We start from the raw sequence: 230,686 nt of genomic DNA, 5'->3' as shown, positions 1-230,686 counted from the left end.
CTCCATAACAATGCATGATACCACCTGTAAGATGTGCCTCTTCCTCTTGTAAAATACGTATCACATCTTCTGTTGCGTCACGATTATGGATAATAATCGGCAAATTTACCTTCTGAGCTAAACGTATTTGTTGTCGAAACAATGCTTGTTGAACGTCTTTAGGAGACTTATCCCAATGATAATCTAATCCCATTTCACCTATTCCAACAACCTTTTCATGCTCTGCAAGTTCTTCAATCCACTTCAAATCCTCTTCTGTACAATCAATCGCATCTACAGGATGCCATCCAACTACAGCGTAAAGAAAAGAATACTCCTCCACCAGCTTCATAGCTCTTTCAATCGTGATACGATCAAATCCAATAACCACCATTTTTTTTACATTAGCTTCTAACGCACGATTAATTACTTCCTGCAAATCGTCCTCATACTGATCTGCATTTAAATGTACATGTGTATCGATAAACATTTTACTTCCTCCTAATTAATTATTAATACTATTACTTTTGTATCAATACTATTTTTTTACGTTTTCTAACTACAGTATAAGATACTATAGTGCAAACATAAGCGCTTGCCACTATAAAGTATTTCTGAATAGTATTTAAAAATAATAGACCTGTTCCAACTGCAACAGGTCTATTTCAAAAGTTAGTGCTGTTAAATTATATTGTTGCCAATAGATTTTTCTTTATTTCTGATCGAACCTAGAAATTTTCAACGTAAATAATATGATTTTTCTATTTCACTTGAGCGCCATTTTCAAGTTTTTCATCCACTGTAGCAAGTGTCAAATATCCATTTTTTTCACCTGCAAGGATCATTCCTTGAGATAACTCACCTCTTAGCTTCACAGGTTTCAAATTTGCTACTACAATTACTTTTTTACCTATAACCTCTTCAGGTTTGTAATGCTGAGCAATACCAGAAATTACTTGACGCTTTTCATAACCCATATCTAATTGTAGCTTCAATAATTTATCTGCTTTAGGCACGGCTTCACACGATAAAACAGTAGCAACACGTAAGTCCACCTTGAAAAAGTCATCAATTGAAATTTCTTCCACTTGAGGTTCTTCTTCTTTTTCCTCTTCCTGAGGTGTTTGAACAGATCCCCGCATTTGTTCACGAATATAATCAACCTCTACATCTACATCTAATCGTGGGAAAATAGGAACTCCTGTTTTTATTACTGTTGTACCATCCTTTAAAACATTAAACGAGCCTAAATGATCCCACTGCAAATAATCCTCTGTAAAACCAAGCTGCTCCGCAATTTGTTTAGGACTATTCGTCATAAATGGCTGGGCAAGTGTTGCAATTTGACGAAGGCTTTCTGCTAAATGAGTCATAACTGAAGCCAGTTGTCCTTTAGTTGTATCGTCTTTTGCAAGTACCCAGGGCTGAGTTTCATCAATATACTTATTTGTACGGGAAACTAAAGCCCATAAGTCTCCAAGCACTAAGCTAAATTGCATTTTTTCCATATTTGCTTCATATTTACCAATTGTTTCTTTTGTAAAATCCTGTAACGTAGCATCAAACTCTGTCGATTCACTTTGACTTACCGGAATTTTTCCATCAAAATATTTATTGATCATGGAAACAGTTCTATTCAACAGATTCCCTAAATCATTTGCAAGATCAAAGTTTGTCCGCTCTACGAATGACTCTGGAGAAAATACTCCATCTTGGCCAAAAGGAAGTTCACGCAATAAGAAATAGCGTGTTGCATCTAAACCATAACGTTCTACTAACATTTCTGGGTATACAACATTTCCTTTCGATTTAGACATTTTACCGTCTTTCATCATGATAAATCCATGAGCAAAAACCTTCTTAGGTAGTGGTAAGTCCAAAGCCATTAGGAATATCGGCCAATAAATTGTATGGAAACGGACAATGTCTTTACCTACTACATGGACATCTGCCGGCCAAAACTTTTGGAATAGAGAATCATCATCTGATAGATAACCGAGTGAGGTAATATAATTAGTTAAGGCATCTACCCACACGTAAATTACATGCTTAGAATCGCCGGGCACTTTAATCCCCCAATCAAAGGATGTTCTTGATACTGATAAATCTTCAAGACCCGGTTTAATAAAGTTATTTATCATTTCATTTTTTCTAGACTCTGGCTCTATAAATTCAACGTTTTGCTCATAGTATGCCAATAAACGATCAGCATATTTTTTCATATTAAAGAAGTATGATTCTTCTTTCACTTTTTGAACTGGACGACCGCAGTCTGGACAGTTTCCTTCTATTAACTGTGTTTCAGTAAAGAAAGACTCACATGGCGTACAATACCATCCTTCGTATTCTCCCTTATAAATGTCTCCATTATTCAAGAATTTTTGAAATATTTTCTCCACTATTTTTGTATGACGTTCCTCAGTAGTCTGGATAAAATCATCATAGGAAATGTCCATTAAAGCCCATACTTTTTTGGCAGCTTCTGCAATCTCATCTACATAAATTTGAGGTTCTTTTTCTGCTTCTTGTGCTTTTTCTTGAATCTTTTGACCATGCTCGTCCATTCCTGTTAGGAAACGAACTTCATATCCTCTAAGTCTTTTGTATCTGGCCATTGCATCGGAAGCAACGGTCGTATACGCGGTTCCAATGTGAAATTTTCCACTTGGATAATAAATTGGCGTTGTTAAATAGAATGTTTTCTGTTGATCTTTCAATGTAAAGATGCCTCCAATGTTGATTCTCTTTATTCTTTATTCTATCGAAATGAAGACTTTGTTTCAATCAATTCATTTATTCATGTTTGTCGAATGAAATTGGTTAATCGATAAATTTCAAAAAACTAGATAATATATCAAAATAATTCCTATTTTCCTTATAAAGAATCGTTTTTTTAATAAAAAGTGATTTAAATATCAAAATACTATTATATTACTCTCTTTCGCTAAAGCATTAATTATTGACGTAAATGGTAGTACTTGGTATGATATATTACATAAAAGAGGTTTATGTCGAATCTTGGCGAAAAATATGCACTCTTGAGAGGAGAACAATTTTTTATGAAATCTACAGGTATTGTACGTAAAGTTGATGAATTAGGTCGTGTAGTTATTCCAATTGAATTACGTCGCACGTTAGGTATTGCTGAAAAAGATGCATTAGAGATTTACGTAGATGATGATAAAATCATCCTAAAAAAATATATGCCAAATATGACTTGTGCTGTAACTGGTGAAGTTTCAGATGATAACCTACGTCTAGTTGGTGGAAAACTGATTCTAAGCCCAGAAGGTGCAGAATTACTAATTAAAGAGATTCAAAGTAACCTAAAATAATTAATAAAAAGAACCGTAAACTTTTTAAGTTTACGGTTCTTTTTACTCTACATGATAATTTTGGTAGACTTCTCTTTTAGATAGACCTCTTTGGATCGCCACTTCTTTAATAGCTTCCTTTGAAGTACAATTTTTCTCTTCTATTAGTTGGTCCACATGCTCTTCCAGTGTTAGTTTTGACCACCACGGTGTTTCTTCAATTTCTACTGCATCTTCATTTCCCTCTAACACAATACAGAATTCTCCTCGAATCTCTGCCTGTTCCACCCACTCAACAGCTTCGTCAATCGTACCTCTTAAAAACTCTTCAAACTTTTTTGTTAACTCTCGTGCCAATACAATTTTGCGTTTTCCATCCATAACAGACTGCATATCCCGTAATGATTCTTTCAAACGATGTGGTGACTCATATAAAATAACGGACTCTTGTCTTTTTTGTAACTTTTCGATCTCTACTTTTCTTTCTTTTTTATTGCGACTTAAAAAACCATAAAAGAAAAAGGGCTGTGTCGTCAGTCCCGATGCAATTAGAGCACTAAGTGCAGCATTTGCTCCAGGGACAGGCACAACGGCAAAGCCTTCTTTTACTGCTTTAGCAGCAATATCTGCACCAGGATCAGAAATACAAGGAAGACCTGCATCACTTACCAATGCTATACGTTTGCCCTCTCTCAATAATTCCAATAGTTTTTCTCCACCAGCTTGTAGGTTATGGTCGTGATAGCTTATAAGTGGTGTAGATATCTCAAAGTAGTTACACAGTTTTTTCGTATTTCTTGTATCCTCTGCTGCAATAATATCTACTTCTTTTAATATTCGAATAGCTCTCATCGTCATATCTTCTAAGTTTCCAATGGGTGTTGCAACTAAATACAAGCAGCTACTTTGTTCATGCTCGGTCGATTTCTGAGATTTCATTATTTACTTGCCCCCATATAATTTATTTTTTGTTTCCGCGTTAGCTGCTTAAAAGCATACTCTGCTTGCATAGCCTCTTGCTTCGTTTCGTATAGTTCACTATATATACAACTAACTGGCCGCTTGGCGCGTGTATACTTTGCTCCCTTACCTTCATTATGTACCTTTATTCTTTTCACTAAATCATTCGTATAACCAGCATAATAAGAACCGTCCTTACATTCTAACACGTAAAAAGTATGCTGTTTTTCACTCTTTTCCATACAGCATCTCTTTTACTTCTTGCGTATATTTCCCGTCATCTCCATATACATATAAAGGCGGTAATATTTTTAAATCAGGCTTTCCATCTTTTATACCTTCGATTAGCAATGTATTTGCTTCTTTTCCTTCTTTTGGATAAACAAATCGAATTCTTTTTGGCTCTAAACGATTAGCTCTCATCGCAGTTACGATATCGAGAAGTCTCCCAGGTCGATGAACAAAGGAAGCTTTTCCACCCTGTTTTAATAATTCACTGGCAGATTGAACTGCTTGATCCAATGTAAGATAAATCTCATGTCGGGCAATTGCTAAATGCTCTTTTAAGTTTTTCTCACTTGCCTCATGCGCTGGAAAATAGGGTGGGTTACAAGTAACAACATCAAATTTTTCGGAACCAAGCTCTTTAGCAATACCCTTTACATCCGCTTCTGTAATTGTAATTTGATCAGTAAGATTATTGAACTGAACACTTCTTGTAGCCATATCTGCTAATCTTTCTTGTAATTCCACTCCTATGATTTCAGCTTTTGTTCGAGCGCTTAGAAATAATGGGATTGCCCCATTTCCTGAACAAATATCTACAATTTTTCCCTTCTTGATCGGTACATATGTAAATCTTGATAGTAATACTGCATCCAAAGAAAAGGAGAAGACAGAAGGACTTTGAATAATGCGTAGATCCTCTGCCAATAAATAATCGAGTCGTTCGTCACCCTTTAACCATTGTTCCATAATTTTTACCCCCAAGCAAAATAAAAGACTGACACCCACCTAAGGAGTGGCATCAGTCAATTGATTAGTTGTTTTGTTTGTTTAAAAATGAAAGACAAAATAGACAATCTTCTTCTTTACGAGAACTTCCAAAGTGAACATGACACACATGGAAGCCTTCTTGATAAAGTCGAGCTAGATTATCATAGCCCTCTCCTACATCAAACTTGTTCAATCGTTCTTCTCGCATTTTCTCAATCATTGCTTCTTTTTCATGCATTTCATCGAGTCGTTGTCTTAAATGATTATTTTCTTGTTGTAGCGCTTCACGTTCTTCAACCATTATCGCCACAAATTCTTTTAAAGCGCGAAATTGCAGCTGCGTGGACTCTAATTGTTTTTCAAAATCTATAATTGTATCAAAAAAATTGCGGTCCATCACACATTCACCTCATTGCCCCGACCATTGCACCTGATTTGTTGCATGGTTTGTAATTTCTTCTAACGTATAATCTAGAACACGTTGTGGATCAGGTAACTCTATACGTAAAACTCGCTCCAAAATATTCATACTCACTACTCTACCTAACCCATCAGGTGTTTCAACCTTGTCTCCAATATCCGGCATTTGTTCTCTAGCAGTTTCGTATTCATCGTTCTCGTACTTTAAGCAGCACATGAGTCGGCCACAAAGTCCAGAAATTTTAGATGGATTCAATGATAAGTTTTGATCTTTCGCCATCTTTATAGAAACCGGCTCAAAATCTCCTAAAAATGTAGAACAGCAAAGCATACGACCACAAGGGCCAATACCGCCTAACATCTTTGCTTCATCACGAACTCCAATTTGTCTAAGTTCAATACGAGTTCTAAATACTGATGCTAAATCTTTTACCAAATCCCGGAAGTCTACGCGACCTTCTGCGGTAAAATAAAAAATAATTTTGTTTCGGTCGAATGTATATTCAACGTCTACCAACTTCATTTCAAGATTTCTTTCGATAATCTTTTCAGTCCCTAGCGCAAGAGCTTGAGCTGATTCTAATCTATTTTCTTCTACTTGGATACGATCTTTATCCGAAGAAGGTCTTACTACTTGTCTTAGAGGAAGGACAACGTCATGTTCTCCGACTTGCTTAATCGGGACTACAACTTTACCGTACTCTACCCCTCTAGCTGTTTCGACGATTACATAATCGTCTTTCTCTAAAGCAAAATCCACTGGATCAAAATAATATATTTTACCCGCTTTTTTAAAACGGACTCCTACCACATTATACAAAAGTAAATCCCTCCTGCAGGTTAAGCATTAACTGCTCCATCATCAGTGTCCGATTCATATTTTTATGCAAGTTTTGTTTTGCATGTAAAATCATTTCTAATTGCTTTGATAATTGCTCATACGTTGTCTGCAGGGCAACTTGTTTCCAATAAGAAATCATATCTGGGAAAGTACATTCTGCGATGGGACTTGCTTTTATAGCTACTATATCACGATATGCAAATAGTAGTAAATCTAATGCTTGTTCGGCCTGCTCTTTCTCTTTAAGCAATGATCCAAAATCTTCATGAATACACATCAATGCGTCCTGAATACTTCTTCCATTCGCTTCAACCAATTTTAACACTGATTTCCTTACAAGTCCAAACTGCTCATCTTTCGCTAAATTTATAGCTTCTTCTACTTGATTCGTCATTTTACAAACAGTAGAAGCCATAGAATCAGTGATTCCCTCTTGTATTAACTTCTGCTTTAAGATAGAAGTAGGGATTGAAGATAAACTTAAATGCTGGCATCTGGACCGAATAGTTGGAAGTAAAGCATGCATTCTATCAGTTAATAAAATGGCCGTTATCTCGCTTTGAGGTTCTTCTAAAAACTTTAATAGCGTGTTTGCTGCACTTGCATTTAATTGGTCTGCATGATGTATTACATATATTTTTCGTTGCTTTTCAATAGTAGTCTTACTTAATGCATGAACCAATTCATCTACTTGTCCTTTTTTTATAAACTGACCATCAGGTTCTAGTTGCATAAAGTTAAGGTGATTGAAGGATTTTAATCTTTTACATGATCGACATGTTTCACATGGAACATTATTTACTGGGTCTTCACAAAATATGAGCTGAACAAAAAATTGCATAACTTTTTCTTTCCCAGTTCCTTTAGCCCCTTCCAAAATATAGGCATGTCCAATACGATTTTTGGATATAATCTTCTGAATTTGTTTGACTACCTTTGGCTGTATTTTTTCTACGTCCACAATCGACCAGTTTTCCATCATTTTCACCTCTTTTTTAGAAAAGCTCTGGCGCCTACGTCAGCTCTGATAGTCGCTGGAGTTAGGTAGATACGAGTTATAAACAAATACTTTCTTGTGAAAAATCCCGCGTTTCACATTATGCGAAAACACGGGAAACTTACGTGTATAAATTGATAAGTAAGCCTTTTATCTCTCCAATTTTATCTAACAAGTCTATAGAGCTTTTTTCTTGGTTTAAAATTTCTTCCGCTAATTCAACTAATTTTTCATCAATTGTTTCAACAAGTTTCAACTTTCTTCCTTCACCAAACCGGTTCCATGTATGAGACTGTTTTAATCCCATTCCAAAATCAACAGCTTCGTGTAAGAACTTTCGGATAAGCATTTTAAACTTTGCCATATCGCGTAAGTTTCGAGAACGTGCTAGACGATCCCCAGCGGTGGAGATGTCTCCGAGAAGTCTTGTCATAGTATCCGTCTGCATGCGCTGTTCTTGTTTTGTAATCATTTGACCAAATTTGACAGACTGATTTCCATTCTGCATGGCGTCTTTTCTAATATTATCTATACCAACACGCATATCTTGGTTAATCTTCACTGTTTACTACTCCTTCCTTCATTATTAAAAATGATGGAATTGTTCAATTGGGAGTACAAATACTGTAGCCCCTCCAACCTCAACCTCGACTGGATATGGAATATAAGAGTCTGCATTTCCTCCCATTGGAGATACTGGTGCTACCATTTGCTCTCTTGCTCTACAATTATCTCTTATTAGCTCTAAAGCAGAAGCTACTAGTACATCATCAGTACCGATTAGAAATGTAGTATTACCGGAACGTAAAAAACCACCCGTACTTGCAAGTTTTGTTGCTCTAAACTTTGCCTTTGTTAATGCATTAGACAACCGATTACTATCCTGATCCTGAACTACTGCTACTATCAATTTCATCGATACTCACCCCTATTAGTATTTTTTCTTTTATTATACCATGAATTATCTAATAATTTCTAATTCCCGTTTGATGACTGTATATGTTTCTTCTAATACCTTCTCTACCGATTGAGAGGCATCTATTACTTGTATACGTTCCGGATATTTTTCTACTAACGCTAAATAACCAGCTCGTACTTTTTGATGAAATGCCAAATTTTCAACATCTAATCGGTTCTTTTCTCGATTCTTATGTGCGTTAATTCTAGATAAACCTACCTCAGGGTCCACATCAAATAGAACTGTTTTTTCCGGCATTGTGTCTCCAATAGCAAACTTATTAATTGCCCATATTTCCTCTACTCCAATACCACGAGCAAAACCTTGATATGCTAATGAGCTATCAATAAATCTATCACAAATCACAATTTTTCCAGCTTCTAACGCAGGTAGAATCTTCTCTACTAAATGTTGTCTTCTAGCAGCAGCATATAATAATGCTTCAGTACGGCTTTCCATCATTGTATGCTCATTATTTAAAATTATGTTACGAATCTTTTCGGAAATCATAATTCCTCCAGGCTCTCTTGTCATTACAACATCGTAGCCTTCTTCCATTAATCGTTTTCCTAATAAATTCATAACAGTTGTTTTCCCTGCACCTTCTGGACCCTCACTTGTTATAAAATACCCTCTTTTTTGCACAGTTACTCCTCCACTACATATATTAACTTTTCTTCTAATCGATGCTCTCCTTGAAACAAGGTGCCTTTTTCAATCCACTCTTCTAATTCTGTAAGAATGGGAACCGTAATTTTTTCCCCTGGTAAGATTAACGGAATACCTGGAGGGTAAGGAACAATCATCCCCTTAGATATCCTTCCAATCCCCCGTACATAAGGAATCCATTCCCCTTGTTTCTCACTAAGTAGCTCCATATTCATCTGCAAAGTAGAAACAGACTTTCGTTCTATATGAAACATATTATTCGTATGATCTGGACTCTCTTTTTTTAAGCTATCTACGGCATATTTTATTCGCTTTCTAATCTCTGCAAATGCATATTCATGCTCCACTTTTAGTAATGGGAGAATAAGTAAGACTTGATATATATCCGCTAGTTCCACATATATATTTTGTTTTTCTAAAGCTTTCTGTACCTGAAACCCAGAATACTTTGCAACGCGTATTAATAGTTTTAATGGATCGTCTACTTGAACTACTTCAATTAGTGGAATAGTTTCTAAAGCTTCTATAAACACTTCTCTTCGACTCATCAATTGTTTAAAATCCATTGGACTATATCTTTCCACATAACTTCTTGCATCATCAAGAGAGGCTAAGATTAAATAGGAAGGACTACTCGATTGCAGCATTCTTAAGTATTTATTTACTTTATTGCTATCAATCAATTGAGAACGAATATGTAAAAATGAACCCATTGTTAACGCCGGTAACGTTTTATGCGCTGACTGAACAACTACATCAGCTCCATATAATAACGCTGACTTTGGAAATTCCTTATGTGTTTGGAAATGTGCACCATGTGCTTCATCTACTAATACAGGCATTTGTAGACTATGACATAGTCTGATGATATTTTCTAAATCCGGAGAGGAAACCCCATAATAGTTTGGATAGGTTAAGACAACTGCTTTGGCAAAAGGATATTGTTGAATTGCTTCCTCCATTACCTCAAATGATACATAGGACGCTGTTTTCGATTGTTCATCCCATTCAGGGGATACAAAAATAGGCTCTGCTCCAACCAATTCAATAGCATGAAATATAGATTTATGAGCATTTCGTTGTACAATAATTTGTTCTCCATACTGACAAGTTGCATAAATCATAGCTAGGTTTCCAATAGTTGTGCCATTCACTAAAAAGAAACTTTTATCTGTGTTATATAGTTTGGTCAGTAATTGCTCTGCTTCTTTAATAGCTTCCTCTGGATGATGATAATCATCCAATCCATTTAATTCAGTCAAGTCATACTGCATCGAATCCCTAATAAGTTGTGGTAAATTGGATAAAAGTCCATGTTTATGACCAGGCACATGAAAAGAAAGCGGCTTTTTCTTATGAAATTGCTCCAACGCCTCAACCAACGGTCTTTTCTCTTGCATTATATTACCTCACTATATGTTCTAATTTCTTTCTTCTATTATACATGAATAGTTCGCTGTAAAGACGGTAGGCAACTTATTTCTGTCAGGTTTTTCTTGGAATATCTATTAACAATAAGTTATACCTAATCAAGACTTTTTAACAAACAATAATGAAAAAATTATACAAAAAAGTTGTTACCGATAATTCGGTAACAACTTTTTCTTTGGTGCCCAGCGACGTCCTACTCTCACAGGGGAGACCCCCAACTACCATCGGTGCAAGAGCTTAACTTCCGTGTCCAGAGCTGCGAAAGCAGATGGACTGCAGATTTCTTCGTCAGCTGCATCGTTCGATTCTCGCGTATGTTATACGCTCCGAGCCATTCTCCATTGCTTCCTTGAACTCTTTGCCCCTCTACTTTCTCGCATACTATCTTATAGAGAAAGACTGCCTACGCCTTTATTTATTCTATTTTAGTATAAACAAAAAAGTCATTACCGATTTACTCGGTAATGACTTTACTTTGATGCCCAGCGACGTCCTACTCTCACAGGGGGAGACCCCCAACTACCATCGGCGCTGAAGAGCTTAACTTCCGTGTTCGGTATGGGAACGGGTGTGACCTCTTCGCCATCATCACTAGACTCTACGGCTTCCAATACACATCGTACTTCTTCGTCAACTTCATTCGTTCGGTCAGTCACGTACGTTAGTACGTTCCTTTCCTCTCTCAATTGTTTCCTCGAATTACTCGTGTCTTGAAACCCTTAACAGAGTGCTTGTTCACTCAAAACTGGATAAACGACATTGTTACGTTAAACAAATTTGGTTAAGTCCTCGATCGATTAGTATTCGTCAGCTGCACGTGTCGCCACGCTTCCACCCCGAACCTATCTACCTCATCGTCTTTGAGGGATCTTACTTACTTGCGTAATGGGAAATCTCATCTTGAGGGGGGCTTCGTGCTTAGATGCTTTCAGCACTTATCCCGTCCACACATAGCTACCCAGCGATGCTCTTGGCAGAACAACTGGTACACCAGCGGTGTGTCCATCCCGGTCCTCTCGTACTAAGGACAGCTCCTCTCAAATTTCCTACGCCCACGACGGATAGGGACCGAACTGTCTCACGACGTTCTGAACCCAGCTCGCGTACCGCTTTAATGGGCGAACAGCCCAACCCTTGGGACCGACTACAGCCCCAGGATGCGATGAGCCGACATCGAGGTGCCAAACCTCCCCGTCGATGTGGACTCTTGGGGGAGATAAGCCTGTTATCCCCGGGGTAGCTTTTATCCGTTGAGCGATGGCCCTTCCATGCGGAACCACCGGATCACTAAGCCCGTCTTTCGACCCTGCTCGACTTGTAGGTCTCGCAGTCAAGCTCCCTTCTGCCTTTACACTCTTCGAATGATTTCCAACCATTCTGAGGGAACCTTTGGGCGCCTCCGTTACACTTTAGGAGGCGACCGCCCCAGTCAAACTACCCGCCTGACACTGTCTCCTACCCGGGTTACGGGTATGGGTTAGAATTTCAATACAACCAGGGCAGTATCCCACCGACGCCTCCTCCGAAGCTGGCGCTCCGGGCTCTAAGGCTCCTGCCTATCCTGTACAAGTTGCACCAAAATTCAATATCAAGCTATAGTAAAGCTCCACGGGGTCTTTCCGTCCTGTCGCGGGTAACCTGCATCTTCACAGGTACTATAATTTCACCGAGTCTCTCGTTGAGACAGTGCCCAGATCGTTACGCCTTTCGTGCGGGTCGGAACTTACCCGACAAGGAATTTCGCTACCTTAGGACCGTTATAGTTACGGCCGCCGTTTACTGGGGCTTCAATTCGCACCTTCGCTTGCGCTAAGCACTCCTCTTAACCTTCCAGCACCGGGCAGGCGTCAGCCCCTATACTTCACCTTACGGTTTTGCAGAGACCTGTGTTTTTGCTAAACAGTCGCCTGGGCCTATTCACTGCGGCTCTTCTAGGCTATGCACCCAAAAGAGCACCCCTTCTCCCGAAGTTACGGGGTCATTTTGCCGAGTTCCTTAACGAGAGTTCTCTCGCTCACCTTAGGATTCTCTCCTCGACTACCTGTGTCGGTTTGCGGTACGGGCACCTATCACCTCGCTAGAGGCTTTTCTTGGCAGTGTGAAATCAGGAACTCCGGACATACGTCCTCGCCATCACAGCTCAATGTTACAGAATGCGGATTTGCCTACATTCACACCTTACTGCTTGGACATGCATAACCAACAGCATGCTTACCCTATCCTTCTGCGTCCCCCCATTACTCAAACGGTGGTTTGGTGGTACAGGAATATCAACCTGTTATCCATCGCCTACGCCTATCGGCCTCGGCTTAGGTCCCGACTAACCCTGAGCGGACGAGCCTTCCTCAGGAAACCTTAGTCATACGGTGGACGGGATTCTCACCCGTCTTTCGCTACTCATACCGGCATTCTCACTTCTAAGCGCTCCACCAGTCCTTCCGGTCTGACTTCAACGCCCTTAGAACGCTCTCCTACCACTGATACCAAAGGTATCAATCCACAGCTTCGGTGATTTGTTTAGCCCCGATACATTTTCGGCGCAGCGTCACTCGACCAGTGAGCTATTACGCACTCTTTAAATGATGGCTGCTTCTAAGCCAACATCCTGGTTGTCTAAGCAACGCCACATCCTTTTCCACTTAACAAATACTTTGGGACCTTAGCTGGTGGTCTGGGCTGTTTCCCTCTTGACTACGGATCTTATCACTCGCAGTCTGACTCCCAAACATAAATCATTGGCATTCGGAGTTTGTCTGAATTCGGTAACCCGGGATGGGCCCCTAGTCCAAACAGTGCTCTACCTCCAAGATTCTAACGTTTGAGGCTAGCCCTAAAGCTATTTCGGAGAGAACCAGCTATCTCCAGGTTCGATTGGAATTTCTCCGCTACCCACACCTCATCCCCGCACTTTTCAACGTGCGTGGGTTCGGACCTCCAGTAAGTGTTACCTTACCTTCATCCTGGACATGGGTAGATCACCTGGTTTCGGGTCTACGACCACATACTCATTCGCCCTATTCAGACTCGCTTTCGCTGCGGCTCCGTCTTCTCAACTTAACCTTGCATGTAATCGTAACTCGCCGGTTCATTCTACAAAAGGCACGCTATCACCCATTAACGGGCTCTAACTACTTGTAGGCACACGGTTTCAGGATCTATTTCACTCCCCTTCCGGGGTGCTTTTCACCTTTCCCTCACGGTACTGGTTCACTATCGGTCACTAGGTAGTATTTAGCCTTGGGAGATGGTCCTCCCGGATTCCGACGGAATTTCACGTGTTCCGCCGTACTCAGGATACACTCAAGAGAGAATGAATTTTGGACTACGGGGCTTTTACCCTATCCTGCGGACCTTTCCAGATCGCTTCGTCTAACTCATTCCTTTGTAACTCTATGTAGAGTGTCCTACAACCCCAAGAGGCAAGCCTCTTGGTTTGGGCTATTCCCGTTTCGCTCGCCGCTACTCAGGGAATCGATTTTTCTTTCTCTTCCTCCAGGTACTTAGATGTTTCAGTTCCCTGGGTGTGTCTCAGATGCGCTATGTATTCACGCAAATGTACTGCTCCATTACGAACAGTGGGTTTCCCCATTCGGAAATCTCCGGATCAAAGCTCACTTACAGCTCCCCGAAGCATATCGGTGTTAGTGCCGTCCTTCGTCGACTCCTAGTGCCAAGGCATTCACCGTGCGCCCTTATTAACTTAACCTAAAAGTTAAAAAGTCTTACACATCATGATTACCGAAGTAATCACAACTTGAATTTCTTGTTGTTTATTGTTTCAATGTCGTTTTATCCAGTTTTCAAAGAACAAGTATCGAATCTTCATATAAAAATGAACATTCAAAACTGAACTGCAAAACGTTAAGATACAGATAAAAATCTGTATTCCGATATTATCCTTAGAAAGGAGGTGATCCAGCCGCACCTTCCGATACGGCTACCTTGTTACGACTTCACCCCAATCATCTGTCCCACCTTCGGCGGCTGGCTCCCGTAAGGGTTACCCCACCGACTTCGGGTGTTACAAACTCTCGTGGTGTGACGGGCGGTGTGTACAAGGCCCGGGAACGTATTCACCGTGGCATGCTGATCCACGATTACTAGCGATTCCGGCTTCATGTAGGCGAGTTGCAGCCTACAATCCGAACTGAGAACGGTTTTATGGGATTTGCTCACCCTCGCGGGGTTGCGACCCTCTGTACCGTCCATTGTAGCACGTGTGTAGCCCAGGTCATAAGGGGCATGATGATTTGACGTCATCCCCACCTTCCTCCGGTTTATCACCGGCAGTCACCTTAGAGTGCCCAACTGAATGCTGGCAACTAAGATCAAGGGTTGCGCTCGTTGCGGGACTTAACCCAACATCTCACGACACGAGCTGACGACAACCATGCACCACCTGTCACCGCTGTCCCCGAAGGGAAAAGCCTATCTCTAGACCGGTCAGCGGGATGTCAAGACCTGGTAAGGTTCTTCGCGTTGCTTCGAATTAAACCACATGCTCCACCGCTTGTGCGGGCCCCCGTCAATTCCTTTGAGTTTCAGTCTTGCGACCGTACTCCCCAGGCGGAGTGCTTAATGCGTTAGCTGCAGCACTAAGGGGCGGAAACCCCCTAACACTTAGCACTCATCGTTTACGGCGTGGACTACCAGGGTATCTAATCCTGTTTGCTCCCCACGCTTTCGCGCCTCAGCGTCAGTTACAGACCAGAAAGCCGCCTTCGCCACTGGTGTTCCTCCAAATCTCTACGCATTTCACCGCTACACTTGGAATTCCGCTTTCCTCTTCTGTACTCAAGTCCCCCAGTTTCCAATGACCTTCCACGGTTGAGCCGTGGGATTTCACATCAGACTTAAAGGACCGCCTGCGCGCGCTTTACGCCCAATAATTCCGGACAACGCTTGCCACCTACGTATTACCGCGGCTGCTGGCACGTAGTTAGCCGTGGCTTTCTAATGAGGTACCGTCAAGGTACGAGCAGTTACTCTCGTACTTGTTCTTCCCTCACAACAGAGTTTTACGATCCGAAAACCTTCTTCACTCACGCGGCATTGCTCCATCAGACTTTCGTCCATTGTGGAAGATTCCCTACTGCTGCCTCCCGTAGGAGTCTGGGCCGTGTCTCAGTCCCAGTGTGGCCGATCACCCTCTCAGGTCGGCTACGCATCGTCGCCTTGGTGAGCCGTTACCTCACCAACTAGCTAATGCGCCGCGGGCCCATCCTGTAGTGACAGCCGAAACCGTCTTTTAACATCTCCCCATGTGAGGAAATGGATTATTCGGTATTAGCCCCGGTTTCCCGGAGTTATCCCAATCTACAGGGCAGGTTGCCCACGTGTTACTCACCCGTCCGCCGCTAAATCAGAAGAAGCAAGCTTCTTCGTCATTCGCTCGACTTGCATGTATTAGGCATGCCGCCAGCGTTCGTCCTGAGCCAGGATCAAACTCTCCATAATAGAGAACTTAAAAAGCTCATTTGTTTTGCTGGCATCATCATTAAATGATGTCAAAATTGTTTTGCTATCAAACTAACTAAGTTAGTTGATAAGCTGTATGTCTTAACGTTTTGCATGTTCAGTTTTCAATGTTCATGTTGTCTACCAGAATGCTTTACCTCTTGGCGACTCCTATAATATTACTTGCTTTGTATTATAAAGTCAACACTTTTTCAAAACTTTTTTATATTAGTATAGAAATTGCTATAACAGAGATTACTCCCGGTATGCCCAACGTAGCTGCGACAGTGCCTGTAAACAAATTTACTGGTATTACATAACCCATTGAACCAAGCAATAAATGAACTCCATATAACAAAAGTATAGAAAAACCTAAACGAAACAATAAAATAGATACGCCTTCAAAAAACTTCGGAAATGAATTTCGAAATAATAAAAAAGATAAAAGTAATAGCGAACATATAATGATAATAAACTTCATGAGTTACACCCTCCATAAAATCATATCTATCATTATATGTAGCTAGTACATCTATTATTCTATTTTAGAATGACATTTCGAATCCTAGCTTCTTTATATAGATAGAAGTGGATACTTTCTGCCATTTTCCTTTTAGCAACTGCATCTAAATCATAGTCGTTTAAATAATCTTCTATTATCTGAGCTTGTTGCCACTCTTTTTTCGTTTCTTTCATGAGCGCCACAAATTGCTCATCAAATTCTTTTTTCAGTTTTCCTTTTTTAGAAAACATCACACTATCCCAGCCCCTTACAACTCTCGGCGACCTTCAAGAGCTTTAGATAGAGTTACTTCATCTGCATACTCTAAATCTCCACCTACAGGTAATCCATGAGCAATTCTTGTTGTTTTAATACCAGACGGTTTGACAAGGCGTGAAATATACATCGCCGTTGCTTCTCCTTCTATTGTAGGATTAGTAGCTAGTATTAGTTCTTCTATTTCTGTATCTTGTAACCTTTTCAAAAGTGAAGGTACATTTATATCTTCTGGACCAATTCCATCCATCGGAGAAATAGCCCCGTGAAGTACGTGGTATCGTCCGTTGTAATCTCTCATCTTTTCCAACGCAATTACATCTTTTGTGTCTTGAACCACACAGATCAAAGAGCCATCTCTTTGCTGATCCTGACATATATGGCAAGGATCAATATCTGTTATATGCCCACACACAGAACAAAAGCTTAAATTTCGTTTGGCATCAACTAAAGCTTTCGCAAAATCTAAAACAGTATCTTCTTTCATTGTTAAGACAAAAAAAGCCAGACGGGCCGCTGTTTTCGGCCCTATTCCTGGCAATTTCATAAAACTATCTATTAGTTTTGATATCGGTTCAGGATAATGCATCTAATATTCCTCCTAGAACATGCCAGGAAGGTTCAATCCTTTCGTGAATTGACCCATTGTGGAGTTCGCTGTTTCTTCTGCTTTTTTTATCGCTTCATTTGTAGCAATAACGATTAAATCTTGAAGCATTTCAATATCATCTGGATCTATTACGGCAGGATCTAGTTCTACTTCAAGCACTTCTTTTTGTCCAGAAACTACGACTTTCACCATACCACCACCAGCAACTGCTTCGAATCGTTGAGTTGCTAACTCTTCTTGAGCCTCTGCCATCTTCTTTTGCATTTTTTGCATTTGTTTCATCATACCTTGCATATTTCCCATTCCACGCATAATTGTTTTCCTCCTTAGTCATCTTGTACTTCTACAAATTCTTTACCAAACAATTTCTCTGCTTCCACTACCAGCGGATCCTCTGACACCTGTTCCATCGATTGTAATAATTCCATCGATTCAGTTGGTTCAGAAAAATTTTCTTCCTCGGTCTCTTGAGCACCTTGTTTTAAACCATTTTGTCTAATAAAATCTTCTCGGATCTTCAACCAATTTTCCTCTGGTACGTATAAAACTTCATACATCGTCCCCGTCAAGTTAGCAATTAACTGGGGAAATGAAGTGGAAAATGTTTTGTTCTCCATAGCCATTTGGCAATGTATATCATACTTGAATTTTAACACAAATGCATTAGAAGATGCTGCTACTGGCTCAGCATCATTTAATAATGCTGCATGTGATTTTTGTAATTGTTGTAAAATATTTGCCCACTGAGATTTAATCGATTGGAGATCCATTTTCGTGGCTGTTTTCAAAATTTCTTGTATTCGACCGCTTGATACTTTAACGCCACCAGATGACTTTTGTCTTTGGCGCTTCGGTTGGTCTTGTGTTCCTGCGTTTACCTGCGGAATCATCCCTTGACTTAATTGTTGTTGCAACTGTTGTAATTGAGTTTCTAGTACTTTTACCTTTGTTTCTAGCTCCGAGTTACTCCCATTTGAGAACGTTCCTTCTACTGGCACATGTGCCAATCGAATTATCGCAGTTTCTAGATACACTTTCGCATGATTAGAAAAACGCATTTCTTGTTGAGTATTCGTCAAGATGGAGATGCCTTTATATAAGGCGTCTACCTGAAACTTAGAAGCAAGCTTTAAAAACATAGAGTCACCTGTTGCTATTTCTAGTAATTCAGTTTGTTCTGGAGCAACAAGTAAAACAAGTAAGTCTCTATAGAAGGTTATAAAATCCTCCGTTAATCGAACAGGATCCTTTCCATCTTCTATTAACTTTTCTATGCATGCTAATGCCTTCGCTATATCTTTGTCTATCAAAGCATCTGCTAATTGAAAAAAGACATCCTGTCCAATAGAACCAGTTACAAGTAATGCATCTTCAATCGTCATTTTATCTACACTAAATGACACAACTTGATCCAGCATACTAAGTGCATCACGCATACCACCCGCAGCAGCTTGTGCAATAATTTTTAGTACATTTTCATCGTATTCAATTTTAGCATCTGTTAATACTTCTTCCATACGAGAAACGATATCAGCAGATGTAATTCGTTTAAAATCGAAACGCTGACATCTAGAAATAATAGTTAAGGGAATTTTATGTGGCTCCGTTGTTGCCAATATGAACACGGCATGTGCAGGTGGTTCTTCTAATGTTTTCAATAATGCGTTGAATGCACTCGTTGAGAGCATATGCACTTCATCGATAATATACACTTTATATTTAGCATTAGAAGGAGCAAATCGAACTTTTTCAATAATATCACGCATTTCTTCTACTCGAGAGTTAGAAGCTGCGTCAAACTCAATCACATCTGTATTCGAGCCTTCTGTTATACTTTTACACGTTTCACATGAATTGCACGGTTCTTTTGCTGGACCATTTTCACAGTTCAAAGCTTTCGCAAAAATTTTTGCTGCACTTGTTTTACCTGTTCCACGTGGCCCTGAAAATAAATACGCATGTGTTGTTTTGTTATAAAGGAGGGCATTTTGAAGGGTTTGCTTAATATGAGTTTGACCAGACACTTCTGCAAACGATTGTGGCCGATAAGCACGGTAAAAAGCTTGATACGACACTAGTTTCCCTCCTTCTCATTTCTAACTGTTAATGATTTCTATTATATCATAAAGCCAACTAGACTTCGCTTATTTATATATAGTAGTTTTTTTTCAAATAAAAAACTCACTTGTCTATTAGACAAGTGAGTTGAAGTGTAAAATTAAAGCCGTGCACCTTCCTTCGATTGAAACACATAAGCGGCACCTTTGTCGTTAACTCGGTTTAGGCTGCCCCGCGGCACATGAGAAAACACCACTTAATGCTGCTTCCTTCCGGACCTGACATGGTTCATGGGTACCCATTGCGCAGGACCCAAACGTCAACATCACGTGCAAATACCAGACCCTACATGTATTCAACCTCAGAGAAGGAGTTCAGTCTCGCTAGAGCGGATTGCGAGTTACAAGACACCGCTACCTTCCCACCTAGCACGGCATTTACTAGTATACTTTTTTTAGAGACAAAAATCAACGATAACGCATATATAAATTTTATCTACATTACTATTTATTGTAACTGACAGGAAAACTATTTAAAATATTTGCGGTAAATTTGATTGCTTTTTCAAGGTAACTGCTTAAATGTCACACAAAGATATATGATTAAAACAACAGAAAATTAATAAAAATATGTTGACTTTCATTTTTATCCATGATAAATTAGTTCTTGTACTTCGGAGGAATACCCAAGTCTGGCTGAAGGGATCGGTCTTGAAAACCGACAGGCGGGTCATACCGCGCGGGGGTTCGAATCCCTCTTCCTCCTCCATTTTAAATACACACACGCATAAATTTGAGATTGAATTCGTTACGTTGGTAACGAATTTTTCTTACAATAGTGTGTTCAGAATATTAAGAAGTTAGCGAATTTCGCTAACTTTTTTTATGCCATGTTAAATACTTTATATAAAAATCCTCCTGTATAAGATACAGGAGGATTTTATTTATTTACGAATAATAGCAGTTTGCTCCATGAAATGACCAATACGTTCTAAGATTGCTTCCACATCATCTGGATTTGCCAAAATATCGTAATCATTAATATTTAAACGAAGTACTGGGCAACCATTAAATGCGTCAATCCATTTCTCATAACGCCCATGCATTTCCTCCCAATAAGAGATAGGTGTTTGCTGCTCCATTGGTCGACCTCTATCATGAATTCGATCAATAATGTCATCCATTGATCCTTCTAAATAAATAAGTAAGTTTGGATGTGGAAAATATGGTGTCATTACCATTGCTTCAAATAAACTCGTATACGTTTCATGATCTACTGGATCCATCGTACCTTTTTCCTTATGCATTTGCGCAAATATTCCTGTATCCTCGTAAATAGAACGGTCTTGGATAAATCCACCACCATACTCAAACATTCTTTTTTGCTCTTTAAATCGCTCCGCTAAAAAGTAAATTTGTAAATGAAAGCTCCATTTAGAAAAGTCCTCGTAGAAACGATCTAAATAAGGGTTTGTATCCACTTTTTCAAAAGACGTTTTAAAATGTAACGCTTCTGCTAATGCTTTAGTCATTGTTGATTTACCTACTCCAACAGTTCCTGCAATCGTAATAACTGCATTAGAAGGTATACCATACTTCTCTCTTAAACTCATTATTAATAACTCCTTTTATGTAATGTTGCCTCTACTTTTTCTAGTATTATTTGTAGGTCTTGTCCATTTTGAACAAAATCTATCTCATCTCCATTAAATCGAAGAATGGGTACTTCTGGATGTTTTTTTTCGAAGTTATCGATAAACATGCGATAGTCAGCTGAGAGCTGCTTCAAATAATCAGAGCTAATTTTTTTTTCAAAATCTCTTCCACGTTTATCAATTCGCCCGAGAAGTATATCTATACTTGCATCTATATATATGACCATATTAGGAACTGGCATATCTTTAGTCAAAATTTGATAAATCGATTCATACTTTTCATACTCTACTTCACTCAACGTCCGTTTCGCAAAAATTAGATTTTTGAAAATATGATAATCTGCAACAACTGGTCTTTCATTCGATAAATATTTTTTCTCTATATCACTTAATTGTTTATAACGATTACACAGAAAAAACATCTCTGTTTGGAAACTCCATTCTGCAATGTCCTCATAAAACTTATTTAAAAAAGGATTTTCATCCACAATCTCTTTTAATAATTCAAATTGGTATTTGGTCGCAATAGCCTTGGCCAAGGAAGTCTTCCCAACCCCTATTGGGCCTTCTACCGTTATAAATGGAATGGACATAAGTTTAACCTCACTCTAAGATTTCAAGTCGTATCATCTATTTTAGCACACGCCGAAAATGAAAAATAGAGCAAATCCACCTTTCCAAGGAAAGGCTAATTTGCTCTATTTTTTCTTTACTTGGAACATTTCGTGAAGTAAATACCAATTTTGTGGAAAATCAAAACCACTGTGCCAATATGCAATTCCTAGTAATTGTAGTTCTTTTAGGAGTTTGAACTTAGCTTGAATAGATCGTGCATCTTCAAACCATACCTCATGTTCGATACCATCCTGCCAATAATGAAAGAAAGGAGCCTGTGCATTTTGATCGTATTCGATTGCGGCATTTCGATCCTTTGCTAGTTGAATGGCCTGCTGTGGACTTAGTGCTTTAGCAATTGGGTTTCCTACTTTATATGGTAAATTCCAATCGTATCCATACAAATTCTGCCCCATCATAATTTTACTTGGAAGTATTTCTGTTTTTGCATATTCCAATACTCTGCGAACAGGTCCGATTGGTGAAACTGCCATCGGTGGCCCCCCACTATATCCCCATTCATAAGTCATAATAACAACAAAATCTGCTACTTCACCTATCCCCTTATAATCAAAAGCTTCATACCATCTCCCTGGTTGATCAGCACTTGTTTTAGGAGGTAGTGTTACGGATATAACATACCCTTTTGCAAATTCTTTAAATTCCTTTATAAAGTTCACATAATTTTCTCTGTCACCAGCATCCATATACTCAAAATCTATATGAATATGATTTGTCCCTCTTTTTTCTGCCTCTGCCACCGCTTGTTCAAACAAGTTCATCTTTACTACTTCATCCGTGAAAATAGTATGAGCTAGGGAACTATTAAACGCATAATTCTCAATGTTTGCTAGCACAATAACTGTTTCTACTTGATGCTCTTTAGCAATTTCACTTAAGGTACCCCAATTCATTTCCGTTAATGATCCATCTCGCAGCACTTCATACGAAAAAGGCATCATATAAGTTAAGTTTGAGGCAACCTTCTCTACTTGCTCTAGCACACGTTCCGAGGGTATTTCTGTATACCATTCAACATATAAATTCGTTTCAATGGTAGGTCTATTTGGACTTGGGGTCGATGGTAGTACTAGTGCCTGCCCTACTACTAATACATCAGGATCAGGAATTTCATTTATAGAGACAATACTTTCCATTGTTGTTCCGGACCGTTTGGCGATTGCATATAAACTATCTCCCTGTTTAACAATATGGATCAATGCATCACTCCTTCATCATAGAGTATGCAAGTTGTCAAAAAAACATGCTACACTATGCAAAAGGAGTCGATTATGATGGATGAATATTATATGAATTTAGCTATAGAAGAAGCAAAAAAAGCAGCTGCCATTGGTGAAGTTCCAATAGGTGCAGTAATAGTACATAATGATAAAGTTATTGCTACTGGTTACAACTTAAGGGAAACAACCCTAAATGCCACTACACATGCAGAACTACTTGCTATTCAAGAGGCATGTAAAACATTAAATAATTGGAGACTAGAAGAAACAACTCTATATGTTACCTTAGAGCCATGCCCGATGTGCGCAGGAGCCATTTTACAGTCCCGTATTCCTCGAGTAGTGTACGGAGCAAGAGATGCCAAAGCAGGCTGTGTCGATTCCCTTTACCGACTATTGAATGATGATAGATTTAATCACTGCTGTGAAGTAACAGAAGGTGTTTTAGCAGAAGAATGCGGCAATATACTCACGCAGTTTTTTCGTAATCTTCGTGAACAAAAGAAGAACCAGAAACGATGTTTGTAGCGAATCTGGTTTTTTAAAGAAAGTATATGGATTACCAGACTTTGTACCCTTGTCAAGATTACCGACAAGAAGAAAGGCTGGGCTTCTTTCTTGCCCGTTATTTTATTACTTTATAACTGTTTTTCCACCCATGTAAGGAACAAGAACTTCTGGAACTACTACTGTTCCATCTGCTTGTTGGTAATTTTCTAAAATAGCCGCCACTGTGCGTCCCAGTGCTAATCCACTACCATTTAAAGTATGCACGTACTCAGGTTTCCCTCCAACTTCACGACGGAAACGAATTCCTGCACGTCTAGCTTGGAAATCCTCAAAGTTACTGCAAGAAGAAATTTCTTTATATTCACCATAACTTGGTAACCAAACTTCTAAATCGTATTTCTTCGCAGCTGTAAAGCCTAGATCTGCAGTACACATATGAAGTTTACGATAAGGTAGGCCTAACAGTTGTAATACTTTCTCTGCATGACCAGTTAAAAGTTCTAGCTGCTCATAAGAATCTTCAGGCTTCACAAAGCGAACTAACTCTACTTTGTTAAACTGATGTTGACGTATTAATCCACGAGTATCGCGACCTGCAGAGCCTGCTTCAGAACGGAAACATGCACTAAAAGCAGTGAATGCTTGCGGAAGTTCTCCCCCATCTAATATCTCATCTCTATAAAAATTTGTTACGGGTACTTCTGCTGTTGGTATTAAGAAGTAATCCTCTTCCCCAATTAGGAACGCATCCTCTTCAAATTTTGGCAGCTGTCCAGTCCCTGTTAAACTTGTACGGTTTGCTAAATAAGGTGGCAGCATTTCTTCATAGCCATGCTCTTCTGCATGTAAATCCATCATGAAGTTTAACAATCCACGTTCTAGTCTAGCTCCTAGACCACGATAAAACGCAAAACGACTTCCTGTCACTTTTGCAGCACGTTCAAAATCTACCAATTTTAAATCTGTAGCAATATCCCAATGTGCTTTCGTTTCAAAATCAAATGAAGGAACTTCTCCCCATTTAAGTATTTCTACATTATCATCCTCAGAATCACCGATTGGAACACTGTCATGCGGAACATTAGGGATACGCATCATCATATATTCAAACTTTTCTTCAACGTCACGTAACTCATCATCTAATGCTTTTATTTCATCGCCTACTTCACGCATACGTGCAATAAGATCATCCGCATTTTCTTTATTTCGTTTCATCAAAGAGATTTTTTGAGAAAACTCATTTCTTTCAGCCTTCAACACTTCTGTTTTCGCAATTAATTCTCGACGCTTTTGGTCTAAAGGTTGGAATTGATCAAACTCCGAAATATCTTCTCCACGCTTAGCTAGTTTTGCTTTTACTGTTTCATAATTATCTCTTACAAATTTTACATCTAACATATATAACTCCTCCTTAGAATTTTCGAAAAAACGACAAAAAAGCCCCCGTCCCATGAAAAGGGACGAGAGCATACCCGCGTTGCCACCCTGATTGATCCAGTCATAGACGGAATCCACTTACTTGTAATGTAACGGCTTTTCAACCGGCACGACTTACTAATCATTCAGCCGCACAACTCAAAGGACGGATTCACAAGTGTTTATATCAGCTTTCACCACCCGCTGACTCTCTAAAAAAAACGTGCTTGTTACTGCTTCCTATCATCGTTTTTGATTCATGAAATTACTCATACTTTACTATACGTGAACTTCTTTTGCAAGACTTTCCTTTACCATCTCTACAAAATATGCCGTAATCCGATGATCATCAGTTAACTCGGGATGAAAAGAGCATCCTAACAAATGACCTTGTCTTACCATCACGATTCTATCCTCATAAGTTGCCAGTATTTCAACATTTCCCTCTACATTTACAATATGTGGTGCTCGTATAAATACCGCTGGAAAACCATCTGCAACACCTTCAATATATAAATCTGTTTCAAAGCTATCCACCTGTCTCCCGAAAGAGTTACGTTCTACAGTAGCATCCAGAGCACCTAAATGTGAATAATCATACCCCACTAGGTCTTTAGCAAGTAGGATTAATCCTGCACAAGTTCCATACATCGGTTTACCATCTAATGCAAACTTCTGTAGTGGTTCTAACATATCAAATCGATCAATCAGCTTTCGCATTGCTGTACTTTCTCCTCCAGGGAGTATTAATCCATCCACTAACGCTAAGTCTTCCACACTTTTTACTGTTAAAGCCTCTGCTCCACTCGCTTCAATTGAGCAAATATGCTCACTAACTGCTCCTTGAAGAGCTAGAACACCTATTTTAACCATATTACCACCCTCTATCTTGCATACGATCTCCGGCAGATAAACGAGAAATTTCGATTCCCTTCATCGGGATTCCTAAATCTTTTGAAATCTCTACAAGTAATTTATAATCTCGGAAATGTGTTGTTGCTTCTACAATGGCTTTAGCAAATTTCTCTGGTCGTTCTGACTTGAAAATCCCAGACCCTACAAATACACCATCTGCTCCAAGCTCCATCATTAGAGCCGCATCTGCAGGAGTCGCTACTCCACCTGCTGCGAAGTTTACAACCGGTAATTTACCAGCATGTTTAATTTGTAATAAAACATCATACGGTGCACCCAAAATTTTGGCTTCCGTCATTAGTTCATCTTCGCTCATATGTACAATTTTACGAACCTGTGAATTTACTTTACGTAAATGACGCACTGCTTCTACAATGTTTCCTGTTCCAGGTTCTCCTTTGGTACGGAGCATCGAAGCTCCTTCTCCAATTCGACGTGCTGCTTCCCCAAGATCTTTACATCCACATACAAAGGGTACTGTAAATTCACTTTTGCGTAGATGATATTCTTCATCTGCTGGAGTTAGTACTTCTGATTCATCAATATAGTCAACGCCCATTGCTTCTAAAATACGTGCTTCTGTAATATGACCAATACGCGCTTTGGCCATCACTGGAATTGTTACTGCCCCCATTACCTCTTCCATAATGCGGGGGTCCGCCATACGAGCTACTCCTCCTGCTGCACGAATATCGGATGGTACCCGTTCTAATGCCATAACTGCAACTGCACCTGCTGCCTCGGCAATTTTTGCTTGCTCAGCATTAATAACGTCCATAATAACGCCACCCTTTTGCATTTCAGCCATTCCTCTTTTTACTCGATCTGTTCCTGTTAAATTAGTTGCCATAATTAATTTCCCTCCATTATCTTTATAAACTTTAGTATAATAAATTATGACCCTATGAGAAGCATCAGAAATAAATTAAATGAAGTGGTCAGATTGGAGAAAAGATGGATTTTTTAATGTTTCAGCTAGTACAAGAATCAAAAACTCCACTATATGAACAACTATATCGTGCTATAAAAGAAGCAATTATAAACGGAACGATTGAAGAAGGTATTAAGCTTCCCTCTAAAAGAAAGCTGGCTGATTATTTAGCTGTCAGTCAAACGACTATTGAATTTGCCTATAGCCAGTTAGTTGCTGAAGGATTTATCTCCTCTGAACCTAGACGTGGATACTTCGTTCAAAATTTAGAAGAATTAGCTATCATTGAACAGGATACCCCCACCATAATGCCAGAAGCAAATGATGCATATTCCTTTTCTATTGATCTTTCTCCAGGAAAAATCGATACAGATTCATTTCCTTTTGAGACTTGGAGAAAATATGCGAAGGACATTGTAAATGAGGAAAACAAAGACCTTCTTCAGTTAGGCCATCCTCAAGGAGATTATGGGTTGAGACAGCAAATCTCTTCTTATTTGTTCCAATCTAGAGGAGTGAAATGTACGCCTGAACAAATTATTCTAGGCTCAGGTACTGAACAAATTATGCCACTCATCATTCATTTACTTGGAGATAAAGCAGTGTATGGATTTGAAAATCCTGGATATCCTCTTACGCATCATTTATTTTTTAAAGATAGTAGGAAATCTGTACCTATTCCAGTAGATGACGATGGGGTCGTAGTCGCTAAACTAGAAAAGTCTTTTGCTAATGTGATGTATGTAACTCCCTCCCACCAATTTCCGACTGGAGCAGTATTATCGGCAACTCGACGCAGCCAGTTACTTGCGTGGGCATACCAGCAGGATAATCGATATATTATTGAAGATGATTACGATAGCGAGTTTAGGTATACGGGCAAGCCTATTCCCTCCCTCCAAGGTATCGATCAAAATGAGCGGGTCATTTATTTAAGCACGTTTTCTAAATCACTAATGCCCTCTTTAAGAATAGCCTATGCAGTATTACCAAAATCACTTCTCTTACAATATAAACAACGATTTTCCTATTATTCCGCTACGGTTCCTCGAATGGATCAGCATATACTAGCAAACTTTATGGAAGATGGGTACTTTGCAAAACATTTAAATAGAATGAGAAAGATTTATAAACGAAAATTAGAAATTATTACGAAAACTATTATGCAATACGAGCCCACAATTACAATCTCTGGAGAACAGGCAGGTATGCATATATTGTTAACTATTCAAACAACTAAAACAGAGGCAGAATTAGTAACCCTTGCGGAACAAGCTGACATTCGGATATACGGTCTTCAGGAATATATTTCATCGGAATTAGAGGAAAAGACGCTTCCAAAGCTCGTATTAGGGTTTGGAGGATTAAAAGTAGAGGAGGTTGCTTCTTCCATTCATCAGTTAATGCATGCTTTAGAAATAACAAAAACACTGTAACTCTAATGAGCTACAGTGTTTTTGTTATTTAAAATAATCCACCTATAAAGTCTGTTGTGCTATTCCATAAGTTTCCGAAAAACTTACCAATACCTTGAAACATTAAACTAAACCAGCTAGCACGTTCTACGGCCTCAGTAGTTACTACGTCCGTTTCTGCTGCTTGATCAATTATATAGCCATAGTCAGTTCCTTCGGATTTCTCTAAGTGAACTTTACCAACAACTGTATCCTTCTTTATATCTGCTTCAAGCGTCTCTTTGCTCGCCGTAAATACAGGCTTGTACAATTCTTTTTCATTTGTCTTAATGACCATAGAAATAGGATCCTTCACAGCTATTGCTACTGTGTCCGCTTTCCCTTTTTCTACTTTTAATGTCTCTTGTTCTGGAATTTTATATCCTGCTGGAACAATTTCTTCTTTAGAAAATTGGGAGAATCCATAATCTAATAAGGCTCTAGTTGCATCAAAACGTGCTTTGTATGAACCTTTTCCATTCGCATCTACTGCTTTCATTACCACAGAAATAACACGCATTCCGTTCTTTTGAGCAGTTGCAGTAAAGGAATGCCCAGCAAATTCTGTTGTTCCAGTTTTTAATCCATCTACGCCTTCGTATTCATATACTAAACCTGGTAACATCCAGTTCCAGTTACTCATCTCTATTGCATCAGAAGTTCCTGCACGGAATGTCTTTTTGGCAATCTTCGTTGTTTCTAAAACTTCAGGAAAATCGTTCATTAAATGATATGCAAGAATTGCTACTGATTTAGCGGGCATTACGTTTTCATCAGAAGCATTAGTACTTGCTGGATGCATTCCTTGTAAGTCTCCATTGTTTAGGCCTGAAGAATTGACAAACTTATATCCTTCTAATCCCATTTCGGCTGCTTTTTCGTTCATTAGATTGATAAAATTATCTTCGGTTCCTGCAATTGTCTCTGCAATTGCAATAGTAGCTGCATTTGCTGAGTATATAGCCATCGCTTCATAAAGCTCTTGAATAGAATAGCTACCATCCTCACGTAGTGGTACATTACTTAAACGACGATCTTGAGAGATTTTGTATGTATATTCAGTAACATTGTATTGTTGATCCCATGTTACTTTACCTTCTTCTATTGCTTCAAATAACAAATACTCCGTCATCATTTTCGTCATACTAGCTATACCTAGTGCTGTCTCAGAATTCTCTTCATATAGGATTTTTCCTGTTTCTGCATCAATTAAAATTGCTGCATCTACATTTAAATTCAAGCTTTCCTCTGCTTTTGTAGCAGCAGGCATACCACATACTACTGACACAAGAAACATCGGAAGTACTAGCCATTTTATCATTGATGTCATCCAAACCTTCTTCACTATCGTACCTCCACCTTTTGTTATTATCATTGCTTATTTTATCACACTTTAGCATGCTAGGACACTTGTATACAAAAAAGCACCCATTCGTCCTAGTTTAAGACGACGAATGAGTGCAAAAGTTTCTATATAATTACTTATGATAGAGAGTAGTTTGGAGCTTCTTTCGTGATTTGAACATCATGTGGATGACTTTCACGTAATCCTGCACCAGTCATACGGATAAACTGTGCATTTTCTCGTAGGTCTTCAAGTGTACCTGTCCCACAATACCCCATTCCTGCACGAACACCACCTAGTAATTGGTGAACAGTATCAGAAAGTGGTCCTTTATAAGGAAGACGACCTTCAATACCTTCTGGAACTAGTTTTTTTGCATCCTCTTGGAAATAACGGTCTTTTGAACCTTTTTCCATAGCAGCAATAGATCCCATTCCACGATAAGTTTTAAAACGTCTACCTTGGAAAATTTCTGTCTCTCCGGGACTTTCTGTTGTACCTGCAAGTAAGCTACCTAACATAACTACATGTCCACCAGCAGCTAACGCTTTTACGATATCACCTGAATACTTAATACCACCGTCAGCAATAATTGTTTTACCAGCCTTGCGAGCTTCTGTTGCACAATCGTATATAGCTGTAATTTGAGGAACCCCAACACCTGCTACAACACGAGTTGTACAAATAGACCCAGGTCCAATACCAACTTTGACAACATCGGCACCTGCCTCAAATAAAGCCTTTGTTGCTTCACCAGTAGCGACATTTCCAGCAACAATATCTAATTCTGGATATGCACTACGAATTTCTTTTACTGTATTTATAACACCTTGAGAATGACCATGTGCCGTATCAATAACAATTACATCTACTTGAGCTTCTACAAGTTTCTGTACTCTTAGCATCGTATCTGTTGTAACGCCTACCGCAGCACCTACTAACAAACGTCCGTGATGATCTTTTGCAGCATTCGGGAATTCAATCACTTTTTCAATATCCTTAATTGTGATTAAGCCTTTTAGCATTCCATTTTCATCAACGATAGGTAATTTTTCAATTTTATATTGTTGAAGGATTTTCTCAGCATCCTCGAGAGTTGTTCCTACGGAAGCTGTAACCAATTGTTCCTTTGTCATTACATCGTCAATTTTTAAAGAGTAATCCTGAATAAAGCGTAAATCACGGTTAGTGATAATGCCGACTAATTGTAAATCTTCTTCATTGTTTACAATAGGGACACCAGAGATTCTATATTTCCCCATCAAATGCTCAGCATCATATACTTGATGACTTGGAGTTAAGAAGAAAGGATCCGTAATAACACCATTTTCCGAACGTTTAACTGTTTGCACTTGCTCGGATTGTTCCTCAATACTCATGTTTTTGTGAATAATTCCAAGCCCACCTTGGCGTGCCATTGAAATCGCCATTTTAGCTTCTGTTACCGTATCCATACCTGCACTAATCATCGGGATATTTAATTTAATTTTAGACGTTAGTTGCACCGATAAATTGATATCCTTTGGTAGTACTTCTGATTGAGCTGGAACTAATAAAACATCATCAAATGTTAAGCCTTCTTTTTGAAATTTAGATTCCCACATTTCGCTGAATTCCTCCTCGTTAAATAAATATTATTACAAGGTTATCAGCGCTTCACACAAGTGTCAAGAAACCTTGAATAATATGTTTATTCGGACTTTTCTTGCATTAGTGAGAAAGAGTTAAAACTCTGTTTTATTTAGCATATAGTTACATAAATTAATTAATATTTAATGTTTATTAAGAGTTGAGTTAGCTAGGTATTTTCCATTTTATAAATTTATGCTTAGTAGGTTAGTAATCTTAAGAATCCACGACTCTCTGAGATTAACAATAGCAACATAAGAATTGTGCCAGCTCTTTTTAAGAGAAAAAACTTGTTTTTTTCCTGTTTCCAATTACCTCTGGACTATCTTTGCTATATCATTATCGTGGTATATCGAGAGAAAGAAAGTTTCCCATTTTTATGCATAGCAAAGCTCTATAAGATAGATACTGTCTATCTTTATGTTGTATATTTTTTTCCTTGTTTTAGAAATCAAACTTAGTTCGCGACATCCTGGTGCTCCTACTCAAAGCTCGTCGCAAAATAAAAATATTTTGCAACGTCTGGCTACCCCACATCCAGTGGGTCTTCAACAAGTGCTAGAAGAATTGCAATATATTGCTCACTATGTCTATAATCGCTCTTCAGAAGAGATCCGTGGGCTAGGGGGATTATTCGAGACCATTTCGTTTCTGAATAAAATGATCACTAAAAGCCACTGTCATCTTTCCAACTATACATATAAAAAAGCCGCTACCGATAATTCGGTAACGACTTTTTCTTTGGTGCCCAGCGACGTCCTACTCTCACAGGGGGAGACCCCCAACTACCATCGGCGCTGAAGAGCTTAACTTCCGTGTTCGGTATGGGAACGGGTGTGACCTCTTCGCCATCATCACTAGACTCTACGGCTTCCAATACACATCGTACTTCTTCGTCAACTTCATTCGTTCGGTCAGTCACGTACGTTAGTACGTTCCTTTCCTCTCTCAATTGTTTCCTCGAACTACTCGTGTCTTGAAACCCTTAACAGAGTGCTTGTTCACTCAAAACTGGATAAACGACATTGTTACGTTAAACAAATTTGGTTAAGTCCTCGATCGATTAGTATTCGTCAGCTGCACGTGTCGCCACGCTTCCACCCCGAACCTATCTACCTCATCGTCTTTGAGGGATCTTACTTACTTGCGTAATGGGAAATCTCATCTTGAGGGGGGCTTCGTGCTTAGATGCTTTCAGCACTTATCCCGTCCACACATAGCTACCCAGCGATGCTCTTGGCAGAACAACTGGTACACCAGCGGTGTGTCCATCCCGGTCCTCTCGTACTAAGGACAGCTCCTCTCAAATTTCCTGCGCCCACGACGGATAGGGACCGAACTGTCTCACGACGTTCTGAACCCAGCTCGCGTACCGCTTTAATGGGCGAACAGCCCAACCCTTGGGACCGACTACAGCCCCAGGATGCGATGAGCCGACATCGAGGTGCCAAACCTCCCCGTCGATGTGGACTCTTGGGGGAGATAAGCCTGTTATCCCCGGGGTAGCTTTTATCCGTTGAGCGATGGCCCTTCCATGCGGAACCACCGGATCACTAAGCCCGTCTTTCGACCCTGCTCGACTTGTAGGTCTCGCAGTCAAGCTCCCTTCTGCCTTTACACTCTTCGAATGATTTCCAACCATTCTGAGGGAACCTTTGGGCGCCTCCGTTACACTTTAGGAGGCGACCGCCCCAGTCAAACTACCCGCCTGACACTGTCTCCTACCCGGGTTACGGGTATGGGTTAGAATTTCAATACAACCAGGGCAGTATCCCACCGACGCCTCCTCCGAAGCTGGCGCTCCGGGCTCTAAGGCTCCTGCCTATCCTGTACAAGTTGCACCAAAATTCAATATCAAGCTATAGTAAAGCTCCACGGGGTCTTTCCGTCCTGTCGCGGGTAACCTGCATCTTCACAGGTACTATAATTTCACCGAGTCTCTCGTTGAGACAGTGCCCAGATCGTTACGCCTTTCGTGCGGGTCGGAACTTACCCGACAAGGAATTTCGCTACCTTAGGACCGTTATAGTTACGGCCGCCGTTTACTGGGGCTTCAATTCGCACCTTCGCTTGCGCTAAGCACTCCTCTTAACCTTCCAGCACCGGGCAGGCGTCAGCCCCTATACTTCACCTTACGGTTTTGCAGAGACCTGTGTTTTTGCTAAACAGTCGCCTGGGCCTATTCACTGCGGCTCTTCTAGGCTATGCACCCAAAAGAGCACCCCTTCTCCCGAAGTTACGGGGTCATTTTGCCGAGTTCCTTAACGAGAGTTCTCTCGCTCACCTTAGGATTCTCTCCTCGACTACCTGTGTCGGTTTGCGGTACGGGCACCTATCACCTCGCTAGAGGCTTTTCTTGGCAGTGTGAAATCAGGAACTCCGGACATACGTCCTCGCCATCACAGCTCAATGTTACAGAATGCGGATTTGCCTACATTCACACCTTACTGCTTGGACATGCATAACCAACAGCATGCTTACCCTATCCTTCTGCGTCCCCCCATTACTCAAACGGTGGTTTGGTGGTACAGGAATATCAACCTGTTATCCATCGCCTACGCCTATCGGCCTCGGCTTAGGTCCCGACTAACCCTGAGCGGACGAGCCTTCCTCAGGAAACCTTAGTCATACGGTGGACGGGATTCTCACCCGTCTTTCGCTACTCATACCGGCATTCTCACTTCTAAGCGCTCCACCAGTCCTTCCGGTCTGACTTCAACGCCCTTAGAACGCTCTCCTACCACTGATACCAAAGGTATCAATCCACAGCTTCGGTGATTTGTTTAGCCCCGATACATTTTCGGCGCAGCGTCACTCGACCAGTGAGCTATTACGCACTCTTTAAATGATGGCTGCTTCTAAGCCAACATCCTGGTTGTCTAAGCAACGCCACATCCTTTTCCACTTAACAAATACTTTGGGACCTTAGCTGGTGGTCTGGGCTGTTTCCCTCTTGACTACGGATCTTATCACTCGCAGTCTGACTCCCAAACATAAATCATTGGCATTCGGAGTTTGTCTGAATTCGGTAACCCGGGATGGGCCCCTAGTCCAAACAGTGCTCTACCTCCAAGATTCTAACGTTTGAGGCTAGCCCTAAAGCTATTTCGGAGAGAACCAGCTATCTCCAGGTTCGATTGGAATTTCTCCGCTACCCACACCTCATCCCCGCACTTTTCAACGTGCGTGGGTTCGGACCTCCAGTAAGTGTTACCTTACCTTCATCCTGGACATGGGTAGATCACCTGGTTTCGGGTCTACGACCACATACTCATTCGCCCTATTCAGACTCGCTTTCGCTGCGGCTCCGTCTTCTCAACTTAACCTTGCATGTAATCGTAACTCGCCGGTTCATTCTACAAAAGGCACGCTATCACCCATTAACGGGCTCTAACTACTTGTAGGCACACGGTTTCAGGATCTATTTCACTCCCCTTCCGGGGTGCTTTTCACCTTTCCCTCACGGTACTGGTTCACTATCGGTCACTAGGTAGTATTTAGCCTTGGGAGATGGTCCTCCCGGATTCCGACGGAATTTCACGTGTTCCGCCGTACTCAGGATACACTCAAGAGAGAATGAATTTTGGACTACGGGGCTTTTACCCTATCCTGCGGACCTTTCCAGATCGCTTCGTCTAACTCATTCCTTTGTAACTCTATGTAGAGTGTCCTACAACCCCAAGAGGCAAGCCTCTTGGTTTGGGCTATTCCCGTTTCGCTCGCCGCTACTCAGGGAATCGATTTTTCTTTCTCTTCCTCCAGGTACTTAGATGTTTCAGTTCCCTGGGTGTGTCTCAGATGCGCTATGTATTCACGCAAATGTACTGCTCCATTACGAACAGTGGGTTTCCCCATTCGGAAATCTCCGGATCAAAGCTCACTTACAGCTCCCCGAAGCATATCGGTGTTAGTGCCGTCCTTCGTCGACTCCTAGTGCCAAGGCATTCACCGTGCGCCCTTATTAACTTAACCTAAAAGTTAAAAAGTCTTACACATCATGATTACCGAAGTAATCACAACTTGAATTTCTTGTTGTTTATTGTTTCAATGTCGTTTTATCCAGTTTTCAAAGAACAAGTATCGAATCTTCATATAAAAATGAACATTCAAAACTGAACTGCAAAACGTTAAGATACAGATAAAAATCTGTATTCCGATATTATCCTTAGAAAGGAGGTGATCCAGCCGCACCTTCCGATACGGCTACCTTGTTACGACTTCACCCCAATCATCTGTCCCACCTTCGGCGGCTGGCTCCCGTAAGGGTTACCCCACCGACTTCGGGTGTTACAAACTCTCGTGGTGTGACGGGCGGTGTGTACAAGGCCCGGGAACGTATTCACCGTGGCATGCTGATCCACGATTACTAGCGATTCCGGCTTCATGTAGGCGAGTTGCAGCCTACAATCCGAACTGAGAACGGTTTTATGGGATTTGCTCACCCTCGCGGGGTTGCGACCCTCTGTACCGTCCATTGTAGCACGTGTGTAGCCCAGGTCATAAGGGGCATGATGATTTGACGTCATCCCCACCTTCCTCCGGTTTATCACCGGCAGTCACCTTAGAGTGCCCAACTGAATGCTGGCAACTAAGATCAAGGGTTGCGCTCGTTGCGGGACTTAACCCAACATCTCACGACACGAGCTGACGACAACCATGCACCACCTGTCACCGCTGTCCCCGAAGGGAAAAGCCTATCTCTAGACCGGTCAGCGGGATGTCAAGACCTGGTAAGGTTCTTCGCGTTGCTTCGAATTAAACCACATGCTCCACCGCTTGTGCGGGCCCCCGTCAATTCCTTTGAGTTTCAGTCTTGCGACCGTACTCCCCAGGCGGAGTGCTTAATGCGTTAGCTGCAGCACTAAGGGGCGGAAACCCCCTAACACTTAGCACTCATCGTTTACGGCGTGGACTACCAGGGTATCTAATCCTGTTTGCTCCCCACGCTTTCGCGCCTCAGCGTCAGTTACAGACCAGAAAGCCGCCTTCGCCACTGGTGTTCCTCCAAATCTCTACGCATTTCACCGCTACACTTGGAATTCCGCTTTCCTCTTCTGTACTCAAGTCCCCCAGTTTCCAATGACCTTCCACGGTTGAGCCGTGGGATTTCACATCAGACTTAAAGGACCGCCTGCGCGCGCTTTACGCCCAATAATTCCGGACAACGCTTGCCACCTACGTATTACCGCGGCTGCTGGCACGTAGTTAGCCGTGGCTTTCTAATGAGGTACCGTCAAGGTACGAGCAGTTACTCTCGTACTTGTTCTTCCCTCACAACAGAGTTTTACGATCCGAAAACCTTCTTCACTCACGCGGCATTGCTCCATCAGACTTTCGTCCATTGTGGAAGATTCCCTACTGCTGCCTCCCGTAGGAGTCTGGGCCGTGTCTCAGTCCCAGTGTGGCCGATCACCCTCTCAGGTCGGCTACGCATCGTCGCCTTGGTGAGCCGTTACCTCACCAACTAGCTAATGCGCCGCGGGCCCATCCTGTAGTGACAGCCGAAACCGTCTTTTAACATCTCCCCATGTGAGGAAATGGATTATTCGGTATTAGCCCCGGTTTCCCGGAGTTATCCCAATCTACAGGGCAGGTTGCCCACGTGTTACTCACCCGTCCGCCGCTAAATCAGAAGAAGCAAGCTTCTTCGTCATTCGCTCGACTTGCATGTATTAGGCATGCCGCCAGCGTTCGTCCTGAGCCAGGATCAAACTCTCCATAATAGAGAACTTAAAAAGCTCATTTGTTTTGCTGGCATCATCATTAAATGATGTCAAAATTGTTTTGCTATCAAACTAACTAAGTTAGTTGATAAGCTGTATGTCTTAACGTTTTGCATGTTCAGTTTTCAATGTTCATGTTGTTGTAATGTCGTTTTGGCGACTTCTATATAATATCAAGTCCTCAGGAATTTGTCAACACTTTATTGAGAAATAATATTAAACTCTTTCCTCTACTAATAAAAGACGAAAGAGTTTAGCTTAAATTAGCTCATAATACTCTCTATATGAATGGATCTATTTGCTGCTAAATCTATTATTTTACCACTGTCAGTTAATCGAACCATTGGACGCATCGGAGAATCTCTATGTAAGAAAACTACTTCTCCTTTTTCACCAGTTGATAGAAGAACACTAGTTGAAATAGGTAGAGACCCAACTAACTCTATGAATTTATTAACTACTTCTATATTATACTTTCCAAACTCTTCTTCTCGAATCATTTCTAGAACTTTAAAAGAAGAACTTTTAGCACGGTAAATACGTTCTGAAGTCATCGCATGGTAGACGTCAGCTACCGCTATTATTTGAGAGTAAACAGAAACATCATTCAATTTATCGCTTTTCGGATAGCCACTCCCATCTAAACGTTCATGATGTTGAAATATTGCTAATTTCATTTCAGGTTTTAGTAAAGGGCTATCTTTAATCATTTGAAAACTATAAATAGTATGTTTTTTTACCTCTGAAAATTCTGATTCCGTGAGATTAGACTTTTTATCTCTTATCTTTGGATCCACTTTTGCCATACCTATATCAGCCATTAAACCAGCTGTAGCCATTTGCGTTATTTGACCCGAAGGATAATTTAACTTTTTAGCTATTGCCCCTGAAATAATTCCAACAGCTATAGAATGATGTGCAATATATTTATCCATCTTAGAATACATATTTAACAGAGAAAATACTTGTTTTTCTACCATTGCTTTTTCGACTAAAGGCATAATAATATTCCGTAGCTTTGCCACATCTACTTTCATGCCTGCTTCCCAGCCAATATATTCTTTATAGAAACTATCTACAGCCTTTTTATATAATTGAACAAAACTCGTGTCAACTAGTGGCTTGTCTTCTATATGAGGAGATTCTTCTTTATCTTCAAATAACTTTTTTATCTCTTCTTCTGATCTATTAAAAACATTTTCTAGGACAACGGGTACTTTAGTTATATTAAAAGCACTCAAAACTTGAATAAGTTCTCTAGTTACCTTTGACTCTTTATGAATTATAGGCGAGTTAGTATTAACTAATATATCTTCTGCGATTATAGTACCTAATTTCAATTCCTCTAGATTAATGAGGGTTTGGTTCATTTAGAATTCCCCTTTTCAAACGTTTCTTTAATTATACTAAATACTCATATTGAAAGTATATGGAAAATGTTTTACCCAGATACATAAAAACACCCATAAACAGTATTGTTTATGGGTGTTTGTTAAATTTATTCGGTTTGTTCTTCTGTTAAAGATGACTCTATTTCAATTGTAGATCCTTCTTCTAGATTATCTATGATTTCTACATTTTCTTCATCGTCATCTTCTTCTTTTTCAACTTTTGCTACAGTAGAAATTAGCTCATCTCCTGCTAGCCTCATTAAACGGACTCCCTGCGTACTACGACCAGTTTTAGAAATATCTTTTACATCCATACGGATAAGCATTCCATTAATCGTGATCAGCATTAAGTCTTCTGTGCCATTAACTGCCTTAACAGCTGATAAAGGACCATTTTTGTCTGTGATTTGACAAGTTTTAACACCCATCCCACCACGACTTTGTAAACGATATTCAGACTCTGGAGTACGTTTACCATATCCATTTTCTGTAACAACTAAAATTTCTTGATCAGGTTCGATAATCTCCATACCTACTACATAGTCATCATCTTTCAAACGAATCCCTCTTACTCCTCCAGCAGTTCTACCCATGGAGCGTATATCGGTTTCTTCGAATCGAACTAATTTACCTTGGCGAGTACCTATAATGATTTGTTTATCGCCATTAGTTAAACGAACAGCAATAAGCTCATCTTCCTCACGTAACGAAATAGCAATCAATCCATTTGCACGGATATGCGCAAATCCAGTTACAGGAGAACGTTTCGTTACTCCATACTTCGTTGTAAAGATAAAATAATTTTCTTCTTCAAACGATGCCATTGGAATCATAGCAGTAATATGTTCGTCTTTCTCAACACCTAATAGATTTATAATCGGTAAGCCTTTTGCAGTACGACCATATTCAGGGATCTCGAATCCTCGAGCTCGATAAACTTTCCCTTTGTTTGTAAAGAAGAGAATTGTATCATGTGTTGATGTGTACAATAGATGCTCTACAAAGTCATCTTCATTTGTACCCATACCTTGAACACCACGACCGCCTCTTTTTTGACTCTTATACGTATTAGCAGGTAAACGTTTAATATATCCTTTGTTTGTTAAAGTAAGTACAGAATTTTCTATTGGGATTAAATCTTCATCCTCTAAAACTTCTGCTCCTCCAGCAACAATTTCAGTTCGACGTTTGTCCGCATAGCGATCTTTAATCTCGGAAATTTCTTCTCTAATTATTTCAACTACACGATACTCATTTGCCAAGATGAATTTTAGTTCTTCAATCAATTTCAATAAGTTGTTATATTCTTCTTCAATTTTATCACGTTCTAAACCAGTTAAACGTTGTAGACGCATATCTAGAATAGCCTGCGCTTGTCTTTCGGATAAATTGAATGTCTCTATCAATCCATTTTTTGCTTCTTCACCTGTTTGTGAAGCTCGGATTAACTTGATAATTTCATCGATATGATCTAAAGCAATTCGAAGTCCCTCTAAAATATGTGCACGGTCTTCAGCTTTGTTCAGTTCAAACTGAGTACGACGACGTATTACCACTTTTTGATGTTCTAAGTAATAATAAAGCATTTCTTTTATGTTCAAAACTTTTGGTTGGTTGTCCACTAATGCAAGCATATTAACCCCAAAGCTTGATTGTAATGCAGTTTGTTTATATAAGTTATTTAATAATACATGAGAATTCGCATCCTTACGTACCTCAATAACAATTCGCATTCCATTACGATCAGATTCATCCGCTAAATGGGTAATACCATCGATTTTTTTATCGCGTACTAACTCAGCGATTTTCTCTATTAATCGAGCTTTATTTACCTGATATGGTAATTCTTTAACAAGAATAACTTCTTTACCACTCGATTTTACTTCAATCTCTACTTTTGCACGAATTAATATAGAGCCTCTACCTGTTTCATAGGCACGGCGAATACCACTACGGCCTAAAATAATACCACCAGTTGGGAAATCCGGTCCAGGTATAATAGACATCAACTCTTCAATTGTAATTGCAGGGTTTTCAGCTAAAGCCAATACTCCGTCAATTACTTCTCCTAAATTATGTGATGGAATATTCGTAGCCATCCCAACAGCAATTCCAGAAGCACCGTTTACAAGTAAGTTAGGATATCTACTAGGTAACACAACTGGTTCTTTTTCTTGTCCATCGTAGTTGTCTTTGTAATCGATGGTATTTTTATTAATATCTCGCAATAATTCTAAAGCAATTTTGGACATACGTGATTCCGTATAACGCATAGCTGCTGCCCCGTCCCCATCGACAGAACCAAAGTTTCCATGACCATCTACAAGCATATAACGGTAACTAAAGTCTTGCGCCATACGTACCATTGCATCATAAATAGATGAGTCACCATGTGGATGGTATTTCCCCATTACGTCTCCTACAATACGAGCCGATTTTTTATGAGGTTTATCAGGTGTATTCCCCAACTCTTGCATACCATATAAAATTCGACGATGTACAGGCTTTAGCCCGTCACGAACGTCTGGTAAGGCACGGGATACAATTACACTCATCGCATAGTCTAGAAATGAGGTTTTCATTTCTGTACTAATATTGATCCCCTTCACGCCTTTATTCGGTATTTCTGACATCCTAAAGACCTCCAGTCACACACTTTCTTAAATATCTAAGTTTTTCACGTATACAGCATTTTCTTCAATAAATAGACGTCTTGGCTCTACTTCCTCGCCCATCAGTTGTTCAAATATCTTATCCGCTTCCATTGCATTATCTAAATTTACTTGTAGTAATGTACGTTCTTCCGGGTCCATAGTTGTTTCCCAAAGTTGGTCTGCATCCATTTCTCCCAAACCTTTATAACGTTGAATATTTGGTTTTGAAGTTTTAGGTAACCGGTCTAAAATCTCTTTTAATTGTTCCTCATTATAGCAATATTCTACATGCTTCCCTTGTTTAACTTGATACAAAGGTGGCTGAGCTGCATATACATAACCAGCCTCAATTAATGGTCTCATAAAACGGAAGAAGAATGTAAGTAGCAATGTCCGAATATGTGCTCCATCAACATCAGCATCTGTCATAATAATAATCTTATGATAACGAGCTTTTTCTAAAGTAAACTCTTCTCCAATACCTGTTCCAAGTGCAGTAATCATTGCACGAATCTCTGCATTTCCTAAAATTCGATCTAAGCGTGCTTTTTCCACATTTAGAATCTTACCACGTAAAGGCAGTATTGCTTGGAAATGACGGTCACGACCAGATTTAGCAGAACCACCGGCAGAGTCACCCTCTACAATATATAGTTCACTTTCTGCAGGGATACGAGAAGAGCAGTCTGCTAATTTACCGGGTAAACTAGAAACCTCTAGTGCCGATTTTCGACGCGTAAATTCACGAGCTTTTTTAGCAGCTACGCGAGCTCTAGCAGCCATTAAGCCTTTTTCCACTATTTTTCTAGAAATTTGAGGATTTTCTAATAAAAATCGATCAAACCCTTCGGAAAATAGACTATTAGTAATAGGGCTTACTTCGGAGTTACCTAATTTTGTTTTTGTTTGGCCTTCAAATTGAGGATCTGGGTGTTTTATGGAAACAATTGCAGTTAAACCTTCCCGTACATCATCCCCAGATAAATTGGTATCTGCCTCTTTTAACAAGCCATTCTTTCTTGCATAGTCGTTTATGACACGAGTTAATGCAGTTTTGAAGCCAGATTCATGAGCTCCACCTTCGTAAGTACTAATATTATTAGCAAAAGATAAAATATTTGAAGAGTATCCTGAATTGTATTGCATAGCAATCTCTACAGAAATTCCATCTTTTTCACCTTCAACAAATATTGCTTCTTCTGTTATAGGCTCTTTGGATTCGTTTAAATCTTCTACGTACGATTTAATACCACCCTCGTAGTAATATTTAACTGTTTTTTCTTTTCCTTCTCTTTCATCTGCAAGTGTTATAGATAACCCACGATTTAAATACGCAAGTTCACGTACACGATGTTCAAGGATTTCGTACTCGTAAATAGTAGTTTCCGTGAAAATCTCATCATCTGCTTTAAATCTAGTAGTTGTTCCAGTTACATCCGTGTCTCCAATAACTTCTAGAGGAGAAGAAACTGCTCCACGCTCAAATTTAATAAGATGAATTTTTTCGTCACGTTTAACATATACTTCTGTATATTCGGATAGGGCGTTTACTACTGAGGCACCTACACCATGAAGTCCTCCGGATACTTTATATCCACCGCCACCAAATTTACCACCTGCATGTAGAACCGTCATGATTACCTCTACTGCCGGCTTACCCATTTTTTCTTGTGTGTCAACTGGTATACCACGGCCATTGTCTTCTACTCGGATCCAGTCATCTTTTTCGATAGTAACAATAATATGGTCACAGTAACCTGCTAATGCCTCATCAATACTGTTATCAACAATTTCCCAAACAAGATGATGAAGCCCTTTTGAACTTGTCGTACCAATATACATCCCTGGACGCTTACGAACAGCTTCTAATCCTTCTAATACTTGTATCTGATCAGCATCATAAGATTGATTCAGTTCTTTTTCTTCCATTGCCAACTTGTTCACCCACTCTTTCATTCGTTCAATAATGGTGATTCATTTATAAACTTTTTCTATTTGTACATTTGTGTTCGTTGTATGTTTTTACTGGTCTACTATTGCACCTTGTTCCACATGAAACAATTCAGCTTGTTGAATTGTTTCATGTGCAATGCCTTCAACACTTGTAGTCGTAACAAACGTTTGGACATCTCCTTGAATTGTATTTAATAAGTGAGATTGTCGATAGTCATCTAGTTCGGATAGAACGTCATCCAGTAATAAAACAGGAGATTCACCAACCTCCTGTTTTATTAATTCAATTTCAGCGAGCTTCAAAGACAATGCTGTTGTACGCTGCTGCCCTTGAGATCCATAAGTTTGTACATCATAGTCGTTTACAAAGAATTGTAAATCATCGCGATGTGGTCCAATTAAGGATACTCCACGATAGAGTTCTCTATTCTGATTCTCTGCTATTTTTCTTTCAAGATGATTTTTCATTTCATTTGCTGACCATTCTGGTTGAATTCCAGTTGAAGAATTATAGGAAATTCGCAATTTTTCTAAGCCTCTAGAAATCCCAAAGTGAATTGGTTCCGCCCATTGTTGTAACAATTGCATAAAATGAAATCTCTTTTGAATCACTTTTATTGCTGCATCTATATATTGTTCCGTATAAACATCGAACATCACATCATTTAATATAGGCTTACCTTGATGTTGTTTTAAAATATGATTTCGCTGTTTCATTATTTTTTGGAAATGAAGTAAATCATGTAAATAAATAGGGGAAATTTGACCGATTTCCATATCGAGAAATCGTCTTCTCACTTGTGGACTTCCTTTTACTAAATATAAATCCTCTGGTGCGAACATTACGACATTAAGTTGACCTATATAATCACTTAATCTTGTTTGCTCTAGATGGTTTACCTTGGCTTTTTTTCCTTTTTTTGAAAGAATCAATTCTAAAGGTAAATGCCCATACTTTTTTTGTATATCTCCTTTTATTTTACCATAGTCTGCTTCCCAACGTATCAATTCTTTATCGTTAGAAGTCCTATGAGACTTTGCCATGGATAATACATAGAGAGATTCCATTAAATTTGTTTTACCTTGCGCATTTTCACCTATTAACACATTAATTTTAGAGGAAAAGTTCATTTCAATTGAATCGTAATTTCGGAAATCTTTTAACTCTAATCGTTCAATATACATGTCAATCCCCGTTCTCAGGTCCAACCAACTGAAATCTTCCTACTCCTGGTATGTTCACTACATCATCATGGCGTAATTTACGACCTCTTCTTTGATCTACTTCCCCATTGACGTATATAACATGCTCACTTAAGAACCATTTAGCCATCCCGCCTGAGCTAATTGCATCTGTCATCTTTAATAATTGACCAAGTGTGATAAATTCTGAGTCAAATCGAATTTTTTCCAACAATAATTCAACCTCTTCTCATTTTCATTATCCCTTCATTTTACTCCAAATAACGAAATAAGTAAAAAAGATAGCCACAATCGTGACTATCTCTTAAATATTAGTAAGTTCTAACTGGTAAAATCAGTTGTAATATCGAATCATCATGTACAGATTTCAATATAAATGGTCTCATAGAGCCTGTGAATAAAATTTTTACATCTTGACCATCAATAGCTTTTAAAGCATCCATCATATATTTGGCGCTAAATGAAATTTTTAATTCTTCCCCATCTATTTCTTCTGCTTGAATTTGTTCTTCTACATTACCTATCTCTGGAGAGTTAGAAGATACTTCTACAAATCCATTACCTAAAGTTGAAAAGCGAACAACATTGTTTCTTTCTTCACGTGCAAGTAAAGAGGCTCTGTCTATAGCTTGCAATAACGATTTACTGTTTACTAAAATAGTTGTTTTGCTCTCACTAGGGATCAATCTTGAAGTGTCTGGATAATTACCCTCTAATAATCGTGAATAAAATAGTACATCGCCTGTTTTAAATAGAATTTGTTGTTGAGTCATCACAATTGCTACTTCCGATGATGTTTCCTCTAAAATTTTATTTAATTCATTTAAGCTTTTCCCAGGAATTACTATACTGTATTCTTCCTCTGGCAAATCTTTAATAACTGTTTTTCTTTTAGCTAATCGGTGACTATCAGTAGCTACACAGTGAAGTTCCCCTTCTTTGACTTGCCAATTGACACCTGTAAGAACAGGACGGCTTTCAGAAGTAGATACTGCAAATACAGTTTCTTTAATAATAGATTTGAGTAAATCAGATGCAATAAAGAATTGTCTCTCTTCCTCTATTTGAGGAAGTAATGGATATTCTGATGCATCCAACCCAATTAAATTGAATTCCGATTTTCCTGATCTAATATGTGTTTGGAATTGATTGGTTACTTCTATTTCTACATCATTTGTTGGTAACTTACGTACAATTTCATTAAATACTCTTGCTTGTAAAACAATAGAACCTGTTTCTGTAATACTGATAACTTGTTCTCCATTTTTTTCAACAGGTATAAAAGTTTGAATAGTAATATCTGAATCACTACCAGTAATATAAAGTCCTTTATTAGTTACTTCTAGTTTTAATCCAGTTAGAATTGGAATTGTTGTTTTGGAACTTACTGCTTTTATAACATCACTTAATCCCTCTAATAAACTATCTCTCATTACTTCGAATTTCATTTTTATACCTCACTTATATAATTATATTTATTTAAAAGAATAATAGATATAGTACTAGGGCTTGTGGATATGTTGATAAGTCTTTTTTTGCTTACTTAGAGCTACTTGTCCACATGTGCATAAGTTGTGTTTAAGTAATCTAGTAAACTAAGCATTTATCCACAAACACTTTTTATCTTCCAAGAATAGACTTAATTTGTTTAACGTCATCTTGAAGATTTGTATCTTCTTTTAGCATTCTAGAGATTTTTTCATGAGCATGAATCACAGTTGTATGATCACGCCCTCCAAATTCTTCCCCAATTTTAGGCAATGAAAAATCAGTTAATTCTCGTGAAAGATACATTGCTACTTGCCTTGGAAATGCAATCGACTTTGTGCGTTTTTTAGCGACAAAATCTTCTAACTTAATGTGAAAATGCTCCCCAACTACTTTTTGGATATCTAAGATTGTAATAATTCTTGGACGAGCATTTGGCAGTATGTCTTTAAGAGCCTCTGCTGCTAAATCGATATTAATATCCTTATTTATAAGAGAAGAATAGGCCACTACTCGTATGAGAGCACCTTCTAATTCACGAATATTGGAATCTATTTGATTTGCTATATATGCCATCACATCATCTGATATATCTAATCCATCAGCACGTGCTTTTTTGCGTAAAATAGCAATACGAGTTTCTAGGTCAGGTGGAGCAATATCTGTGATTAGTCCCCATTCAAAGCGAGAACGTAAACGATCTTCTAAAGTAGGAATTTCTTTAGGCGGACGGTCACTTGAAATGACAATTTGCTTGGATTCCTCATGTAGGGCATTAAAAGTATGGAAAAATTCTTCTTGAGTTGATTCTTTTCCTGCAAGGAACTGAATATCATCTATTAGTAGAACATCTACATTTCTATATTTATTACGGAAATTGACAGCTTTATTATCTCTAATGGAGTTTATAAACTCATTTGTAAACTTTTCAGAAGATAAATAAACCACTTTAGCATTTGGATTGTGTTCTTGTACATAATGACCAATCGCATGCATTAAGTGGGTTTTTCCTAATCCAACTCCTCCATATATGAAAAGTGGGTTGTAGGCTTTAGCGGGAGCTTCAGCTACAGCTAAAGATGCTGCATGAGCGAAGCGATTACCAGATCCAATGACAAATGTGTCAAATGTATTTTTAGAATTTAACATCCCTGGTGAAAAATCTGGTTGATCTCCATCATTTGGAGGCATTTTTGGTTTAGGAATGTCGAAATCATCCATTTCTTGAGTTTTTGGTACAACAAAAGATATAAGTAGTTCATTACCGGTTAACTCAGTTAAAATACCAGCTATTAGGTGAACGTAATGATTCTCTAACCAATCCCTAGCAAATGAATTGGGCGCAGCTATCGTGACAGTTTCTCCTTTATATGAAAGTAGTTTGGTCGACTTCAGCCAAGTTTCAAAACTTGGTTTCGATGTTTTCTTTTCTACTTCAGAGAGAACTTTAGCCCAAAGTTCTTCTAAATGTTCCAATTATCCAGTCTCCTTTACTGTAGATTTGATAGTTAAACTCTTTTCTCAAAAAATAAAATATGTATAACAAAATTCGACATATACACAAATCCACTGACTGTGGATAACCTTTATAAAGTCATGGGAATAAATTTATCCACAGATTACTAACAACTGTGGATAATAAAAAAGAGTGAAATATTATTGAAAAAGTAAAACACAAATATCGTACCAAAAAAACATTGGAATTACAAGAAATTTAAGAGTTATCCACATTAATTTAATTATTAACAATATAAGTTGTCCACAATAGAATAATATGTGAAGAATATGTTTATAAGTATTGTGGATAATTTTTCGAGGGATTTTTTTATATACAGGTACAAAAATAGATTCATTCATAATTGTGGATAACTGAGTATTACTAAAAGAGAAGAGAATTATTGAAAGTCATTGACAAAACTACTGCAATTTATATATAATATCGGAGACTGTCTTAAGAAGTTTGAAGATGATCACTCAGGAGGTGTCATATAGATGAAACGTACATTCCAACCAAATACACGTAAACGTGCCAAAAATCACGGTTTCCGCGCACGTATGAGTACAAAAAACGGTCGACGCGTAATTGCAGCCCGTCGTGCTAAAGGAAGAAAAGTATTATCAGCATAAGTCCACTGACCATTTCAGTGGTCTTTTTTTTCTTTTAAAACGATTAGTTGGAGCTGGTGAGAAGATGAACAAGAAACAACGTATTAAAAAAAATGCAGAGTTCCAGACAATTTTTAAGAAGGGTAAGTCCTTTGCGAATAGACAATTTGTTGTGTACTGCTTAAATAAAGAAGAAGATTATTATCGGGTTGGATTATCTGTCAGTAAAAAGGTAGGAAATGCAGTAGCCCGTAATCGTATTAAACGATATATTAGACAAACCTTCCTTGAAATACATGATCAAGTATTTCCGAACATGGACTATATTATTATCGCTAGAAATCCGGCGGCCAAGTTAGACTTTCATGAAACCAAAAAAAGTTTAGAACATGTTTTGAAAGTAGCTAAAGTCTTAAACAAAAAAAGTTAGTAGTAACTTTTTTAAGAAATGGTAAGATGAAATGAAGAGATATATAAGACTTATTAGGGGGAAGAAGGTTGAATAAACGTTTATCACTTGTACTATTATTAATAGTAACTACTGCCTTACTAGCAGGATGTACAGAATTTAATGAGCCAATCTATGATAACTCAGAAGGATTTTGGAATGAATATATCGTATGGCCATTAGTATCATCCATTACGTTCTTTAAAGGAATATTAGGCACATATGGTTTGGGTATAATTGCGGTAACAATAATTATTCGTTTAGTATTACTACCATTAATGATCAAGCAAACGAAAAGCTCTAAAAATATGCAAGAGGTCCAACCTGAATTACAAAAGTTAAAAGAAAAATATAGCTCTAAGGATGCTGTAACACAACAAAAATATCAGCAGGAAATGATGGCGCTCTTTAAAGAAAGAGGAGTTAATCCTGCAGCTGGATGTTTACCAGTTTTTGTTCAAATGCCGATATTAATTGGTTTCTATCACGCAATTAGTCGTATGAATAATACGCCAGAGATTAATCTTGGAGATTTTGCTGGCTTTGCACTAGCAGAACCTAGTATTTTCCTAGCTATTCTGGCAGGTCTTATGCAATTGATCGTTTTACGTACTGGTCCAGCAATGGATAATCCTCAAATGAAGCTTATGATGTATATTATGCCATTTATGATTATGGGATTTGGTATCGTGCTACCAGCTGCATTGACTTTGTATTGGGTTATTGGAAATATTATTTCTATCCTTCAAAATTTATTCATTTACAAACCTTGGAACAAACCAAAAACAACACCTGTTAAAACGGGAGGACCAAAAAAATGAATCAGATTACACAAACTGCACCTACAAAAGAAGAAGCTATAACAGTTGCACTTGAAAAGCTTGGTGTTTCAAGAAATGACGTGTCAATTAAGGTAGTGGAAGCAGGTAAAAAAGGTTTTCTTGGATTTGGAACGAAGCCTGCAGTTGTTGAAGTAACTGTTTTGAAAAAAGAACAAGAACTAAAAGTAGAACAAGTACAAGCACAAGAACAAGAAAAAGTTGAAGAAGTAGCCGAACTAGAAAAGACAGTCGCAAATGTGTCGGTTATGGAAGAAGAACCAACTATTAAAGAAACAAATGAACTAGCAGTAGAAGAAACAAAAAGCTATATAAATGAAATTGCAAAAGAAATGAGTATTGACGATTTAGTTATAAATGAAAAAAGAGAAGGAAAGTTTATTCATCTTCACCTGAATAGTGAGAAAGCAGCTATGCTAATTGGGAAGCGTGGGCAAACATTAAATGCTCTAGAAAATTTATCACAACTAGTTGCCAATAAATTTTCTAATTCCTTTATAATTATTAAATTAGATGTTGGTAATTACCGAGAACGAAGACAAGAGTCATTGGAGCAACTAGCAGAAAGAATGGCAGACAAAGCTACTCGAACTGGCGACAAGGTAGAATTTGAACCGATGTCATCATTTGAACGAAAGATAATTCATAATGCATTGTCTGTACGAGTAGATATTGAAACCTATTCAGTAGGAACGGATCCAAATCGTTATCTAGTCATCGAACCAATTAAATAACCTTTAAACGGATTTCAGCTATGTAAAACACTGAAGTCCGTTTTTCTTGCTTTTTAACAAACTTTTTTATGCATAATCATCTTATCTCTAACTTTAGGTATTTTTGTTCACATATGTAAAAGTATCAATACTTCTGATTTTAGTTGTTTTATGGTATTGTTATATGTTAGATAGTCGTGTTCGTTTTTGTTATACACATGTGGATATGTATGGATTTGTAAGGAGGTGGACACCTGTGGAATTTGATACAATAACTGCTATTTCGACTCCTATGGGAGAAGGCGCCATTGCAATAGTGAGATTAAGTGGATCTAGTGCAATAGCTATAGCAAATAAAATATTTCGTTCGCCAAACGGAAAAGATTTATTTGAACAGAGTTCTCATACCATTCATTACGGACATCTAGTTGACCCTAAAACGGATGAGGTTGTAGAGGAAGTCATGCTGTCCTTAATGAAAGGTCCAAAAACATTTACAAGAGAAGACGTAATTGAGATAAACTGCCATGGAGGACTAGTTTCTGTTAATCGAGTACTACAGTTAGTATTAATTAACGGTGCCCGACTTGCAGAACCAGGTGAGTTTACCAAACGTGCTTTTTTAAATGGAAGAATTGATTTGTCACAAGCTGAAGCCGTAATGGATTTAATAAGAGCAAAAACAGATAAAGCAATGAATGTTGCATTAGGGCAAATGGACGGTCGATTATCAAGACTTATTGCAACATTGAGGCAAGCACTCTTAGAGACTTTGGCGCAAGTAGAAGTAAATATCGATTATCCAGAGTACGATGATGTGGAAGAAATGACACTTCCGCTAATGATCGAAAAATGTACTTGGGTCATGGAAGAAATCGACAAATTACTTTTGACATCATCTCAAGGTAAAATACTAAGAGAAGGGCTATCTACAGCGATTATTGGTAGACCAAATGTAGGGAAATCATCTCTATTAAATAGTTTAATACAAGAAAATAAAGCAATTGTGACAGATATAGCTGGAACAACGAGAGATATAATAGAAGAGTACGTTAATGTACGCGGTGTTCCATTAAAGTTGGTTGATACTGCTGGTATTCGAGAAACAGAAGATATTGTGGAAAGAATTGGCGTAGAAAAATCTAGACAGGTACTTAAAGAAGCAGATCTTATATTACTTGTATTAAATAGCGCTGAACAGTTAACGATGGAAGACCGAAGATTGTTCGAAGCAATTGAAGGAATGGATTATATCGTTATTATCAATAAAACTGATTTACCAACCGAAATAGATATAGATGAAGTTAGAAATTTATCGAGTCATAAACGTATAGTGACCACTTCTTTGCTACAAGAAGAAGGTGTAGATGAATTAGAAGAAGCGATTGCCTCATTATTCTTTGAAGGTTCAATCGAAGCGTCAGATATGACTTATGTTTCAAATGCTCGTCATATATCATTATTAACTTTGGCAAAATCTACTATTACAGATGCATTAGAAGCTGCACAGAGCGATGTGCCTGTGGATATGATACAAATAGACGTTACTAGAACGTGGGAGATATTAGGTGAAATAACAGGGGATACAGTAGAAGAAAGTTTGATTGATCAACTGTTTTCACAATTTTGTTTAGGAAAATAAAACACGAAAGGAAGTTACGAACATGCCGAAGTTTGAAGCAGGCAAGTTCGATGTGATTGTTGTAGGAGCTGGACATGCAGGCGTGGAGGCAGCTTTAGCAGCTGCTAAAATGGGTGCAAATACCTTAGTTCTAACAATTAATCTTGATATGATTGCATTTATGCCTTGTAATCCATCGATCGGAGGACCTGCAAAAGGAATTGTTGTGCGTGAAATAGATGCACTTGGCGGGGCCATGGGAAAAGTTATAGACAAAACACATATTCAAATGAGAATGCTGAACACGGGGAAAGGACCTGCTGTTCGAGCGCTACGTGCGCAAGCAGATAAAGTATTATACCAACATGAGATGAAGAGGCTTTTAGAGGAGCAAGAAAATTTAACGATTCATCAAGCTGTAGTAGAGGAATTATTAGTGGAAGACGATAAAATCATTGGTCTTGTTACACAAGTTGGTGCAGTTTACCGTGCAGAAACAGTCGTAATTACGACTGGGACTTTCCTACGCGGTGAAATTATTATAGGGGACTTAAAGTATTCAAGTGGTCCAAATAATCAGCAGCCTTCCATTAAATTGGCGGATAGTATTCGTGATTTAGGATTTGATCTAGTCCGTTTTAAAACAGGAACTCCACCACGTGTTAATAGTAAAACAATAGATTATAGTAAAACAGAAATCCAGCCTGGAGATGATGTTCCGAGAGCATTCAGTTTTGATACAACTGAATTCATCATGGATCAATTACCTTGCTGGTTAACATATACAAGTGAAACGACACATCAAATTATTAATGATAATCTACATTTATCACCAATGTATTCTGGTATGATTAAAGGAACTGGACCAAGATATTGTCCTTCAATTGAAGACAAAGTAGTCCGCTTTAATGACAAGCCGCGTCATCAGATTTTCTTAGAGCCAGAAGGTAGAAATACACGTGAGGTTTATGTTCAAGGATTATCCACAAGTCTTCCAGAGCATGTTCAACGCCAGCTTCTAGCATCTGTTCCGGGACTTGAAAATGCAGAAATGATGCGTGCCGGATATGCAATTGAGTATGATGCAATGGTGCCGACACAATTATGGCCGACATTAGAAACTAAAAAAGTAAAAAATTTATATACAGCAGGCCAAATCAATGGGACTTCTGGTTATGAAGAAGCAGCAGGTCAAGGCTTGATGGCAGGAATAAATGCAGGTTTACGAGCACTTAAGAAAGAAGAAAAAGTGTTAAGTAGATCAGATGCATATATTGGTGTATTAATTGACGACCTAGTAACGAAAGGAACGAATGAACCTTATCGTTTACTTACTTCTCGTGCAGAATATCGTTTATTACTTCGACACGATAATGCCGATTTAAGACTATTAGAAATTGGATATGAAATTGGCTTAGTTCCAGAAACACGATATAATAAATTCTTAGAGAAAAAGAAAAGAATAGAAGATGAGTTAGCTCGTTTACGATCTACAATGATAAAACCAAATGACATGACCCAAGCTTTAATACGAAGTGTGGAAGGTAGCGAATTGAAAGATGGGATTCGTGCAGCAGATCTGTTAAAACGAACTGAAATGAACTATGATTTAGTAGCTCAATTATCACCTTCTGAGGTAGAATTAGTTTTAGAAGAAAAAGAACAAGTAGAGATACAAGTTAAATATGAAGGGTATATTGAAAAATCTCTTCAGCAAGTAGAAAAACTTAAAAAAATGGAAGACAAAAAAATTCCTGAGAATATTGATTATGATGCAATCAATGGTATTGCTACAGAAGCAAAACAAAAACTGATGCAAGTCCGTCCGTTGTCGATTGCTCAAGCATCTCGTATTTCAGGAGTAAATCCAGCTGATATTTCTATTCTTCTTATATATATTGAACAAGGAAAAATAGCTAAAATCACTGAATAGTCTAAAATGATAAGGAGAACTACATGAACGAAGAACAATTTGTACAAGCCCTTCATGAAAAAGGAATAGATTTGAGTAGTACACAGTTAAAACAATTTCAAACTTATTTTATGCTACTAGTGGAATGGAATGAAAAGATGAATTTAACAGCAATAACTGATGAAGCATCTGTTTATTTAAAGCATTTTTTCGATTCCATTAGTGCTTCTTTTTATGAAGATTTCACAGGAGAATATTCTATTTGTGATGTTGGAGCGGGGGCAGGCTTTCCTAGTATTCCTTTGAAAATTTGTTTTCCTAATTTAAGTGTCACAATTGTAGACTCTTTAAATAAAAGAATTCAATTTTTAACTCATCTGAGTCAAGAACTTGGATTAACAAATGTTCATTTTGTACATTCCCGTGCAGAAGACTTCGGGCAAAATAAAGAATATAGAGAAAATTATGATATTGTAACTGCAAGAGCTGTCGCAAGACTTTCCGTGTTATCTGAACTTTGTCTTCCTTTATTGAAAGTTGGAGGGAAATTTATAGCGATGAAAGCGGCTAGCGCTTCTGAGGAATTAAAAGATGCTTCTAAAGCATTATCCGTTTTAGGTGCGGAAAAAACTGCTGATTATTCATTTCTGTTACCAATAGAAAATAGTGAAAGAACGTTGTATGTCTTTTCTAAAACTAAAAGCACACCGAAAAGATACCCTCGAAAACCAGGTATTCCAAACAAAACACCAATTATTTAATGAGGAACGTTCCACGTGAAACATTTAAAGTATAATTATTTTAATCGTGAATATTTTGTGTATAGAGTTTCGAAAAGGTGGTGCGGGTAAGATGAAAAGTCCTTTTTCACGTTTTTTTGGAAGTTCTGAAAAACAAGGGCAGGAAGAAATGATCGAGCCAAGGCAAAATCATTTAGAAGAAGTTTTAAATATAGCAATTGAGAAAATAGTACCTAACAGATATCAACCGAGAACTGTTTTTGATGATGAAAAAATAGAAGAACTAGCAAGAACTATCCATACACACGGCGTAATCCAACCAATCATTATCCGGAAAATGGATGATGAAAAGTACGAAATAATTGCTGGAGAGCGTCGCTTTAGAGCGATGACCAAGTTAAAATGGGCTGAGGTTCCAGCAATAATTCGTAATTTAAGTGATAAAGAAACTGCTTCGATTGCTTTAATAGAAAACTTACAACGAGAAGAGTTAACAGCTATAGAAGAAGCGGTAGCTTATCAAAAATTATTGAAATTGCATGATTTAACACAAGAAGCACTGGCACAACGTCTAGGTAAAGGACAATCTACAGTTGCAAACAAACTGAGATTACTAAAGTTACCTCAGGAAGTTCAAGAAGCTATTATGAAAAAAGAACTTTCGGAAAGACATGCTCGTGCATTAATGGCTATCAAAGAAAAAGATACACAACTAGAACTGATGAACATGTCAATTGAAAAACAATGGAATGTTAAGCAGTTAGAAGAAAAGGTTAATGAAATTATTAACCCGCCAGTAAAAAGTGGTAAGAAGGATAAATCAAAAAGAAAAGTAGTAAGTAAAGATGTCCGTATTGCATTAAATACTATTAAACAATCTTTATCGATGGTTACTAAAAGCGGTATTAACATTAAAACTGAAGAAGAAGATACAGAAGAATTTTATCAAATTACTGTAAAAATCCCTAAAAAGAAATCATAATATACTATCTTATTTCAACTCTCGCACATTATTTGCGAGAGTTTTTCTTTTGTAACAAGAATAACACCCATTTTCTACTCAAAATTTGATAGAATATAGAAGTGGCTATTATATAGTAAGAAAGTTGGTGCAAGTGTGGGGAGAATTATAGCAATCGCCAATCAAAAAGGTGGGGTAGGGAAGACAACTACATCCGTGAATTTAAGTGCCTGCCTTGCATACTTGGGGAAAAAGGTATTACTAGTCGATATAGATCCACAGGGGAATGCTTCCAGTGGAGTAGGGGTAAACAAAGGTGAGGTTCAGCAATGTATTTATGATGTACTCATTGATGATGTTAGTGTTAAAGAAACCATCCAAGAAACAAAAGTTGAAAATTTACATATAGTTCCCGCTACTATTTCATTGGCTGGTGCAGAAATAGAATTAGTATCTACTATTTCTAGAGAAGTCCGCCTAAAAAGAGCCTTACAGGAAGTACAAGGTCTTTATGATTATATAGTTATAGATTGTCCACCATCGCTGGGATTATTGACGATTAATTCATTAACTGCTTCTGATGCAATTATTATTCCAGTACAATGTGAATTTTATGCTTTAGAAGGTTTAAGTCAATTGTTAAGTACTATACGTTTAGTTCAAAAGCATTTAAATAAAAATCTCTCAATTGATGGTGTGTTACTAACAATGTTTGATGCACGTACAAATTTAGGTATTCAGGTAATTGAAGAAGTAAAAAAGTATTTTCAAGATAAAGTGTATAAAACAATTATTCCTAGAAATGTCCGACTAAGTGAGGCACCAAGTCATGGGGAACCAATTATCATTTACGATCCGAAGTCTAGAGGAGCAGAAGTATATTTAGAACTAGCGAAGGAAGTGATTCGTAATGGCTAAAGGATTAGGAAAGGGTATTAATGCGCTTTTCCCAGGAGAAGATATAGATCAATTAGAACATGTTGAACAAATTCTCATAATTGATATTAAACCAAACCCTTTTCAACCACGTAAAATATTTGACGAAGAGGCTATGAAGGAACTTTCCGAATCTATTAAGGAACATGGCGTTCTGCAACCAATTATTTTAAGGAAAAAAGGTTCGAAGTTTGAAATTGTAGTAGGAGAAAGAAGATTCAGAGCATCTCAGTTAGCAAATTTAGAAGTAATCCCCGCTGTGATAAGAGAACTTAATGACCAGCAGATGATGGAACTTGCAATTCTTGAAAATCTTCAAAGAGAAGATTTAACAGCAATTGAAGAGGCAGAGGCATACCAAAATTTAATAGAACATTTAAACTTAACTCAAGAACAACTTGCTTTTAGGTTAGGAAAAAGTAGACCACATATAGCAAACCATATTCGTTTACTATCTTTACCTCAAGTTGTTAGAGAAGCAATCTCCGATGGCACTTTATCAATGGGACATGGGAAAGCACTTCTTGGGTTAAAGAAGAAAAAATCCATACCGTTAATAATGCAAAAGTCAATTAAGGAAAACTTAAATGTAAGACAACTAGAGGCTCTAGTACAACGTTTAAATGAAAATGTTCCACGTGAAACAAAAAAAGTCCAAAAGGATATCTTTACGAAAGAAAAGGAATCTGAGTTAAGAGAAATTTTCGGAACTCCTGTTTCTATTGTTAAAAATAAGGATAAAGGTAAAATCGAAATTGAGTTTTATTCAGATGATGATTTAGAAAGGATATTGCAATTATTAGAAGATTAAGAACCTATTCCTTAGGCGATGCCTAGGAATAGGTTATATTTTTATTATTGGAATGAGGCATGGTGATGGTTTTATTAGGGACATTGGTAAATGCTGTCTTAATAGTAGTAGGCGCATTAATTGGTAGATTATTAAAAGGAATTCCTGAAAATATGAAGCAAACGGTTATGAATGCAATAGGGATAGCAGTTGCTTTGTTAGGTATCAAAATGGGATTAGAAAGTGATAATTTTATACTGCTCATTATTTGTATTGTTTTTGGGGGCGTAATAGGTGAATGGATTGATTTGGATAAATGGCTGAATCGATTCGCTCAGTACTTAGAAGCTAAAATGGGATCAAAAAAGAAGGGTGGAGGTATAGCACAGGGATTTGTTGCAGGAACGTTAATATTTGTAATAGGAGCAATGGGAGTACTCGGGGCCCTTAACGGAGGTTTACAAAACGATCATGAACTATTGATCAGTAAAGGGATAATTGATGGATTTACATCTATTGTTCTGTCTGCAACTCTAGGGATAGGTGTCCTTTTCTCTGCGATTCCTGTAGCTATATATCAAGGAGCAATTGCTTTGTTTGCTACCCAAATTACAAAAATAATACCAGAGGCTGCACTTGAATTGTTTCTTCAAGAAATGACAGCTACTGGCGGTATTATGATTATTGCTATTGGACTTAATCTTTTGGGGGTAACAAAGGTAAGAGTGGCAAATCTATTGCCAAGTTTAGTTATTGTCGGTATTGCTGTTGCTATTATTTATAACTTTTAAATTATAACGATGCCACGCTAAAAGTAGCGAACGAGAGATGACTCTTCCCATTTCATAAGTTAGATGAAGCCTAGTACTTTGTAAAACATTATATTCCATGAAACCTCCGATATTTACAATTGCTTTAATAGAGATTTCTCCGATTGGAGGTAATTCTTTTTTTACTGCTTTGCCCGGATATAAGGGACCAGGATGAACGATAATTTGTCCAATATTATTTGCGTTTCCTAAGCAAGCATCTATAGCTATAATATAAGGGGCTTTTGGAGAGCTTCGAATGGTCTCCGTAATTTCTTCAATGTTTAGTGCATGTAAAGGATTATCCAATGTACCGACAATTTCAAATGGAAATGACTTAAGTTGTGATAGGAAAGAACCCGTCATCGGTCCGAGTGCATCTCCAGTAGAGCGATCGGTGCCTATACAACAAAAAACTAGATTTGGGTGGTCAAATGGTATTTGTTCTATAAAGTAGTTGCTTAATCGCCAAATTGCGCCTGTTTCCTTATAATAAATTGTAGAAGGTTCGGTAATAGTAGTAGCAGAAGAGTTCATATAATTACTCACTTTCTTTTTAAAGTCAGTATATGCATCTAGGAAATTATTTATTCAAGTGAGGTGGAAACAATTAGAATGGAAGAAACAATTCAAAATTTGAAGGATTATTTATTTAAAGAAGAGACTTGGATACAACTTGGGCTTGTTGTTATTAAAGTTATGCTTATTTTATTAGTAACTGCAATTGCGATAAGAGTAGGTAAACGTCTTATACAAAAGGCTTTCTTAGTAAGACAGAGAAGTCCTTTAGGGTATTCTGAGCGTAGGCAAAATACATTACTGAAGCTTCTTCAAAATGTTTTAACTTATGTTGTGTATTTCAGTGCTATTATAGCTATTTTGACTGTTTTTGGTATAAAAGTGGCCGGTTTGCTTGCTGGTGCAGGAATTGTTGGTCTAGCAGTTGGTTTTGGGGCCCAAAGCTTAGTGAAAGATGTCATTACAGGCTTTTTTATTGTATTTGAAGATCAATTTGCGGTAGGAGATCAAGTACAGATAGGGACAGCCAATGGAATTGTACAGGAAATAGGTTTACGTACAACAAAAGTGAAAAGTTATACGGGAGAACTTCATATAATTCCAAATGGTAGCATTTTAGTCGTTATAAACTATTCGATTTATAACTCCTTAGCGTTAATAGATATCAGCCTTGCACCTGAAAATGATATTCCATCTATGGAAAAAAACATTGAGGAGTTTCTTAAAGAATTACCTAACAAATATGAAGAACTTGTTAAAACACCTAGTTATCTTGGGGTACAAAGTTTTGATGCATCCGAAATAGTTGTACGATTTACCGCTGAGACTATACCTACGAAACAAAACAGCGTTGCTAGAAAAATTAGAAGAGATTTAATAGAGTTCCTTGAACAAAAAGGCATTAAAATTTCATAACTCCAATGATTGTTTACTAAAGAAAAATAAGTAGGTGATAAAATGGAAAAGAAACAATTTCAACTAAATGACATAGTAGAAATGAAGAAACAACATCCATGTGGAACGAATGCTTGGAAAATCATTCGTATGGGAGCTGATATTCGCATAAAATGCGAGGGATGCCAACATAGTGTAATGATACCAAGAAAAGAATTTGAAAAGAAGATGAAGAAGCTTATTGTAAAAGCTGATGCTGAGTAATGATAGACTTTTATTGCTAAAATCAATATAATGAACAAGTTGTATATAAAGTTTAAGGTTTTAAAATAATGAAGGGCTGTGACATATATGGCGTTAACTGCAGGAATCGTAGGATTACCAAACGTAGGAAAATCTACATTGTTTAATGCAATAACAAAAGCTGGAGCACTTGCAGCAAACTATCCATTTGCTACTATCGATCCCAACGTAGGGGTCGTTGAAGTACCCGATGCACGTTTAGATAAATTAACAGAATTAGTAGTACCAAAGAAAACCGTTCCTACTGCGTTTGAATTTACGGATATCGCAGGAATTGTGGAGGGTGCAAGTAAGGGAGAAGGACTTGGAAATAAATTCCTAGCTCACATCCGTGAAGTAGATGCAATCTGTCAAGTTGTTCGTTGCTTCGAAGATGAAAATATCACGCATGTATCTGGAAAAGTGGATCCAATCTCTGATATTGAAGTAATTAACCTAGAGTTAATATTAGCAGATTTAGAAAGCGTAGATAAACGCCTGGCTCGAGTAACTAAAATGGTAAAACAAAGAGATAAAGAGGCGCTGGCAGAAGAACCAGTTCTTACTCGCTTAAAAGAGGCTTTTGAAGCGGGGAAACCAGGTCGTTCGGTTGAGTTTACGGAAGAAGAGCAGCGCGTAGTAAAAGGCTTTCATCTGCTAACAACAAAACCAATGCTTTACGTTGCAAACGTTTCAGAAGATGATATCATGGCTGATGGCGAAAATGAATATGTACAAAAAGTACGTACATTTGCTGCTGAAGAAGGCGCACAGGTAATACTTATATGTGCAAAAATTGAAGAAGAGATGGCAGCACTAGAAGATGAGGAAAAAGCTATGTTCCTAGAAGAATTAGGAATTAAAGAGTCTGGGTTAGACCAGTTAATCAAAGCTTCTTATTCATTAATAGGTCTAGCAACATACTTTACTGCCGGAGTGCAAGAAGTACGTGCTTGGACATTCCTAAAAGGTATGAAAGCTCCTCAATGCGCAGGGGTTATCCACTCTGACTTTGAAAAAGGATTTATCCGTGCAGAAACAGTTGCCTATGATGATTTAGTTGAAACTGGATCAATGGCTGCTGCAAAAGAAGCCGGCAAGGTTCGTTTAGAAGGAAAAGAATATATCGTTCAAGACGGAGACGTAATGTTGTTCCGCTTCAACGTATAAGTATAGAAAGAAAAGGATTAGTGAGAAATCACTGATCCTTTTTTATAGATAAGAAAGTATATAATTTATCGTGCTGCGAATCAAGTGTCCATAGTACTTTAAAGAATTAATCGATACAACTGATTTCCGTTACAGGTGGACGCTTTCCGCGGGAAGAGGCTGAAGCCGTGCCCACGGAAAGCGTCCGCTCGGAGGGGAAATCAATGGCATATCTACATTATTATTTTTAAAGGACCGGGCTTTTTTTACCCGGTTTTTCTTAATACATATAACCTAGGTTTCACTGGATCATCTTTAATCAACAGATCGTTTGGATATTTTCTGAGCTCTTTATACATAGCAAAGTCTCCAGCAGCGCCAGCGATTAGCCAAGCGCCTAAGAGAACGAGCATAAGAGAACCCATCCAAAAGCCAATAATCATTGGTAAAACACCAGTAACCCAAAAAGGAAGTAATAAAGCCTTTTTCATAGCGCTGTTTTGTAACGGAATAGTAGTAGTAGCATAGGCTACACCCATTTGAAGATTAATCCCATAATCCATACTACTCCAAGGTGCAGTGCCAAAAAACCAAAACCCAACAAGATGAAAGCATTCGTGCAAGACGATTAATACGACATAACCGATAAAGAACCAGAGGAAGTTCCAAAACGAGAAAGTTATTTCTGTAACATTAGATAACCAAGGAAATAGAATTAGTCCTATTATGGATAGACCCACAGTTAATCCAATACTAAACCACGCGACCCTTTTTAGATCAATATCAATTACAACTAACGTTTCTTCATTATTTTCCATATAATCCTCCCATTTTAAATAAATATACATGAATGAGCAGAATAATGACAATCATCCTTGATACGATTGATAAACTATGTTACAATTCATTGATGTGAGTAATAGAATTACTTGCTCCTTGTCGGCTTTTCATAGTCGGCCAAAGACCATAGGGAGGTGTAAATAGATGAGAAAGTACGAATTAATGTACATTATTCAACCAGCAATTGAAGAAGAGGCAAAGAAAGCTTTAGTAGAGCGTTTCCAAGAAATCTTAACTTCAAATGGTGCAGAAATCATCGAAGCAAAAGAGTGGGGTAAACGCCGCTTAGCTTACGAAATCAATGACTTGCGTGAAGGTTTCTACCAAATCGTTAAAGTAAACGCTGATTCAAAAGCAATCGATGAGTATACACGTTTAGCTAACATCAATGAAGACATTATCCGTCACATTGCTGTTCGTATCGACGATATTAAAGTTAAAGCAAAAAAATAAAATTGACTAAAAAAAGCTGATCAAGGGAGGTTGTTTACAGATGATTAACCGTGTCGTTTTAGTTGGAAGACTAACAAAAGATCCGGAACTTCGCTATACACCAAGTGGTGTTGCAATGGCAAGATTTACACTAGCTGTAAATCGTACATTCTCCAACCAACAAGGTGAAAGAGAAGCTGATTTTATCAACTGTGTCGTTTGGAGAAAGCAAGCTGAAAACACAGCAAACTACTTGAAAAAAGGAAGTTTAGCTGGTGTTGAAGGTCGCATTCAAACGGGTAGTTATGAAGGACAAGATGGAAAACGTGTTTATACGACAGACGTTGTTGCAGACAGCGTTCAGTTCTTAGAACCACGTAATGGCTCTGGAGAACGCAACCAAGGTGGACAATCATCTGGTGGCAATGGACAGCAGCAATTTTCAACACCTTCATATCAACAAAACCAACCAATGAATCAGCAAAACTATACACGTGTAGATGAGGATCCTTTTTCTAATAGTAGTGGGCCAATCGAAGTATCGGATGACGACTTACCATTCTAAAAAGCATCACTTAGCATGTTTACTTTAATCGAAAAGGAGGCAACCTAATATGGCACCACGTCGCGGAGGCAAAAGACGCCGTAAAGTTTGTTACTTCACATCAAACAATATCACACACATCGATTATAAAGATGTAGATTTGTTGAAAAAATTCGTGTCAGAACGTGGAAAAATTCTTCCACGTCGTGTGACAGGAACTAGTGCGAAGTACCAACGTAAGTTAACACGAGCTATTAAAGTATCTCGTATCATGGCTTTACTTCCATTCTCTTCTGAAGAGAGATAAGTATAAATTAGAAAGACCGGGAAACCGGTCTTTTTTTTCTTTTTAAAATACAAAAAAGTATATGCTTTTTCATTATCTGCCTAGCTTCAGCTCCCAGCCAGCCTGAGTTGCTTTAGGATTCCGGAAATGGCAAAGGAAGATTTTTCGTGAAATCCTTTCAGCGCTTGCCGGAGGCCTACATGATGTGAGTCAGACAGTCGTTGCGAACTTAGAGTGATTCCTAAAAATAGGAAATCTGATTTTCTATACAGTATGTGGAATTTTAGTTGTTGTAGGTAATCTGTTACAATGGATAGATGATTACATTAAAGGAAGGTTCCTAAATGCAAAGAAATCAAACAAATTATTTAACGTATGGATCTATGATGATTGCACTATTTGCTATTTTGTTGGCAATGTCTGTTTATGTTCCGGTACTTGGGTTTTTCACTTCATTTATTGTGCCATTACCTCTTGCTTGGTACAGTGCAAAGTTTGAAAGAAAACATGCTTTATTTGTAACAGTTATCGCGGTTCTAATTTCTTTTATTATTGGTGGAGTTTTTGGATTTATCTTTGGCTTGCTAGTTGGTCCGTTAGGTTTTATCATAGGAGATTCAATCCGAGCTAAAAAGTCCAAGCTTTATATGCTGATGGCAACTGGGCTATCTTTACTTTTAATGACGGCGCTACAATACATATTATCCATTTTATTTTTCAATATGAATGTTTTGAAGCAATTTATCACGACCATTGAAGTATACTACGAACAACTGGGAAATATTATGTCTTCCGTTGGTCAGTTACCTGAGGGCTATGAGGAGTTAGTTCAACAAAGCATAATTCTTATTGAATCTATCATGCCTAGCTATTTTATTGGTGCTGTGTTTATAAGTGCCTGGCTATATTTAATCATTAATTTATCACTATTAAAAAAATTGAAATTAGATGTACCTAAGTTTCCTAAATTCATGGATTTTAGACTACCGAAAGCGGTGTTATGGTATTATTTAATCGTATCCATATTCTCATTGTTTGTTTCATTTGAAATTGGAACGTTTGGCTATTTAGTATTTGTGAACGCTGCATTAATATTACGAGTACTCTTGTTTTTACAAGGTGTTTCTTTCATACACTACTACTTTAATGTTGAAGGCTGGCCTAAATGGTCAATGATAATTGCAACATTTTTAGCAGTCCCCCTATACATGTTTACTATTATAGTAGGGGTATTAGATTTAGGATTTAATGTAAGAGGGTTTATAAAGGACAGATACAAAAAATAAGGAGCTGATCTAGTGGCATCTTTTTTTAGGAAACGGCCAATTCGATATCCACTCATACTGTTTTTACTACTTAGTGGGGTTGCAACTTATTTATTACTGTCTACCAACATATTGATTGGATTATTATTCGCTCTAATGGTAATTGGTGTATTTATCTATGCGTGGATTATTGAACAACGTGTATATGAAGAGACAGAAAAACATATCGAAACTCTTTCCTACCGGATGAAAAGGGTAGGGGAGGAAGCCTTATTAGAAATGCCAATCGGGATATTACTCATAAATGATCAGTACATCATCGAATGGGCAAATCCATATATGACGCAACAGCTTCCATTCGATACGATTATTGGTGAGGAGCTTCTTTCTATATCAAAGGATTTTCAACAGCTTAAGAAACAAGAAGAATCCAAAGAAATGGTCATATCTTTGGATGAAAAAAATTATAAAGTATTTTATAAAGCGGAAGAAAAGCTTCTATATTTCTTTGATATAACCGAACAAGTAGAGATGGAATCGTTATACTATGGAGATCGAACCGTTATTGGTGTGCTATTCATAGACAATTACGATGAAATATCACAGGGGATGGACGATCAAACACGAGGAAGACTCAACAGTATCGTTACTTCGTGTGTGAACGATTGGGGGGCAAAATACGGCATTTATGTAAAAAGGATTTCCTCAGATCGTTTTTTAGCCGTTTTTAATGAATCCATTTTAGTAGAACTAGAAAAAAGTAAATTCTCCATATTGGATGATATAAGAGAAACTACTTCTAAGTTTGGTTTTTCCCTCACTTTAAGTGTAGGTGTTGGTGCAGGTTCTACTTCCCTAGTTGAACTTGGAGAACTAGCACAGTCTAGCTTAGACTTAGTATTAGGACGTGGTGGAGATCAAGTAGCCATCAAGCACTCAAGTGGCAAAGTGAAGTTCTATGGTGGGAAAACAAACCCAGTAGAAAAACGGACACGTGTAAGAGCTAGAGTTATTTCCCACGCTCTACGAGATTTAATACAAGATAGTGACCAAGTATTTGTTATGGGGCATAGGATGCCAGATATGGATGCAATCGGATCAGCTGTTGGGGTAAGAAAAATGGCTGGGATGAACAAAGTAGAGGGCTATGTTGTATTGGACACTAATGAGTTAGACAATAGCGTGACCCGATTAATGGATGAGATAAAAGAACAACCAGAGCTATATAATCGTTTTATAAGTCCTGAAGAAGCGATAAGTAAAATTACGGATAAAACATTATTAGTTGTAGTAGATACACATAAACCGAGCTTAGTTATTGATGAAAAGCTTCTTCAAAAAGCAGAGAAAATAGTAGTGATTGATCATCATCGACGTGGAGAAGAATTCATTTCAAATACGATGTTGGTTTATATGGAACCATATGCATCCTCTACTTCAGAATTGGTAACTGAACTAATTGAATATCAGCCGAAAAATGAAAAGCTATCCATGCTAGAAGCAACATCTATGCTAGCAGGTATTATTGTAGACACAAAAAGCTTTACGCTTCGTACAGGGGCAAGAACATTTGAAGCAGCATCGTATTTACGTACGCATGGTGCAGATACAATTCTTGTTCAACGAATGTTGAAGGAAGACATTGATACCTATATAGAACGCTCTAAAATCGTCCAAAATGTGGAGTTTTTTAGAGAAGGTATTGCTATTGCTCATGGCATGGAGAACGTCTCCTATAGTCAGGTATTACTTGCTCAAACAGCAGATATTTTGTTGACGATGAATAATGTGGCAGCCTCTTTCGTAATAGGACGTAAAAGTGAATCCGCGTTAGGGATCAGTGCTCGATCATTAGGTGATATCAATGTTCAGGTCATTATGGAAAAACTAAACGGTGGTGGGCATTTAACTAATGCCGCCTGTCAATTGGAAGATACCTCGATAGACGAAGCTATATTACTTCTAAAAAACGCAATTATAGATACAATCGAAGGAGGAAATGAAGAATGAAAGTAGTATTCTTAAAAGACGTAAAAGGTAAAGGCAAAAAAGGCGAAGTCAAAAATGTTGCAGATGGGTATGCACATAACTTTTTGCTAAAAAACAAATTAGCAGTAGAAGTAAATGCAGCTGCATTAAGTGCTCTTGAAGGGCAAAAGAAAAAATCCGAAAAAGAAGCAGCTAAAGAGCTAGAAGAAGCCCAAAAATTAAAAGAAACATTAGAGCAATTAACAGTTGAGTTAAAAGCAAAGTCAGGAAATGATGGTCGACTATTCGGTTCCATTACAACGAAACAAATTGCCTCTCAATTAGAAAAATCACATGGTATTAAATTAGATAAACGCAAAATGGAATTAGATGACGCAATTAGAGCATTAGGGTATACAAATGTACCTGTGAAACTTCATCATGAAGTTGTGGCGACATTAAAAGTTCTTGTTGCAGAAGAATCGTAAGGAGAGAGGTAAATGAGCGATCCAATGTTGGACCGTGTACCGCCGCATAACCAAGAAGCCGAACAGTCTGTCATTGGGGCAATATTTCTAGAACCACAGGCATTAATTACCGCTGGAGAAATCTTGCTGGCTGAAGATTTTTATCGTGTAGCACATCAAAAGATATTCCAAACGATGCTTCATTTAAGCGATAAAGGTAAGGCAATCGATGTTGTAACTGTGACGGAGGAACTTTCTGCAAAGAAAGAGTTAGAAGATGTAGGTGGAATTTCGTATATTAGTGAAATTGCTAATGCAGTTCCAACCGCAGCCAATATAGCATACTACGCTAAGATCGTAGAAGAAAAATCTATTTTACGCCGCTTAATACGTGTAGCGACCACCATAGTAGAAGATGGTTTTACTAGGGAAGATGAAGTAGAAGCATTATTAGCAGAAGCCGAACGCAAAATGATGGAAGTCGCAAGCCGAAAAAATGCTGGTGATTTCGAGCATATTAAAGACGTTTTAGTGGAAACATACGATAATATAGAAAAACTTCATACAAGAAAAGGCGATGTTACCGGTATTCCAACTGGATTCCGTGATTTAGACCGAATTACAGCCGGTTTCCAACGAAATGATTTAATCATTGTCGCTGCCCGTCCATCTGTAGGGAAAACGGCATTTGCTCTGAATGTGGCACAAAACGTAGCGACAAAAACAGATGAAAATGTAGCAATCTTTAGTTTAGAGATGGGTGCAGAACAGTTAGTTATGCGTATGCTTTGTGCGGAGGGGAATATAGACGCTCAGGTACTTCGTACAGGGGCACTGACAACCGAGGATTGGCGTAAGCTTACAATGGCGATGGGAAGTCTCTCAAATGCAGGTATTTATATAGACGATACCCCTGGTATTCGGGTAAATGAAATCCGGGCTAAATGTCGTCGATTAAAACAAGAGTCTGGTCTGGGTATGATTTTGATTGATTATTTACAGCTAATCCAAGGTAGTGGAGGAAGCCAAGCTAACCGACAACAAGAGGTTTCGGAAATTTCTCGTTCTTTAAAAGGTTTAGCTCGTGAATTGCAGGTTCCTGTTATTGCTTTGTCACAGTTATCCCGTGGAGTTGAGCAGCGTCAAGATAAGCGACCAATGATGTCTGATTTACGTGAATCTGGATCTATTGAGCAGGATGCAGATATTGTATCCTTCCTGTACCGTGAGGATTACTACGACAAAGAAACAGAAAATCAGAACATGATTGAAATTATTATTGCAAAACAGCGTAATGGTCCTACTGGAACTGTTACACTTGCGTTCGTTAAAGAGTTTAACAAATTCGTTAACATTGACTGGAGTCAACACCAAGCGCCACCAGCCTAAAAAAGCAAAAGCGCCTTTTAGTTTTGTGGGCAGTGATTTTTAGATATAGTTATAATAACAAAACACGAACAATAAATGTGCTAATTCATTTTGTGTTCGTGTTTTTATGTTAAATCAGTTGACTAAGTACGTTTAGATTGGTACAATAACACTGTTTGAATCAGGACATATGAAATGTCTGACGGAGGTGCTGGCAAATGCCATCAGTAGTAGTAGTTGGAACACAATGGGGAGACGAAGGTAAAGGAAAAATCACAGACTTTCTATCCGAAAACTCAGAAGTAATTGCACGTTACCAAGGTGGTAATAATGCAGGTCACACAATTATTTTCGGAGGAGAAACTTACAAGCTTCACTTAATTCCTTCAGGGATTTTCTATAAAGATAAAATTTCTGTTATAGGAAATGGAATGGTAGTGGATCCAAGAGCACTTGTAAAAGAGCTAAAAGGATTGCATGACCGTGGAGTAACAACCGAAAACTTACGTATTTCTAATCGTGCACATGTTATTCTTCCTTACCACCTAAAACAAGACGAAGTAGAAGAAGCTCGCAGAGGAGCAAATAAAATCGGTACGACAGGTAAAGGTATTGGACCAGCTTATATGGACAAAGCTGCACGTGTCGGGATTCGTATTGCTGATCTTCTGGACTACGAAGTATTTAAGGAAAAATTAGAACTTAACTTACAAGAAAAGAATAGAATGTTTGAGAAGTTTTACGAAACAGAAGGATTTACTTCAGAAGAAATATTAGAAGAATTCTATGGCTATGGGCAAGAGATTGCCAAGTATGTTACGGATACTTCAAAAGTATTGAACGACGCATTAGATGATGGCCGTCGTGTATTATTTGAAGGTGCACAAGGAGTTATGTTGGACATCGATCAAGGTACTTATCCATTTGTAACTTCTTCGAATCCAGTAGCTGGTGGAGTAACAATTGGAGCAGGAGTAGGTCCAACAAAAATTAACCATGTAGTAGGTGTTTGTAAAGCATATACATCACGTGTAGGTGATGGTCCTTTCCCTACTGAGCTATTTGATGAAATTGGAAATCAAATCCGAGAAGTTGGTAAAGAATATGGGACAACTACAGGTAGACCACGTCGTATAGGGTGGTTTGATACAGTAGTAATTAGACATGCTCGTCGTGTAAGTGGTTTAACTGATTTAACGGTTAACTCTATTGATGTATTGACTGGTTTAGATACAGTTAAATTATGTACTGCTTATAGATATAAAGGTGAATTAATTACGGAATATCCAGCTAACCTTCGTATTTTAGGTGAATGTGAACCAGTTTATGAAGAAATGCCAGGTTGGAGTGAAGACATTACAAAATGTAAATCACTAGATGAACTTCCTGAGACAGCTCGTCATTACTTAGAACGGATTTCTCAACTTACAGGTGTACAAATCTCCATCTTCTCAGTTGGACCAGATCGTACGCAAACAAATATCATTACAAGTGTTTGGAAATAATAAATGAAAAAAAACGTCAAGAAGCATATGCTTTTTGACGTTTTTTTTGTCTGCTAATGTAAAAATTTGAGAAAGTGCCGTTATGTGAATCTTCTATTATGACAAATATAACGAAGATTTCTGTTGCTTTATGTATAAAATATGAATAATTTGGAGAAAACTAATTTATAAAAGTTTAACGGTTAGGTATAAGGAATCGCAATGTGTTAAAAAATGTAAAAATGATGTAATATATGGAACTAATGCTACAGTTTCTTTACAACCGCATATAAAGCTACACATCTTCATTTCAAATATGTTAAATTAGAGAAGCATGAAATAATCGACGGTTTTATATATAGTTTGGAAGGGGCTTTATCATGTTTTTGAAAAGTAAGAATGAGGAACAGAAGGTATCAAAACTGAATGTTCTTTCAAACGGAAAGTCAAATATGGTGAAAAAAGCAGCCGTATCAGTTTTACTTATCTCAAGTATTTCGTTTAATATGGCTTTTGCAAAAGAAAGTGAAAGCAATACATTAAAAGAAATATACCATATATACACGGATGGTCAATATGTAGGGGCTATTTCGGATCAAACCAAATTACAATCAATACTCGATAAAAAAGTTGAAGAATCTAGCTCCCAGTTTAAAAATATGACTTTAACTGCTGGATCTAATTTATCGATAGTACCAGAACAAGTATTTACTCCTAATACAAGCGATGAGACTACTCTTCAAAAGCTGGATAGCTTGATAGAAGTAGAAGCAAAGGCATTTGCATTATCGATCAATGACGAGATGGCAGTCTACGTCAAAGACTTAGATGCTTACGATGAAGCTCTTAGAAAACTAAAATTACATTTTATTTCAGAAGAAGAGTTGAACGTACTGGAAGCTAGAAGTAATACTAGTGAATCTTTACCCGAACTAAAAGAAAATGAAACTCGTATTGCTAATTTAATTTTAAAAGAAAAAGTATCAGGAGTTACAGTAGAAACAGATCCTAGTCAAATTGTTTCACCAGATGATGCTGTGAAGCTACTTTTAGATGGAACATTAGAAAAAGATTTATATACAGTAGCACCAGGCGATGTTTTAGGAACTATTGCTAACAAGCATAATCTAACATCTGCAGAACTAATAGCACTTAATGCTGGTATAACGGATTCTACCGTATTACAAATAGGTCAAGAGTTAAATGTAACAGTCCTAAAACCACTTATTAATATAGAAGTACAGTATGAGAAAAAAGCTAAAGAATCCATCATACATACGAAAAAAGTAAAAGAAACAGAGGATATGTATAAAGGTGATACGAAGGTAATACAAGAAGGTTCAGATGGTCAAAAAATGGCAACTTACTTAATTCGCAAAGAGAATGGAGTACAAGTTGGTTTATCTGTTATAGAAGAAACAATACTTGTAGAACCAAAAGATCATATTGTATTAAAAGGAACGAAAGTAATTCCTTCACGCGGCTCAGGGGTATTTGCTTGGCCAGCAGAAGGTGGATATATTTCTAGTAAAATGGGGTATCGTTGGGGACGCCAACATGAAGGTATCGATATTGCACGACCAAGTGGTTTTACGATAAAAGCAGCAGATAACGGTATAGTAGTAGCTGCTGGTTGGGATGGAACATACGGCCAACGTATAATCATTGATCATCAAAATGGATATAAAACAACGTATGCACATCTTTCTTCGATTACAGCGGAAGTAGGGCAAGTAGTCCCAACAGGTACTAAAATCGGTGTAATGGGAAGTACTGGACGTTCTACAGGAACACATCTACATTTTGAAGTGGAGAAAAATGGAGTAACGATTAATCCTTTAACTGTATTAAACTAATAGTATATACGAGACAGTCGCTATATGGACTGTCTTTTTTTTATCTCGGTTTCAAGCTGTAATACCATCACTGGTGGGAATTTCACTGTATAAGATTTCCTGGGAAATAATTCGACAAACTGAGTCGAATTATAGGGTCGTTACTTCTTTAGAGATGCAGGAAGCCTGAAACAATGTTAAAGTTAATATTATTATTGATAAAAATAATTCAATTGAGTTAAATATAGAATACGAGAATAAAGGGGACTAGAATATGAGTAAAAAAATACTAGTTGTAGATGACGAAAAGCCAATTGCAGATATACTTCAATTTAACCTAAAAAAAGAAGGATACCAAGTAGTTTGTGCTTATAATGGCGATGAAGCATTGAAGAAGGTGGAAGAAGATCAACCAGATTTAATGTTATTAGATATTATGCTTCCTAACAAAGATGGAATGGAAGTCTGTAGAGAAATTCGAAAAAAATATGATTTTCCTATAATCATGCTAACAGCAAAAGATTCAGAGATAGATAAAGTACTTGGTCTAGAGCTTGGTGCAGATGATTATGTGACAAAACCATTTAGTACGAGAGAATTAATAGCTCGAGTGAAAGCAAACATGCGTAGACACCAAACTATTCAAGAAGACGCAGAAGTAATAACAAATGACATTGTAATTGGTCCACTAACTATTCAACCAGATGCTTATCTTGTGTTAAAGAGAGAAGAGACAATTGAGCTTACGCATCGAGAATTCGAGCTGTTGCATTACTTGGCAAAACATATAGGACAAGTTATGACTCGTGAACATTTACTACAAACAGTATGGGGTTATGATTATTTTGGAGATGTGCGTACGGTTGATGTAACAATTCGCCGCTTACGCGAGAAAATTGAAGACAATCCAAGTCATCCAACTTGGATAGTAACTAGAAGAGGCGTAGGCTACTATTTACGAAGTCCTGAACAGGAGTAGAAGGAATGCAAAAAGTTGGATACTTTAAATCGATTCACGTAAAGATTGTGCTGATTTATGTATTACTTATCGTTATTGCGATGCAAATTATTGGATTATATTTTGTTCGCGAGCTTGAGGAGACATTAAGAGATAACTTTCAAGATTCTATAACTGACCGTGTTAGCATGTTAGAATATAGTGCGCGAGAAGAAATAATAAAAACACGAAGCGAAGAAGACCAAACAAAAGAACAAAGTTTACGTTCAATTTTGTCTAGTCTTAATTCTTATGACATTAAAGAAGTACGTGTAATAGATTCTCGGTATCAAATCTTGGCAACCTCCGATATAAATAATCAGTCTATTGTAGGCCAACGATCAATGGATGATTTAGTTCGAAAATCCATTACTGCAGAAGACAAATTTGACAGTATATCGCTTGATCGAGAAACCGGAAACAGAATTTGGATTTTAACAACTCCTATTTTTTATAAGGGAGAAGTAATTGGAACAATATATATGGAATCTAATATTGAAAATATTTTTGGGCAGATGAATGAAATTAACCAAATCCTAGCTGGGGGTACAGCAGTTGCGCTAGTAATTACCGTTATATTAGGAATTCTAATTGCCCAGACGATTACACGTCCTATCTCAGATATGAGAAGACAAGCTCAAGCGATGGCAAAAGGTAATTTTTCCAGGAAAGTACGAGTATATGGCAGTGATGAAATCGGGCAATTGGCAATTGCCTTTAATCATTTGACGAATAGATTGCAGGAAGCTCAATCTACAACCGAAGCAGAACGTAGAAAGCTAGCCTCAGTTTTAACCAATATGACAGACGGGGTAATAGCTACAGATCGTAAAGGTAGAGTTATATTGATAAACGATCCAGCACTTAGGTTATTGCGCATACCTAGGGAAATGGTGTTAAATCGTCCCATTATTTCTGTACTTGGAATAGATCCTTTACACTCTTTTGAAGATTTAATACATTTAAAAGAAGCGATTAATCTGGATTTAAGCTCAAACGAAAGACCGTTTATTTTACGTGCCAATTTTTCGGTTATTCAAAAAGAAACTGGTTTCGTTAACGGTTTAATCGCAGTATTACATGATAATACGGAGCAGGAAAAAGTGGATATGGAAAGAAGAGAGTTTGTTGCAAATGTTTCTCATGAACTACGTACACCTCTTACGACGATGAGTAGTTATTTAGAGGCTTTAGCTGATGGTGCTTGGCAAGATGAAGAAATTGCTCCATCTTTTTTACAGGTAACTCAAACAGAAACACATAGAATGATTCGACTTGTAAATGACCTACTCCAACTATCAAAGATGGATAGTAGAGACTATGATTTGAATCGAGAAATTGTTAATTTCAATCAGTTCTTCAACCGGATTATTGATAGATTTGAACTTTCCAAATCCGATCATGTTAACTTTGTACGCATGCTCTCCGATAAAGCTTATTATGTGGACATCGATACAGATAAGTTAACACAGGTAATCGATAATATTATTTCAAATGCGATTAAATATTCTCCAGATGGTGGGAATATACGATTTGGGGTAGCGGTAGCAGACTCAATTTTAAAGGTAATGATTTCTGATGACGGTATGGGAATTCCTTCTGAAAATGTCGATCGAGTCTTTGATCGTTTTTACAGAGTAGATCGGGCAAGAGCAAGATCTATGGGAGGCACGGGTCTAGGATTAGCAATTGCCCGGGAAATGATTGAAGCACATGATGGTAGAATATGGGCAGAAAGCGAAGAAGGACAAGGAACAACTATTTTCTTCACATTGGATATTTTAACGGATGAGGAAGGTGAGTGGGATTGAAATATATTGAGCAAGTAAAATCAGTTGTTTTAGTCTTACTTATTCTCCTCAGCTTTACTTTAACTTTTGCTATATGGACATATTCTCCTGTTATTCAAACAAATGATGAAGCTATTGTAGATATATCTATTGCCGAAAAAAGGAACTTGGAAAACGTTATTAAACCGTATCGAATGATTTTAAGCCAAGATGAAGCTTTAAAGGGTACAGTTGCGAGCCAGCCAATAGAATTTGCGTTCAACAACATGAAGACCTGGGAAATTCAGACGGTTGAGTTAGCTAGTAACAAGGCAGACACCGATCAAATAAATGATTTTGTCAAAGCTCCTAATCGTGCGAGTTTCTTTTTTGCAGCAGATGTCCCTATTGAAATATTAGGTAATATCTTAAACTTTGCAGATCACAATTTTCCGGAAGTTTATTTCAATCGATTAATAATAGACTGGAACGGGGACATCTCAGATAGCGTGACTCTGTATTTTATAAGCACATCACAGCAGAAAATATATACGGCAACGGCACAAAAAGCAGATAAATTAGGGTTTACTAAGCGTATTTTAGAACATGCTGAGAAAATGCAGGTATATAATGAAATAGTTAGAGACAATAAACTATCTTTGTATGTTTCATCGATACCGGAAAATATCGGAAGTTATACCTATTCAATAAAAGATGTTGAATCGGATAAATTCAAAGATGCCCTCTTCAATAATCCTAGCCTTGTGAGAATTAATCCTGTTGGGATGAATGAACAACAATTCACGGATGATAGTGCATTAATGAATGTGGATTTTACTCGTAAAAGTTTAAGCTATGTACATCCTGCTTCGGAAAATGAAAATCCAGCGAATCCCGTAGATCTCATTAATAACAGTTTGAATTTTGTCAATGAGCATAACGGATGGACAGATGACTATCGTTATTCTCGAATGAATACCTCAGCTCGGCAAATTAATTATCAATTGTATTTAGCGGGTCTTCCGGTATTTAGTAGACTTACATCTACAGACATCACGCAGTATTGGGGAGTTGACCGAGTATATCGATACTTCCGACCTACTTATTCGCTAAATGCTGCTATTCGTCTGAAAACACGGGAAGTAGAATTAGCTTCAGGGCAGTCAATTTATGATTTTCTGTCTACTGCTACAGATATTAATATGAGTTCTATTGACGATCTTGTAATAGGATATTATTTATCTCAAGATGACGACCAAGCTTTATTTAATCTGGAGCCTTCTTGGTATTACTTAGAGAGTGGAGTCTGGGTTCGCGTATCTCCGGAATTATTAGGGGGTGCAAAATTTGGATTGGAATAAAACAAAGACTATATTCATTATTGTATTTTCTATTTTAAATGTATTCTTACTTTCACTATATTTGAATCGATATAACGCATCACAACAAATAGATAAACCCAATGATACACCTATCGCGGAAAAACTTATTCTAGATAATATAAAAGTTTTGGAGACAGATAAAGAGATTAAAGAGGCTTCTTATGTTTCAGGTAACGTCCATAATTTTAGTCAAGAAGAAATAGAAGAATTGGACAATCAAACAGTAGAAATACCTGTTAGCCATAAATTAGTCAGCACATTTGAAGAACCTATAAAAATAACGGATGAAAATACGTTAGAAAAAATAGTACATGAGCAAGTGATAAGAGGTTCCGCTTATGGCCTGTGGAAAATAGATGAAGAAAATAAAACAGCTATATTATTCCAAAAAGTAAATAAACGACTCGTTTACTATAATACGAATGCGAAATTAATTGTTCACTGGAATGAGGAAAACGAGCTTATTGGTTATGAACAGACTATTCTGGACGATTTAGAGAATTATGATGTGTATCAAAAATTGTTGCCACATATGCAGGTGATTAATATACTTTATGGTAATTCGCATTTAAAACCAGATTCTACGATTAAAGAAATTGAACTGGGATATTCTACGTTAGCTCAACTAACAGAGACACAAGTTTTTGCACCCACATGGCATATCCTTGTGGAACTACTAGATGGAACAGTTGAAGAATATTTTGTAAATGCGGTAGAAGGTAGAGTTATTGAGATACAAAAAGAGACGGAACAAAAAGTGCTGGAGTAAGGAGTTTTAAAAATGAAGTTCAGTGTACTAGCAAGTGGTAGTAGTGGTAACGCTATTTATGTGGAAAATGAGGAACATTCCTTTTTAGTAGATGTCGGCTTAAGTGGAAAAAAGATGGATCAATTATTTCAGGAAATTGATCGGGATATTAAAAAGCTATCAGGAATTTTTATCACACATGAGCATAGCGATCATATTAAGGGATTAGGTGTCTTAGCTAGAAAATATGGAGTTCCCATTTTTGCAAATGAAAAAACCTGGTCAGCAATGGATCCACTTATCGGAAATGTGCCATTAGACCAGCGATTTCAATTTGATATGGAAACAGTAAAACAATTTGGCTCCATTGATATCCAATCGTTTGCAGTATCACACGATGCAGCTGACCCGATGTTTTACATTTTTCATGAAAATGGTAGAAAGCTTGTTTTAATCACGGATACTGGATATGTAAGCGATCGAATGAAAGGGCTTATTAAAGGAGCCGATTCCTTTGTCTTTGAAAGCAATCACGATGTTAGTATGCTACAGATGGGACGCTATCCTTGGTCAGTTAAACGAAGAATATTAAGTGATGTAGGACATGTCTCCAACGAGGATGCTGCGGTAGCTATGAGTGAAGTAATTGATGTGAAAAATACGAATATCTATTTATCACATTTAAGTAAAGATAATAATATGAAAGATTTAGCTCGTATGAGTGTTACACAAACACTTCAATCCTGTGGTGTGATTGCAGGGGAGTATGTACACCTACATGACACAGATGCCAATAAACCAACAGAGCTAGTTCTTGTTTAAATAGGAAAAACCATATACTTTCTTCTCTTTTAATCGAAGTTTCAAATACTATGAATGTAGTATTTGGAACTTTTATTTATTTTTTAAGTAATTTTCATCTTATTTTAATCTGGAATGGGTACATTGTTAATACAGACATATTAGAAACAGAGAGGAAGAGAAAGATGGATACAAATAACCCATATGGACCGCAATTACCACAAGAACAACCGCCGATAGAACAGAAAAAAAGAAATGGAAAAAAACGAGGCATAGCCGGCTATTTCTTTAGTGGACTTGCAGGTGTATTAGTTGGTGCATTACTCGTCTGGTTTTTAATACCTTCTGTAGTAACCAACCTACCATCGGACAGTGAAACAAAATCGAGCGAAACAACACAACAAACCCAACAGCTTTCAGTAGATGTTACTACAGATGTAACCGATGCTGTAGAAAAAGCTTCAAGTGCAGTTGTAGGAATAACAAATATTCAATCCGTCACAAATTTCTGGAGTCAATCGGAAGATACTCAGGATGCTGGCACAGGATCAGGTGTTATTTATAAGAAAGAAAATGGTAAAGCCTATGTTATTACAAATTATCATGTTATTGAAGATGCAAAATCAGTGGAAGTAACATTAGCTGACGGATCTAAAGTGGAAGCAAGTATTGTAGGGGGAGATATTTGGTCAGACTTAGCGGTTCTTGCAATTGACGACACTGGTGTAGAAGCAGTTATAGAATTTGGCGACTCAGATGTATTAAAGCAAGGGGAAACAGTTATTGCTATCGGTAATCCTTTAGGACTTGATTTTTATGGCTCTGTTACAACTGGAGTTGTATCTGGTAAAGACCGTGCAGTACCAGTTGATCTAAACGGAGATGGTTTAGAGGATTGGCAGTCAGAGGTTTTACAAACAGATGCAGCGATTAACCCTGGAAACAGCGGTGGTGCATTGATCAACTTAGCGGGACAGCTTATAGGTATAAACTCGATGAAGATTTCTGAGTCTACAGTAGAAGGAATAGGTCTTGCAATTCCAGTTAATACAGCTATTCCAATCATAGAGGATTTAGAGCAAAACGGAAAAGTTAATCGTCCATCCATGGGAATCACACTAATTGATTTGACGAATGTACCAGCATTTCACCAAAAAGAAACATTAAAACTACCTGAGGAAGTTACAACTGGTGTAGTAGTTGACGAAGTAGTGGAAGGAACTCCAGCTGCATTGGCGGGGATGAAATCATATGATGTCATTGTAGAAATGGATGGAGAAAAAGTTGAAAATACTATTGAATTACGTAAACACCTATATAACGAAAAAGAAACTGGGGACGAACTAAAAGTGAAAGTGTATAGACAAGGAGAGATAGTCGAATTAACACTCCTTTTAAAGGAATCAACAGAATTATAAACATGTGGATAACTTAACAATGTAAAAAAGATTTACACAGCGAGTAGGAAAAGAAAAGCTTGTCTTTCCTACTCGTTTTTCATTTGGTAAAATAGGTTGTGGATAACAATGGATGATTTGTGTATAACTATTAAAAGTATTCAGACAACAAAAGGGAGGATAAAAATGAGAATATTCAGTTGTGAAAACCATATAAATCACGCATTAGACATGTTTGTAGCGGAACAGAAAACATTTCCAATGTTAGAGGAATTAAAAAACGAAGAAAAGTTATCCACAGTTTGTTCTTACTGTGAAAGCTCTGCATTATATATTGTGGCTAATGAAAATTGAAACACAAGATGTAGATAAGTGTTGTGGATATGTGGATAAGCTATGTGTATAACGTGTTTGTAAACGAAATGTAAAGGTGGATAACCTGTGAATATACAAATTATTTCAGTAGGGAAATTAAAAGAAAAATACTTAAAAATGGGAATAGAAGAGTACACAAAGCGGCTAGGAGCATATGCCAAAATAGATTTAGTAGAAGTGGCTGACGAAAAAGCCCCGGAAAATCTAAGTGAAGCTGATATGGAAATCGTTAAGAAAAAAGAAAGTGACCGAATCCTAGCGAAAATAGGAGCGGACACATATGTTATTGCTCTTGCAATAGAGGGAAAGATGAAAACATCGGAGCAGCTAGCTGGTGATATTGAATCCCTTATGACGTATGGCAGAAGTAAAATTGCATTTGTTATCGGTGGATCTCTTGGTTTACACGAAGATGTGATGAAACGTGCCGATGAAAAATTGTCCTTTAGTAAAATGACCTTGCCTCATCAGTTAATGAAGCTAGTGTTGGTAGAACAGATCTACCGTGCATTCCGAATTATGAAGGGTGAACCGTATCATAAGTAAATGAAGTTAATCAGACTTAAAAGCAGAAATACACAAAGTTGTATTTCTGCTAAAATTATGAAATAAACTTATATTTTCTTACCTACTCTTTAGCGATTACCTATTTTCATACAAATACCCTGACCTGTTTTATGATTAGTGAAACATCGATCCAATAAACATAAGTGCCTGTCCTGTCACTACCAGCATTTTGTCGAATCCTTCGATATAAATATATCTTATATTTTGGAAGTCTACGTTGATAGACAGTTCATATATGGGACTAGGAACATAGAGGGACAGATAAAAGGTATATCGTTTAATATATTATAATAATAAACAAAATATAAACAATTGTTTAAATTATAAACAATTATTTTTTTTTTTATTGACGATACTTTAAATTGTTGCTAAGATAAATGTAAATTTAATGTAGAATTATGTCGTATAATGTTGGGAATATGGCCCAAAAGTTTCTACCAAGCTGCCGTAAAGGGCTTGACTACGAGGTAAGTGTTAAATGAAAGAGGAAATCTCTTTCTTATTTACTCATGCCCTAGTCAAACGCTCCGGTAGATATCGGAGCGTTTTTTTATCGTTTAAACAATAGTTAATTCTAGATTTTATTATGCGAAGTGACATACCAAGAAAGCTTTGTTCGCTCTTAATGTGTAATAAAATGTGATCCATTCCAGCGATGGGAAAATAGTTGGATCAATTCGTAAGCAATAAATAAATTCAATGTGAAGGATTGAGAAAGAATGAAAAAGAAAATTTACTTTAATCATGATGGCGGTGTGGATGATCTAGTTTCTCTATTTTTATTACTACAAATGGATACCGTTGAACTAACTGGTGTTTCCGTCATTCCAGCTGATTGTTATTTAGAACCTGCTATGTTTGCAAGCCGAAAAATCATTGATCGCTTTGGAAAAGGCAGTTTAGATGTAGCAGAGTCAAATTCTCGGGGAAAAAATCCTTTTCCTAAAGATTGGCGTTTGCACGCTTTCACTGTGGATGCCTTGCCAATATTAAATGAATCCGGAAAGATTGTTACACCAGTAGCGGAGAAACCAGCACATCTTCATATGATAGATGCAATTCACGCTTCAGATGAAAAAACTACTCTTTTATTCACCGGTCCACTTACGGATCTTGCTCGTGCACTTGATGAAGACCCTTCTATTGAAGAAAAAATCGATCGACTCGTATGGATGGGCGGCACATTTCGTGATGTAGGAAATGTAGAAGAGCCCGAACATGATGGGACAGCGGAATGGAATGTGTTTTGGGACCCTGAAGCAGCTGGTCGAGTATGGAAAAGTAGTATAGAAATTGATTTAGTAGCGCTTGAAAGCACTAGCCAGGTACCTCTTACAGTAGATATACGTAATCGTTGGGCATCTGAACGCAAACACCTCGGTGTTGATTTTATTGGCCAATGTTATGCGATGTGCCCGCCGTTGGTTCATTTTACAACAAACTCAACATATTTTTTATGGGATGTCTTAACAACAGCGTTTGTTGGTAATAGTGATCTTGTAAAAGTGAAGAGAATTAATAGTATCGTGCATACAGATGGGCCGAGTCAAGGGCGTACAGAAGAAAAAGACAATGGTCGCCCAGTAAATGTGGTTTATGATGTAAATTCTAGTGATTTCTTCGATTATATTACTGAATTATCTAAAAAAGCTTAAAGAACATTCGTGTTTGTGAACAATTGATCGTAGTACATTTAGAGAGAAGTTCTTAATGTATTACGATTAATATAATTGATAGTATTTTTTATAGAAAAAGTTATAGTGTGAGTAAGTCAAATAATAATATTATAAATGTAATTAACAGAATATTCAGAGAATTAATACTTAGCTCTAATTTAATATCAAGATTTTTAAAATAGAGTTTAGAAAATTTAGTTTCATCACAAAAAGCATTGTTGGAGGAAGAAATGACTATAAAATCACGACTTAAAATTATGATGTCTCTTCAGTTTTTTATTTGGGGATGTTGGCTTGTTACACTTGGCTCATATATGTTCAATACTTTGCATTTTTCCGGCACACAAGTTGGAGGTGTTTATAGCACAATAGGGCTTGCTTCTCTTCTAATGCCAAGTCTTGTAGGGATTATTGCGGATCGTTGGATAAAGGCAAATAGATTATATGGAATTTGCCATTTCCTTGGAGCGATTTTCTTATTTTCAGCAGCAGGGATTTCAGAACCTAATCTTATGTTTTGGGCTATGCTTTTTAACGCAATGGTTTACATGCCGACGATTTCTCTATCTTATACGATTTCATATTTTTGCTTAGAAAAAGAAGGGCTTGATACAATGAAAGGCTTCCCTTCTGTTCGTGTTTTTGGAACAATTAGTTTTATTCTTGCAATGTGGGTAGTTAGTCTTGGTGGATTTGAGTTAAGCAACATCCAGCTTTACATAGCTGCGGGGGCTTCCTTCTTACTTGCACTTTATTCATTTACACTGCCAGATTGTCCAACATCAAATGTCAAAAAGGATAAGTCGTTAGTAAGTCTTTTAGGTCTAGATGCTTTCGTATTATTTAAGCAAAAGAGAATGGCTATCTTTTTCATTTTTGCTATGCTGTTAGGTGCTGCGTTGCAAATTAACATTGCATTTGCTGACCCATTTTTACATGATTTTGCGTCAAACGCTAACTATAAAGATAGTCTTGTTGTTAAATATCCAGCAATTTTATTATCAATGGGACAAATTGCTGAAGTATTCTTTATTCTTGCCATTCCTTTTTTCTTACGTAAATTTGGAATTAAGACGGTAATGTTGTTGAGTATGGTGGCGTGGACATTACGCTTTATTCTTTTCGCCTTTGGCGACCCATCTAATGTAGGAATCATTTTATTGCTATTATCAATGATTGTATATGGTGCTGCATTTGACTTCTTTAATATTTCTGGATCTATTTTTGTTGAAAAGGAAGTGGATAGTCGAATTCGTGGAAGTGCACAAGGCTTATTCATGACAATGGTCAACGGAATCGGTACCTATGTAGGCGCAGTTCTTAGTGGGAAACTGGTGGATTATTTTACAATTAACGGAGTGAGGGATTGGCAAAATATCTGGTTAGTTTTTGCAGTATATACATTCGTCCTTGCAATCGTTTTTGCTGTAAGTTTTAAATACAAGAATGACCGTGATGCAATTAAGAATGTAAATAATGTTGCTTAATAGATATTCTTTATCATTTTTGTTTCCGCTTTGAAACGATATTTGGTTTGGAATGTAATAAAAAATATTAGTAAAAGTTGCATAAGAATCACAACCATTAGTAAGCACATAGTCAGTTTTTTATAGAAGTATCAAAGAACAACTAAACGTTCTTGATACTTCTTTTTTCAATTTTATATAAAGGGATAACTGTAATCTCATTAATTATGCCATATTATAATTGATACAATCCTTAAACTAAAACAAACTGGATTTTCACTACAAGAAATCAAAATGCTTTTTGACAGGTTGCAAAATACCGATCAAAATAAAGAATTGTCTAAAGAAGAAATCCAAAACCTTCTACGAATAAAAGTAATATTCCAAGATAAATACAAGCAGATGGTTCAAAAAGAAGAACAGATTAAACAAATAAAACAAGTACTACTACAAGTGGATAATAAAATGGATATGCTACTAGAAAGAAATAAAAATTAGAAAGGTCTACTACTAAACCTCATTTAGAGGCATCACGGAGAACCGTACCATAAATAAGTGAGTTTTAAAATTTATAAAAATCCGATTCATAATTCCTCTATGAATCGGATTTTATTTTTGATAAATTTTCATATTGGTATCGAGTACTAACTTTATTTTGATGTTTATAGTGAATTCTAGGCAGCTAATCAATCCACCAGTTAAATTTGATCATATCCACAAAAAGTTATAGTAACTGCTCTTAGACCAGTTCCGGAGAACCGTATCATAAGTAATAGAGGTTTTCCATGTATAATAGAATACAGAAATAAAATTAAAAACAGTAAACTGACCTCGAACTAGATTGTTAGCTAGAAATTATACTGTAAATTTTAGTAGGCTTTGATTGGAGACCATGTAATGTTTAGTGAACAGACGAGATATTCTAGGCTCGCGGATATAACAAAAGTAATTAATACAAAGTTAAAACTTCGTGAAGTTTTACAGCGTGTAACGCAGGCAATATCCGAGGAAATCGTGCAATGTAATTCGGTTGGTATTTATTTACCCGAAAAAGATGGCACATTTAGAGGATTTGTAGGAAAACCAGAAGATATGAATGGCATAACGCTCGATACACAGGTAATTGATATTGAAACAGACCTACTGGCCAAAGAAGTTATTGAAACTAAAAAAACTATCTATATCCCGGATACCTCAACGGATAATCGCCCGGATCCGAGATCGGTAGGAGCCTTCAAGATTAAATCCTTATTAGCACTGCCTATCTCATATGAACAAGAAATATTTGGTTTAGTTTTTTTATTTGATTATGGAACGCCGATGAATTTAACAGAGTCGGAAATTCAAAGTGTTGAAGCATATGTGAATATGGCTGCAGTTGCAATACAAAACGCAAATAATTTAACATATAAGGAAAACCTTATTGCAGAAAAGCAGTTGTTACTCGATGTTACGCGTGATTTATCGATGTGTTCCTCCGTACAGAAAAGTCTTGATAAATGTTTTTACTACTTAGAAAAGATTTTGGATAGCAAAAAAAGTGCAGCCCACATCCTGGATCCGTTGGGAAAAAACACAGTCACATTTATGAAGTTAAATAAAGACTGTGAATGGACAGAAGCGACTTGGATGGAGAATCTTAAAAGCATAAGGATGAACCAAAGCTACGAAGCTATGATTCAACAGGTTATTAATACCAAAAGTATAATTCACACTCCAAATATAGATAGTATGAGTCTACTTATGATTCCACTGGTTTCAATGGGGAAAGTATTAGGAGTTATAACAGTTGTCAATTTAGGAGGTCAAACTCGTAATTACCATGAATCTCAAATTCAATTAGCAAAATCGATAGTCGATGCCACAGCCCCTACGTTGTCAAACTTGTTATATATGGACCAACTTGAAGATATGGTAGAAGAGCGAACAAGGGAACTAGCTGTTGCTAATGAAAAGGTTACAAGTGTTATTGATGGTATAACGGATGGATTCTTTGCATTGAGCCGCGAGTGGGAATTTCTTTACATGAATAAACATCAATATTTGCCGCAAAGGAAAACGGCAAAAGATGTATTAGGCAAGAATATATGGGAGCTTTTCCCGGAATGCGTAGACACGGTCATGTATAAGGAATTTCATCGTGCGATGTCAGAGCGTATAGCAGTAAATTTTGAAATGACCTCAGCCTATGGGGATAATTGGTACGAAGTAGTTGCTTACCCGTATGATGAGGGAATCTGCTGCCTTTTAAAAAACATAACCGAAAAAAAGAAATATGAGAAGGAATTGAAAAGATTATCAAACCTAGACTTAATAGGTCAGATGGCAGCAGGTATTAGTCATGAGATTAGAAATCCCATGACAACAGTACGAGGATTTTTGCAGCTTTTAAAAAAAGAAAGCGAATTTGAAAAACATAATGGTTACTTTAATGTAATGATCGAAGAACTAGACCGTGCCAATTCTATTATTACTGAATTTCTTTCTATAGGTAATACAAAGACATCCGATTTACAGATGTTAGATTTAAATTCTATTATTCGAGATATTACTCCTTTAATAAAGATAGATACATTTAATCAAAACAAATTTATTCAATTTAATCTGAAAGACATTCCAGAACTACTATTAAATCGTAACGAAATACGACAATTGATAATAAATTTATACCGTAATGGCTTAGAAGCAATGAGCACAGGTAAGTTTCTATCCATCAGTACCTACAAGGGAGACGAAAATTGTGTAGTTCTTGCAATACGAGATCAAGGAGAAGGTATCAATCCTGCGATACTAGAGAAATTGGGTACTCCATTTTACACGACCAAAGATAATGGCACTGGCTTAGGACTGGGCATATGCTATGCCATTGCTGCCCGTCATAACGCAAAAATTGAAATTCAAACAGGATCTGAAGGAACTACTTTTTTTATAAAATTTACTTGTATATGAAAAAGTGAAACTTTGCTTTAATGTTGTTACGAAGAACCGTAGTGTCGAATAGATTAGCAAGATATGCAAACTTCTTTACTAGCATATCTTTTTTGTAAAGAAGGTATTTACATATAATACGTTGAATAAATAAATTTCCAAGTCCAAATTTCAAAAATTATTTCTATAATTATTAATAATATGATGAAATCTGCGCTATATTAATATGCTATTTCGAAGGAGGTGTAGTATGAAGCAGCTTTATATAAAGCAGAAGGTATTCAGTCTAAGTGGCAAATTTACGGTAAAGGATCAGCAGGAGAAGGATGTTTATTACGTAGAGGGTAGTTTTATGCAAATTCCAAAGACTTTCTCTATTATGAACACAACAAGAGATGAAGTCGCGCTTATTACGAAAAAGGTGTTCAGCTTTTTACCGAAGTTTTTTGTTGAGGTAAATGGTCAAGAGGTGTTAACGATTAAGAAGGAGTTTTCTTTCTTTAAAGCACGCTATACGATTGATGCAGCAGACATTGAGATACATGGTAACTGGTGGGATATGGATTTTCAGGTCTTGCAGCATGGTGTAGTCATCGGTAAAGTGAACAAGGAGTGGTTCACTTGGGGAGATAGCTACAAGGTTCAAATACTGAACGAGGAGATGGAGGCCATCATTATTGCGTTCGTTGTCGCAATTGATTGCGTGAAGGCTGACCAAGCAGCCGCTTCCTCAGCAGCGACAATTTAATGTAGGGACGTATAATATAAAATGCCGACGGGTCTTCTTTAAAAATTAAAAATACAAAATAACAGTTGAAATAACATCAATAAAGTGGGGAAATCACGAACGGATTCCCTGCTTTTTAATATGGAGTTTTTAGTGATACAGTTAATAATAGATAATAAAATTATTTTCGAGGATAGATGTATAAAATGTATGCGATGTTATAATTTCGGTCTTAATAAATCTATAAAAAAGAAGGGAGAAGCTACTAAATAAAATATATAACAATAAATAGGAATTCAAAGTTATTTTTTGTATATATCTTGTGTAGTAGCAATAGAAAAATGAAAAAATGGATTGATGGTGCAAAAAATAAAAAGTTTATAGCATCATATAGTGGAGGGAAAGACAGCACTTTAGCATTATATAAAACTATGCAAGAAGGAACAGCCATAGGAATTATTGTAATGATGGAGGAAACTGGAGAAAGGTCAAGATCACATAGTCTTATTCCATCAGTTCTTAAAGCACAAGCAGAATCTATAGGACTTCCGCTTTACACAGGGGCTGCGACATGGGAAGGTTATGAAGGAGTATTTGTAAAGCTACTAAAAGACGCGAAAGAATTAGGAGCAGAGGTGCTTGTAACGGGTGATATTGATGTACCAGAACAAGATTGTTGGCATGAAAGAGTTACAAGCAGTGTAGGGCTTGAACTTGGTATGCCACTTTGGCAAAAAAACCATAAAGATGTAGTAGAGGAGTTTATACATTTAGGCTTTGTAACAAAGATAGTGACAGTTAATCTGAAAAAAGGAATGAAAGAAGAAGATCTTGGACGTGTACTTACTTTAGAATATATAAAAGAGTTAGAAGAAAGAGGTATCGACCCTTGTGGTGAAGCAGGAGAGTTCCATACTACAGTTATAAGTGGGCCACTTTTTAAACAAGATTTAAAAGTTAGAAATGGTGAGATTACTTCAAAAGGTGAATATTTGTACCTAACATTAGAATTAGAAAATTAACATTTTGAAAATAACCTCCATTGAAAGTGCTATGGTGAACCGTATCACAAGTAAGTGCGGTTATAATGGTATGTTCTTTAACAAGCTCATAGATTAATCATTAGTTAGACATATTCAGATAAAATGAATATGTCTATTTTTTTTTGAAGATCTTGTAACGCTTTAACATTTCGCTAGTTATTTAGGTAAAGGGGGGAAGACATGGACTTTGAAGAAATCTATCAAGCATATTTTCAAGACGTTTATTTTTATTTGAAATCACTGGCGTCAGATGAAAATATTGCAGAAGAAATTACACAAGAAACATTTTTTAAGGCTCTAAAGTCCATGCATCAATTTGACGGCAAAAAAGATATTAGAGCATGGCTTTTTACAATAGCGAAAAATACATACTTTACGCATTATAAAAAGCAGCAACGTCAGATTAATCGGGTAGAAGAATCGGTGTTAGATGTTCAAATCGTAGAGTATTTAATGAATGAAGAACAAGCTTTTGCTATTCATCATTATTTACACACAATGGAAGAGCCCTATAAAGAAGTCTTTTCCCTTCGTACATTTGGAGAGCTGTCTTTTGAGAAAATTGGGCAGTTGTTTGGAAAAAGTGATGGCTGGGCAAGAGTGACCTTTTACCGTGCGAAAAAGAAAATATTAGCGTATATGGAGGCGAAACAAGATGAAGGAAATTAAATGTACAATTATTCAAGATTTGTTACCGCTTTATGTAGACGATGTCGTAAGTGAAGATACAAAAGAGCTGGTAAGACAACATTTACAAACATGTCAAGCATGCCAAAAAGAACACCAACAAATGACGCAAACATTGTATATACCCATTGAAAATAAAGTTACTTTGTTCGAAAAGGTCAATAAAAAATGGAATCGCAAAAAAATTATACTTATTGGTGGATCTATTTTCACGACATTGTTTTTATGTTTAGCTGTATTTTCATATGTATTTTATTACCAAAAAATGATTCCTTATTCAAATGATTTATTTGTGATTAAAGAGCAAGACGATCAGACTCTCTTCGCTGAATATTTTGGGAAAAGTCATGCGGGGACTCATATGACGCACCCGATGAAGGTTGAAATAGATGGAGAAATGAAAAATATCAGCTTAGTCTATTATGTTGAAACAATAGCTAATTCACCTACGAGGAACTTTTTAAGGGAGGATGAAAGTATAGGTCCCGAGCAATTTACGTTACCAGATAGTAAAACTGTTGACGCAGTATATTATGGAAAATTTGATTTGGAAAAAGTAATCATTACAAAAGAGCAAACTTGGGAAGAACTTTTGCAAGAGATGACGTTAATTTGGGAGAGATAGAGGAAGCTAAAGATCTCTGTTTTATGCTAATACATCATTTAATCATCAATATAAAACCGCACTTACACCAGTTACGGTGAAACGTATCATAAAGACGTGCGGTTATTAAAAAGGAGTTTAGTGACTTACACTAAACTCCTTTATTTTTGCCGAGAATCTATATATCTTTTACCCCATTATTGCATAACAGCTTTATATCTAAATCAAATAAAAAAGAATGTAATCAATCTCGAAGTTTATCGAGATTGATTACAGTTTAGGTTGGCATAAAGGTATATATAGGAAGTAAACAAATAAATGTCTACATGCTTATGCAATTGCTCGTATTAAGTGTTAATACTGCTTTCTATTTCGGAATAGGTTAGGACCGAGTTCGTTTAGCGCAATAGCAACTAGTATAATAGCCGTGCCTAACCACTGAAGCGGGGTTACTGCTTCCGACAAAATAAGACTAGCTGATAGGATTGCGATAGGTAATTCAATGGATGTTAATATATTTGCAATTCCTCCTGAAACTAAAGGTGCACCCACAGCGAAAAACAGGGGTGGAAGGACTGCTCCAAATAACGAAACTCCAACGGCAGTAGTCAACAAGTCTTTCTCCAATGGCAGTACCGATGGGATTTCATGCATAAATAGGACAAGCACTAAGATGGTTGATCCTGTTACCATCAATGAGCTCCGAGTCCATGCATCTACATTAACAGCGACCTTTCCACTGAAAAAAATAAAACCAGCATAAGTGAATGCAGATAGAATTCCAAAAATGAAACCTTTAAACGGTAGGCCTTGTATATCTCCATTTACAATGTTCGAAGCAAAAAAGACCCCTATTAAAATTATAATGATAGACAATATTGTTACAGATGCAGGTTTTATTTTGCTGAAAATCCATTCTAAAATAATCCCTATCCAAACGAATTGGAACATTAAAATAATGGCTAACGAAGCGGGCAAGTATTGCATCGAACCATAATAAAAAATACTTGTTAATCCGATAAAACAACCGGTAATCATAATTTGAATAATATTCTTCTTATTAAGTCCCTTGAAACTGGAGCGTTTAATAAGAGTAAACGACCATAATAATAAGAAAGAAATAATCATTTGAACGATATTGATTTGGCCAAGTGAGTAGCCATAGCTAAAACCAAGTTTAGCAAATATAGGTGTAAAACCAAAAAATGAAGCACCTAATAATATAAATAAAACACCCTTATTTAATTTCATGATGTGACCTCCTTGATGCTAAGACAATCATATTATCATATCATAAATAAGCATAAGCTTGGCTTGATCTATCCAAAAAGATGTAGTTAAATTAGCTAATTTGTGGACGTTGAAAACCAGTAGCAGAGTCTATCTTTGCTACTGGTTTTTTTTAATCATTTTATTCTATTTTAGTAGTATAGTAACTATCAAAGAATTGGATAACACCGTAACCCGGTGCAATGACATAGCCGAAATCTGTTACAAAAACATTCTTAAATGTACCTACAGGTGTTGTATAAGTATCATAAACTGTTAGCACTTTACCCCCTCGGCTAATCGGGCTTCCTTCTTTAATTGGCTTTTGAATCTCAAACCAGCCATAGTCATCATTTGTGTGTTGATGTTGAAAGCGGAAAGCTGTATCTGATTCTTCATAAAGAAAGCCATATCCATCTGAATTTGTCCATCCACCTTCTCCATTATTTGTAAGTGTGGTTTCCGCTTGTTCTGTCTGGTCTCTTGGAAAATTATTATTAAACGTTATCTTTAAGTTAGCTGTTGGACTGATTGTCTCAGAAATAGAAGGAACAGTCGCTTTTTTTGATGAAAGTGAGTTTTCTGGCACATATCCATACACACCATTATAAGAAACAAAGGCTTTAATACTATTTGTACTATATACTTTAACCGCTGTGTTTCTAGGAACAAAATGGTGGTTATAGCCAGCAATAGATAGATAGTTCCATCCAGTCCATTCCGAAATATCTTGTGCGTATTGGAGATATTTTGTAGTGGGCTTCGGTAGAGTCGCTACATTATTTAAAGAAATAATACCCTGTTCAATCTGTAAGTATCCATTTGCTAATTTACCAGTTGTTTTTACAACAGTTCCTTTTGGTAATACGTTTAAGGTTTGTTGGTCCAAAAATGTTGTACCGAAAGTTGCTTTACTTATTGTTTTTGTTACAGGATCTTTATATAAAGTAGTGTCTTTTGTTAAGACAAGATAAGTATTTTCTTTATATGGTGCTTCTGTAATCTTAAGTTGCGTGACCTTATTTGCATTTATGAAGCCTTTTTTATATATCGTATAATCGCATTCCTCGCCACAAGATATATATTCACTAAATGATTGTGTAATATAGCCATTATTAATAGCTGGCCCTGTAAATTGATAGCCATATGGAACAGTTTCAACTACGTTACCTAACATATTTGAACGGCGTGATCGGAATTCACCACCGTTTTTATTTGTTACGACATATGAATGCTCATTCATAACTTTATCGATAATCTCATAAGGAACTTCTTTAAAGATAACTAAATTCGTTGCTTGTACACGATAGCCCCCACTCATCCAATAATAGGGTTTAGTAGAGTATTGATTTTCTATATCATATACACGGAAATAGTTATTTCGTTTGACGACTAATGATTCAAATTGTCCATTCGGTAATTTTTTATAGACTTTCACATCTTTTGTGAACGTCATTTTCCCTCTTTGGTCTTCTACAATTTCACTACCATTCCAAATCACTTTGGCATCGACAGGTTCTTGTATAAAAAATATAAAAAGCAAAGACGTAGAAATAATCCATTTCTTCATGTAAACATCCCTCCTAGTAATATTAACCATAGTGTATCAGAATAATTGTAATACCAGAATATGGTAGGCTACGCCGATCATTCTTTTCGGATAGCATGCGATAGAAATGTTTCAAAGTATCCAGTAATTTTGTATTTTTTTATAAAGGAGGTAATTTGTGGGTATATGTCGAATGATAATATAGAGAATAAAATTGGAAGTATAAGAATTTTTTATTTTATTAAAGGATTATATGAAACTATAATAAACTAAATATTCACAAAACGAAAGAAATTCAAATTAATATTAAAATAGATAATGGCGAAATAATTTTCACATGTTTTTGCTGGAGGAGTGGAATTATATGAGAAATATGTTAAAAACGCTATATATTATAGAAAAAACTGATAGGAAAAACATTTTTGCATGTCTCATTGTAGCTCTCTGTGTGATTGGGATGGTTGTCTTTGCTAATACTCAGGAGTTAGGAAATCCGATTAAAGAAAAATCAAGTGAATCCCTACCAGTCAAGGTAGCTATGAATAAATTTCAAATTGTTGATGCTAGTGAATACGGGGATGGTAGTGATATATACAAAAATATAGTCAAACAATATTACACTTATCCAAAACAGGGGATGGCATTAAAAACAGAGCAGCCAGAGTTGTTTATAGAAACAGCAATTGAGCTAACAGAATTACGAAAACAAGCTTTTGAAATGGACAATTATGAGTTAATAGCTGGAAATTTACCAACAAAAATAGAGAATGAAATGGATTCTGCCTATTATCAATATTTAAAGGAACATAATTTAGCATTATCCTTCGGCTCCCTAAGCTTCTATCCATTTTTAGCGTTTCTATTTAGTGTAGTAGGTTCGGTTTGGTTTGTTCTAATTTGTATCTACGCATCTAACATTATGATAGATGATTTCCGACATACTTCTCTTATTAAAGGATATCCTATCGCTTTTAGTCAGTATGTACTAGCGAAATGTATGACTTCGATGGGTATTGTCTTTATTTTCATTTTTGAGCTTATTGTATGTAGTTTGCCGCTACTCTACTTTAAAGGACTGGGGCAGGCATCTTATCCTGTAGCCGTTTTTAATGGTGAGGTAATGATTTATCCGATATATAAATACATAGCAGTTTCCATTGTTTATATGATTTGTTTGGCGGTTTTTGCAATTTTATTGTCCGTGATTTTGAATGTACTATTAAAAAATGTTTATTTAACTATATTTGTACAGATTATCCTTGTCGTAATTCCTATTTTGTTCCCAAGTTTAATCGAGCTTATACCGTTTAATCCATTTAACTATGTTAACTTTCCAAGTGTCTTAAATGGAGATTCTCTGAATTTAGCAACCCCGGTCGCGTTAAATAGCAATGTAGGGTTGGTCTATATATGTATTAGCATAATATTGCTGATGGCTATTATAAAATGGTTTTTATCGACTGGGAAGCTTCAGAAAATATAGGGGGTGGATGAGATGTGGTCTTATTTTAAATGGGAGTTTAGACAATTTTTTACGAATAAGAAAAACATAGCTGTATATGTGATTTTACTTTTTTTAGCTTTATATTTTGCATTAAAAGTCGCACCCGCTTATGATCCTATTGAAAAAGTCGATGTAGCGGAAATGGAGGCGCGTTTCAATACGAGAGATGATTTTATCAAAAGTGTAGAAGGGAAATTTAATATACATCCTTCAGTAGCCTACGCACTTGCGATATTCCCAAGGTGGAATGAATTGGATAAAGCAAGAATTGAAGCGTTGAGTGAGAATGATTATTTAAAATACGCGGAAGCAACGGCAGAATGGTATAAATATTCTGATGCAATGACATTAAACAGTAGTGAATTATTCTATAACCCCCTCTATTACACCTATGACAATGATTATGCTCATGCTGATGGTCATTATGGTTATGGCTATACGGCTAGTAGATTTACTGGATATATAGAGGGAAGTTCCGAACTGTCGATGGAACTGTTTGAGGAAAGAACAGCACTACAAACGTTACAACGTATGTTAAATGAATATTTACCACTTGTATTATTTATAAGTTGTATCTTTTTATCTGTAGATATTGTATTGAAAGATCGCCGTAATCCAAGTTTGTTAAAGGGATTCCCTATTGCTGATTGGAAAAAGCTATTCATGAAAGGGATAGTTGCATTTATAGGAAGTATTTTGACAATTATTCCACTATGTGTGGGTTTGGTCATTATCGGATTACAAAATGGCTTTGGTAATCTTTCACTCAGGGTGCCTATTTATTCTTACATAGAAGAAACCTTTTCCAATATGACCATGGGTACATTCATATTGAAAAACGGGTTATTCATAAGTGTTTGGATTCTATTTTTTATAACTATCATTTTGTTCGTAAGTATTATCTTGAAAGCTGAATTTGCTAACTTATTTGTTAGTTTTATCGTGATAGCAGCTGAATGGATCTATTTTGAACGAGTGATGGGAGCGTATACGGATATACAGCGCTATCCAACATCTTATGTGCAAGTAGGACAAGTTATTTCAGGATATAGAAACTTTATTTACGAGTCTCCATACTTAACCTATCAAAATGGGTTAATAATTTTAGGAAGCTGCACGCTTATCTTGATGATATTGACGTTGATTGCGAGTAAATTAAAAAGATTTAAGTTAATAGCTTAGGGAAGGGTGATGGACATGTTGGAATTAAAACAAATAGGCGTACAATTTGGAGATAAATCAGTATTAAAGGATATATCGATTACGTTTCAACCTGGTGAGATTATTGGTTTAGTAGCCCCAAACGGAACAGGAAAATCGACGCTTATGAATGTAATTATGAACTATTTATCACCAAACCATGGCAAGGTGATTTTGAATAAGAAACTACAATATTCAAATAAAGCAAACGAAGTGAAGATACATCAAGCTGTATCGATGATGCCTGATCAAAGTGATTTATATAATCATGTATCAGGTAAGAATCATTTGAGAATCTATCAGGCGATGTGGAATAGTGATCCGAAACTAATAGAGGATACAATTATAAAACTTGGTATGGAATCCTATGTGAAGAAAAAAACGGGTACATATTCTTTAGGAATGCGCCAGCGTTTGTGCTTTGCTATGCAAATTGTCTCTGATACACAGATAATGCTGATGGATGAAGTGATGAATGGATTGGATCCAACGCATGTAGAGCTAATATCGCAAATACTTTTACAAAAGAAAGCGGAAGGCAAAATAATTATTATTGCTTCACATTTATTGGAAAACCTTGAGCAATATGCGGATCGTATTTTCTTTATGAAAAACGGTGAGCTAAAGCTAGTAGATGAATTGGTACCTGGTTTTACTGACAAAAAGATAACAACCGTTCGTGTGTCAAATTTTTCGCCGGAGCTACTTGAAGTATTTAAGAACAAGTTTTCAGGACTGCATGTGCAGACATTACCAAGTGGCAAAACCCTTATTGATGTAAGTGAACAGAACACAATGATATTAGGTGATATCACACAGTATTTAATAGAGCAGCAGTTGACTGATTTTAGCTTTGGTAAGTTGAAATTGAATGATTTATATTCGATGGAGTACCAGCCGGGATAATGGATTCTAGAAACAGTGGTTACTTGCGATTCTCGGAGTGGACCCTGTGATTTTTCCTGTTTGACTTGCAATAGCTCCATACAACTTGTGATTCTCCATCTAGGGGAAAAATCCCAGGTTACTTGCGATTCTCGGAGTGGACCTTGCGATTTTTCCTTTTTAATTTGCTATTAGTTCCATAAAATCCGAAAGAAACTGCTAAATGACAGTACAAGTATATTAGGCTATAATTAAAAACATTGTAATCACCCTTCAATAATAGAAAGGGGTTTTTTTGTGATTAAATTACATAATGCCAGTAAAAGTTTTTCAACATTTCAAGCCATTAAATCTGTTTCCTTAACGATAGATAAAGGCGAGATTCATGGAATTATAGGAGCTAGTGGAGCAGGTAAATCTACTTTACTTAGGTTAATGAATTTATTGGAAATCCCAGATGAAGGTGAAATAGAGGTTAATGGTCAGAGGTTAACAAATTTGAGCAGCAAAGAACTTCGACATGCACGAAAAAAAATAGGGATGATTTTTCAGCATTTTAATCTAGTGGCGAATAAAACAGTTTATGAAAATGTCGCCGTTTCCTTAGAGTTGGCCAACATTCCAAAAAAGGAACGAAAGAGTCGAGTGATAGAATGTCTTCAATTTGTTGGGTTGGAGAATTTAATGGAACAATATCCAGTTCAGTTAAGTGGCGGACAAAAGCAGCGCGTTGCAATTGCAAGAGCACTAGCGAATAATCCCCAAGTTTTGTTATGTGATGAACCAACCTCTTCACTTGATCCTAATACAACTGCTGAAATATTAGAGGTATTAAAAAATATTAATCAAAGTCTAGGTGTTACAATTGTCATTGTCAGTCATGAGATGGAAGTGATTAAAAGTATATGTAATCGAGTAACTGTAATGGCAGCTGGAGAAATCTATGACATCGTATTAATTGAACCAAAAAGTATTCCAATTATAGATAATAGACCTAGCTACTTTGTGGAGCAGTTAACAAAGGATGGGGAGATGGACGATGCCTGAGATATTAGTTCAATATGAGGCTGAAATTTGGGCGTCGATCGGTGAAACGTTTATAATGGTTGGTGCATCTATAGTAGCGGCAATTTTATTAGGTCTCCCTGTTGGAACGTTACTTTTCATTTGTCGAAAGGGTCAGGTGCTCGAGAATCGGTTAGTTTTTTCTATTTTAAATTTATTAGTAAATATTATCCGTTCTTTTCCGTTCTTATTATTAGTTGTTTTTTTAATTCCTTTTACAAGATTAATCATAGGAACAGCAATAGGCACAGCAGCTGCAATTGTTCCTTTATCGATAATAGCCATTGCGCATTATTCAAGATTAGTTGAGCAATCTTTATTGGAAGTACCAAAAGGTGTAATGGAAGCGGCAATTTCAATGGGTGCTTCTGTTAAGGAAATTATATTTAAATTTCTTTATGTCGAGACTAGATCTGGTCTTGTTCTTGGATTAACGACATCGATAATTAGTTTTATTTCATATTCGACAATAATGGGAGTAGTTGGAGGTGGAGGTATAGGTGATTTTGCTATCCGCTATGGATACCAACAATTTAAAACCGATTTAATGATTTATATGATTATTATTATGATTATACTAGTACAGCTTATCCAATTTGTTGGTACAACTGTAGCCAGACTGATTGATAAGAGATAGATAATAGGAGGAAAACATGAAAAAAATTCTATTTTTAATGACAATGTTTGTATTAATTTTAGCAGGGTGTAGTCAAGAAAATGAGGCAAATGATAAAGAAAAAGCACAGGAAAATGATCAAGAAGAAGTAACATTGAAAGTAGCATCATTAATTCCCCCAATGACAGAGATTCTTGAGCTTATTAAGCCAAAATTAGCAGAGGAATCGATTAATCTTGAAATTGTTGTATTAGGAGATAATGTTCAGCCTAACAGTGCTCTAGCAGCAGGTGAAGTAGACGTGAATTTCTTCCAGCATGTTCCCTATATGGAGGAATTCAATAGAAACAACGATGCAAATCTAGTGCCAATTGTGCCTATCTATTTTGCAAATTATGGCACATATTCTAAAGAATATAATTCGATGGATGAATTACCGGAGGAAGCTGTTATCGCTATTGCAAATGACGTTTCAAATATAGATCGTTCGTTAGCATTATTAGCTCAACATGATGTGATCACTTTAAAAGAGAAAACAGGTCCATACTATACAAAAGCAGATATTGTGGAAAATCCAAAAAATTATAAGTTCGAGGAAGTAGATTTGTTAATGCTAGCGAGAATGTATGATGATGCTGATGCAGTAGTAATGACACCTGCTTATGCTGCTCCACTTGGATTAACACCAAAAAGCGATGCTCTCCTAACTGAGGGTGACGATAATGACTTTGCCATAACTCTAGTTGCGCGCGAAGATAATGAGGATTCAGAGGCAATTAAAAAGCTAGCTGAAGCCATGACAAGTACCGAAGTACGAGAGTTTTTAGAAGAAAATTATGATGAAACTGCAATTCCAGCATTCTAGGCAGTTAAAAGGAAAGGGCTATTCGAGTTGTTTTTACAACTGAGAATGGCCCTTTTAAACTTCCAATGCACTAGGTTAAAGTATCGATTACGAAGAACTGTACCATAAGAAATTTTTAAAATTATATAGTCGCGGTCCGCTGGTAATATTCTCACTATTTACTAGCTTTTAAATCGCTTTCAAATAGCTTATAATTAGCAGATAATAGAAGATATCATCAATAATAAATTGTAATTTATGATATGGTTATAATAGAATGAAAAAAGATGTATTCCTGTAATTTAACTTGACATATAGTTATGCCTAAGTAGTGTACATCCTTTAAACAAATACGGAGTAAGGAAGGTTTATATGAACAAGAGAGAAACTGAAATAGAAACAGAAGTTATCTTAATAGGTGCCGGAATTATGAGTGCTACTTTAGGAACATTATTGAAGGAATTAAAACCAGAATGGAAAGTTAAAGTATTTGAGAAACTCGATAAAGCAGGGGAAGAAAGCTCTAACGAATGGAATAACGCAGGAACAGGGCACGCGGCGCTGTGTGAGCTAAATTACACTTCGGCAAATCCAGACGGCTCTATAAATATTACCAAAGCAATTAACATTAATGAACAGTTCCAACTTTCAATGCAGTTTTGGTCTTATCTTGTAAACAGCAAGCTACTAAATAATCCAGAAGACTTTATCATGCCAATACCTCACATGAGTATGGTACAAGGAGAAGAAAATGTAGCTTTTTTAAAGAAGCGTTTTGAAGCAATGTCAAATAATCCTCTATTCCAAGGGATGGAATTTTCCGATAATCCAGAAAAACTGAAGGAATGGATTCCGCTTATCATGCAGAATCGTCCAGCAACGGAAGCTATTGCAGCTACAAAAATTGACTCTGGAACGGATGTAAACTTCGGAGCTTTAACACGTATGTTGCTTGATCACCTTAAAAACCAAAACGTTGATATTAACTACAATCATAGTGTGGAAAATCTTAAACGTACGAGTGATGGCAAGTGGGAAGTGAAAGTGAAGAATGATGCTGAAGGTAAAATCGAATACCATACCGCAAAATTCGTCTTCGTCGGAGGTGGAGGAGGAAGTCTTCATTTGCTACAAAAATCTGGTATACCTGAAGGAAAACATATTGGAGGATTCCCGGTAAGTGGACTATTTTTAGTATGTAACAAGCCGGAAGTCGTAGAGCAGCACCATGCGAAAGTATACGGAAAAGCTAAGGTCGGCGCTCCACCAATGTCTGTTCCACATCTAGATACAAGATTTATCGACAATAAAAAATCACTATTATTCGGACCGTTTGCTGGTTTCTCACCAAAGTTTTTAAAAACAGGTTCAATGTTGGATTTAGTAACTTCTGTAAAACCAGATAATTTAACAACTATGTTGGCAGCAGGAGCAAAAGAGTTGTCCTTAACAAAATACCTGATTCAACAAGTTATGCTGTCAAAAGAAAAACGTATTGAAGAATTACGTGAGTTTATCCCGAATGCTAAACTCGAGGATTGGGATACAGTAGTAGCAGGTCAACGTGTACAAGTTATCAAAGATACAGAGACTGGCGGTAAAGGAACACTTCAATTTGGTACAGAGATTGTCACTGCAGCTGATGGTTCTATCGCAGCATTGCTAGGTGCTTCTCCAGGTGCTTCCACCGCTGTCCATGCTATGATAGAGATACTTTATAGATGCTTCCCGCAACAAATAGAGGAGTGGGAACCAAAAATTAAAGAAATGATTCCTTCTTATGGCGTATCGTTAATGGAAAATCCAGAGCTTTTACACGAAGTCCATACTTCAACAGCAAAGGCACTTGGTCTAAGCAAAAAAGAAGAAGTCTATAGTTAATTCTTTAAAATGTAGAATCTTTAATCTGTCCATAGATAGATTATAGATTCTTTTTGCTTTTTTGATTTCTAGAAACCGGATTCCATTTAAAGAAAGCGTCCGCATGGAGCGGAAGTCAAGATTGTTTGGATTTCACTATTTAATATGCTTTTATGAATTCAATTCACATATGAAGTAAATGCAAAAAGAAAAATTCTTGTATAAATTAAACTCGTTGAATTGGGCAAGATATTTTATGAGGAGTACATTTATGTATTTCTTAAAACATCTCAGGTTAGGAGGACAACTATGCCAAATGTAGAAGTTAAATGTGCTGTATCAAATTGTATTTTCCATGCAAAAGGAAATGTTTGTGGAGCCGAAAAAATTGAAATAGATATGGATTACAATGCAAACGACAATAATACAGAGTTTGCTTCTGAATTTGATTACCGCTCTATTTCTGAAGAAGCAAGTCATTCAGCAGATACGTGCTGTAAAACGTTCAAACCTAAAGGAAATCAAAAATAGTATTATTTCTAATAATACTAAAATGAGGTCCAGTCATTTAGGTTTAATATTGGTAGATGTAAACTAAACATTGAGATTAGAGAGGGGCTAGAGGGAAGTGTCCTTTAGTCCCTCTTAATAAGAGGGAATTAGTTTAAAGACATACTGATAAAAAGTTGTTTATAGTTTATATGGTCAAACAATAAGTTGACCTATTTTTGGATAGTGATATTCTAAATAGATAGCTTTTATAAATACAAAGGATACCTTTCGTTTAAGGTATCCTTTGTTCGTTTATCGTTAATATTGTTAAAACGCTAGACTTAAATAGTTTTTTTAGTCTATGTCTTATGTAAGAAAGTAGGTTTTATATGGATACAGTACTATTCTTTGCAATTATTTTAGTGGCCTCCATTCTTCAAACGAGTACCGGATTTGGTTTTTCTATTTTGGCTACTCCCTTCCTTCTTTTGATATTTGAACCAATGGAAGCAATACAAATTAACCTGTTGTTATCATTAGTTATTTCTGGTGCTTTAATAACTAAGATTATAAAGGATATAGATTTTGAAGTGTTAAAAAGATTAATAATTGGAAGTGTCGCAGGACTGCCAATAGGAATTATAACTTTCTTACTAATAGATATTAATAAAATTAAATTGGGAATAAGTCTGATCATCTTAGTATTAACAATAATGCTTATACTTAGGTTTAGAATAAAACAGAATAAAAAAAGAGATTTGATTGTGGGCGGACTATCAGGTTCTCTAACAACTAGTATAGGGATGCCCGGACCACCTTTATTGTTATACTTTTCCGGTACAGATACTCAAAAAGAAAAGTTGCGGGGTACTACGCTGGCATTTTATTTATTTATCTATTCAGTGAGTCTAATAATCCAAGTAATTTTTGCGGGAACAAGCAAAACCGTATGGGTATCTAGCGGAATTGCTTTACCATTAGTACTAATTGGACTGTACTTGGGTCAACTATTATTTAAGAGGATTAATCAAAATGTTTTCCGCATATTTACATATATCATCTTGTTGTTTACGGGATTATATTTGCTTTTTGAGAGCTTGGGCTAGTTGAACAGGTTGAAGAGGCGTCTAAACTATTAATAAAAATCAAAAGAAGGAGAATGCTTGATATAGAAAGCATTCTCCACTTTTAAAGTTATTTAAAATATGGGATTTTTTTCATTACTACACAAACTGGGATGGCTACGCAAAGTCCTACAACATTTTGTACGATGTTCCCAGGAATAGAGGCTGCTGGTACAATCCAACTTTTAAATATGATTGCTTCTCCAAGATAATAGACACCTAGCATAAAAGGAATCGAAATAATCGTTGCAAATAAATTGAGTGCTAAACTACTTCCGTTGCGCCCCTTCGACCAAGCAATTTTACCCACGATATATCCCTGCAAGCCGCGTGCTAAAAACGTAATTGGTGTCCATAAAATCCAAGGACCTACTAAATCGAATAAACCCATACCAACTGCGCCAGCAATAGCTCCCTTTTTAGGACCAAATAAAATAGAAGAGATAAAGAGTACGGCTGTGCCAAGATGAACTAAACCACCATTTGCCGTGATAGGTAATTTAATATTTAACAATACCGTAGCAACGAAGACAAGGGCAATTAACATAGATGTAATAATTAAATCGAAAGTACGTGCCGGGGAATAGCTTATTGTTTTTTGCATAGTTAAAACCTTCCTTTTCAATGATTTTTATGAGTTAAGAATTACATTAGCAAGGAATTGGTGTTTTTAAAAGTATCAATTCAACAAAAACTGTAGTGGTCAGTTAGTAGAGGAATAGGGAAATTTGGGTGATGTGTAAGGGGATTTATAATAATGAAAACTAGTTAATAGTACTCGTACCTACACTCATCGATCCTAATAAGTGTGGTTTTAAAAAGAGACGCTCAAAAGTAAAAATGACTTTATGAAATGTGGCACACCGTTTGAAATTATATCAGGCGAAGTGTTGAGAGAAGTATTTCAAATTGACGCTTGTATTATTCAAGATCCTAAATTACAGATTCCAATTTGTTATTCGTACGACGTATTGGAATAGTTACTTTCAGTACAATAAGCCTTCTTTAGACAGAATACAGGTCACCGTACCTATCTCTAAAGGAGGCTATTTCCTATTAGCCAGTTATACAGATTCTACTTTGCAACCTACTTTGACATTTTCTCTCCCTCTTAAAACAAATCGCTTTTAGTAAAAGTTGCTCATACTTTTATTACTCTATTTAATAAGCTTTCATAGTAAAAGGACTTTTAAATTGAATATAGAATATAGAGTAAGGATAAATGATCCAAAGTAACGAGTCATTTGAAAATTGGGAGAAGTGCGGGGGAAAGAGATGCTTTAACCAAGTATCAGCTATCTTCACCTTGGATTGGAAAATTAATCAATCATTTGAAATTTCCCTGAAGGGAACACAATTATGAAACAAAACCTTAAAATTGAGAAATACAATCTCGAGTGGGAAAAAACCTTTCGTTGTTTATCTTCTATTTACCAAAATAAATTAGGGGACTTAATTATTTCTATTGAACATGTAGGTAGTACATCGGTAAAAGGATTAAGCGCTAAACCAATAATCGATATTGATATTGTCATCGAAAATAAACAACTCCTTCGGCCAGTGATAAAAGGACTCGAGGAATTAGGTTACTATCATGAAGGAGATTTGGGAATTAAGAACAGGGAAGCCTTTGCCAGAACCAATCAAAATGTACCAAAAGACAATGAAGGTACAACTTGGATGGCACATCATCTATATGTATGTCTTCAGAATAGCGATGAATTGAGGAGACATCTAATTTTTAGAGATTATTTAAGGGAGCATCCCGAAGCTGTACGTGCTTATGAAAGTTTAAAAAGAGAATTAGCGAGAAGTACAAATGACAGAGAATCTTATACACAGGGAAAAGGAGATTTTATAGAATTCATTATAAATAGTCTTCAAGAAAAATTGAAATGAAGGGGTTACTAATGTGAACTATAAATGGGAATCTTGTCCTCAGGAAATAAAAGTACTTGTATCAAATTTACTAACTAAGACACAAGCAGTTATTGATGATCGGTTGATCGGTTGTTATCTACATGGCTCATTAGCTATGGGAGGATTCAATCCAGATAGTAGTGATATCGATTTAATAATTGTAACGGAAAATCCGCTATCGATTGAAACCACGAGAAGGTTAGCGGTTCTTTACTTAGAGAATTCAAATCATCCATATCCAATTGAGGTTAGCTTTTTAAATGCTCCCCAACTCGATAACTGGAACTTTCCTACGCCCTATGATTTTCATTACAGTGAGTTCTGGAGAAAAAGATATGAAGATGAGATAAAAGAAGGAACAGCGCTCTATTTGAATGGTGATGAAAAAAAGGATGGAGATTTGGCTGCACACATTATGATATTAAATCATCGTGGGGTATGTATTGCAGGAAAGCCAATAAGACAGGTTTTCCCTTTAGTTACTCAGTCAGATTTTCTTACCTCCATTTTAGGGGATTTTGAGGACTGTTTAAACAATATTGAACATGAACCGGTTTATTGTACTCTAAATTTGATAAGAGTTTATATGTATTTAAAAGAAGAGAGTATTTCCTCCAAGCAAGAGGCAGGGACATGGGGAGGGTCACATCTTCCAATAGAGTTTCACTCGCTCATTCAACAGGTATCAGAAGCCTACGCTGATAAGAAATTGCATGCTCTCTTTGACAAAGATGATTTACTAAAACTAAGAGATTATTTAAGCGAGAGTGTTAAAGTTCTATTACATTGAAAATAGATGCTTCATATGCTATTTGTTCCTTTTTTATAATATTTTTGAGTCCAAACCGATGAGGTAGATACAGTGCCGACGTGTGAGGTTGTAAGGCATGGCACAATTTATTGATCAAAAACTATAAAAAGGGAGTGAAGAATATGATTAGTAAAGTTGCTCCATATATTTTTGTAATTGGTTTATTCTGCATAGTATTGGACGGCCTTTGGATTGTAGAGTCATATGATTCTATTGTTTCCTATCCAAGAGAGTCATTTGTTTATTTAGTATTAGGGGTATGTTTGATCGTTGTTTCTTACTTCTTATTCAAATTTAAAAAGCCTCTAAGTATAGAAGTACAGAAAGGTTCCGGAAACCAAAAAGATAATCGAGTGTATATTCGTAGAGTATGGGATGAAAGAGATAAATTGGGCGGGATATTAATAGTAGGTCTTTTTATTGTCTTGGTTATTATTTCTATTTTTGATTTTGGACTAGCTGTTAGTTTACTATCACCGATTCTATTCTGTGGAATGGTTGTAGTAGCTTTTCTATATTCGATGTACCATGATGACATGGAAATGGAAGATGATGAAACATTAAAACCAAAAACTGCTAAAGTTCGAACGCTTATGAGTTTAATTGATTATAGAAATCATTTCTTTAGCCTGTCCTTGCTTCTATTTACAGTAATAACTTGCTCCTATTTATTAACGAAGGAGCTAGGATATACATTTACTGAAATAAGTGGTGGTATGAAAGTAATGACTCTAGAAGGTGGAATGTATTGCTTATCAGGGCTTATATTTTTGTGTGGGTTCGTCTATATCATCCATCACGTGGACTTTTTGGGAGTTCGACAGGCAAAACAAAATTATGAAAAGGTATTAAAAATACATTTTATAGAACTCGGCTTTGTGGGAATAGTTTTCTTTATCTGGTTAATATCTTTAGTGTTTGGCAATCAGAGTTCATAGTCTACGTTAAACTAACAAACCCGAAGAGGCGGGTCAGCCACACTTTCGAGGTCGCACAATGGCATTTAGTTAGTCGTCACGACAAAGTGTCGCGACGACTGAGTATTAAAACATAGGCACTTGCGTTTATTTTTTGCCACTTTATACATACAGTCCTGCTAAAAATATTCCTAATACCTCTTCATAGATTTCATCAAATTGGGAGAGTGGCAGGGGATTTGTTCCTGTGCCAAGCTCGACAGTAAAGCCAGGTCTGCGCCAATCCTGGATAAACCAGTCTTTAAAGCCAGCGTAGCTATCAATCGTCTTGACAGGTTCGTATCCGCTGACTCTACTAAACTCAGCAACCATTGCTTCGGACTCTGGTGGTTCGAGGTTTTCAAATCCCCAATAGATAACTTCTCCTTGTGTGTGAAATGCTAGTACTCTTTCAAAATCACTACTCCTTGTCAGATCTGCCATCGCGATTGCTTCTGGCTCCGATAATGGACTTTCTCCCCCATAATCTCTCGGACCTGGAACTTTAGGGTTTCGTGCTCGTTCTAATTCCCATTTCGCAGGAAATTGATCATTTAAGTCGACACCTCTGATATTTGCTTTCCATCCGGAAAAATCAGAGCTGCCATTATTCCATTCAATTACTCTACTTTTCCAAGGGCTTTCATTAGGAAGTCCATTTATTACGAGGTCCACGCCATCGGGATTTACCATTGGGACTAGGGACAATGAGGTTTGTAAATACAACGGGAATGTATCAAGTCCACGAATAGCAGTTTGGTTAGTTATGGACAATGCGTAATCATTTAAAAAGGTTAATAGGACAGGTGTCGTAATCCATTCATTCGCATGAAAGGAAGCATTGTAATGAACCTTTTTTTCTCCGCTACCTATTAAAATTTCAGTCAATTGTCGATATTCAACTGAATTACCGATAGAAGATACCTGCAAGAAGGGATAAGTAGTTTGTAATTGTCTAATATCATTCATCATCGTGCTGAAATCATAATTTTGTTTTCCGTTCACAATTCTCCAAGTAACTCTTACGGGAACGTTAATTGTCTGTCCGATTTGTAGCCGGATTGGATTGAGGGTAGGATTACTAAGAAGAAGCGCATCTAGTGGAAGATTTCTACTGCTAGCAATAGACCATAAGGAGTCCCCTGTTCTAATTTGATACTCAGTAGTAACGTATCCTGGAATTTGAATACGTGCACCTACCGAAAGTATTTGTGGGTTAATATTCCGGTTAGAATCAATAATAAGTTTAATAGGGATCCTGAATAATTGGCTATAATACCAAAGTGAATCCCCGGGTCTAACATATACATCCATGTCGTTCCCTCCTTTCGATGAAAAGACCAATCATAAAAGTATATGAAACTAAACCCGAAAAAGTGATGCGTGAGTACGTAGGTCTAGTCATTCCTCCGACCATAAGAGCAAGAATGAGGTCGCGGTATTGTAGAACTGTTGATAGAATGGATTACAAGATATCAAAAGAGGACGGTGAATATTTGATGAATACTATCCATCTTTCCTTCGAGGAAATGTGGGATAAGATTATGACCTGCGATCGAATGTACGATGGACTATTTTATACGGCAGTTAAAACGACGAAAATATATTGCCGTCCTTCCTGTCGATCGAGAAAGCCGAAAATGAAAAACGTTGAATTTTTTCAGGATATTCAACAGGTTGAAAAAGCGGGATATCGTGCATGTAAAAGGTGTAAGCCAGAGGTAGAGCACTCACCCCATATAGAAGTTGTAAAAAATGTCATTGGTTTCTTAGTCAATAACTATAAACAAAAGCTAGAGTTGCAAGATATCGCAAATCATGTTGGGCTGAGTCCGTATTATTTGGAACGATTATTTAAAGAGGAAACTGGGGAAACCCCTCGTAGCTATTTAGAGAAAATCCGAATAGATAAAGCTGTCTATCTGTTGAAAAATACGAGCTTGTCTAACTTAGAGGTTTGCTATGAAACTGGTTTTCAAAGTTCATCAAACTTTTATAAGGTTTTTCGGTGTTTACAAAACTGCTCTCCAAGTGAGTATAGAAAACAAAAAGATAAGGATGAGTTAGATGGATAAATTATATACAGTAGACTACAAGTCGTCGATTGGGATTCTAGAAATAATAGGGACAGATCAAGCCATTAGTTCCATTCTTTTTGTAGAAAGAGAAGAAATGGAAAATACGTTGCAGGAGGATACTCCTCAGGTTCTAAAAGATTGCCTTGTTCAAATAGATGATTACTTTAAAGGAGAGCTTCATGAATTTAGTTTTCCTTATGTAGTAAATGGGACCGTATTCCAACAATCTGTGTGGAATGCTTTAAAGAGTATTTCCTATGCAGAAACCGGATCCTATAAAGATATTGCTGTTTCTATCGGCAATGAAAAAGCAATACGCGCGGTAGGAAGTGCCAATGGTAGAAATAAGTTAACTATCGTAATACCCTGTCATCGAATCATTGGTACAAATGGAAAGCTAACAGGCTATGCAGGAGGCCTCTGGAGAAAAGAATGGTTACTTCAGCATGAACAGAAGGTTAAAAATACGAGGTTTTAAAGTTGAATGAAAGTAAAAGCTCATCCACATAAATGTGCTTTTTGAAAAGAAAGTATATAAAATGTAGCGTGAACTTTGGGTTCATGGAACTTTTAAGAAGGAATAAACCTGATGATTACCGTTACAACGAACTTTCATGTTTCGAAGCTAGCGTAGCGATGCAGAAACAGGTGGACGCTTTCTGTGGGCGTGCCTCAGCCTAGCGCTGTTCCCACTGGAGTCGCCCTCTTGCGCTACAAACAATAATAGTTGTAGGAGGGGAGACGGACAGACAACCGCCATAAGATTTCCGAGAAAAGTGAGTATTGGTTGTGATGACTGTCATAACCAATACTCACTAAAAACTCACTCGGTAATCATATAGCAAAACGACTGTCCAAAGCACTTCGAAAACGATAGAAACAAGCTTTGACCTAAAAGGATCAGGAGTCTTTTTTTGCCCATTTTTCTGATGTCTAATCTTTTCTCATAATAAAGCTTAAATGTCTTCCTGCTTGTTTGTCTTCACGATAGGAGAATCCATCTGGACTCAAAAATGTGCAGGTGGGATCGATTGTAATTTGGTCAGAAGGGATACCAGCGAGCTCACATTGTTTTTTTACAGTCAACTGATTGTCAATATGATATTTGTTGGTAGATTCCTTATAATACATAAAGTCATTGGCATAGCCCAAGTCGTTAAATTTTACATAGACATCCGCATCGACCTCGAATTTCTCTTGGCTCAGTGCAGCGCCTATTTGAACATGGAAGTCACTTGGATTACAATTTTCCACCTCTTTGAAGTGCTTAAATAGCTTGGGGGTAACTTCCTTAATCGTCCCTTGCCAACCCGAATGAATGACACCAATAAGACCATTCACTTTATTGTAAAAAATAACTGGAACACAATCCGCAGTAAAGCTAGATAGAACAATATTTGGTTCAAATGTATACAAGGCATCCGTATCGGCTATTGCTGTATCTTTCGATATGGCACCAAGTCCTTTATCTTCAAGTGTTACTCGATGAAAATGAACGCTATGAGTTTGATTGGCACAAACGAAATTATCGATCCCGCAAGATAGAAAAGTTGCTAGTTTTTTACGGTTTTCTAAGACGTGCTCTGGATTTATACATGCATGTAGAGCCATATTTCCCTGTTCTAGTTCCTCTTTATCCTTCATTGTTATTCCTGCGATTATCTTTTCATTGTTTACATATATTTTTATATTCATATGATCACCTAATGTCACTATATAATAGTACGTTTTAAATGTATAGAAAATACAATGCTACCAATATGGTCTTCGTCTAAAATTGACCTGGAAATGTTATACTCATACTATTAAATACATCCATACAGGAGAGTTTTATGGTTATTAAACGACATCAACTAGTCTCTAATAAATGGATTGCCTTGGCAATAACAATATTATTTACTGTACTTGCTAGTGAATTTAAAGTTATTCCTTTCAATGGGGAGGACTTCCGTTTTGGATTAGGAAGTGCTGCTTTTTTCTTTCTTTTGTTAATATTTCAACCAGCTTCGTTTGTCCTCACCGGTCTTTTAACGGGAGTTGCAATTGTAGTCATACGAATCGGGGAAGATATGTTATTCACGGATGATGCTTTTTGGTTAATCTTTGAGAATCACTTCCCCGCATTTTTATTTTATTTGTTATTTGCAGTTGGTATAAGTGTTATAAATTTAGAACGTTTCAAAACGACCCCTCTTTTACTTGGAGCAGTCGCTACAGTAATTGAGTTTACGGCTAATAGTGCGGAACATATTGTTCGTTATTTGTTATTAAGCAATGAGCATTTTGAGGTTCGAGAATGGGTATTATTAGCATTAGTAGCCATTTTTCGAAGTTATTTTGTAGTAGGTTTATATAGTTCAATTACAATAATGGAACAAAACAAGCGTATGCAGGAAATGCTTGAGGTTGGCTCTAATCTATATGCAGAAACACTCTATTTACAAAAATCGATGAATCATATTGAACAAATTACAGCATCTAGCTACGATTTATATCGTCAGCTAAAAAAACAAGAATGTCATTCTTTAAGTGTTCAAGCATTGCATGTTGCGCAGGAAATACATGAGGTGAAAAAGGATTCGCAACGTATTTTAGCAGGATTGGAGAAAATTACAAAAGTTAAAAGGGAGAAGCGTTATTTTCTTTCAGAGATACTCCAACTTGTTATTCATGCCAATGAAAAATATAGTGAATTGTTGAAAAAACGAATTGTTATTCACTCTACTATTGCAATTGATTTTGAAACGGAGCAGCAAATTCCGTTATTAGCAATATTGAATAATCTGGTTGCGAATGCAGTAGAAGCAATTTTCTATGTCGGAGATATTTATATAGATATGTATGAGGAGTCTCACAATACGTGGTTTGTTATTGAAGATACTGGCAAAGGTATCTCAAATGAAGATCAAGCAATTGTTTTTGAACCAGGATATACAACTAAGTTCAATGATCAGGGAGTAGCTGCAACAGGTATTGGGCTGTCTCACACAAAAGAAATTATTCTTACATTGGAAGGTCATATACACATTATATCACCCGAAAAGGGTGTTATTTTCAAAGTTAACATTCCAACAAAAAACTTGAGAAGGTGAGGGAGGAACATTGCGATATTATATTGTAGACGATGATTCAGCAAGCCGATTGATGCTTAAAAAAATCATAACAGAGGGAGAGTTGGGACTAGTTGTTGGTGAAGCGGAAAATGGGGTGGAAAGTATATCGCCGATTCTCACAACAGAACCAGATGTTGTTCTCATTGATTTTCTAATGCCAGAATTAGATGGACTTGAAACGATTGATCAATTGAAAAGTAAGGGATTTGAAGGACAATTTATAATGATTTCGCAAGTTGTCAATAAAGAGATGGTGGGAGAAGCATATATAAAAGGAATAGAGTTTTTTATACATAAGCCAATTAATCGTGTTGAGGTTCAGAGTATTTTAACGAAAACAGCACAACAATTTCGTTTGAAGGATTCTCTCTTGGCGATAAAAGATTCCTTATCAAATATTGGTTCTTTAAAGCCAGTGCAAAAAAAGCAAAGTGTTAGAGAGATTGTTAGCTCGAAGCTAAGCGACATGGGGATAGTGGGTGAGGTAGGATGCAATGATCTGATCTCGATAGTGGAAATACTTATTCATCATAGTAATCCTTTAAGCAAATTTCCCCCCTTAAAAGATATATATGAATCGCTTGCGATGAAACAGGATGCGGGAGATATAAAAAAAGAAATGAAGGCAATCGAACAGCGACTGCGAAGAACGATATTATTAGCCATGCAACATATGGCTACAATTGGTGCCATTGATTATACAAACCCGGAATTCGAGCATTATGCGCCACGATACTTCGATTTTCAAGAGATTCGAAAACTAACAATTGAAATAGGAGAAAATAGGGTAAACCCTTCAAAAATTAAGGTAAATATAAAAAAATTTCTTCAAGTACTTTATTTAGAAGTACTTGAAAATTATAAATAGTCTAAGGATAAATTTAATTCATAAAGATAAATGTAGGATTCTGTATGATTTCATAAGTCGCCCATATACTACTATTTAAGCTAATCTGTTTTCCAGAAAGCGGTTACAAGTTTGGGAGTGGTGACTTTAATATGAAAAGAAAATTTAAATTTACATTAGCATATCAAATTTTAGTAGGGTTAGTACTAGGTATTATTGTGGGAGCTGTTTTCTTTGGAAACCCTTCTGTTGAAAAATACTTACAGCCTATAGGAACCATGTTTATCAATATGATTAAAATGATTGTTGTTCCTATCATTGTTTCGACTTTAATCCTAGGTGTTGCTGGAACGGGTGATATCAAGCAATTAGGAAAATTAGGTGGGAAAACACTTATTTACTTTGAAGTAGTGACAACTTTTGCGATTGTAGTTGGATTACTTGCAGCGAATCTTTTCCAACCTGGTGAAGGTATAGACATGTCAAACCTTGCTAAAGGTGATATTGATCAATATGTTCAAACAACTGAGCAAGTACAGAAAGAGGATCACGGAATATTAGACATTATTGTGGGGATAGTCCCAGATAATATTATTCAAGCGATGGCAGCAGGAGAAATGCTTCCAATTATTTTCTTCTCAGTATTATTCGGATTAGGAATTGCAGCCATTGGTGAGAAAGGTAAGCCGGTCTTAGCTTTCTTCCAAGGAACAGCAGATGCTATGTTCTGGGTTACAAACCTTATTATGAAATTTGCTCCTTTTGGGGTTTTTGCGTTAATAGGAGTAACGGTTTCTAAATTCGGTCTCGAGTCTTTATTGCCATTAGGTAAGCTGATGATTCTCGTGTATGCAACGATGATATTCTTTATAATTGTTGTGCTTGGCGGAATAGCCAAATTTGTAGGTATTAATATATTCCATCTGTTGAAAGTATTAAAAGATGAACTCCTTTTAGCGTATTCAACGTCAAGTTCGGAAACAGTTTTACCAAAAGTAATGGAGAAAATGGAGAAGTTCGGAGCACCAAAGGATATCGTGTCGTTTGTAGTGCCAACGGGGTATTCATTTAACTTGGATGGATCTACTTTGTATCAAGCAATTGCCGCTATCTTCATCGCTCAGATGTATGGGATTGACTTAAGTATTTCACAACAAGTTACGTTAGTGTTAGTTCTTATGGTCACTTCTAAAGGTATTGCAGGAGTTCCAGGTGTATCTTTTGTTGTATTATTGGCGACTTTAGGAACAGTCGGTATTCCACTGGAAGGCCTGGCATTCATCGCAGGAATTGACCGTCTTCTGGACATGGCTCGTACAGTTGTCAACGTTGTAGGAAATGCGTTAGCTACAATTGTTATGGCTAAGTGGGAAGGTCGATTCGATGAACAAAAAGAAAAAGAGTATTATCTTTCTTTAGAAAAAACGGTTTAATATCTCGCTATTGAAAGACGTAAGCTGTTTTCCATAGCAACAATAATAAGAACAAACAATAAACCGGCTATCCATTTGGATAGCCGGTTTTTAAGTAACCTCAGCTGATTCTTCACAATAGCTCCAGTAATGTGAATGGAGACCTTCAACTTAATGAACACTGCTTTAAAAATACAGCTCTAAATACTCGATCTTTTTTAAATAAATTTATTCTCTATTGATGTAGGTCTTGGAGTTTCGTTTTCACTCATTTGTTTTATGTTTGTTGTAAAGCTCAAAGTCAGGATGACAATACTTGATAAAGTTAGCAACACAATCTTCTTTTTCATTTTATAAATCCTCCCATTTCACAATAAATTTTTGTTTAAAAAGAATCTTATTTGCTTTTTGATAATATAAACTTGCTGCTTTAAATTTGTGATGTTTAAAAAGGTAATCTGCCAATAATATAGAATACTTTTGAACATGACGTTCATCTTTTTCGTTTTCAAAATAACTTATGGCTTCCCTTAATACCATTTCAAGTTCGTCGGTTAAATTGTGGTAATGCTTATATATTTCAAGGTGATAATAATAAGAAATATATTCTTTTTTAGAATTTTTTCCTTCTACTATTTTATCTAAGCCTTTCTGACACCATTTGAGGACCTGTTGATGATCAGACTGTTTGGAATACTGTTTTATAATAGATAGAGTTGTTAGTAAATACCCTTCGGCATTACAATCTTCTTCTTTAATTTTTAGACTAAGCTTATAAAACTCAATTGCTTTTTCATGACTCCCTTGAATTGCATGTAATGAACCTAGATTTTGATAAATCACCTCCTCATAATTAATCAGTTTATAATCTATTGCTAGTTTTCTAGCTAAATTATAGTTCTTTTCTGCTTCTTGAAATTTTCTCATTTCTTTATGTGCAATTCCTATAACGATATAATTATCAATTGCTCTTTCAAATAAAAGATTGTCTTTATAATATAGTAATGATTTTGACGCGTAATTTATTGCATTAAAAAATTCATCACACTTAGAGTAAGTTAAGCTTAGTACATTATAAAAATCTGCTATTTCCCATTCTTCATGGAGTCCATTATTTACGTATTCTAATGACATCTCTAATCGACTTAATGCATCTTGATAATTCCCCTCCAAATAACTATAAATGCCCAAATTTAGATTATTTATAAACTTTTGTTTTTCGTCTATATCATCTCTTATTTTCACAATTATGTTATAGGTGGATTGTAGTTTATCCTCCTCGTCATCTAGTATTAATAGGAGACGAAACAGATAAAGGTGATAACTGTAATAATTATTTAGTTGTAAAAAATATAGCTTTTGATAAGTGAATTTATGCAAGGATTCTCTTATAAATTTTTTGTCTCTCTTCAAAACTGCGGTTTTGTACAATTCGGATAACGATGTAATAATTTTATTTTCCTTTTCACTTGATACTTGATCTATTTCTATATTTAGTTTTTTGAGTAAAAACGTTATTACTTCATCACTTGGAACAGTTAAATTATTTTCTATTTTGCTTAAGTAGGATGTAGAGCAGATTCCCTTGGCCAATGTGGTTTGTTTCATACTTTGGTTTATTCTTTCTGATTTTATTATATGACCTATACTACTCATTTTCTTCACCCCTTATGAATTAGTATTGTACTAATTCTTGAAAAAAACTAAATATCCTTTTTCAATCGTTCGACTCAAAACGACTAACAATGTGTAGAAAAATATAGAAAGCAATAGAAAATTGTAGAATAAAGGTATAGTAATTATCCAATTTTTATTAAGAAATATTAAAATTTCATCTAGTTATGAAAGTTGTTTAAGTTATATATTAATAATCTAATAAATTAGAGCATGTTTCCCAACTTATAATTATTCTAAAAATGATAAATATTTAGTATAATCTAATAAATATCAATTAACTTAATCGAAGGGAAATCAGGGAATAACACGAGGTACAATTTTATGCGTTTTGGACAAGTGAGTTTCTTAGAATACAAATCAAACGTTATGTGGTTTTACTCAACAGGTATGTCAATTGCTTGAGGAATGGTAAATAATAAGGAAAGGGGGATAAACATGATCGGGGAGGAAAACATCGTACAATTAATTGGAAACTTTGGATTTCCCATTGTAGTCACTATTTATTTATTGCATCGATTTGAAAATAAAATAGACTCTCTTGAAAATACCATTCACAATATAGCAAATGTTGTTAACAATAGTATAGAAAAAAGAAAGTGAATTGTAACATGGATGAAATTGATGTCCTGTTGATAATATAAATTGCAAGCTACACTTTTTAAAGGGAATTTAAGCAAATTTTCACTAATCTACAATTTTCTTAAAGAAGATGTCAGAAGTGAAAAGTAATCCATCCCGAGTGTTAACTCAAAAAATGGATTACTTTTTTAATGTCAATAATGAGTATATTTTTTATCTATTCTTTAGAGATTTACTAAATTAGAAGTAGTAATTAATGTTATGCAATATAATCTTCTTTGGGAATATCATCCGCAGCACCTTTACTGTAATACTTACCTTTTGTTAATACCGCAATAATAACTGTAAGAATTGCTGCTAGAATAGCTGCAAAAAAAGCAGCGGTACTTTGTAAAAATGTTCCCATATAACCTAGTGCTGCAAATGTGCCTAGACCACTAGATATTATCAAAGACACAACTCCAACAGGATTCCATTTGTATAAATATTCTTGGCGATCCTCATAATAACCATTCCCAATTTTTAAAGCTTTTTTAACGATTAATGCATCGGTAACTAATATAGCTGCCCATGAAAGTAAAAATACACCTTGAAATGTCATAGCGGTATCTAAATGGTTAACAATTCCACCTAGCATTAGGATTATTGCACTGATTCCACTTACGACAACCCAAAAACGGCGACCAGGTGTAAATTTAAATACGTTTTCGAAGAAGTTAGATAAAGATAGGGAACTACTATATATATTGGTAATATTTATACGTAATTGGGTTAACATAGTGAACAATGCTCCGCCAATGCCGAGAAGCATTACAATATAAACTCCAGGATTCGGTTCTCCTAAGCGAACTCCAAACCATATGCCTAGACCACCCATAATGCCGAAACAGAAAATTTGCGGAACAAAACCGATTACGACAGATCCAATTTTAATATCTTTCGGTTTTAGAAAACGTGCATAATCAGATGCTATGAGGGCTGTTAGACCCATTATTCCATGTTGCATTCCTATGCAGAGAAGCAAAGCTTGTCCTCCAACTTGTACTCCTTCAGGTAGATAAGTCCAAAATGGTCCTTCAAATACAGGAGGCTCATAAAACGATATAACAATTGCTGTTATTAAGAAAATAACAAATATAGGTAAAGACCATCTTTGTATTCTATCTAGCTGTTTGATTCCAAACCAATTTAAAGGTATAACGATAAACCCGAAGAAAATGATTAGCGCCCATTCGTGTAGGGAGGGGAAGAAGGTGTGAACCGCGGAAACTAAAATGAGACCTTCAAATGCACAATACATAATAAAGTTTGTCGCGTAGAGGAAGGACGTTAAGGAAGCACCTATATAGCCAAAACCTCCTCCTCTGGATAATAAATTGACATTCATACCAGATTTTGCAGATAAGTAAGCAATAAAGGTTCCTAGTATACCGGCAACTATTATTGCGTAAATGGAGGAGATAATAGCATTAAGTGCCCCAAATTGAAGAGCCATTACGCTCCCCATTTGAAAGTAAAAAATGGCAGTGGCTATTCCTAATGTAATATTGGTTATACTTAACCAACCCATATTTCTTTGGCTACGGGGTACCTTCTCTAATGAATAATCTTTGTCTATCTCTTCAGTTACTTTGTGATCTGTAAGCTGGACAGATCCCATAATATCAACTCCTATTAAAAAAAATAATTATCAATGTGAAAAGACGCAATAATAATTAAATTTTCTTTATTTTTATATTGCCACTGATCATTATAACATATACTTAGCTAAATAATAATTCTGAAGCAGTTGACAGGATTATACGTGTATTGTAAACTATGAAACATAATTGAATACGACCTCACTTAGTATAGTGAGGTAGAGGCGCGATATTTAACAGTCCTTAGTGGAGTTTGAGAAGCTATGATACTAGGGAGAAGGAAATGTCGCCGAAGTTTGTAATATTGCTCGGTATTACTTGCTGGGTCTGCAGTTAATAATTGCAGGACTGTCCACTATAAACATCCCAGTTTATAATGGTGTGCTATCTCATTTAGGGAAAAGTAGAGGATTTAGGGCAACTATACATATTGCGACCTGAGTTCATCTCAGGTCTTTTTTTGTACAAGTTGTCTTTTTTTATAGGAACGAACATACATTATTAAAAAAGGGAGTAATTAGAATGAAAAAGAGATTAGTACTTTTAACGATATTCGCAAGCTTATTATTGTTAATAGCAGCTTGTGGAACAGACACTACAGAAACTTCAGGATCTTCATCGGATGATTCTAAAGGAGCAGCAGATACATTTACAGTAGGTTTAGAAGCTGGTTATGCACCTTTTAACTGGACACAGCTAGATGATTCCAATGGTGGAGTGAAGATTGCTGGAAACGCAGAATATGCCGGTGGATATGATGTAGAAATTGCTAAACGCATTGCAGATGGTTTAGGAAAAGAGCTAGTGATCGTCAAAACAGAATGGGATGGACTTGTACCATCATTACAATCAGATAAAATTGATGCAATTATAGCGGGAATGTCTCCTACAAAAGAGCGTAAAGAAACAATCGACTTTTCAGAAAACTATTATACATCCAACTTTGTTATGGTTGTAAAAAAAGGTGGTCCTTTTGAAGGGGCTACTTCTATTCAAGATTTTAGTGGTGCTAAAATTACGGGTCAGCTGAATACTTCACATTATGGTGTAATCGATCAAATTAAAGATGTGAAAAAACAACCAGCCTCTGATAATTTCTCCGCAATGCGTGTAGCTTTGGAATCTGGAGTTATTGATGGCTATGTATCTGAGCGCCCAGAAGGGATTAGTGCTTCTTCTGCAAATAAAAACTTCGCAATGGTTGAATTTACGGAAGGATTTAAAGCAAAAGAAGAGGATACAGCAGTGGCTGTAGGTTTGAAAAAAGATAGTGATTTAACTGAGGCAATCAACAAAATTTTAGCGGAAATTTCTGAAGAAGAGCGACAAGAAATAATGGATGCTGCTATTAATAACCAACCAGCGGCAGAATAAGGATGAAGTGATACCGGCTGCATCTTTTTGCAGTCGGTTTTTATTTGGAAGGAGGGAAATGTATGAGCATAGAATATATTATTTCGATGATTACAAGTAACTGGCCGATGTTCCTTCGTGGAGCAGGAATGACACTATTAATCTCCATAATTGGGACGATTATTGGAGCAGTTATTGGTTTACTGGCAGGGGTTATTCGTACAATTCCTACGCCTGAAAGAAAACTAAAACGTATTGTATTAAAAATAGTTAATCTGATACTTTCTGTATATATTGAATTTTTCAGAGGAACACCAATGATTGTACAAGCAATGGTGATATTCTATGGGTCTGCGCTAGCCTTTGGAATAGATATGGACCGCACAATGGCAGCGATATTCATCGTTTCGATTAACACGGGAGCTTATATGGCAGAAATTGTGCGGGGTGGTGTCATTTCGATTGATAAAGGACAATTCGAGGCTGCACAAGCAATTGGTATGAATCACGTTCAAACAATGTGGAGTGTTGTTTTACCTCAAGTAATCCGAAATATTTTGCCAGCAACAGGCAATCAATTTATCATAAATATTAAAGATACATCGGTATTAAACGTGATCGGTGTCACGGAACTATATTTTCAAGCGAAAACAGTTGCAGGTATAAGCTTTAAGTACTTTGAACCGTTCTTTATAGCATGTATTTTGTATTTCGTTATGACGTTTACTGTAACATTAATATTACGTTATATAGAAAGAAAATTAGATGGACCTGAAAACTACAGCATGATTGGGCAGCCACCACCACAACTTATGTTAACCAAAAATAATACTAATTTAGATTAAACGAAGGAGGAAAAATCTATGGAAAATGTCATCGAAGTTCAACATTTAAGTAAATCCTTCGGAAATCATGAGGTTCTAAGAGATATAGATTTTTCGGTGAACAAGGGAGAAGTTGTTTGCATCATTGGTTCCTCTGGATCAGGGAAGTCCACTTTACTTCGTTGTATAAACTTGTTAGAAAAGCCCAGTGGCGGGCAAATCATTTATAACGGAGAGAATATTTTAGATGAAAAACATGATATCCATGCCTACCGAACAAAGCTAGGAATGGTTTTCCAACAATTTAACTTATTCAACAACCATAATGTGTTGAATAACTGTATGGTCGGTCAAGTAAAAGTGTTAAAACGCTCTAAAGAAGATGCCGAAAAAATTGCGTTAAAATACTTAAAAGTAGTCGGTATGGATCATTATGTAAATGCCAAACCAAAGCAATTATCAGGTGGACAAAAGCAACGTGTTGCGATAGCGAGAGCACTTTCTATGGAACCGGATGTCATGTTATTTGATGAACCAACCTCGGCACTTGATCCAGAAATGGTTGGAGAGGTGCTGAAAGTGATGAAAGAGTTAGCAGGTACGGGACTTACTATGTTAATAGTTACACATGAGATGGAGTTCGCTAAAGAAGTTGCTGATCGGGTTGTTTTTATGGATAAAGGAGTAATTGCCGAAGAAGGTCCTCCTGAACAAATCTTCAACAATCCAAGGGAAGAACGAACAAAAGCTTTCTTAAAACGCACATTAAGCTAACAACAGCTTGGAGGAATCGATAGGTGAACCTTTTCAATCTGATTAAAAAAGATCAAGAATACTGGCTTGTGGATCAGCTAAAAGTATCTCATATTCCAAACATAGAATACTTAGTTGCATTTGATAAATTATTAACAGAGTGGAAAGAACAAAGAGTGGCATATCTATCACTTCTGATGGATGAAGAGAATGAGGACTGGCTTTTAAAGCGTCGGTTTAAGAAAGTGTCTTCTATTGTGGAGTACACAAAGGTATTAGATGGGTCTTATATAGCGTCGAATACATTCCAAGTAGAAGCTCTTTCTGATAGCCGAGTTACTGATTCGGATTTTGCTACATTGTACGATTTATGTAGGAGTGGTTCAGCTAACAAAAATAAATTGTTTTCTATCAGGCAAATAATGGAGTCACTTGAACGTGAATTAGGTGCTAATTGGCGAGACCAGTGCTTTATCTTTTCTCAAGATAGTATGAATTATGGAATTAGTATTCCTCATATTGAACAGGATACTACTGATGAGGGAAGAATGTTTTATTTTGGGGTTGTGCCTGAACAACGATGTAAGGGGTACGGAACGAAATTTCATGCTATTTCATTAGAACTCTTGAAAACATTAGGTGCGAAGTTGTATGTGGGGAGCACAGATACAAGTAATAAGCACATGAGACGTATTTTTGAAGCAAATGGATGTAGATTACGAGATATTAAAGGAATCTACCGAATAGACATTGAAAAAGAATTTATCCAATAATACTACTGATTTCGGTTTCAGGCGGACGCGTTCCACTGCAATCAATTAAGTGAGTAGTACTCAACATTAATATAGTAATGGAAATACAAAGAAGTAAGTGTTTATTCAATAGCGAAGGAGAGGTGCGTCAGAAATTGTATCTTCTGGCGCTTCTTCTATGTGTAGGAAAGAGTTTCTTCTCTTCTTCTCAAAAGTATTTAGAATCGGTTTCTAAAATTTTTAGGAGGGCAACAGGCAGACAAACGCTATAAGATTACCTAACAAAAGAGGCTTGGCATGACGTTAGTCATGCCAAGCCTCTTTTGTTAGGTAATGAATGCAGAAAATTTATTCAAAGCCACTGAAAACGATAGGAACATATTTTGATCTTAGATTTAGCGTCTTTTACCTGGTTTTACTTAGTTTTTAGAAGAAATAGCGTAAGTGGGAGTACCAATTATTGTTCTACTGCCTCCTCTTGATAAACTGGAACCCAGCCCTCTGTTGTTACAAATATGCGAACAGCAACAACTTTACGGTCCTCTGATAATGTGAAGTAATGTGTGATATTCTCAGGAACGGAGATTAAGTCACCGGGTGAAAGATGAACTTCAAAGTAGCGTTCGTCCTTGCCTTGTATTATGAAGACACCATGGCCACTTACAATATAACGAACTTCATCGTCCGTATGAAGGTGCTTGCGTTCGAAATTTTTTAACAGTTCATCTAAATTAGGGTTTGAATCAGATAGAGAAATAATATCGGCTGCTTGATAGCCACGACGAGTAGAGATATCGTCTATTTCCACTTGGAAAGCTTGTAGAATCTCTTGCTTTTCTTCGTCGCTTAAGTCAAATTTTTCACGAAGGTTTTCTGGTAACTTGTCAATATCCCAATGTTCATAAATTACTTCCTGACTTTCTAAAAATGCTGCTACCTCGTTTTGTGCTTCAATTGTTTCACTTGTTTCTTGGATTTTAATAATAGCCATCAAAAATCTTCCTTTCTATTTTGAGTGTATTTGATGTAATGCTAATTGATATTGAAATAAAAACTCACAAGCCTCAAGCAGTTTTTTTGCTTCGAACCCATCTTTTCCCCAAACTGTTATACCATGGTTCCGAATAAGGATAGCTCCCTTGTCAGCAGAAATATAAGGTGCAAAAGCTTCTACAAGTTTTGGAATATGAGCGTAGTTTGGAATAATTGGTATAGAGAGTATTGCATCTTCTTCCCACATTCCAAAAGCTTTAATGAGTTCAATACCTTGAAAATCAACTGTACCTTCATCTCCATATAATTCGGAGATAACGTTATTTGCAACTGTATGGATGTGAAGGCTACAACCTGCATTTGTTTCACGATATATTGCGCAGTGTAGTAATGTTTCGGCAGATGGTGTTAAATGAGTACTTTCCACTGGGTTTCCATCAGCATCAACAAGTAGAAAGTCTTCCAATGTCCTCTTTTTTTTATCTTTTCCGCTTGCTGTTACTAAAAATTCCATAGGATTATCATGTACCTTAATAGCAAGGTTTCCGCTAGTTCCCATAAACCAATCTCTTGCGGCTAGTTCATCTTTTATGTCCGCTAGTTCTTCCCATTTATCTTGTAAAGTCATAATTTCACACCTAACTTAGCGTCAATAATCTTTATCACATCGTGGAAATTTTCAAAAGGCTCATATGGAATGTTTAGTTCCTCGCATTTTTCGATTAAAAAATCCCTTGCAATAATGATATCACCCAACTTTGCTGCTTCTAGATCGGTAATAGAATCGCCTATTACAACGCTCGCAGCATCTTGGTCAAGAAGTGTACGAATAATAGAGGGTTTACAGCAACCACAGCCTTGGCTCGTACATTGTTCGTCACAGCTATGCGGGAACTCGATGTGAATTGTTTCTTTAGAAAAATTGGATTCGTTACAATAAACTCCTGCAAATGGTCCGAATGGCTCTAGTAAGTTATGGACGAAAAAGTCTATCCCGCCACTTACGATGTAAAGAGGGATGTCATGATTTTTTGTAAAGGATACAAATTCACTAAACCCATCACGGATGATAGCCTGTTGACGTACAAAAGAAATAATTTCTGCTTTTGACTCAATAGGTAGGAGAGAGAACATTTTTGCTACACCATCTCGTATGGAAATTCGTTGACCTAAAATATCATCTTTAATTTGATTCCATTCTGGTGGAGCAAATTTTTTCATGATTGCCATAATATTATCCTGATTGGTAATGGTTCCATCAAAGTCACAAAAAACTACAAGTTTACTCATATGATCACCCCCATAATTCAAGTGCTGTTTTTAGTTCGCTATGTTGTTTCGCTGCCTGTTCTAACGGAATCCCTTCCAAAACAGCTGATACGGCCTGCCTAAAAGCTATACCACCTCCAGTTGCACCTGCGGGATGCCCATGTACACCACCCCCTGCATTAATAATGCTATCAATTCCATAGTCATCCATTAATAGTGGTACGAGACCGGGGTGAATGCCTGCAGATGGGACTGGAAAGCATTGTTTAACCTTACTGATTTTTGTTAGCTCATCACCTAAAGAAAGAGCTATAGACTTTTCAAGTGCAACGCTACCATAAGGAGAAGGGAACAATGAAAAGTCTGCTCCTGCATAACGAGTAAGTTTTCCAAGAACTAGTGATGTTGAAACCCCATAATATGCTGAGGACGTGAATGCTCCACTATAAGCCGGGTGTGCCATGAGTGGCAATTGGATTTCCTCGTCTTCCGCTAGCTCCTGAAGAACGTCTAATCCGTAAGTGTGAACATTAAATAGGAGTGCATCTGCTCCAAGTTCCCGGGCTTTTTTGGCCTTATCTTTTAATTCGAATGTACGACCCGTCAAATTTACTGCATATAGAGTACGATGTCCGGTTTCTTCATACACCTGCCTCAATACTTCTCGACCAGTAGTAATACGCGTTTCAAAAGAAGTAAGTGGATTTTCAAATAGAATTTCATCGTCTTTTACAAGATCAACTCCACCAAGTGCTTGCTGTTTAAGTTGTTCTGCCAAATATTCGATATCTCTTCCAATGACTCCTTTGAATATACTCATGATTAGCGGGCGTTCATATACTCCTAATTTTTCTCGAATACCTTGAATGCCGAAGCGGGGACCGGGAAAATGGGACAATATATTCGTGTCGAATTCTAAATCTAATAACTTTACTTCACCGTCAAGGGATAGTTTACCAAAGACAGTTGTTAAAATTGCTGGGATATCAGTTGAAAAATTTGCTGCAGGATAGAGTATTTTAATTTCTCCTTTAATTTTTTCTGGATGAATGGGATGCAGGATATCCTTAAACTCAGTAATGGATTTTACATATCCTTTATGCTTTTGTAGCTGTTCCTGTTCTAACAAAGCTAAATTAGTCCAAGAACCAATAGTCAATCCAAGTGCAATATCTTCCGCTTTTTTTTCAAAAGAACCAGATTTTCCGTATAGTTGATAGTGCGCCGTAATTCCGCTCATTTTTTCACTCCTAATATAAAAAAACCTCTTCAAATAAGAAGAGGTTAATAGTTTAACAACTTCTTATTTCTCAGCCCATTGGCTGCAAGAATTAGCACCGTGTTCACAATTGAATCGGTTGCCGGGTATCGTAGGGCTTGTCCCTCCACCTGCTCTAAATAAGAAAAAATATTCAGTTTGTATTTAGTAAATTATATTGATTATTCCATGCATTAAAAATTCTGTCAACAAGAAATTTAATAATTATATTTATTCAAAATACTGTTGACATAGCTTTTTCTAATATGCTAGGATTCTAAACAAACATCATAGTTGTACCGCACTCTTATCAAGAGCAGGCAGAGGGATAATGGCCCGATGACGCCCAGCAACCGACCGTAATACCGTTGTGAGACGGGGCGCTTTATGCGCCGGAATGTTAAATTCCGTAAGGCACGGTGCTAATTCCATCAGAAAGTTTACTTTCTGAGAGATAAGAGGTTCAGAATCTCTTATTCTTGGCCTCTTTCTTTTGGAAAGAGGTTTTTTATTTTGTAAATGAGAGGGAGATAGTAATGGCGGTAGTAGCGACGAAACAATATGAATCATTAACTAAAGAAACGGCAATTTCACTTGCAAAAGAATTATCATTATTCTCGAACGAAGCTCAATTAGTTTGCGAAGAGATTGGTGATGGAAATCTAAACTATGTATTCCATATAACAGATCAAGCAAGTGGGAAAGGCGTTATTATCAAACAGGCCTTACCCTATGCAAAAGTAGTCGGGGAGAGTTGGCCGCTTACTTTGAAAAGGGCAAAGATTGAAGCGAGTGCCTTACAAAAACATGGAGAATACGCAGTTGGATTAGTTCCAAAAGTTTATGCAACAGATGAAAATTTAGCAATCACGGTCATGGAAGACTTGTCTCATCTTAAAATAGCACGAGAAGGATTGATAAAAGGTGAGTCCTACCCTAAATTATCAACTGATATTGGGGAATATCTAGCTTTAACACTTTTTCATACTTCTGACTTTGCACTTCACCCCTTTGAAAAAAAGGCACTTGTTGTAGAATTTTCTAATCCAGAGCTATGTAAGATCACAGAAGACTTAATCTTTACGGATCCATTTTTTGATCATCAAACAAATGACTTTGAACCTGGATTACAGTCAGAAGTCGAAGCCATCTGGAATAATAATTTATTGAAACTGGAAGTGGCAAAGCTAAAAAGAAGCTTTTTGACAGAAGCAGAAGCTTTACTGCATGGAGATCTTCATACGGGAAGTATATTTGCTAGTGAAGAAGAGACTAAAGTAATCGATCCAGAGTTTGCTTTTTACGGTCCTATTGGATTTGATATAGGCTTGTTTTTGGCAAATTTAATAGTCCAATCGATTACCAGAGAAGGCGAAAAACGTGAGGTCATACATGATCATATTCATAACACATGGATTACTTTCTCCTCTAAATTTTCGGAGTATTTAAAACGAAGTGAATTCGACTTGTTTAATGACGTAGAGGGATATGATGCATTTTTGTTAGAGAAAATATTCCATGATTCAATTGGATTTGCAGGCTGTGAGCTCATTCGTAGAACAATTGGACTGGCACATGTAAAAGACCTAGATAGTATTGAAAACAAAGAGCAACGAATTTTACTAAAAAAACAAACTCTTAAAGCAGGAGAAAGATTAATAGTGAGTCGTCAGGAAATTGATTCAATAGATGCATTAATTGAGTTGCTAGGAGAAATTCAAAAATGAGTATTCCATTATCGATTAAGTGGGACGGTAAGAGGTTAATAATCTTAGATCAACAGAAACTTCCGCATGAAGTTGTCTATATAGAATTAGAAGCACTTAAAGACGTTTATGAGGCAATTATTACCCTGAAAGTTCGTGGTGCACCTGCCATTGGGATTACGGCAGCGTATGGATTAGCTAGAGAGGCACAAAGCTACAACACAAATTCGATGATAGATTTTCTAGAGATACTAAAAAAAGATGCAACATACTTGGGTGAATCTCGACCAACTGCTGTCAACTTGGTTTGGGCACTCAACCGGTTGTTAAGCGTAGCAAGTCATATTGATAATGTTCAAATTGCAAAACAAGTACTAATCGAAGAAGCAAGGAGAATCCATAAGGAAGACGAGGAGTCCTGTCGGAATATTGGCGAATTTTCACTTTCTTTACTTAAAGATAAAACCAGGGTAATGACCATTTGCAATGCGGGTTCTATTGCTACTGCAAAGTACGGTACTGCTTTAGCTCCGTTTCATCTAGGAAAGGAACGTGGTAAAGAGTTTGAAGTATTCGCCTGTGAAACTAGACCTATCTTTCAAGGCGGCAGGCTGACAGTGTGGGAGCTACAGCAATCAGGTGTCGATGTGACGCTTATCACCGATAGTATGGCTGCACACACAATAGTTGCAAAAGGAATAGAAGCAATTATTGTTGGAGCAGATCGGATAGCAAAAAATGGAGACACAGCAAACAAAATAGGAACTCTGAACTTAGCTATTCTTGCTTCCGTTTATGGAATTCCATTTTATGTGGCTGCACCATCCTCCACATTCGATTTATCCATAAATACTGGAGCAGAAATTCCAATAGAAGAAAGAAAAGCAGAGGAGATTATTAATATTAACGACAAGGCTATTGCTCCATCAAATACAAAAGTATTTAACCCTGCTTTTGATGTGACACCAGCCAAATATATCACTGCCATTATTACGGAAAAAGGAATTATTTATCCAGATTATATTGAAAATATTTCAGCTGAATTACTAAATTCAATTGAAAAAGGAGAAGGACTATGAAAACAAATAAGTATTGGTTGATATTCACGATTTTAATTATAGGGGTTTTATTAGCTGCATGTCAGCCAAAAGCTAATGGGGAAGCAACTACGTCATCTAGCTCTAACAATGATACAGAGGCTGCAGAAAATCCGCTAGCTGGTAAGAAAATTGCATTAGTTATGCAACAAAATTTAGGGACATTTTCAGCTCAATATATTGAAGGTGTAAAAGAGCAAGTAGAGAAATTTGGTGGAACAGTAACAGTGTTTACTTCTGAAGGGGATTTATCTAAAATGGCTTCCAATTTGGATGCCGCGGTGAATCAAGGAGTTGACGGTATTTTAATAGATCATGGTACAAAAGAAGCACTAAACCAAGGAGTAGAGAATGCAGTTGCAAAGGGAATTCCGGTTGTCGCATTTGATGCTGGAGTAGAAGTTGAAGGAGTAACTTCTTTAGAACAAGGCGATGAAAAAATGGCTCAAATGACGTTAAAGAAACTAGCGGAAGATTCAAATGGTGAAGCCAATATCGTGAAAATATGGGTAGCAGGTTTTGCACCGATGGAAAGACGACAAGTAGCATATGAGAATTTTCTAGGAGAGAATCCAGGGATTAAAGAAATCGCGACATTCGGTGCAGCAACACAAAATACAGCTTTAGATACTCAGTCACAAATGGAGGCGGTATTAAAGCAATATCCTAATGAAGGTGAAATTACAGCTGTTTGGGCTGCTTGGGACGAGTTTGCAAAAGGTGCAGTTCGAGCAATAGAACAAGCAGGACGTACGGATATTAAGGTATATAGTATCGATATGAGTGATGAAGATTTACAGATGATTCAAAACGACAATAGTCCATGGGTTGCATCGGCAGCAGTAGATCCTAAGGATATCGGTCGTATTCAAGTTCGTTATTTATATCAAAAAATTAACGGAGGTAATGTAGAAGAAAAGGTCGTTTTAGAACCAGTCTTTGTAGAAGCATCTAAATTGCCGGAAGAAACAGTAACGACTGGTGAACTAAGTGACTATATTGAAGGTTGGGGAGCAAGTGATCAAGGTTACACAGATGAATTAAAAGGATTAGAAGAAAACAGATAACTTAAAAGAATTTAAGCTGTCCTGTTTAATGGGACAGCTTTTTCTAAGAAAGGAGCAATCGATGCTGAATCCTTTTCTTTCCATGAAGGCTATAGATAAATCATTTGGAAAAGTAAATGCCTTGAAAAATGCTGGATTTGATCTTAAAAAAGGTGAAGTACATGCCTTACTTGGTGTAAATGGTGCAGGAAAAAGTACGCTTATGAAAGTACTCTCGGGTGTGTACGAGCAAGATATGGGAGAAATTTTGTTAGAAGGAGAAAAAATACGTATACGTTCCCCTAAAGTCGCGAAGGATCTTGGAATTTATTGTGTATATCAAGAGGTAGATACCGCTATCGTTTCGGAGCTCTCGGTTGCAGAAAATATAATGTTGGATTCGATTGTTGCTGGAACTAATACGTTTATCTCCAAAAAGAAACTAAATAGCGAAGCACGGAATACCTTGAAGCAGTTACAAGCCGAGGATATTCCGGTAGAAAAACCAGCGTTTATGCTTTCTCTAGCAGAAAAGCAGTTGGTATTGATAGCCCGTGCGCTTGTAAGTTCTGCAAAGGTTATTATCTTCGATGAACCAACGGCACCTCTATCTCTTCATGAATCTACAAAATTATTTTCAGTTATTAAAAAACTAAAAGCAAATGGAGTAGGGTGTATATTCATATCTCATCGACTACCAGAAGTATTTGAAATCTGCGATCGGATAACTGTTATGGGCGAAGGTATGTTAGTAGGGACCTATAATACTTCCGAGACTAACCAAGAAGAGATTATTGAAGCTATGCTAGGAACTTCTTATAGCAAAGATTTTCCAGTTCGTACACATGCATTAGGAAATACATTACTACGTGTTAAAGATGTTTCGAATGGAGAAAAAGTAAGGAATATTTCTTTTCAAGTGTCTGAAGGAGAAATTGTTGGTATTGTCGGGCTTGTAGGGGCTGGAAAAACAGAGTTAGCTAAAACGTTATTCGGATATTCTCCACATACAGAAGGAATTATTGAAATCTTAGGAAACACCTTGAAGATAAAGCATCCAAAAGATGCGATAAAAGCAGGCATGGCTCTTATTCCAGAAGAAAGAAGAAAAGAAGGGCTATTTGTTCACGAAGCATTGCAAACCAATGCATCTTTCCCTAATTTACAAAACTTTTCTCGTTTCTTATTTATGAATAAAAGGAAAGAAAAGTCCTTTGCGAAAGAGATTATTGAACGATTACAAATTAAAACAAGTAGTACAGAGACGCCGCTTGTTTATTTGAGTGGAGGAAATCAGCAAAAAGTTGCTATAGGCAAATGGACATCGCTGGATTCGGCTCTTTATTTGTTCGACGAGCCAACAAAAGGCGTAGACATTGGTGCAAAAACAGATATTTATAGGATGGTTCGTGAATTTGCTGAAAAAGGGAAAGGGTGTCTTTACTTTTCAAGTGAAATTCATGAAGTTCTAGGAATTTCTGATCGTATTTTAGTTATGTATGATGGTCAAATCGTGAAGGAATTATCACGGAAAGAAGCGACCCAGGAAAGGATTTTGCTTTATGCAAGCGGTGGTAAAGAAAAATAAGTTGAAAGAAAGCGGTACTAATTTTCTATTTAAGTTTGGAGCTATCGCTTTACTTATTAGTATTATTATTTATTTTAGTTCAATAAGTGAAGCCTTTTTTACATATGCAAATTTTACAGATATTCTACGCTCTATTTCTATCGTTACTCTATTAGCATTGGGTGTAACCTTCACTCTTGTAGTAGGAGGTTTTGACTTAAGTGTAGGATCTACTATGTCGCTATCAACTGTTGTGACCGCATCTCTAATGGTTTGGTATGAGATGCCTTTATGGCTTGTATTAATTGTACCCATTCTAGTTGGAGTATTAGTGGGATTAGTTAATAGTTTCCTAATTGTAATTATAGGTATTCCTGATTTACTAGCAACTTTAAGTACGATGTATATTGTTGCGGGCTTTCATCGGACATATACAGAAGGATACTCAATCTACAATAATATGCCACTTACTTCGGGTGGAACTGCTCCAGGGAAATTCTCAGAGGCATTTCTTTGGATCGGCCAAGGTAGATTGCTTGGTTTACCTGTACCTGTATGGATTATGTTAATACTCGTGGTAGTAGCTTATATTGTTCTCAATCATACACGCTGGGGTCGCATATTATATATGACGGGTGGAAATGAGGAAGCTGCAACATTGTCCGGAGTGAACACACGTAAAGTGAAGTTCATCGCTTACATCATTTCGGGCATTTTTGCTTCGTTGGCGGGAGTATTATTCACAGCAAGGGTGGGTTCAGGTCAAATTGATGCCGGCACTCCACTTTTAATGGAGGCGGTTGCTGCAGTTTTTGTTGGCTATTCCGTACTAGGAATTGGGAAGCCTAATGCACTGGGAACTTTTTTTGGAGCAGCAGTAATTGGAATTTTATTGAACGGTCTAACCATTTTAAATTTACCTTATTATGCATTTGATATTATTAAAGGAACAGTATTAGTTTTGGCGCTGGCAGTAACTTACGTTTATGCAAAGAAACGTTTTTCTCGGGCTTAGTGAGGAGAACTTCGCTAAACAAATAAAGTTTTTTCAAAAAAATTATAAATAAAATGGAATCATCGTTGAAATTTATGATAATCTACTTCATTATGAGAGATAGAGAATCTCTTAATGGTATTACTAAGAGATAATACATTAGTCGAAGGAAGTAGTTTATGTCCGAGGAAAATATTACACGTTTATATGTAAATGATAAAGAAATTATATTAATCGGAACGGCACATGTATCAAGACAGAGTGCGGAACAGGTAAAGGAAGTAATCGATAGAGAACAACCAGATTCTGTTTGTATTGAATTGGATGAGCAAAGATACCAATCTATTATAGATAATAATAAGTGGAAGCAGACGGATATCTTTAAGGTTATTAAGGATAAGAAAGCTACACTATTATTAATGAATCTGGCAATTTCTTCTTTCCAAAATCGGATGGCTAAACAGTTTGATATTAAGCCAGGTCAGGAAATGATTCAAGGTATAGCAAGTGCGAAAGAGAATGGGGCAGAGCTTGTATTAGCAGATCGTAATATCCAAACTACTTTTTCACGTATATGGCATAATCTTGGATGGACTGGGAAATCACAATTACTTACTTCCGTTTTCTTTAGTATTTTCAGTAAGGATACTATATCGGAAGAAGAAATGGAGAATATGAAATCTAAGGATACGTTAAATGCTGTATTAGCTGAGTTTACGGAATCCTTTCCAAAGCTAAAAACACCATTAATCGATGAACGTGATCAGTATTTGGCTCAAAAAATTAAGGAAGCACCAGGAGAGAAAGTTGTAGCGGTATTAGGCGCTGCCCATGTACCTGGTATTACAAAGGAAATTCATAAGGAGCAGGATTTAGCTGAACTATCAGCTTTACCACCAAAGTCAGTTGTTCCTAAAATAATTGGTTGGGCTATTCCGATTCTAATTGTGGCATTAATCGTGTTTACATTCATCGCGAATCCTTCAGCAGGTTTTGACCAGGCACTAAGCTGGATTCTGTGGACTGGTTCAATGGCGGCAGTTGGAGCAGCAGTAGCATTAGGACACCCATTAGCAATTCTAGCAGCATTTATCACGGCACCAGTTACAGCACTTCATCCTATTTTAGCATCAGGTTGGTTTTCAGGACTTGTCCAAGCGTATATTAAGCGGCCAACGATAGCCGATTTTGAAAGGTTATCAGAAGATGTCTTTACCATAAAAGGGTTTTGGAGAAACAAAGTAACTAGAGTATTACTCGTAGTTGTATTAACTAATTTGTTTGGATCGCTTGGAACCTTTATAGGTGGAGCGGATGTAATACGAGTATTTTTCAAAAATTTATAGTAATTCCATCCCTTGTTAAGCAAAGTGCCGAACAGGGGATTTTTTTACTTCATTGATACTAAACTACAAAAGGAGCGAAAGAATTTGGAGTGTAATAATTGCCGAGTAAAAGAGTTGAAATTTGAGTTTAAAGTAGATGGAGATTCCAACATCGCCCTGATAGACAGTGTCTTGAAGCATTTAAAACGCCGGAACATATTAGTAGATGCAAAAGAGAACATATTTACTGTTAAAGAGTCTGATGTTAGAGACTTTATAGACTTCTGTCAAGATCATATGGATACTTCTCAAGTCTTATTTAGGATTTCTAACCAGCCATGGGAGCCTATCGTAAAAATAAAAGAAATATTAGATGTTCAATGGATTGATGAAGTCATTAAAAAACAATTAATGGTTTGTCATTATCAACCAATTGTAAATGTAGAGGAACAGGTCTTTGCTTATGAACTTTTAGCTAGATTTTCAAAAGAAGATGGTTCCATGATGTATCCAAATGAAATATTTTCCGCTGCTAAAGCAAGAGGAAGGCTTTACGCTTTGGATAGAGCGTGTAGAATGACCGCGGTGAAACATGCAGCAGTCATTAAAGAAAAGAAAGCATTTATCAATTTCATACCTACATCTATTTATTCACCTGAATTTTGTTTGAAATCTACTACTGCCTTAGCAGAGGAACTAGGTATAAATCCTGTCCAACTAGTATTTGAAGTGGTAGAAACGGAAAAAGTAGAAGATATCGAGCATTTAAAAAGAATCCTTACATTTTATAAGAAAAAAGGGTTTGAATACGCACTCGATGATGTAGGTGAAGGCTATAGCACGATGGAAATGCTTGCAGATATAAAACCGAATTATATGAAGCTAGATATGAAGTATGTCCAAGGAGTTTCAAATGATGTGAAGAAACAAGCTGTTGCCCAAAAGTTTTTAGAAAAGGCAGTAGAAGTTGGGTCTATTCCTTTAGCAGAAGGAATAGAAGAGCGAGAAGACTTTGAATGGCTGAAAGAAATTGGATATAAGCTATTTCAAGGGTATTATTTTGGAAAACCAACAGCAAAGCCTATTTCAAATAGAGTTTAATAAACCAAAAAACCAACTATCCGAATAGAATAGTTGGTTTTTTATAATAGTCCGACACCTGTCAAGCGCATACGTTTTTCTTGAAGAATAGGAAAGTATTTTTTCTCTAGTTATCTAAAAAAGCACTTACCTGTTTCTAAAAGTTAGAGAAGGGTGACGGACAGACAAATGCTATAAAATTACCGAAAAAGAAGAGGCTGGTCGTGACGTCCGTCACGACCAGCCTCTTTAAAAATTCACTCGGTAATAATATAGCCACATGTCTGCCCAAAGCCCTTTGAAAAGGATAGAACAGGTTTTGAATATAAAGGACCGGGCATCTTTTAGCACGTTTTTCTTATTATGCTTTCTTTTTAGTGTCAGCTTCTTTGTCATCTAATTTAAACTCTTCAGTAACATCATCGACGATATCTTTTGTTGAGTTTTTGAATTCTCTTAACGTTTGTCCAACCGCTTTACCTAATTGAGGTAATTTAGATGGTCCGAATACGATTAAAGCGATTATTAAAATGATGATTAATCCTGGTACTCCAATGTTAGGCATGGAAGTTCCTCCTCTAGGTGATAGTATATAAATTCAGTGGCAAGTGTGCATTAAATTTATTGCTCTAAAATCTGGTCCTCAAGTGCTTGTTTTGCAAGTTGTTTTTTATAAGACCAACTAGACACAAGAATACTAATTTCAAATAGCAATAATAACGGAATGACAATAATAAAGTCAGAGATAAAGTCTGGTGGGGTAATGGAGACACCAACTACTACAAGTACAAAATAGGAGACTTTTCTCATTTTTCTTAGTCGATCTGGAGTTATTATACCCAATTTGGTTAGGAACAGTATAATAACGGGTAATTCAAATACAATACCTACGGGAATCACTAGGTTAAACATAAAAGTGAAATATTGTTTCATCCCATAAGTCTCTAACGCCCCGATAGAATCGTTGATGTTAGACATGAAATTTAGCATAAGGGGGAATAGTATGTAATAACTAAAGCTAATCCCTACTAAAAATAAGAAAAATGACACTGGAATAAAATAGCCTGTACCCTTTGCTTCATTTGCGTTAAGACCAGGTCTTACAAATAACCAAATCTGATGGAGAGCAATTGGCAAAGTTATTAATATGGCTAGTATTAACGCACATTTTACATAAATCATTAAACCATCTGTATAACCGAAAACATTCCATTCAACATTCATAGCAGTAGGTTGTTGTTTTAAGAAAGTGAGTGTTTTTGGAGCCAACCAAAATCCTAAAGCAAGGGAGAGAATGAAAGTCGATGCGACAATTATTAGTCTTTTTCTAAGTTCTGTTAAATGTTCAACAAGCGTCAGTTGTTGTTCTTGATTCATCTTCGATACCACCCCATTTTCTCAAATAAAGTGAAGCTTGTTTGTCTATTATGCAGTACCCTTCTGCAATCCATTATACCCAGTAAATGTTCTTTTACATCATCTACACATTATACTCTTTAAGAACCAATTGTAAATAAAAGTCTGCTTATTGTCACTAAGAAAACAAGTATTAGACGTTATTCAACTATTTTGAAAGAACGCATTTATTAGAATTAAAGGTAAATTAGAAACAATTTTTAAGAAGCTGTTTGCCCAACGAATAAATTCGCTTTTAAACTCTGCTCCCCAGCTAGCTGTACCAGATGGAACAACATTATTAGCAATTGGGAACTATCTTGACCTAGACCCTGAATATAAAGAAGATGCTTACGGTATGCCGTTACTTCGTATGACATACGACTATACCGAGCAAGATCGTCAATTAGTTAAACATTAGGTACGCTAGGAGCACTTTCTTATCGTGCTGCAGAAGGTATCCAAACTTACTTAAAACAAGGTGGATTATTAGTTAAATAATATAAGTATTTAGTTACGAGGTGCTTTTTCTAAGCAACCTCGTTTTTGGGGTTAACTAATCATATAATTTAACAATATATCTATAGCTCCACAGTCATCATTTACTGAATCGGTAACTTATCCCACTCCCTAAAAACCTCCATAAATTTTGTGTCTCGAAGTACTTGTTTTCTGTCAAAGCAAGTATATAATTCTAGCATATCCACTATTAAAAATTGATTGGGCTGACAGAACTTGAGACCGTATAATGAAAAGATTAGTATTTACCATGGAATGGCATCTACTATAGCACTTAACTTTTCCAATAATTTTTTTGCTGTTTTTGCTATAACTATATTAGGCGCCACTAATTATCAAGTAGGATTAATTAGCTCTTTACCTCCTTTAATGGCATTGTTAATGACAATACCAGCAGCAATCTTACTTAATCGAGCAAGCACACAAAAGAAGCTAGTGGCGATGTCTGTTTTACTGGCAAGATTAATGTTTTTGCTCATTGTACTTGTTGTCTATTTACCTTCTGATTCGTTTCAATCATGGGCTTTCCTAGTGATTATTGCTTTTATCAGTATTCCGAACACGATAGCCAATGTAGGGTGGCAAACATTGATAAGTGGAATGATTGATGAATCGAGAAGAGGTCAATTTTTTAGTGATCGTAATCGCCTATTAACGTTGGTTGGACTTATATCAACACTAATAATTGGTGTATTAATGAAAGATGCCACCGAGAGTATTATTGCCTATCAAATTCTGTTTGCATTAGCGTTTGGTTTCGGTTTACTAGAAGTGTTTTTCATATTAAAACAAGAAGAAGACGTTGTTGAAACATCAGATGAGCAAATAAAAAAGAAATCGATGGATTGGGGCATTTTTAAAATTTCTAGCTATGTTTGGTTTTTGGCAGCTGCTCTTTTATTTAACTTTGGTTGGCAAATGGCTTGGGGCTTGTTCAATATTTATAACATCCGAATAGCAGGTGCAACAATCTTCTGGATTAGTATGTTTTCCGTTGGGAGCATGCTTATGCAGTTTCTAACGTTCCCATTATGGAAGAAATGGGCGGATAAGTATTCTAATATGCAAGTCTTTATATGGGCAGCAATTGGAATGGCAACAACTCCATTTTTAACAGTTCTATCGACAAACCTATACTATTTAACCCTAATTCAAACAACTTCAGGATTTTTCTTATCTGGTACTGTTCTATTATTATTTAACTTGTTGTTGGAGCAATCACCTGAAAGGTACCGTACGTACTGTATTACAACGTATAATGTGCTCCTTGCCTTCGTCGCCTTCGTTGCACCTCAGATTGGGATCTGGTCTTTGGATCTTATCGGTATGAATGTGTCTATGTATATTAGCTCAGGATTACGATTACTAGGAGCGGGCGCATTTTTGTATGTCTTTTTACTGAATCAACGGTCACAATCTAAAAAAGAAAAGCATCCTTAGTGAATGCTTTTCTTTTTTGGCTACATTCACTTATTCGTACTCTCTTTTCCATTAGGAACTAATTTGATTTTCGTTATTGTTCCGTCTATTAATTCAAAAGTTGGCTCATAGACATTCCCCCAGCGGAGCAGTGTTTCTTAAACAATCACACGGAATTGGTTTTTTAATATTTCCTTTTCTTGTATTGTAATATTTGTGCTATGTCGACGTGGATGATATAAGTCTTTGTCTATCCAGTGAAACTGGAAGTGCTCGGCTAGACGTAGGAACATGGCAAAATCATTTGCTGAAGAGGCTCTCCTTGAATTGTCGACATCCACCCATCCAATTCTTTGAGTGCTGAATAACGATACAATCGTGGGCAATGCGTTTGAAACTTCTCATATTTGTCCTTATAGGAAAACCCTTCACTTACCATATTCTCTAGCGAGGATGGATCAATCCAATCATCTCCATCTAATTCTAATACGTATTCACCAAGAACATATTCCAAGCCAATATTTAGAGTTTCAGCTTTATGTCTTGTGCTTATATGAATGGGAATTATTCGAGAAACGTGCATAGAGTATATTTCACTTAATGTCGAATCGGTCGAACCCATATCTATTACAACAATTTCCCCATTTTTTCTTCTATGATCTATACTTGCAGACATACTTTGGAGACATAGCCACATTCAAACAAATACTCCCTTTCTTGGTTATACACAGGGAGCACAACTCCTACCTTGTTGCTCGATTTTTGAGCATCACTTAAAACACCTTTCTTTCTTACTCGTAAAGAGCGGCCTCTATCTAGGTAGCCACTTGTACCATTTACTATTTTCTAAGGTCATTTTTACCTTACTTTGCTAGGTTTCATCAACATAATTGTATATAAGAAATGTTTGCTGTCTTGTATACTATGAAAGGGCTGAGAATAGATAGCAGCTATTATCCTTATAAGTATATATAAAGATTATTTTGTATAAGTAACGTGATCGAAGTACATGATTGGAGTGGAGGTGGTATTTATCAAAGCTTTAACTGCTTTTTTAGTCGTTGTTATTTCAGTATTGCTATATTTTAATCTACAAATAGAGGAACCTATTCAATTTAATAAAGAGTTCCACGGGAAACAATTTTCGACATTTTATATGGATTACGAGGAAGAAAAAATAGAGATTGCGATGATTGGTGACGTATTACTACATTTACCGCTTTACAATTATATGAGTTTTGTTCCTTCTTTTTCTCCTGTGCAGGAAGAATTAAAATCCGTCGATTTGTTAATAGCAAATCAGGAATCCTTACCGGCAGGTGGAGCATTTGGATTATCTGGTTACCCGAACTTTTCTAGTCCTCCACATATTATTGGAGATTTAAAGGATATTGGTGTAGACGTTTTATCAATAGCTAATAATCATACACTCGACCAAGGTGAAGATGGTCTACTAGAAGCAATTCAACAGATGGAGAAGGTAGAAATGCCATATGTTGGGGCCTATAAATCAGTAGAGGACCAACACGCAGACCGGATATTCGAAGTGGATAATATATCACTTGGAATTCTTGGTTATACGTATGGAACAAATGGGCATGAAACTCCGGAAGGGAAGGACTATTTAGTAAATCGGATAGATGAGACTCGAATTGTAGAGGAAATAAAGGAGTTAAAAGCAAAGGTAGACTTTGTTGTTGTTAGCATCCATTGGGGGGCGGAATATAACCTAGAGGCAAATGATACGCAGAAACAGCTTGCTCAGTCGATTGCAGAAGCAGGTGCAGATATTATATTCGGTCATCACCCTCATGTTATCCAACCCTATGAACTGATCTTGTCAGAAAGTGGTCATCGGACACATGTGTTTTATTCGTTAGGAAACTTTTTCTCGGGTCAAAAAGACGAGTATACTAATATTGGCGGGATTGCTAAAATAGAAATTTTAAAGAAAAATGTTAATGGTGAACAAGTAGTGACTCTAGAGAATCCTAGCTTTTTATCGACAGCAGTTTTGAAAGGTGAGCCCTACACGGTTAACTTTTTAAAAGATGTTGAGAGTGAGATAGGAAAAACAAATGCGTGGGTGCAACAGCATGTGTTTGGAGTAGAGTGAGTTAGGAGGTAACGAGTGAAAGAACAAGATCATGACAAGTTATTACGTATTAAGACGGAAGGTGTAAGAGAGTGGCAGCATCAATCGTCTCACTATAATCGATATGAAGCGACACCATATTCAGCGTTGGAGATTCTTTTTGACGAATACGAATGGAGATCAACTGATCGTTTTGTGGATTTTGGATGTGGCAAGGGGAGATTCCCATTTTACGTTTATCACCACTTGCACGCCTCAGCAGTTGGAGTAGAAATGAATGGTCAGCTCTATCAAGAGGCTATGGAGAATCTAGCTAGATATATGGAGCGTGCCAAAAGCTCAAGAGCTTCCATTCAGTTTGAACATATATTTGCAGAGGGATACGATATAGAAAAAGAAGATAATCGATTCTATTTTTTTAATCCATTTTCGCTACAGATTTTTAAAAAAGTTATAGATAATATCCTTCGATCCGTGGAAGACCATCCTCGTTCAGTGGATGTCATTCTCTATTATCCGACCTCGGAATATAGTCACTTTCTCGAAATTCATACAGTATTTGAATTATGGGAGGAGATTCGCCTTCCGAGATTATATGAAGAAAATAATAATGAACGTTTTTTAATTTTCCGATTAGATTAAGTAAAGCACTCCGCTAATTACAGTGGAGTGCTTTTGGTATTCTTGCAACCGACCACTTCAGCTAAAAAAGGCTTCTATATTACAAATTATCTAGAAGCTCTTTGTATTTCTCGAACCAGACTTTCCATTCATCTTCGCGCTTAATGGAATCTCCATCTAGCAATGCTTTTATAGCATCTAAACAAAGATGCCATCCAGCTAAATCTTTGGGAGTATGATCCGTTATAGTAGAAATTGTTTCTATAAATACTAATTTGCAGCCATTTGATAAAGAGGATAATTCAAATCTAGCGATATCTGCGTCCCATTCAAATGCTAAAGTTTTCAATGGTTCATAATCAAGGATTTTCATATCGATAAAAGTTCCATCTTGCATATCGAACTTAATAATTCCACCTTTACGGAGATTTACTATATGCAGCTCATCAAACCATTGTTTGAGCTTCGTATTATTCGTTAGCATGGCCCATACTGTTTCTACAGAATGCTGGAATTGTCTTTCGTATCGTGCGATATAGTTACCGTTTTCTTTTTGAATCGTAGCAATCATGAACTATTCCTCCTTAAGTTATAGGCAGTGCATAGCTGCTTCCGCCTCATCCCAATAGACGGGATATCCTTTTCCTTTAGCGCAAAAAATAGATGTAGACGTATATTCAGGATCTGCTTCCTTATTATAACCAAGTGTTACGATAATCTCCTCAGTATTATGACAACGATCGTATCCTCCAAAAACTAAGCTAAGAGAACCCTTGCCATGCGTAAAGGAGGCAAAAGTTGTGCTGTAATTCATAAAGGTTGCCACGGGTACTCTTCCTTTTATGAGAACTTTATATCCAATATTTTCCGGAGGTTCGAAGGTTCCTGCTGCTTGTTGAATATCGGATAATACTCGACCTATTAAGTCCATATTTACTTTAATCGTAAAATCGTAAAATGGCTCTAGAAGGATATTTTCTGCTTTTTCTAACCCTTGACGAAGTGCACGATACGTTGCTTCTCGAAAATCACCGCCATGTGTATGTTCATTATGTCCGCGACCTGTGAGCAAAGTAATTTTCACATCAGTTAAGGCAGAACCTGTTAGTAAACCGTGATGATCTCTTTCGAAAAGGTGGTGTCTAACTAGGTTTTGATTGCCAATTGACAAATCATTCGCGTGGCACATATTTGCAAATGTAATTCCACTATTCCTCTGGGCAGGCTCGATTAATAAATGAACTTCTGCGTAATGTCTTAAAGGTTCAAAATGCCCATATCCACGAACGGAGTTATCAATAGTTTCTTTATAAAGAATTTTAGGCTCTCCAAAAGATACGTGAAAACCAAAACGCTCCAAAACGATTTGCTCGAGTACTTCTAACTGGATAACTCCCATTACATGAACATGTATTTCTTGAAAATACTCATCCCAAAATACACGTAATGAGGGATCTTCTGCATCTAATAATTTAAAGCAACGCAATACTTCCTTTACATGGACAGAAGCATCAAATAGAACCTTAGATTTTAATGTGGGAATCATATCGAACTCAGTTTTCTGGGAAATAGCGCCGATTCCATCCCCAATGGAGGCACTCGTTAATCCCGTCACAGCAACAAGCTCACCTGCTAAAGCCTGATCTACGGTTTTAAACCTAATGCCGCTGTACAAGCGGATTTGTGTTATCTTTTCGGTTTGGTCGTTGTAGGTTACACTATCGCGGACTCTTAATGTTCCGTTGACTAATTTCAAAAAGGTAACGCGGTTTCCACTTTCATCGTGTCGAATCTTATAAACCTGCGCAGCAAATACTTCATCCGCTTTATAGGAGGTTGTGGTTAATAAATCTAGCTTGTCTAGAAATTCTACGATTCCTATATCCTTCAATGCTGATCCACTAGCACATGCGAAGATTTTATTTTCCTTTATCATGCGCTGAAGCACTTGTGTCCATAAGTCCTTATCAAATCCGCTGTCCATATATGTTTCTAATAGGGCTTCATCGCGCTCCGCAATAAATTCAATTAGTTCTTCATCGAAAGTATTAGTAATATCGCATACATCCTCCGATAAGGTGGCACGTATTTCAGCAAGAATGCTTGTTGGATCAGTACCTTCATAATCGGTTTTATTGATAAAGAAAAAGGTCGGTACTTTGTGTTTTCGTAGTAATTGCCAAACAGTTTCTGTATGTCCTTCTATCCCATCTACCGCGCTGATAATAATGATGGCATAGTCCATCACTTGAATTGCCCGTTCCATTTCTGGAGAAAAGTCGACATGCCCAGGAGTATCGATAATATAATACGTAGAATTATTGTAGGAAAAGATTCCTTGATCGGCAAAGATAGTAATTCCTCTATTTTTCTCTATAGTATGACTATCAAGAAACGAGTCTTGGTGGTCAACTCGTCCTCTTTCTAATTGTATTTGTATGGTATAGCAGCTGCTCCGAAAAAGTAGTTTTTCCAGCATCTACATGTGCAAGAATTCCAATGGTTTTGTGCATGTTCTCACCTCTGAACTTAATTATAGCAAATTACGGTGAAACCACCTGCATCAGTGCTATACTAGGTAGACTAAAACAACGAAGAAAGAGGGTACAAAACATGCAATATTCAAAATCTAAAATGGAAGAGCTAGTGAAATATAGCCCGGAGTTAAGCAAGCGTTTAAAAGAGGTTATGAAGGAGCATGATTTAGAGAAAAGCTTTGCTTTAAAGGCTTTATATCATTCAGAAGTAAAAGACGGCGGTAAATATCAAAGAGATTATCAAGATCTATAAAAAAAGCGAACCGATGCAATATAAAATCGGTTCGCTTTTTTGGTCCAAGGTACTTTAAAGAAAGAATAATGCTAGTGATTTCCATTTCGGGAAAAGGAACAAAGGCTAAGAGCGCCACCTCGTGTGGCAATGTCTTCGTGACCAACCTATCTAAAGAATCAATATAGTAACAAGTCCGTCCAAAGCCTACTGAAAACGCTAGAAAAAGGTTTTAAATTTAAAGGACCGGGCATTTGCCCAGTTTTTCTTATTTAATCCTCTGTAACTCCTGAAATCTCGCTTTTAATTTGTTTAAATGCTTTTTGTAAATTAAGTGTATACATAGTTTTATCCTGTTCACGCATATCTGTGATATTAGCAATTTCTCTTTCGAAGGCTTCCAACATCAAATCAAGTGAAGTGGATGAGCTTCCTATATAGTTTGTCATTAATACATATTTAAATTTCTCTAAATAATCTTCTTTTGTGCCAATTGTCATTTCAAAGTTCCTTTCCTCAACAAAAAAAGCATCCTCTTTTTTCAAAGAAGATGCTAGTTATTAGTATAATTAGTTGTTGTCGAAACGTTTGAAACGTAATAAAATGCACACTGAAAAAGAGTCAATTTCTCCAGTGTTTTCATTGCGTTTTTTCGTACGACAGCAATTTCAAGCATTTGCTTGTTCATAGCTGCACTTAACACCTCCTATCCGCGTAGGGTTTTGGTGTGTACTTGAAATAGGCAGGTCTCCTGGCTCATGATCATCGCGTTTCTATCCTTCCCATAATAACTTACAGTGGATGTAGTAGAATTGCTCCCATTTACAGTTGCGGGACAGCGTCGGTTTTTCACCGACTTCCCTTTTAAGTTCATTCGCTTTCGCAAAAGAACACCTAAATCTACACATTATTCAATTGTTCTTTTACTATAACATATCTGAAATAGAAGAATATATTTTTGTAAATAACCGCAAATTTGGATAAGAACTTAGTAAATTCCCTCACTATAATTAATTCGAGGGGGCAAGAAAATGAATTTAATAAGAACAAGAAATCCATATCAAGTTTACATCTACACATGCTTTTTATCACAACTATTTTTTACTTTTATTTTTACTGTGAATTTGTTGTATCACGTAAAGGTTGTAATGCTGGATCCATTTCAGCTTGTTTTAGTGGGAACAGTTTTGGAGCTATCTGTATTTCTTTTTGAAATTCCTACCGGAGTAGTTTCCGATTTAAAAAGTCGAAAGTTGTCTATAATAATTGGTTACTTTCTAATAGGAATTGGTTTTTTAATGGAGGGGCTATTCCCTTATTTTGCAACTGTACTATTGGCCCAGGTCGCATGGGGAATTGGGTATACGTTTACAAGTGGTTCTCAGCAAGCATGGATTGCAGATGAAATAGGAGAAGAGCGTGCTTCATTAGCATTTATAAGAGGGGCAAAGGCCGGTAGTCTTGGGCAAGTCATAGCCATACCTTTAAGTATTGTAACGGGTTATTTTATGATTAGTTTACCAATCATTATTGGTGGACTATGTATGATTGGGTTAGCGGTATATTTAATCATCTTTATGAAAGAAGAGAACTTCAAACCCCTGAATAAGATAGAAAGAATGTCGACTTGGGAAAACATGAAAGGTAATATGAGCAAAATTATTTTTTATTCTAAAGCTAGCTTCATTATGAGAATGCTATTTTTAATTGCTTTATTTGTAGGGGTTTATAGTGAAGGTTTTGATCGATTGTGGATGTCTCATTTTTTTGAAGTATCAAATATAGCGGCTTTGCCTGAAGAGAGGTTAGTTGTGATTACAGGAGCTATTCAATTCATTATTGTACTTGTTTCTTTTGTAGCGCTCCATTTAATGAATCGAAGTTCTATACATCAGAATCTTAGACATATTTATATAGCTCTATTTATAGGAAGTTTATTTATAATCCTGTCATTGCTTGGCTTTGCTTTTTCCTCATTTGTGATTGGATTGTTAGCCTTTTATATAGTTATTCAAGTGACAAGAAAAGTTATGTATCCACTGGAGGACATATGGTTAAACAAAATCATACTTGAATCCTCTACACGTGCAACATTCTTCTCAGTAAAAGGCCAAGTAGATGCCATAGGTCAAATTGGAGGGGGTCCAATGATTGGATATATAGCAACGGGTTTTACAATAAAAACAGCCATCGTTGTAAGTGCAGTTTTATTAACTCCAGTTCTTTACTTATATAAAACTATTTTGAAAAGTACTAGAGTTTGAATAGTTTAAGTTTAAATACATTCATCTTTATTGATAGATAAAAGAAAATGATTTCGCTTATATCGACTATTAAAAAGCATCGGTTCTAGGACTGATGCTTTATACTTTTGCATATATCTATTGTCACTTAGAATTTCTTTACTAACCATTGTTTTAAGTTCTCCATCATTTCTTCAGAAAAGGAGTGGTTTACATTTTTGTATATATTAAAAATTACATCATGTACAGTATCACTTTCAGTCAAAAAGTTAAAGTAATCTTTCTGACCTTCAATTGAAACAATAGTATCTTGTTCTCCGTGCATTAATAATATGGGGGAAGGGCATGCGATTTTATCAATTGGATTATAGATATTTATTTCTTTAGTCTCTGCAATCGACAACCTCGGACGGTGGTCATTTTGTCGGAAAATTTTTTCTGACAAAAGAAATGACCCGGATCCATTAATATTAACTAAGCCAGCAAAATTTTGACCATTTGCATATATCCCATTTGCAATAAATCCTCCCATAGATATCCCCATAAGAATAGTATCTTCCTTAAGAATGCCTAATTCTTCAAAAAGGAGTGAAGCTTCATCAATACTTCTAAAAATTGTCTTCCAGAAGTATTTTTGAGTAACTTCTTTCAGAAAATGATTTTCGAACTTACTTCTGCTATCGTGAAATATTATTTCTGGAACAATGATTTTGAAACCAAGCGTCGAAAGATTTTCTGCAGGTCGTTTATAATTATGAACACTCGATCCCCATCCATGGAAAATCATAATCGTTTTTTTCCTACTCATTTGTTTTTTGATATATAGATGATTTACGAAATGGTTAGATTCAATCTTTTTCATTTTAGTCTCTTTTCTACTGCTTAGTATAGTAGATTACTCAATTACCTTCTGTTTATGTATAGTATTACGGTGCATGTATTCTGGTAAGTAATCTTCAAATGGATAACGGTATTTATTAGTGCTTATTTTAGACTATCCCTCTCTTTAATCGGCAAGTAAATCTCCATATATATTTTTTCGTATTCCCAGTCATGACAATGTTCATCATAGTACTCAAAGTCGTAGCTGTCCTCATCCACCTCATAAAGAGAGTGGGGTAGCCAGTCTTCTAAAATATATCGCCAAGTTCCTTTAATAGAAGCAACAAATTGATCTACATTTACTAGAGGAGTTTTAAAAACGGCATAATTTGTGGCTTTGATCTGCAACATAGTGATTCCTTCTGGTATAGGTGTCCCTTTATCGTAATTCACTGCAAATAAATAAGTGAAGCTATTCTTATACTCTGACCCACTTAGATTAAGGCAATACTCTCCGTGTTCTTTTGGTGATAAGAGATTGTATAATGTTGTCTCGATAGATTCATCGGAAGAAATTCTTTGCTCCCAAAAAGCAGGGGCATCTCTTGTAAAAAACACCTTCTCTAAGCGACTGTCAAACGTTTTTCCTGCAACTTCAAAAGGGGGTTTAGAAATTATCTTAGGCTGCAGTACTATTCCGCCTGTTTTCTTTTGATGGAGGCTATTTAAATCTAATTTCTGGGGCAATGAAACCGGACAATGCAATTTATAAAGACTCGGAGGACTACCAAAGCAGCGTTTAAAAGCTTTAGTAAAACCAGCATGCGTTTTGAATCCATATTCTAATGCGATATCGATAATCTTCTCCCCTTGGAGTAACTCAAACAAAGCAAATTGTAGCTTTCTTTTTTGTACATAATCCATAACGGTGTAACCAGTTGTTTGTTGGAATATCCGATAAAAATGAAAAGGAGAATATCCAATAAGCTTTGCAAGGTTTTCAGGATGAATTTCTTCTTTTATTTGATTGTCTATATAATCAATTACTTGTTGTATTAATAGTAGTTGTTGTCTCATTAGTTGTGTGCTCCATCTAAAAATGTAATTTTCAAAAAATATATTCACAAATAGTCTATAATAAAACAAATAGATTTACTATAGGGGGATGAACTATGGAGGAGCTTGTGAGCAAGATTGAGAAATTGATTGCACCGTCAAAAGGGACTTGGGGTATCGTTCTAGAGGATTTAAATTCAGGGGAGAAATGGGAGCATAACGAACAGGAGCTTTTTTATGCGGCAAGTGTGATTAAGGTACCTATCATGGCTTCGGTTTATAGTGCAGTGGAAAGTGGAGACTTGGCCTTAACGGATTTAATCATTCTCGATGGAAAAGATTATGTGGGAGGATCGGGTGTACTTCAGCATTTTACTCCGGGGTTATCCCTTCCACTTCAAGACATCATTATGCTGATGATTATTCAAAGTGATAATACGGCAACTAATCTATTAATCGACCTTATAGGAGTAGTGAATATTCAAAATGCGATGAAAGAAGCTGGTATGGTTTATAGTACTTTTTATAACAAGCTCATGTTGAGTAGGTCTAATCCGAAGGGTGCGAATCGTATAGCTGCAGTGGACATAGCTACACTTTTACATAAGATGGCTACAGGAGATTTAGTGAGTGATCCAGCAAGTGGACGAATGGTAGATGTGATGAAAAAACAACAGGTACGTGATTGTTTACCAGAGAAATTACCATCTCCATATTCTGATTTTGATCATGGAATGACGCCATGGGAGTTAGCTAATAAGACAGGCTGGATTCCGGGAACTCGTCATGACGTAGGAATTTTTTATGTAGGTGATCGCAAGTTTATTGCAACGATTCTATCAAAGGATGAAGATGATTTACTTTCGAAACGAATTATTTCTCAAATTGGGGAGGAAATATATAAATACTTACAGTAAGGAGAACAATTATGAATATAACGTTAATAGGATTAGGTGCGATAGGTAGTGTATATGGAAATCTCTTGAGGCAAGTAAATGATGTGAACTTACGAGTATTAGTAGATAAGGAAAGAAAATCTCGTTACGAAGCGGAAGGGGTGTATGTAAATGGGGAAAGTATTCCATTTGTTTTCATTACCCCTGACGAAGTAACGGTCCCGGCAGATCTAATCATTGTTTCCGTAAAGTATAATCATCTTCCACAGGCAATTCGAGACATACACAATCAAGTGGGAGAAAATACGATGATCATGTCTTTACTAAATGGAATAACGAGTGAAGAAGAGATAGCTTTCACATATGGGGATGAAAAAGTTATTTATGCTATCAGCAATGGAATTGATGCAACAAGAGAGAACAACAGTGTTTTTTGTTCGAACCATGGAAAAATATCGTTTGGAATGAAATACAATAAAGCAATTTCACAACAGCTTTTAGCCGTAAAAGAATGCTTTGAAAGTGCCGGTATACCGAATGAAATCCCGGTTGATATGGAGCAAGTACTCTGGTACAAATTTATGATCAATGTGGGCATTAACCAAACGTCCGCAATTACTCAAGCTACATATGGCATTTTCCAACAGGTTTCTTATGCGAAGGAAATCGCAAAGGAGGCGATGATGGAGGTTGTACAATTAGCTCAGGCGCAGAATATCCAATTAAAAGAGGGGGATATTGATGTGTTTTTTGATAGAATTATTAGCGGTTTAAGTGAGGAAGGAAAACCATCAATGCTCCAGGATATAGAAGCGGGAAGGCTCACAGAAGTGCCAATGTTCTCGCAGAAAGTGATAGATCTAGGAAGAAAATTACATGTCAAAACACCTGTGAATGAACTGTTGTTTCGTATAATCAAGACATTAGAAAGTAGTAGAGATAAAAAGAAATAGTAAATATTTACGCCATAAAGAAGGAGAGTAGCGACAGAAATTGTATCTTCTGGCGCTTTTTTTATGAATAAGAAAGAACTTTTTCTCTAGTTATCGAAAAGGACCTTGACCTGCCTCTTAAAAAATCACTCGGTAATAATACAGCAACAAGTCTGTCCAAAGCACTTTGCAAATCATTCAAACAGGTTTTGACCTTTAAGTTCGCCGATTGCTCTGTGCTTTTCTAAAAGCTCTAAGAATTTCTATTCACTGTTTGCAATAATGAATTGAACAGGGACACATGGTATAATAGAAGTACTATTGGAGGGAATACATTGATAAACAACAGCCGACAATCGGCATTTATTTATACATACGCATATAATGAGGACGAACGCTCTCTATGTCATCTAGAGATGCGCTCTTTTTTTGGTATAGACACAGAAATGAAAATTTTAAAGAGTTCCGTAAAAATAGATCCTAGTAGAAGTCCTTTTATGAAAGGGAGATTAGAGATTTTAGCAGAAGGGGACACAGTAGAGGAAATTAGTGCTCAAGCCCCGAAGTTCGGATCAGAGGAAGAAACAAATAAAGTAATTTTCTTAAAAATAAATGACCGACAAGGCATTGATAAAATTGAGAATGCAGAAAGGCTCCAAATAACAAGAACTATTGGAAGTGACATGCAAGGTGATTTCGATTTACATCATCCTGATCAGTTATTTGCAGTAGTCCCATTTGGTGGTCGTTGGTATTTCGGGTTATATACGAAAAGTGAACCTATTTGGTTTAATCATATAAAGAAACCGCGAGAGTATTCCACTGCCCTCAGTACAAGAGTAGCTAGAGCAGTAGCTAATATTGCAGTTCCGCATCCGAAAGGTGTTCAAGCCATAGATCCTTGCTGCGGAATTGGTACAGTACTCGTTGAAGCACTATCAATGGGTATAGATATTGTAGGAAGAGATATTAACCCACTAGTATGTGAGGGATCCAGAGAAAACATTGCCTATTTTGGATTGACTGGAGATGTCCGTAAGAGTGCCATAGAAGATATCGAAGAGATGTATGACGTAGCGATTATAGACTTACCTTATAATTTGTATACAAATGCATCCTGGGAAGAACAGTTTACTATTTTAAAGCATGCCCGTAGAATTGCCAAAAAAGTAGTAATTGTAACGATAGAATCGATGGATGATCGATTAGAAACAGTTGGTCTATGTATAAAAGACCGCTGTATAACGAAAAAACAACAATTTACACGTGAAATAGTAGTTTGCGAGTAGGTTAACGAAAAAGGGGATGGAAGGATGAAGGATTTATCCATAGTTGCCTTATTAGATGTTGTTGGAGAATTATTTTCAGATGAAGTGTCTATCGCTGTCTCTGATACGGAAAAGTATATTTATTATCGACCAAGTAAGCGGATTGATTTGAAAATTACTCCTGGGGACATACTAAAAGAGGAGACTTTAGCTTATAAAGCACTGCAAAGTAGACAAAAGGTATCCGAATTTATCAATCGAGAGGTTTTTGGTGTCCCATACCATGGGATGGCAGTACCTTTTTTGCATCAAGGAGAAGTAGAAGGCTGTGTGTTGGCTATTTATCCGGCATTTACAGATGGTAAATCTGTGATTACGATAAGGACACAGGATGGATGGGTTCCGATTCCTTTTGCAGATGTTATCTATCTAGAGGCAAAGGATAGAAAGACGCACATTGTTACTAAGTCTTTTGCTGGAACTCACACTAGCTCTCTTCAAGACTTTGAGTATAGATTGCCAAGGGAAATGTTCATACGCTGTCATCGTTCTTTTATCGTCAATGTGCATCACATTAAAGAGATTTTCCCAGACACACATTCAACTTTTTTATTGGCAATGGTAAATGGAGAAAGAATTTCTGTCAGTCAGTCCTATGCAAGTTATTTTAGGAAGCTATTAGGATTTTAATAGAAAACGTTTGAATAAGGGGTAATTACTCCGACATTCAAGCGTTTTTTTTACGTAAATTCAAAAATAAAGTGAGTAAAAAAATCTATTATAATAATTTGTTCTGTTCTAGTATAAATATATTCTGCTTGAGGCAAATAAAAGATGTCTTCGACAAGTTTCAACAAAATTGTGACAAAAGGGGGTAGAATAATTTTAACGCACTTTTTGAGGGGGACACATATATGTGTAACAATTTAAATCGTATTAAGGATACTAATTTACATAGTTTAGTAGTTGGAGCAGAAGAAGCTGCCTCATGGATTCAACATGGTATGACATTAGGGTTAAGTGGTTTTACACGTGCGGGTGATGCGAAAGCGGTTCCATTAGCACTAGTAGAAAGAGCTGCCAATGAATCTTTTAAAGTGAATATATTTACCGGTGCTTCTTTAGGTACTGATATTGATAAATTATTATCTGAAGCAGGAATTGTGCATAAACGATTACCATTCCAGGCGGATGCAACGATGCGCAAACATATTAATGCAGGAGATCATTTGTTTGTTGATCAGCATTTATCTCACACTTCGGAGTTAATACGTTCGGGCGTATTGCCAATTATTGACTTTGCAATTGTGGAAGCGGTTTCAGTTACTGCAGATGGCATGATTATTCCAACAACATCTGTAGGTAATTCTACAACCTTTGTCTCGCAAGCAAAAAATATAATTATAGAAATTAATGTAGCACAATCGGAAATGTTAGAAGGGCTTCATGATATATACGAACCAGCTGCTCAAGGAAGCAGACTACCAATTCCTATAACAGGAGTAGAGGATCGTATTGGTCAAATAGGTATTCCTTTTGATGCATCCAAAGTAAAAGGCATCGTATTTACTAACAATTCGGATTCACCATCTCCTATTGTCCCACCAGACCATGAAACAGAGGAAATGGCTCAGCATTTAATCGAGTTTTTACGTCAAGAAGTGAGTGCTGGTAGATTAACTAATAAGCTAGCTCCACTTCAAGCGGGTATAGGGTCAGTTGCCAATGCAGTGCTAGGCGGTATGATTAAATCAGAATTCGAAGAACTACAAGTATACTCTGAAGTCCTTCAAGACTCTGTATTTGAACTAATAGATGCCGGCAAAGTAAACTTTGCTTCTGCATGCTCTATAACACTTTCACAAGAAATGATGGATAAGGTATATGGGAATCTTGAAAAGTACCGAGATAAATTAGTGATAAGACCACAAGAAATTACGAATCATCCTGAAATCATTCGCCGTTTAGGACTTATTTCTATTAACACAGCCTTAGAGTTTGATATTTATGGAAATGTTAACTCTACACATGTATCTGGTACTAAAATGATGAATGGGATTGGAGGTTCGGGGGATTTTGCTCGTAATTCCAAAATAGCTATTTTTGTAACGAAATCCATTGCCAAAGGCGGTAACATTTCTAGTATAGTGCCTTTCGTAGCTCATGTAGATCATACGGAGCATGATGTAGATGTAGTTGTAACAGAGCAAGGCTATGCAGATCTTCGTGGGTTAGCACCTAGAGAGCGTGCAGAGTTAATCATTGAAAACTGTGTTCATCCAATGTACAAGAAGCAGTTACGTGATTACTATGAGGAAGCATTAACTAGAGGTGGACAAACTCCACATGTCCTAGAAAAAGCATTCTCATTCCATACGAACCTAGCAAATAATGGAACAATGCAGAGTAAAGAAGCAGCGTTAGCATAATAAAAAAACCGATTCCTTATATTGGAATCGGTTTTTTCGTTAGAAACAAATCCTAGTTGCTTGGCATCTGTCTTGCTCCAGCGCTAGTAGGAGCTTACATATGCACTTGTGCTTTTCTAATGTATATCTTTCTTTTTAAATCGGCCACCGCGCACTTCGGCGATATTGCCTACTGCTAAAAATGCGTGGGAGTCTATTTCTTCTACAATAGATTTTAGTTTTGCCTCTTCCAATCGTGTAATGACTGTAAAGATAACCTTTTTGTTTTCCCCAGTATATGCACCTTCACCGTGTAAATAAGTTACTCCACGTCCTAACCGATCCATAATAGCAGCACCTATATCTTCTATATTTTCACTAATGATATAGACGGATTTTGACTCATCTAATCCTTGAATCACAATATCTATCGTTTTAAAGGCGATAAAATACGCTAAAAATGAATACATGGCTTGTTCCCAAGTAAATACAAATCCAGCAATTGCAAAGATGACCAGATTTATAATCATGATGATCTCCCCAACTGAAAACGGAGTAGCCTTGTTGAATAAAATGGCAAGTATTTCTGAACCGTCTAGAGAGCCACCATAACGAATAACTAGCCCAACACCCGTGCCTAAAACGATACCACCAAATACTGTAGCAAGTAATAAATCAGGAGTAATAGCATCAATATTGTGTAGGAAAGAAGTACATATGGATAGTATGGTAATACCGAATAATGTGGATAAAGCAAAGGTTTTTCCTATTTGTTTATATCCAAGGAAAAAGAATGGAATGTTCAGGACAAATATAAAGACCCCTAAACGAACTCCAGTTAAGTGGGATATGATGATGGATACGCCTACAACACCACCGTCTAATATCTGATTAGGAACTAGGAATAATTCTAATCCAATAGCCATTAATATGGCTCCTATGGCAATCATGAGTAAACGGACAAACACGACTTTCTTGGGGGTGCTTCGGTGGGGGGTTTTGATAGGTTTTAATTCACTCGCTAAATCACTCAATGTTAATCTCCTCTTTCTTAAAAGTAATCATACATTTAGTTTATAGAAAAATTCTGTATATAGAAAGGAGGAAATAATGCGTTTTTTAAACAAAAGATAATTTAGTTGACAGAACAAAACCGTTGTAATTATAATGGTTACATCGGAGGTAGAATAATATGAAAATAAGTAGTCGATTTACTGTAGCCATACATGTACTATCACTAATTTCATTAAATCAAAATATTGTTTCTACATCCGAATGGATTGCAGAAAGCGTAAATACCAATCCTGTTGTTATACGTAGAGTGATGGGGAAACTAAAAAGTGCTGGTCTTATAGATATCCGCCGTGGTCTTGGAGGCGCAACTCTTCAACGGAATTTAGAGGATATAACCTTACTTGACGTGTATAGAGCCGTTGAAGTAGTAGAGGATGGAGAACTTTTTCAAATGCACGATAACCCTAATCCTAATTGTCCGGTCGGAGCTAATATACAAGATGTGTTAGAGTTAATATTAGTACGAGCTCAGGATGCAATGGAAGCGGTATTAAAAGAAATCACTATGGAAGAACTAATCAAAGTATTAAGTAAAAAAATTGGATGAAATGAGTCCTTTTTTTTGAAATAGTTGTAACTGATGCAGTTACAACAATATAAATTTATTGGAGGAATTAAGATGAAAATCGGCATAATTGGAGCAACAGGAAAAGCGGGTAGTTTGATTTATAAAGAGGCAGCTGACAGAGGTCATGAAGTAACGGCTATCGTAAGAAACGCTGCTAAATTAGAAAATGCAAATGGAGCGGTACTCGAGAAGGATGTTTTTGATTTAACTGGATTAGATCTTCAAGTATTTGATGTAGTGGTAAATGCTATAAGTGCACCTCCGGGTCAAGAACATCTTCATGTAGAAGCAGGGCAGTCTTTAATTGAAGCAGCTAAAGAAGCAGCTAATACGAAGTTAGTAGTAGTTGGTGGAGCAGGAAGTTTATTTGTAGATGAAGCAAAAACAATTAAAGTAATGGATACGCCAGACTTTCCAAAAGAATATTTAGCAACAGCATCTAATCAAGGAAAAAACCTGGAAGATTTACAACAAAGTGAAGGGTTCGAATGGACATTTGTAAGTCCTGCCGCATTTTTTAATCCAGAGGGTAAACGAACTGGTTCTTATCAAACAGGTAAAGATAATTTTATTGTGAACGCAAAAGGTGAAAGCTATGTGAGCTATGCAGACTATGCTATTGCGATTGTCGATGAACTAGAAAATGCTATACATGTAAATGAGCGTTTCACTGTTGTAGCAGAGGCAGAATAATCGATGGAAATAGGTGTTTATACTTTTGGTGATCTTGGCCCAAATCCACATACAGGAGAAACGATAGGTACTTCTCAACGTTTGAAAGAAGTAATTGAACTGGCGAAGATGGCAGACGAGGCGGGTTTAGATATTTTCGGAGTTGGTGAACATCATCGATTAGATTACACTGTATCGTCACCAGCAGTAATCCTTTCTGCCATTGCTCAGGCGACCGAACGTATTAAATTAACTAGTGCTACATCGGTATTGAGCACATTAGATCCGGTAAGATTGTTTGAAGACTTTGCTACATTGGACCAGATTTCAGACGGAAGAGCAGAGATTATTGCTGGTAGAGGAGCATTTGTAGAATCCTTTCCTCTCTTTGGATATGATTTAGATGACTATGATGCTTTATTCGAAGAAAAAGTTAAACTTCTTCAGCAACTAAATCGGGAAGCAGTAGTAACATGGCGAGGGCAGCATCGTCCCGCTCTAACCAATGCAATGATAGCTCCTAGACCAGTTCAAGATGAAATACCTATTTGGATAGGTGTTGGAGGTACTCCAGAAAGTGCAGTTAGAGCAGGAAGATTGGGAACCGGTATGGCTCTTGCTATTTTGGGAGGAGATCCAAAAAGATTTAAACCACTAGTGGATCTGTATCGTCAAGCTGGAGCAGAAGCTGGGCATTCTCCCGAGAAACTGTCTATTGGAGTTACTGGTCATACTTATATTGCAAACGACAGCCAGCAGGCAAAGGATGAATTTTATCCATATTACTCGAATTACTGGTCTTATGTGAATAGGCAAAGGGGAATGGGTACGAGAATGTCTCGCGCCGATTTTGAACATATGGCAAGTCCAGAAACAGCCCTGTTTGTAGGAAGTCCACAACAAGTCATTGAGAAAATATTAAATCAATACGAATTATATGGCCACCAACGTTTCGTTGCTCAATTAGATATAGGGGGTCAACCATTTAGCACAGTTGTTAAAGGGTTGGAGCTTCTTGCGACAGAAGTAGCACCAGTTATAAGAAGAGAGACAAGTAAATAAATTTTGAAAATGGCTTGAGTGCATTAAATATGTGTTCAGGCCATTTTTATATTATTGTTCATTGTTCCAACATTCTAGTGCAGAAGGAATATAGCGAGAAAAAAATTTTCCAAATCCAGATTTAGCGCAAGTAAATGAAGAAGGGGAGCAAGTAACGATACAATTGTCTCAATAGTAAGTTATTATTATTGAAATATTTAGTATAGTCTGCCAAAATAGATATAAGACTATTTTTTTATTTTAATAGTTTTGAAAGCGCATACATAAATTGGATCTAGCATACGATATGGAATGTGCTAAATAGATATGAAGGGGAGGAAATAGAAAATGGTTTATGCATTTCCGAATACAGAAGGCTCGAAGGTTTCATTTAAGGACAAGTATGAAAACTATATCAACGGCGAGTGGACACCCCCAGTAAAAGGACAATACTTTGAAAACGTTACACCAATTACAGGTAAGGTATTTACACAAGTGGCCCGTTCGACTTCAGAAGATATTGAGCTAGCTTTAGATGCAGCGCATGCAGCAAAAGATGCGTGGGGCTCCACTTCTGTTGCTGAAAGAGCAAATATATTAAATAAAATTGCGAATAGAATAGAAGAAAACTTAGAACAATTAGCAGTAGCTGAAACGTGGGATAACGGAAAAGCGGTTAGAGAAACATTAAATGCCGACCTTCCACTAGCTATTGACCATTTCCGCTATTTTGCAAGCGCCATTCGTGCACAAGAAGGCGGCTTAAGTCAAATCGACAATGATACAGTTGCGTATCATTTCCATGAACCACTAGGAGTAGTAGGACAAATCATTCCTTGGAATTTCCCGATTCTAATGGCTGTATGGAAGCTGGCACCAGCACTTGCGGCAGGGAACTGTGTGGTCCTGAAGCCAGCAGAACAAACACCAGCATCTATTTTAGTTCTAATGGAGCTTATTGGAGATCTTTTACCTCCTGGGGTTGTGAATATTGTAAATGGTTTCGGGTTAGAGGCTGGAAAACCTTTAGCATCTAGTCCTCGAATTAGTAAAATTGCATTTACAGGTGAAACAACAACTGGTCGTTTAATCATGCAATATGCTTCTCAAAACCTAATTCCTGTAACATTAGAGCTTGGAGGGAAATCACCAAATATTTTCTTCGAAGATATTATGGATGAAGATGATGCATTTTTGGATAAAGCGGTAGAAGGATTCGTTATGTTCGCATTGAACCAAGGAGAGGTATGTACTTGTCCGTCACGTGTTCTAATCCAAGAATCTATCTATGATAAATTCATCGAGCGAGTAATTGCGCGCGTAGAAGCTATCAAAATAGGGAACCCACTAGATCCATCTGTTATGATGGGGGCACAAGCTTCGACTGAACAAATGGAAAAAATCCTTTCTTATTTAGATATTGGAAAGCAAGAAGGAGCAGAGTGTTTAATCGGCGGAGAGCAAAACAAATTAGACGGAGAACTAGCAGAAGGTTACTATATTAAACCAACTGTGTTCAAAGGAAATAACAAAATGCGTATTTTCCAAGAAGAGATTTTTGGGCCAGTCGTTTCGGTAACGACGTTTAAAACAAAAGAAGAAGCATTGGAAATCGCCAATGATACGTTATACGGTTTAGGGTCTGGTATTTGGACACGTAATATGAACACTGCATATCGTTTCGGACGTAAAATTCAAGCTGGTCGTGTATGGACAAACTGTTATCACCAGTATCCAGCGCATGCTGCATTTGGTGGATATAAAATGTCGGGTATTGGGCGCGAGAATCATTTGATGATGCTTAACCACTACCAACAAACGAAAAACCTTCTTGTAAGTTATAGTGAAAATAAGCAAGGATTTTTCTAATTTAATCCAGCGGGGATAAACCCCTGCTGAATTAAGTTAAAGCCTCCGGCGATGTCACAGATTTTGAAAGGAGTTAATCGTGCCAGCACGATTCAAAATCTGGACTCAAATACGCCAAGGCGAATTTGATGAAAGAAAGGTGAGTGTAGATGGTTGAACGCGTAATAGCCACTGACGCTGCACTAGAGCTAATTGAATTATTAAAAGGTAAGCACGGACCTCTTATGTTTCATCAATCAGGAGGCTGTTGTGATGGTTCTTCTCCTATGTGTTATCCAGAGGGTGATTTAATCGTTGGAGACCAAGATGTACTTCTTGGGAAAATAGGCGATGTTCCATTTTATATGCACAAAAGTCAGTTTGACTATTGGAAGCATACACAGCTCATCATTGATGTAGTGGATGGTCGGGGTGGAATGTTTTCTTTAGAAGGTGTGGAGGGAAAACGATTTTTAACCAGATCCCGAGCATTTACATCAGAAGAAAACAACCAATTACAAGTATAAACGAGGCGAAGTAAAGAGCTTATAGCTCTCTACTTCGTTTTTCATTTCATTTCAAACAGAAGATGGCTTCGGTTATACTAAAAGTAATCTTACGATGAAAGAGGGTTCTTACATTGGTTCAAGAGTTATTAAGAAAGCATTCGTCTGTCAGAAAGTATAAGGATTATACGTTAACTAAAGAGGAAGTTTCCGAGCTTGTGGAGACTGCACAACATGCTGCTAGTTCTCATTTTGTCCAAGCATATAGTGTTATTTGGGTAAGTGATGAACAAAAAAAGGAAGAGCTTGGTAGATTGTCTAAAAATCCAAAGCAATTTGAAACTGCTGGAGCGGCATTATTATTATGTGCTGATTTTCATCGTTTACAGGTGGCTGGTAAATTACAGCAGACAGAAATTGATATAGATACAACAGAAAATGTGTTAGTAGGAGCAGTTGATGTAGCCCTTTTTGCACAAAATTTAGTCATTGCAGCTGAATCAAAAGGTTTTGGTATTTGTTATATAGGGGGAGTACGTAACGATCCAGCCGCAATTAGCCATTTGTTTGATTTGCCAACAGGGGTATTTCCTCTATTTGCAATTACTCTTGGTATTCCAGATCAGCAAAATGAAGTGAAGCCTCGTTTACCGGTAACAGCAATATTACATGAAAATAACTATAATAGTGCAAAGTATGAAATACTATTGCCCGAGTACGATCAAACAATGGAAGCCTATTATACAAGTCGTGGATCCAATCAAAAAACGGCAAATTGGACCAAGTCAATGGCTGACTTTCTTGAGAAGCCGAGAAGACCTCATATGGCTGAATTTTTAGCAAGTAAAGGATTTCATCTCAAATGAAAAAAGAGTGGACAATAGAGCGAGTTAAAGGCTATATAGAGCCTCATCAAAATGAAGAAAATGCAATTCCAATGGCTAAATATATGAAAAGTCATTTTCCCTTTCTAGGGATTAAAACACCTGAACGTCGATTGCTTTTTAAAAGGATGACGACAGAAATGGAGCTTCCTCTATATGTAAACATGCAAAAAGAGGTATGGGCTTTGTTCCAGTTAGAGGAAAGAGAATATCATTACATAGCAATTGAATTATTGGCCAAATATAAAAATCAATTGACTCTAGAGGATTTAACGTTCTGTCAACGTCTTATTGAAACGAAGTCCTGGTGGGATAGTGTGGATTCTATTGCCCCTAAGATAGTGGGAGATATTGTTTTATCTAACAGAATTGAAGGGGAAGCTGTGATGGTAGAGTGGGCAAGGTCCTCGAATATGTGGACGAATAGAGCCTCTATTTTACATCAGTTAAAATACAAGGAAAAGACGAATGAAGAGCTGTTATTTGCAACCATTGAACGTCATGCAGTGTCAAAAGAATTCTTTCTTCAAAAGTCAATCGGTTGGGTGTTAAGGGAATACGCTAAAACACATCCGCAAGTCGTACAAGAGTTTGTAGGTAATCACACACTTGCACCATTAAGTAAGAGAGAAGCATTGAAGCATTTTAAATGATTTACATGAAAAGCGCTAGTGCCCTTTAAAGTCAAAACCAGTTTCTATTATCTTAGCGATAAGGCTATGCTAAATCTTCGTGTTGGGTACCACTCAGTTCATTGATTGTAGTGGAAGGCGGCGACTCCTGCGGGATGAGTGAGACAGATGAGACATCACAACGGAAGCGAAGCTACGGTGATGGCTCATCGCTCACCCCGCGGAAAGCGTCCGCCTGAAACGGAAATCAGCAGTATTATTGGATAAAAAAAGAGGTTGTCACGGAAATCAGTAATTACTGAGTTTTGGACAACCTTTATTTTGTGAAAAAATTTTCTGTGTAGTAAGGAGTTGATTTTTCATCAAAAGCCGTACCGACACCAAGATTTTCATAATGAACACTTAAAATGTTTTTACGGTGTCCCAATGAATTCATCAGCCCCTCATGGGCAAAGATGCTGCTAGTTTGACCATATGCTAGATTTTCTCCAGCATAGGAAAAGCTCAAACCATCTTCCTCCAATCGATTAAATGGAGATTTTCCCTCTAGGTTTTCATGACTAAAATAATTGTGAATAGCCATATCCTCACTATGCTTTCGAGCGGTGTTACTCACACTTTCATCGTAGGAGAGAACTGAAAGACCATGTACTACTCGAGCAGCATTTGTGAGATCGAAGAGTTGAAATTCAAATCCCTTTTTCAGTTCGTCAGATGGCTCTCCAAAAGTCGATTCGTGATTTTTTTCAATAGATTTTTCGACTACTTGAATGGCAGTGATTGTATTGTTTTCATGAAGATCATAGAAAAATGTTACGTAGTTATTTTCGATTAAAAACAAGTCATATTCACCTGCATCAGGTAGGAGATAGATGATATTCCCTTTTTTCAGTTTCTTAATAGGCTCATCTAGTCGAGAAAGTACTTCTTCCCTAGTACTATCCATTTGTAAACCTAGAAAGGAAGACTCAGAAGGTTGATTGGTAAACATGGCGTTTACCCTGTTGTTGCTATCATAGGAAATCATCATGAAATTACGGTAGTTTTCATGGTATGTATGCCATACCAAATTATATTCATTTAGACTAACTCGTTTAGCATTACCATGAATTTTCTCAATCTCACTTTTTTTCATACCTATTTTTATTTGGTCTAACTCTATGCCTGTTCCCGGTAGTGTTTCTTGATCTGAGGCAATATGGGTGGCTGGTTCATCTTTTATTTGCATCCAGTACGCTTTTGCTTCATCCCAATATTGTTCTACTTCCAGTGAATCAATCCATTCATCCACTGGCTCTAGGAATGACAGGTCAACGTATTTCACTGTATACTCTTCCCATAACGGTCTAGAAAAGAAAAGTGCTAAAACAAAAAGTAGTAACCAGCCTATTTTTCTCATGTCATACCTCCAAACTACTTGCTAATTTCCCCACAAACAATTCGTCCTCCAGAATTTCCAGAAGGGTCAGTTTTATAATCATCAGCATTTTCATGAATAATAATTGCGCTTCCATCAGCATCTAGTAATGAGTTGCTTTTTCCTGCAGCCAAAACTACTGCTGGAGATACTGTCTCTAATTCTACTTTACCATCTTCTCCAACTTCAATGTTAGGTAAATCTCCTAAATGATAACCTTTTGGGTTTTCAAAACCATGCTCTTTGTGAGTCGGATTAAAGTGAGCGCCAGCTGTTTCAAATGTTGGTTTTTCGCAGCTTGCCTTTTCATGAAAGTGGATTGCTTTAACACCAGGAGTTAGTCCCTCTGCTTTTAATAGAATATGCACTCCTTTTGAATGCTCAGTCAAAGTTGCTTCTCCTACTTCTTTACCTTCTGTGTTTAGTAATGAAACCTGTACTGTTTCATTTAAGTCGGCATCTGCAGAAGGGAAATTACATCCTCCAAGTGCCGTGACCGCTATAAGTAATGGAATTACGATTTGCTTTCTCATTTAATTGTCCTCCTTGAAATACTGTATTGGTTCAAGTATTACCAAATTAAGGACATATATATACGTGATAGATGAAAAAGTTACCAATAAAAAAACACAACGTCTTGACTAAACAGGACGTTGTACTTTTTTTACTCGTAATATAAACAAAACAAGCGCAATAACAAGGAAAATAATAGAGAATAGATATAAGTTTTGATAGCCGAGCTGGGTGGCGATAAGTCCTAAAATATATGAACCTATTGCGAGCCCCGTATCGAATAATGTAAAGAATGTGGCTGTAGCATAACCACTGCGTTCATGTTTGGTAGACTGGATTGCAAGAGTTTGGAAACTTGGAACTACTGCACCATATCCTAATCCGATAAATGCACCAGAGAGTAAGAAAAGGAATGGCGAGTTCATATAAGCAAGTAAAGCAAGTCCAATCATGAAAGAGACCAGACCAGGAATAACAATATATTTAGGTCCTTTTTCATCGAAAATTCGACCTGTAAATGGTCGTGTAGCTAGCATCATGATTGCAAAGACAGCGAAAAAGCTACTGGTTAGGTGGAGTACTCCTTTTTCTTGAGAGTATATAGAGAGATAAGAAAGTACACTAGCATAAGAAAAAGCAACTAAACTAGCTATTAATGCAACAGGTAACGCTTTTTTCTCAAAAAGATCATTCCACGTTAACTTCGATCTAGGAGAAGCAGTTCTGGACTTTTTATCTGCAGGTATCAATAATGCCGCAATGGAGCCAATTAGTAGTAAAACCGTTAAGGATAAAAACATTGCATCATATGAAAAAGATTGCATGAGAGTCAAAGCAATTAACGGACCGACAACAACCGCTAAATTTGTTGACATAGTAAAATAACCAAGTCCAGCACCACGTCTAGAAATAGGAATATTATCCGCAGCCATCGAACCACTTGCCGTGGTGGCGATGCTAAAGAAAATGCCTTGAACAAATCGAAGTACCAATAAAGCTTCAAAAGGTTCAATAAAATAATAAAGCCCTGTACAGACTAGATACAGGAACAAAGTTAACCATAATACCTTTCGTTTTCCAAATAGATCTAAAATCTTACCAGAAAAAGGACGGGTAACAATTGCAGAAACTAAAAAGATAGTCATTAATAAACCCGCATCTTCGTCTGAACGCGACAATACATCCGTGGCGTAGAGTGGAAGTGCGGATACGAGTCCGTAAAAAATAATAAAAATAGAAAAATTTGTAGTAAACAAACTAATAAAAGCTTTCGTCCATATAGGCTCTTTGTTCTTCAAACTAATAATCCTCCTGTTTATCTTGCATTAACGGGCTGGCCGATGTTACCACGTCCTATGGCAACATCGGCACTAGTACGTCCTGTACGTCGTAATACTCCCGCTACATGGTCTGACCCAAGCAACCAAGCATAAGTGGAGAAGACTGCCCGTAAAACCCCACTAATTAAAGTATCACCTTATCTAATTTTTTTTAGGAGTTCAAACAACTGAACTTCTTCTTCTTTGGATAAACCAGCGACCATTTGATCCTCAAATTCCATCATAGCTGCTTTGATAGCTGGAAACTGTTGTAATGCCTGTTCAGACAGTTTTACAATTTTCTCTCGTTTATCTTTACCGGAGCATATTTCAATCCAGCCAAGTACGGCTAGTCTATTTACAGTTCTTGTTATAGTGGGGGCCTCCACATTTAAGTATTTCCAAATCTGTGTCAATGTCATTTCTTTATGTCGTTGTATACAGTAGAGAACTGACCACTGAGAAGTAAATAAATTAAAATTTTTTAAAGTATGATTAGCTTCCTGTGATAAAAAACGGGATTTTTGAAAAAGCTCATGAATGAGTGGATTCATTGAGTAAGCGCTCCTTTGAATGTAAAAAAATTTGCTTAGCTAGTTAAGTATATTTTACTTTGTTACAAAATATTTGTAAAGCGTAAGTCAGGCGGCATGCGAGAATTACCTATGCTCTTTGAAAATCCTAAATTAAAAAAACCGAGCAATATGCTCGGTAGATTCACCATATTAAAAACATTGAAAAGAGGCAATTCTCTCTAAATCGGTTCCATAATAAGTCCACATGAAACCGTTCCATCTAAATCCTGCAACGGATCTTCTTCCAACATGAATTGGGTAAAGCCAAAATGAATTGCCATTATTCAGCCATACATACGTATTGCGGAACAAGCATCCACGAATAGAGCCAGGATCTACAGCAAATACTCCGGCGCTTTGTCTTTGTGGAACGAAGGCTGGCGGTGGACTAGTTGGAGCTCCTTGTTGCCCACCTTGTTGTCCACCCGGCGGAAAACTAGGAGGAAATGATGGTCCCTGTTGTTGACCGAATGGAGGGAACATATTCCCAGGAAACTGTTGTTGTCCGAATGGAGGCATCATACTCCCTGGAAATTGTGGACTTCCAAATTGTTGTCCTTCAATTGAAGGAAATCCTTGAGGGCCACCTGAATCTTGTGGAAAAGGAAATTGATTGTTCATTGCTAAATCCTCCTTTCATAAAGTAATCAACTTAGTATATGTCAGGAGGATATTTGTGGAACGGTGCCTATCAGATATAGGATATTGCCTTTTCCATTAATTGCTCACTTGTTATGATCTTATCTCCACCACCTTGAGCCATTCGCTCATTGCCACCACCTTTTCCATTAATATACGGTAGGACATGTGCAATTAGCTCCTTCATACTTTGCTCTACATCGCTCCCTTTTGAAGCGACGATCTGTAACTTCTCCTGGTTATTGGAGACGAAAATACATATTGATTTTGGTGTTTCATTTACTACTAATTTGGCTAGCTTTTGGAGTTCTTGCATGGATCTTTTTTCAAGTATGCAAGTGATCGTAGTTCCCTTAGCACTTTCTCTTAACTCTTTTGCTTCGTATGCTAAAAGAGAATTTGATAAATCTGCTACTTGTTTTTCAAGTCTTGAATTTTGCTCTAAGAGATTTTTGGTTGCATTCATTATTTTATCTTCAGGAGTACTTAATGTGCTGACTAAGTTTACTAGTACATCGTGCTTTCTATGTAAATGTGTAAGAATCCTTTCCCCACAAATAAACTCCACTCGAACAATCTTCTTCTGCCTCTCTGTATGCAGGATTTTAATGGCCCTCACTTGTCCCGTTGATGTTGGATGGGTTCCACCACACGCATTGTAATCAAAGTCGGGGATTATGACGAGTCTAATATTTTCTTTTAAAGATGTCGCTTTTCGTAGATTATAATTGGATAATTCCTCTTCCGTTACCCACTTTGTTTCAATAAGACGATCTTCCAGAATGATTTGATTTGCAAGTTGTTCCGCTTCCGTTAATTGCCGTTCGGACACCTCAGTAACATTTAAGTCAATCGTGACTGTATCTTTTCCTAAATGAAAGCTAATCGTTTGGAATCCAAATAATTGTTCAAAGGCTGCCGATAGAATATGCTGTCCGGCATGCTGTTGCATATGATCGAAACGTCGCTCCCAGTTAATCTGTCCATTTACCTCCGTCGTATTTTCAGGTAAAGGATTGGTCAGGAAATGTCTTATTTCTCCGTTGATCACTTCTACATTTGTCACTTCAATACCGTTTAATAGACCGAGATCATGCGGCTGACCACCTCCAGTAGGGTAAAAGGCAGTCTCGGAAAGTACAACATAATCAACTTGTTGTTCTATTACTTTTGCTTTAAAGGATTGGATGCATGGGTCTTCATAATAGAGTTTGTTCGTCATTTGAATGAGCTCCTTTTGGACTTGATAGTTTCAAGCATTCTTTTAAAGTAAAATGCATAAAATCGATACACGGATTATGATAATTAGTTGCAGTGCTATTGTTATAGCATACGTTGTAAGTATAAATCCACCAAATTGCAATAGTAATTATGGAAATAGTTTAATATACTGAATTTAACGAAAAAATAAAAGTTAAATGAGGTTTTATAAATGAACAAATTAGCGCAAACGTATTGCGATAATTATTGGAAAGGAAAAGAAACGCCATTATCGGTGACTTCGTGGCAGTTTGGTGGGATCCCAGATGAACTGGCTCAGCTAGTGAGGGATGGAGTAAAATCTGCTACATGCTCATTACATCTACTTTATGAATTAGAGAAAGAACCACTTCCAAAGGTGGATGATTATAGTATTGTACTTAATAGTAAGGATGAACCTGTTTGTATCATACGCACGTCTGACGTTAAAATAATGCCGATGAATGAAGTACATTCGGATTTTGCTTATGCGGAAGGAGAAGGAGATCGCTCCTACGATCACTGGAGGAAGGTACATATCGAATTTTTCACAAACGAGTTAAAAGGAGTAGGTAGGGAGTTTTCAGAAGACATGCTTCTTGTTTGTGAGCGCTTTGAACTGATAGACGTTAAGTAATGGAGGGGAGAATATGTTTAAGACGGTAACTCTATATACAAATCAATTAAAACAACTGAGAGGGTTCTATGGAAATGTTTTAGAAATTCCCATAGAAGCATCAACAGACGAACATTTTCAAATATCTATTGGAACTTCGACTCTTATTTTTCGGCTTTCCGAATTACAGACTTCCTATCACTTTGCTATTAACATACCGGGTAATCAATTTACACTTGCGAAGCATTGGGCAAAAGAAAGAGTAATACTAAATAGAGAAGCAGCAGTTGATGAAATCTATTATACTCGATTTGAAGCAGATGCATTTTACTTTGAAGATCCAGTGGGGAACGTCATTGAACTAATTGCAAGACGTAATGTAGATAAATGGAGTGACTTCAGCATCGAATCATTTATAAACCTAAGTGAGGTAAGTATTACCACTCCATTTGTAGAAGAAGCAGGAGAGAAGCTACAAGAAATTGGTATTCCTATTTCAGGTCATTTCCAAATTGAACCTGATGAATTAAACTTTCTAGGAAAAAAAGATTCGTTTATTTTATTAGTTCCCCCAAACCGAAGATGGTATTTTTCTAAAAGAATGAGTGAGACTTCTCCATTAGAAATAGTGATAGAAGATGGAAAAGTAATTCTAGTGAACAGAGAAGGAAAAGTAACTATTCAATAAAAGAAAAGCGACAAATTATATCCACAGGGGAATAATAGTCACTTTTTTTAGAGAGTTATTCACATGTGGATAACTCTTAGATACATTTTTGAATATGATAAAGCTGTGGATGGCACTGTGGGTAACTTAAGAATTAGCTTTCAGAGCGTACATTAATGTGGAATATGTTTGAATCTCCGAAAAATTAATACCTAGCGAAACAGCGGTTTGAGCAAGTTCAGGTCGAATTCCTGAGAAAATGGCATTTACGCCAATAAGCTCTAAGGCAGCATAAAGTTGATATAGTTGTTGAGCAACCATAGTGTCTAGGACTGGTACTGCGGATAGATCAATAAATATAGTACTCAGTTTTTTAGCAGAACTTTGCTCCAACGTAGATTCTAAAATAACTGTAGCGCGTTCTGTATCAATATTTCCTACTAAAGGTAAAACTCCAACACCTTCTTTTATAGGAATTACTGGGCTACTTAACTCTGTAATAAGAGCTTGTTGGGTGGCGAGAAGATTTACTGTATATTTGTGATGGTATTTCGCGAAATTTTCTATAATATAATCGAATGCAGTATTCATCAGGTTTGACCATTCAGCAACATCTTCTACGGTGGTAAGTGTAGTAGATTGTTGGATGAATTTTTGAACAATATTCCAATAGGCTATTCGGACATTGCGGAAACTACGAATACTTTCATACAAAGGATATTTTTCTTTTGCTCTTTTCTCTGCCACTTCGGCGGAACGAGTGTTGATATATTCTACATATTCAAATTGATCCTGGATATATACAGAAGAGATGGCTTCTATTAGAACTTCGTTTTCTTCTCTTAAATATGTATTGTGTTGTGATAAACCATAGTATGGATCGACTTTTGATTGTTCAGCTAACCAAGCATCTGTTATTGCTGATTTATTTATCATGATAAAATCATATAATTCTTTGTTTAGATGACTCATTTTGTCAATCTCCTTCAATCATTCTAGTATTATTATTGTAAGGGTAAAGGCCAAATTATTCCACTTAAGCGTTGCAGGAGAACAGGGTGAGAACAGCGTTAGGGGGGTAAACAATTGCAAAAAACAATCGGTTTAGTTGTTGGAATAGCTTTAGTATTATTACTCGGGGTAGTTTATGTGCTAAGTAATAATCAGAAACAAGTAGGACAAGAAGATGTGGAACAACAATCTGTAGAGACTCACAACTTTAAAAAAGTACTAGCTTACGAAAATGAGTATATGGGCGATAATTCTAACATCACAAATCTATTTAATAATCTTCCTCTTTCTAATCATAGAGATTTAGTAGAGTTGGAACCAGATACACTCACATTCGTTGTAAATTACAATACGAGTGGTGATGAAAAAGCTGCTATATATAATGCGACAGCGGCATTTATTTTGATAAAAAATTTAGAAGTTATTGATATGCATTTTACAGACCAATCCTATGTGATAACAAGAGAGAATGTGGAAGGGTGGTTTGGAGATGAATTTGATAGTTTAATAGATCCGGCGGTATTTAAAGAGAAAGTTCAGCAGCCAATAATGGAAAATACAACGACGAATTGGATCGATCAATATACAAAATAGGGGTGTTTGATTATGAATAATTTAACGAATCAATTAGAAAAGATCCAAAAAGAAATTCAATTTGCAGGATCTATCTTTGTGAAACAAGATGAAATGGTACATGTTCAGAATAGTTTTGGATACGCTAATCGTGCAGATGCGATACGGAACGAAAAGCAAACCCGCTTTGGTATTGCTTCGGGGTGTAAATTATTTACTGCAGTTGCGATTGCTCAACTTGCAGAAGCAGGGAAATTGAGATTTGATACCCTTTTAAGAGACGCATTAGATATTTCTTTTCCACATTTTCACGAAGACGTTACAATCCATCATTTACTCACGCATACTTCGGGTATCCCGGATTATTTTGATGAGGAGGTAATGGATGACTTTGAAGAGTTATGGATAAAAAATCCGATGTACCATATCCGTAGACTGCATGATTTCTTACCCTTATTTCAAAATGAGCAGCAGAAGTTTATACCAGGAGAGAAGTTTTCTTATAATAATGCGGGATATATTGTTTTAGGTTTGATAGTAGAAAAAGTGAGTGGAATGGTATTTAATGACTATGTTCAGCAGAATATTTTGGACAAAGCAGGGATGAGAAATTCAGGTTATTTTGCATTAGATGCTTTACCTGCTAGAACGGCAATTGGTTACATAGATTATGAAGATGGTACATGGAAAACGAATATGTATTCACTTCCCATTCAGGGTGGTTCAGATGGTGGAGCATTTGTAACTGCAGAGGATATGGTGTTATTTTGGGAAGCTCTTATTCAAGATAATTTATTGAACGATAAAACAATACTGCTGACTCCACATGTTCACGAGGAAGATAATAGTTATTACGGGTATGGCATTTGGATCGAGAAACAAGAAAACGAAATCTATAAGTATCATGTAATGGGATATGATCCTGGAGTGAGTTTTCACTCGGCCTATTATCCACATAAAAACGTTACCGTAGCTATATGCTCCAACAAATCTAAAGGGGCATATGCAATGTTGCTAGAATTGGAAAAATCCTGCTAAACTTGAGCAGGATTAATCCTTATTTCGTTCTTTTCGTTGTTTTTTCAGGAGTTTATAAGCCAAATAAAGCATAGTGATTCCCAAGACAAAGGAAAGTATGGAATAAACTACTTCATTTATATTTTTTCCGAACACTAATAGTAAAAGATATAAAGGAACCAAAATATAAATTAGCTTTTCAGGATTTAGACGCATTTGTTCACTCCTTCATTTATAGGTTGTTAAGCATATTATATCAATAATGATGAAAATGTATTATTATCTATTAAAAATGATAAACTATAGGTACGGAGGTGGACTTTTTGAAAATAACATCCTACGAGGTTGATAAGTTAAACGATCCAACGGGAATCATAACAGGCGATCGCTATGAATTTCTACTTGGCATTGAAGTACCTGAAGATGATGAACTTTTTGATGAAAATAATTCATTAGATTTACGTGTGATTCTAGTGATAGAAGAAACAGAAGCACGTATTGCACAATACCATTTCATTAACCGAAGCAACGGCAAAGTATTAGATTTTGGCTTAGAAGAGGAAGAGGAAGCAATCGTTCTTGCATTTTGTAAAGAACATTATAATGACATTATATAAAGTTAAACTTCAATCAGTAGGGGGGTTCTTCATTCCCACTGAATGTTAGTTGAACCATTCGGGCTTTTACGGTCAGTTATGTCCCACGTATGCTTTGTTGCATGAGCCAAGCCTTGAAGTGAGAGTTTAATGCCCGTTAATGCGGGATAAATAAAAACCGAGAAGACAAGAGCTTCTTGGTTTTTGTTTTTAAGAAGAATTCTTCTACCTAACAATAAAACACGTTATATAAGTTTTATTCTTATCGTAATTGAGGTAAACTTATGGAGAAGATTTACAACAAAAGGTGGCTGTTTGATGGAGATTACAAATTTAATGAAGCATATACCTGTATTAGAAACTAAAAATGCTGGGCCTATAAAAATAACGGGCCTTGCTTATAATTCACGCAAAGTGGAAAATGGGCAAGTGTTTGTGTGTATAAAAGGATTTAAAGCAGATGGACACCAATTTGCAGGACAAGCAGTGGACAATGGTGCGGTTGCTTTAGTGGTAGAAGACTTTATCGATGAAATTGAGGTACCACAATATAAAGTAGAGAGTGGACGCGTCGCGCTTGCTACACTTGCTGATGCTTTCTATAATTACCCCACTCGTAAGTTGAAAACGATTGGGATCACAGCAACTAACGGAAAGACATCAACATCGTTTATGACAAATGCCATATTAGAAAACCATGGTTTTAAAACGGGGCTTATGGGAACGGTTGTAGTGAAAATAGGAGATTATGCAGAGCCTTCTGAACTAACAACTCCAGAATCTCTAGATTTACAACGATTTTATGCTCAAATGGTGGATGAAAATGTAAGTCATGCAACGATGGAAGTATCATCCTCCGCTTTAGAATTAAATCGTGTAGGATGTGTAGACTTTGATATTGTCACACTAAATAATATTAGTCGTGAACACATCGATTTACATTCCTCATTTGAAAACTATTTTTATCATAAATCTAGTCTTATTCGTAATGCTGGTGCTGATAAGGTTGCCATTTTAAACCTGGATGATTCATATTCAGCCTCACTTGTGAATAAAACAAAAGCAAAGGTTATCACCATTGGTGTCGAAGAGCAATCTGCGGATGTTATTTGTACGAATTTAGACCTATCAACTGGTCGAGCAAAATTCACAGTGGAAATTCAACAAGATCTAGTTACGCAGGATCTCGTTATCCCCGAGCAAAGTTTTACAGTTGAACTTTCTACTCCAGGTTTCCACTCGGTATATAATTCAATGGTAAGTATTGTGATTGGTCTATTATGCGAAGTGCCCGTAGCTACTATCCAAAAGAGTTTGGCAGAGTTTGTAGGGGTAGAGCGTCGTTTTGAAATTATTTTTGAGGATGATTTTAAAATTATTGATGACCACTTTGCAAACAGTGGGAATATAGACATTACACTAGGTACTTTAGAAAAGATGGACTTTAAACGTATCAAGCTTGTTTATGCTATTCGTGGAGATCGTGGTGTTACGGTGAACAGAGAAAATGCAGAGACAATTGCTAAATGGGCACCAAAGCTTGGTATACATGAAGTAATTGCTACGTTAAGTCGTTCTCATGTTACTCAAAAAGATGTCGTTTCGGAGAGTGAGCTTGCAGTATTCCAGGAAGTTATGGAAGAGGCAGGTATCGAAGTTCAACTTTACGAAGAGTTACCAGAAGCAATTAACCGTAGCCTATACGATGTTGCAGATGGAGATCTACTGTTATTAGCTGGTTGCCAGGGAATGGACTATGGCGCAAAACTTGCACTAGAGCAGCTAGAAGTCATTCGTCCAAATGTCGATAAAAAGAAGTTATTTCAACCACTCGAAAAACGAGTAGCTGGAAACTCATAATATATGAAAAAAGCAGTTCCATGCTAAAAAATGGGACTGCTTTTTATTATACAATTTTAAATCGAACATTAAATATGTTTGGATATTCTAAATCCCAATAATCCTCACTTAAAAGTGTTCCTGTTAAGTTCTTGGTATTTTTAAGAGCTAACATGTTTACACCTCCTGATGTACTATTACCGTTTTGGTGAATAGTTAAGCGTATTAAATAGTTCTGCTTTTTCAGTTGGTGTAAGTTCTCTCCATTCTCCAATAGGAAGACCTTCGATAGATATATTCATAATACGTATTCGTTGTAGTCTTTTCACAGTAAATCCTAATGCAGAACACATTCTACGAATTTGACGATTTAAGCCTTGGGTTAAGATAATATTGAACGTTTTAGGTCCAATCTTTTTTACTTTACAAGGTAATGTTTTGGTATCAAGTATATTTACTCCAGCAGCCATTTTTTCGATAAATGTTTCGGTGATTTTCTCATTCACTGTCACAACATATTCTTTTTCATGACTGTTTTCTGCACGAAGAATTTCATTTACAATATCTCCGTCATTTGTCAGAAGTATTAAACCATCAGAATCTTTATCTAATCGACCGATATGGAAAATACGAAGTGGATGGTTAACGAAATCGACTATATTGCCTTTTATATGAGTTTCTGTAGTACTAGTAATACCTACAGGTTTATTTAATACTAGATAAACGAGTGGTTGTTCTACTACAATTTGCTCACCATCTACGCGAACATCGTCACCAGCTTCTACCTTACTGCCAAGTTCTGCAGTTTTTCCGTTAATTATTACTCTTCCATCAGTGATCCACTTGTCCGCACCGCGCCTAGAAATGATCCCTGCTTCACTTAAAAATTTATTAATCCGCATAATAGACACCTACTTTTCTTGTTATGTTAATTATAACAAAAGTTGAAACTAAATTAGAATAATAGCGTAAATTAGGAAAGGAGTGATTTACATGACCGTTGAACAAAAGTTAGAACAAATATTTAATGCACTGAAAAAAACATTAGGGTGGACCGTGGATAAACGAATAACTTTGTCACTTGCAGGGTATTATGTAACTTTAGAGAAGGAATTTGATGAAACTAGATATCGAGAAGTAGCTAGTCATTTGAAAAAAAAAGCAGGAGTCTTTTCTCCTTTACGCTCTCATTTACATCCTTTATTTGTTGCGACTTTAGATGCTTCCGAAGAAGAACCAGAACAGGCGGTAAATTTGTTAATGGAAAAAGCAGATGCTTTAAAACAGTTTGGTTTTAAAATGAATAGCTATACGTATTTAACAGCCCTAATGATGTCGGATCAAAAAGATCAATGGCCATATGAAATGAAAATGGCACACAAGTTAATGGATGATATGAAGGCACATCATCGCTTTTTAACCTCGACTGATGATTATCCATATGCAATGTTTTTAGGCAAGATGGGAGGCGATACGGCTGTTCGAGCGGAGACGATGAATCGCTATTACAAAGAATTAAAGCAACATAAATTCTATTCAGGAAATGAACTACAATGGATGTCTCAGGTACTTACGTATTCCAATCCAGCATATGAGGAAAATATGGTGAGCAGAGCAGTAATTATCCGCGATGGATTAAAAAGTGTCAAAATAAAAACATCTCAAGCACAATATCCGATAATAGGATTTATGGCAGCTTTAAAATTAGAGGAGGAACAATTAAACGAGATTGTAGCTAACTATGAATCCATCGCTAGTATGAAATTATTTTCATGGTACAAAGACTCGGCTCTTCCTATCGCATTTGGACTGTCCTTAAGATCTTCTAAGGAAGCTTATGCAACTGCAGCAATTTCCATGGCAACTTCGCTAGAACTTATATTACAGGCGCAACAAGCGATTATGATTTCGACTATTGCAGCAACAAGCGCTGCAGCTGCATCAAATTCTGGCTCAAATTAATGAACATGCTATACTAAATATAGATTATTTATATAAGAGGAGTTAGAATAAATGAACACTAATCCAATGAGTCAATCGAGAACTATTCAAACGCATTTAATTTTGCCACCAGATACAAATCATCACGAAACAATTTTTGGTGGAAGAGTGCTTGCATTTATCGATGAAATTGCAGCTATATCTTCCATGAAACATGCACAAGGTGCTGTAGTGACAGCTTCTATAGATTCTGTAGACTTCCTTTCATCTGCAAAGGTAGGAGATGTAATAGAGTTAGAAGCAGTTGTTTCTTCTACTGGACGTTCTTCCATGGAGGTTTATGTTCGAGTAACATCGACGAACTTACTTACTGGGGAAGAAAAACTAACGACGGAATCATATGTCACGATGGTTTCGGTAGATGAAAATGGAAAATCGGTACCTGTACCTGGAATTCATCCAGAAACGGAGCAAGAAAAACGTCTATTTGAAACTGGACCAGCTAGACGCGCTCATCGGAAACAACGCTTAGAAATGAAATACTAAAGGAGTAGGAAGTGGTTAAGTGCTAAAACAAATTGATGCACTATATAAGTATCTGATGATTATGTTACTCGTCATATATTTAATCAATTCAATTTATTTTCAAGAAGTTACCATCACTTTCACAGCAATTATGCTCGTCGTTCTTTTGGAAATTATTAAGCATCGTCACCATATTAAACAACTAACCTATTCGCAGTTGTCCATTATTGGCATCGTATTACTAGCAGGTATTGCAGGCATCATTTATCTGTTAGTGACGATTCAGATATTCTTAGAGCCTATAAATCTACCGGAAAAAATCGAAAGTGCCCTGTTCTTTGTATGTATCGTGCTAGGTATATATATTCTCTGGTATTTTATCGGCAAGCTATTTGGAAGAGTGTTAGAGAAACAATAAAAAACCTGTAGACGTTCTGCATACAAGCAGAGCATTTACAGGTTTTTTTGTAGAATAAGTTATTATATAATCTTTCGTCTCATAAACCCACATATTTATCAATCGAAGAAATCATAGTAAATTATCCTAGGGTTTTGTATGCTCTAGCCCCTCGCAATCCTTAAAAGAGCAATAAAGTTCTCCAAAAACAAAATAACAGAGCCTTTTTTAAGAAAGTAGAAAAGCGCTTTCTTTATCAACGATTGACCTATTGTATATTTCTTCGTATAATGAATTCAAATAATTCTAACAAATGGAGATGGAGGTAACTAATTGAGTGAGTCTACCTTACATCAACTATGTGAAATTTATACAGAGTTAACTTCAGAAGAAATAAAGATTTTAGAAAACGTTGCTTCTACTTTACAATTATATGCTGACTTAAATAATGCATATATGTTCATAGATTGTATGATGAAAAACTCAGAGCAAGCAATAGTTGTTGCTGAGGCTTTTCCGAGAACATCAGAATCTGTATATGAAAACTCCGTAGTAGGGAAGATTGTTTTTGAATCATTTGAGCCGGGGGTTTTTTATAGTTATCGTACCGGTAAAAAGTCGCTAACTAGTCAAGCCGTTACACAGGAAGGAAAGTCAGTAGAGCAAAGTGTTATCCCGATAAAAAACAATAAACATCAAGTAATCGCAGCATTAATTTCTGAAGAAGAAATTTATAAACATATTCCGATTAGTAGCAATTACAAAAACGTATCCTTCGGACAAGATGAACTAAGTGAAGTCCTTGGTAGAAACCTTAGAGAAATGCCGATGATTTCAGACCTTTTAATGGAAATTTTTCTTCTTACAGATAAAGATGATCGTTTAACGTATTCTAATCCTGCTGGTGTGAATTTTATATCTGAAATGACGCAAATGGATAAATTTCAAAATCAATATATTTTCGATTTATTACCTTTTCTTCAATCCATTTATGATTATAAAGAAGATGTTTACGTATTTGAATTAACTGTAGATAGAAAAAACTTAATCGTAAAAAAAATTAGAGTAAAAGAGAAAGATCAACTCAAAGGGACCCTTCTTATAATTCAAGATGTAACAGAGCTTCGTACTAAAGAAAAAGAATTAATGATGAAATCCGTAGTTATTCAAGAAATACACCATCGAGTAAAGAATAATCTACAGACGGTAGCTAGCTTGTTACGTCTACAAATGAGAAAAGGATTTCCGGAAGAAAGTAAGGTATATTTTGAGGATACATTAAATAGAATATATAGTATTTCCTCCGTTTATGAACTGATTTTATCTAACTCTAGTGCAGATGATGAAGACGTTAATATAATGGAGTTAACTAAAAAGGTATCTTCTACTTTAGTGTTAAATGAATATTTAAAAAAAGTTAACTTGATTATTGAGTCAAATGGCAATAAGATATTAACAACATCAAGGAAAGCGGTCTCAATTGCGTTAATCATTAACGAACTTGTACAAAACTCTTTAAAGCATGCATTTCCAGAAGATTTAGAAGGAGAAATAATTGTGAGTTTCTATTCAAATAAAGATTTTTTAGAGCTTCATATTTTCGACAACGGGGTTGGAATAGGTGAGCCTAAATCTTCTTTAGGATTAGAGATTGTTCATAATCTTGTATTAAATGATTTAAATGGGGAGTTTAGATATATGCCTGTAGAACAAGGAACGCTTGCAGTAGTGACATTCCCAATTAGTTCGGAGGTTATTATATATCATGAAAAAGAGAATACTAATAGCTGAAGACGAATCTATCATACGAATGGACATAAAGCTTATGCTTCAAGACCAAGGATACGAAGTAGTAGGAGAAGCAGGAGATGGTGATAAAGCTATTGAGCTAGCGTTTTTACATAAACCAGATTTAATCCTTATGGATATTAAGATGCCAAAGATAAATGGTCTACAAGCTAGTAAAATAATCGCAAATCAACTAGATTTACCTATTCTAATCATCACTGCCTATAGCCAAAAGGAATTTGTTGAAAAAGCTCAACAGGATAATATAGTCGGTTATTTAGTAAAACCTATTTCTGAAGCGAATTTACTACCGGCAGTAGAGATAGCTTTACACCAATCAGAAAAAGCAAAAAGATTAAAAAAAGAGATATACAATGCTAAACAAGAAGTTGAGAAAAGAAAGTTCATCGAACGTGCAAAAGGTTTGTTAATGCATGCTGAAGAAATGACAGAATCTGATGCTTTTAAGAGAATAAGAGAATCTAGTATGTCTCGGCAGATGACAATGGAGTCAATTGCCAAAGAAATTATTTTAAAATACAAGTGAATATACAAGCAAAGGCGCTTAAAGAACTTATTCTTTAAGCGCCTTTTTGTATTTCTTTAAGGGGGTGTTATCTATTCAAGTAGTAAGGATAAGTGATTTAAATGGGGCATTATATATTATTTCTTAAAGGGGGAAAAAGAAATGGCAATGATAGGAACGGTAGTAGTGTACATAATTATGATTTGTGCAGTACTTGGAGCTTTTGCCGCAATAAAAGATCCAGACAATGGATTAGGGAAAGAGTTTATGTCTGGTCTGCATGCAGTCGGTCATATTTTTGTTCCGGCAGCGGGTATTATGGCGTCAATACCGTATTTAACATGGTTTATCGACAAATTTGTTGGACCAATTTTCAATTCTATAGGAGCAGACCCAGCAATCGCTGCCACTGCTATACTCGCATCTGATATGGGAGGATATCAGTTAGCAAATGCACTGAAAGATTCCTACGAGGGTTGGATTATGGCATTAATAGTAGGGTATATGGCAGGGGCAACAATCGTATTCTCTATCCCGATGGGACTAGCAATGCTAGACAAGCGAGATCATAAATATATGGCTCTTGGTATTATGTCAGGAGTACTTACTATTCCGATTGGAGCATTTATTGCATCGGTACTAGTAGTGCTGTTTGATACAAAGATTCGAGATGTTATTAGTACAACAAGCGATTCAACATACGAGTTCGTCATAAGCTACGGACAAATACTGATAAACTTAACACCCTTACTCATTTTCGTAATACTAATCGCAGCCGGACTAAAATTCTTCCCAAACGGAATGATAAAGGGCTTTATGATATTTGGGCGAGTAATGGATGCTGGTATTAAATTAGTATTAGTTTTCTCCATTGTAGAAATTTTCACAGGGATATTTTCGACAATCTTTGGAGGTTGGGGCTTTGATCCAATTATGGCTGATGAGGCTGACCAATTCCGAGCACTTGAAACCGCTGGATATATTGGTATTATGTTAGCGGGTGCTTTTCCAATGGTGTACTTGTTACGTAAATATGCATCAGGACCATTAGAGGCAGGTGGACGTAAAATCGGTCTTACTTCTGTAGGAAGCGCTGGTATATTAGCTACTATTGCAAATATTTTAGCGATGTTCTCATTAGTTCGCTATATGAGACCAAAAGATAAAGTATTGAATATCTCTTTTGGAGTATGTGCTGCGTTCTTATTAGGAGATCACTTATCCTTTACAGCTAACTTCCAACCAACTATTATTCTACCAGTTATTTTAGGTAAGCTACTTGCTGGTATATGTGCTATTGCGTTTGCTTACTGGCTATCTGTACCTACGGCGTTGAAATTAGAGGAACAGGACCGAGCGGCTGGTATTATTAAAAAAGGTGAATATTTAGAAGAGGATATTGGGAAAGAGTCAGTTCCAGTACAAGCGTAAGTATTTCTATTTACGCATGAAAGGAGCATTTGAATGAGTGAAGAGAAAAAAAGATTCATACAAGAATTTGTACCTGGCAAGCAAATTACATTAAGTCACCTAATCGCTAACCCAGATCCTGATATGTTTGTGAAATTGGGTATACAAGAGGCTGGAGCATTAGGAATAATGACTTGTACTCCGAGTGAGACGGTTATCATAGCCGGGGATTTAGCAACGAAAGCCGCGAATGTTCAAATTGGATTTTTAGATAGATTTACTGGCAGCCTTGTAATTGTAGGAAGTGTATCTGAAGTAGATATGTCTATGATAGAGATAAATAGATTTCTTTCTGAAAGACTAGGATATACCCCGGCAGAAATAACAAAGTCTTAAGGATGTGTAAAGGCCATGAAAAATAGAGCAATGCTCATTGGTTCAATTGGTGCGGGTAAATCAACACTGACCAATTCTTTGCTAGGAAAAATTGTCCCTGCCATTAAAACACAAACATTGGTCTATTATGATTGGATTGTTGATACACCAGGAGAATATACGGAAAATCCATTCTTTTATAAAAATATTATGGCTACTGCCTTAGAAGTGACGCATGTATTTTATTTGCAGGATGCAACAAACGCGAAGATGATTTTTCCACCAGGGTTTAGCATGGGATTTTCTAAACTACCGATTGGTGTAATTACTAAAAGTGACCATACCGATGCAAATTTAGAGCGCTCAATTGAAATGATTCGTTCCGTTATTTCATACGGTCCAATTGTTATTACTTCTTCGGTTAATGGAACAGGTATAGAACATTTAAAGGCATTAGTGAACATGAATGATATGGCATCCATGAAGAGCTATGTCGAAAATGAACAAAATGAGTATCTCTTATTTACAAATCAACTTTACAGTTGACGGAATTTTTGATATATTTACAGGTATCAAAACAAAAGTTTATAAATCGGCAACGACGCCTTTACTTCCACATGGATAATCCTATGTGTTTAGTAGAGGCGTTTTTTTATGGATTATTATTTGCATTCTACCGTCTTACCATGAGCTTTTGTTAGAAACGAGGTGCGGTTTTGATCAATTTCAATCAAAAAAAAGAAACGATTATTAGTGCTGGAATTGATATAGGTACAAGTACTACAAAGCTGATTATTAGCCGTTTTTCCTTAATGAATACAGCCGGAACAACTCATGTACCGAGAATTGAGATTATTGATAAGGAAATTATATATAAGAGTCCTATCTTTAGAACACCTCTAAAGAACACATCAACCATTCACGTTTCAGAAATAGAGAAAATTATTCGCACAGAATATGCCAAGGCCGGTATTAAATCAAATCAAATAGAAACAGGCGCAGTTATTATCACTGGTGAAACTGCAACGAAACAAAACGCAAGAGAAATGTTGCATTATCTTTCAGATGAAGTAGGAGATTTTTTAGTAGCAACGGCAGGTCCAGATTTAGAGGGTATTATCGCAGCAAAAGGTTCTGGTGCATATGAATATTCTTCTCGTTCCAAAAAAGTAATTGCGAATATTGATATAGGTGGTGGAACTGCGAATATTGCCGTCTACAAAGATAGGGAACTTCTTGGTACTTGCACGATGCATATTGGTGGAAGATTAATAGAATTTGAAGATGAAAAAATAAAATCTATTTCTCCTCCTGTGCAGAGGTTACTAGAATCGCAAGGAATATCTTTGCATATAGGTGATTCAAAGACATCATCCGAAATTCAATTAGTCGTACAGTTTATGGCAGAATCGCTTAGTCGAATATTAAAAAATGAAGTAAATGAAATAGATCAGTTACTTTTACTTGGACACTCCCCTAACTGGAAAGAAGCAGTCGATACCATCGTGCTTTCAGGGGGAATAGCTGAATGTGTTTACAATCATGAAGTCAATGCTAAGCAGATAGCTAAATATGACGATATCGGTCAAGAACTTGCAAGGGAATTACAAAGAAATGAGAGTCTACGAAGCTTTACTTGGTTTGAGCCTATCGAAACAGTGCGTGCTACGGTGCTAGGAGCTGGAACTCAAACGACGGAAATTAGTGGAGCAACGATACAAGTGTCTCCAAGTGATTTGCCTTTAAAAAATGTACCTGTTTATAGTTTTAACTTTCATTCAAATTTGCAACAGGGTTTAGCAGATTTTGATGAAGAGATTAGAAAAGCTATAGATATGTATGATGCAACGCGAGAGGGACAAAACTTTGCACTGTATATCTCGGAGTTGCCCTATATGGGATTTAGAGATATTCAAAAGCTTTCAAAAGCAATTATACAAGTGATGGAAAAACGTCCTGAACCATTGCTCCCAATTGTACTCGTTTTACAGACGGATCATGCTAAGGTAATCGGTCAAACGCTGCTAGCTATGCGTGTTCGCCAAAGTGTTATATGCATTGATCAGGTAAGTGTCGATCATGGCGACTATATGGATATCGGAAAAGCACTCGACTCAGGCGTAGTACCAGTTGTAGTGAAAACTTTAACATTCCATTCGTCGTAAAGGAGGGTTTTTAAACGTGAATTTTAAGACAGTGTTAGGTGGTATTAGCTATATCTTTCAAGACCTGAAGGAAGTATTGGCAAAAGCAAACGAAGAAAAATCAGGTGACCGCCTAGCTGGTGTAGCTGCGGAAACAGTACAGGAACGGATTGCGGCAAAATCGGTCCTTAGTGAGATTTTACTAAGTGACATACGAAACAATCCTTTAATACCTATAGAACAAGATGAAGTATCACGAATAATTGAAGAAGATTTAAATGAAAAGATTTACGGCGATTTAAAAAATTGGAGCGTCGCTGAGTTAAGAGAATATATTTTAAGCAATGAAGTAGGAGACCGAGAACTAAAAAGAATTAGTAAAGGACTAAACTCTGAAATGATTGCGGCAGTAGCTAAACTAATGTCCAATCTCGACTTAGTACATGCAGCTAATAAGATTGAAATTTTATCTACTTGTAATATTACAATTGGTCAAAAAGGAACTATTTCATCTCGTTTACAGCCAAACCACCCAACGGATAGTGTGGATGGAATGATTGCTTCACTGAAGGACGGTCTATCGTATGGAATTGGAGATGCAGTAATTGGAATAAACCCAGTAGACGATTCGGTTGAAAGTGTGAAGCGATTATTGCACGCTACGCACGATTTTATTACCGACTGGAAAATCCCATCACAGAACTGTGTTCTAGCACATGTTACAACACAGATGAAAGCAATTGAACAAGGTGCACCGGCAGATATGATTTTCCAAAGTATAGCGGGAACAGAAGTTGCGAATCGTTCTTTCGGAATATCTGCAGAACTTATTAAAGAAGCACGTGATTTAGCTCTCAAACAAGGTACTGGAACTGGTCCACAGGTGATGTATTTTGAAACTGGGCAAGGGTCAGAGCTTTCGGCAGAAGCACATTTTGGTATTGACCAGATGACATTAGAATCTCGTAACTATGGATTTGCACGTCATTTTGATCCCTTTATCGTGAATACGGTTGTGGGGTTTATAGGACCAGAGTATTTGTATAACAGTAAGCAGGTAATACGAGCAGGTCTAGAGGATCATTTTATGGGGAAAATGCATGGCATACCTATGGGCGTAGATATATGTTATACAAATCATATTAAAGCAGATCAGAATGATATTGAGGATTTAGGTGTTCTATTAACAGCAGCGGGAGTGAATTTCATCATTGCGACTCCAATGGGAGATGATTGTATGTTGAATTATCAATCGATGAGCTATCACGATGTTGCTACCCTGCTACAAACCTTTAGCAAAACTCCCGCTCCAGAGTTTTTAAAATGGCTCGAGAAAATGGGGATTTATGAGAATGGTCGTTTGAGTAATCGAGCAGGAGACCCTCGTCTATTCACACGTTAGGAGATGACTTATGTGAATGAACAATTGATTAAAGAAATTACAAAAATGGTTGTTGAAAAACTCCAAATGAACGATGTACAAGAGCAGCAAAATATAAATCTATATCCAGATGACCCAAGAGGGAGTTTAACAGAAGCAAGTATTTCGACCGAACCTGTTGGAGAAGTGAAATTTTATCCCTCTCACGAGACAACTCGAAATCTAGAGAATGTAAATCTACAAATGAAAAATGAACAAGCTTCAAAAGAAGAGGATAAAGAAAAGTATTTTACAGAATTACGCAAGAAAACACCCGCTAGAATTGCAGTCGGTAGAGCTGGGACCAGACCTAAAACAAATACTTGGCTACAATTTCGTTTCGACCATGCAGCAGCTGTAGATGCCGTTTATGGAGAGGTGCCGAAGGAAATACTAGAACGTTTAAATTTCTTTCAAGTAAACACAAGAGTACTAGATAAAGAAGAATATATCCGTCGTCCAGACTTAGGTAGAAGACTTTCAGATGACTCTAAAAGAGTTATTTTGGATAAATGCAAACACTCTCCAAAAGTCCAAATTGTTGCATCGAATGGTTTAAGTGCGAAGGCGCTTGAAGAAAATTTAGAAGATGTCTATCTAAGTCTGGAGCAGTCTTTGAAAAATTTGAATATTGAAATGGGTACAACTTTTTATGTAGACAAAGGTCGAGTAGCCTTGATGGATGAAATTGGAGAACTACTCCAACCTGACATTGTCATTATATTGATAGGGGAAAGACCAGGTCTTGTATCCGCTGAATCACTAAGTGCTTATATATGTTACAAACCTAGAATTGGCACGATTGAAGCAGATCGGATGGTCATTTCTAATATCCACAAAGGTGGGATTCCATCAGTGGAGGCAGGGGCATATTTAGGAACACTTATACAAAAAATATTGAAGTATGAAGCGAGTGGAGTTTCATTAGTGAGAAAAGAAGAATAGGAGGTATCTATTAAAGGTGAAAAAAATATTTGCTGAAATTAAATCGATGCAAGTAATACCAAATGTAGATACAGGTCTGGCTGAAAAACTCAACTTAAAGCCTTATCAACGAAGTCTAGGATTGTTTACAACGACCATTGATGACGTTGGATATACAGCGGCTGATGAAGCAACGAAAAAGTCAGATGTAGAAGTAGTTTATGCTAAAAGTTTTTATGCTGGATCGGCACATGCATCTGGTCCTCTTTCAGGAGAATTTATCGGAATCATAGCTGGCCCTTCTCCGGAAGAAGTGAAAAGCGGGCTAGACTCCATACGAATTACTATTGAAAACGATGCGTTTTTTGAAGCAATCAATGAGGATGAAAATCATGCTCTATATGCAAAAGTAATTTCGAGTTGCGGGAGCTACTTGGCACAGGTTGCTGGTGTGGAGGAAGGCAGGTCCCTAGCTTATTTAATAGCACCTCCTATAGAGGCCATTGTCGGTTTAGACGCTGCTTTGAAAGCTGCAGATGTTCAAGTGCGGGAGTTTTTTGCACCACCTTCCGAAACCAACTTTGGTGGCGGGTTGGTAGAGGGCAGCCAATCTTCTTGCCAAGCAGCTGCCGATGCATTTCGAGAGGCCATTTTCAATATGGCTAAACGCCCATTAGATTATTAGGAAGGGAGTGATAGCTATGGTTAGCCTCATAGATACGGATTTAGTGGCGTTACAGGAAATGAGAACTGCCGTCAAAAGTGCAAAAGCAGCCCAACAGGTATATATGAAGTTTTCTCAGGATCAGGTCGATCAAGTTGTAAAGGCCGTGGCAAATGCTGCTTTTGCTGAGTCGGAAAGACTCGGGAAATTGGCTGTGGAAGAGACTGGTATGGGAGTTGCAGAGCATAAAAAGATAAAAAATGAAGTCGGTTCTCGTGATGTATATGAAAGTATTAAAGATTTAAAAACAGTCGGTATTGTGGGGGAAGATAAAGCAAATAAAGTAATGGAGATTGCAGTACCATTTGGAATTGTAGCTGGAATTATCCCAACTACGAATCCGACATCCACTGCATTTTTTAAAACGTTGATTGCTTTGAAAACAAGAAATGCAATTGTTGTCAGTCCACATCCTTATGCAGTTAGGTGTACTCAAGAAGCATTGCGGGTGTGCGAGGAAGCAGCCGTAACAGCAGGTGCTCCTAGAGGTCTAATTCAATGCTTGACGATGGCTTCCATGGAAGCAACGCAGCAATTGATGAAACATCCTGATATTAACCTTATTTTGGCTACAGGAGGAGGGGCATTAGTAAAAGCGGCATACAGCTCTGGAAAACCAGCTTACGGAGTTGGACCAGGGAACGTTCCAGTGTATATCGAACGCACTGCAAAAATTGAAACAGCTGTAGAGAATATCGTCAATAGTAAGTCCTTTGACTATGGCACTATTTGCGCGACTGAACAGTCCATTGTAGTGGATCGAAATGTTGCAGAGTTAGTGACAAGAGCGCTTAAGAAAAACGGTGCTTATATATTGTCAGATGAGGAAAAGCAAGTGATGGAAAAAGTAATTTCACCAGTTCCGGGGAAGGTGAACCCGAAGATTGTTGGAAAAAGCCCTCAAACAATCGCCAAGCTTGCAGGTATTTCATTGCCAACTGATACACGTATTATTGTTGGATTAGAAACGAAGGTAGGCAAAGAGGTACCATTTTCACTTGAAAAATTATCACCAATATTTGCGATGTATATAGCTTCAGATATTGATCATGCAAAAGAGATTTGTTTGTCTCTTTTAGAACTTGGAGGGATGGGGCATAGTCTTTCCATTCATACAGAGACAGATGCAGTAGCTCGTGAGTTTGCACTAGAGATGCCGGTTTCTCGAATTCTAGTCAATACGATGTCTTCAGTAGGAGCAGTAGGTGGAACTACAGGTTTAATGCCATCCATGACCTTGGGGTGCGGTACATTTGGCGGAAACATAACTTCCGACAATGTCACTGCTAAGCATCTTTTGAATATTAAAAGGATGGCTTACGGTATAAAAGAAGTAAATCTCACCACATCTAAAATTATGCCAAGTAAGACAAACAATAGTTCAGGTGATGTAACAGATCAAGTGGTAGAAAGTGTATTGCAGTCATTGGGCTCTAGTGACAAAGTTAATCCCCAAGTAGTGAAGGATCTAGTCAGTGAAATAGTAAACAAATTATCTAAATAACCTATTAGGAGGAAACAAATATGTCAAGAGAAGGTACAGCTTTAGGAATGGTAGAAACAAAAGGATTGGTAGGAGCAATTGAAGCGGCAGATGCAATGGTAAAGGCTGCTAGTGTAAATTTAGTCGGAAAAGTCCATGTAGGTGGGGGTATCGTAACTGTACTAGTTAGAGGAGATGTAGGTGCTGTAAAAGCAGCAACAGATGCAGGCGCGGCGGCAGCGCAAAGAGTAGGAGAATTATTATCTGTTCATGTTATTCCAAGACCTCATAACGAATTAGAAATGATTTTGCCTAAATTAGAAAACTAATAAGAGGTTTACAGGAAAGGCGGTCTCAATATGAATCAGCAATTGATTGAAAAAATTGTTGGGGAAGTTTTAGACCAACTTGGAAAAGTTGAAGCAGTACCTCCAAACGATTTAATCCCAATCGCTGTTTCTGCCCGTCACGTACATTTGTCATCACATCATGTGGAAGTCCTATTTGGTAAAGGGTATGAGCTAACTATAAGAGCGGAGCTTTCCCAACCTGGTCAATTCGCTTCCAATGAAACAGTTGTCATTGCCGGGCCAACAGGAAGTATCGAACGAGTTCGAGTTCTTGGCCCTGCACGTTCAATGACGCAAGCAGAGGTAAGTTGGACAGATGCAATGAAGTTGGGAGTGGATCCTCCACTCCGTGAATCAGGAGATATTGGAGGATCAGGAGCTTTTACGATAATTGGACCTAGAGGAAGCCTTTTTCTAGAGGAAGGTCTCATTATTGCGCAGGCACATATTCATATGGCACCTAAGGATGCAGCCCGTTTTGGTGTACAAAATGGAGACTACGTAACAGTAGAAACAAATGGAATTAGACCAGTCTCATATCGCCAAGTAAAAATCCGTGTTTCCGAAAGATACCGTTTAGAAATGCATATTGATACGGATGAGGCTAATGCAGGTCTTATATCAAAAGGTACAACTGGACATTTGATGAAGTCTGAAGTGAATTCGGTGAAAGTACAACTGGAAGCTCCGGGAATTATAACGAAAAGTAAGGCAGATTCCTCTTTGGTATATTCCAAAAAATTACTCTCTCAAGATGATGTGAAAGAATTGAAAGTACAAGAAATTATAATTGAAAAAGGAACCATTATCACTGCGCTTGCAAGGGATAAGGCAAGAGAACTTGGGATATCCTTTTCATTTAGAAAATAGAAATAGGTGATGATAGCATGCAACTGGGAAAAGTTATCGGAAATGTTTGGGCTACTCGCAAAGAAGAAGGGCTACAAGGGTTAAAACTACTCATTGTCCAGCCGGTAGATGTACAAGGAAAACCGGTGAGAACACAGTTTGTTGCAGCTGATAGAATCGGAGCAGGTATTGGAGACGATGTTCTTGTTACGAGTGGAGGATCATCCCGTTATATTATGCGAGAGAATCCAATTCCGATTGATGCAGTAATCATCGGTATTATTGATTCGACAGAAGTAGAAAGAGGTGAAAACAATGAGTCAAGCAATAGGAATGATTGAAACAATGGGATTAGTTGGTTCCATTGAAGCAGCAGATGCCATGATTAAGTCCGCCAATGTGACATTGATTAAACAAGAGATGATAGATGGTGGAATTGTAACTGTGATTGTTCAGGGAGACGTTGGAGCTGTTCAAGCTGCAGTAGACGCTGGGCAAGATGCAGCCAAAAGAGTAGGACAATTATTAGGAGCTCATGTTATTCCACGCCCTGACCAAAGTGTTTACGATATGATTGAACCTCTAGACTACAACAAACATGTAGAATCAGAACAACCAACAAAAGCATTACGCACTAAAGCAGTGAAACCTGAAGTACCTCCGTCAACTGATTCATAAGCATCGGAAAGGGTGAAAATACTTGGCTTTTCGAAGAAATAAAATTGCTGTAATTGGCGCTGGTTATACTGGCGCAACCGTAGCATTAATGGCCGCACAAAAAGAGTTAGGAGACATCGTGCTTGTAGATATCCCAGAGCTAGAAAACCCTGTCAAAGGAAAAGCACTTGATATATTGGAAACGGGACCAGTTCAGCGTTTTAATTCGAAGATTATTGGGACTTCGAATTATGAAGATATAAAAGACGCTGACATGGTCATTATTACAGCTGGAATTGCTAGAAAACCAGGCATGAGTAGAGATGATCTTGTAAGTACAAATGCAAAAATTATGCGAGCTGTCTCGGAGCAAGTGAAGAAACACGCGCCGAATAGCTATATTCTCATACTAAGTAATCCAGTAGACGCGATGACATACGTTTGTTATAAGACAACTGGATTTCCCAAAAATAGAGTGATTGGTCAGTCAGGAGTTTTAGATACTGCGCGATTTAATACATTTGTTGCGGAGGAACTAAATATTTCGGTGGAAGATATATCAGGGTTTGTATTAGGTGGCCATGGTGATGATATGGTCCCACTGGTTCGTTATTCCTATGCAGGAGGAATCCCTTTAGAAAAGATTATTTCTAAAGATAGATTAGCTGCAATAGTTGAACGAACCAGAAAAGGGGGAGGCGAAATTGTTTCTCTTCTTGGTAATGGGAGTGCCTATTATGCCCCGGCGGCAGCACTGGTAGAAATGGCTGAGGCGATTATTCGAGACAAAAAACGAATACTACCCTCTATCGCTTACTTAGAGGGTGAATACGGATATAATAATTTGTATTTGGGCGTACCGACGGTAATTGGAGGAGATGGGATAGAAAGTATTATTGAACTTCCATTAACAAATGAAGAGAAACTTGCTTTAGATAAATCAGTTGAATCTGTTCAATCAGTACTAGAAATATGCAACATTTAAAAGCATTCCTATAGCAGGGAATGCTTTTTTGAAACCATCTTATCTTTTTGTTCGTAAAGATGAATGAAAGGGTGTTGGATTTGAAGCATATTTACGAAAAAACAGCTAAATATACAAAGTTTGGATCGATACTTTTAGTAGGAATATACATAGTGTTACTTATTGTTTTTAGAGATGTCATGTGGAAGGACTTTGAAAATCACTTTGCCGTTGGTTTTACGTTATTTGTTTTGTATAGCTCTTCTTTTTTCTTTCAACATGCATCGGAAAAGTTACCTGACGAGAAGAAAGTAGATAGCAACTATTACTCGGCTGATTTTCCGGTTCAAGAACTTAATTTCCAACGGGATGTCTCACTAATCCCTCAAACATATTTAGTATCCAGTACGGGTGAACGATTATATAGTATTGAGCCTTCAAAAGACCAGCCCGTTCGCCGGAAATTGTCAGCAATAACTATTTTTAAAGCTGGGATGTTTTTTCCGATTACGTATGATCTGAAAACAATGGACAAGAGGTTAGTTTGTACATTTACGATTCACAATAAGCTCAAATTTATACAAATGAAGGTACACGACCATATTCATACTCATGTAACCACTATTGTTATGCCGCCAATGTCTCTAAAAAATAGAGCTATTATATTTGATGCCAATAATGAAAAGTTGCTTCAAATGGAAGCGAAAAGTATGTATGGAGATATTGACGTCAATGATTTAAATGGCAACCGGTTAGCGACCTATCGCTTCGGGATATTTCCTTATGCTACGCATCCTGCCTTTGAAGTGCAGGCGATGAATGTTCATATATCGCTTGCCCATAATTTGCCGCATACAGAAAGACTTACTTTTACAGCGTTGTTTTACTACTGGACAGCCAGTCAATAAAAAACGAGCAAGTTCATATAGAACTTGCTCGTTTTTTATATTAATTTTTAAACAAGTTAAACCATCCCTTGTATTTGAACCAACCAAGCATGGAAAAAGCAATGAGAACCATAGCACCAAGTACCACAAAATAACCGTATTTCCACTCAAGCTCAGGCATGTTCGCAAAGTTCATGCCATATACCCCAACGATGAATGTTAGTGGGATGAAAACGGTTGATACAATCGTTAAGATCATCATAATACGGTTCATCCGACTAGAGTTTATCGACATATGACTATCCCGGATATCAGCGGTAAGCTCCCGATTAGATTCAATCATTTCCGTCAGTCGTATTAAATGATCGTAAATGTCTGCAAAATAGGTGTGTTCGGTTTGTTGTAAATTCATTCGTTCTGAATTTAATATTCGATAAAGTAAATCTCTCATAGGAATAACTGTACGTCTTAAACGTAACAAATCTCCTCGAAGATCAAACACCAAATCCATAGAAAAATGGCGCATATCATAAGTGAGTTTGTCTTCTACAGCATTTAAATAGTCTTCAATTTTGTAGACAATTGGAAAATAGCCATCCACCACTTGATCGATAATATGGTAGGTTGCATGGATAGCACCTCTACCCCAGCCTTGTGGATTCTGTCTAATACGCTCTCGTGCTTGCTCCATTTCATGCATTGGATGGAAATGAAATGACACTACATAATCCTGACCAACAAATATGTCTAACTCTTCTGCCTCTAATGTTTCCTCGTTAAACGTATGTAAAACAAGGAAGTTGTATCCTTCATAATAATCCACCTTAGGGCGTTGCAGTCTTTGTAGGCAGTCTTCAATAGCGAGTGGATGAAAATGAAAAAAAGAACTAAGTATAAGTTCCTCTTCCTTGGAGGGTTCTCCAATATCAATCCAATACCATTCAAACTTATTTTGTTTTATATCTTCTAAAGGAAAGTCACTTACTATTTCATGATCAGTCGTTATACCAATCGTTCGAATCATTGGAATCACTCACTTTCATCACAATCTCTTTTCTTATTATCTCATAGTCTCCCTGTTATAATGAATCTAAAACAAAGGAGAGGTAGTATGGAAAAGAAAAATTATGAAGCTTTGATCCCTAATCGCATATTTGTAGGAGGTGTAGATGGTGTCGAACCTTTATTAGCAAATGAGCATATAGATGTTATTTTCGATTTAAGGGTTTCGTCTAACAATCATCCTGCAGAAGATTTAAAGGTGCATCAACCAATTTTGGATGGACAAAATCAACAGGATGACTCTATAAGAGCTGCTGTTCATGAGGTCGTTCAAGCATATAATGAAGGCAAAAATATCTACTTTCACTGCACTTCGGGAGGGGGAAGAGCGGGGACAATGGCAGTTGCTACTCTGATGGAATTAAATCTAGCAGAAACAGTAGAGGAAGCTGAGGAAAACGCCAAAGCAATCCGATCAAAGATAAACCTTAAAGAAGACCAGCGAGAGTCTCTGAAAAGAATATATTCTAAATAAATTGAAAATTACTATTGACTTCTATAATTTCTATTCGTATACTAGGCATTAATCAAATAAAACAACTTTCTTATCAAGAGAGGTGGAGGGACTTGGCCCTATGATACCTCAGCAACAGGCGATTAATTTTGCACTGTGCTAATTCCAGAAGCGTTAGCTTGAAGATAAGAAGAGAATAATCACTGGTGACGTGTAAACCTCTTCTTGTTTCTAAGAAGGGGTTTTATTTGATTTTAACTATAAAAATAGGAGGAGAAATCAAGTATGTCATCGGAATTATTAAAAGCTTTCACCACATTAAAAGAAAAGCAGTGGGTAGATTTAACACACACATTCGGAGCTAATTCACCACATTTTTCAGCTTTTAAGGCAGCTGAAATAACTACATTGTTTAATCATGACGATGGATTTTTTGCACAAAGCTTTCAATTTGCAGGACAATACGGCACGCACATTGATGCACCTATTCATTTTGTGAGAGATACGCGTTATTTAGAAGAACTCGAATTGAAAGAACTCGTATTACCATTAGTCGTCATTGATCAGTCAAAAGAAGCGGCCGAAAATAATGATTTTACTTTATCCGTGGAGGATATTTTCACATTTGAAAAAGCAAACGGAAAAATCGAAGAAGGCTCATTTGTCGCACTTCGAACCGATTGGAGTAAACGTTGGCCTGACGAAAAAGCATTTAACAATAAAGATACAGATGGTAATAACCATGCTCCAGGTTGGGGATTAGAAGCATTAAAGTTTTTATTTCAAGAAAGAAAGGTTAAGGCTATAGGACATGAAACATTTGACACTGACTCAAGTGTGGATTATCTAAAAAATGGTGCGTTACACGGCGAATATTATGTGCTTGAACAAGATACTTACCAAATAGAGTTATTAACGAACTTAGATAAGCTCCCTGCAAAAGGAGCTATTATATTCAATATCGTTCCGAAGCCAGAAAAAGCCTCTGGATTCCCAGTTCGATCATTTGCGATTTTACCATAAAAGGAGAGAGATAAAATGACAGTTAAAACAGCTATTCAGGCACCATTCAGAGCGGATCATGTAGGTAGTTTGTTAAGACCAGAAAGTTTACTGACAGCAAGAAGAGAGTATAAAGCGGGAACGATTACAAGAGAACAATTAAAAGCTGTAGAAACTAAAGAAATAGGGAGGATCGTTGATAAGCAAATTGAGGTGGGTCTAGAGCTTGTGACAGATGGAGAATTTCGTCGTGACTGGTGGCATTTAGACTTCTTAGAACAACTGATTGGTTTTGAAGGATATGTACCTGAAAAAGGATATAAATTTGAGGGGATAGAAACAGAGAAATATGAAGTTCGCAATATCGGCAAAATCGCTTTCAACCCAGAACATCCATTTATCCAAGACTTTATTGATTTCAATGAGATTGTAGCTGGTCGTGCAGTTGCCAAACAAACTATTCCAAGTCCAAACCAATTGTTCCATCCTGGAATCCGAGATGAAAATATCTACCCAGATGTAGAAGACTTTGCAAAGGATGTAGTCGCGGCTTATCAAGAAACCATACAAGCCTTTTATGAGGCAGGAGTTAGATATTTACAAATCGATGATGTTTATATTGCAGGTCTGTCTTCCCCAGACATTCCGTATAAAGAAGGGGAAAGAGAATACTTAATCGATCTTGCTCTACGTGTCGTTAACGGAATTCTAGAAAATAAACCAGAAGACTTAGTAGTTACGACACATCTATGCCGCGGAAACTATCAATCCACTTGGGCTTTCGGTGGAAGCTATGCTTTAATAGCATCAACTTTGTTTGCAAAAGAAAAAGTGGATGGATTCTTCTTGGAATATGACGATGACCGTTCTGGCGATTTTCAACCACTTGCACATATTCCAAACGGAGGGGCAAAAGTAGTGCTAGGTATTTTCACCTCTAAAACTGGTGAATTAGAAAACAAAGAAAACATTCTTGCTCGTATTGAGGAGGCAACTCAATATGTTCCGCTTGAGCAGTTAAGTATCAGCCCACAATGCGGCTTTGCTTCTACACATCATGGTAATAAGCTAACAGAAGATCAACAATGGGAAAAACTAAAATACATCGTTGATATTTCTAAAGAAATCTGGGGTTAAAACTGTGTAACATCTCGACTACTTTCTACTCATTTGTAGAAGCCTGTAGACGAGTTAAATATAACTTTCTTTCTCGCATCTCATTTGATAATGGGGAAGAAAGTATTTAATTACAAAGTAATAAGATAATAACTAAAATGCCAAGGGAATAAAAGAACCCTTGGCATTTTAGTTATTTTTTTATTTTCATTATTTTTGCTTCTGCTTTTAAGGCCTTCAAAAGCGAAATAATCATTAGCAGCATAACAAATGAAAATGGTAAGGCGGCAATAATAATTGTATTTTGCAATGCATCTAATCCATTAACGGATAATAATATAATTGCGATAACAGATAATGTGATTCCCCAAACGAGCTTCACTTTGTTCGGCGGTGTTAATGATCCATGTGTTGACTGCATACCGAGAACAAAAGTGGCAGAATCTGCTGAAGTGATGAAAAAGGAAGCAATCAATATGACAGCAAAAACAGAAATAAATGTGGAGAGAGGCATCAAGTTGAACATTTCAAAAATAGTCAATTCAGTAGATGCTTGTGCTAAGTCGGCAATCCCTCTCTTTTGAAAGTCAATAGCTGTCGTACCAAAAGCCGAAAACCAAAATGCTCCTAGTAAAGTAGGCGCTACAAGAACACCAGTAACAAACTCACGTATCGTGCGACCTTTAGATACTCGAGCTATGAACATGCTTACAAATGGTGCCCAAGAAATCCACCAGGCCCAATAGAAGATCGTCCAATTGTCGAGCCATTCTCGGTTGTGGTCATTTAATGGAGATGTGCGGAAACTCATTTGTACAATATTTCCTAAATAGCCACCAAAAGAATCAGTAAACATATCGAAAATAAGCAAGGTAGGTCCCAGAATAATGACAAAACCAAGTAAAGCAAGAGCTAATATTAAATTTATGTTGGATAAATATTTTATTCCTTTACTTAGTCCTGACCAAGCAGATGCTACGAATAGAACAGTGACAACCGCTATAATAATAATTTGAGATGTGATCCCAATTTTGAAGTCGAATAAGTAATTTAAGCCGGCGTTAATTTGAACGGCACCGAAGCCAAGAGAAGTAGCAACTCCAAATGCTGTAGCAAAGACAGCGAGTACATCTACGAGAGTACCCCATGGCCCTTCCATCTTTTTGCCGAAAATAGGTTTCAATGTTGAGGAGATTAAGCCAGGTTCTCCCTTGCGAAATTGGAAGAATGCAAGAGATAGCGCAACAACCCCATACATAGCCCAAACATGGAACCCCCAGTGGAAGAAAGCTTGACGAAGTGATTCTTTAAAAGCTGCACTAGTATTTGGCTCTGCTGTCGCAGGATCGATGGCATAATGTGATAATGGTTCAGCTGCCCCATAAAAGACAAGCCCAATTCCCATTCCAGCAGAAAATAGCATAGCAATCCAAGTAACAGTTGAAAACTGTGGACGATCTGAATCTTTTCCAAGTCGGATTTTCCCATATGGACTAACTATGAAGAAAATGCTTAATGCTAACATAAACGTCATAAGCAACATGTAGTACCAGCCAAATGACGAAGCAACAAAAGTTTTAATAGTTGTGGTAATAGCTTCAAAACTTTCGGGTGCTAAAGCCCCGTATCCGACTGCTAAAACTATTAAACCCATTGTAATATAAAATACCTTTGATAATTTTTTCATGTTTCCCCCTACATATTTAAAGTTAAACCGTTAACTATACTAATAAAATATTATTGAATCAACCAATACACTTATCCTTAGTTCCTTTAAGTATTTCCATTTTAGTCGATATTGAAACTTCCATTTCTTAATGAAAGCTTCGAAAGCTATTTTTATTATTTTTTTTTAATGGTGATGTTTGTCTAGTTTGCTTCCTGTGCGCTTGCATTTACTAATAGTAGTGCAAGAAGGAGGTGAATTAACAATGAATCAACATCGTCAACCCTGTTCCTGTAATTCCTGTCACCAAACGCAGTGGCATCAACCAGCTGCGCAACCAGTTGTTTGTCCCCCGCAATACCGAGTGCGTGATTCATTCTTACCAAGAATGCAGCCTGTTATCCATCCAATTGTAAATGTGAATAGAGAGCATATCGTAAACGTCCCTCAGCACTTTTATACAGTGACTAATCAAAATGTAATGGCACCTGGAAGCCAACAAGCATTTCCAATGCAACAAGGAATGTTTCCACAACAATCATTTGGTCAGCCATTTGGACAACAACAATACGGACAGCAACAGTTCTTCCCAGGTCAGAATAGATAATTCATCGATATTGTAGTTTTCTGTGTTATATAGAAAACACGAGCAAATGCCTTTTACTTAAAAAGTGCATTTGCTTTTTTATCTTATCTAGTTTTACCAAAAGCCTTAGATTTTCTTAATAAAAAAATCTCACATAAAATAGTATCTATGTATTTTGATATATTGTAATTTTCAGTATATTTTGATAGAGTTTATAATTATTTCGGTTTGTAAAAGAAAAATAGAAGGACATGGGGGAATAATATGAAGCTTTTTTTATCGGTTGATATGGAAGGGATAACAGGATTACCAGATTACACGTTTGTAGAGTCTAATAAGCATAATTACGAACGGGCGAGACGTATAATGACCCAAGAAGCAAATGCCATTGTAGAGGGTGCTTTATCAAAAGGTATAAAAGAAGTATTAGTCAATGATAGTCATTCTAAGATGAATAATCTCCTAGTAGAAGAATTACATCCAGATGCTTCCTTAATTACAGGAGATTTTAAGCCCTATTCAATGGTGCATGCACTAGACGAAACGTATTTAGGGGCAGTGTTTGCTGGTTATCATTCAAGAGCTGGACAACCGGGTGTTATGAGTCATTCGATGATTTTTGGAGTTCGTAATATGTACATAAATGATGTGGTTATTGGAGAACTAGGATTAAATGCTTATGTAGCAGGACATTATGGCGTACCCGTTATTATGGTGGCAGGAGACGATGGTGCGTGTAGAGAAGCGCAGACCCTTATACCTGGTGTGGTGACTGCAGTTGTGAAAGAGTCTATTTCTCGATCAGCTGTAAAGACGTTACATCCTTTAAAGTCACAGGCTTTGCTTAGAGAAAAAGTAGTGGAGGCTATAGAAAAACGAGATCAAATAAAGCCTCTAACTCCACCTGAAAACCCGGTATTACGAATTGAATTTGTTAACTACGGTCAAGCGGAGTGGGCGGCTTTAATGCCAGGTTGTGAAATTATAGAAGGGACAACAACGGTTAAGTTTAATGCGAAAGATATATTAGAGGCGTATCGAGCAATGCTTGTTATGGTGGAATTAGCGTTACAAGCTAAGTTCTGTTAGGGGGGATTTTGAATGGCGAAGTATATTATGAAGCGTTTTATCATGATGATTGCAACGATTCTAATCATCGCTACATTGACTTTCGTATTGATGCACTTAATACCAGGTTCTCCATTTGAAGGAGAGCGAACGACTAATCCTACTATTCAGGCAAACTTAGAAAAGTTTTATAAATTAGATGAACCCCTTCACATTCAATATTTAAGTTATTTAAAATCGATTGTCACTTTTGACTTTGGACCATCGATTAAGAAGCCTAATGAATCCGTAAATGAATTGTTGGCACGGGGATTCCCAATTTCCTTTGAACTTGGGATGATTACTATTTTAGTAGCTTTGTTATCAGGAATCATACTAGGTACGATTGCTGCACTTCGGCATAATGGTCTGGTAGATTACTTTGCCATGGCATTTGCGGTAGTTGGTATATCTGTTCCTAACTTCGTACTTGCAACATTACTTATTCAACAGCTTGCTGTGACCTGGGACTTGCTACCAGCGGCAACCTGGTCTAGTCCGTTACATATGATATTGCCGATAATAGCCCTTGCAACGGGACCTACAGCTATCATTGCTCGTTTAACTAGATCTAGTATGTTAGAGGTGCTAACACAGGATTATATTAAAATGGCTCGTGCAAAGGGGTTATCACCGGTAAGGATAATTGTCCGACATGCATTAAGAAATGCACTCATGCCTGTAGTGACCATTCTGGGAACAATGCTTGCTGGTATACTAACAGGAACATTTGTAATCGAGCGTATTTTTGCTATTCCTGGAATGGGCAAATATTTTGTGGAAAGTATTAATAATCGAGATTACCCAGTAATTATGGGAACAACTGTGTTTTATAGTGCATTTTTGGTGTTCATGCTATTCGTTGTAGATATTGTTTACGGATTACTGGACCCACGTATAAAATTACACCGCAAAGAGGGGGATGCTTAATGACAAATCCACAAGACGTAGTGCCCCCACAGCATGTAAAAGACGAATGGTTTCGACCCCTTCTGAAAGAACATGGTAGTGCAGAAACAGTTGTTAGACCCTCACTATCCTATTGGAAGGATGCTTGGCGTCGATTACGGAAAAATAAATTGGCGATGGGCGGATTAATCTTTCTTATTTTATTGATGCTTTTTGCTATATTTGGTCCTATTTTTTCACCATATTCGGTTACAGCTACTGATTATCCCAGCCAAAACCAGTCTCCATCCGCTGCTCATTGGTTTGGTACCGATGAGGCAGGAAGAGATGTATTTACAAGAACCTGGTATGGTGCCCGTATTTCCATATTTGTTGGAGTTATGGCAGCACTTATTGATTTCTTCATTGGCATTATTTACGGCGGTATTAGTGGTTATAAAGGTGGTCGTACGGATTCCATCATGATGCGTATAGTAGAAGTACTTTATGGATTACCCCATTTGTTAGTTGTTATTTTATTGATGGTTATCATGGGCGCAAGTTTAACTACCATCATAGTAGCTCTAACAGTCACTGGATGGGTAGGGATGGCACGAATTGTTCGGGGACAGGTATTACAAATAAAAAACTATGAGTTCGTAACAGCATCCAAATCGTTTGGTGCCAAGAGCTCTAGAATTATCCGGAAAAATTTATTACCAAATACGATGGGGCCGATTATAGTTCAGATGACACTTACAGTTCCGAGTGCTATTTTTGCAGAAGCATTTCTAAGTTTTTTAGGCTTAGGGATTGCAGCCCCATTTGCGAGTTGGGGTGTAATGGCAAATGATGCGCTTCCTGTTATTTTATCCGGTCATTGGTGGCGTTTATTCTTCCCTGCATTGTTTATTTCTTTAACAATGTTTGCCTTTAATGTGCTAGGGGATGGACTGCAGGATGCGCTAGATCCGAAGCTTAGGAGGTAGATTGGATGAATGAACATCAGTTAGATCTTACAAAGGAACAAATAAAAGAGCGAGTTGATGAAGTAGATAAATCATCTCTTCGGGTGGGTACCTCTGGAGTGCAAAGGAATAGAAGGAAAACAAAGAAGGTTAGGTCAGATGTAAAAGTACTTCAGGTGAATAATCTTCAAGTTTCTTTTCGAACGTATGGTGGAGAGGTTGAAGCAGTTAGAGGTGTTAGTTTCGATCTTCATCAAGGGGAAACACTTGCAATAGTAGGTGAATCAGGGTGTGGGAAAAGCGTTACTTCTAATGCCATTATGGGTTTAATACCACAGCCTGCTGGAATTATTAAGAATGGCCGTGTCCTTTTTAAAGGGAAAGAGTTGACAGGTATGTCGAAGCCCCAACTGCGGAAAATTCAAGGAGTTGATATATCCATGATTTTCCAAGACCCAATGACAGCACTAAACCCAACGCTCACGATCGGGGAGCAGTTAACGGAAGGACTTCGAACGCATAAAAAAGTAAGTAAACAGGAAGCAAAGAGGAAAGCGATAGAAATGTTGGAACTAGTAGGAATACCCAATCCAACAGAGCGTTTAAAGCAATTTCCACACCAATTTTCTGGAGGAATGCGTCAACGAATCGTGATTGCAATTGCGCTCATTTGTGAACCCGAGCTATTAATCGCGGATGAACCGACAACGGCACTGGATGTAACGATCCAAGCACAAATTTTGGAGCTTTTTGAGGAGATTCAACAGAAAACGGATATTTCGATTATTTTAATTACTCATGATTTAGGAGTTGTTGCAAAAATAGCTGATCGAATAGCCGTAATGTATGCCGGAAAAATAGTGGAAATTGGAGACAAGCGTGCGATATTTTACACACCAGAGCATCCATATACGAAAGGGCTTTTGAATTCAGTTCCTCGTCTGGATTTGGTCGAGGAAGAGCTACAACCAATTGAAGGAACACCACCAGATTTGTTTTCGCCACCGAAAGGGTGCCCTTTCACTGCGAGATGTCCTTATGCGATGGAAGTATGCGATCATGTATATCCTTTTACGACAACAATATCTGAATCACATGCGGTTGACTGCTGGCTTCAAGACGAACGTGCAAAATTATTACAAGAGTTATCTTGAATAGGATGAGCGCGCGTAAGTGCATTCACATATATATTACAAAGGGGGAACTAAGATGAAGAAATGGCTATCATTATTTGTAGTAGCGTTATTTGTCCTTGTGTTAAGTGCTTGTACAGCCACGAAAGATGCGGGTGAAACACCGGAAACTAATACAGGTAACGAAGGGGAAGAGAAGGAAACGGTAGTAGAAACTGAAACTGAAACAGAAAAAGTACTCAAATTAAATAATGGAAATGAACCAACATCATTTGATCCATCTGTAGGATTTGATGCGGTTTCTTGGAATGCATTAAATAATCTAATGGAAGGACTTGTACGTCTTTCAAAGGACCATGTGGCAGAACCTGCAACAGCTGAAAAAATTGATGTAACAGAAGATGGTCTAACGTATACATTTACAATTCGCGACGATGCAAAATGGTCTAATGGAGAGCCTGTGTTAGCAAGTGATTTCGTTTATGGATGGTTGCATATGTTAAATCCGGAAACAGCTTCTCCTGCAGCATTTTTAGCGTATTTCATTGATGGAGCTGAAGCCTATAATAGTGGGGAAGGCGCAGCTGAGGACGTTGCTATTAAAGCATTGGAAGAAAAAGTATTCGAAGTGAAGTTGAATGCTCCAACAGAAGCATTCCTAAATATCATTACAAACCCAAGTTTCTTCCCAGTCAATGAGAAAGTTGCGACAGAGAATGCAACTTGGTTTACAGAAGCAGATACATTCGTAGGGAATGGCCCGTTCAAGTTAACAGCATGGGAGCATGATGTAAGCTTTACATTTGCAAAAAATGAAAATTATTGGGATGCGGATACTGTAAAGCTCGATAAAGTAGAATGGGCTATGGTAGACGATTCCAATACTGAATACCAAATGTACGAAACAGGGGATTTAGATGTATCGGGTGTACCAGCGGAGTTGGCTGATCAGTTACTGAATGACCCAGAGCTTAAAAATGAAGACCAAGCGGGATTGTATTTCTACCGTTTCAATGTTTCCCAGGAGCCTTTCACAAATAAAAAAATCCGTCAGGCTTTTGGTTTAGCGGTTGATCAACAAGAAATCGTAGAGTTTGTAACGAAAAATGGTGAAAAACCAGCAGAAGGCTTTATTCCTTACGGATTTGTAGGACCAGATGGTAAAGAATTCAGAGAAACAGCAGGTAAGCTTATAGGTTTTGATGCAGAAAAAGCAAAAACACTTTTAGCAGAAGGTATGGCAGAAGAGGGGTACACAGAGTTACCTGAAGTAACATTAACTTATTCTACAAGTGATACTCATAAGAAAATAGCAGAAGCATTGCAAAGTAAATTTAAAGAAGTATTAGGAGTAGATGTAACGCTACAAAACGTAGAGGCAAGTGTATTTGCGACCGAGCAAAAAGAGTTTAAATACCAATTGTCTCGTTCTTCCTTCTTATTTGACTATGCAGATCCAGTGAATGCATTAGAAAGCTTCATCACAGGTTCCTCTATGAACCGTACGACTTGGTCAAATGCAGAATTTGATAAACTAATTGCCGATATCAAAAAGGAAACAGACGAAGCTAAACGTTGGGAAATGCTTATCCAAGCAGACGCGTTATTAATGGATGAAATGCCTATTTTCCCAGTTCACTATTACAACCAAGTAACACTTGAAAAACCAACAATCTCAGGAATCGTAAGACATCCAGTTGGATATATGGATTTAAAATGGGCTAGCAAAGAATAGCAGCAAGCGATTATAGAAAGACTGCGGTGCCTCTTTTGGTACCGCCCTTTTCTTTCATAGTAACTATGTTAAAATTTGCTGTGAGTTGGTTTATCAAGGCTTTCATCATAAAGGAGAAATTACAAATGAAAATTCGTCCGAAACGATTGCAAAAAGGAGATACTATTGGAATTATTGCTCCTTCCAGTCCACCAAATTTAGAAAACTTAAAGCGTTCTTTTGCTTTTTTAGAGGAGCTTGGCTTGTCTTATAAACTAGGCAAAAGTGTAGATAATGTACATGGTTATTTAGCTGGTACTGATGAGGAACGTTTAGAAGATTTACATGAAATGTTCGCTAACCCGGATATCGCAGGAATTATTTGTGCTGGTGGAGGCTATGGTTCTGCGCGTTATACAGATCAAGTCGATTTTCAATTGATGCATGAGAATCCAAAAGTTTTTTGGGGTTACTCCGATATTACCTTTCTACATACAGGGATGAATCTATATTCCGATATCGTTACCTTTCATGGACCAATGTTAGCCTCGGATGTGGGAAAGGATACATTCTCCGAGCTATCCAAAAAAATGTTTCAGCAGTTGTTTAATCCGATGGAGCTATATTATACCGAAGCAATCTCTCCTTTGACACAAGTTTCTCCCGGAGTCATCAGAGGAGAGCTGACAGGAGGTAATTTATCACTACTAGCTAATGGTGTAGGCACGAAATATGAGGTAAACACAAAAGGAAAACTTCTCTTTATAGAAGATGTGGGGGAAGAGCCTTACAAAGTCGATGGTATGCTTAACCAACTTCGCCAAGCTGGTATTTTAGATGCAGCGGCTGGGTTTGTCATTGGAGATTTTAGTGATGCAGAACCTAAAAAAAGACCGGTTACTTTGTCTTTAGACGAAGTGTTTGATCATTATATTGGTAAATTAGGTAAGCCTGCGGTGAAAGGATTTAAAATAGGACATTGCGAGCCTCATTTTGCAGTTCCGCTTGGAATGGAAGCGGAATTGGATGCGAATAACCTATCTCTAACAATTTTACCTGGAGTGGAATAGGGGGAGAGAAGATTGTATATAAAATCGATTGAAACATTTGATGTCGCGATTCCTCTGACTAAACCTTTTAAAACTGCTTTACGAACAGTGACAACGGCATACTCGGTGTATGTGACTATTACTATGAGTGATGGAATAGTCGGTTATGGAGAGGCTCCACCGACACATGTTATTACTGGAGAGTCGATGGATAGTATCCGATACGCTATTAACGAAATAATAGCTCCTCAGTTAATTGGTATGAACATTTTACAAAGTGAGCAGGTATTTCAGAAACTAAACACAGCGTTAGTTAGAAATACGAGTGCTAAAGCTGCAGTAGACATGGCTATTCATGACATACTTGCTAAATATGCAGGTCTTCCTTTATATCAGTTTTTAGGAGGGTATCGAGATACGCTAGAAACTGATTTTACAGTTAGTGTGAATGACCCTACCGAGATGGCGGACGATGCGGAACGGTATATAAAGGATGGATTTGAAGTTCTAAAGGTCAAGGTAGGTATAGGTGAAATAAAAGATGATATCGAACGTATTCGTACTATTCGAAAACGTGTGGGAATGACGCCAAAGTTAAGACTCGATGCTAACCAAGGGTGGAACGCGAAAGAGGCGGTAAAAGCAATCGGTTTGATGGAGGATGCAGGTCTATCCATCGAATTTGTAGAGCAACCAGTGCCTTCTTGGGATCTAGAAGGGCTAAAGTATGTTACCGATTATACGTATACTCCAATTATGGCGGATGAAAGTGTTTTTTCTGTACAGGATGCTAAACAAGTTCTAAAAATGCGAGCTGCTGATTTGATCAATATAAAGCTAATGAAATCAGGGGGCATTTATCACGCACAAAAAATAAATACACTTGCAGAGGCGAATGGCGTGGAATGTATGGTAGGCAGTATGATTGAAACGAAATTAGGCATTACTGCTGCAGCTCATTTTGCTGCTAGTCAGCCGAATATTCGATATTTCGATTTTGATGCACCTTTGATGCTGGATAATGATTTAATAGTCGGTGGAGTTATCTATGAAAAAAGTAATATGACGTTTTCCAATGAACCAGGATTAGGGATTGTACATGTGAATTTGGATTAGGAGGCTAAAAAATGCCAGTTGAAACGAAAGAATGGGTTTGTGCTGTAAAGGTAGGAACTATTTGGACAGAACCTAATTCTGCTAGAGAGATAGATGACCCAGGGATCTCAAATCCTGTGTTATTGGTGGAATGGCTTGAGGCACTACCATACAAAGAAAGGCTAGCGTTATGTAATGAAAACCGTGTGCAAACGCAAATTCTTTACGGAGAGCCAGTGCTTGTGGAGACGATAGAAGGGGAATGGGCAAAAGTTGTTGCTATTTGGCAGCCCTCCAAAAAAGATAGTCGTGGTTATCCAGGATGGATTCCGCTATCGCAAATACAGCCGGCTGAGCAAGTGGATTTTAAAGGTATTGCTCGAGTTTCGTCTGCAAAAGCTCAGCTATGGGATTTACAGCATAATCCGTTACTCGTTTTACCTTTTAATACTATTCTACCAATAATGTCAGAGGATGAGGTATTTTATACCGTTCATACTCCGCATGGTAAAGCGTTATTATCGAAAACACATGCTCAATTTGCACCTTCTTTGGAGCAGCTTCCAAAGAGATTTGCAGAAGAGGCAGTTGCTTTAGGAGAAAATTATCTAGACTTGCCTTACCTTTGGGGTGGTATGTCTCCATATGGTTATGATTGTTCGGGTTTTTCGTACAATATGTTGAAAGCTTGTGGGTATATAATTCCTAGAGATGCAAGTGACCAAGCAAAAACGGGAGAAGGAATATCTATACAAGATCCTTCTCTTTGGAAAAAGGGAGATTTACTATTTTTTGCAAATGATGAAGGGACTGGACCTGTTAGGCATGTTGGGTTTTATTATGGGAATGGACAGCTTTTGCATTCGCATTCAACTGGGAAAACAGTTGAAATTTTAGTGCTAGCAGGATCTAAGCTAGAAAAGGAAATTTGTGCAGTTAGAAGATATGCCGTTTAGGGGGGATTTACATGACGGAAAAAGTTCTATTATCTGTTCAAGATTTGAAACGCCATTTTGACATTGGACATGGGGAGACATTAAAGGCGGTTGATGGGATAAGTTTTGATATTATCAAAGGAGAAACATTCGGTTTAGTAGGAGAATCAGGTTGTGGCAAATCCACCGCAGGTCGAACTATTTTAGGATTGTACAATAGAACAGAGGGAAAAGTTCTGTTTGAAGATAAAAATGTGCATGAGATGAGTGACAAAGAAAGAACAGGGTACTTGAAAAAGATGCAAATGATCTTCCAGGATCCTTATGCATCTTTAAACCCCCGTTCCACTGTGTTTGAAATTATTGCAGAACCGATGGAAATACATAAACTATATAAAAAGGAAGAGTTAAAGGCAAGAGTGTATGAATTACTAGAGGATGTTGGACTGAACAGAGACCATGCTAATCGCTATCCTCATGAATTTTCTGGAGGGCAACGCCAACGAATTGGTATAGCTCGGGCACTAGCATTAGATCCGGAGTTTATCATAGCGGATGAGCCTATTTCTGCTTTAGATGTGTCGGTTCAAGCGCAAGTAGTGAAGCTACTCCAACGGCTACAAAAAGAAAAAAATCTTACCTATTTGTTTATTGCGCATGATTTGTCGATGGTCAAGTATATCTCTGACCGAATAGGGGTCATGTATCTGGGACATATGGTAGAACTGACCACGAGTAACCAATTATATGAAGATCCACTGCACCCGTATACAAAGGCTTTGTTATCAGCAATTCCAATTCCAGACCCTGATATAGAGGAATCACGGGAACGTATTCTATTGCAAGGAGAGCTACCGAGCCCGATTAATCCACCTTCTGGTTGTGTGTTTCGTACAAGATGTGCACACGCTATGTCCATTTGTACGGAAGAAAAACCGTCTTGGAAGGAGCAAGAGCCCGGTCATTTTGTGGCATGTCATCTTTATAATTAATAGACTTCTTTATATTATATTGTTGAGGGAGAAATCACTTTTAAAGAAGATTGTTCATTTTGTGTAAAGGCACTTAAGCCTTCTATTTCTGGTTTTTTTGTCGATTTCTACTCGCTTTATTGACCCCGCAGGGAGCAATCATAGAAACGAAGGCTGAGAATTCCAAAACGTGTGTAGACAATTTGTAATTAGCATCATACTGTCCCGAGGAGGCTCGACCTCGACCTCGCCCGCGTAAAGCGTCCGCATGAAACGAAAATCATCAGTATTATAAAGTACCAACATTCAAAATGGCAACTTGCATAATTATATGTTGACGGATTGCTAATACTTGTAGTATTCTGAAAATAACTTAAAGAAAGGAGTGAGGCATTATGGCAAATGTATATACGTATCCACGAATCAGTAAGTTCATGATGTCCCACTCTGTATGTCTCTAACCAGATATATGCTTCTTTACTAATGGCCGGGAAACCATGACTGCTGATTCGTGCAGTCATGGTTTTTTTATTGTCTAGCAATAGCTGCCATCAATGTGCAGCTTGTGCTTTTATTCAAACGGAAATTAGGAGGAAGTTAAATTGAATTTAATCGAACAATATGGTTGGAATAGTAATTGGGAAGAAAAAATAGCGGGTAATGGAATTGCGGGTCGAGTGCTACTGGAACATAAAAATTTATATAAAGTCATGACCAACGAAGGGGAGTTACTAAGCTCACTTTCTGGGAAATTTAAGTTTGATCATGGTAGGGAAGCATTTCCGGCAGTTGGAGACTGGGTAGTTCTTGAACAAATGCCTGGCGAGGAAAAAGGAATCATTCACGAAGTGCTTCCTCGCAGCTCTCAGTTCTCGAGGAAAATGGCGGGATTGACGACGGAGATTCAACTGATTGCAGTTAACGTTGATTATGTATTTCTAGTGATGTCGCTCAATCATGACTTCAATGTCCGTAGGTTAGAGAGATATTTATTGGCTGCATGGGATTCAGGAGCGACACCTGTTGTGGTGTTAACGAAAAAAGATGCCTGTGATGACCTAGAATATTATATAAAAGAAGTGGAAGCTATTGCATTTGGTGTAGACATATTTGCAGTGAGTAGTGTTACAGGCGAGGGTATTAATCGTCTAGGAAATCTATTGGCAGCACATAAAACGGGCGCACTTCTAGGATCTTCTGGAGTTGGGAAATCTTCTTTGATTAACGCCTTGTCAGGCGTAGAGGTAATGACTGTAAATGATATAAGAGAAGATGATAGTAAGGGACGTCATACGACCACGCATAGAGAGCTAACGCTGTTACCGGAAGGTGGCTTATTAATCGATACACCTGGTATGAGGGAGTTTCAACTTTGGGATACGAGTGATGGAGTTAGTGCTAGCTTTCAGGATATCGAAGAGCTTGCATTAGCGTGCCGGTTTCGTGATTGTCAGCATGTAAAAGAGCCGGGCTGTTCTATTCAAGAGGCTATTTACACGGGTGCGCTTAAACAAGAACGCTATAAAAGCTATGTAAAACTAATGAGAGAACTTGCACATATCGATCGAAAAAATGATGCAGTAGCTAAAAAAGCTGAAACGAATAAATGGAAGCAAATTACGAAATCTCAACGAAATAATTATAAAAAGAAAATTTAATTTTAGATATGAGGTAAAGGATGATTCAATTAGTCAATAACGAGGATGCAAAAGTCGCGGAAAGCATTTTATCGATTCAATTACCAGCATATAAAGTAGAAGCTGATTTAATCGGGTTTGATGGGATTCCACAGCTTTTGGATACTGTAAAAGATATAAGGAAATCCAGAGAACTATTTCTTGGGAAGTTAGATGGCTCGAAAATGATGGGTTTTATTTCTTATGAAGATACAGATGAACTAATTGATATTTGTAGACTTGTAGTAGATCCTAATCATTTTCGAAAAGGGATTGCATCGGAGTTATTAACTTATCTATTGAATGTCAAAGCTAGCGAAAAAAAGGTAGTTGTATCAACTGGTGCAAAAAATATACCTGCAATCACATTATATGAGAGACATAATTTTAAGAAATTAGAGGATATTGAAATAGAACCGGATTTCTATATAACACAACTAACATACGAGGGAAAAAAGATTTATTGAATAAGAATATTCATTTTAATATATCCTAAACTACAAACGACTGTTTGTAGTTTTTTTCTTCTTTTTAAGGGCAAATCGTATCAATTGCACATGCGAAAAATTCTAGTTATAATATAGTCAAAGTTAGTCAAAGTCAGTTTATGAGAAGAGGTGAGAAGGTGAAAAATATATCTGACATAATTGAAGGTTATTTGAAGGCTATTATAGAAGAAGGAAGTAAGGAACAAATTGAAATTAAGCGAAGTGAAATTGCAGAAAAATTTCAGTGCGTCCCATCTCAAATAAATTATGTAATCAATACTCGATTTACCCAAGATCGCGGATACTTGGTAGAAAGTAAACGAGGTGGAGGTGGATATATTCGAATCCTCCGCGTTCGAGCTCATACGAAGGCTGATTTAATAGAGCATATTATACAAACACTAGAAAATGGGGCTTCTGAATCCGTAACGGAAGATATCGTTTTTCGGTTAATAGACGAGGATGTTATTTCTAAGCGTGAAGCAAAACTCATTTTAGCAGCTTTAAATCGAACTACTCTAGCCATTCCTCTACCAGCAAGAGATGAACTACGATCACGTATATTATGTGCCATGTTATTAACGTTAAAATATGAAAAAAGTGAAAAATGAACGGGGTGTGTTGAAAGGTGATTTGTGAAAATTGTAAACAAAGACCAGCGAAAGTAACGGTTACCCAAGTGCATAATGGTGAACACTTTGAAAGACATTATTGTGAGGTCTGTGCAAATAGCCTCCACCCGTTTTATGTAGAGTACAAACAAGACCCATTATCTCTACATCAGCTATTATCGAACTGGTTTAGTCAAACAGAACAACAACCAATGCAACATAAACAACAAAAAAACATGATAGTATGCGATGAATGTGGCTGGTCAATTCAGCGGTTTTTAGACGAAGGGAAATTTGGTTGCGCAAATTGCTACAACAGTTTCCGTCCACAGTTACCTAATGTATTTAAGAGACTTCATAATGGAAATACGAAGCATATTGGAAAGGCTCCAGGTGCGCTAGGGGAAAAAATTGCTATAAAAAAACGTATAGAAGCGATTCGCTCTCAAATGAAAGATGCGATTGACACTGAAAGTTTTGAGGAAGCCGCAAAGCTGAGAGATGAAGCCAGAGATTTGGAAAATCAACTTTCTACAGGAGGTGACCAAACTGATGTCAATTGAACATTTTTTAGACAACTCAATTTCTAGTTGGATGGCTGGGGAAGGAAAGCATTCGGATATTGTTATGAGTACAAGAATACGTTTAGCTCGAAATCTGAATGGCTATCGTTTTCCTTTAGCATTTACAGAAGATGAGGCGCATAAAATTGACCAATCTGTTTCTGCCACTTTACTGGACGCAAGTGACGAACTGCATATGCAATTTTCTTCCTTCCATATAAAGGATGTATCCGAACTAAGTCGCCAGGTATTAGTAGAAAAACATTTAATCAGTCCAAAGCTTGCTAACTCACCTATGACCGGATCGGTTTTATTATCAAATGATGAATCTGTTAGTGTGATGGTCAATGAAGAGGATCATATTCGTATACAATGCCTTTTTTCGGGGCTTCAAATCCAAGAAGCATATGCGCAGGCAGATGAGTTAGATCGTGTATTAGATAAGGAATTACCCTATGCTTTTGACGAGCAGTTTGGATATTTAACAAGTTGTCCTACCAATACAGGTACTGGTTTACGTGCATCTGTAATGATGCATTTACCCGCATTAACGATGACGAAACAAATGAATAGAATTGTTACCATCATTTCAAGGTTAGGAATGGTAGTAAGAGGAATTTACGGAGAAGGTAGTGAAGCGCTCGGTAATGTTTATCAAGTATCCAACCAAACCACACTTGGTAAGTCAGAAGAAGACATACTTGCCGATCTTCAAAGTATTACTGAACAAATTATTCAAAAAGAAAGAGAAGCGCGAGATGCACTTCTAAAGCATTCGGCCAATACACTAGAAGATCGACTGTATCGATCTTTAGGAACTTTATCATTTGCTCGTATTATGGCGACAGATGAAGCGGCAAGGTGCCTATCAGATGTGCGATTAGGAATAGATATGGGACTAATAGAAGATGTTGATATGTCTATCTTGAATGAATGTATGGTGTTTATGCAACCAGGATTTCTGCAAAAATATGCAGGAACTTCACTGAACACCTCCGAGCGGGATATGTTTCGCGCGAAGCTGTTAAGGGAACGATTGCAAAAAGAAGAAAAACAGAAAACAAAAGGAGAGGAATCTGAATGATGTTTAATCGTTTTACACAAAGATCTCAAAAAGTATTACAACTAGCACAAGAAGAAGCTATTCGCTTAAAGCATGAGTCCATAGGGACAGAACATATATTACTTGGTCTTATCCGAGAAGGTAGTGGAATAGCTGCTAAAGCATTAGAAGCAATAGAAGTAGACCTAAAAGTAATCGAAGCAGGGATCGAGGAACTAGTAGGAGCAGGTAAAGAAGAAGTTGGACCAATTGTTAACTACACACCTCGTGCGAAAAAGGTAATTGAACTTTCAGTAGATGAGTCACGAAAATTAGGTCACTCATACATTGGAACTGAGCATCTTTTACTTGCACTTATCCGTGAAGGAGAAGGTGTAGCAGCTCGTGTTCTAAATAATGCGGGAGTTAGTTTAAACAAAGCTCGTCAACAAGTACTTCAATTACTAGGAAGCACAGAGCAAGCACATGGTAATGGAAACAATGGAGCTGCTCCGGCTAGTACACCAACACTAGATGGCCTAGCTCGTGACTTAACGCAAATTGCAAGAGAAGGCACACTAGACCCTGTAATTGGTCGTAGTAAAGAAATTACAAGAGTAATTGAAATCTTGGCTCGTCGTACAAAAAACAACCCAGTTCTAATTGGAGAGCCAGGTGTTGGTAAAACAGCTATTGCAGAAGGGCTTGCACAGCAAATCGTACAAAATGAAGTGCCGGAAATCCTACGCGATAAACGTGTGATGACGCTAGATATGGGTACAGTTGTTGCTGGTACAAAATATCGTGGGGAATTTGAAGACCGTTTGAAAAAAGTGATGGATGAAATCCGCCAAGCAGGTAATGTTATCTTATTCATTGATGAACTTCACACATTAATTGGTGCTGGTGGAGCAGAGGGTGCTATCGATGCATCGAATATTTTGAAGCCCGCTCTTGCTCGTGGAGAAATTCAATGTATTGGTGCGACAACGCTGGATGAGTATAGAAAATATATTGAAAAAGATGCAGCATTAGAGCGTCGTTTCCAACCAATTCAAGTAGATGAACCTTCAGTAGCTGAAGCGATCCAAATTATTTACGGTTTACGTGATCGTTATGAAGCACATCATCGTGTGAAAATTACGGATGCAGCTGTAGAAGCTGCTGTGAAAATGTCAGATCGTTATATTTCTGATCGTTTCTTACCGGATAAAGCGATCGACTTAATAGATGAAGCAGGATCTAAAGTACGTTTACGTTCGTATACAACACCTCCTAATTTGAAAGAATTAGAAGCAAAGCTAGAAGCTATCCGATCTGAGAAAAATGCTGCTGTTCAAAGTCAGGAATTTGAAAAAGCTGCATCATTCCGTGATAAAGAACAAAAGCTTAAAGATGAACTAGAAAAAATGAAAAACAATTGGAAAGAAAAGCAAGGAAAAGAAGAGTCTGAAGTAACAATAGAAGATATAGCGGCGGTTGTGTCTATGTGGACTGGAGTACCAGTTTCTAAACTGGCACAAACAGAATCTGAGAAGCTATTAAAACTGGAAGATAAATTACACGAAAGAGTTATTGGTCAAAGTGAAGCAGTGGACGCAATTTCAAGAGCTATTCGTCGTGCTCGTGCGGGACTTAAAGATCCAAAACGTCCTATTGGCTCCTTTATCTTCTTAGGACCTACCGGTGTAGGGAAAACCGAGCTTGCTCGTGCATTAGCAGAAGTGATGTTCGGAGACGAGGATGCGATGATTCGAGTAGACATGTCTGAGTACATGGAAAAACATTCAACTTCTCGTCTAGTTGGTTCTCCCCCAGGATATGTAGGGTTTGACGACGGTGGGCAATTGACAGAAAAAGTACGTCGTAAACCATATTCTGTTATCTTATTGGATGAAATTGAAAAAGCACACCCAGACGTCTTTAATATTCTGCTTCAAGTGTTAGAGGACGGACGATTAACAGACTCTAAGGGTCGCACAGTAGATTTCCGTAATACGGTAGTCATCATGACATCTAATGTCGGTGCGGATGCACTTAAATTCAATAAATACGTTGGATTTAACCTAAAAGAAGGCGGCAAGACAGACTATAAAGATATGAAAGGCAAAATGCTAGAAGAATTGAAGAAAGCATTCCGCCCAGAATTCTTAAACCGTCTAGATGAGATGATTGTGTTCCATTCTCTTGAAAAAGACCATTTAAAACAAATTGTTTCACTAATGACAGAGCAGTTAGCGAAACGTTTGAAAGAACAAGGTATTGAGTTAGAAATTACAGAAGCAGCACAAGATAAAATTACAACTGAAGGATATGAACCAGAATATGGTGCGCGTCCTTTACGCCGTGCAATTCAAAAACATGTAGAAGATCGTCTTTCCGAAGAGCTTTTAAAAGGAGAAGTATTGGATGGGCAACATGTAATATTTGATGTAGAAGACAATGAATTCGTGGTTCGCACTAAAGCTTTAGTTACAGAAGGTTAATATAGCGGGCATTCCGAAAAAGATTTCCGGAATGCCCTTTTTACATAGTAGGAGGTATTATGGCTAAAAAGAAAACGAAATTTATGTGTAACTCATGTGGTTATGAATCTGCAAAATGGATGGGAAGATGTCCTGGATGTGGAGAATGGAACACTATGGTAGAAGAAACTGAAATAGTATCCAAAGGTCCAAAACGCTCCTTTCAGCATTCGGACGGGGTAGCGCAGAAGGCTACCCCGATTATTTCAGTAGTAACAGCCGAAGAACCCCGGGTGACAACCGATTTTGCTGAATTGAATCGTGTTCTTGGTGGGGGTATTGTACCAGGATCGCTAGTGTTAATAGGGGGAGACCCGGGTATAGGAAAGTCTACTCTTCTTTTACAGGTTTCAGCTTTACTTGCCAATAAGGGAGAGCGAGTGCTATATATTTCGGGCGAGGAATCTATCCGTCAGACCAAGCTTCGTGCAGAACGTTTAGGGGTGACCTCAGCTGAGCTTTATATCTACTCAGAAACCAATTTAGAACTAATCAATGAAACTATTGAAAGTGTAGAGCCCAAATTTGTCATAGTGGACTCTATTCAAACTGTTCATCATCCAGAAGTGACTAGTGCACCAGGGAGTGTATCGCAAGTTAGAGAATGTACAGCAGAGCTTATGCGAATAGCCAAAACGAAAAATGTAGCAATCTTTTTAGTGGGACACGTAACGAAAGAAGGGCAAATTGCAGGCCCACGTATCTTGGAACATATGGTAGACACCGTATTGTATTTTGAAGGAGAACGTCACCATACGTATCGTATTTTAAGATCTCAGAAGAACCGTTTTGGCTCTACGAATGAAATTGCCATTTTTGAAATGATTCAATCTGGATTAAAAGAAGTGCTTAATCCGTCTGAATTATTTTTGCAGGAACGATCTCACGGAGCAGCGGGGTCCGCAATTGTTGCCTCTATGGAAGGTACCAGACCTATTTTAGTAGAGATTCAAGCGCTAGTGACTCAATCTAGCTTTAATTACCCGAAACGTATGGCTACTGGTATTGATCAAAACCGTGTTTCATTACTAATGGCGGTACTGGAAAAGAGAATGGGATTGCTGCTTCAAACGCAAGATGCTTATATAAAAGTTGCAGGTGGAGTAAAATTAGATGAACCTGCGATCGATTTAGCCGTCCTAGTAAGTATCGTCTCTAGTTTCCGGGATACAGGGGTTACACCAACAGACTGTTTTATCGGAGAAATCGGTTTAACTGGAGAAGTGAGAAGGGTGTCTAGGATTGAGCAGCGGGTGCAAGAGGCAGCGAAGCTTGGTTTTAAAAGAGCGATTGTTCCTGCATCTAATTTAGGTGGTTGGGATTATCCAAAAGGCATCCAAATTATAGGGATTGAAACAGTTAACGAAGCGATGAAAGAGGCATTTTCGTAATAAATAAGAGGATAAGTACTATTGTCTAGCTCCAGCGCCTAGCCCGCCTGAGTCGTTTTGGAATTTCAGTAAAGGTCAAGGACGCCTTTACATGAAATTCTTCTAGCGTTTGTCAGGGCTGGCATAGGCGTCATGTGCTTTTCTTATTAGACTTATTGTGAAAGATGGAAGTATAATAAAATAAATGGAGGTGGCATACTTGTTAAAATGGATTATTCAAATTGCGTTTATTTTAATTGGTGGAACATTGGGTTTACTATTCTTACCGCACTTATACGAGCTTTTTAATTTATCTAACAACCCTTGGATTCACAATCCTTATGTATCCGTTTTAGTTGGAGCAGTATTGTTATACGTGGCTGCATTATTTATGACCGATTACTTAGTTAACTTTATCAAGTGGATGGAAGAACGATTATTAAAAGCGCCAATTGGAGATTTGCTATTCGGAACGCTAGGATTGGTTATTGGATTAATCGTTGCCTTTTTCCTTGGTTCTGCGCTTAATAATATTGCTATACCGGGTATTGGATCGGTTGTGCCGGTACTATTGTCGATTGTTTTGGGATACTTAGGTTTCCAAGTTGGTTTTAAAAAGCGTGATGAACTTCTTCAGGTTTTTACTCCTTCCAAACAAAGTAGTAACAAAAAGAAAACAGTTGATGAGGATAACCAAGAATTGAGTTTAGGAACATATAAATTGTTAGATACTAGTGTTATTATCGATGGTCGTATTTCGGATATTTCGGTAACAGGATTTATCGAAGGCGTTCTTGTCGTTCCTCAATTTGTTTTGACGGAGTTACAGCATATTGCGGATTCCTCGGATACGCTTAAACGAACAAGAGGGCGCCGAGGGTTAGATGTATTGAAGAAACTACAAACGGAAAGAGCTTCTGCTGTACTAATCGTGGAAGAAGACTTCGAGGATATCCAAGAGGTTGATTTAAAGTTAGTTCGTCTAGCTAAAAAGATGAATGGAATCGTTGTAACGAATGACTTCAATCTAAACAAGGTTTGCGACCTGCATCAAGTGCGTGTTTTGAATATTAATGACTTGGCAAATGCAGTAAAACCGGTCGTTATTCCCGGGGAAATAATGCATGTTGTCGTTATTAAAGATGGTAAAGAACACAATCAGGGTGTCGCATATTTAGATGATGGAACGATGATCGTAGTGGAAGGCGGTAAGGCATATATTGGACAGGCGATAAACGTAGAGGTGACAAGTGTGCTTCAAACGTCGGCCGGTCGAATGATATTTGCAAAACCACAAGACTCGAAATAAAGAAAAAAGGGTTGTTTCCTTTGCGAAAGGAATACGCCCTTTTTCTGTGTGATGGAGGTTCAATAGCATGATATATACTGTTTTATTGCCAGCTGCAGGCAGTGGGAAACGAATGGGCGCTGGTCAAAATAAGTTATTTTTAGAACTACGTAATATTCCTATTTTGATACATACTTTACGAGTATTTGACAGAGATCCGAATTGTGAGCAAATAGTGTTGGCTGTGAAGAAAGAGGAAAAAATATTTATTGAACGGCTACTAAAAGAATATTGCATTACGAAGGTCGCTGCAATAGCAGAAGGTGGAGACGAGCGTCAGCATAGTGTATATGCAGCTTTAAAGGCTGTTACATCTAAAGGTATCATACTCGTTCATGATGCTGCACGACCATTTATTCATCAGGAAGTAATACAACAATTAGTGGAAGCTGCAAATACTACTGGAGCAGCTGTTGCGGCAGTTCGGGCAAAAGATACAATGAAAAAAGTAGAAGATGGTATAATCCAAGAAACGGTGAATCGAGAAAGCTTGTGGATTATTCAAACACCTCAAGCATTCCAGTATACATTATTAGAAAAAGCAGAAAGATTAGCGGAAGCGGCAAATTTTCTTGGAACAGATGAAGCGATGCTCGTGGAAAGATTAGGAGAGCCTGTTCATATTGTTGAAAGTACCTATGATAATGTGAAAATGACAACGAGGGAAGATCTTCTATATGGAGAAGTTATATTAAATAAGCGGGAGGAACAATAATATGATGCGAATTGGACAAGGGTTCGATGTACATGAATTTGCGGATAATCGTCCGTTAATAATAGGAGGGATCGAGATCCCTTACGAACGAGGGCTAATCGGCCACTCAGATGCAGATGTACTGCTACATACAATTACAGATGCAGCTTTAGGTGCGATTGGAGAAGGGGATATTGGCAGGCATTTCCCAGATACAGACCCAGATTTTAAAGATGCAGATTCAGCAAAGCTACTAGAGCATATTTGGAACCTAGTAGATGCTCGTGGATATAAGTTAGGAAATATCGATTGTACAGTTATTGCACAAAAGCCGAAAATGGCACCATATATCGAAACAATTCGTAAGCGTGTAGCTGAGTTACTTCAAGCGGATGTATCGCAGGTAAATGTGAAAGCTACCACAACGGAAAAACTTGGATTTACAGGCCGTGAAGAAGGAATAGCGTCAATGGCGACAATATTGCTTCTTAAGAAAGACTAACTTTAAAAAATATATAAGCAATGGTAGAATGAATAAAGTTTAAATGTTCGAAAACTAGGAGGATATACTTATGACACAAGAAGTTCGCGTACGCTACGCGCCAAGTCCAACAGGATTTTTACATATTGGAGGAGCACGTACAGCATTATTTAACTATTTATATGCACGTCACCATAATGGTAAATTTATCGTTCGTATTGAAGATACGGATATTGAGCGTAATGTCGAGGGTGGCGAGTTATCACAACTTGACAACTTAAAGTGGTTAGGAATCGACTATGATGAGTCTGTAGATATTGGTGGACCATATGCGCCGTATCGTCAAATGGAGCGTCTAGATATATATACAAAGCACGCAGAAGAAATGTTAGAAAAAGGACATGCCTATAAATGTTTCTGTTCTTCAGAGGAATTAGAAGCAGAACGTGAAGTACAAAAGGAAAAAGGTATTGCAGCTCCTATGTACAATGGTAAATGCCGTCATTTATCTAAAGAAGAAGTACAAGCAAAAGAGGATGCTGGCCAACCATACACGATTCGTGTGCGTGTACCGGAAAATGTAACTTATACATTTGAAGACTTAGTTCGTGGATTAGTAACTTTTGAATCTAAAGACGTTGGTGACTGGGTACTAGTGAAAGCTAACGGGATCCCAACTTATAACTATGCTGTAGTATTAGATGATCACTTTATGGAAATCTCTCATGTATTCCGTGGGGAGGAACATTTATCAAACACCCCAAAACAACTAATGATCTTTGATGCATTCGAATGGGCATATCCGAAGTACGGTCACATGACACTAATCATCAATGAAAACCGTAAAAAGCTTTCAAAACGTGATGAGTCAATTATCCAATTTGTTACACAGTACAAAGATTTAGGGTATTTACCGGAAGCAATGTTTAACTTCTTTGCATTATTAGGCTGGTCTCCTGAAGGAGAAGATGAAATCTTCACCAAAGAGGAATTAATTAAAAACTTTGATGTGTCACGTCTTTCTAAATCACCATCGATGTTCGACAAACAAAAACTTACATGGATGAACAACCAATATATTAAACAGCTGCCACTTGAAAAAGTAGTAGAACTTGCACTACCACATTTACAAAAAGCTGATTTACTTCCAGCTGAATTATCCGAAGACGAACTTGCGTGGGCAACAAAGCTAATTGCTCTTTATCATGAGCAAATGAGCTTTGGGGCTGAAATTGTTGAGTTATCTTCATTATTCTTTGACCACGAAATTGCATATACTGAAGAAGCAACAGAAGTACTAGCTGGGGAGCAGGTTCCTGAGGTTATGGCTGCATTTAAAGCACAGCTAGAGGGCTTAGAAGCATTTGAAGCTGCTGAGATTAAAGCTGCCATTAAAGCAGTGCAAAAAGAAACAGGTCACAAAGGGAAAAACCTTTTCATGCCAATTCGTGTAGTGACAACTGGTCAAATGCATGGTCCAGAACTAGCTGATGCTATCAGTTTAATCGGGAAAGAGAAAGTAATTGCTCGCGTTGCCAAATTTGCAAAACAATAAGATTGACTTTCCCCTTACAAGGTGTGAAAATGGTGATACAAATTCGAAAGCGAAATGAATAGCCAAGCGAAGACGAGGAGAAGTAAGTAACGCACGTTCTTTAGAGAGGACCATCACCGGCTGAAAGTGGTCTGAGCCCATGAGTTACTGAAATGCACCTCCGAGCGTCATGCCGAACTTTTAAGTAGGCTGAACGTATCATCTGCGTTAAAGATGCAAAGTGGGAAAAGTATTCGTATTTTTCCAATCAGAGTGGAACCGCGCTTATTGCGTCTCTGTCTATATTTATAGACAGAGACTTTTTTTATGGAGAAAAATGAAGGGAGGCAATCTTGTGTTCGAACGAATGAAAGAAGATATTGCAGTAGTATTTGAACAAGATCCAGCAGCAAATAGCAAGCTAGAGGTGGTATTAACATACGCAGGTCTACATGCAATTTGGAGTCATCGTATTGCACATGCATTATTTAAAAAGAAATTCTTTTTCTTAGCACGTGCCATTTCACAAGTTAGTAGATTTTTTACAGGTATCGAAATTCACCCTGGGGCGACAATTGGGCGACGCTTTTTTATCGATCATGGCTCTGGCGTAGTCATTGGAGAAACCTGTGAAATCGGAGATGATTGTACAATCTACCAAGGTGTCACACTAGGTGGTACCGGGAAAGAAAAAGGGAAGAGACATCCCACTCTTCGCAATAATGTGCTAATCGCTACAGGAGCAAAAGTATTAGGATCGATTACAATTGGAGAAAATAGTAAAGTCGGAGCAGGGTCTGTTGTATTAAAAGATGTACCTACTAATTCAACTGTTGTTGGTATTCCGGGTGTAGTCGTAATTCAAGACGGTATAAAAGTGAAGCGAAATCTCGATCATCAGGACCTGCCTGATCCGTTTGCTGATCGATGTAAACAAATGGAAGCTAAAATAGAAGAGCTTCATAAAGAAATCGACCATTTAACGAAAGAAAAGGAGAGAAATTGGTCATGACAATCCAAATTTTTAATACATTAAAGCGTGAAAAAGAACCGTTTATCCCACTTGAAGAAGGCAAGGTCAAAATGTATGTATGTGGACCAACTGTTTACAATTATATTCATATAGGAAATGCGCGACCTGTAATTGTGTATGATACGGTAAGAAAGTATCTACAATATCGTGGGTATGACGTGACATACGTTTCTAACTTCACAGACGTGGATGACAAAATTATTAGAGCGGCCAACGAACTGGGAGAAGAGGTCTCAGAGCTTACGGAACGTTTTATCAACGCTTATTTTGCAGACGTGGAAGCGCTTGGCTGCAATCGAGCAGATTCACATCCCCGTGTAACGGATCACATGGATCAAATTATTGAATTTATAAAAATATTAGAGGAAAAAGGGTATGCTTACGAATCTCAAGGAGACGTATATTATCGCACGAGAAAATTTGATGGGTATGGCAAGCTTTCTCATCAATCTGTAGACGACTTAAAAGTGGGGGCACGCATTGAAACTGGGGAAAAGAAAGAGGATGCCCTCGATTTTGCACTTTGGAAAGCCGCAAAGCCTGGAGAAATCTTCTGGGAAAGCCCTTGGGGACAAGGGCGTCCCGGATGGCATATTGAATGCTCCGTGATGGCTCGCGAAATACTAGGAGATACTATTGATATTCATGCAGGAGGGCAGGATTTAACTTTCCCTCACCATGAAAATGAAATTGCCCAGTCAGAAGCAAGAACTGGTAAGACATTCGCAAGATATTGGATGCATAATGGGTATATAAATATAGACAATGAAAAAATGTCGAAATCACTCGGAAATTTTGTATTGGTGAATGATATTCGTCAGCAAATTGATCCTCAAGTATTGCGTCTTTTCATGCTGAGTGTTCACTATCGAAACCCAATTAACTATTCAAAAGAATTAGTGGAGCAGGCGGAGGCAGGTTTGGACCGTATAAGAACTGCTTACGATAACTTAGTTCATCGCTTAAGTACGACTGCAAATTTAGGAGACCATGATGATATTTGGTTACAAAAAATTGCGGATGTGAAAGTACAATTTGAAACAGCGATGGATGATGACTTCAATACAGCAAATGGAATCGCAGCTATTTTTGAATTGTCGAAACTTGCGAATACGTATTTACAAGAAAAACAAACCTCTGAAGCTATATTGAAACAATTTATATCTGTAATGGATACATTAACGGCTGTACTAGGACTAACGTTTGCTAAAGAAAAAGAAGTATTGGATGAAGAAATCGATGCATTGATCGAAGAACGCAATCAGGCAAGAAAGGATCGTAACTTTGCCCGTGCCGATGAAATTAGAGATCAATTAAAAGAATTAAACATAATTTTGGAAGATACTGCACAGGGTATCCGATGGAAAAGAGGATAAACTTGTGGAGAACTTAAAACTATCAGATGTAAAACAACTAAATTCTTTGGCACTTGCCTATATGGGTGATGCTGTTTTCGAACAAGTCGTTCGGGAACACCTCATCCGCTCTGGGCGAGTTCGACCAAATATTTTACACAAAGAAGCCACTAACTATGTATCCGCGAAAGCACAAGCGACGATTGTAAAGGAAATGTTAGATAAGGAGTTTTTAACAGAAGATGAACAAGCAGTTCTTCGAAGAGGGCGTAATGCAAAGTCAGGATCAGTCCCAAAAAATACAGATGTTATTACTTATCATCATAGTACAGCGTTTGAAGCGGTCGTTGGGAGTCTATACTTGAGTGGACAAATGGAGCGTTTGCAAGAAGTGTTACATTTTTCGATTAACTTTATCGATGAACAGAAAGGTGCGAAAAAGTAAATGACAGAGAAAAATGATCAAACAGAGCAAACTGGAGAGCTTATAGCAGGAAAAAATCCTGTAGTTGAAGCCCTTCGTGCGGGTAGAGATATGAACAAGGTCTGGCTTGCTGAAGGCATTCAAAAAAGCGGCGTATCTGAAATTATTCAACTAGCCAAAGACGCTGGAATAATCGTACAGTTCGTACCTAAAAAGAAGCTAGATAACTTAACAGATGCGAATCACCAGGGGATAGTCGCATCGGTTGCTGCATACCGTTATGCGGAATTAGACGATTTATTTGAGCTAGCAGCTAGCAAGCAAGAGGATCCTCTTTTTATTATTTTAGATGAACTTGAGGATCCTCATAATCTTGGTTCTATCATGCGAACTGCAGATGCGGTAGGGGCTCATGGAATTATTATTCCGAAAAGAAGAGCAGTTGGTCTGACGGCGGTAGTCGCAAAAGCATCTACGGGAGCAATCGAACATATTCCGGTTTATCGTGCGGGTAACTTAGCACAAACGGTTGATGAGCTTAAAGAACGGGGTGTTTGGATTGCTGGAACGGATGCGGAGAAGTCTACTGATTATCGAAATATGGATGCGACACTTCCACTTGCCCTTATTATTGGTAGTGAAGGAAAAGGAATGGGTCGACTGTTAAAAGAAAAATGTGATTTTCTTTACTATTTGCCAATGGTCGGTCATGTTACAAGTCTTAATGCGTCTGTTGCAGCCTCCGTTTTGTTATATGAAATATGGCGCGTAAGAAATCCGCTAAAAGGATAAGAAGATGCAAATTCTACTTGTCGATGGATATAATATCATCGGCGCATGGAGCGAGTTAAGGAAGTTAAAAGAAGTGAAATTACTAGACGCTAGAGACCGCTTGATCGAGCTGATGGCAGAATACAAAGCATATACAGGTGTTCGAGTGATTGTGGTCTTTGATGCGCACTTAGTCCCTGGCATTGAAAATAAAAAGAAACAATACAACGTAGAAGTTATTTATACGAGAAAAAATGAAATTGCAGATGAACGCATTGAAAAGTTAACAAAAGAATTGAGTAGTAGAAGAGTCCAAATATACGTAGCTACATCAGATTTGACCGAGCAACGAGTTATATTTGGACAAGGGGCCTTGCGAAAATCGGCAAGAGAACTAGAAATTGAGATGTTGTCGATTTCCTCCAAAATAACAAAAAAAGTGAAAAGTATTCAGGGTGATAAGCCGACTTCCAATATCCCATTAACAGCAGAAGTTGCAGAAATTTTCGAAAAATGGCGAAGAGGAATGAAATGATTCATTGACGCTATAAATTTCCTTCCTGTATAATTGGAATAATATTCTTGTTAGCTGAGGTGACTTCATTGGAAAAGACAGAGCAGAATCTACAATTAGATAGTTTACTAGATGAAGAGCTTGTAGAGATGGTTCATCAAGGAAACACTGAAGCGCTAGATTTTTTAATAACAAAATACCGTTCTTTTGTCCGTATGAAGGGAAGATCATACTTTTTAATAGGGGCCGATAAGGAAGACATCCTCCAAGAGGGAATGATCGGATTGTATAAGGCGATTCGGGATTTTAAAGAAGAGAAACTTGCTTCTTTTCGAGCGTTTGCCGAATTATGCATCACTCGACAAATAATAACCGCTATTAAAACTGCTACTCGCCAAAAACATATTCCGCTAAATTCCTATGTATCATTGGACAAACCTATATATGATGAGGAATCCGATCGAACATTGATGGATATGATCGCTGGTTCGGTTATAGATGACCCAGAGGAATTAATCATCAATCGAGAAGACTTTGATTATATGGAAGGTAAAATGGCGGAAATACTGAGTGAGTTAGAACAACAAGTACTCGCCTTATACTTAGATGGTCAATCTTATCAAGAAATCTCTGAAGAATTGAATCGCCATGTGAAATCGATCGACAATGCATTACAACGCGTAAAGCGTAAACTAGAACGTTATATGGAGATTGGTAGTAATTATGCATAACTGGTATTTTGTTGACATGATATGTGTAAGATGATAATCTTGAAAAAGACTTATACGCTTAACTAAGGTGATAATATGGTAAAGAAGACTGTCTTAAGCTGTGTCCAATGTGGCAATCGTAATTACACGGTTCCTGCATCTAAAGAGAATGTAATCCGAATTGAACGTAAAAAATATTGTGCACATTGCAATGCGCATACGCTTCATAAACAAACGTTATGAATATGAAAATAAGATAGATTTTTTGTGTGGGGGTTTAGCTAAAATGGCTAATGTTGGTGGCTTTTTCAAAAATGTAATGACTGAAATGAGAAAAGTAAGTTGGCCTAGACGAAAAGAGCTTACTAAATACACTGTAATTGTGCTTGCTACTGTTGTAGCAGCGGCTGTATTTTTTGCTGTAGTTGATTTAGGTATCTCTGAATTGTTCCGTTGGTATTTAGCATTATAATAACTAGCATGTAAATATTTGAAAATAGCCCGTCTTATTAAACGAACGGGTTTTTTCATTTGTCTTGAGAAAAGGAGGGGACGGACGACTAGTCCTGACACTATGGAAAAAAATTGGTATGTTGTTCATACGTACTCTGGGTATGAAAACAAAGTAAAAGCAAACTTAGAAAAACGAGTAGAAACAATGGGGATGTCGGATAAAATATTCCGTGTATATATCCCTGAACAAGAGGAAACAGATTTTAAAGACGGTAAAAAACGTGTCGTTGTTAGAAAAACATTTCCTGGATATGTTTTTGTAGAACTTATCATGACAGATGATGCTTGGTATGTAGTGAGAAATACACCGGGTGTAACTGGATTCCTTGGTTCTTCAGGTGGCGGAACAAAACCAACACCTTTAGCTCCAGAAGAAGTGCAATCTATGCTGAAACAAATGGGCGATGCTGATCGTGTGGTAGAGGTAGACTTTACGATTGGTGAGTTAGTCGAAGTATTAGAAGGACCGTTTGCGCACTTCCAAGGTAAAGTAGAAGTGATTGATTTAGATAAAGGCAAAGTAACTGTTTCTGTTGATATGTTTGGTCGAGAAACCAATATGGAACTTGATTTCGAACAAGTTATTAAAATATAATTTGTGTTTCCACTTGCTAAAGGTGGAGAATAGTGATATCATTTCAAAGGTCAGACTGAAAATAGGTCTGTATTAATTTTTCTAATGTTATCAGCGCAGAGCTGAGAGACAGATATTTGAGTGGGAGGGGCAACCCAATTACCACATCACGGACTTAAGGAGGTGTGTCTCGTGGCTAAAAAAGTGATTAAAGTTGTTAAATTACAAATTCCTGCTGGTAAAGCAAATCCAGCACCGCCGGTTGGTCCAGCATTGGGTCAAGCAGGTGTTAACATCATGGGATTCTGTAAGGAGTTCAACGCACGTACTGCTGATCAAGCAGGTCTAATCATTCCGGTTGAAATTTCTGTATTTGAAGATCGTTCATTTACTTTCATTACAAAAACTCCGCCGGCAGCAGTGTTACTTAAAGTAGCAGCAGGTATTCAATCTGGATCAGGTGAACCGAACCGCGTAAAAGTGGCGACAGTGAAACGTGAAAAAGTTCGCGAAATCGCAGAACAAAAAATGCCAGATTTAAACGCAGCATCTGTTGAAGCAGCTATGTTAATGGTTGAAGGTACTGCACGCAGCATGGGTATTACGATCGAAGACTAATACTTAATGTGCATTTTGATATGACGCATTGTTTTTTGGAAGGTTGTAGTTGTTCATATAGGATAACTGCAACCTTTACACGTGGGAGGTTTATTCCGCTAAAACCACTATCAAGGAGGACATTTATAATGGCTAACAAAGGTAAAAAGTTACAAGAAGCAGCTAAATTAGTAGAAGCTTCAAAATTATACTCAGCTAAAGAAGCTATTGAGCTTGCAAAAAAAACAAGCACAGTTAACTTCGATGCAACTGTAGAAGTTGCTTTCCGTTTAGGAATCGATACTCGTAAAAATGACCAACAAATCCGTGGAGCAGTAGTTCTTCCAAACGGAACTGGTAAAACTCAACGCGTATTAGTATTCGCTAAAGGTGAAAAGTTAAAAGAAGCAGAAGCTGCTGGTGCAGATTATGTAGGCGATACTGAATATATTAACAAAATCCAACAAGGATGGTTTGACTTCGATGTAATCGTTGCGACACCTGATATGATGGGTGAAGTTGGTAAAATCGGTCGTGTACTTGGACCAAAAGGTTTAATGCCAAACCCTAAAACTGGTACAGTTACATTTGATGTGACAAAAGCTATCGAAGAGATTAAAGCTGGTAAAGTAGAATACCGTGCTGAAAAAGCAGGGATCATTCACGCTCCAATCGGTAAAGTTTCTTTTGAAGACGATAAATTAGTAGAAAACTTCTTAGCTGTATTTGATGTAATTCAAAAAGCTAAGCCAGCAGCATCTAAAGGTGTTTACATGAAGTCTGTGAATATCACGACTACTATGGGACCAGCTGTAAAAGTTGATACTTCATCAATTAAATAATAGTTGACAGTCAAAGGTCTATCTGTTAGAATGACCTTTGTGTTAAATATACATTTGTACCGAAGACAGTAGGAGCAATAAACTGCTTAATTTCCTACCGAGGACAAGTAAATTCAGATTCTTTTAAGATGATGACTTTCTGCCTCTGTGTCTATTCGTAGAACAGAGGCTTTTCTTTTGTCGGTATAAATGGCCAATTCTTATAGGAGGTGCCAAGATGAACAAAGCAATCGAAACGAAAAAAGTGCAAGTTCAAGAAGTTGCTGAAAAGTTTAAAGCTGCTGCTTCCGTAGTAGTTGTTGACTACCGCGGTTTGAACGTTGCGCAAGTAACAGAATTACGTAAACAGCTTCGTGAAGCGGGTGTGGAATTCAAAGTTTACAAAAACTCAATTACACGCCGTGCTACTGAAATTGCTGGAGTTGACGGGATTAACGAAAGCCTTGTTGGTCCAAACGCAGTAGCGTTTTCTAACGAAGACGTAATTGCACCAGCTAAAATCATTAATGATTTTGCTAAAAAGAACGAACAACTTGAGATTAAAGCAGGGATCATCGAAGGAACTGTAGCATCTGCTGAAGATGTGAAAGCATTAGCAGAACTTCCATCACGCGAAGGACTACTTTCTATGCTTCTTTCAGTACTTCAAGCTCCGATGCGCAACTTTGCGCTTGCAACAAAAGCTGTTGCAGAACAAAAAGAAGAGCAAGGTGCATAATTTATTACGCGGCTTAAACACTACAAAAAGGCTTGTAGCCTAAAATTACCCATAATAGGAGGAAAATAAAATGAATAACGAACAAATCTTAGAAGCTATCAAATCAATGACAGTTCTTGAATTAAACGACTTAGTAAAAGCAATTGAAGAAGAATTCGGTGTTACTGCTGCTGCTCCAATGGCAATGGCTGCTGGTGGCGGAGCTGCTGCTGAAGAAGAAAAAACTGATTTTGATGTAATCCTTGCATCTGCTGGAGATCAAAAAATCAAAGTAATCAAAGTGGTTCGTGAAATCACTGGTCTTGGATTAAAAGAAGCTAAAGAAGTAGTTGATAACGCTCCTAAAGCACTTAAAGAAGGCGTTTCTAAAGACGAAGCAGAAGCTTTCAAAGCGCAACTTGAAGAAGTTGGCGCAGGCGTAGAAATCAAGTAATTTTTGTACAATTCGAAGAAAAAAGCTCGTCTGTAAACGACGGGCTTTTCTTCGTATGTATTATGGAGGGTGATTCGGTGTCTGATCATTATTACTCTAGGAAACCTCAAACGGAAAGTAAACCGCGTCATTGGAATTTTACATTGCTGGGGTATAATTTTCGGTTTGAAACAGATGCTGGTGTATTTAGTAAGAGCGAAGTAGATTTTGGCTCCCGTGTATTAATCGATGCCTTTGAAGCACCAGGTCTAGAAGGTCCAATTTTAGATATAGGTTGTGGATATGGGCCGATAGGTCTCTCTATTGCAAAAGCAAATGAGGGAAGAACAGTTCATTTGGTAGATGTTAACACACGTGCAATCCAACTTGCAGAAAAAAATGCTGCTGCTAACGGGATACAAAATGTACGAATCTATGAAAGTGATGGATTGTCAGCGGTTGACACTGCGAACTTTGCGGCTATTATAACTAATCCACCGATTCGCGCTGGGAAAGAAACTATTTTTCGTTTCTATTATGAGTCCTATGAAAAGTTAGTTTCAAAGGGAGAATTGTGGGTTGTAATTCAAAAGAAACAAGGGGCACCATCAACTTTTAGTTACTTAGAAGAGATTTTTGGTCAAGTAGACGTTGTAGATAAAGCTAGAGGTTATTGGATTATTAAAGCTACAAAGATTGACTTGACAAAATCGCTATGATATTATAATAAAATGCAAAAATATTATTTTGAGGACGTATGCCCTTTTGAATAAAAAAGAGTAGAAATGGGTATACTGGCCGAGAAAAAGTTTGGTTAATCGAAAATGAGCTCTTGTTAAGAACTCGTTTTCTTTTTGTCTTTCGATATCATACACCAAAATGTTCATATCGAAAAGACCTAATATCGCTTTAATTGAGGGGTGAATGAGTTGACAGGTCAACTAGTTCAATACGGACAACACCGCCAACGCAGAAGTTTTGCGCGTATTAGTGAGGTGCTGGAACTACCGAATCTAATCGAAATTCAGACGGCATCTTATGAATGGTTCCTTGAAGAAGGTTTACGTGAAATGTTCAAGGATATTTCACCAATCGAGGACTTTACAGGCAATCTATCACTTGAATTTGTCGACTATAGTTTAAACGAACCGAAATATTCGGTCGACGAATCGAAAGAACGTGACGCAACATACGCAGCACCACTGCGCGTAAAAGTACGTCTCCACAACAAAGAAACGGACGAAGTAAAGGAACAAGATGTCTTCATGGGTGATTTCCCATTAATGACTGAAACTGGAACTTTCGTTATTAACGGAGCTGAGCGCGTAATCGTATCTCAGTTAGTCCGCTCACCAAGTGTTTACTTCCATGATAAAACAGACAAAAATGGTAAAAAAGGCTTTGGATCAACAGTAATTCCGAACCGTGGTGCTTGGTTAGAATATGAAATCGATGCAAAAGACGTGGTTTACGTTCGTATAGATCGTACACGTAAATTACCAGTTACTGTTTTACTTCGCGCATTAGGCTTTGGATCAGATCAAGAAATTATCGATTTAATCGGTGACAATGAATATTTACGTAACACGCTAGAAAAAGATAATACAGAAACATCTGAAAAGGCGTTGCTGGAAATCTATGAGCGTTTACGTCCCGGTGAACCACCAACAGTGGAAAGTGCAAAGAGCCTGCTATACTCTCGCTTCTTTGACCCAAAACGCTATGATTTAGCGAATGTTGGTCGTTACAAAATGAACAAAAAATTGCATATTAAAAATCGCTTGTTTAACCAAACAATAGCCGAAACGCTAGTGGATCCGGAAACAGGAGAGATTTTAGTAGAAGCTGGTACGTTAATTGATCGTCGTGTACTAGATCGTCTAATTCCTCATCTTGAAAACGGCATCGGCTTCAAAACATTATCTCAAGTAGGTGGTGTTTTAGAGGACGACATTACAATCCAATCGATTAAAATTTATGCTCCAAATGATGAAGAACAAAAAGAAGTTAATGTTATAAGTAATGCGTATGTGGAAACAGAGGTAAAAAACATTACGCCAGCTGATATCGTTTCATCTATCGGTTACTTCTTTAACCTTTTGTTCAACGTTGGAAACACGGATGATATCGATCATCTAGGTAACCGTCGTTTACGCTCTGTTGGTGAGTTACTACAAAACCAGTTCCGTATTGGTCTTTCACGTATGGAACGTGTGGTACGTGAGCGAATGTCTATTAACGATACACAATCAATCGTTCCACAACAATTGATCAATATACGTCCAGTTATTGCATCTATCAAAGAATTCTTTGGTAGCTCGCAATTATCTCAGTTCATGGATCAAACGAACCCACTTGCTGAGTTGACACACAAACGCCGTCTATCGGCGCTTGGGCCCGGTGGTTTAACACGTGAGCGTGCAGGATTCGAAGTACGTGACGTTCACTACTCTCACTATGGTCGTATGTGTCCGATTGAAACACCTGAGGGACCGAACATCGGACTTATTAACTCGCTTTCAAGTTTTGCGAAAGTAAATAAGTTTGGATTTATTGAAACACCATATCGCCGTGTTGACCCGGAGACGGGGCTAGTTACATCACGTATCGACTATTTAACTGCAGATGAAGAGGATAACTATGTGGTAGCACAAGCGAACTCTCCATTATCTGATGAAGGTGAATTCCTTAAAGAAGAAGTAGTAGGTCGTTTCCGTGGAGATAACACCGTGTTTAGAAAAGAACAAATTGATTACATGGACGTTTCGCCGAAACAAGTCGTTTCTGCAGCAACAGCATGTATTCCGTTCTTGGAAAACGATGACTCCAACCGTGCGCTTATGGGAGCAAACATGCAACGTCAAGCTGTTCCACTATTAAACCCAGAAGCTCCATTCGTTGGAACTGGTATGGAACATGTGAACGCTCGTGACTCAGGTGCTGCGGTTATTGCGAAATACCACGGAATTGTTGAGCATGTTGAAGCAAAAGAAATTCGTGTTAGACGTATTGAAGAAGTGGATGGAAAAGAAGTTAAAGGTGACTTAACATCTTATAAAGTTCATAAATTTGAGCGTTCAAACCATGGTACATCTATAAATCAACGTCCAATTGTAAAAATTGGTGATCGTGTTAAACCTCTGGATATTCTTGCAGATGGTCCTTCTATGGAACAAGGAGAGCTTGCTTTAGGACGTAATGTACTAGTAGCTTTCATGACATGGGACGGATACAACTATGAAGATGCCGTTATTATGAGTGAACGTCTAGTGAAAGATGATGTATATACTTCCGTGCATATTGAAGAATATGAATCAGAATCACGTGATACAAAACTTGGGCCAGAGGAAATTACGAGAGATATTCCAAATGTCGGTGAAGACGCATTGCGCAACTTGGACGACCGTGGAATTATCCGTATTGGTGCAGAAGTTCGTGATGGAGATATTCTTGTTGGGAAAGTAACGCCTAAAGGAGTTACAGAACTAACAGCTGAAGAACGTTTACTACACGCAATCTTCGGTGAAAAGGCTCGTGAAGTTCGTGATACTTCTCTACGTGTACCTCATGGTGCAGGCGGGATTGTATTAGACGTAAAAGTATTTAATCGCGAAGATGGCGATGAGTTATCTCCAGGTGTTAACCAATTAGTTCGTGCTTATATCGTTCAAAAACGTAAAATCTCTGTTGGAGATAAAATGGCCGGACGTCATGGTAATAAAGGGGTTATCTCGCGTATTCTTCCAGAAGAAGATATGCCATTCCTTCCAGACGGCACACCAGTTGATATCATGTTAAATCCACTTGGGGTACCTTCTCGTATGAATATCGGGCAAGTTTTAGAGCTTCACTTAGGTATGGCTTCAAGACTTCTTGGCGTTCATATGGCGTCGCCAGTATTTGATGGTGCTAACGAAGAAGACGTTTGGAACACAATGGAAGAAGCAGGACTTAACCGTGACGGTAAAACTATCCTTTATGATGGACGTTCAGGTGAACCATTTGATAACCGCGTATCTGTAGGGGTTATGTATATGATCAAACTTGCCCACATGGTAGATGATAAGTTACATGCTCGCTCAACAGGACCTTATTCACTTGTTACGCAACAGCCTCTTGGAGGGAAAGCGCAATTTGGTGGACAGCGTTTTGGAGAGATGGAAGTATGGGCACTAGAAGCTTATGGTGCTGCTTACACGTTACAAGAAATCTTAACAGTAAAATCCGATGACGTTGTTGGACGTGTGAAAACATACGAAGCAATTGTTAAAGGTGAAAGTGTACCAGAACCAGGAGTTCCTGAGTCATTCAAAGTATTGATCAAAGAACTACAAAGTTTAGGTATGGATGTTAAGATGCTTACGATCGATGAAGAAGAAATCGAGCTTCGTGATTTAGATGAAGATGATGATATTCCGGCAGCTGATGCACTTGGTATTTTGCCAATCGCAACTGAGGAAGAGCCGGTTGGAACAGTAGAATAAATAAAGAAAAGCGCAAGGTGCCACCATTGCACTAAGCAAATTCTAGATTAGATTGAACATCAAAATTCGGACAGGTGATGCCTGTCCGTATTTCCGTATAAAATTGCATAATGCAGAGCTACTTGGAAAAGTCTTTTAAAAGACACAAGACTAAAGGGAGGTAGGCTCCTTGATAGACGTTAATAATTTTGAGTATATGAAAATTGGTTTAGCTTCACCTGATAAAATCCGTTCATGGTCTTATGGGGAAGTAAAAAAACCTGAAACAATTAATTATCGTACATTAAAACCTGAAAAAGATGGTTTATTCTGTGAACGCATTTTTGGTCCTACAAAAGACTGGGAATGTCATTGCGGTAAATATAAACGCGTTCGTTATAAAGGTGTTGTATGTGATCGTTGTGGAGTAGAAGTAACGCGTGCAAAAGTACGTCGTGAACGTATGGGCCACATCGAACTAGCTGCTCCTGTTTCACATATTTGGTATTTCAAAGGTATCCCAAGTCGTATGGGTCTGATTTTGGATATGTCTCCAAGATCACTCGAAGAAGTAATTTACTTTGCTTCTTACGTAGTAATAGAGCCAGCAGATACACCTCTTGAGAAGAAACAATTGCTTTCGGAAAAAGAATACCGTGCATATCGCGATAAGTTTGGTACTAAGTTCCAAGCTGCAATGGGTGCAGAAGCTATCAAGCGTTTACTTTCAGAAATTGATTTAGAAAGTGAAACAGAACATTTAAAAGAAGAGCTGAAAACAGCTCAAGGTCAACGTCGTACACGTGCGATTAAACGTTTAGAAGTTGTAGAGTCTTTCCGTAACTCAGGAAACAAACCTGACTGGATGATTTTAGACGTTTTACCAGTAATTCCTCCAGAATTGCGTCCAATGGTTCAATTGGACGGTGGTCGTTTTGCTACGTCTGATTTAAATGATTTATATCGTCGTGTTATTAACCGTAATAACCGTTTAAAACGTCTATTGGATCTTGGTGCTCCTAGTATCATCGTTCAGAATGAAAAACGTATGTTACAAGAAGCTGTTGATGCATTGATTGATAACGGTCGCCGTGGCCGTCCGGTAACAGGACCAGGTAACCGTCCGTTGAAATCTCTTTCACATATGTTAAAAGGGAAACAAGGTCGTTTCCGTCAAAATCTACTTGGTAAACGTGTTGACTACTCTGGTCGTTCCGTTATCGTAGTAGGACCAAACTTGAAAATGTATCAATGTGGACTTCCAAAAGAAATGGCAATTGAACTATTCAAACCATTTGTGATGAAAGAACTTGTTGAACGTGGTTTAGCCCACAACATTAAAAGTGCAAAACGTAAAATTGAGCGTATGCATGCTGAAGTATGGGATGTATTAGAAGATGTAATTAGAGAGCATCCGGTTTTACTTAACCGTGCCCCTACTCTTCACCGTCTTGGTATCCAAGCATTCGAACCAACATTAGTAGAAGGTCGCGCAATTCGCCTTCACCCTCTAGTATGTACAGCATATAATGCTGACTTTGATGGTGACCAAATGGCTGTTCACGTTCCTTTATCAGCAGAAGCGCAAGCGGAAGCTCGTTTACTAATGCTTGCAGCACAAAACATTCTGAACCCGAAAGATGGAAAACCAGTAGTTACACCATCTCAAGATATGGTTTTAGGAAACTATTACTTAACACTTGAACGTAAAGGTGCAATGGGTGAAGGTTCAACATTCTATGGTCCAGAAGAAGTGCTAATTGCTTATAATACTGGTCATGTACATTTGCATACACGTATTGCAATACCAGCAGCATCTGTAAATAACCAAACATTTACAGAAGAACAAAATAAGATGCTATTGCTAACGACTGTAGGTAAAGTAATTTTCAATGAAATACTTCCAGAAACGTTCCCATACATCAATGAACCGACAGATTTCAATTTACAAATTGAAACTCCGGAGAAATATTTCGTCCCAACGATTACAGATGTGAAAAAGCATATCGAGTCTATGGATCTTGTACAGCCATTCAAGAAGAAAATCCTTGGAAATATCATTGCGGAAGTATTCAAACGTTTCCATATTACAGAAACATCGAAAATGCTTGACCGTATGAAAGCACTTGGATTCAAATATTCTACTAAAGCTGGTATTACAATTGGTATCTCTGATATCGTCGTACTTCCAGACAAAGGTGAAATTCTTGAGGAAGCACAAGGTAAAGTAGATAAAGTAATTAAACAATTCCGTCGTGGTCTAATAACGGAAGAAGAGCGTTATGCAAGTGTCATCGGACACTGGAGTAAAGCAAAAGAAGTTATTCAAGATAAACTGATGAAATCACTAGATAACATGAATCCAATCTTCATGATGAGTGATTCAGGTGCCCGTGGTAACGCATCTAACTTTACTCAACTTGCAGGTATGCGTGGACTTATGGCCAATCCGGCTGGTCGAATTATCGAACTTCCGATCAAGTCATCATTCCGTGAAGGATTAACAGTACTTGAATACTTCATCTCGACACATGGTGCTCGTAAAGGTCTTGCCGATACAGCGCTTAAAACTGCCGATTCAGGTTACTTAACTCGTCGTCTAGTAGACGTTGCACAAGACGTAATCGTTCGTGAAGATGATTGTGGAACTGACCGTGGATTACTAATTGGTTCACTTATGGAAGGTACGGAAGTTATTGAAGAGTTTGGCGAACGTATTGTTGGTCGTCATACGAAGAAAACAATCTTCCATCCAACTACAAATGAACTGATTTTAGAAAAAGACGGGTTAATTACACAAGATGTCGCACGTGTTATTGAAGAAGCAGGTATTAGCGAATTAACAATTCGTTCTGCATTTACTTGTAATACAAAACACGGTGTTTGTAAAAAATGTTACGGCTTGAACTTAGCTACTGGGGACACAGTTGAAGTAGGAGAAGCAGTTGGTATCATTGCAGCTCAATCAATTGGTGAACCAGGTACACAGTTAACAATGCGTACATTCCATACAGGTGGGGTTGCTGGAGACGATATTACACAAGGTCTTCCGCGTATTCAAGAGATTTTCGAAGCTCGTAATCCTAAAGGGCAAGCTGTCATTTCCGAAATTTCAGGGACTGTTACTGAAATTGATGAAATTAGAGAAGGTCAAAAGGAAATTACAATTCAAGGTAACGTAGAAACTCGTAAATATTTGGCACCAT

The 230,686-nt window shown here is 37.3% G+C and carries 217 protein-coding genes, 1 tRNA gene, 6 rRNA genes, 1 other RNA gene, 1 pseudogene, 6 riboswitches and 3 other annotated features (2 of these 235 only partly in view); of the genes and pseudogenes, 154 read left to right on the top strand and 72 right to left on the bottom strand.

The features are described 5' to 3' along the window. Window positions 1-469, bottom strand: partial view of a TatD family hydrolase gene (locus tag KD050_RS11095; RefSeq protein WP_211892448.1) — the 5' portion only. The gene continues 311 nt to the left of window position 1, outside the view; the window shows 469 of its 780 coding nt (coding positions 1-469); it begins with the start codon at window positions 467-469; the stop codon falls past the left edge of the window. Between the two features lie 271 nt (window positions 470-740). Further along, window positions 741-2,696 (bottom strand): methionine--tRNA ligase, encoded by a 1,956-nt coding sequence (gene metG / locus KD050_RS11090; RefSeq protein ID WP_211892447.1) that lies wholly within the window; start codon window positions 2,694-2,696, stop codon window positions 741-743. Window positions 2,697-3,038: 342 nt separating this feature from the next. Between metG and KD050_RS11085 the strand changes: the two genes are divergently transcribed. Next, entirely contained in the window at window positions 3,039-3,314 is a 276-nt protein-coding gene (locus KD050_RS11085; protein WP_053592248.1) for a transition state genes transcriptional regulator AbrB, read from the top strand. A 42-nt stretch (window positions 3,315-3,356) separates the two neighbouring features. On the opposite strand, the gene rsmI is transcribed toward KD050_RS11085, so the two are convergent. From rsmI to ffs, 19 genes are all read right to left on the bottom strand, one after another. Next, window positions 3,357-4,232 (bottom strand): 16S rRNA (cytidine(1402)-2'-O)-methyltransferase, encoded by an 876-nt coding sequence (rsmI, locus tag KD050_RS11080; protein WP_211892446.1) that lies wholly within the window; start codon window positions 4,230-4,232, stop codon window positions 3,357-3,359. After that, window positions 4,232-4,495, bottom strand: coding sequence for a GIY-YIG nuclease family protein (locus tag KD050_RS11075; protein ID WP_211892445.1), 264 nt, complete (start codon window positions 4,493-4,495; stop codon window positions 4,232-4,234). The genes rsmI and KD050_RS11075 overlap by 1 nt, the downstream gene beginning before the upstream one ends. After that, window positions 4,482-5,228, bottom strand: a complete 747-nt coding sequence (locus tag KD050_RS11070) for a tRNA1(Val) (adenine(37)-N6)-methyltransferase (protein WP_211892444.1) — start codon at window positions 5,226-5,228, stop codon at window positions 4,482-4,484. The genes KD050_RS11075 and KD050_RS11070 overlap by 14 nt, the downstream gene beginning before the upstream one ends. Before the next feature lie 64 nt (window positions 5,229-5,292). Next, window positions 5,293-5,649 carry a DNA replication initiation control protein YabA gene (gene yabA / locus KD050_RS11065; RefSeq protein ID WP_305080214.1) on the bottom strand — a complete coding sequence of 119 codons (357 nt, stop codon included), beginning with the start codon at window positions 5,647-5,649 and terminating at the stop codon, window positions 5,293-5,295. Window positions 5,650-5,658: 9 nt separating this feature from the next. Beyond that, window positions 5,659-6,489: a PSP1 domain-containing protein gene (locus KD050_RS11060; protein ID WP_211892442.1), complete on the bottom strand. Its 831-nt coding sequence runs from the start codon at window positions 6,487-6,489 to the stop codon at window positions 5,659-5,661. Then, window positions 6,482-7,492: a DNA polymerase III subunit delta' gene (holB, locus tag KD050_RS11055; protein WP_211892441.1), complete on the bottom strand. Its 1,011-nt coding sequence runs from the start codon at window positions 7,490-7,492 to the stop codon at window positions 6,482-6,484. The genes KD050_RS11060 and holB overlap by 8 nt, the downstream gene beginning before the upstream one ends. A 136-nt stretch (window positions 7,493-7,628) precedes the next feature. Next, entirely contained in the window at window positions 7,629-8,069 is a 441-nt protein-coding gene (locus KD050_RS11050; RefSeq protein WP_211892440.1) for a YaaR family protein, read from the bottom strand. A gap of 24 nt (window positions 8,070-8,093) precedes the next feature. After that, window positions 8,094-8,423, bottom strand: coding sequence for a cyclic-di-AMP receptor (locus tag KD050_RS11045; RefSeq protein WP_093063120.1), 330 nt, complete (start codon window positions 8,421-8,423; stop codon window positions 8,094-8,096). A gap of 45 nt (window positions 8,424-8,468) precedes the next feature. Continuing rightward, window positions 8,469-9,110: a dTMP kinase gene (gene tmk, locus KD050_RS11040; protein ID WP_211892439.1), complete on the bottom strand. Its 642-nt coding sequence runs from the start codon at window positions 9,108-9,110 to the stop codon at window positions 8,469-8,471. Window positions 9,111-9,112: 2 nt separating this feature from the next. After that, window positions 9,113-10,534, bottom strand: coding sequence for an aminotransferase class I/II-fold pyridoxal phosphate-dependent enzyme (locus KD050_RS11035; RefSeq protein WP_211892438.1), 1,422 nt, complete (start codon window positions 10,532-10,534; stop codon window positions 9,113-9,115). A 511-nt stretch (window positions 10,535-11,045) separates the two neighbouring features. Further along, window positions 11,046-11,161, bottom strand: a 5S ribosomal RNA gene (rrf, locus tag KD050_RS11030). Between the two features lie 181 nt (window positions 11,162-11,342). Then, window positions 11,343-14,271: ribosomal RNA gene (locus KD050_RS11025) — 23S ribosomal RNA — on the bottom strand. 197 nt (window positions 14,272-14,468) lie between these two features. Further along, window positions 14,469-16,022 (bottom strand): 16S ribosomal RNA (locus tag KD050_RS11020). The 16S, 23S and 5S rRNA genes sit together here, the layout of an rRNA operon. A gap of 223 nt (window positions 16,023-16,245) precedes the next feature. Then, complete coding sequence (locus tag KD050_RS11015; protein WP_211892437.1) at window positions 16,246-16,503, bottom strand: pro-sigmaK processing inhibitor BofA family protein; 258 nt, start codon at window positions 16,501-16,503, stop codon at window positions 16,246-16,248. A 59-nt stretch (window positions 16,504-16,562) separates the two neighbouring features. Then, on the bottom strand, window positions 16,563-16,778 hold the full coding sequence (locus KD050_RS11010; protein WP_211892436.1) for a YaaL family protein: 216 nt from the start codon (window positions 16,776-16,778) through the stop codon (window positions 16,563-16,565). Window positions 16,779-16,792: 14 nt separating this feature from the next. Then, window positions 16,793-17,389 (bottom strand): recombination mediator RecR, encoded by a 597-nt coding sequence (recR, locus tag KD050_RS11005; protein ID WP_211892435.1) that lies wholly within the window; start codon window positions 17,387-17,389, stop codon window positions 16,793-16,795. A gap of 12 nt (window positions 17,390-17,401) precedes the next feature. Then, window positions 17,402-17,722: a YbaB/EbfC family nucleoid-associated protein gene (locus tag KD050_RS11000; RefSeq protein ID WP_211892434.1), complete on the bottom strand. Its 321-nt coding sequence runs from the start codon at window positions 17,720-17,722 to the stop codon at window positions 17,402-17,404. Between the two features lie 14 nt (window positions 17,723-17,736). Next, window positions 17,737-19,485 carry a DNA polymerase III subunit gamma/tau gene (gene dnaX, locus KD050_RS10995; RefSeq protein ID WP_211892433.1) on the bottom strand — a complete coding sequence of 583 codons (1,749 nt, stop codon included), beginning with the start codon at window positions 19,483-19,485 and terminating at the stop codon, window positions 17,737-17,739. Between the two features lie 149 nt (window positions 19,486-19,634). Continuing rightward, window positions 19,635-19,902, bottom strand: an RNA gene (gene ffs, locus KD050_RS10990) — signal recognition particle sRNA large type. Window positions 19,903-20,143: 241 nt separating this feature from the next. Here ffs and KD050_RS10985 point away from each other — a divergent pair. After that, window positions 20,144-20,236 (top strand) — tRNA-Ser (locus KD050_RS10985). A gap of 175 nt (window positions 20,237-20,411) precedes the next feature. Here the strand turns inward: KD050_RS10985 and KD050_RS10980 are convergent. The 3 genes from KD050_RS10980 to KD050_RS10970 form a co-directional block, all read right to left on the bottom strand. Then, window positions 20,412-21,080, bottom strand: a complete 669-nt coding sequence (locus KD050_RS10980) for a deoxynucleoside kinase (RefSeq protein ID WP_211892432.1) — start codon at window positions 21,078-21,080, stop codon at window positions 20,412-20,414. Window positions 21,081-21,082: 2 nt separating this feature from the next. Further along, complete coding sequence (locus tag KD050_RS10975) at window positions 21,083-21,715, bottom strand: deoxynucleoside kinase (protein ID WP_211892431.1); 633 nt, start codon at window positions 21,713-21,715, stop codon at window positions 21,083-21,085. Between the two features lie 105 nt (window positions 21,716-21,820). Beyond that, window positions 21,821-22,957, bottom strand: a complete 1,137-nt coding sequence (locus tag KD050_RS10970; RefSeq protein WP_211892430.1) for a glycosyl hydrolase family 18 protein — start codon at window positions 22,955-22,957, stop codon at window positions 21,821-21,823. A gap of 75 nt (window positions 22,958-23,032) precedes the next feature. Here KD050_RS10970 and tadA point away from each other — a divergent pair, with 75 nt between their 5' ends. Then, window positions 23,033-23,506: a tRNA adenosine(34) deaminase TadA gene (gene tadA / locus KD050_RS10965; RefSeq protein ID WP_370627060.1), complete on the top strand. Its 474-nt coding sequence runs from the start codon at window positions 23,033-23,035 to the stop codon at window positions 23,504-23,506. A 105-nt stretch (window positions 23,507-23,611) separates the two neighbouring features. On the opposite strand, the gene serS is transcribed toward tadA, so the two are convergent. From serS to pdxS, 3 genes are all read right to left on the bottom strand, one after another. Further along, window positions 23,612-24,886 carry a serine--tRNA ligase gene (serS, locus tag KD050_RS10960; RefSeq protein WP_211892428.1) on the bottom strand — a complete coding sequence of 425 codons (1,275 nt, stop codon included), beginning with the start codon at window positions 24,884-24,886 and terminating at the stop codon, window positions 23,612-23,614. A gap of 55 nt (window positions 24,887-24,941) precedes the next feature. Beyond that, window positions 24,942-25,160: a binding site (T-box leader), on the bottom strand. 23 nt (window positions 25,161-25,183) lie between these two features. After that, entirely contained in the window at window positions 25,184-25,777 is a 594-nt protein-coding gene (gene pdxT, locus KD050_RS10955; protein ID WP_211892427.1) for a pyridoxal 5'-phosphate synthase glutaminase subunit PdxT, read from the bottom strand. 1 nt (window position 25,778) lies between these two features. After that, the gene (gene pdxS, locus KD050_RS10950) at window positions 25,779-26,669 is read right to left on the bottom strand and encodes a pyridoxal 5'-phosphate synthase lyase subunit PdxS (protein ID WP_211892426.1); all 891 of its coding nucleotides are present in this window, start codon (window positions 26,667-26,669) and stop codon (window positions 25,779-25,781) included. Between the two features lie 104 nt (window positions 26,670-26,773). On the opposite strand from pdxS, the gene KD050_RS10945 reads away from it, so the two are divergent. Then, window positions 26,774-28,186 (top strand): MocR-like pyridoxine biosynthesis transcription factor PdxR, encoded by a 1,413-nt coding sequence (locus KD050_RS10945; protein ID WP_211892425.1) that lies wholly within the window; start codon window positions 26,774-26,776, stop codon window positions 28,184-28,186. A 28-nt stretch (window positions 28,187-28,214) separates the two neighbouring features. On the opposite strand, the gene KD050_RS10940 is transcribed toward KD050_RS10945, so the two are convergent. The 12 genes from KD050_RS10940 to dnaA all read right to left on the bottom strand — a co-directional run bounded on the left by KD050_RS10940 (window position 28,215) and on the right by dnaA (window position 47,066). Beyond that, a complete protein-coding gene (locus KD050_RS10940; protein WP_370627059.1) occupies window positions 28,215-29,549 on the bottom strand; it encodes a serine hydrolase in 1,335 nt (444 codons plus the stop codon). Between the two features lie 137 nt (window positions 29,550-29,686). Next, window positions 29,687-31,153 (bottom strand): IMP dehydrogenase, encoded by a 1,467-nt coding sequence (gene guaB, locus KD050_RS10935; RefSeq protein WP_211892424.1) that lies wholly within the window; start codon window positions 31,151-31,153, stop codon window positions 29,687-29,689. 771 nt (window positions 31,154-31,924) lie between these two features. Further along, a 5S ribosomal RNA gene (gene rrf, locus KD050_RS10930) occupies window positions 31,925-32,040 on the bottom strand. 181 nt (window positions 32,041-32,221) lie between these two features. Then, a 23S ribosomal RNA gene (locus KD050_RS10925) occupies window positions 32,222-35,150 on the bottom strand. 197 nt (window positions 35,151-35,347) lie between these two features. Further along, window positions 35,348-36,901 (bottom strand): 16S ribosomal RNA (locus KD050_RS10920). A 263-nt stretch (window positions 36,902-37,164) separates the two neighbouring features. After that, entirely contained in the window at window positions 37,165-38,271 is a 1,107-nt protein-coding gene (locus tag KD050_RS10915) for an HD-GYP domain-containing protein (protein ID WP_211892423.1), read from the bottom strand. Window positions 38,272-38,399: 128 nt separating this feature from the next. Then, complete coding sequence (gyrA, locus tag KD050_RS10910; protein ID WP_211896152.1) at window positions 38,400-40,925, bottom strand: DNA gyrase subunit A; 2,526 nt, start codon at window positions 40,923-40,925, stop codon at window positions 38,400-38,402. A 27-nt stretch (window positions 40,926-40,952) separates the two neighbouring features. Continuing rightward, window positions 40,953-42,875 carry a DNA topoisomerase (ATP-hydrolyzing) subunit B gene (gene gyrB / locus KD050_RS10905; protein ID WP_211896270.1) on the bottom strand — a complete coding sequence of 641 codons (1,923 nt, stop codon included), beginning with the start codon at window positions 42,873-42,875 and terminating at the stop codon, window positions 40,953-40,955. A 93-nt stretch (window positions 42,876-42,968) separates the two neighbouring features. Then, window positions 42,969-44,084, bottom strand: coding sequence for a DNA replication/repair protein RecF (recF, locus tag KD050_RS10900; protein WP_211896151.1), 1,116 nt, complete (start codon window positions 44,082-44,084; stop codon window positions 42,969-42,971). A 1-nt stretch (window position 44,085) separates the two neighbouring features. Beyond that, on the bottom strand, window positions 44,086-44,313 hold the full coding sequence (yaaA, locus tag KD050_RS10895) for a S4 domain-containing protein YaaA (protein WP_211896269.1): 228 nt from the start codon (window positions 44,311-44,313) through the stop codon (window positions 44,086-44,088). Window positions 44,314-44,413: 100 nt separating this feature from the next. After that, window positions 44,414-45,550 (bottom strand): DNA polymerase III subunit beta, encoded by a 1,137-nt coding sequence (gene dnaN / locus KD050_RS10890; protein ID WP_211896150.1) that lies wholly within the window; start codon window positions 45,548-45,550, stop codon window positions 44,414-44,416. A 172-nt stretch (window positions 45,551-45,722) separates the two neighbouring features. Further along, on the bottom strand, window positions 45,723-47,066 hold the full coding sequence (gene dnaA / locus KD050_RS10885; protein WP_211896149.1) for a chromosomal replication initiator protein DnaA: 1,344 nt from the start codon (window positions 47,064-47,066) through the stop codon (window positions 45,723-45,725). Window positions 47,067-47,582: 516 nt separating this feature from the next. Here dnaA and rpmH point away from each other — a divergent pair. From rpmH to KD050_RS10830, 11 genes are all read left to right on the top strand, one after another. Beyond that, a complete protein-coding gene (rpmH, locus tag KD050_RS10880; protein WP_090567297.1) occupies window positions 47,583-47,717 on the top strand; it encodes a 50S ribosomal protein L34 in 135 nt (44 codons plus the stop codon). A 64-nt stretch (window positions 47,718-47,781) separates the two neighbouring features. Further along, window positions 47,782-48,126 carry a ribonuclease P protein component gene (gene rnpA, locus KD050_RS10875; protein ID WP_211896148.1) on the top strand — a complete coding sequence of 115 codons (345 nt, stop codon included), beginning with the start codon at window positions 47,782-47,784 and terminating at the stop codon, window positions 48,124-48,126. Window positions 48,127-48,194: 68 nt separating this feature from the next. Next, window positions 48,195-48,965 carry a membrane protein insertase YidC gene (gene yidC, locus KD050_RS10870; RefSeq protein ID WP_211896147.1) on the top strand — a complete coding sequence of 257 codons (771 nt, stop codon included), beginning with the start codon at window positions 48,195-48,197 and terminating at the stop codon, window positions 48,963-48,965. Next, window positions 48,962-49,717: an RNA-binding cell elongation regulator Jag/EloR gene (gene jag / locus KD050_RS10865; protein WP_211896146.1), complete on the top strand. Its 756-nt coding sequence runs from the start codon at window positions 48,962-48,964 to the stop codon at window positions 49,715-49,717. The genes yidC and jag overlap by 4 nt, the downstream gene beginning before the upstream one ends. Window positions 49,718-49,952: 235 nt before the next feature. Continuing rightward, on the top strand, window positions 49,953-51,338 hold the full coding sequence (gene mnmE / locus KD050_RS10860; protein WP_211896145.1) for a tRNA uridine-5-carboxymethylaminomethyl(34) synthesis GTPase MnmE: 1,386 nt from the start codon (window positions 49,953-49,955) through the stop codon (window positions 51,336-51,338). 22 nt (window positions 51,339-51,360) lie between these two features. Beyond that, window positions 51,361-53,250, top strand: a complete 1,890-nt coding sequence (mnmG, locus tag KD050_RS10855; protein ID WP_211896144.1) for a tRNA uridine-5-carboxymethylaminomethyl(34) synthesis enzyme MnmG — start codon at window positions 51,361-51,363, stop codon at window positions 53,248-53,250. A gap of 23 nt (window positions 53,251-53,273) precedes the next feature. After that, complete coding sequence (rsmG, locus tag KD050_RS10850; RefSeq protein WP_211896143.1) at window positions 53,274-53,990, top strand: 16S rRNA (guanine(527)-N(7))-methyltransferase RsmG; 717 nt, start codon at window positions 53,274-53,276, stop codon at window positions 53,988-53,990. Window positions 53,991-54,081: 91 nt separating this feature from the next. Next, complete coding sequence (gene noc, locus KD050_RS10845) at window positions 54,082-54,951, top strand: nucleoid occlusion protein (RefSeq protein ID WP_211896142.1); 870 nt, start codon at window positions 54,082-54,084, stop codon at window positions 54,949-54,951. Window positions 54,952-55,086: 135 nt separating this feature from the next. Continuing rightward, entirely contained in the window at window positions 55,087-55,848 is a 762-nt protein-coding gene (locus KD050_RS10840; protein ID WP_211896141.1) for a ParA family protein, read from the top strand. Then, a complete protein-coding gene (locus tag KD050_RS10835) occupies window positions 55,841-56,677 on the top strand; it encodes a ParB/RepB/Spo0J family partition protein (RefSeq protein ID WP_211896140.1) in 837 nt (278 codons plus the stop codon). Before KD050_RS10840 ends, KD050_RS10835 begins: the two co-directional genes overlap by 8 nt. Window positions 56,678-56,742: 65 nt before the next feature. Beyond that, window positions 56,743-57,447 carry a DUF554 domain-containing protein gene (locus tag KD050_RS10830; protein ID WP_211896139.1) on the top strand — a complete coding sequence of 235 codons (705 nt, stop codon included), beginning with the start codon at window positions 56,743-56,745 and terminating at the stop codon, window positions 57,445-57,447. Here KD050_RS10830 and yyaC read toward each other — a convergent pair. After that, window positions 57,403-58,002 carry a spore protease YyaC gene (gene yyaC, locus KD050_RS10825; RefSeq protein ID WP_211896138.1) on the bottom strand — a complete coding sequence of 200 codons (600 nt, stop codon included), beginning with the start codon at window positions 58,000-58,002 and terminating at the stop codon, window positions 57,403-57,405. The genes KD050_RS10830 and yyaC overlap by 45 nt on opposite strands. Before the next feature lie 78 nt (window positions 58,003-58,080). On the opposite strand from yyaC, the gene KD050_RS10820 reads away from it, so the two are divergent. The 3 genes from KD050_RS10820 to ychF all read left to right on the top strand — a co-directional run bounded on the left by KD050_RS10820 (window position 58,081) and on the right by ychF (window position 60,330). Further along, window positions 58,081-58,899 (top strand): mechanosensitive ion channel family protein, encoded by an 819-nt coding sequence (locus KD050_RS10820; RefSeq protein ID WP_211896137.1) that lies wholly within the window; start codon window positions 58,081-58,083, stop codon window positions 58,897-58,899. A 42-nt stretch (window positions 58,900-58,941) separates the two neighbouring features. Continuing rightward, window positions 58,942-59,142: a DUF951 domain-containing protein gene (locus KD050_RS10815; RefSeq protein WP_211896136.1), complete on the top strand. Its 201-nt coding sequence runs from the start codon at window positions 58,942-58,944 to the stop codon at window positions 59,140-59,142. An 87-nt stretch (window positions 59,143-59,229) separates the two neighbouring features. After that, window positions 59,230-60,330 carry a redox-regulated ATPase YchF gene (gene ychF / locus KD050_RS10810; RefSeq protein ID WP_211896135.1) on the top strand — a complete coding sequence of 367 codons (1,101 nt, stop codon included), beginning with the start codon at window positions 59,230-59,232 and terminating at the stop codon, window positions 60,328-60,330. A gap of 245 nt (window positions 60,331-60,575) precedes the next feature. On the opposite strand, the gene KD050_RS10805 is transcribed toward ychF, so the two are convergent. After that, the gene (locus tag KD050_RS10805; RefSeq protein WP_211896134.1) at window positions 60,576-61,127 is read right to left on the bottom strand and encodes a DUF3267 domain-containing protein; all 552 of its coding nucleotides are present in this window, start codon (window positions 61,125-61,127) and stop codon (window positions 60,576-60,578) included. 166 nt (window positions 61,128-61,293) lie between these two features. Here KD050_RS10805 and rpsF point away from each other — a divergent pair, with 166 nt between their 5' ends. The 25 genes from rpsF (at window position 61,294) to KD050_RS10680 (ending at window position 87,986) form a co-directional block, all read left to right on the top strand. Next, entirely contained in the window at window positions 61,294-61,602 is a 309-nt protein-coding gene (gene rpsF, locus KD050_RS10800; RefSeq protein ID WP_211896133.1) for a 30S ribosomal protein S6, read from the top strand. 40 nt (window positions 61,603-61,642) lie between these two features. After that, window positions 61,643-62,146 carry a single-stranded DNA-binding protein gene (gene ssb, locus KD050_RS10795; protein WP_211896132.1) on the top strand — a complete coding sequence of 168 codons (504 nt, stop codon included), beginning with the start codon at window positions 61,643-61,645 and terminating at the stop codon, window positions 62,144-62,146. 49 nt (window positions 62,147-62,195) lie between these two features. Further along, the gene (gene rpsR / locus KD050_RS10790; protein ID WP_211896131.1) at window positions 62,196-62,432 is read left to right on the top strand and encodes a 30S ribosomal protein S18; all 237 of its coding nucleotides are present in this window, start codon (window positions 62,196-62,198) and stop codon (window positions 62,430-62,432) included. A gap of 323 nt (window positions 62,433-62,755) precedes the next feature. Then, window positions 62,756-63,697 carry a YybS family protein gene (locus KD050_RS10785; RefSeq protein WP_211896130.1) on the top strand — a complete coding sequence of 314 codons (942 nt, stop codon included), beginning with the start codon at window positions 62,756-62,758 and terminating at the stop codon, window positions 63,695-63,697. 12 nt (window positions 63,698-63,709) lie between these two features. Then, on the top strand, window positions 63,710-65,686 hold the full coding sequence (locus KD050_RS10780; protein WP_211896129.1) for a DHH family phosphoesterase: 1,977 nt from the start codon (window positions 63,710-63,712) through the stop codon (window positions 65,684-65,686). Continuing rightward, window positions 65,683-66,132 carry a 50S ribosomal protein L9 gene (gene rplI, locus KD050_RS10775; RefSeq protein ID WP_211896128.1) on the top strand — a complete coding sequence of 150 codons (450 nt, stop codon included), beginning with the start codon at window positions 65,683-65,685 and terminating at the stop codon, window positions 66,130-66,132. The genes KD050_RS10780 and rplI overlap by 4 nt, the downstream gene beginning before the upstream one ends. A gap of 12 nt (window positions 66,133-66,144) precedes the next feature. After that, window positions 66,145-67,500 (top strand): replicative DNA helicase, encoded by a 1,356-nt coding sequence (dnaB, locus tag KD050_RS10770; RefSeq protein WP_211896127.1) that lies wholly within the window; start codon window positions 66,145-66,147, stop codon window positions 67,498-67,500. 197 nt (window positions 67,501-67,697) lie between these two features. Further along, the gene (locus tag KD050_RS10765; RefSeq protein WP_211896126.1) at window positions 67,698-68,984 is read left to right on the top strand and encodes an adenylosuccinate synthase; all 1,287 of its coding nucleotides are present in this window, start codon (window positions 67,698-67,700) and stop codon (window positions 68,982-68,984) included. Between the two features lie 359 nt (window positions 68,985-69,343). Then, entirely contained in the window at window positions 69,344-70,819 is a 1,476-nt protein-coding gene (locus tag KD050_RS10760; RefSeq protein ID WP_211896125.1) for a peptidoglycan DD-metalloendopeptidase family protein, read from the top strand. 253 nt (window positions 70,820-71,072) lie between these two features. After that, on the top strand, window positions 71,073-71,777 hold the full coding sequence (gene yycF, locus KD050_RS10755; protein WP_211896124.1) for a response regulator YycF: 705 nt from the start codon (window positions 71,073-71,075) through the stop codon (window positions 71,775-71,777). A gap of 5 nt (window positions 71,778-71,782) precedes the next feature. Then, the gene (gene walK, locus KD050_RS10750; protein WP_211896123.1) at window positions 71,783-73,606 is read left to right on the top strand and encodes a cell wall metabolism sensor histidine kinase WalK; all 1,824 of its coding nucleotides are present in this window, start codon (window positions 71,783-71,785) and stop codon (window positions 73,604-73,606) included. After that, complete coding sequence (locus tag KD050_RS10745) at window positions 73,597-74,925, top strand: YycH family regulatory protein (RefSeq protein WP_211896122.1); 1,329 nt, start codon at window positions 73,597-73,599, stop codon at window positions 74,923-74,925. The genes walK and KD050_RS10745 overlap by 10 nt, the downstream gene beginning before the upstream one ends. Further along, the gene (locus KD050_RS10740) at window positions 74,912-75,715 is read left to right on the top strand and encodes a two-component system regulatory protein YycI (protein ID WP_211896121.1); all 804 of its coding nucleotides are present in this window, start codon (window positions 74,912-74,914) and stop codon (window positions 75,713-75,715) included. Before KD050_RS10745 ends, KD050_RS10740 begins: the two co-directional genes overlap by 14 nt. Before the next feature lie 12 nt (window positions 75,716-75,727). After that, complete coding sequence (locus tag KD050_RS10735; protein ID WP_211896120.1) at window positions 75,728-76,516, top strand: MBL fold metallo-hydrolase; 789 nt, start codon at window positions 75,728-75,730, stop codon at window positions 76,514-76,516. Between the two features lie 164 nt (window positions 76,517-76,680). Then, complete coding sequence (locus KD050_RS10730) at window positions 76,681-77,913, top strand: S1C family serine protease (protein WP_211896119.1); 1,233 nt, start codon at window positions 76,681-76,683, stop codon at window positions 77,911-77,913. Between the two features lie 165 nt (window positions 77,914-78,078). Then, a complete protein-coding gene (locus tag KD050_RS10725; protein ID WP_211896118.1) occupies window positions 78,079-78,246 on the top strand; it encodes a CxxH/CxxC protein in 168 nt (55 codons plus the stop codon). A gap of 87 nt (window positions 78,247-78,333) precedes the next feature. Beyond that, window positions 78,334-78,813: a 23S rRNA (pseudouridine(1915)-N(3))-methyltransferase RlmH gene (gene rlmH / locus KD050_RS10720; RefSeq protein ID WP_211896117.1), complete on the top strand. Its 480-nt coding sequence runs from the start codon at window positions 78,334-78,336 to the stop codon at window positions 78,811-78,813. A 402-nt stretch (window positions 78,814-79,215) separates the two neighbouring features. After that, window positions 79,216-79,317: riboswitch (purine riboswitch) on the top strand. Window positions 79,318-79,553: 236 nt separating this feature from the next. Continuing rightward, complete coding sequence (locus KD050_RS10715) at window positions 79,554-80,489, top strand: nucleoside hydrolase (protein WP_211896116.1); 936 nt, start codon at window positions 79,554-79,556, stop codon at window positions 80,487-80,489. A gap of 251 nt (window positions 80,490-80,740) precedes the next feature. Continuing rightward, a complete protein-coding gene (locus KD050_RS10710) occupies window positions 80,741-81,997 on the top strand; it encodes a nucleoside permease (RefSeq protein ID WP_211896115.1) in 1,257 nt (418 codons plus the stop codon). Between the two features lie 273 nt (window positions 81,998-82,270). Continuing rightward, window positions 82,271-82,474, top strand: coding sequence for a hypothetical protein (locus KD050_RS10705; RefSeq protein ID WP_211896114.1), 204 nt, complete (start codon window positions 82,271-82,273; stop codon window positions 82,472-82,474). Between the two features lie 399 nt (window positions 82,475-82,873). After that, on the top strand, window positions 82,874-84,925 hold the full coding sequence (locus KD050_RS10700) for a GAF domain-containing sensor histidine kinase (protein WP_211896113.1): 2,052 nt from the start codon (window positions 82,874-82,876) through the stop codon (window positions 84,923-84,925). A gap of 229 nt (window positions 84,926-85,154) precedes the next feature. Continuing rightward, window positions 85,155-85,652 (top strand): LURP-one-related/scramblase family protein, encoded by a 498-nt coding sequence (locus KD050_RS10695; RefSeq protein ID WP_211896112.1) that lies wholly within the window; start codon window positions 85,155-85,157, stop codon window positions 85,650-85,652. 320 nt (window positions 85,653-85,972) lie between these two features. After that, window positions 85,973-86,653 (top strand): Dph6-related ATP pyrophosphatase, encoded by a 681-nt coding sequence (locus KD050_RS10690; protein WP_211896111.1) that lies wholly within the window; start codon window positions 85,973-85,975, stop codon window positions 86,651-86,653. A 201-nt stretch (window positions 86,654-86,854) separates the two neighbouring features. Further along, window positions 86,855-87,343 (top strand): RNA polymerase sigma factor, encoded by a 489-nt coding sequence (locus tag KD050_RS10685; protein WP_211896110.1) that lies wholly within the window; start codon window positions 86,855-86,857, stop codon window positions 87,341-87,343. Next, window positions 87,330-87,986 (top strand): zf-HC2 domain-containing protein, encoded by a 657-nt coding sequence (locus KD050_RS10680; protein ID WP_211896109.1) that lies wholly within the window; start codon window positions 87,330-87,332, stop codon window positions 87,984-87,986. The genes KD050_RS10685 and KD050_RS10680 overlap by 14 nt, the downstream gene beginning before the upstream one ends. 333 nt (window positions 87,987-88,319) lie before the next feature. Here KD050_RS10680 and KD050_RS10675 read toward each other — a convergent pair whose 3' ends face one another. Both KD050_RS10675 and KD050_RS10670 read right to left on the bottom strand, forming a co-directional pair. Continuing rightward, on the bottom strand, window positions 88,320-89,216 hold the full coding sequence (locus tag KD050_RS10675) for an EamA family transporter (protein WP_211896108.1): 897 nt from the start codon (window positions 89,214-89,216) through the stop codon (window positions 88,320-88,322). Between the two features lie 160 nt (window positions 89,217-89,376). Further along, window positions 89,377-90,804 (bottom strand): hypothetical protein, encoded by a 1,428-nt coding sequence (locus KD050_RS10670; RefSeq protein WP_211896107.1) that lies wholly within the window; start codon window positions 90,802-90,804, stop codon window positions 89,377-89,379. Window positions 90,805-91,147: 343 nt separating this feature from the next. On the opposite strand from KD050_RS10670, the gene KD050_RS10665 reads away from it, so the two are divergent. The 9 genes from KD050_RS10665 (at window position 91,148) to KD050_RS10625 (ending at window position 100,355) form a co-directional block, all read left to right on the top strand. After that, window positions 91,148-92,266 (top strand): ABC transporter, encoded by a 1,119-nt coding sequence (locus KD050_RS10665; protein ID WP_211896106.1) that lies wholly within the window; start codon window positions 91,148-91,150, stop codon window positions 92,264-92,266. Between the two features lie 12 nt (window positions 92,267-92,278). Continuing rightward, a complete protein-coding gene (locus KD050_RS10660; RefSeq protein WP_211896105.1) occupies window positions 92,279-93,469 on the top strand; it encodes an ABC transporter permease in 1,191 nt (396 codons plus the stop codon). A gap of 15 nt (window positions 93,470-93,484) precedes the next feature. Then, window positions 93,485-94,393 (top strand): ABC transporter ATP-binding protein, encoded by a 909-nt coding sequence (locus tag KD050_RS10655; RefSeq protein WP_211896104.1) that lies wholly within the window; start codon window positions 93,485-93,487, stop codon window positions 94,391-94,393. A gap of 276 nt (window positions 94,394-94,669) precedes the next feature. Continuing rightward, on the top strand, window positions 94,670-95,419 hold the full coding sequence (locus KD050_RS10650; RefSeq protein WP_211896103.1) for a methionine ABC transporter ATP-binding protein: 750 nt from the start codon (window positions 94,670-94,672) through the stop codon (window positions 95,417-95,419). Then, the gene (locus KD050_RS10645) at window positions 95,412-96,074 is read left to right on the top strand and encodes a methionine ABC transporter permease (protein WP_211896102.1); all 663 of its coding nucleotides are present in this window, start codon (window positions 95,412-95,414) and stop codon (window positions 96,072-96,074) included. Before KD050_RS10650 ends, KD050_RS10645 begins: the two co-directional genes overlap by 8 nt. A 16-nt stretch (window positions 96,075-96,090) precedes the next feature. Beyond that, window positions 96,091-96,918 carry a MetQ/NlpA family ABC transporter substrate-binding protein gene (locus KD050_RS10640; protein WP_211896101.1) on the top strand — a complete coding sequence of 276 codons (828 nt, stop codon included), beginning with the start codon at window positions 96,091-96,093 and terminating at the stop codon, window positions 96,916-96,918. Window positions 96,919-97,269: 351 nt separating this feature from the next. After that, window positions 97,270-98,778 (top strand): malate:quinone oxidoreductase, encoded by a 1,509-nt coding sequence (locus KD050_RS10635; protein WP_211896100.1) that lies wholly within the window; start codon window positions 97,270-97,272, stop codon window positions 98,776-98,778. Window positions 98,779-99,066: 288 nt separating this feature from the next. Next, a complete protein-coding gene (locus tag KD050_RS10630) occupies window positions 99,067-99,288 on the top strand; it encodes a DUF1540 domain-containing protein (RefSeq protein WP_211896099.1) in 222 nt (73 codons plus the stop codon). A 350-nt stretch (window positions 99,289-99,638) separates the two neighbouring features. After that, window positions 99,639-100,355 (top strand): sulfite exporter TauE/SafE family protein, encoded by a 717-nt coding sequence (locus KD050_RS10625; protein WP_211896098.1) that lies wholly within the window; start codon window positions 99,639-99,641, stop codon window positions 100,353-100,355. An 88-nt stretch (window positions 100,356-100,443) separates the two neighbouring features. On the opposite strand, the gene KD050_RS10620 is transcribed toward KD050_RS10625, so the two are convergent. After that, window positions 100,444-100,977: an ECF transporter S component gene (locus KD050_RS10620; RefSeq protein WP_211896097.1), complete on the bottom strand. Its 534-nt coding sequence runs from the start codon at window positions 100,975-100,977 to the stop codon at window positions 100,444-100,446. Window positions 100,978-101,732: 755 nt separating this feature from the next. Between KD050_RS10620 and KD050_RS10615 the strand changes: the two genes are divergently transcribed. The 3 genes from KD050_RS10615 to KD050_RS10605 all read left to right on the top strand — a co-directional run bounded on the left by KD050_RS10615 (window position 101,733) and on the right by KD050_RS10605 (window position 104,042). Next, on the top strand, window positions 101,733-102,272 hold the full coding sequence (locus KD050_RS10615) for a GrpB family protein (protein WP_211896096.1): 540 nt from the start codon (window positions 101,733-101,735) through the stop codon (window positions 102,270-102,272). Between the two features lie 13 nt (window positions 102,273-102,285). Further along, window positions 102,286-103,083: an aminoglycoside adenylyltransferase domain-containing protein gene (locus KD050_RS10610; RefSeq protein WP_211896095.1), complete on the top strand. Its 798-nt coding sequence runs from the start codon at window positions 102,286-102,288 to the stop codon at window positions 103,081-103,083. A 143-nt stretch (window positions 103,084-103,226) separates the two neighbouring features. Next, window positions 103,227-104,042 (top strand): hypothetical protein, encoded by an 816-nt coding sequence (locus tag KD050_RS10605; protein WP_211896094.1) that lies wholly within the window; start codon window positions 103,227-103,229, stop codon window positions 104,040-104,042. A 141-nt stretch (window positions 104,043-104,183) separates the two neighbouring features. On the opposite strand, the gene KD050_RS10600 is transcribed toward KD050_RS10605, so the two are convergent. Continuing rightward, window positions 104,184-105,374, bottom strand: a complete 1,191-nt coding sequence (locus KD050_RS10600; RefSeq protein WP_211896093.1) for a M14 family metallopeptidase — start codon at window positions 105,372-105,374, stop codon at window positions 104,184-104,186. A gap of 185 nt (window positions 105,375-105,559) precedes the next feature. On the opposite strand from KD050_RS10600, the gene KD050_RS10595 reads away from it, so the two are divergent. Together KD050_RS10595 and KD050_RS10590 are read left to right on the top strand one after the other, a co-directional pair. Further along, on the top strand, window positions 105,560-106,135 hold the full coding sequence (locus tag KD050_RS10595) for a bifunctional transcriptional activator/DNA repair enzyme AdaA (RefSeq protein WP_211896268.1): 576 nt from the start codon (window positions 105,560-105,562) through the stop codon (window positions 106,133-106,135). Further along, window positions 106,128-106,616, top strand: a complete 489-nt coding sequence (locus KD050_RS10590; protein ID WP_211896092.1) for a methylated-DNA--[protein]-cysteine S-methyltransferase — start codon at window positions 106,128-106,130, stop codon at window positions 106,614-106,616. Before KD050_RS10595 ends, KD050_RS10590 begins: the two co-directional genes overlap by 8 nt. 455 nt (window positions 106,617-107,071) lie before the next feature. On the opposite strand, the gene pgeF is transcribed toward KD050_RS10590, so the two are convergent. Continuing rightward, a complete protein-coding gene (pgeF, locus tag KD050_RS10585; protein ID WP_211896091.1) occupies window positions 107,072-107,833 on the bottom strand; it encodes a peptidoglycan editing factor PgeF in 762 nt (253 codons plus the stop codon). 137 nt (window positions 107,834-107,970) lie between these two features. Here pgeF and KD050_RS10580 point away from each other — a divergent pair, with 137 nt between their 5' ends. The 3 genes from KD050_RS10580 to gltP all read left to right on the top strand — a co-directional run bounded on the left by KD050_RS10580 (window position 107,971) and on the right by gltP (window position 111,531). Then, complete coding sequence (locus KD050_RS10580; RefSeq protein ID WP_211896090.1) at window positions 107,971-109,230, top strand: ATP-binding protein; 1,260 nt, start codon at window positions 107,971-107,973, stop codon at window positions 109,228-109,230. Between the two features lie 10 nt (window positions 109,231-109,240). Continuing rightward, on the top strand, window positions 109,241-110,119 hold the full coding sequence (locus KD050_RS10575; protein WP_211896089.1) for a response regulator: 879 nt from the start codon (window positions 109,241-109,243) through the stop codon (window positions 110,117-110,119). A gap of 131 nt (window positions 110,120-110,250) precedes the next feature. Then, window positions 110,251-111,531: a glutamate/aspartate:proton symporter GltP gene (gene gltP / locus KD050_RS10570; RefSeq protein ID WP_211896088.1), complete on the top strand. Its 1,281-nt coding sequence runs from the start codon at window positions 110,251-110,253 to the stop codon at window positions 111,529-111,531. Window positions 111,532-111,728: 197 nt separating this feature from the next. Here gltP and KD050_RS21390 read toward each other — a convergent pair whose 3' ends face one another. Beyond that, window positions 111,729-111,860: a hypothetical protein gene (locus KD050_RS21390; RefSeq protein WP_255553775.1), complete on the bottom strand. Its 132-nt coding sequence runs from the start codon at window positions 111,858-111,860 to the stop codon at window positions 111,729-111,731. Between the two features lies 1 nt (window position 111,861). Beyond that, window positions 111,862-113,166, bottom strand: a complete 1,305-nt coding sequence (locus KD050_RS10565; protein WP_211896087.1) for a helix-turn-helix domain-containing protein — start codon at window positions 113,164-113,166, stop codon at window positions 111,862-111,864. A 456-nt stretch (window positions 113,167-113,622) separates the two neighbouring features. Here KD050_RS10565 and KD050_RS10560 point away from each other — a divergent pair, with 456 nt between their 5' ends. After that, window positions 113,623-113,787 (top strand): YvrJ family protein, encoded by a 165-nt coding sequence (locus KD050_RS10560; protein WP_093062371.1) that lies wholly within the window; start codon window positions 113,623-113,625, stop codon window positions 113,785-113,787. Between the two features lie 238 nt (window positions 113,788-114,025). Here the strand turns inward: KD050_RS10560 and KD050_RS10555 are convergent, their stop codons facing one another. Next, window positions 114,026-115,426 carry a purine-cytosine permease family protein gene (locus KD050_RS10555; protein WP_211896086.1) on the bottom strand — a complete coding sequence of 467 codons (1,401 nt, stop codon included), beginning with the start codon at window positions 115,424-115,426 and terminating at the stop codon, window positions 114,026-114,028. A 191-nt stretch (window positions 115,427-115,617) separates the two neighbouring features. Continuing rightward, window positions 115,618-115,801, top strand: a riboswitch (Lysine riboswitch). A 127-nt stretch (window positions 115,802-115,928) separates the two neighbouring features. Here KD050_RS10555 and KD050_RS10550 point away from each other — a divergent pair. The 4 genes from KD050_RS10550 (at window position 115,929) to KD050_RS10535 (ending at window position 119,109) form a co-directional block, all read left to right on the top strand. After that, window positions 115,929-116,780 carry a transporter substrate-binding domain-containing protein gene (locus KD050_RS10550; RefSeq protein WP_211896085.1) on the top strand — a complete coding sequence of 284 codons (852 nt, stop codon included), beginning with the start codon at window positions 115,929-115,931 and terminating at the stop codon, window positions 116,778-116,780. A 62-nt stretch (window positions 116,781-116,842) separates the two neighbouring features. Beyond that, on the top strand, window positions 116,843-117,604 hold the full coding sequence (locus KD050_RS10545; protein ID WP_211896084.1) for an amino acid ABC transporter permease: 762 nt from the start codon (window positions 116,843-116,845) through the stop codon (window positions 117,602-117,604). A gap of 18 nt (window positions 117,605-117,622) precedes the next feature. Further along, window positions 117,623-118,357, top strand: a complete 735-nt coding sequence (locus KD050_RS10540) for an amino acid ABC transporter ATP-binding protein (protein ID WP_211896083.1) — start codon at window positions 117,623-117,625, stop codon at window positions 118,355-118,357. A gap of 23 nt (window positions 118,358-118,380) precedes the next feature. Then, the gene (locus KD050_RS10535; RefSeq protein ID WP_211896082.1) at window positions 118,381-119,109 is read left to right on the top strand and encodes a hypothetical protein; all 729 of its coding nucleotides are present in this window, start codon (window positions 118,381-118,383) and stop codon (window positions 119,107-119,109) included. Between the two features lie 436 nt (window positions 119,110-119,545). On the opposite strand, the gene KD050_RS10530 is transcribed toward KD050_RS10535, so the two are convergent. From KD050_RS10530 to mtnW, 4 genes are read right to left on the bottom strand one after another with little or no spacing between them, the layout of a single operon-like run. Next, a complete protein-coding gene (locus tag KD050_RS10530; RefSeq protein WP_211896081.1) occupies window positions 119,546-120,079 on the bottom strand; it encodes a 1,2-dihydroxy-3-keto-5-methylthiopentene dioxygenase in 534 nt (177 codons plus the stop codon). 15 nt (window positions 120,080-120,094) lie between these two features. Then, window positions 120,095-120,709, bottom strand: a complete 615-nt coding sequence (locus tag KD050_RS10525; RefSeq protein ID WP_211896080.1) for a methylthioribulose 1-phosphate dehydratase — start codon at window positions 120,707-120,709, stop codon at window positions 120,095-120,097. Beyond that, window positions 120,706-121,371: a 2-hydroxy-3-keto-5-methylthiopentenyl-1-phosphate phosphatase gene (locus KD050_RS10520; RefSeq protein WP_211896079.1), complete on the bottom strand. Its 666-nt coding sequence runs from the start codon at window positions 121,369-121,371 to the stop codon at window positions 120,706-120,708. The genes KD050_RS10525 and KD050_RS10520 overlap by 4 nt, the downstream gene beginning before the upstream one ends. Before the next feature lie 4 nt (window positions 121,372-121,375). Continuing rightward, window positions 121,376-122,590, bottom strand: coding sequence for a 2,3-diketo-5-methylthiopentyl-1-phosphate enolase (gene mtnW / locus KD050_RS10515; protein ID WP_211896078.1), 1,215 nt, complete (start codon window positions 122,588-122,590; stop codon window positions 121,376-121,378). Window positions 122,591-122,650: 60 nt separating this feature from the next. Next, window positions 122,651-122,755, bottom strand: a riboswitch (SAM riboswitch). A gap of 157 nt (window positions 122,756-122,912) precedes the next feature. Then, a riboswitch (SAM riboswitch) is annotated at window positions 122,913-123,069 on the top strand. Window positions 123,070-123,144: 75 nt separating this feature from the next. On the opposite strand from mtnW, the gene mtnK reads away from it, so the two are divergent. The 7 genes from mtnK to KD050_RS10480 all read left to right on the top strand — a co-directional run bounded on the left by mtnK (window position 123,145) and on the right by KD050_RS10480 (window position 131,444). Continuing rightward, window positions 123,145-124,335 (top strand): S-methyl-5-thioribose kinase, encoded by a 1,191-nt coding sequence (gene mtnK, locus KD050_RS10510; protein WP_211896077.1) that lies wholly within the window; start codon window positions 123,145-123,147, stop codon window positions 124,333-124,335. Next, window positions 124,332-125,393 (top strand): S-methyl-5-thioribose-1-phosphate isomerase, encoded by a 1,062-nt coding sequence (gene mtnA / locus KD050_RS10505; protein WP_211896076.1) that lies wholly within the window; start codon window positions 124,332-124,334, stop codon window positions 125,391-125,393. Before mtnK ends, mtnA begins: the two co-directional genes overlap by 4 nt. Continuing rightward, window positions 125,390-126,478, top strand: a complete 1,089-nt coding sequence (locus KD050_RS10500) for a sugar ABC transporter substrate-binding protein (RefSeq protein WP_211896075.1) — start codon at window positions 125,390-125,392, stop codon at window positions 126,476-126,478. The genes mtnA and KD050_RS10500 overlap by 4 nt, the downstream gene beginning before the upstream one ends. Before the next feature lie 61 nt (window positions 126,479-126,539). Then, window positions 126,540-128,045 carry a sugar ABC transporter ATP-binding protein gene (locus tag KD050_RS10495; RefSeq protein ID WP_211896074.1) on the top strand — a complete coding sequence of 502 codons (1,506 nt, stop codon included), beginning with the start codon at window positions 126,540-126,542 and terminating at the stop codon, window positions 128,043-128,045. Then, on the top strand, window positions 128,020-129,039 hold the full coding sequence (locus KD050_RS10490; protein WP_211896073.1) for an ABC transporter permease: 1,020 nt from the start codon (window positions 128,020-128,022) through the stop codon (window positions 129,037-129,039). The genes KD050_RS10495 and KD050_RS10490 overlap by 26 nt, the downstream gene beginning before the upstream one ends. Window positions 129,040-129,197: 158 nt before the next feature. Next, on the top strand, window positions 129,198-130,364 hold the full coding sequence (locus KD050_RS10485; protein WP_211896072.1) for a TraB/GumN family protein: 1,167 nt from the start codon (window positions 129,198-129,200) through the stop codon (window positions 130,362-130,364). An 84-nt stretch (window positions 130,365-130,448) separates the two neighbouring features. Next, the gene (locus tag KD050_RS10480) at window positions 130,449-131,444 is read left to right on the top strand and encodes an EAL domain-containing protein (protein ID WP_211896071.1); all 996 of its coding nucleotides are present in this window, start codon (window positions 130,449-130,451) and stop codon (window positions 131,442-131,444) included. A 340-nt stretch (window positions 131,445-131,784) separates the two neighbouring features. Here the strand turns inward: KD050_RS10480 and tatA are convergent, their stop codons facing one another. Continuing rightward, on the bottom strand, window positions 131,785-131,988 hold the full coding sequence (tatA, locus tag KD050_RS10475) for a twin-arginine translocase TatA/TatE family subunit (RefSeq protein WP_211896070.1): 204 nt from the start codon (window positions 131,986-131,988) through the stop codon (window positions 131,785-131,787). Window positions 131,989-132,044: 56 nt separating this feature from the next. After that, complete coding sequence (gene tatC, locus KD050_RS10470) at window positions 132,045-132,800, bottom strand: twin-arginine translocase subunit TatC (RefSeq protein ID WP_211896069.1); 756 nt, start codon at window positions 132,798-132,800, stop codon at window positions 132,045-132,047. A 753-nt stretch (window positions 132,801-133,553) separates the two neighbouring features. Between tatC and KD050_RS10465 the strand changes: the two genes are divergently transcribed. Beyond that, complete coding sequence (locus KD050_RS10465; protein ID WP_211896068.1) at window positions 133,554-134,777, top strand: MFS transporter; 1,224 nt, start codon at window positions 133,554-133,556, stop codon at window positions 134,775-134,777. A 256-nt stretch (window positions 134,778-135,033) separates the two neighbouring features. Here the strand turns inward: KD050_RS10465 and KD050_RS10460 are convergent, their stop codons facing one another. Further along, the gene (locus KD050_RS10460) at window positions 135,034-135,453 is read right to left on the bottom strand and encodes a glycosyltransferase family 2 protein (RefSeq protein ID WP_211896067.1); all 420 of its coding nucleotides are present in this window, start codon (window positions 135,451-135,453) and stop codon (window positions 135,034-135,036) included. 327 nt (window positions 135,454-135,780) lie between these two features. On the opposite strand from KD050_RS10460, the gene KD050_RS10455 reads away from it, so the two are divergent. Continuing rightward, window positions 135,781-136,872, top strand: coding sequence for a CapA family protein (locus KD050_RS10455; RefSeq protein WP_211896066.1), 1,092 nt, complete (start codon window positions 135,781-135,783; stop codon window positions 136,870-136,872). A gap of 15 nt (window positions 136,873-136,887) precedes the next feature. Continuing rightward, window positions 136,888-137,493, top strand: coding sequence for a class I SAM-dependent methyltransferase (locus tag KD050_RS10450; RefSeq protein ID WP_211896065.1), 606 nt, complete (start codon window positions 136,888-136,890; stop codon window positions 137,491-137,493). A 79-nt stretch (window positions 137,494-137,572) separates the two neighbouring features. Here KD050_RS10450 and KD050_RS10445 read toward each other — a convergent pair whose 3' ends face one another. After that, on the bottom strand, window positions 137,573-138,043 hold the full coding sequence (locus tag KD050_RS10445) for an SRPBCC family protein (RefSeq protein ID WP_211896064.1): 471 nt from the start codon (window positions 138,041-138,043) through the stop codon (window positions 137,573-137,575). 18 nt (window positions 138,044-138,061) lie between these two features. Beyond that, a pseudogene (locus KD050_RS10440) lies at window positions 138,062-139,985 on the bottom strand (GTP-binding protein). 100 nt (window positions 139,986-140,085) lie between these two features. On the opposite strand from KD050_RS10440, the gene KD050_RS10435 reads away from it, so the two are divergent. Further along, the gene (locus KD050_RS10435) at window positions 140,086-140,262 is read left to right on the top strand and encodes a hypothetical protein (RefSeq protein WP_090567581.1); all 177 of its coding nucleotides are present in this window, start codon (window positions 140,086-140,088) and stop codon (window positions 140,260-140,262) included. Window positions 140,263-140,513: 251 nt separating this feature from the next. Here the strand turns inward: KD050_RS10435 and KD050_RS10430 are convergent, their stop codons facing one another. Beyond that, entirely contained in the window at window positions 140,514-140,741 is a 228-nt protein-coding gene (locus tag KD050_RS10430) for a hypothetical protein (protein ID WP_211896063.1), read from the bottom strand. A gap of 223 nt (window positions 140,742-140,964) precedes the next feature. Further along, window positions 140,965-141,154, bottom strand: a riboswitch (cobalamin riboswitch). Between the two features lie 118 nt (window positions 141,155-141,272). Between KD050_RS10430 and KD050_RS10425 the strand changes: the two genes are divergently transcribed. Beyond that, window positions 141,273-142,505, top strand: a complete 1,233-nt coding sequence (locus KD050_RS10425) for an MFS transporter (protein WP_211896062.1) — start codon at window positions 141,273-141,275, stop codon at window positions 142,503-142,505. 127 nt (window positions 142,506-142,632) lie between these two features. Here the strand turns inward: KD050_RS10425 and KD050_RS10420 are convergent, their stop codons facing one another. Next, window positions 142,633-143,346, bottom strand: a complete 714-nt coding sequence (locus KD050_RS10420) for an alpha/beta hydrolase (RefSeq protein WP_211896061.1) — start codon at window positions 143,344-143,346, stop codon at window positions 142,633-142,635. A gap of 122 nt (window positions 143,347-143,468) precedes the next feature. Next, window positions 143,469-144,383, bottom strand: coding sequence for an AraC family transcriptional regulator (locus KD050_RS10415; RefSeq protein WP_211896060.1), 915 nt, complete (start codon window positions 144,381-144,383; stop codon window positions 143,469-143,471). Between the two features lie 95 nt (window positions 144,384-144,478). Between KD050_RS10415 and KD050_RS10410 the strand changes: the two genes are divergently transcribed. From KD050_RS10410 to KD050_RS10390, 5 genes are all read left to right on the top strand, one after another. Continuing rightward, window positions 144,479-145,279 carry a serine hydrolase gene (locus tag KD050_RS10410; protein WP_211896059.1) on the top strand — a complete coding sequence of 267 codons (801 nt, stop codon included), beginning with the start codon at window positions 144,479-144,481 and terminating at the stop codon, window positions 145,277-145,279. An 11-nt stretch (window positions 145,280-145,290) separates the two neighbouring features. Next, window positions 145,291-146,211, top strand: coding sequence for a ketopantoate reductase family protein (locus tag KD050_RS10405; RefSeq protein ID WP_211896058.1), 921 nt, complete (start codon window positions 145,291-145,293; stop codon window positions 146,209-146,211). Between the two features lie 317 nt (window positions 146,212-146,528). Then, complete coding sequence (locus KD050_RS10400; RefSeq protein WP_211896267.1) at window positions 146,529-147,479, top strand: TRM11 family SAM-dependent methyltransferase; 951 nt, start codon at window positions 146,529-146,531, stop codon at window positions 147,477-147,479. A 24-nt stretch (window positions 147,480-147,503) separates the two neighbouring features. Beyond that, window positions 147,504-148,148, top strand: a complete 645-nt coding sequence (locus KD050_RS10395; RefSeq protein ID WP_211896057.1) for a LytTR family DNA-binding domain-containing protein — start codon at window positions 147,504-147,506, stop codon at window positions 148,146-148,148. Window positions 148,149-148,372: 224 nt separating this feature from the next. Next, window positions 148,373-149,887: a succinyl-CoA:acetate CoA-transferase ScpC gene (locus KD050_RS10390; protein WP_211896056.1), complete on the top strand. Its 1,515-nt coding sequence runs from the start codon at window positions 148,373-148,375 to the stop codon at window positions 149,885-149,887. A 116-nt stretch (window positions 149,888-150,003) separates the two neighbouring features. On the opposite strand, the gene KD050_RS10385 is transcribed toward KD050_RS10390, so the two are convergent. Beyond that, the gene (locus tag KD050_RS10385) at window positions 150,004-150,870 is read right to left on the bottom strand and encodes a YitT family protein (protein ID WP_370627228.1); all 867 of its coding nucleotides are present in this window, start codon (window positions 150,868-150,870) and stop codon (window positions 150,004-150,006) included. A 188-nt stretch (window positions 150,871-151,058) separates the two neighbouring features. Between KD050_RS10385 and KD050_RS10380 the strand changes: the two genes are divergently transcribed. The 7 genes from KD050_RS10380 (at window position 151,059) to KD050_RS10350 (ending at window position 157,112) form a co-directional block, all read left to right on the top strand. Then, window positions 151,059-151,487 carry an Rrf2 family transcriptional regulator gene (locus tag KD050_RS10380; protein ID WP_211896055.1) on the top strand — a complete coding sequence of 143 codons (429 nt, stop codon included), beginning with the start codon at window positions 151,059-151,061 and terminating at the stop codon, window positions 151,485-151,487. A 72-nt stretch (window positions 151,488-151,559) separates the two neighbouring features. After that, window positions 151,560-152,201, top strand: a complete 642-nt coding sequence (locus tag KD050_RS10375; RefSeq protein WP_211896054.1) for an NAD(P)-dependent oxidoreductase — start codon at window positions 151,560-151,562, stop codon at window positions 152,199-152,201. A 3-nt stretch (window positions 152,202-152,204) separates the two neighbouring features. Next, a complete protein-coding gene (locus KD050_RS10370) occupies window positions 152,205-153,242 on the top strand; it encodes an LLM class flavin-dependent oxidoreductase (RefSeq protein WP_211896053.1) in 1,038 nt (345 codons plus the stop codon). Window positions 153,243-153,569: 327 nt separating this feature from the next. After that, a complete protein-coding gene (gene adh, locus KD050_RS10365; protein ID WP_211896052.1) occupies window positions 153,570-155,090 on the top strand; it encodes an aldehyde dehydrogenase in 1,521 nt (506 codons plus the stop codon). Window positions 155,091-155,239: 149 nt separating this feature from the next. Next, window positions 155,240-155,596 carry a DUF779 domain-containing protein gene (locus tag KD050_RS10360; RefSeq protein ID WP_211896051.1) on the top strand — a complete coding sequence of 119 codons (357 nt, stop codon included), beginning with the start codon at window positions 155,240-155,242 and terminating at the stop codon, window positions 155,594-155,596. 113 nt (window positions 155,597-155,709) lie between these two features. Beyond that, entirely contained in the window at window positions 155,710-156,441 is a 732-nt protein-coding gene (gene nfsA, locus KD050_RS10355) for an oxygen-insensitive NADPH nitroreductase (RefSeq protein ID WP_211896050.1), read from the top strand. Continuing rightward, window positions 156,438-157,112, top strand: coding sequence for a DNA alkylation repair protein (locus KD050_RS10350; RefSeq protein WP_211896049.1), 675 nt, complete (start codon window positions 156,438-156,440; stop codon window positions 157,110-157,112). Before nfsA ends, KD050_RS10350 begins: the two co-directional genes overlap by 4 nt. A gap of 295 nt (window positions 157,113-157,407) precedes the next feature. Here KD050_RS10350 and KD050_RS10345 read toward each other — a convergent pair whose 3' ends face one another. From KD050_RS10345 to KD050_RS10320, 6 genes are all read right to left on the bottom strand, one after another. Continuing rightward, entirely contained in the window at window positions 157,408-158,490 is a 1,083-nt protein-coding gene (locus tag KD050_RS10345) for a CAP domain-containing protein (protein WP_211896048.1), read from the bottom strand. A gap of 14 nt (window positions 158,491-158,504) precedes the next feature. Next, the gene (locus KD050_RS10340; protein ID WP_211896047.1) at window positions 158,505-159,041 is read right to left on the bottom strand and encodes a superoxide dismutase family protein; all 537 of its coding nucleotides are present in this window, start codon (window positions 159,039-159,041) and stop codon (window positions 158,505-158,507) included. A 108-nt stretch (window positions 159,042-159,149) separates the two neighbouring features. Then, window positions 159,150-160,319: an MFS transporter gene (locus tag KD050_RS10335; protein WP_370627214.1), complete on the bottom strand. Its 1,170-nt coding sequence runs from the start codon at window positions 160,317-160,319 to the stop codon at window positions 159,150-159,152. A gap of 179 nt (window positions 160,320-160,498) precedes the next feature. Continuing rightward, the gene (locus KD050_RS10330; RefSeq protein WP_211896046.1) at window positions 160,499-160,894 is read right to left on the bottom strand and encodes a MarR family winged helix-turn-helix transcriptional regulator; all 396 of its coding nucleotides are present in this window, start codon (window positions 160,892-160,894) and stop codon (window positions 160,499-160,501) included. Window positions 160,895-161,065: 171 nt separating this feature from the next. Then, the gene (locus KD050_RS10325) at window positions 161,066-161,536 is read right to left on the bottom strand and encodes a hypothetical protein (RefSeq protein ID WP_211896045.1); all 471 of its coding nucleotides are present in this window, start codon (window positions 161,534-161,536) and stop codon (window positions 161,066-161,068) included. A gap of 70 nt (window positions 161,537-161,606) precedes the next feature. Next, entirely contained in the window at window positions 161,607-162,776 is a 1,170-nt protein-coding gene (locus tag KD050_RS10320; protein ID WP_211896044.1) for an alanyl-tRNA editing protein, read from the bottom strand. A 210-nt stretch (window positions 162,777-162,986) separates the two neighbouring features. On the opposite strand from KD050_RS10320, the gene KD050_RS10315 reads away from it, so the two are divergent. Together KD050_RS10315 and KD050_RS10310 are read left to right on the top strand one after the other, a co-directional pair. Beyond that, window positions 162,987-163,430 carry an ASCH domain-containing protein gene (locus tag KD050_RS10315; protein ID WP_211896043.1) on the top strand — a complete coding sequence of 148 codons (444 nt, stop codon included), beginning with the start codon at window positions 162,987-162,989 and terminating at the stop codon, window positions 163,428-163,430. A gap of 13 nt (window positions 163,431-163,443) precedes the next feature. Then, a complete protein-coding gene (locus KD050_RS10310) occupies window positions 163,444-164,097 on the top strand; it encodes a glyoxalase (RefSeq protein ID WP_211896042.1) in 654 nt (217 codons plus the stop codon). A gap of 126 nt (window positions 164,098-164,223) precedes the next feature. Here KD050_RS10310 and KD050_RS10305 read toward each other — a convergent pair whose 3' ends face one another. Then, window positions 164,224-165,048: an STAS domain-containing protein gene (locus KD050_RS10305; protein ID WP_211896041.1), complete on the bottom strand. Its 825-nt coding sequence runs from the start codon at window positions 165,046-165,048 to the stop codon at window positions 164,224-164,226. Window positions 165,049-165,162: 114 nt separating this feature from the next. Between KD050_RS10305 and KD050_RS10300 the strand changes: the two genes are divergently transcribed. From KD050_RS10300 to KD050_RS10285, 4 genes are all read left to right on the top strand, one after another. Next, window positions 165,163-165,681 (top strand): DUF4825 domain-containing protein, encoded by a 519-nt coding sequence (locus KD050_RS10300; protein WP_211896040.1) that lies wholly within the window; start codon window positions 165,163-165,165, stop codon window positions 165,679-165,681. Between the two features lie 12 nt (window positions 165,682-165,693). Further along, complete coding sequence (locus KD050_RS10295; protein ID WP_211896039.1) at window positions 165,694-166,698, top strand: serine hydrolase domain-containing protein; 1,005 nt, start codon at window positions 165,694-165,696, stop codon at window positions 166,696-166,698. Between the two features lie 293 nt (window positions 166,699-166,991). Further along, on the top strand, window positions 166,992-167,294 hold the full coding sequence (locus KD050_RS10290; protein WP_370627213.1) for a DUF6509 family protein: 303 nt from the start codon (window positions 166,992-166,994) through the stop codon (window positions 167,292-167,294). A gap of 297 nt (window positions 167,295-167,591) precedes the next feature. Next, window positions 167,592-169,133 (top strand): Mur ligase family protein, encoded by a 1,542-nt coding sequence (locus KD050_RS10285; protein WP_235753962.1) that lies wholly within the window; start codon window positions 167,592-167,594, stop codon window positions 169,131-169,133. 176 nt (window positions 169,134-169,309) lie between these two features. Here KD050_RS10285 and rluF read toward each other — a convergent pair whose 3' ends face one another. Further along, a complete protein-coding gene (gene rluF, locus KD050_RS10280) occupies window positions 169,310-170,014 on the bottom strand; it encodes a 23S rRNA pseudouridine(2604) synthase RluF (protein ID WP_211896036.1) in 705 nt (234 codons plus the stop codon). Between the two features lie 91 nt (window positions 170,015-170,105). Between rluF and KD050_RS10275 the strand changes: the two genes are divergently transcribed. The 19 genes from KD050_RS10275 (at window position 170,106) to KD050_RS10185 (ending at window position 186,497) form a co-directional block, all read left to right on the top strand. Continuing rightward, the gene (locus tag KD050_RS10275) at window positions 170,106-171,074 is read left to right on the top strand and encodes a DUF4003 family protein (protein WP_211896035.1); all 969 of its coding nucleotides are present in this window, start codon (window positions 170,106-170,108) and stop codon (window positions 171,072-171,074) included. A gap of 51 nt (window positions 171,075-171,125) precedes the next feature. Continuing rightward, window positions 171,126-171,599: an acyl-CoA thioesterase gene (locus tag KD050_RS10270; RefSeq protein ID WP_211896034.1), complete on the top strand. Its 474-nt coding sequence runs from the start codon at window positions 171,126-171,128 to the stop codon at window positions 171,597-171,599. Window positions 171,600-171,618: 19 nt separating this feature from the next. Then, window positions 171,619-171,996, top strand: coding sequence for a hypothetical protein (locus tag KD050_RS10265; RefSeq protein ID WP_211896033.1), 378 nt, complete (start codon window positions 171,619-171,621; stop codon window positions 171,994-171,996). Between the two features lie 312 nt (window positions 171,997-172,308). Further along, window positions 172,309-173,766, top strand: coding sequence for a sensor histidine kinase (locus KD050_RS10260; RefSeq protein WP_211896032.1), 1,458 nt, complete (start codon window positions 172,309-172,311; stop codon window positions 173,764-173,766). Further along, window positions 173,741-174,310: an ANTAR domain-containing response regulator gene (locus KD050_RS10255; protein WP_211896031.1), complete on the top strand. Its 570-nt coding sequence runs from the start codon at window positions 173,741-173,743 to the stop codon at window positions 174,308-174,310. The genes KD050_RS10260 and KD050_RS10255 overlap by 26 nt, the downstream gene beginning before the upstream one ends. A 141-nt stretch (window positions 174,311-174,451) precedes the next feature. Beyond that, window positions 174,452-175,720: an ethanolamine utilization protein EutH gene (gene eutH, locus KD050_RS10250; protein WP_211896030.1), complete on the top strand. Its 1,269-nt coding sequence runs from the start codon at window positions 174,452-174,454 to the stop codon at window positions 175,718-175,720. Window positions 175,721-175,753: 33 nt separating this feature from the next. Next, the gene (gene eutS / locus KD050_RS10245; protein ID WP_211896029.1) at window positions 175,754-176,095 is read left to right on the top strand and encodes an ethanolamine utilization microcompartment protein EutS; all 342 of its coding nucleotides are present in this window, start codon (window positions 175,754-175,756) and stop codon (window positions 176,093-176,095) included. Window positions 176,096-176,110: 15 nt separating this feature from the next. Continuing rightward, the gene (locus tag KD050_RS10240) at window positions 176,111-176,620 is read left to right on the top strand and encodes a EutP/PduV family microcompartment system protein (RefSeq protein ID WP_211896028.1); all 510 of its coding nucleotides are present in this window, start codon (window positions 176,111-176,113) and stop codon (window positions 176,618-176,620) included. A gap of 170 nt (window positions 176,621-176,790) precedes the next feature. Next, on the top strand, window positions 176,791-178,239 hold the full coding sequence (locus KD050_RS10235; RefSeq protein ID WP_211896027.1) for an ethanolamine ammonia-lyase reactivating factor EutA: 1,449 nt from the start codon (window positions 176,791-176,793) through the stop codon (window positions 178,237-178,239). Between the two features lie 16 nt (window positions 178,240-178,255). Continuing rightward, window positions 178,256-179,620 (top strand): ethanolamine ammonia-lyase subunit EutB, encoded by a 1,365-nt coding sequence (locus KD050_RS10230; RefSeq protein WP_211896026.1) that lies wholly within the window; start codon window positions 178,256-178,258, stop codon window positions 179,618-179,620. Window positions 179,621-179,632: 12 nt separating this feature from the next. After that, window positions 179,633-180,583 (top strand): ethanolamine ammonia-lyase subunit EutC, encoded by a 951-nt coding sequence (gene eutC / locus KD050_RS10225; protein WP_235753961.1) that lies wholly within the window; start codon window positions 179,633-179,635, stop codon window positions 180,581-180,583. A 16-nt stretch (window positions 180,584-180,599) separates the two neighbouring features. Beyond that, a complete protein-coding gene (eutL, locus tag KD050_RS10220) occupies window positions 180,600-181,247 on the top strand; it encodes an ethanolamine utilization microcompartment protein EutL (RefSeq protein WP_370627211.1) in 648 nt (215 codons plus the stop codon). 16 nt (window positions 181,248-181,263) lie between these two features. Continuing rightward, entirely contained in the window at window positions 181,264-182,790 is a 1,527-nt protein-coding gene (locus KD050_RS10215) for an aldehyde dehydrogenase family protein (RefSeq protein ID WP_211896024.1), read from the top strand. A gap of 20 nt (window positions 182,791-182,810) precedes the next feature. Then, window positions 182,811-183,098 carry a BMC domain-containing protein gene (locus tag KD050_RS10210; RefSeq protein ID WP_211896023.1) on the top strand — a complete coding sequence of 96 codons (288 nt, stop codon included), beginning with the start codon at window positions 182,811-182,813 and terminating at the stop codon, window positions 183,096-183,098. A 30-nt stretch (window positions 183,099-183,128) separates the two neighbouring features. Then, window positions 183,129-183,989, top strand: coding sequence for a phosphate propanoyltransferase (gene pduL, locus KD050_RS10205; protein WP_211896022.1), 861 nt, complete (start codon window positions 183,129-183,131; stop codon window positions 183,987-183,989). A 17-nt stretch (window positions 183,990-184,006) separates the two neighbouring features. Continuing rightward, window positions 184,007-184,309: a EutN/CcmL family microcompartment protein gene (locus KD050_RS10200; RefSeq protein ID WP_211896021.1), complete on the top strand. Its 303-nt coding sequence runs from the start codon at window positions 184,007-184,009 to the stop codon at window positions 184,307-184,309. Further along, on the top strand, window positions 184,284-184,646 hold the full coding sequence (locus tag KD050_RS10195; protein ID WP_211896020.1) for a BMC domain-containing protein: 363 nt from the start codon (window positions 184,284-184,286) through the stop codon (window positions 184,644-184,646). The genes KD050_RS10200 and KD050_RS10195 overlap by 26 nt, the downstream gene beginning before the upstream one ends. A gap of 22 nt (window positions 184,647-184,668) precedes the next feature. After that, complete coding sequence (gene mdh / locus KD050_RS10190; protein WP_211896019.1) at window positions 184,669-185,610, top strand: malate dehydrogenase; 942 nt, start codon at window positions 184,669-184,671, stop codon at window positions 185,608-185,610. An 80-nt stretch (window positions 185,611-185,690) separates the two neighbouring features. Continuing rightward, window positions 185,691-186,497 (top strand): hypothetical protein, encoded by an 807-nt coding sequence (locus KD050_RS10185; RefSeq protein ID WP_211896018.1) that lies wholly within the window; start codon window positions 185,691-185,693, stop codon window positions 186,495-186,497. 40 nt (window positions 186,498-186,537) lie between these two features. On the opposite strand, the gene corA is transcribed toward KD050_RS10185, so the two are convergent. Next, window positions 186,538-187,500, bottom strand: a complete 963-nt coding sequence (gene corA / locus KD050_RS10180; RefSeq protein ID WP_211896017.1) for a magnesium/cobalt transporter CorA — start codon at window positions 187,498-187,500, stop codon at window positions 186,538-186,540. Window positions 187,501-187,587: 87 nt separating this feature from the next. Between corA and KD050_RS10175 the strand changes: the two genes are divergently transcribed. The 3 genes from KD050_RS10175 to KD050_RS10165 all read left to right on the top strand — a co-directional run bounded on the left by KD050_RS10175 (window position 187,588) and on the right by KD050_RS10165 (window position 190,131). Then, window positions 187,588-188,013 (top strand): protein-tyrosine phosphatase family protein, encoded by a 426-nt coding sequence (locus KD050_RS10175; RefSeq protein ID WP_211896016.1) that lies wholly within the window; start codon window positions 187,588-187,590, stop codon window positions 188,011-188,013. Between the two features lie 67 nt (window positions 188,014-188,080). Next, a riboswitch (SAM riboswitch) is annotated at window positions 188,081-188,184 on the top strand. A gap of 93 nt (window positions 188,185-188,277) precedes the next feature. Then, window positions 188,278-189,015, top strand: a complete 738-nt coding sequence (locus KD050_RS10170) for a cyclase family protein (RefSeq protein WP_211896015.1) — start codon at window positions 188,278-188,280, stop codon at window positions 189,013-189,015. Window positions 189,016-189,030: 15 nt separating this feature from the next. Further along, window positions 189,031-190,131: a 5-methyltetrahydropteroyltriglutamate--homocysteine S-methyltransferase gene (locus KD050_RS10165; protein WP_211896014.1), complete on the top strand. Its 1,101-nt coding sequence runs from the start codon at window positions 189,031-189,033 to the stop codon at window positions 190,129-190,131. A gap of 172 nt (window positions 190,132-190,303) precedes the next feature. Here KD050_RS10165 and KD050_RS10160 read toward each other — a convergent pair whose 3' ends face one another. Further along, on the bottom strand, window positions 190,304-191,797 hold the full coding sequence (locus KD050_RS10160) for a glycine betaine uptake BCCT transporter (protein WP_211896013.1): 1,494 nt from the start codon (window positions 191,795-191,797) through the stop codon (window positions 190,304-190,306). A 244-nt stretch (window positions 191,798-192,041) separates the two neighbouring features. Here KD050_RS10160 and KD050_RS10155 point away from each other — a divergent pair, with 244 nt between their 5' ends. From KD050_RS10155 to rpoC, 37 genes are all read left to right on the top strand, one after another. After that, a complete protein-coding gene (locus tag KD050_RS10155; protein WP_211896012.1) occupies window positions 192,042-192,383 on the top strand; it encodes a hypothetical protein in 342 nt (113 codons plus the stop codon). A gap of 243 nt (window positions 192,384-192,626) precedes the next feature. Beyond that, window positions 192,627-193,451, top strand: coding sequence for a M55 family metallopeptidase (locus KD050_RS10150; RefSeq protein ID WP_211896011.1), 825 nt, complete (start codon window positions 192,627-192,629; stop codon window positions 193,449-193,451). Between the two features lie 12 nt (window positions 193,452-193,463). After that, window positions 193,464-194,399, top strand: a complete 936-nt coding sequence (locus tag KD050_RS10145; protein ID WP_211896010.1) for an ABC transporter permease — start codon at window positions 193,464-193,466, stop codon at window positions 194,397-194,399. Next, the gene (locus tag KD050_RS10140; protein WP_211896009.1) at window positions 194,399-195,346 is read left to right on the top strand and encodes an ABC transporter permease; all 948 of its coding nucleotides are present in this window, start codon (window positions 194,399-194,401) and stop codon (window positions 195,344-195,346) included. The genes KD050_RS10145 and KD050_RS10140 overlap by 1 nt, the downstream gene beginning before the upstream one ends. Before the next feature lie 5 nt (window positions 195,347-195,351). Beyond that, on the top strand, window positions 195,352-196,479 hold the full coding sequence (locus KD050_RS10135) for an ABC transporter ATP-binding protein (protein WP_211896008.1): 1,128 nt from the start codon (window positions 195,352-195,354) through the stop codon (window positions 196,477-196,479). Between the two features lie 55 nt (window positions 196,480-196,534). Further along, on the top strand, window positions 196,535-198,193 hold the full coding sequence (locus tag KD050_RS10130; protein WP_211896007.1) for a peptide ABC transporter substrate-binding protein: 1,659 nt from the start codon (window positions 196,535-196,537) through the stop codon (window positions 198,191-198,193). 125 nt (window positions 198,194-198,318) lie between these two features. Next, a complete protein-coding gene (locus tag KD050_RS10125; RefSeq protein ID WP_211896006.1) occupies window positions 198,319-199,242 on the top strand; it encodes a S66 peptidase family protein in 924 nt (307 codons plus the stop codon). Between the two features lie 12 nt (window positions 199,243-199,254). Beyond that, entirely contained in the window at window positions 199,255-200,337 is a 1,083-nt protein-coding gene (locus tag KD050_RS10120; RefSeq protein ID WP_211896005.1) for a dipeptide epimerase, read from the top strand. A gap of 11 nt (window positions 200,338-200,348) precedes the next feature. Continuing rightward, window positions 200,349-201,272, top strand: a complete 924-nt coding sequence (locus tag KD050_RS10115; RefSeq protein WP_211896004.1) for a C40 family peptidase — start codon at window positions 200,349-200,351, stop codon at window positions 201,270-201,272. A gap of 11 nt (window positions 201,273-201,283) precedes the next feature. Continuing rightward, on the top strand, window positions 201,284-202,243 hold the full coding sequence (locus KD050_RS10110) for an ABC transporter ATP-binding protein (RefSeq protein ID WP_211896003.1): 960 nt from the start codon (window positions 201,284-201,286) through the stop codon (window positions 202,241-202,243). 581 nt (window positions 202,244-202,824) lie between these two features. Continuing rightward, complete coding sequence (gene rsgA, locus KD050_RS10105; RefSeq protein WP_211896002.1) at window positions 202,825-203,880, top strand: ribosome small subunit-dependent GTPase A; 1,056 nt, start codon at window positions 202,825-202,827, stop codon at window positions 203,878-203,880. 20 nt (window positions 203,881-203,900) lie between these two features. Further along, the gene (locus KD050_RS10100; protein WP_211896001.1) at window positions 203,901-204,365 is read left to right on the top strand and encodes a GNAT family N-acetyltransferase; all 465 of its coding nucleotides are present in this window, start codon (window positions 203,901-203,903) and stop codon (window positions 204,363-204,365) included. A 158-nt stretch (window positions 204,366-204,523) separates the two neighbouring features. Beyond that, the gene (locus tag KD050_RS10095; protein WP_090567701.1) at window positions 204,524-204,997 is read left to right on the top strand and encodes a CtsR family transcriptional regulator; all 474 of its coding nucleotides are present in this window, start codon (window positions 204,524-204,526) and stop codon (window positions 204,995-204,997) included. Between the two features lie 17 nt (window positions 204,998-205,014). Then, on the top strand, window positions 205,015-205,560 hold the full coding sequence (locus KD050_RS10090; protein WP_211896000.1) for a UvrB/UvrC motif-containing protein: 546 nt from the start codon (window positions 205,015-205,017) through the stop codon (window positions 205,558-205,560). After that, the gene (locus KD050_RS10085) at window positions 205,550-206,644 is read left to right on the top strand and encodes a protein-arginine kinase McsB (RefSeq protein WP_211895999.1); all 1,095 of its coding nucleotides are present in this window, start codon (window positions 205,550-205,552) and stop codon (window positions 206,642-206,644) included. Before KD050_RS10090 ends, KD050_RS10085 begins: the two co-directional genes overlap by 11 nt. After that, on the top strand, window positions 206,641-209,088 hold the full coding sequence (locus KD050_RS10080; protein WP_211895998.1) for an ATP-dependent Clp protease ATP-binding subunit: 2,448 nt from the start codon (window positions 206,641-206,643) through the stop codon (window positions 209,086-209,088). Before KD050_RS10085 ends, KD050_RS10080 begins: the two co-directional genes overlap by 4 nt. Before the next feature lie 59 nt (window positions 209,089-209,147). Next, window positions 209,148-210,518, top strand: a complete 1,371-nt coding sequence (gene radA, locus KD050_RS10075; protein WP_211895997.1) for a DNA repair protein RadA — start codon at window positions 209,148-209,150, stop codon at window positions 210,516-210,518. Between the two features lie 199 nt (window positions 210,519-210,717). Then, window positions 210,718-211,806, top strand: coding sequence for a PIN/TRAM domain-containing protein (locus tag KD050_RS10070; protein WP_211895996.1), 1,089 nt, complete (start codon window positions 210,718-210,720; stop codon window positions 211,804-211,806). A gap of 67 nt (window positions 211,807-211,873) precedes the next feature. Continuing rightward, window positions 211,874-212,560 (top strand): 2-C-methyl-D-erythritol 4-phosphate cytidylyltransferase, encoded by a 687-nt coding sequence (gene ispD, locus KD050_RS10065; RefSeq protein WP_211895995.1) that lies wholly within the window; start codon window positions 211,874-211,876, stop codon window positions 212,558-212,560. 1 nt (window position 212,561) lies between these two features. Further along, window positions 212,562-213,041 (top strand): 2-C-methyl-D-erythritol 2,4-cyclodiphosphate synthase, encoded by a 480-nt coding sequence (gene ispF / locus KD050_RS10060; RefSeq protein ID WP_211895994.1) that lies wholly within the window; start codon window positions 212,562-212,564, stop codon window positions 213,039-213,041. 70 nt (window positions 213,042-213,111) lie between these two features. Continuing rightward, window positions 213,112-214,575: a glutamate--tRNA ligase gene (gene gltX, locus KD050_RS10055; protein WP_211895993.1), complete on the top strand. Its 1,464-nt coding sequence runs from the start codon at window positions 213,112-213,114 to the stop codon at window positions 214,573-214,575. A 60-nt stretch (window positions 214,576-214,635) separates the two neighbouring features. Further along, window positions 214,636-214,855 (top strand) — a binding site (T-box leader). Between the two features lie 54 nt (window positions 214,856-214,909). Beyond that, window positions 214,910-215,566 (top strand): serine O-acetyltransferase, encoded by a 657-nt coding sequence (gene cysE / locus KD050_RS10050; protein WP_211895992.1) that lies wholly within the window; start codon window positions 214,910-214,912, stop codon window positions 215,564-215,566. Further along, on the top strand, window positions 215,563-216,963 hold the full coding sequence (gene cysS / locus KD050_RS10045) for a cysteine--tRNA ligase (protein ID WP_211895991.1): 1,401 nt from the start codon (window positions 215,563-215,565) through the stop codon (window positions 216,961-216,963). The genes cysE and cysS overlap by 4 nt, the downstream gene beginning before the upstream one ends. 4 nt (window positions 216,964-216,967) lie before the next feature. Beyond that, complete coding sequence (locus KD050_RS10040) at window positions 216,968-217,387, top strand: Mini-ribonuclease 3 (RefSeq protein WP_305080250.1); 420 nt, start codon at window positions 216,968-216,970, stop codon at window positions 217,385-217,387. After that, window positions 217,388-218,158, top strand: a complete 771-nt coding sequence (gene rlmB, locus KD050_RS10035; protein WP_211895990.1) for a 23S rRNA (guanosine(2251)-2'-O)-methyltransferase RlmB — start codon at window positions 217,388-217,390, stop codon at window positions 218,156-218,158. It begins immediately after the preceding gene. Window positions 218,159-218,162: 4 nt separating this feature from the next. After that, the gene (locus tag KD050_RS10030) at window positions 218,163-218,672 is read left to right on the top strand and encodes an NYN domain-containing protein (RefSeq protein ID WP_211895989.1); all 510 of its coding nucleotides are present in this window, start codon (window positions 218,163-218,165) and stop codon (window positions 218,670-218,672) included. A gap of 68 nt (window positions 218,673-218,740) precedes the next feature. After that, on the top strand, window positions 218,741-219,382 hold the full coding sequence (sigH, locus tag KD050_RS10025; RefSeq protein ID WP_370627209.1) for an RNA polymerase sporulation sigma factor SigH: 642 nt from the start codon (window positions 218,741-218,743) through the stop codon (window positions 219,380-219,382). A gap of 75 nt (window positions 219,383-219,457) precedes the next feature. Then, window positions 219,458-219,604 carry a 50S ribosomal protein L33 gene (rpmG, locus tag KD050_RS10020; RefSeq protein WP_211895988.1) on the top strand — a complete coding sequence of 49 codons (147 nt, stop codon included), beginning with the start codon at window positions 219,458-219,460 and terminating at the stop codon, window positions 219,602-219,604. Window positions 219,605-219,647: 43 nt separating this feature from the next. Continuing rightward, complete coding sequence (gene secE, locus KD050_RS10015; protein ID WP_211895987.1) at window positions 219,648-219,833, top strand: preprotein translocase subunit SecE; 186 nt, start codon at window positions 219,648-219,650, stop codon at window positions 219,831-219,833. 102 nt (window positions 219,834-219,935) lie between these two features. Continuing rightward, a complete protein-coding gene (gene nusG, locus KD050_RS10010; protein WP_211895986.1) occupies window positions 219,936-220,469 on the top strand; it encodes a transcription termination/antitermination protein NusG in 534 nt (177 codons plus the stop codon). A 171-nt stretch (window positions 220,470-220,640) separates the two neighbouring features. Next, window positions 220,641-221,066, top strand: a complete 426-nt coding sequence (gene rplK / locus KD050_RS10005) for a 50S ribosomal protein L11 (protein WP_139176005.1) — start codon at window positions 220,641-220,643, stop codon at window positions 221,064-221,066. 128 nt (window positions 221,067-221,194) lie between these two features. Beyond that, window positions 221,195-221,887 carry a 50S ribosomal protein L1 gene (gene rplA, locus KD050_RS10000; protein ID WP_211895985.1) on the top strand — a complete coding sequence of 231 codons (693 nt, stop codon included), beginning with the start codon at window positions 221,195-221,197 and terminating at the stop codon, window positions 221,885-221,887. A 41-nt stretch (window positions 221,888-221,928) separates the two neighbouring features. Beyond that, window positions 221,929-222,072: a sequence feature (ribosomal protein L10 leader region), on the top strand. 32 nt (window positions 222,073-222,104) lie between these two features. Further along, window positions 222,105-222,605, top strand: coding sequence for a 50S ribosomal protein L10 (gene rplJ / locus KD050_RS09995; protein WP_211895984.1), 501 nt, complete (start codon window positions 222,105-222,107; stop codon window positions 222,603-222,605). 70 nt (window positions 222,606-222,675) lie between these two features. After that, window positions 222,676-223,038 (top strand): 50S ribosomal protein L7/L12, encoded by a 363-nt coding sequence (gene rplL / locus KD050_RS09990; protein ID WP_211895983.1) that lies wholly within the window; start codon window positions 222,676-222,678, stop codon window positions 223,036-223,038. Window positions 223,039-223,115: 77 nt separating this feature from the next. Continuing rightward, a complete protein-coding gene (locus tag KD050_RS09985; RefSeq protein WP_211895982.1) occupies window positions 223,116-223,736 on the top strand; it encodes a class I SAM-dependent methyltransferase in 621 nt (206 codons plus the stop codon). Window positions 223,737-223,946: 210 nt separating this feature from the next. Then, entirely contained in the window at window positions 223,947-227,501 is a 3,555-nt protein-coding gene (gene rpoB, locus KD050_RS09980; RefSeq protein ID WP_211895981.1) for a DNA-directed RNA polymerase subunit beta, read from the top strand. A 169-nt stretch (window positions 227,502-227,670) separates the two neighbouring features. Next, on the top strand, window positions 227,671-230,686 hold the 5' portion of the coding sequence (gene rpoC, locus KD050_RS09975; RefSeq protein WP_211895980.1) for a DNA-directed RNA polymerase subunit beta'. The gene runs 587 nt beyond the window's last position; the window shows 3,016 of its 3,603 coding nt (coding positions 1-3,016); the start codon lies at window positions 227,671-227,673; its stop codon lies off the right edge, out of view.

It is taken from the genome of Psychrobacillus sp. INOP01 (genome assembly GCF_018140925.1).
Classification (GTDB): domain Bacteria; phylum Bacillota; class Bacilli; order Bacillales_A; family Planococcaceae; genus Psychrobacillus.
This window is presented reverse-complemented; position numbering and strand designations above follow the sequence as displayed.

Excerpts from the sequence above, each read along its gene's own strand:
- KD050_RS10605 (WP_211896094.1), top strand. The coding sequence starts at position 103,227 with ATGATTAGTAAAGTTGCTCCATATATTTTTGTAATTGGTTTATTCTGC.
- KD050_RS10270 (WP_211896034.1), top strand. The coding sequence starts at position 171,126 with ATGAACACTAATCCAATGAGTCAATCGAGAACTATTCAAACGCATTTA.
- KD050_RS11035 (WP_211892438.1), bottom strand. The coding sequence starts at position 10,534 with ATGCAAGAGAAAAGACCGTTGGTTGAGGCGTTGGAGCAATTTCATAAG.
- KD050_RS10820 (WP_211896137.1), top strand. The coding sequence starts at position 58,081 with ATGGAAGAAACAATTCAAAATTTGAAGGATTATTTATTTAAAGAAGAG.
- ispD (WP_211895995.1), top strand. The coding sequence starts at position 211,874 with ATGATATATACTGTTTTATTGCCAGCTGCAGGCAGTGGGAAACGAATG.
- KD050_RS10630 (WP_211896099.1), top strand. The coding sequence starts at position 99,067 with ATGCCAAATGTAGAAGTTAAATGTGCTGTATCAAATTGTATTTTCCAT.
- KD050_RS10520 (WP_211896079.1), bottom strand. The coding sequence starts at position 121,371 with ATGAGTAAACTTGTAGTTTTTTGTGACTTTGATGGAACCATTACCAAT.
- KD050_RS10285 (WP_235753962.1), top strand. The coding sequence starts at position 167,592 with ATGGAGATTACAAATTTAATGAAGCATATACCTGTATTAGAAACTAAA.
- gyrB (WP_211896270.1), bottom strand. The coding sequence starts at position 42,875 with ATGGAAGAAAAAGAACTGAATCAATCTTATGATGCTGATCAGATACAA.
- gltP (WP_211896088.1), top strand. The coding sequence starts at position 110,251 with ATGAAAAGAAAATTTAAATTTACATTAGCATATCAAATTTTAGTAGGG.
- mtnK (WP_211896077.1), top strand. The coding sequence starts at position 123,145 with ATGGCGGTAGTAGCGACGAAACAATATGAATCATTAACTAAAGAAACG.
- rplL (WP_211895983.1), top strand. The coding sequence starts at position 222,676 with ATGAATAACGAACAAATCTTAGAAGCTATCAAATCAATGACAGTTCTT.
- KD050_RS10590 (WP_211896092.1), top strand. The coding sequence starts at position 106,128 with ATGGATAAATTATATACAGTAGACTACAAGTCGTCGATTGGGATTCTA.
- KD050_RS10210 (WP_211896023.1), top strand. The coding sequence starts at position 182,811 with ATGTCAAGAGAAGGTACAGCTTTAGGAATGGTAGAAACAAAAGGATTG.
- KD050_RS10655 (WP_211896104.1), top strand. The coding sequence starts at position 93,485 with ATGTTGGAATTAAAACAAATAGGCGTACAATTTGGAGATAAATCAGTA.
- KD050_RS10200 (WP_211896021.1), top strand. The coding sequence starts at position 184,007 with ATGCAACTGGGAAAAGTTATCGGAAATGTTTGGGCTACTCGCAAAGAA.
- yyaC (WP_211896138.1), bottom strand. The coding sequence starts at position 58,002 with ATGAACTCTTCTGCTACTACTATTACCGAACCTTCTACAATTTATTAT.
- KD050_RS10085 (WP_211895999.1), top strand. The coding sequence starts at position 205,550 with ATGTCAATTGAACATTTTTTAGACAACTCAATTTCTAGTTGGATGGCT.
- KD050_RS10640 (WP_211896101.1), top strand. The coding sequence starts at position 96,091 with ATGAAAAAAATTCTATTTTTAATGACAATGTTTGTATTAATTTTAGCA.
- KD050_RS10760 (WP_211896125.1), top strand. The coding sequence starts at position 69,344 with ATGTTTTTGAAAAGTAAGAATGAGGAACAGAAGGTATCAAAACTGAAT.
- holB (WP_211892441.1), bottom strand. The coding sequence starts at position 7,492 with ATGATGGAAAACTGGTCGATTGTGGACGTAGAAAAAATACAGCCAAAG.
- KD050_RS10175 (WP_211896016.1), top strand. The coding sequence starts at position 187,588 with ATGGAAAAGAAAAATTATGAAGCTTTGATCCCTAATCGCATATTTGTA.
- rlmB (WP_211895990.1), top strand. The coding sequence starts at position 217,388 with ATGACAGAGAAAAATGATCAAACAGAGCAAACTGGAGAGCTTATAGCA.
- KD050_RS10975 (WP_211892431.1), bottom strand. The coding sequence starts at position 21,715 with ATGTCCATTCCATTTATAACGGTAGAAGGCCCAATAGGGGTTGGGAAG.
- dnaB (WP_211896127.1), top strand. The coding sequence starts at position 66,145 with ATGAGCGATCCAATGTTGGACCGTGTACCGCCGCATAACCAAGAAGCC.
- KD050_RS10125 (WP_211896006.1), top strand. The coding sequence starts at position 198,319 with ATGAAAATTCGTCCGAAACGATTGCAAAAAGGAGATACTATTGGAATT.
- mtnW (WP_211896078.1), bottom strand. The coding sequence starts at position 122,590 with ATGAGCGGAATTACGGCGCACTATCAACTATACGGAAAATCTGGTTCT.
- KD050_RS10410 (WP_211896059.1), top strand. The coding sequence starts at position 144,479 with ATGGAGGAGCTTGTGAGCAAGATTGAGAAATTGATTGCACCGTCAAAA.
- tatA (WP_211896070.1), bottom strand. The coding sequence starts at position 131,988 with ATGCCTAACATTGGAGTACCAGGATTAATCATCATTTTAATAATCGCT.
- KD050_RS10140 (WP_211896009.1), top strand. The coding sequence starts at position 194,399 with ATGACAAATCCACAAGACGTAGTGCCCCCACAGCATGTAAAAGACGAA.
- KD050_RS10310 (WP_211896042.1), top strand. The coding sequence starts at position 163,444 with ATGTTTAAGACGGTAACTCTATATACAAATCAATTAAAACAACTGAGA.
- rplJ (WP_211895984.1), top strand. The coding sequence starts at position 222,105 with ATGAACAAAGCAATCGAAACGAAAAAAGTGCAAGTTCAAGAAGTTGCT.
- KD050_RS10695 (WP_211896112.1), top strand. The coding sequence starts at position 85,155 with ATGAAGCAGCTTTATATAAAGCAGAAGGTATTCAGTCTAAGTGGCAAA.
- KD050_RS11000 (WP_211892434.1), bottom strand. The coding sequence starts at position 17,722 with ATGCGTGGAATGGGAAATATGCAAGGTATGATGAAACAAATGCAAAAA.
- KD050_RS10580 (WP_211896090.1), top strand. The coding sequence starts at position 107,971 with ATGGTTATTAAACGACATCAACTAGTCTCTAATAAATGGATTGCCTTG.
- recF (WP_211896151.1), bottom strand. The coding sequence starts at position 44,084 with ATGTATATTGAACGATTAGAGTTAAAAGATTTCCGAAATTACGATTCA.
- KD050_RS10500 (WP_211896075.1), top strand. The coding sequence starts at position 125,390 with ATGAAAACAAATAAGTATTGGTTGATATTCACGATTTTAATTATAGGG.
- pduL (WP_211896022.1), top strand. The coding sequence starts at position 183,129 with ATGAATCAGCAATTGATTGAAAAAATTGTTGGGGAAGTTTTAGACCAA.
- KD050_RS10560 (WP_093062371.1), top strand. The coding sequence starts at position 113,623 with ATGATCGGGGAGGAAAACATCGTACAATTAATTGGAAACTTTGGATTT.
- pdxS (WP_211892426.1), bottom strand. The coding sequence starts at position 26,669 with ATGGCAACTAATTTAACAGGAACAGATCGAGTAAAAAGAGGAATGGCT.
- rplI (WP_211896128.1), top strand. The coding sequence starts at position 65,683 with ATGAAAGTAGTATTCTTAAAAGACGTAAAAGGTAAAGGCAAAAAAGGC.
- KD050_RS10525 (WP_211896080.1), bottom strand. The coding sequence starts at position 120,709 with ATGACTTTACAAGATAAATGGGAAGAACTAGCGGACATAAAAGATGAA.
- KD050_RS10765 (WP_211896126.1), top strand. The coding sequence starts at position 67,698 with ATGCCATCAGTAGTAGTAGTTGGAACACAATGGGGAGACGAAGGTAAA.
- rpsR (WP_211896131.1), top strand. The coding sequence starts at position 62,196 with ATGGCACCACGTCGCGGAGGCAAAAGACGCCGTAAAGTTTGTTACTTC.
- KD050_RS10115 (WP_211896004.1), top strand. The coding sequence starts at position 200,349 with ATGCCAGTTGAAACGAAAGAATGGGTTTGTGCTGTAAAGGTAGGAACT.
- serS (WP_211892428.1), bottom strand. The coding sequence starts at position 24,886 with ATGTTAGATGTAAAATTTGTAAGAGATAATTATGAAACAGTAAAAGCA.
- tadA (WP_370627060.1), top strand. The coding sequence starts at position 23,033 with ATGGATGAATATTATATGAATTTAGCTATAGAAGAAGCAAAAAAAGCA.
- rpmH (WP_090567297.1), top strand. The coding sequence starts at position 47,583 with ATGAAACGTACATTCCAACCAAATACACGTAAACGTGCCAAAAATCAC.
- KD050_RS11045 (WP_093063120.1), bottom strand. The coding sequence starts at position 8,423 with ATGAAATTGATAGTAGCAGTAGTTCAGGATCAGGATAGTAATCGGTTG.
- rplA (WP_211895985.1), top strand. The coding sequence starts at position 221,195 with ATGGCTAACAAAGGTAAAAAGTTACAAGAAGCAGCTAAATTAGTAGAA.
- rsmG (WP_211896143.1), top strand. The coding sequence starts at position 53,274 with ATGAACGAAGAACAATTTGTACAAGCCCTTCATGAAAAAGGAATAGAT.
- KD050_RS10700 (WP_211896113.1), top strand. The coding sequence starts at position 82,874 with ATGTTTAGTGAACAGACGAGATATTCTAGGCTCGCGGATATAACAAAA.
- adh (WP_211896052.1), top strand. The coding sequence starts at position 153,570 with ATGGTTTATGCATTTCCGAATACAGAAGGCTCGAAGGTTTCATTTAAG.
- ychF (WP_211896135.1), top strand. The coding sequence starts at position 59,230 with ATGGCGTTAACTGCAGGAATCGTAGGATTACCAAACGTAGGAAAATCT.
- KD050_RS10620 (WP_211896097.1), bottom strand. The coding sequence starts at position 100,977 with ATGCAAAAAACAATAAGCTATTCCCCGGCACGTACTTTCGATTTAATT.
- KD050_RS10785 (WP_211896130.1), top strand. The coding sequence starts at position 62,756 with ATGCAAAGAAATCAAACAAATTATTTAACGTATGGATCTATGATGATT.
- KD050_RS10375 (WP_211896054.1), top strand. The coding sequence starts at position 151,560 with ATGAAAATCGGCATAATTGGAGCAACAGGAAAAGCGGGTAGTTTGATT.
- KD050_RS10600 (WP_211896093.1), bottom strand. The coding sequence starts at position 105,374 with ATGGATGTATATGTTAGACCCGGGGATTCACTTTGGTATTATAGCCAA.
- secE (WP_211895987.1), top strand. The coding sequence starts at position 219,648 with ATGGCTAATGTTGGTGGCTTTTTCAAAAATGTAATGACTGAAATGAGA.
- radA (WP_211895997.1), top strand. The coding sequence starts at position 209,148 with ATGGCTAAAAAGAAAACGAAATTTATGTGTAACTCATGTGGTTATGAA.
- KD050_RS10215 (WP_211896024.1), top strand. The coding sequence starts at position 181,264 with ATGGTTAGCCTCATAGATACGGATTTAGTGGCGTTACAGGAAATGAGA.
- KD050_RS10685 (WP_211896110.1), top strand. The coding sequence starts at position 86,855 with ATGGACTTTGAAGAAATCTATCAAGCATATTTTCAAGACGTTTATTTT.
- KD050_RS10435 (WP_090567581.1), top strand. The coding sequence starts at position 140,086 with ATGCAATATTCAAAATCTAAAATGGAAGAGCTAGTGAAATATAGCCCG.
- KD050_RS10730 (WP_211896119.1), top strand. The coding sequence starts at position 76,681 with ATGGATACAAATAACCCATATGGACCGCAATTACCACAAGAACAACCG.
- noc (WP_211896142.1), top strand. The coding sequence starts at position 54,082 with ATGAAAAGTCCTTTTTCACGTTTTTTTGGAAGTTCTGAAAAACAAGGG.
- KD050_RS10305 (WP_211896041.1), bottom strand. The coding sequence starts at position 165,048 with ATGAGTCATCTAAACAAAGAATTATATGATTTTATCATGATAAATAAA.
- KD050_RS10165 (WP_211896014.1), top strand. The coding sequence starts at position 189,031 with ATGACAGTTAAAACAGCTATTCAGGCACCATTCAGAGCGGATCATGTA.
- KD050_RS10425 (WP_211896062.1), top strand. The coding sequence starts at position 141,273 with ATGAATTTAATAAGAACAAGAAATCCATATCAAGTTTACATCTACACA.
- KD050_RS10380 (WP_211896055.1), top strand. The coding sequence starts at position 151,059 with ATGAAAATAAGTAGTCGATTTACTGTAGCCATACATGTACTATCACTA.
- mnmG (WP_211896144.1), top strand. The coding sequence starts at position 51,361 with ATGCCGAAGTTTGAAGCAGGCAAGTTCGATGTGATTGTTGTAGGAGCT.
- mtnA (WP_211896076.1), top strand. The coding sequence starts at position 124,332 with ATGAGTATTCCATTATCGATTAAGTGGGACGGTAAGAGGTTAATAATC.
- KD050_RS10460 (WP_211896067.1), bottom strand. The coding sequence starts at position 135,453 with ATGTGGCTATGTCTCCAAAGTATGTCTGCAAGTATAGATCATAGAAGA.
- KD050_RS10160 (WP_211896013.1), bottom strand. The coding sequence starts at position 191,797 with ATGAAAAAATTATCAAAGGTATTTTATATTACAATGGGTTTAATAGTT.
- KD050_RS10370 (WP_211896053.1), top strand. The coding sequence starts at position 152,205 with ATGGAAATAGGTGTTTATACTTTTGGTGATCTTGGCCCAAATCCACAT.
- KD050_RS10805 (WP_211896134.1), bottom strand. The coding sequence starts at position 61,127 with ATGGAAAATAATGAAGAAACGTTAGTTGTAATTGATATTGATCTAAAA.
- KD050_RS10645 (WP_211896102.1), top strand. The coding sequence starts at position 95,412 with ATGCCTGAGATATTAGTTCAATATGAGGCTGAAATTTGGGCGTCGATC.
- pdxT (WP_211892427.1), bottom strand. The coding sequence starts at position 25,777 with ATGGTTAAAATAGGTGTTCTAGCTCTTCAAGGAGCAGTTAGTGAGCAT.
- ssb (WP_211896132.1), top strand. The coding sequence starts at position 61,643 with ATGATTAACCGTGTCGTTTTAGTTGGAAGACTAACAAAAGATCCGGAA.
- tatC (WP_211896069.1), bottom strand. The coding sequence starts at position 132,800 with ATGAATCAAGAACAACAACTGACGCTTGTTGAACATTTAACAGAACTT.
- yycF (WP_211896124.1), top strand. The coding sequence starts at position 71,073 with ATGAGTAAAAAAATACTAGTTGTAGATGACGAAAAGCCAATTGCAGAT.
- KD050_RS10360 (WP_211896051.1), top strand. The coding sequence starts at position 155,240 with ATGGTTGAACGCGTAATAGCCACTGACGCTGCACTAGAGCTAATTGAA.
- KD050_RS10615 (WP_211896096.1), top strand. The coding sequence starts at position 101,733 with ATGAAACAAAACCTTAAAATTGAGAAATACAATCTCGAGTGGGAAAAA.
- KD050_RS10110 (WP_211896003.1), top strand. The coding sequence starts at position 201,284 with ATGACGGAAAAAGTTCTATTATCTGTTCAAGATTTGAAACGCCATTTT.
- KD050_RS10350 (WP_211896049.1), top strand. The coding sequence starts at position 156,438 with ATGAAAAAAGAGTGGACAATAGAGCGAGTTAAAGGCTATATAGAGCCT.
- KD050_RS10345 (WP_211896048.1), bottom strand. The coding sequence starts at position 158,490 with ATGAGAAAAATAGGCTGGTTACTACTTTTTGTTTTAGCACTTTTCTTT.
- KD050_RS10485 (WP_211896072.1), top strand. The coding sequence starts at position 129,198 with ATGTCCGAGGAAAATATTACACGTTTATATGTAAATGATAAAGAAATT.
- KD050_RS11085 (WP_053592248.1), top strand. The coding sequence starts at position 3,039 with ATGAAATCTACAGGTATTGTACGTAAAGTTGATGAATTAGGTCGTGTA.
- KD050_RS10915 (WP_211892423.1), bottom strand. The coding sequence starts at position 38,271 with ATGAACCAAACCCTCATTAATCTAGAGGAATTGAAATTAGGTACTATA.
- KD050_RS10145 (WP_211896010.1), top strand. The coding sequence starts at position 193,464 with ATGGCGAAGTATATTATGAAGCGTTTTATCATGATGATTGCAACGATT.
- KD050_RS10135 (WP_211896008.1), top strand. The coding sequence starts at position 195,352 with ATGAATGAACATCAGTTAGATCTTACAAAGGAACAAATAAAAGAGCGA.
- KD050_RS10080 (WP_211895998.1), top strand. The coding sequence starts at position 206,641 with ATGATGTTTAATCGTTTTACACAAAGATCTCAAAAAGTATTACAACTA.
- KD050_RS10815 (WP_211896136.1), top strand. The coding sequence starts at position 58,942 with ATGGAAAAGAAACAATTTCAACTAAATGACATAGTAGAAATGAAGAAA.
- KD050_RS10550 (WP_211896085.1), top strand. The coding sequence starts at position 115,929 with ATGAAAAAGAGATTAGTACTTTTAACGATATTCGCAAGCTTATTATTG.
- KD050_RS10155 (WP_211896012.1), top strand. The coding sequence starts at position 192,042 with ATGAATCAACATCGTCAACCCTGTTCCTGTAATTCCTGTCACCAAACG.
- KD050_RS10275 (WP_211896035.1), top strand. The coding sequence starts at position 170,106 with ATGACCGTTGAACAAAAGTTAGAACAAATATTTAATGCACTGAAAAAA.
- KD050_RS10405 (WP_211896058.1), top strand. The coding sequence starts at position 145,291 with ATGAATATAACGTTAATAGGATTAGGTGCGATAGGTAGTGTATATGGA.
- KD050_RS10315 (WP_211896043.1), top strand. The coding sequence starts at position 162,987 with ATGAACAAATTAGCGCAAACGTATTGCGATAATTATTGGAAAGGAAAA.
- KD050_RS10150 (WP_211896011.1), top strand. The coding sequence starts at position 192,627 with ATGAAGCTTTTTTTATCGGTTGATATGGAAGGGATAACAGGATTACCA.
- KD050_RS10170 (WP_211896015.1), top strand. The coding sequence starts at position 188,278 with ATGTCATCGGAATTATTAAAAGCTTTCACCACATTAAAAGAAAAGCAG.
- eutH (WP_211896030.1), top strand. The coding sequence starts at position 174,452 with ATGGCAATGATAGGAACGGTAGTAGTGTACATAATTATGATTTGTGCA.
- KD050_RS10660 (WP_211896105.1), top strand. The coding sequence starts at position 92,279 with ATGTGGTCTTATTTTAAATGGGAGTTTAGACAATTTTTTACGAATAAG.
- KD050_RS10725 (WP_211896118.1), top strand. The coding sequence starts at position 78,079 with ATGAGAATATTCAGTTGTGAAAACCATATAAATCACGCATTAGACATG.
- eutS (WP_211896029.1), top strand. The coding sequence starts at position 175,754 with ATGAGTGAAGAGAAAAAAAGATTCATACAAGAATTTGTACCTGGCAAG.
- KD050_RS10555 (WP_211896086.1), bottom strand. The coding sequence starts at position 115,426 with ATGGGATCTGTCCAGCTTACAGATCACAAAGTAACTGAAGAGATAGAC.
- KD050_RS10835 (WP_211896140.1), top strand. The coding sequence starts at position 55,841 with ATGGCTAAAGGATTAGGAAAGGGTATTAATGCGCTTTTCCCAGGAGAA.
- KD050_RS10130 (WP_211896007.1), top strand. The coding sequence starts at position 196,535 with ATGAAGAAATGGCTATCATTATTTGTAGTAGCGTTATTTGTCCTTGTG.
- KD050_RS10705 (WP_211896114.1), top strand. The coding sequence starts at position 82,271 with ATGCTTTTTGACAGGTTGCAAAATACCGATCAAAATAAAGAATTGTCT.
- KD050_RS21390 (WP_255553775.1), bottom strand. The coding sequence starts at position 111,860 with ATGAAAAAGAAGATTGTGTTGCTAACTTTATCAAGTATTGTCATCCTG.
- KD050_RS10320 (WP_211896044.1), bottom strand. The coding sequence starts at position 162,776 with ATGACGAACAAACTCTATTATGAAGACCCATGCATCCAATCCTTTAAA.
- recR (WP_211892435.1), bottom strand. The coding sequence starts at position 17,389 with ATGCATTATCCTGAACCGATATCAAAACTAATAGATAGTTTTATGAAA.
- cysS (WP_211895991.1), top strand. The coding sequence starts at position 215,563 with ATGACAATCCAAATTTTTAATACATTAAAGCGTGAAAAAGAACCGTTT.
- KD050_RS10675 (WP_211896108.1), bottom strand. The coding sequence starts at position 89,216 with ATGAAATTAAATAAGGGTGTTTTATTTATATTATTAGGTGCTTCATTT.
- KD050_RS10625 (WP_211896098.1), top strand. The coding sequence starts at position 99,639 with ATGGATACAGTACTATTCTTTGCAATTATTTTAGTGGCCTCCATTCTT.
- KD050_RS10530 (WP_211896081.1), bottom strand. The coding sequence starts at position 120,079 with ATGGCTATTATTAAAATCCAAGAAACAAGTGAAACAATTGAAGCACAA.
- KD050_RS10420 (WP_211896061.1), bottom strand. The coding sequence starts at position 143,346 with ATGAAAAAGATTGAATCTAACCATTTCGTAAATCATCTATATATCAAA.
- KD050_RS10430 (WP_211896063.1), bottom strand. The coding sequence starts at position 140,741 with ATGACAATTGGCACAAAAGAAGATTATTTAGAGAAATTTAAATATGTA.
- rluF (WP_211896036.1), bottom strand. The coding sequence starts at position 170,014 with ATGCGGATTAATAAATTTTTAAGTGAAGCAGGGATCATTTCTAGGCGC.
- KD050_RS11070 (WP_211892444.1), bottom strand. The coding sequence starts at position 5,228 with ATGGAACAATGGTTAAAGGGTGACGAACGACTCGATTATTTATTGGCA.
- KD050_RS10670 (WP_211896107.1), bottom strand. The coding sequence starts at position 90,804 with ATGAAGAAATGGATTATTTCTACGTCTTTGCTTTTTATATTTTTTATA.
- KD050_RS10565 (WP_211896087.1), bottom strand. The coding sequence starts at position 113,166 with ATGAGTAGTATAGGTCATATAATAAAATCAGAAAGAATAAACCAAAGT.
- KD050_RS10255 (WP_211896031.1), top strand. The coding sequence starts at position 173,741 with ATGAAAAAGAGAATACTAATAGCTGAAGACGAATCTATCATACGAATG.
- jag (WP_211896146.1), top strand. The coding sequence starts at position 48,962 with ATGAATCAGATTACACAAACTGCACCTACAAAAGAAGAAGCTATAACA.
- gyrA (WP_211896152.1), bottom strand. The coding sequence starts at position 40,925 with ATGTCAGAAATACCGAATAAAGGCGTGAAGGGGATCAATATTAGTACA.
- KD050_RS10445 (WP_211896064.1), bottom strand. The coding sequence starts at position 138,043 with ATGATTGCTACGATTCAAAAAGAAAACGGTAACTATATCGCACGATAC.
- KD050_RS10390 (WP_211896056.1), top strand. The coding sequence starts at position 148,373 with ATGTGTAACAATTTAAATCGTATTAAGGATACTAATTTACATAGTTTA.
- KD050_RS10330 (WP_211896046.1), bottom strand. The coding sequence starts at position 160,894 with ATGAATCCACTCATTCATGAGCTTTTTCAAAAATCCCGTTTTTTATCA.
- rpsF (WP_211896133.1), top strand. The coding sequence starts at position 61,294 with ATGAGAAAGTACGAATTAATGTACATTATTCAACCAGCAATTGAAGAA.
- KD050_RS11015 (WP_211892437.1), bottom strand. The coding sequence starts at position 16,503 with ATGAAGTTTATTATCATTATATGTTCGCTATTACTTTTATCTTTTTTA.
- KD050_RS10715 (WP_211896116.1), top strand. The coding sequence starts at position 79,554 with ATGAAAAAGAAAATTTACTTTAATCATGATGGCGGTGTGGATGATCTA.
- KD050_RS10495 (WP_211896074.1), top strand. The coding sequence starts at position 126,540 with ATGCTGAATCCTTTTCTTTCCATGAAGGCTATAGATAAATCATTTGGA.
- KD050_RS10690 (WP_211896111.1), top strand. The coding sequence starts at position 85,973 with ATGAAAAAATGGATTGATGGTGCAAAAAATAAAAAGTTTATAGCATCA.
- KD050_RS10030 (WP_211895989.1), top strand. The coding sequence starts at position 218,163 with ATGCAAATTCTACTTGTCGATGGATATAATATCATCGGCGCATGGAGC.
- walK (WP_211896123.1), top strand. The coding sequence starts at position 71,783 with ATGCAAAAAGTTGGATACTTTAAATCGATTCACGTAAAGATTGTGCTG.
- dnaN (WP_211896150.1), bottom strand. The coding sequence starts at position 45,550 with ATGAAATTCGAAGTAATGAGAGATAGTTTATTAGAGGGATTAAGTGAT.
- KD050_RS10680 (WP_211896109.1), top strand. The coding sequence starts at position 87,330 with ATGAAGGAAATTAAATGTACAATTATTCAAGATTTGTTACCGCTTTAT.
- KD050_RS10710 (WP_211896115.1), top strand. The coding sequence starts at position 80,741 with ATGACTATAAAATCACGACTTAAAATTATGATGTCTCTTCAGTTTTTT.
- KD050_RS10635 (WP_211896100.1), top strand. The coding sequence starts at position 97,270 with ATGAACAAGAGAGAAACTGAAATAGAAACAGAAGTTATCTTAATAGGT.
- KD050_RS10490 (WP_211896073.1), top strand. The coding sequence starts at position 128,020 with ATGCAAGCGGTGGTAAAGAAAAATAAGTTGAAAGAAAGCGGTACTAAT.
- KD050_RS10540 (WP_211896083.1), top strand. The coding sequence starts at position 117,623 with ATGGAAAATGTCATCGAAGTTCAACATTTAAGTAAATCCTTCGGAAAT.
- nusG (WP_211895986.1), top strand. The coding sequence starts at position 219,936 with ATGGAAAAAAATTGGTATGTTGTTCATACGTACTCTGGGTATGAAAAC.
- KD050_RS10325 (WP_211896045.1), bottom strand. The coding sequence starts at position 161,536 with ATGAACAATCAATTTCCTTTTCCACAAGATTCAGGTGGCCCTCAAGGA.
- KD050_RS10295 (WP_211896039.1), top strand. The coding sequence starts at position 165,694 with ATGAATAATTTAACGAATCAATTAGAAAAGATCCAAAAAGAAATTCAA.
- KD050_RS10830 (WP_211896139.1), top strand. The coding sequence starts at position 56,743 with ATGGTTTTATTAGGGACATTGGTAAATGCTGTCTTAATAGTAGTAGGC.
- KD050_RS10240 (WP_211896028.1), top strand. The coding sequence starts at position 176,111 with ATGAAAAATAGAGCAATGCTCATTGGTTCAATTGGTGCGGGTAAATCA.
- guaB (WP_211892424.1), bottom strand. The coding sequence starts at position 31,153 with ATGTGGGAATCTAAATTTCAAAAAGAAGGCTTAACATTTGATGATGTT.
- KD050_RS10735 (WP_211896120.1), top strand. The coding sequence starts at position 75,728 with ATGAAGTTCAGTGTACTAGCAAGTGGTAGTAGTGGTAACGCTATTTAT.
- KD050_RS10415 (WP_211896060.1), bottom strand. The coding sequence starts at position 144,383 with ATGAGACAACAACTACTATTAATACAACAAGTAATTGATTATATAGAC.
- KD050_RS10195 (WP_211896020.1), top strand. The coding sequence starts at position 184,284 with ATGAGTCAAGCAATAGGAATGATTGAAACAATGGGATTAGTTGGTTCC.
- KD050_RS11075 (WP_211892445.1), bottom strand. The coding sequence starts at position 4,495 with ATGGAAAAGAGTGAAAAACAGCATACTTTTTACGTGTTAGAATGTAAG.
- KD050_RS10545 (WP_211896084.1), top strand. The coding sequence starts at position 116,843 with ATGAGCATAGAATATATTATTTCGATGATTACAAGTAACTGGCCGATG.
- gltX (WP_211895993.1), top strand. The coding sequence starts at position 213,112 with ATGACACAAGAAGTTCGCGTACGCTACGCGCCAAGTCCAACAGGATTT.
- pgeF (WP_211896091.1), bottom strand. The coding sequence starts at position 107,833 with ATGAATATAAAAATATATGTAAACAATGAAAAGATAATCGCAGGAATA.
- rpmG (WP_211895988.1), top strand. The coding sequence starts at position 219,458 with ATGGTAAAGAAGACTGTCTTAAGCTGTGTCCAATGTGGCAATCGTAAT.
- KD050_RS10595 (WP_211896268.1), top strand. The coding sequence starts at position 105,560 with ATGAATACTATCCATCTTTCCTTCGAGGAAATGTGGGATAAGATTATG.
- rnpA (WP_211896148.1), top strand. The coding sequence starts at position 47,782 with ATGAACAAGAAACAACGTATTAAAAAAAATGCAGAGTTCCAGACAATT.
- KD050_RS10665 (WP_211896106.1), top strand. The coding sequence starts at position 91,148 with ATGAGAAATATGTTAAAAACGCTATATATTATAGAAAAAACTGATAGG.
- ispF (WP_211895994.1), top strand. The coding sequence starts at position 212,562 with ATGATGCGAATTGGACAAGGGTTCGATGTACATGAATTTGCGGATAAT.
- KD050_RS10980 (WP_211892432.1), bottom strand. The coding sequence starts at position 21,080 with ATGAGTTTAAGAGAGAAGTATGGTATACCTTCTAATGCAGTTATTACG.
- KD050_RS10340 (WP_211896047.1), bottom strand. The coding sequence starts at position 159,041 with ATGAGAAAGCAAATCGTAATTCCATTACTTATAGCGGTCACGGCACTT.
- corA (WP_211896017.1), bottom strand. The coding sequence starts at position 187,500 with ATGATTCGAACGATTGGTATAACGACTGATCATGAAATAGTAAGTGAC.
- KD050_RS10395 (WP_211896057.1), top strand. The coding sequence starts at position 147,504 with ATGAAGGATTTATCCATAGTTGCCTTATTAGATGTTGTTGGAGAATTA.
- KD050_RS10945 (WP_211892425.1), top strand. The coding sequence starts at position 26,774 with ATGGATTTTTTAATGTTTCAGCTAGTACAAGAATCAAAAACTCCACTA.
- rsmI (WP_211892446.1), bottom strand. The coding sequence starts at position 4,232 with ATGAAATCTCAGAAATCGACCGAGCATGAACAAAGTAGCTGCTTGTAT.
- KD050_RS10100 (WP_211896001.1), top strand. The coding sequence starts at position 203,901 with ATGATTCAATTAGTCAATAACGAGGATGCAAAAGTCGCGGAAAGCATT.